This window comes from Micromonospora sp. WMMD998, from assembly GCF_029581235.1.
Classification (GTDB): Bacteria; Actinomycetota; Actinomycetes; order Mycobacteriales; family Micromonosporaceae; genus Micromonospora.
In genome coordinates, this window is sequence record NZ_CP120740.1 from 1598695 (window position 1) to 1829380 (window position 230686).

Genomic DNA, 230686 nt, shown 5'->3' on the forward strand with positions numbered 1-230686 from the left:
ACGGGTACGCCGCGCGCTGGGAGGACATCTCCGGAGGGAGCCGGGGGCCGGGATACGTCCCGGCCCCCTCCGGTATGCCCGGCGGGCGCAGCATCCGGCTCAACGTCGTCGGTGACCTGGGCGCGGCGAGCTGGCGACCGGTCCGGCTCACGCCCGGCGCCTGCTTCTCGGTGGCGGCGGGCGCGCCGCTGCCGCTCGGCGCGGACGTGGTGGTCCCGGTGGAGTGGACCGACCAGGGCATGGCCGCCGTGGAGATCTTCCGCGCCCCCCGACGCGGCTACGGCCTGCGCCGCGCCGGGGAGGAACTGGTCGCCGGCACGCTGCTCGCGCGCGCCGGCGCGTACGTCTCACCGGCCCTGGTCGCCGTGTTCGCGGCCACCGGCATCGGGCACGTGGTGGTGCGACCCAGCCCCCGGGTGGTGATCGTGGCCACCGGCGACGAACTCGTCGACGTGGGCCGGGGCAGCCAGCCCGGTCAGGTGGTGGACGCCAACTCGCACGCGCTGACCGCGGCGGCGGCCGAGGCGGGCGCGCTCGCGTACCGGGTCGGGATCTGCGACGACGACCCGGAGGCGCTGCGCGGCCTGTTGGAGGACCAGACGCTGCGGGCCGATCTGATCATCACCACCGGCGGCACCGGCACCGGCCCGGGTGACATGGTCCGCCGGATCCTGTCCCGCCGCGACGGCGGCCGGGCCGGGCCGGTCACCTTCACCGAGGTGGCCCTCTATCCCGGAACCGCGCTCGGGTTCGGTACGGTCGGCGCCGAGGAGGTGCCGGTGGTGTGTCTTCCCGGTGAGCCCGGCGCGGCGCTGATCGGCTTCGAGGTGCTGGCCCGCCCGGCCATCCAACTGCTGGCCGGCGCCGAGCCGGTGTTCCGGCCCAGCGTGCGCGCGCACCTGCTGGAGACCGTGTCGTCGCCGGTGGGGCTGCGCGAGTTCCGCCCCGCGCACGTGGCCGAGCGGCGCGGCGGCGGCTACACCGTGCAGCCGCTGGCCGGTGGCCCGTACACGCTCTCCGGCCTGGCCGAGGCGAACGGCCTGCTGGTGCTCGGCGAGCGGGTCACCACCGCCGCGGCGGGTTCCACCGTGGATGTTCTCCTGCTGGACCGCCGCCGGTGAGCGCGAGGAGTGCAGCGAAGCGGAGCCCCGCAGTCGTGAACGTGTCGGGCTCGGTGAGCGCGAGGAGTGCAGCGAAGCGGAGCCCCGCAGTCGTGAACGGTTCGGTTCGGTGAGGTTTCGGCGGGCGCCGGGGTGGCCGGCGGTGCTTGTGGACGGTCCGGTGGTGCTGCGCCCCTACCGGCGCTCCGACGCGCTGGCGTGGTCGGCGATCCGGCGCGCGAACCGGGACTGGCTCGCCCCGTGGGAGTCCCATGTGCCCGGCGGTTGGGACCAGACGAACTCGACGGCCGCGTTCCGCCTGGTCCACGCCGACCAACGAAAGTCCGCGCGGACCGGCGACGGCATGCCGTTCGCGGTCTGCCTACGCACCGACGGGCAGGAGCGGCTGGTCGGCCACGTCAATGTGGGCAGCATCGTGCGGCGGGCGTTCTGCTCCGGGTACGTGGGGTACTGGGTGGACTCGCGGGTGGCCGGTCAGGGTGTGATCCCGACCGCTGTCGCGCTCGCCGTGGACCACGCCTTCGGCCCCGGTGGGCTGCACCGGGTCGAGGTGAACATCCGGCCGGAGAACGTGCCGTCCCGGCGGGTGGTGGAGAAGTTGGGCTTCCGCGAGGAGGCTTACCACGTGCGGTACATGCACATCGACGGCGCCTGGCGGGACCACATCGGATACGCGATGACAGGTGAGGAAGTGGCCGCCGAGGGCGGGCTGCTGGCCCGATGGCACCGCGTACGTGACAACCGGCGCTGAGCCGTTCGGCCGGTGACCGCCCGGCGCGGCGCACGGTGAACCCGGTCCGTGGCCCGTAACCTCAAGTAACTGCAAGCTGTGGCAAGCGCTGCCCGCCCGCATGATGTGCGCCGTTAACGAGCGGTGACGGAAGAAGTTGCGGCCGAGCGGCGTTCGCCCCGAACTTGGTGACGGGAGGGGTGAGGGTGCCGACGTCGGTGCTCCTCGCCGTCCTCGCCGCCGCCGGTCTGCTCGCCCTCGCTCCGGCGCTGGTCCGCCGGTACGACGCCACCGAGCGGCTGGTGGCGGAGCGGGCGCAGTCGACGGCGCGGGTGCTCCAACGCCAGCGTCGTCGGCGCACCGTGCCCGGACGGCGACCGCTGCACCCCCCGCGCTCCCTCGTAGTCACCTTGAGTGAAAATTCGGACACGGGTGGTCTTGCCCGGCCGGTCTCCGCCCCACCCGCACGACGGCGCTCCGGCCGGCTCCGGCCCGTTTCCGCGATCCCCGCGCAGTCCCGCCGACGGCACCCGCCCCGGCGGCGGCACACCCCGGCGGTCTACCGCCGACGCCGGGTGCTCGCCGCGTTGCTGCTGCTCAACTTCGTCGAACTGGTCGGCGTGGTGCTCGTCGGTCCCGGGTTCTGGATCAGCGTTTCGGTCACCGGCACGCTACTCGTCGCATACGTCGTACACCTGCGGCAGCGGGCCCTGGCCGAGCGCCGGCGGCGGCGCGCGGACGCCCGCGAGTCGGCCTGGTTGGCCGCCCGCCAGGCCGAGGTGCGCCGCGAACAGGCCCGGCGGGCCGCGGCCCGGCGGGAGGCGCAGCGCCGGCTGGCCGCCCAGCGGGAGGCGGTCCGGCGTACCGCGATGGGCCTGGACCGCCCGGCGGACCTGCCGCCGGCCGCGAGCGGCGGCTCGGTGTCCTACCGGCGTGCCGGTGGCCTGCGCGGCCGTCCCTACCAGTCCGGCCGGGGCGCGTGACCTCCGCCGGGCCATTTGCGTCGATCATGGAGTTGTGGTGCCAGGATTAGTCCCTTCGGTGGCTTATCGGAGGTGCCACAACTCCAAGATCGACGGACTGGGCGGTGCGTGGCGGGGCGGTTCGCGTGGCGGGGGTGGGGCCTGTTAGCCTTGGTGCCGGCCCGCCCGGTGAAAAGCCGGGTGGGACCGACGCTGGTTCGCCGGCGGAGGGGCTGTGGCGCAGACCGGTAGCGCACCTCGTTCGCATCGAGGGGGTCAGGGGTTCAAATCCCCTCAGCTCCACCCAGTTCAAAGGCCGTTTCCCATGGCGGGAAACGGCCTTTTCGATCTTGTGCACGGGTGGCGGGCAGTCGAGCCGTACCCGGACCGATGACTTTCCGGCCCGGCGGCTGTCGACAGGAGCATGACCACAACCCAGACGCTCCACCTGCCCGAGGTCGACCTCGTCTACGACGTCCACGCCCCGAGCGCGGCGGCCGGCGCACACCGGCCCCTGTTCATGATCGGCCAGCCGATGTGCGCCGACGGCTTCACCACCCTTGCCTCGTACTTCCCGGAGCGGACCGTCATCACGTACGACCCGCGCGGGCTCGGGCGCAGCGTGCGCCGCGACGGCCGGGCGGACTCCGTGCCGGAGGTGCAGGCCGACGACGTACGCGCCGTCGTCGACGCCCTCGACGCGGGCCCGGTCGATCTGTTCGCCAGCAGCGGCGGGGCGGTGACCGCGCTCGCGCTGGTGGCGGCGTACCCGGGCACGGTGGCCACGCTCGTGGCGCACGAGCCGCCGCTGTTGCCGCTGCTGCCGGACGCCGAGGCCGCCACGCGCGCGTACGCCGCCTGCCAGGAGGTGTACCAGAAGCACGGCTGGGGCGCCGGCATGGCGGCGTTCATCGCCATGACGTCCTGGCGGGGCGAGTTCACCGACGACTACTTCGCTCAGCCCGCGCCGGACCCGGCGGCGTTCGGCTTGCCGGTCGACGACGACGGCTCGCGGGACGACCCGCTGCTCTCCGACCGGTCCGCGGCGGTCACCAGCTACCGGCCGGACGTCGACGCGCTCCGCGTCACGCGTACCCGGGTCGTCATCGCGGTGGGCGAGGAGTCGGCGGAGACCCTGACCGGACGTACCTCGGTGGCGACGGCCGAGGTGCTCGGCGGGCGGCCGGCGGTCTTCCCGAGCCATCACGGCGGCTTCCACGGCGAGGAGGGCGACTACGCCGGGCAGCCGGAGGCGTTCGCCCACCGGCTGCGGGAGATCCTCGGCGGCGGCTCCTGGCCCGCCGGGCCGCTCAGGCGCGACGCACGTCGGTGACCATGACCGGGTACGGGCCGGACGGCGCGGCCGGGCCGGCCTGGTCCGCCGGGACCACGTTCTCCATCCGCAGCCGCAGCGTCGCCGGGTCGGTGCCGTCGAGGGTGACCCGCCACCCCCACCCGCCGGCGTACTGGGCGGCGAGCGTGACCGTGGCACCCGGGCCCGCGTCACCGGTGAGCGTCATCGGCCCCGGCTGCTGGTGCCACGAGTCACCCCACCAGGCGACAAGCGAACCCGGCTGCTCCCCGACCCCGAGCACCAGCAGGCCGTCCTGCGGGCCGTCGTCCGGGTGCGCCCAGGAATAGGAGACGGTGGTCAGGTGACCGCCCGCGGCGGTCGCGACGGTCATCGTGGCCGGCGACTCGGCGAACGGGTCGGCGGGCAGCATCCGGAAGCCGTTGGTGCCGGCCCAGGCACCGATGGCGTCAGCGAGAATCACCGGCCCAGCATAGGTGCACGGGTGCCACCCGACCGTCCACATGCGACGTCAGTCGTCACAGCCGACACCGTCGCCGTCCCGGTCCAGGTCGTAGATGTCGCTGCCGACGACACGGACCGGGCCGGTGACGTACGCGGGACCGTTGCCGCTGCCGCCGGCGCAGTCCACGTCGCTCGCGATCGGCACGCAGGCTCCGCTGTAGTTCGGGTCGCAACTGCGCGTCTGCTTGGTGCCCACGGCGACCACCTGTGTGACCGGCTTCCTGGTCACCACCGAACGGACCAGCTTCTTGCCGGTCTGCACCCCGTCGGTGACCGTCACCTGGTAGGTCAGGGTGCGGACACCGGCGACGCCGCGAGTGCGTACCTTCTTCGTCCCCCGGGACAGCGTGGCGTCCTTCACCGTCCGGGTGGAGTAGGCGATCTTCGCGGTCGAGGTGACGGTCGTGATCCGGACCAGGGGCGACGCGGCCGGGCTCGCCTCGGTCGGCGACGGGGCGGAGGTCGCCAGATCCACGATCGCCGGTGCCGTGGCGTCGACACCCGCCGTCGCGGGCGTGGCCGGTGCGGTGTCTGTCCTGTCCGGTTGCGCCGGAGCGTCGGCGCTCGCGCCGTTCGCCACTCCGCCGCAGCCGCCGAGCAGCAGCAGACCTGCCGAGACGGCCGCGATCTGCGCGCCGCCGGAGAGCCGACGCCAGCGGGACCGTTTCGGCGTGGGGTGTGCCGGGCCGGGGCCGAACGGGACAGTTGCCGGGTTCTGCGGTGATGGATGCGTCACGCAGCTCAGTCTGCTTGCGTCCACAACGATTTCCAGCGGTCAACCGGTGCGCTCCGTGTCGACGCTCCGACGGTCGGTCATGCCGAAGGTCGCGGAAAACGGACCGACCGGCGAGCCCTCGACTGCCCCCGGCCGGACCGGGAAGACCGGTCGCCGACCCCGGTCCGGCCGGCTGTCCGGCGCTGGCCAGGCCGATCGGTCGGCCGATCGGGTGGCGGGTTCCGGTCAATGATCGACACCGGTTCGGTCGTCCGGGGACCGGCAGGGCAGCAGCGGGATGGTGGTCTCGTTCGTCATCGTTCGACCCTGGCGGCCGGCGGCCGGTACGCGCACAGGGAAGTGGCCGAACGGCTGGGTGGGACCGCCGGAACGGCCGCGGGGGCCGGTCCCGGGCGGGACCGGCCCCCGCGGTGCGGGGTCGCGCGGGTGTCAGGGCTTCCAGGACCCGGCGGTACGCAGGTGGTGCTCGTACTCGACGACGCCGTTCTTGTCCTTCACGTCGAAAATGAGCTGGCCGCTGCGCTTGGAGCCGACCGGCAGGTTGTTGCCCGAGGTCATCAGCTTGCCGCAACCGGAGAACGCGCCGCCGATGCCGTTCTCCTCGGTGCCGTCCGCGGCCCGCCACGTGAAGAAGAACGGGTTGATCGACCCGGTGCCCTTGGTGACCTCGGCGGTCACGTCGGCGATCAGGAACGTGCCGTTCTTCGGGCCGGGCATGTACTCCCGGCAGGCGGCGTCCTTGGTCCGGAAGTTGCCGACCGTGATTTCGAGGGTGCCCTCGTCGTCGTTGATGATCAACTTGTCGCCGGCCGGCATGTTGAACGTCTGGTCGTCGGTCTTGCCCGGCTCCGGGGTGGCTGTCGGGTCGCCGGTCGGCGGGTCGTCGACCGGGTTGCTGTAGGTGATGCCCGGGGTGGGCAGATCGTCGATCGCCTCCTGGGTCTTCTTCGCCCCGCTGTAGATGGCGAAGATGCCCCCGCCGCAACAGAGCAGCAGCAGGACCACCGCCACGATGCCGATCGTGATCCAGACGTTCTTGTTGGACTTCTTGGCCGGCGGCCCGAACGGCTGCCCCGGCGGGGGCGGGTACGGCCCGGTCGGGTACGCCTCACCCGGCGGGTACTGCCCGGGCGGTGGCGGGTACGGCGCGCCCGAGACGGGCGGATAGGGCGGCTGTGCGCCGCCCGGCTGCGCGCCACCCGGCGGCGGGTAATCCCCCGGCGGCGGGTACGCGCCACCCGGCGGCGGATAACCGCCACCTGCCGGCGGATAGCCGCCGGCTGCCTGCGGGTATCCGCCACCCGGGGGCGGATACGGCGCGCCGGACGTCGGCGGCGCGGGCGGGAATGCCTGTGTCGAGGGCGCGGTCGGGAACGCCTCGGTCGACGGTGCCGGCGGGAACGCCTGCGTCGACGGTGCGGGCGGGAACGGCTGCGTCGACGGTGCCGGTGGGAACGGCTGCGTCGACGGCGCTGACGGGAACGCCTCGGTCGGCGGTGCCGGCGGGAACGCCTCGGTCGGCGGGGCCGGGAACGGCTCAGGCCGCGACGGGTAGGGCGTGCCGGAGACCGGCGGCTGTGGCGCCCCCGAGACCGGTGCCTGCGGCGCGCCCGAGGTCGGCGGCTGTGGCGCGCCGGAGACCGGTGCCTGTGGCGCGCCGGAGGTGGGCGTCGGGGGAGCGCCCGAGGTGGGTGCCTGCGGCGCGTCGGGGGCGGGGGGCGCCCAGGGACTGCCGGACACCGGCGGCATCGGCGCGGTGGGGAACGCCTCTGTCGGCGGTTCCTGCGGCTGGTTCGGGTCCTGTGACCCGGACGGAGGCTGAGGGTGGCTCACCGTACTCCTTGGGCACCTTCGGGATTTTCAGTCGGAACGACGGTACAAGCAGGCGGCGACAAAGCCGTCCGGCCCTCACCGGCGTGTCAGAACGGCGGCGGTACGGACCAGATCGTCGTCCACCGCGAACCGTCCGGACATCGATGACGGAGGATCGGACACCGGCGCGTCGGCGAGCCGGGTCGGCGCGATCTCGGCGTGGAACGTCCCCGCGTCGGGGTCGAGCGTGACCCGGGCGTCGGGGAAGCCCAGCCAGGTGCCGACGAGCGGGTACCAGACCTTGTAGACGGTCTCCTTGACGCTGAACAGCACCGTCGGCCAGGGCGGTCCGGACGGCAGCCGGGCCAGGTCCGCCTCCTCGTCGGGGCGGCACACCTTTCGGCGTACCCCCGGGGTGAGGGGTCGACGCCGCTCGGCGTCGATGCCGACCGCGCGCAGGTCGCTGGCGTGCGCGGCGGCGGCGGCGCAGTAGCCCGCGGTGTGGGTGATCGTCCCGACGACGCCGGGCGGCCAGATCGGGGCCCGGTCGGTGCCGGCGGGCACCGGCGTGGCCGGCAGGCCGAGCGCGGCGAGTGCCCGGCGCGCGCACACCCGGCCGGCGGTGAAGTCGCGGCGGCGGCTGGGCACCGCCCGGTCGCCGAGCGCGGCGCGCTCGACCGGCAGCAGCGCGCCGGACCAGTCGGCCGGGCCGGCCACCGCGACGGCGACGGCGGGCGGCAACAGGTCACGCACGAGCGTCGGTGGGTGACGGGAACACGCGGTGACCGTACCGTAACGGCGGAGCGCGATGGGGCGCTGAAGGAGCGTTGCGGGGGGTGGCAGCGTCGACATCGATGGAAGGAGTGGCCGATGACCCCCGGTGTGGAGGCGTCGGAACCAAGGTCCGCCGAGCATGTGCCGGTGACGCCCGACTGGACCTGTGGCTCGTGCGGCGACGACTGGCCCTGTGCCACGAAACGCCAGGACCTGCTGATCGAGTACCAGGTCGACCGAGCATCGTTGAGCGTCTATCTCGGGTCCTGCCTGGCCGCCGCCACGCAGGACCTGCGGAGCGCGCCGGTCACCGCGTTGCAGGACCGGTTCATCGGCTGGGTGCCGCGCCGCCCGCGTACCGTCTGAGCGCTTCCGGTGGCCGCCGCGTCGGGTTCCCGGCGGCCACCGGTCGCGGTCTCACCGGCGGCGGGGCCGCCGGGTGAGGGCGAAGCCGACCACGCCGGCCACGGCGGCCAACACGCCACCGACGCTCGTCCACACCCAGCGCGAGCCGGCCTCGGGGAGCCAACCGGTCAGGTCCGTCTCCTCCTCGGCGACCGGTTCGGGCGTCGGCTCGGCCGCCAGCACGGTCCCGGCCCGGGTGTTCGGCACCAGCGGCGCCGCCAGCTCACCGTCGTCGCCGGAGGCGCCGCCGGAGTCGTCGGCACCGACCAGCAGGTCCACCTCGATCGGCAGGCCCAGGTCGGGTTCGGGCAGCTCGGTGACGGAGAGCCGGACGTAGTAGGTGCCCGGCAGCGGGTCGCCCGACCACGGTTCGGCCCACGGCCGCACCCGGCGCAGCGTGCATCCGAGCGTCACGCCGGTCGCCGCCGCGTCCACGGTGGGGGTCTGCGCCCCGGCCGTGCACGCCTGCCGGCGGCGCAGCCCGTCGAAGACGTCGACCGTCCAGGTGGACGCGCCGCTGCGCGGCTTCGGGAAGGTGACCGTCACGTCGAGTCGGTGCACCTGCCCGGCGTCGGCCCGGAACGACCAGTACAGGTGGTCGCCGGTCGAGGCGCCGACCCGTACCGGCTGGCCGGCGTCGATGGTCGTGGCGGTGAGGAACGAGGTGCCGGCCTTGGTCACGGTGGTCGCGCCCGGCGAGGGGCTCGGCGCGGCCAGAGCCGCGGCCGGGGCGAGCGCGAGGGCGAGGGCGGCCGTCGCGGCGCCGATCAGGGTACGCATCCTCAGTTCTCCCTCCAGGTGGCGACCCACCAGCGGGTGAGCAGCCCGGCGACCAGCCCGGTGACGAGGCCGGCCAGGGTGAGCAGGAGCAGCAGCGCCCAGCCGCGGCCGAGGTCCGGCCCGTCCGGGGCGGGGGAGGCGGCGACCACGTCCACGGTCAGCTCCACCGGCATGCCCGGTTCGGCCCGGGTACCGGAGCGGGCCGCGAACGAGTTGCTGACCACCAGGCACACGGTCCGGGCGGCCCGCGTCCCGCTCGGGGTCGGTTCCGGGCTCGCCGCGTCCTCCTCCTCGGCGGCCGACCAGCGCAGCCCGGCCGAGACCACGTCGGTACGCCCGCTGCCGGCGTCGACGCCGCGGACCAGTTCCCGGCCGTCCGGCGCGGTCGCGCGCAGCAGCACCCCGTAGTCCGGGTTGACCGGCCGGTCCAGCGCGATGCTCACCGAGGCGCGCAGTTCCTGCCCCGGGCGCACCGGCACCCGGTACCAACGGTGCTCGGAGAACGCCTCCCGGTCGGTGTAGACGCCGGCGGCGAGCAGCGGCGCGCCCGCGCAGTCCGCCGCGCCGCCGACCACCGCCGGGGCGGCCGTGTACGTGTCCCGGGCGCGGTCGACGAGCTGCTTGATCCGGCCGGTCAGCTCCTCGGCGCTCTGTGCCGCGGTGTAGGTGCCGCCGGTGGCCCCGGCGATGCAGAGCAACTGCCGGCGTACCTTCTCGTCCGGGGCGAGGCCGAGCGTGTCGACCACCAGCCGGGTGCCCTGGGCGGCCAGCTCGCGGGCCACCTCGCACGGATCGGGCGGGGCGCACGTGTCCTCGCCGTCGGTGATCAGCACGATCCGGCGGGTGGTGCTGCCGGTGCCCAGGTCCTGCGCGGCGGAGCGCAGCGCCAGCCCGACCGGGGTGAAACCGGTGGGGCGGAGCCCGGCGACGGCGGCCTTGGCCCGGGTGCGGTCCACCGGGCCGACCGGCACGATCTGCTGGGTGTCCCGGCAGCCCTGTTTCTTGTCCTTGCCGCGGTAGGTGGCGCCGAGCACCCGGATGCCGAGCTGTGTCTCGTCCGGCAGGCCGTCGACCACCTCGTTGAACGCCTGCTGCGCCACCGAGATCCGGCTGCGTCCGTCGATGTCGCGGGCCCGCATCGAGCCGCTGACGTCCAGGACCAGCTCGACCTTGGGGGGTTCGGCGGCGGGTTCGGTGGTCTCGTCGTCGGCCCCGGCGGGGCTCGGACCGATCAGCGCGGTCGCCGCCAGCAGTCCGAACAGGACGGCCGTCGATCGTCTCTTGTTGATCACCGGGCGAAGTGTAGTGAGATCCACTTTGGAAGATCATTCGGGTGGGCCCGACCGTTAACTGCTCGACGTCAACCATTCGGGGGTGGTATCGGTCGGAAATCTGACTTTGCTGCACCCGTTGTGCGCCCGGCGCAGTGTGGTTAAGCTCTGTCTTGCGCGCCCCAATCGCCCGCTTCCCCCGTGGCAGGCGATCGGGGCGCGCGTTTCTTTGTCCCGGTCCGCTCCGTCGGCCGGCGAAGTGATCACGAGCCATGACGACGGCCCGGTGGGATGTCTCCCACCGGGCCGTCGCGCGTCCGCCCGCGCTCAGATCCAGCGGCCGTCCAGCCACATCCGGGCCGACCAGTCCGCATACTGCATGACCGTGCCCACGAAGATCGGATAGAAGTACGCGAAACAGAGCGCCACCAGCAGCACGTACGCGCCCGCGATGATGCCGCCGACCAGCCTGCGGTCATTCACCTGCTCGGCGCTCGGCGGCGCGGCCGTCCCGGTGACCGGCGCGGGGGTGACGATCGCGCCGAGCACGTAGACCACCGCGAGCACCATGAACGGCACCGCCGGCGCGGCGTAGAAGGAGAACATCGTCCGGCCGTCGAAGGCGAGCCAGAACCAGGGCAGCAGGCCGGCGGCCACGGTCAGCAGGATCGCTCCGGCCCGCCAGTCCCGCCGGGCCAGGCCCAGCCAGGCGGTCGCGGCCAGCGCCGGCAGGAACGACCACCAGAGCAGCGGGGTGCCCAGCAGCAGCACCTCGGAGGCGCAGCTCGACGCGCCGCAGTCGCCGGTGCCGGACCAGTGGAACGCCACCGGCCGGCCCAGCAGCAGCCACTGCCACGGCCAGGACTGGTACTTGTGCGGATCGTCGAGCTGGGCGTGGAATCCGTACGCGGCCTTGTGGTATTCCCACAGGTTGATCAGCGGGCCGATGAACGGCGTGTCGCTCATCCCCGACACGTTCGGATACCGGCTGGCCAGGCGGTAGTAACCCTCGTCGCTGAGCAGCCAGCCCGACCAGGTGGCCACGTAGGTGACCAGCATCAGCACGCCGGCCACCAGCAGCCAGGGGAGTTCGTCGAGCACGGCGTCGCGCCAGGGCCGGCGGACCCCGGCCGAGCGGCGGACCCCGACCTCCCAGAACAGCACCAGCAGCGCGAACGCCGGCAGGAAGTAGAGCCCGTTCCACTTCACCGCGCAGGCGCACCCGAGCAGCACCCCGGCGGCCAGCCGCCACCACGGCCAGTTCCGCCAGCCCGACGGCGGCCGGCCGGCCCGCCCGGGCACCGTCGGATCGAGCCCGTCCGCCAACGCCCGGGCCCAGCGTCGCCGCCGGGCGTCCCGGTCGAGCACCAGCGCGCCGAACGCGGCCAGCACGAACAGCAGCACGAAGATGTCGAGGATCGCCGTGCGGGACAGCACCAGGTGGAAGCCGTCCAACGCGAGCAGCAGACCGGCCGCGCAACCGAGCGTGGTGGACCGGAACATCCGCCGGCCGATGCGCACCAGCAGCAGCACCGACAGCGTGCCGCAGACCGCCGCGGCGAAGCGCCAGCCGAACTCCGGCGCGGTGGTGGTCAGGTGCCCCGGCACCGAGACGTTGCTGTCGGCGTCCTGGTAGCCGAACGCCCACTCGCCGATCCCGATCAGCCACTTGCCCAGCGGCGGGTGGACCACGTACGACGGGCCGTTGTCCTTGTAGTTCCACTCGACGCCGCGGTCGATCAGCCCGTAGGCGTCCTTGGCGTAGTAGGTCTCGTCGAAGATCTTGCCGGGCGGTTGGCTGAGCCCGACGAAGCGCAGGATCGCGGCGATGGCCACCACCACGGCGGTGGCCAGCCACGCCTGCCCCTGCCCGAGATGGCCGTCGACGGTGGCGAGCCGGCGCCGGATCGCGGCCGGGATGCCGCCTCCGCCACCCCCGCCACCCCCGCCGCCGTCGTCGCCCGGCGAGCCGACGGCCCGGTCGGTGGTGGGGGAGGGCTCCTGTGCTGTCGACGCACTCGTCACCCGGCGATCGTAGGCTGCCAGAGTGCCCGGTGGCGTCAGTCGTCCCCGAAATTGGTACGACCGTCGATGAAGGAGCGCACGTCGTGGGGGAAATGTCCGACGTAGGGCGGTTGGTGCTGCTCGGCGCGCCGTTGGGAAATCCGGCCGACACCTCCGCCCGGTTTCGCGAGGTGCTCGCCACCGCCGACGTGGTCGCCGCCGAGGACACCCGCCGGCTCACCCGGCTGGCCCGCGACCTCGACGTCGCCGTGCCCGGCCGGATCGTCTCCTATTTCGAGGGCAACGAGGAACGGCGCACCCCGGAACTCGCCGAGGTGCTCGCCGCCGGCTACACCGTCGCCCTGGTCACCGACGGTGGCATGCCGAGCGTCTCCGACCCCGGCTACCGCCTGGTCCGGGCCGCCCTGGAGGCCGGCGTCCCGGTGACCGCCGCCCCTGGGCCGAGCGCGGTGACCACCGCGCTCGCGCTGTCCGGGCTGCCGTGCGACAGGTTCTGCTTCGAGGGCTTCCTGCCCCGCAGCCCCGGCGCCCGCCGCTCCCGCCTGCGTGCCCTCGCCGCCGAGGAACGCACGCTCGTGCTCTTCGAGGCGACACACCGGATCGCCGGCGCGCTGGCCGACCTGGCCGAGGCGTTCGGCCCGGACCGGCCCGCCGCGCTCTGCCGCGAGCTGACCAAGACCTACGAGGAAGTGGTCCGCCGGCCGCTGGGCGAGCTGGCCGAGTGGGCCGCCGCCGGTGACGTGCGCGGCGAGATCACCCTTGTCGTGGCCGGCGCCCCGGCGGCGCCGGCGATCCGTCCCGACGACGACGCGCTGCGCGCCGCGGTGGCCGAGCGGGAGGCGGCCGGGTCCTCCCGCCGGGACGCGATCACCGAGGTCGCCACCGCGTACGGGCTGCGCCGTCGCGAGGTCTACGCGGTGGTGCACCGCTGAGGGCGGGTGGTTAAGAAGGGGCCCCGCCTCTACCGCAGGCGTTAAGCAGGGGCCCCTCCTTACCAGGCGCTGAGGAGGAAACCGACGGTGATGAGCAGCGGGCCGCCCAGCGCCAGGCCCACCGCCCAGCGTCGCTGGCGCGGGTCCGCCAGCCGGATCGCGCCGGTCCACCTGGCGATCCCGGCCGCGCAGCCCCCCACCAGGGCCAGCCCGAGCAGCCAGCGCAGGTGCCCGCCGACGCCCCGGTCCGCGTACGCGGTGGCGCCGTCCGGGCCGGTCATCCGGGCCGGCAGGGTGCTGCCGGTGGCGGTGCGCCCGGCCGGCACGCCGCTGACCCGTACGCCCTGGGCCTCGAAGCGGTCGTGGTCGGCCAGGAAGATGCCCCGGCAGCGTTGGGTGAGCCCGCCGCCGACACACTCCGTGATCATCACGGTGCCGTTCGTCGAGTGTCCCACCGCCAGCCAGAGCGGTCCGGCGCTCACCCAGGCGAAGAACGCCGCGAGCAGGCTCAACGTCACCAGCACGGCGAGGCCGGCGGGCGGGTCCGGCGGGGGGACCGGGCGGGCCGGCTCCCGGCGGGCCGGAGCACGGCCGGTGCGGCGGCGCGGCTCGTCCCGTAGCGGCGTGCCGTCCCAGTGCACCTCCTCGATCGGCGCCCAGCCGGCCGCGTCGTCGCCCGCCCGGGCGGAGCGCCGCTGCCAGCGCGGCTGCCGTACCGGCACCCGGCGGGGCACGGCGTCCACCGGCGCCCCGGTGGTCGGTTCCACCTCCACCGTCGGGTCGGCGGGGTCGACCCGGGGCTGCGGGGCGACCGGGACGCCGGGCGCGCCGCGCGCGGCGCGCCCGGCCTGAGCGGCGGCCGACGGTTCAGGTGCCGCTGGTCTGCTGGTCACGACGTTCATTTCACACCGGCACCGTCGGCTGGCGGGGCAGCTCAGGGGGCGTGTCGGCGACAAATCGGACGTACGCCGGCGGCGCCGGCCCTATTGGTTCGCAGGTCGCCCCCGGCAATCACTAGGCTTGACGCTCATGAGTCACGTTCTCGCCGCGGTCGCCTGGCCCTACGCCAACGGCCCGCGCCACATCGGCCACGTCTCCGGATTCGGCGTTCCCTCCGACGTCTTCGCCCGGTACATGCGGATGGCCGGTCACGACGTGCTCATGGTGTCCGGCACCGACGAGCACGGCACCCCGATCCAGGTGCAGGCCGACGCCGAGGGGGTCACCCCCCGCGAGCTGGCCGACCGGTACAACCGGGTGATCGCCGAGGATCTGCGGGCGCTGGGGCTGTCGTACGACCTGTTCACCCGCACCACCACCCGCAACCACTACGCGGTGGTGCAGGAGCTGTTCACCGGGCTGCACCGCAACGGCTACATCGTCCCGAAGGTCACCACCGGGGCGATCTCCCCGTCCACCGGCCGCACCCTGCCCGACCGCTACATCGAGGGCACGTGCCCGATCTGCGGCTACGACAGCGCCCGCGGCGACCAGTGCGACAACTGCGGCAACCAGCTCGACCCGATCGACCTGATCGACCCCAAGTCGAAGATCAACGGCGAGACGCCGGAGTTCGTGGAGACCGAGCACTTCTTCCTCGACCTGCCGGCCCTCGCCGACGCGCTGCGCCAGTGGCTGGACACCCGGGAGGGCTGGCGTCCCAACGTGCTGCGGTTCTCCCGCAACCTGCTCGACGACCTCCAGCCCCGGGCCATCACCCGCGACCTGGAATGGGGGGTGCCGATCCCCCTGGAGGGCTGGCAGGACCGATCCGACAAGCGGATCTACGTCTGGTTCGACGCGGTGATCGGCTACCTGTCCGCGTCCATCGAGTGGGCCCGGCGCACCGGCGACCCGGAGGCGTGGCGCAAGTGGTGGTCGGCGGACGGCGAGGGGAAGGACGCCCGCGGCTACTACTTCATGGGCAAGGACAACATCGTCTTCCACTCGGTGATCTGGCCGGCGCTGCTCGGCGGCTACTCAGGCGCGGGCGCCCGCGACGGCGAGCCCGGCGACCTGGGCCGGCTCAACCTGCCCACCGAGGTCGTCTCCAGCGAATACCTGACCATGGAAGGGCGGAAGTTCTCCTCCTCCCGCAAGGTGGTCATCTACGTCCGGGACTTCCTGGAGCGCTACGACGCCGACGCGCTGCGCTACTTCATCGCGGTCGCCGGGCCGGAGAGCAACGACACCGACTTCACCTGGGCCGAGTTCCTCCGCCGCAACAACGACGAACTCGTCGCCGGCTGGGGCAACCTGGTCAACCGGTCCGTGTCGATGGCGGCGAAGAACTTCGGCGCGATCCCGCCGGTCGACCCGGCCGGGCTCACCGAGGCCGACGAGGCGCTGCTCGCGGTGGCCCGCGCCGGCTTCGCCACCGTCGGCGACCTGATCGCCCGGCACCGGCAGAAGCAGGCCATCGGCGAGGCCATGAAGGTGGTCGCCGAGGCCAACAAATACCTCTCCGAGCAGGCGCCCTGGAAGCTCAAGGGCGATGACGACAAGCCCCGGATGGGCACCATCCTGCACGTCGCCCTCCAGGTGGTCAGCGACGCCAACACGCTGCTCACCCCGTTCCTGCCGCACTCCGCCCAGCAGATCCACGAGCTGCTCGGCGGCACCGGCACACACGCGCCGATGCCGGTGATCGAGGAGGTCGACGACCTCGACGGCGGGCCGGCGTACCCGGTGCTCACCGGTGACTACACGGTCGGCGCGCGCTGGGAGTCCGTACCCCTGGAGGTGGGTCGGCCGCTCGCGGCGCCCAAGCCGGTGTTCCGCAAGCTCGACCCCTCCGTCGTCGACGAGGAGCTGGCCCGCCTCGCCGGCTGAGCGCCCGACGACGGCGGCCCCGGGCGCGTCCCGGGGCTGCCGTCGTTTCCCGGGTCAGGCCGGGGCCATGCTCGGCTTGCCGATGAACTCCATGATCGCCTTGTTGACCTCGGTCGGGTGCGTCCACGGGGTGCCGTGCGGCGCGCCCTTGAGCGTGACCAGCTTGGCGTCGGGCAGCATGTTCACCAGCCGCTGACCCGTGACCGGGTACGGCAGCACGTTGTCCTTGTCGCCCTGGATGATCAGCACCGGCACGTCGATGTTCGGCAGGTCGCCGCGGAAGTCGGTCTGCCAGGCGTCCACCGAGTCGTGGGTGCCCTTCGCCGACGCCTGCGCGCCGATCTGCCAGTGCGCGTGGTACGCCTCGTCGCTGACCAGCTTGCCCCTGTTCTCGCTGGCGTTGAAGAAGACGTCGCAGAACTGGGTCAGGTAGGCGAACCGATCCTGGATGATCGCCTGCTGGAACGCGTCGAACATGCTCTTGTCGACGCCCTCCGGATCGTCGGGGGTCTTGAGCAGGTACGGCGCCAGCGGGGCCATCATGACCGCCCGCTCCACCCGACCCGACCCGTACGCGCCCAGGTAGCGGGTGACCTCGCCGGTGCCCATCGAGTGCCCGACCAGGATGGCGTTGCGCAGATCCAACTCGGTCATCAGCACGTCGAGGTCGGCGGCGAACGTGTCGTAGTCGTAGCCGGACGCCGGCTGGGCGGAACTGCCGAACCCCCGCCGGTCGTACGTGATCACCCGATACCCGGCGGCGAGCAGCGGACCGCTCATCTTCTCCCAGGTGGCCCCGTTGAACGGGAACCCGTGGATCAGCACGATCGGCTGACCGGAACCGTGGTCCTCGTAGTACAGGTCGATGGGCGCGGAATTCTCCGTACCGACGGTGACGAAAGGCATGTCGGAAACATCCTTCTGCGTGGCTACTCGGACGCACCCGCCTTCCCGGTCTGCCGCCGGCTAATCGTGGTGACGCGGGTACGGCAGGTCCACCACCCGGTCGTCGGTCAACTCGGTGGCGGGCGCCCAGACCTCGTACACACCCCGTTCGTGACACTGCGCACCGGTCACCGCCACCGCGTCCGGATCCGGGCGGCGCAGCCGCAACCGCAGCCAGTCCCCCTCCTCCCGCAGCACCAGGCAGGGCACACCGCGCCAGGTCGCGATCCGCAACCGGCGGGCTGCGGCCTCCACCGGATAGCGGGCCGCCCGGGTCATCGCCAGCACCCGGAACCCGCCGGGCTGGTCGGCCACCGCCTCGTACTCCGCCCCGGCGTACGCGCCGACGAGCCGGGTGGAGTGCGGCGCGTCGCCGGTCGGCACGTACTCCTGGTCGGCGGCGAGGCCGGGCACCGCGGCCAGCAGGTGCCGCCACTGGGGGCCGGCCAGGCGCAGCCAGCCGCGCTGCTCCGCCTGATAGGTGTAGAGCACCACCTCCATCCCTTCGGCCGGGTAGGCGAGCAGGGTGGCGTTGGCCGGCATCGGCAGGTCCGCGAAGTCCCGGGTGACGAACTCCGGGACGAGTTGGGCGTTGCTCGGCACGAACCCGGTGCCCAGCACCGGCGGACCGAGCCGGTCGCGGGGCGGCAGGGCGGTCAGCCCGTGGTGCGCCGCGCCGACCGGGACGTCGTAGTCGGCCGGGTCGGCGGCCCGCCAGCGCAGCGCGTACGCCACGTCGCCGCCCTCCGGATCACCGCGCAACACCGCCATCCCGGCCGGTGTCCGCAGGTGCGCCACGTCGTGCTCCCGGTAACAGAAGCCGTGCGGCAGCCAGCCCCGCACGTAACCGGCGAGCTGCCGGGCGGAGAGCACCTTCACCATCCGGGTGCCCGGGCGGATCACCGCCGACGCCCGCACCGCCGCCAACGTCGGGTCACCCGCCGCCGTCGGTCGCTGGCTGAGCTGGTGCACGTACGCCCAGCCCCGCTCCCGGTGCACCGGCATCAGCAGCGGCGCGTCGGTCTCCTCGGTCGGCTCCACCGCGCCCCGCACCGCGTCCACCTCGGTCACGTGCACGAACTTCCGCCACGGATGGCCGCCCCCGGGCCGGGGGCACCACTCGAAACCGGCCGCCTCGTCGGCGCTGAACAGCTCGTACGCCGCGCCCCGGGCGATCTCCTCGGCCGGGTACACCTGGCCGTCGTACGTCACGCGCAGCCCGGTCCGCTCGGAGGCGGCCCCGCCGGCCCGGTCAGTGACGGTCACCGGGAGACGCTAAGCCGGCCAGATGTGGTGCGTGTGAACGGACGGTGGCGGGTGTGTGATGCTGGCCGCGATGACCGAGCAGACCGAGACCCGCAAGCAGCGCGCCGCCCGCCGGGCCGGCGAGTTCCCGCCCGCGCCCGAGCCGCTGCCCGTGCCCGTGCTGGACAGCCACACCCACCTCGACATCACCGTCGGCGAGTACGGCACGCCGCCGGGCGGCGACGGTGGCGACCCGGTGGCCGCCGCGATCGCCGTCGCCACCGGGGTCGGCGTGGACCGCCTGGTCCAGGTCGGCGTGGACGTCGAGTCGTCCCGGTGGGGCGCCGACGTCGCCGACCGGTACGCGCCGGTGCTGGCCACCGTGGCGTTGCACCCCAACGAGGCACCCCGCCTGGACGACCTGGACGAGGCGCTGCGTGCGATCGAGACGCTGGCCGGGCGGGACCGGGTGCGCGGCGTCGGCGAGACCGGCATGGACTTCTTCCGCACCGGCGCGGAGGGGCTGGCGGCGCAGGAGGAGAGCTTCCGGGCGCACATCGCCATCGCCAAGCGGTACGGCAAGGCGCTCGTCATCCACGACCGCGACGCGCACGCCGACGTGCTGCGGATCCTCGACGACGAGGGCGCGCCGGACACCGTGGTGATGCACTGCTTCTCCGGCGACGCCGACTTCGCCCGCGAGTGCGTCCGTCGCGGGCACCTGCTGAGCTTCGCCGGCACGGTCACGTTCGGCAGCGCCGTCGCGCTGCGGGAGGCCGCCGCCGTCACGCCGCCCGCGCAGATGCTCGTCGAGACCGACGCCCCGTACCTGACGCCGATGCCGCACCGGGGCCGACCGAACGCGTCGTACCTGATCCCGCTCACCGTCCGCGTCCTCGCCGCCACCACCGAGGTTGATCTCGACGAGTTGTGCGCCGCCATCTCCACCAACGGTGAGCGCGCCTTCGGCCCGTGGCGTTAAGAAGGGGCCCCGCCACAACGCCAGGCGTTAACAAGGGCCCCCTCCTAACCGCGAAGCGGGCGCGCTTACGCTACGGGGCGTGACCGGACTCCTCGGCCCGGCGGAGATCCGGGAACTCGCCGCGCGGCTCGGCGTCACGCCGACCAAGAAGCTCGGCCAGAACTTCGTCCACGACCCGAACACCGTGCGGCGGATCGTCACCACCGCCGGCCTCGCCCCGGACGACGTGGCGCTGGAGGTCGGCCCCGGCCTCGGCTCGCTCACCCTGGCCCTGCTGCCGGTCGCCGCGCACGTGCACGCCGTGGAACTCGACCCGGCGCTCGCCGCCGCGCTCCCGGAGACCGCCGCCCGGTTCGCCGGCCCGGACGCCGGCCGGCTCACCGTGCACCCCGCCGACGCGCTGCGGGTCACCGCCGCCGACCTGGCCGACCCGGCCCCCACCGCGCTGGTGGCGAACCTGCCCTACAACGTGGCCGTGCCGGTGGTGCTGCACCTGCTCGCCGAACTGCCCACCCTGCGGCACGGCCTGGTGATGGTGCAGAAGGAGGTCGCCGACCGGCTCGTCGCCGGACCCGGCTCCAAGGTCTACGGCATCCCCTCGGTCAAGCTCGCCTGGTACGCCCGCTCCCGGGCCGCCGGCAAGGTCCCGCCGAACGTGTTCTGGCCGGTACCCAACGTCGACTCCGGCCTGGTCGCGTTCACCCGGCGTGAGCCGCCCCGACCGGACGTACCCCGCCCGGCGGTGTTCGCGGTCGTCGACGCCGCGTTCGCCCAGCGCCGCAAGACGCTGCGCGCCGCCCTGGCCGGCTGGGCCGGCGGCGCGGACCGGGCCGCCGCCGCGCTCACCGCCGCCGGCGTGGACCCGGGCGCACGCGGCGAGTCACTCACCGTCGACCAGTTCGCCGCCATCGCCGCGTCGGCCCCGGACGGCTCCGCCGCCGCCCAGTAGGCTGGCGCCGTTGCCCGACCCCGCCGAGGAGCTGACCGTGCAGAAGCCGTTCGACATCCGCCTGCGCCCGCGAGAGCTCTCCCGGTGACCGAGGCCTGGCGACCGGAGGACGAGGACGGGCAGCGGCGCGGAGCCAGCGGCCCGGTCAAGGTGCGGGTGCCCGCCAAGGTCAACCTGCACCTCGGGGTGGGGCCGCTGCGCCGGGACGGCTACCACGAGCTGAACACCGTCTACCACGCGATCTCCATCTACGACGAGCTGACCGCCCGCCGCGGCGACACCCTCACCCTCACCATGGAGGGCGAGGGCGCCGGCGAGCTGGCCCTCGACGACACCAACCTGGCACTGCGCGCCGCACACGCCCTCGCCGGCTACGCCGGTGTCGCCCCGCACGCCCGGCTGCACCTGCGCAAACACATCCCGCTCGCCGGCGGGCTGGCCGGCGGCAGCGCCGACGCCGCCGCCGCGCTCGTGGCCTGCGACGCGCTCTGGGGCACCGGCCTGTCCCGCGACGAACTGGCCGGCATCGCCGCCGACCTCGGCTCCGACGTGCCGTTCCTGATCCACGGCGGCACCGCGCTCGGCACCGGCCGGGGCGAGGCGGTCAGCCCGGTGCTGGCCCGCCCCACCTCCTGGCATTGGGTGGTGGCCATCGCCGACGGCGGCCTCTCCACCCCGGCCGCCTACCGCGAACTCGACCGGCTGCGCGACACCGGCGCCGCCGGCGCGCCACTGGGCAGCACCGACGCGCTGCTCGGCGCGCTGCGCCAGCGTGACCCGCGGGTGCTCGCCGCCACCCTCGGCAACGACCTCCAGGACGCCGCGCTCACCATGCGCCCGGCGCTCGCCGACACACTGAAGGCCGGCGAGGCCGCCGGAGCGCTGGCCGGCATCGTCTCCGGCTCCGGGCCCACCTGCGTGTTCCTCGCCGCCGACGAGGCCGACGCCGGGCGGATCGCCGACGAGCTGACCGTCGCCGGGGTGTGCCGGGAGGCGCGGGTCGCGCACGGGCCCGTGCACGGCGCCCGCATCGTCTGACGCCCCGTACCCTTGACTCAGGCGTCCCGGACCCCGGGGCGCCTCAGTCGTGTGAAAGGTGAGCCCGTGGCCAACATCGTCAACCTGGACCGGGTGTCCAAGGGGTACGGCGCCGCCGGGCCACTGCTCACCGACGTCTCGCTCGGCCTCGACGACGCCGACCGGGTCGGTGTGGTCGGCCTCAACGGCGCCGGCAAGTCGACGCTGCTGCGACTGCTCACCCGCAGCGAGGAACCCGACGACGGCCGGGTGACCCACCGCCGGGACCTGCGCGTGTCCTGGCTGCCGCAGCGCCTCGACCTGGCCCCCGACCTCACCGTGCGGGACGTCGTGCTCGGCACCGCGTGGCTCAGCGAGAGCATGGGCGCCGAGCACGAGTGGGCCGGCGACGCCGGCGTCCGCGCCATCCTCGACGGCCTCGGCATGCCCCACCTCGGCCTCGACACCCCGATCGGCCCGATGTCCGGCGGGGAACGCCGCCGCGTCGCGCTCGCCGCCCTGCTGGTCCGCGACGCCGACCTGCTCGTCCTCGACGAGCCCACCAACCACCTCGACGTCGGCGGCGTCGACTGGCTGGCCCGGCACCTGGTCACCCGCAAGGGCGCGCTCGTCGTGGTCACCCACGACCGCTGGTTCCTCGACGCCGTCTGCACCGCCACCTGGGAGGTGGCCGACCAGACCGTCCGGGCGTACGAGGGCGGCTTCGCCGCGTGGACGCTCGCCCGCGTCGAGCGGCAACGGATCGCCGCGGCCACCGAGGCCCGCCGGCAGAACCTGCTCCGCAAGGAGATCGCCTGGCTGCGCCGGGGCCCGCCGGCGCGTACCTCCAAGCCGAAGTTCCGCATCGACGCCGCGAACGCGCTCATCGCGGACGTGCCGGAGCCGCGCGACACCATGTCGCTGCAACGGCTCGCCACCGCCCGGCTCGGCAAGCAGGTGTACGACCTGGAGCACGTCACCCTGCACGCCGGCCCGAAGGAGATCCTGCACGACACCACCTGGCAGGTCGGGCCCGGCGACCGGATCGCCGTCCTCGGCCGCAACGGCGCCGGCAAGACCACCCTGCTGCGGATGCTCGCCGGGGTGACACGCGCCGACGGCGGGCGGTTCGCCGCCGGGCAGACCGTGCGGGCGGCGTTCCTCTCCCAGGAACTCGCCGAACTCCCCGGCCACCTGCGCGTGCTGGAGGCCGTCGAGGAAGTGGCGCGACGGGTGCAGCTCGGCGACCGGGAGATCAGCGCCGCCCAGCTCGCGGAGATCTTCGGTTTCGACGACCGGCGGCTCTGGACCCCGGTGAGCGACCTCTCCGGCGGGGAGCGTCGCCGGCTCCAGATGCTGCGGCTGCTCGCCGGCGAGCCCAACGTGCTGCTGCTCGACGAGCCCACGAACGACCTGGACACCGACACCCTCGCCGCGCTTGAGGACCTGCTCGACTCCTGGCCCGGCACCATAGTGGTGGCCAGCCACGACCGCTATCTCATCGAGCGGGTCACCGAGGTCGCGTACGGCATGTTCGGCGACGGGCGGCTCGTGCACCTGCCCGGCGGCGTCGACGAATACCTCGCGCGCGCCGCAGCCGCCGGTGGCCCGGCGCCCGCCGACCTCACCCCCGGCACGGCCGCCCCGGCCCGCGACGGCATGTCCGCCGCCGAGGTACGCACCGCGAAGAAGGAACTCAACCGGCTGGAACGGCAGATCGCCAAGCTCGAACAGAAGGAGGCGGGCCTGCACGAGCAGCTCGCCGCCAACGCCACCGACTACGCCCGGGTCGCCGAGTTGGACGCACAGCTCAAGGAGGTGCGGGCCGAGCGGGACCGCACCGAGGAGACCTGGCTGGCGCTGGCCGAGGAACTGCCCGGCGGCTGAGGGTGGGGGGTGTGCGGCGTCACTGACCGCCGTACGGGACAATCAGCGGAAACTCTCACCCGTTCGGTCTTTGGAGACGCAGAGATGGCCCACACCCCCGTCAACCACCCCGCGCGGCCGATCTTCCGGGCGATCGGCGGGCTCGTTGGTCTTTACTTCGTCGTCTTCGGCGTCCTCGGCGTCATCGCCAGCGCCGGCGACGACTTCTTCGCCCAGGACGACACGAAGGTGCTCGGCCAGGGCACCAACATGGGCTTCTCGCTGCTGTCGGTGCTGCTCGGCGTGGTGATCCTGGTCGGTGTGGCGATCGGCCGCAACCTCGACGTGGCGGTCAACCAGTGGCTGGCGTACACCCTGATGGTCATCGGCCTGGCCGCGCTGGCGTTCCTCCAGACCGACGCCAACGTCCTCAACTTCTCGATCATGACGGTGGTCGTGGTGCTGACCCTCTCGCTGGTGCTCCTGGTGGTCGGCATGTACGGCAAGGTCGGCAGCGACGACGAGCACGAGGCCTGGCAGAAGGCCCGCCTGGTGCTCTGATCCGGAACCACCCGACGGCCCGGCGCAGCGCGCCGGGCCGTCGGCGTCTTTCCGGGACGGAGGCGGGCGGCTCGGGTGACAATTGCCCCGAATCGGTCTCCACGGTTGGAGGGCAGCATGGCGCACTTCCCGGTGAACCACCCCGCGCGACCGCTCTACCGGGTGCTGTCCGGGCTCGTCGGCCTCTACATCCTGGTCTTCGGCGTCTGGGGCGTGTTTGAGACCTGGGGCGACGGGCTGTTCGGGCGGGACAGCAACTGGGCCCTCGGGCTGCGTACCAACCTGGCCTTCTCGCTGGTCTCGGTGGTGTTCGGCGCGGTCCTGATCGTGGGCGCGTCGCGCCGCGACAACCTCGGCCACTACATGAACCTCACCGCCGGGGTGGTCTTCCTGGTCACCGGCATCCTGATGATGGCCGTGCTGCAGACTTCGGCGAACTTCCTGAACTTCTCCATGTCCACGGTCGTCGTGTCCATGCTGTTCGGGCTGATCCTGCTCGCCACCGGCCTCTACGACAAGGTCGGGCCGCCCGAACACGCCGAGGAGGAGCGTCGCCGCCGCTACCACCCGGTCGCCGAGGGCCCTAACCGCTGATCGGGCCCGGCTTCGACTCCAGGTGCGACAGGCCGTTCCAGGCCAGGTTCACCAGATGCGCCGCCACCGTCTCCTTGCGCGGCTTGCGCACCTCCAGCCACCAGCGCCCGGCCAGCGCCACCATGCCCACGAGCGCCTGCGAATAGAGCTCCGCCAGCTTCGGGTCGTACCCCCGGCTGTGGAACTCCGCGCCGAGGATGTGCTCCACCTGGTGCGCGACGTCGTTCATCACACTGCTGAAGTTGCCCGTCGCGGACATCAGCGGCGACTCGCGGACCAGCACCCGGAACCCGCTGGTCTCCTCCTCGATGTAGGTCAGCAACGTCAGCGCGGCCTGCTCCAGCAACTCGCGCGGGTGGCCCGCGGTCAACGCCGTGGTGATCCGCTCCAACAGGGAGCGGACCTCCCGGTCCACCACCACCGCGTAGAGCCCCTCCTTGCCGCCGAAGTGCTCGTAGACCACCGGCTTGGAGACCTTGGCCCGCGCCGCCACCTCCTCGATCGAGGTGGCGTCGAATCCGCGTTCGGCGAAGATCTGCCGGGCGATCGAGATCAACTGCTCGCGCCGCTGGGTCGCGGACATGCGCACCCGGGAGGGCTTGGTCGCCGGGACAGCCCGCCGACGACTGCGGTCGCTGCCGGGAACGTCGGTCACCCGCCCATCCTGCCAGGCCCGGGCCCCTCGGGCTGACCGACGCCGATTCTGTCGTACGCCTGTTCTAATTTCGGGTGGTGACCGATCCGCTGGCCCTCGATCCACTCGCCATCGAGGCGCGCCGTCTGCGCGTCGAAGAACAGCTCTCCGTAGCGGAGATTCAGGCCCGGCTGGGCATGGGTAGGGACAGGGTCTACGCGATGCTGCGCGGAATTCCCCCTCCCGAACGGACCCGTCGACCCCGCGCTCGGGATGACGACCGCGCCGAGGCCGTGCGTCTGCGGAAGGCCGGTCGGTCGGTGAACCAGATCGCGGAGCAGCTCGGGGTGGCGAAGTCGACGGCCTACCAGTGGGTGCGTCACCTGCCGCTGGATCCGGACGCGGCGACGGCCGAGCGGCGTCGCGCGCACTCGAAGGTGATGACGGAGGCCCGCTGGAGCGCGTACCGGGAGTCGCGGGACGCGGCGCAGGCAGCCGAGCAGGCCAGGGCTGCCGGTGTGGTGGGTGGCCTCAACGAACGGGACCTGCTGGTGCTGGGCGCGGCGATCTACTGGTGCGAAGGAGCCAAGTCCAAGCCGTGGCGGCGGCCGGTGACGATGCAGTTCGTCAACACCGACCCCGGTCTGCTGGCGTTGTTCCTGCGCTTCCTCGAAGTCTGCGGGGTCGATCGGGCGGTGCCGACCTACCGGGTAAGCATCCATGAGTCGGCTGATGCCGAGGCTGCCGTCGATTGGTGGGCGCAGCGGCTGCGGCTGCCACTGGAGCGGTTCCGCCGCACCGCGCTGAAGCGGCACAACCCGACAACGATGCGGCGCAACACCGGAGACACCTATCACGGCTGCCTCGTGATCACTGTGCCGCGCAGCCGTGCGCTCTACTGGCGGATCGAAGGTATGATCTCCGAGCTGTTCCGGATCGCGGACGGGCAAGTCGAGGAGGCTGGTCCGTAGGTCTTGACATGGCAATGGGGTGTGGGGTAACGGCAACCCGCAGGCCTTTGGAGCCTTGAGCTCCTGGTTCGAATCCAGGCACCCCAGCTCAGTCGCCGAATTCACCTCGGGTGGACGGCGTTTGTGCGGCCGGATGCGAATTGGGGCGAGTCGCGTGGTTAGCATGACCGCGAGACTGTCGCCGTCCCGACGGGAGCCACGTCGTGCCCCAGCCCCACCTCCGCACCGTTGTCGTGCTCGCCGCCGGTGAGGGCAAGCGGATGAAGTCGTCCATGCCCAAGGTGCTGCACCCCCTTCTCGGTCGCACCCTGCTCGGTCACGTCCTGGCCGCGGCCGGGCCGTTGGGCGCGGACCACACGATGGTGGTGGTCGGCCACGGCGCCGACCAGGTGCGGGCACACCTGGCCGAGGTCGCCCCGACGGCCGTCCCGGTGCTTCAGGAGCGCCAGCTCGGCACCGGGCACGCGGTCCGGATCGCGTTGGACGCGGCGCCGGACGCGACGGGCACCGTCGTGGTGATCAACGGAGATGTGCCGTTGCTGCGTCCGGAGACGGTCGCGGCCCTGGTCGAGGCGCACGAGGAGGGTGCGGCGGCGGCGACCGTGCTGGCCGCCGAGGTGCCGGACCCGACCGGCCTGGGGCGGATCGTGCGGGACGCGCACGGGCGGTTGGAGCAGATCGTCGAGGAGCGCGACGCCACGCCCGCGCAGCGTGCGCTGCGGGAGATCAACGCGGGCATCTACGCGTTCGACGTGGCCCGGCTACGGGAGGCGCTGGGCAAGCTCTCCACCGACAACGACCAGGGCGAGGAATATCTGACCGACGTGTTCGCCCTGCTCCGGGACGCGGGCGAGCCGGTGGTGGTGCACTGCGCGCCCGACCACGTGGAGACGCTCGGTTGCAACGACCGGGTGGAGTTGGCGGGGCTGCGCCAGCTCCTGCGCGACCGGGTCAACGAGGGCTGGATGCGCACCGGGGTGAGCATCCTCGACCCGCACACCACCTGGATCGACGTGACGGTCACCGTGGAGCGGGACGCCGTGATCGACCAGAACACCCAGTTGCAGGGCGCCACGGTGGTCGGCGCGGGCGCGCTCGTGGGTCCGGACACCACGCTTGTCGACACCGTGGTGGGCGAGGACGCGAGCGTGGTGCGCAGCCACGCGGTGGGCGCCGAGGTCGGCCCGCAGGCGAGCGTCGGGCCGTACGCCTACCTGCGGCCGGAGTCGCGGCTGGCCCGTAAGGCGAAGGTCGGCACGTTCGTGGAGACCAAGAAGGCGTCGATCGGGGAGGGCTCGAAGGTGCCTCACCTGTCGTACGTGGGGGACGCGACGATCGGCGATCACAGCAACATCGGCGCGGCCACGGTCTTCGTCAACTACGACGGGGTGCGCAAGCACCACACCACGATCGGTAGTCACGCGCGCACCGGGGCGGACAACATGTTCGTGGCGCCGGTGCGGGTGGGTGACGGCGCGTACACCGCGGCCGGGTCGGTGATCGTCGCGGACGTGCCGGCGGGCGCGATGGCGGTGGCGCGGGGTCAGCAGCGCAACGTGGAGGGCTGGGTGCTGCGCAAGCGGCCCGAGTCGGCGGCTGCGCAGGCGGCGCGTCGGTCCGGTGAGGGTGCGTCGGAGCCGGGCGGCGCGGCAAGCGAAGGTGACTGAACCCACGGGGACGGCCGGGCCGTGGGTGGACCGGTGAACCCGGGGGATACTGCAACCGAACAGTCCCCGGCCCCACCGCCGCCGGGCACCACCGACACACGGGAGCAGACGGGCCCATGGGCAGCATCGTCGCCGAGAACCGCAAGAGCCTGATGCTCTTTTCCGGGAGGGGTTTTCCGGAGCTGGCCAAGGAGATCGGTGAGGTGCTCGGCGTCGCGCCGACGCCCACCGACGCGTACGAGTTCGCCAACGGTGAGATCTTCGTACGGTTCAAGGACTCGGTGCGTGGGTCGGACGCCTTCGTGGTGCAGTCCGTGACGCACGGGGTGAACACGTGGGTCATGGAGACCCTGATCATGGTCGACGCGCTGAAGCGCGGTTCGGCCAAGCGGATCACCGTGGTGTTGCCGTTCTACCCCTACTCCCGGCAGGACAAGAAGCACCGGGGCCGGGAGCCGATCTCGGCGCGGCTGGTGGCCGACCTGTTGAAGACCGCGGGCGCGAACCGGATCCTCACCGTGGATCTGCACACCGCGCAGATCCAGGGTTTCTTCGACGGGCCGGTGGACCACCTGTTCGCGATGGACATTCTGGCCGAGTACGTCGAGCACCGCTATGCGGGCCGGCCGATGACGGTGGTGGCGCCGGACTCGGGTCGGGTGCGCGTGGCCGAGCGGTGGACGGACCGGCTGGGTGGCTGCCCGCTGGCGTTCATCCACAAGACGCGGGACCCGATGAAGCCGAACCAGGTGGTGGCGAACCGCGTGGTCGGTGAGGTCGAGGGCCGGGTGTGCCTGATCGTGGACGACATGATCGACACCGGCGGCACGATCGCCAAGGCGGCCGACATCCTGAAGGAGTCGGGAGCGGCGGAGATCGTGGTGGCGTCGACCCACGCGCTGTTGTCGGATCCGGCGACCGAGCGGCTGAAGAACAGCCCGATCAGCGAGGTCGTGGTGACGAACACGCTGCCGTTGCCGCCGGAGAAGCAGCTCGACAAGCTGACCGTGCTGTCGATCGCCCCGCTGCTGGCCCGGGCGATCCGCGAGGTCTTCGACGATGGTTCGGTGACCACCCTCTTCGGTGGCCTGAGCTGATCGTCGGGTTCGGCCGCCGGCTCGTCCGGCGGCCGGGCCGTTGCCCTGCGCGCCGGCCGCGACGGTGATACGGGGACTGCCGGAGGGCCCGGATTTCGCTCGGGTAGACTGGTGCGGTTGCCACGGCGAGGGTGCCCGGCGGGCTGCTGAATAGCACCGCACGGAGGCGCCGTCATCGACGCGGTGCTCCGGGCGGTCGTTCATGACCTTGAGCCCCAGCGAGCCCCTCGCCCAGCACCGCCAGACGACAAGCCGCCGCAGCGAAGCATCAGGAGTTTCCCCGTGTCCGAGGTAAAGATCAGCGCCGAGCCCCGCACCGAGTTCGGCAAGGGTGGTGCCCGTCGTACCCGCCGGGCCGGCAAGGTGCCCGCCGTGCTGTACGGCCACGGCGAGAAGCCCACGCACATCGCGTTGCCGGCGCGGGAGTTCGCCGCGGCGATCCGCAAGGGCGGTGCGAACCAGCTCTTCGCGATCGAGGTCAGCGACGGCACCCAGGTGCTGGCGCTGCCGAAGGCGATCCAGCGTGACCCGATCCGGGACTCCTTCGAGCACGTGGACCTGCTCCTGGTCCGCCGGGGCGAGAAGGTCACGGTCGAGGTCCCGGTCCAGCTGACCGGTGAGGCGGCGCGGGACACCCTGATCGTGCACGACCACGACACCCTGTCGGTGACCGCCGACGCGACCAAGGTGCCGGACCACCTGGAGGCGTCGATCGACGGCGCCGAGGCGGGCACCGTGGTCACCGCGGGCGACGTCGAGCTGCCGGCCGGTGTCGAGCTGGCCGTGGACGGGGAGCTGCCGGTCGCCTCGGTGACCGCCGCCCCGACCGCCGAGCAGCTCGAGGCCACCCTCCCCGAGGTCGAGGAGGCCACCGAGGAGGCCGAGGCCGGCGCCGGCGAGGAGACCGCCGAGGCGCCGGAGGGCGCTCCGGCCGCCGAGGGCGGAGAGGCTCCGGCCGAGGCGAAGACCGAGGCCTGACCGGTCCGCAGGCTGTGCGACAGGCGTCCCCGGTGGTCCGGGGGCGCCTGTCGGCGTATCGGGGCGGGTGGCGGGGTAGCGAGCGGGAAGGGGCGTCGGGGTGACGGACGAGGCGGGGCCGTGGCTGGTGGTCGGCCTGGGCAACCCCGGTCGGGAGTACGCGCACAACCGGCACAACGTCGGGTTCATGGTGGCCGACCTGCTGGCCGCCCGGGTGGGCGCGAAGTTCGGCCGGCACCGGCGGGCGGTGGCCGAGGCCGCCGAGGGGCGGCTGGGGTTCGGCGGCCCGAAGCTGGTGCTGGTGAAGCCGCTCACCTACATGAACCTTTCCGGTGGCCCGGTCGCCGGGCTGGCCCAGTTCCACAAGATCCCGCCGGCCCGGGTGATCGCGGTGCACGACGAGCTGGACATCCCGTACGGGCAGGTGCGGGTGAAGTGCGGTGGGGGCGAGGGCGGTCACAACGGCCTGCGGTCGATGTCGAAGTCGCTCGGCACGAAGGACTACGTACGGGTGCGGTTCGGGGTCGGGCGGCCTCCGGGCCGGCAGGACCCGGCGGACTTCGTACTCTCGGATTTCTCCGCCGCCGAGCGCAAGGAGCTGGAGTTCCTGGTGGATCGCGCGGCGGACGTGGTGGAGTCGGTGGTCACCAAGGGTGTGGAGCCGACGCAGAACCTGTACCACGGGGCCTGAGCGGCTCGTCCGGAGCCGGCCGGTAGTCTGCGCCTGCGCGAGGTGGGCGAAGGCCGGCGACGGGAGCGGTGAGACCATGGTCAGTCCTCCGGTGATCGACGGCGCGTTCGCCCGCTGGCTGGCGTCGCGGGCCGGGCAGGCGTTGGTGGATCTGCGCGCGGAGGTGGGCTTCGGGGACGCGGAGGCGTTGCGGTCGGCCGGGGACAAGGTCTCGCACGACCTGATCCGGACCGAGTTGGCGAAGTGGCGTCCGGCGGACGCGGTGCTGTCGGAGGAGGACGTGGGCGCGCGGTCGGCCGGGGTGGGCGGCGAGGCGCCGGCCCGACTGGCCGCCGACCGGGTGTGGATCGTCGATCCGTTGGACGGCACCCGGGAGTACGCGGAGGAGGGGCGCGCGGACTGGGCGGTGCACGTGGCGCTCTGGTCGCGGCGGGCGTCCACGCCGCACGGCCTGGTGGCGGGCGCGGTGGGCCTGCCGGCGCAGCACCGGGTGGTGGGCACGGACTACCCGCCGGCGTACCCGCCGATGCCTGTGGAGTCGAGGTCGGCGGGCGGCGCGCGGACCATCCGGTTGGCGGCCAGTCGTAGCCGTCCGCCGGTTTTCCTGACCGATCTGGCAGAGGACGTCGGCGCTCATCTGGTTCCGATGGGCTCGGCGGGCGCGAAGATCGCCGCCGTGGTCACCGGTGAGGTCGACGCGTACATCCACGCGGGCGGCCAGTACGAGTGGGACTCCGCCGCTCCGGTCGCTGTGGCGACGGCCACCGGACTGCATGCTTCCCGGATCGACGGTTCTGCGCTGAAATACAACGAGGCCGACCCGCGCCTACCGGATCTGCTGGTCTGCCGCAAGGATCTCGCGAGTCGGTTGCTTGCAGCGTTGCAGCGGCATTCCGGGTAACCTGAGCGTTCTTCTTCACGACTCCGACCGGAAAGGTCTGGATTCCCGATGTACGGTTCCGAGCGAATCGAGTTCGTGTCATGACGGCCCCCGTCGCGTACCAGGTGTCGCACCTCGACGAGTTGGAGGCGGAGAGCGTCTTCGTGATGCGTGAGGTGGTCGCGGAGATGGAGCGGCCGGTGTTGCTGTTCTCCGGTGGTAAGGACTCGATCGTGATGTTGCGGTTGGCGCAGAAGGCGTTCGCGCCGGCGAACATCCCGTTTCCGGTGATGCATGTGGATACGGGGCACAACTTCGCTGAGGTGTTGGAGTACCGGGATCGGCGGGTGGCGGAGTTGGGGTTGCAGTTGATCGTGGCGAGTGTGCCGGAGGCGTTGACCGCGGGTGTGGTGCGGGAGGCGGCGGATGGTACGCGGAACCGGATCCAGACGCCGGTGTTGTTGGACGCGGTGGAGAAGCATCGGTTCGACGCGTTGTTCGGTGGGGCGCGGCGGGATGAGGAGAAGGCGCGGGCGAAGGAGCGGGTGTTCAGCTTCCGGGACGAGTTCGGGCAGTGGGATCCGAAGAACCAGCGTCCGGAGTTGTGGTCGTTGTACAACGGTCGGCATCATCCGGGTGAGTCGATCCGGGTGTTCCCGTTGTCGAACTGGACCGAGTTGGACGTCTGGCACTACATCGCGCGGGAGCGGATTCCGTTGCCGTCGATCTACTTCGCGCACGAGCGGGAGGTGATCGAGCGGGATGGGATGTTCTACGCGGTGAACGAGTTTTTCCGGGCGCGGGCGGGTGAGGAGCCGTTCACGGCCCGGGTGCGGTATCGGACGGTGGGTGACGCCTCCTGCACGGCGGCGGTCCGCTCGGACGCGGACACGGTGGAGAAGGTGATCGAGGAGGTGGCCGCGACGCGGATCACCGAGCGGGGCGCGACCCGGGGTGACGATCGGGTCAGTGAGGCCGCGATGGAGGACCGTAAGCGAGAGGGCTACTTCTGATGAGCGTCGACATCCTGGCCCCGGCCGACGGTGAGACCGCCGCGCGGCCGATGGACCTGTTGCGGTTCGCGACCGCCGGTAGCGTCGACGACGGTAAGTCGACGTTGATCGGCCGGTTGTTGTATGACACGAAGTCGTTGTTCAGTGACCAGTTGGCCGCGGTGGAGGCGGTCAGCGCGGCGCGGGGCGACGAGTACACGAATTTGGCGTTGCTGACCGACGGATTGCGGGCGGAGCGGGAGCAGGGCATCACGATCGATGTGGCGTATCGGTACTTCGCCACGCCGCGGCGTAAGTTCATCATCGCCGACACGCCGGGGCACATCCAGTACACGCGGAACATGGTGACCGGGGCGTCGACGGCGGATCTGGCGTTGATCCTGGTGGACGCGCGTAAGGGTTTGGTGGAGCAGTCCCGCCGGCATGCGTTCCTGTGTTCGCTGTTGCGGGTGCCGCACCTGGTGTTGTGTGTCAACAAGATGGACCTGGTCGACTGGTCGCAGGAGGTGTTCGAGCGGATCGCCGACGAGTTCACCGCGTTCGCCGCGAAACTCGACGCCCCGGACCTGACCGTGGTGCCGGTCTCCGCGCTACGCGGAGACAACATCGTCTCCCGGTCGGAGAACATGCCCTGGTACGAAGGCCCGTCGCTGCTGCACCACCTGGAACACGTCCACATCGCCTCCGACCGCAACCTCGTCGACGTCCGCTTCCCCGTGCAGTACGTCATCCGCCCACAGTCCACCACCGTCACCGACTACCGCGGCTACGCCGGCCAGGTCGCCTCCGGCGTCCTCAAGCCCGGCGACGAGGTGATGGTGCTGCCCTCAGGGTTCACCAGCCGGATCGCCGCGGTGGAGACGGCCGACGGCCCGGTGGACGAGGCGTTCCCGCCGATGTCGGTGACGGTCCGGCTGACCGACGAGATCGACATCTCCCGGGGCGACATGATCTGCCGGCCGAACAACGCCCCGATGGTCGCGCAGGACATCGAGGCGATGGTCTGCTGGATGGACGAGAGCCGGCCGCTCCAGGTGGGCGGCAGGTACGCGATCAAGCACACCACCCGCTCGGCCCGGGCGATCGTCCGCGACCTGCACTACCGGCTGGACATCAACTCGCTGCACCGGGACGAGGCGGCAGGCGAACTGAAACTCAACGAGATCGGCCGGATCCGGCTGCGAACCACCGTTCCGTTGCTCGCCGACGAATACCGCCGCAACCGCACCACCGGCGGCTTCATCATCATCGACGAGGCGACGAACCGCACGGTCGGCGCCGGCATGATCGTCGAAGGTGGCTGAGGTTTTTTGATAGGCGGGGGCCCTTCTTAACACACGGGTGTTAAGAAGGGCCCCCGCCTTACAACCGGGTGACGCCGCCGGCGGGGAGGACGGTCAGGGTGCCGGGGGCGGAGAAGCCGCGCCCGGCGTACGCGGTCCGGACGGCGGCGGCCACCGTGTCGGCGGCGTCCGCGTCGACCAGGGCGAGCACGCAGCCGCCGAAACCGCCGCCGGTCATCCGCGCGCCGTACGCCCCGGCGTGGAGCGCCGCCTCGACCGCGACGTCGATCTCCGGGACGGTGATCTCGAAGTCGTCGCGCATCGAGGCGTGCGAGGCGGTCAGCAGTGGCCCGGCCTCGCGGACCCGGTCGGCGCGGAGTAACGCGACGGTGTCGAGCACCCGCTGGTTCTCGGTGACCACGTGCCGGACCCGGCGGCGGGTCTCGTCGTCGTCGAGGCGGGCCAGCGCCGCGTCGAGGTCGGCGGTGGGCACGTCGCGCAGGGCGGTCACCCCGAGCGTCGCGGCGGCCCGTTCGCAGCTCTTCCGCCGGGCGGCGTACTCCCCGTCGGCGTGTCGGTGCGGCGCGCGTGAGTCGATGACAAGCACGGCCAGCCCGGCGGCGTCCAGGTCGAACGGGATCTGCTCGATCTCCTCGGTGCGGCAGTCGAGGAAGAGGGCGTGCCCCTCCCGGCCCCGGATGACCGCGGACTGGTCCATGATCCCGGTCGGCGCGCCGACGTAGTCGTTCTCGGCGCGCTGGGCGAGCCGGGGCCACCGCTCGGCGGGCAGGTCCAGCCCGCCGAGGTCGACCAGGGCGGCCAGCACCGCCGACTCGATGGCGGCGGACGAGGAGAGCCCGGAGCCGACCGGGACGTCGGAGGCGATGGCGAGTCGCGCGCCCGGGACGTCGAGGCCGGCGGCGCGCAGCGCCCAGACCACGCCGGCCACGTAGGCGGCCCAGCCCTCGACCCGGCCGGGCTCGTCGGCCGCCTCGGCGCCGAACTCCACCGGCTCGTCGTCCAGCTCCGACCAGACCGTCCAGCGCCCGTCCGGGCCGGGCGCCGCGGCGACGACGGTACGCAGCGGAAGCGCGAAGGGCAGCACGAAGCCGTCGTTGTAGTCGGTGTGCTCGCCGATCAGGTTGACCCGCCCGGGAGCGGCCCAGCGGCCGGCCGGCTCGGTGGCGTACCGCTGCCGGAAGCCGGCGGTGGCGCGGTCGGCGACATCGCTCATGCTGTGCCATCTTTCGTTCGCGACTGCGGGGCTCGCAACCCCGGCTCACTCCTCGCGCTCACGGGCGTGCGCCCGCGATGTGCTCGCGGTAGAACGCCCAGGCGTCGCCGACCATGTCCTGGAGGGTCGGCTTCGCAGGCACCCAGCCCAGCTCGTCGCGGGCCAGCGCGGACGAGGCGACCAGCTCGGCGGGGTCGCCCTCGCGGCGCGGCGCCACCTCGACCGGCAGCGGGTGCCCGGTGACCTCGCGGACCACGTCGACGACCTGACGGTTGGTGAAGCCGTTGCCGTTGCCGAGGTTGTAGATCCGGTGCCGGCCCGGCGTGGCCGCGTCGAGCGCGAGCAGGTGGGCGCGGGCCAGGTCCTCGACGTGGATGTAGTCGCGGACGCAGGTGCCGTCGACGGTGGGGTAGTCGTCGCCGAAGAGTTGGAGCTTCTCGCGCCGGCCGGCGGCCACGTCGAGCGCGATCGGGATGAGGTGCGTCTCCGGGTCGTGCCGCTCGCCGATGGCCTGCCCGTCGCGCAGGTAGGCCCCGACGACGTTGAAGTAGCGCAGCGAGACGGCGCCCAGCTCGTGCGCGATCGCCTCGGAGGTGAGCGCCATGTCGACGGCCAGCTTCGTCGCCCCGTAGGTGTTGGTGGGGGCCTTGACGGCGGTTTCCGGGATGGGCAGCTCGGTGGGGTTGCCGTAGACGGCGGCGGTGGAGGAGAAGACCATCCGCGGGACCCGGGCGGCGCGGACCGCGTCGAGCAGGGCGAGCGAGCCGACGGTGTTGGTGTCCCAGTACAGCTCCGGGCGGATCATCGACTCACCGGCGGCGATCAGGGCGGCGAAGTGCAGCACGCCGTCGAACCCGGCGTCGGGGGTGAGCACCCGGGCGGCCTCGTGCACGGGCAGGTCCACGTGGGTCGCCTCGGGGGCGAGCGCCTCGCGGTGCCCGGTGCGCAGGTCGTCCAGCACCGTCACCTGGTGGCCGTGGTCGAGCAGCATCCGGGTCACCACGCTGCCGATGTAGCCGGCGCCGCCGGTGACGAGCAGTTTCACGTCGGTCCTCCTGCCTGGCCGCGTCCGTGTCGGCCGTCCGTGATCACCCTACGGCCGGCGCGCCCGGGGCGGCGGGTCGAGTGCGCGTCACTTCATTCCACCGCAAAGCATCAGGGCCGAACAGATCCGAACATCGGGCCGGTTCGCCAGCGCTCGATGTCTACCATGCTTGTCATGCGGGAAGCGGGTGGTCCCGGGCCCCGGCGACGACCGCCGGGGCGGCCCCGACGCGAACCCGGCCCGCTCGCCCGGGCCGTGGCCCGCCTGGTGGTGCGAGCCGCCGACGGCGCGACCCGCATGGTCACCGGCCTGCTCGGGGCGAGTCCCACCGCCGGGCGGGAACGGATCAGCGAAGCCGAGCTGCGCGACCTGGTCGCGGCGAACACGGTGCTCGACCCGGACGAGCGGCGGATCATCGACGAGGTGCTGACGGCCGGCGCGCGGCTGGTACGCGAGGTGATGGTGCCCCGCACCGAGGTCGTCTTCCTCTCCGCCGGGCACTCCATGGCGCAGGCGCAGCGGCTGGTCCGGGACGACCCGCACACCCGCTACCCGGTGGTGGACGGCACCCCTGACGACGTGGTCGGCCTGGTGCACCTGCGGGACGTGCTGCTGCGCCCGGAACCGGCCGGCCCGGTCGCCGTCGCCGAGCTGATCCGCGAGGTGAAACGGCTGCCGGGCAGCAAGCGGGTGCTCGCCGCGCTCACCGAGATGCGCCGCGAGGGGCACCACCTGGCCGTGGTGGTCGACGAGTACGGCGGCACCGCCGGCATCGTCACCTGCGAGGACCTGGTCGAGGAACTGGTCGGGGAGATCTACGACGAGGACCACGCCCCGCCCGGGACGGAGTCCGCCGGGCTGCCCGCCGTGGTCGACGGCCGGCTCAACCTGGTCGACTTCGCCGAGCGCACCGGCGTGCCGCTGCCCGCCGGCCCGTACGAGACGGTCGGCGGGTACGTGATGGCCGCGCTGGGCCGGCTGCCGGTGGCCGGCGACGAGGTCCCGGTGGCGGTCGACCCGACGGACGGATCGGACGTCACCGATCCGGAGGGCTGGCTGCTGCGGGTGCTGGCGCTCGACGGCCGGCGGGTGTCCCGCCTGGCGGTCTCCGCGCTGCGGCTGCCCGAGCCCCGACGCGAGGTCAGCGGCCCGCTGCCGCCCGTACCCGTCCGACCCGCCGGCCCGTCATGACGGATCCCGGGGCTTGCTGACAGAATTGCCGCCATGTCCGACGTACCCGTCCGCCCGCGCGTCTTCTCCGGCATCCAGCCGACCGCCGACTCGTTCCACCTCGGCAACTATCTGGGCGCGCTGCGGCACTGGGTGGCCCTGCAGGACAGCCACGACGCGTTCTACTGCGTGGTGGACCTGCACGCGATCACCGCGGGCCACGACCCCCAGGTGCTGAAGCGGCGCAGCCGGGTGGCCGCGGCGCAGCTCTTCGCGCTGGGCCTCGACCCGGAGCGCAGCACGCTGTTCGTCCAGTCGCAGGTGCCCGAGCACCCGCAGTTGACCTGGGTGCTCGGATGCATCACCGGGTTCGGCGAGGCCAGCCGGATGACCCAGTTCAAGGACAAGTCGCAGAAGCAGGGCAGCGAGCGGGCAAGTGTCGGCCTGTTCACGTACCCGATCCTCCAGGCCGCCGACATCCTGCTCTACCAGGCGCACGCGGTGCCGGTCGGCGAGGACCAGCGGCAGCACCTGGAGCTTTCCCGCGACCTGGCACAGCGGTTCAACTCGTTGTTCGGTCAGACGTTCACGGTGCCGGCGCCGCATATCGTGAAGGACACTGCCAAGATTACCGACTTGCAGGATCCGACGGCCAAGATGTCGAAGTCGTCCTCCTCCCCGGCCGGCATCATCGACCTGCTGGAGGACCCGGCGCGGTCGGCCAAGAAGATCCGTTCGGCGGTCACCGACACCGGTCGCGAGATCGTTTTCGACGCGGTGGGCAAGCCCGGCGTCTCCAACCTGCTCACCATCTACTCCGCGCTCTCCGGCCGGGGCATGGACGACCTGGTCGCGGCGTACGACGGCAGGGGTTACGGCGACCTCAAGAAGGACCTCGCCGAGGTGGTGCGGGAGTTCGTCACCCCGGTCCAGGAGCGCACCAACGGCTACCTGGACGACCCGGCCCAGCTCGACAAGTTGCTCGCGCAGGGCGCGGAGAAGGCCCGGGCGGTGGCGGCCGACACGCTGCACACCGCGTACGAGCGGGTCGGCTTCTTCCCGCCGGTGCGGTTCGAGTAGCGGCCCGGGTGGAGCGGAGGCGGTGACGCAGGCGGTGACCGGAGGGACGGCACGCGACGTGGCGGGCAGTGCCGCGGCGCCCGACAGCGAGGGCACGATCCAGATCGGGATCGCGGTCGACATCCCCGAGCCGTGGGGCGGGCTGCTCACCCGCCGCCGGGTGGAGGCCGGCGACCCGCAGGCCGTCCCGGCCCACGTCACCCTGCTCGGGCCCACCGAGATCCCGGTACGCGCGCTGCCCCCGGTCGAGGAACACCTGGCCCGGGTGGCCGCCGCGCACCTGCCGTTCACGCTGCACCTGCGCGGCACCGGCACGTTCCGGCCGGTCACCCAGGTGGTCTTCGTGACGGTCGCCGCCGGGATCAGCGAGTGCGAACTGCTCGCCTCCGCCATCAACTCGGCCCCCGAGCTGCGCCGCGAGACGCGCTTTCCCTACCACCCGCACGTCACCGTGGCGCAGGACGTGCCGCCCGAGGTGCTCGACAAGGCGTACGAGGACCTGGCCGACTTCTCCGCGCTGTTCGAGGTGGAGGCGTTCACGCTCTTCTCACACAGCGGGGCGACCCGGTGGCAGCCCCGCCGCGACTTCCGGCTCGGCGGCGGGCGCTGAACACTCGACCGGCCGGGCCTCCTCCGCCGGGGGCGGTGATCGGCGAGGATGGCGGGGTGAACGTCTTCGGCCGGATCGAGGCGGCGGCGGGACGCCGGATCGACGCGGCCCGCGGCCGTTCACCGGTCTTCGACCACCTGTGGCAGGCCGGGACGCTCTACGCCGACCTGCTCGCCGGGCGGCTCGCCGCCGCCATCGCCTACTACGGGTTCTTCGCCGTGTTCGCGCTCGCGCTCGTCGCGTACTGGGTCTTCGGCGCGGTGCTGCGGGACAACGAGGACGTCAGCCGCGCGGCGGCCGACTTCCTCCGGGAGAACCTGCCCTTCCTCGACCCGGCGCAGATCTCCGAGAGCAGCAGCACCGTCGGCGTGGTCGGCCTGGTCATCCTGGTCTTCACCGGCATCGGGTGGGTGGAGGCGATCCGCTCGTCGCAGCGGCTGATGTACGGCTTCAACCAGCAACCCGGCAACATCGTGGTGCGCCGCCTGGTCGACCTGGGTGTGCTGGTCGCGGTCTTCGTGCTGCTCTTCGTCTCGGTCGCCGCCGTCGACGCGCTGGAGTCGCTGCTGCGTTTCCTGCTGCGCAGCACCGGCTCGGTCGGCCTGACCACGGTCAGCGCGGTGCTCAGCGTGCTCGTCAACGCCGTGCTCGCCGCCGCGCTGCTGCTGGCCGTGCCCCGGCTGCGGATGAGCCGGCGACGGTTGCGTCCGGCGGTGCTGATGGTCGCGGTCGGGATCACCCTGCTCAACACCGTGGGGCGCTACTACGTGGTGCGCACCGAGCGGAACCCGGCGTACACGGTGGTGGCGACCGCCGTGGGCCTGCTGCTCTACCTCTACCTGCTCAACCAACTGGTGCTCTTCGGCGCCGCGCTCGCCGCCACCAGCCGGTACGGCCGGGTGGTCGACCTGGCCGAGGGCGGGGCGCGGGAGGTGGACGTGGAGGCGGACGTGCTCGACGAGGAGACCGATCCGGGCACCCCGGGGGGCGGGGGATGAGCGATTGCGCTCCCCGCGTGGATGCGGAACGGCGATGATGGGCGCGTGGGCGCACTCGTGACACTGGACCTGCCGGACGACTCGCCGATGCGGGGCCTGCCCTGGATCATCACGTTCGGCCCGCTCGCCGCCGAGGACGAGTGGGAGCCGGTGGTCTGCGGGCCGTACGAACGGCCGCACGCGCTGGCGTTGGCCGAGGCGGTGGTGGCCGAGGAACAACTGATGGCGGTGGTGGAGCCGCTGCTGCCGGCGCTGACGCCGGAGGAGATCCGCGGCGAGATCGCCGCCGCCCAGATCGCCGCCGCGGACGAGGCCGCCGAGGTCGACCAGGCGGATCTCTACGGCGACTTCGAGGACATCATCGACGACGAGTTGGAGCTGGCCGCCGAGCGTCAGCCGGAGCCGCAGCCGGCGAACCCGCCCGACTCCGACGAGATCCGCGCCGGGTTCGCCCGGATCGCCGCGCTGCTCACCGCCAAGGGCGGCTGACCGCCGGCGCGGCCGGACACGGACACCGGCCCCCGGGAGCGGACTCCCGGGGGCCGGCGCCACCTCACCCCCCACCACAAGGGGTCGGCAGCCCAGCCGCCCGTCGGCGCGGGGCACGACGGACGGCCAGGTCGATGGCGGGTTACCCGGCTCAACGCCGTTCGAACCACGCAGCCGCGTCCACCGGCAGGACGTGCCCGTCGCCCCGCTCGGCGAGGTCGGCGCTGGCGACGAGCGGCCGGCCGTGGCCGGCGACCGTCACGTCGGCGCCGCTGAGGTTGACCACACAGGTCAGGTCGGTGTCGCCGGCGGCGCGGCGGAACGCCAGCACCCCGGGCTCGGTCTCCAGCCAGGTGATGCCGCCGAGGTCGGCCAGCGCCGGGTGCGCACCCCGGATCCGCAACGCCGTCCGGTAGAGCTCAAGCGTCGAGCCGGCCACGTGGGTCTGGGCGGCCACCGAGAGGGCCCGCCAGGTCGCCGGGGCCGGCAGCCAGCTCAGCTCGCTGCCGTCCGGCCCGAAGCCGTACGGGGCCAGCTCGCCGCTCCACGGCATCGGCACCCGGCAGCCGTCCCGGCTCTCGCCGGTGCGCCGGAACGCCGGGTCCTGACGCAGGTCGTCGGGGATGTCCAGCACCTCCGGCAGGCCCAGTTCCTCACCCTGGTAGACGTAGGCGCAGCCGGGCAGCGCGAACATCAACAGCGCGGCGGCCCGGGCGCGGCGCAGGCCGACCTCGCCGTCGCCGTACCGGGTGACGTGGCGTTGCCGGTCGTGGTTGGAGAGCACCCAGGTGGTCGGCGCGCCGACGATCGTCGACTCGGCGAGCGCCGTGTCGATCACCTTGCGGAACGAGTCGGCCGACCAGGTGGCGTCGAGGAAGTCGAAGCTGAACGCCTGGTGCAGCTCGTCCGGGCCGATGTAGCGGGCCAGCCGCTGCGGCGTCTCGGCCCACGCCTCGGCGACCGCCATCCGGCCGCCCGGGTAGCTGTCCAGGATGGGCCGCCAGGAGCGGTAGATGTCGTGCACCTCGTCCTGGTCGAAGTAGGGGAGCCGGCCCTTGCCGAGCAGCTCCGACTGACGCCGGCCGGTGGTCATCGAGTTGAAGCCGACGTCCGGCAGGCCCTCGGCCTTGATCATCCCGTGTGCCACGTCGATCCGGAAGCCGTCCACCCCGCGGTCGAGCCAGAACCGCAGGATGTCCTCGAACTCGGCCCGCACCTCGGGGTGACGCCAGTTCAGGTCGGGTTGGGCCGGGTCGAACAGGTGCAGGTACCACTGCCCGTCGACCACGCGGGTCCAGGCCGGGCCGCCGAAGATGCTCTCCCAGTCGTTGGGGGGAAGCTCGCCCCGCTCGCCCCTGCCGTCGGCGAACAGGTAGCGCTCGCGTTCCGGCGAGCCCGGGCCGGCGGCGAGCGCCGCGGTGAACCACGGGTGCGCGCTTGAGGTGTGGTTGGGCACCAGGTCGGCGATGATCCGCAGGCCCAGGGCGTGGGCGTCGGTGATCATCTCGTCGAAGTCGGTCAGGTTGCCGAAGAGCGGGTCCACGTCGCGGTAGTCGGCCACGTCGTAGCCGGCGTCGACCTGTGGCGAGGTGTAGAAGGGGGTGAGCCAGAGCGCGTCCACGCCCAGGTCGCGCAGGTAGGGCAGGCGTTGCCGGATGCCCTGGAGGTCACCGACGCCGTCGGCGTTCGCGTCGGCGAAGCTGCGGACGTAGACCTGGTAGACGACCGCGGTGCGCCACCAGTTGTCGTCGGCGGCAGGCGGCGTGGCGGCGGGGGCGGGGATCATCGGCGGCGGTTCCCGTTCTGTGGCGGCTTCGGTGGCGGCGCGGCGTGTCTGAGCAGAATGCCGCGCCGGCGCTGCAAGAGTCAAGCATTCCTTGCGCAAGAAGGAGCATCGATCACCCGCCGTCCAGGCCGACCGCACGCGCCGCGGCGTCCCGCATCCCGGGAAGCCCGCCGCGCCCGCCGCCAAGATCCACTCCACGTCGCCGACGTGGCGGCATCGAAGCCGACCGAACCCCACCACCTCGCCGTAACGGTGTCGATCACACTCGCGCCGGCCCAGCGCCGCGGGCGCGGGGAGCTAGGCGGGGACGGCCACGGTGGGGGTGGGGCGCCTGTGGTGCGGGGGTGTGGCGGTGCCGGCCACCGCGGTGGAGCCGCGTACCACGAGCTCCGGGCGGAACAGGTATTCCGAGTTCGGGGCGGGGTGACCGTTGATCTCGTCGACCAGGGCCCGCACGGCCGCCACCGCCATGGCCGCGACCGGCTGGCGCACGGTGGTCAACGGCGGGTCGGTGAAGGCCATCAGCGGTGAGTCGTCGTAGCCGACCACCGAGATGTCCCCGGGCACGGAGAGGTCACGGTGGCGGGCCGCCCGGATCGCGCCGAGCGCCATCAGGTCCGAGCCGCAGACCAGGCCGGTCACCCCGCGTTCGAGGAGCCGGCCGGCGGCGGCCTCGCCACCCTCCACACCGAACAGGGACAGCTCGGTCAGCTCGGTCAGGTCGTCGTCGGAGATGTCGGTGAGGCGCCGCATCGCGGCCTTGTAGCCGGCGACCTTGCGCTGCACCGGGACGAACCGGTCCGGCCCGGTGATCAGGCCGATCCGCCGGTGCCCGAGCGCGACCAGGTGGGCGACGGCCAGCTCGGCGGACTCCCGGTCGTCGCAGGAGACGAAGGGCGCGGGGATGCCCGGCGCGTACCCGTTGATCATGACGATCGGCAGCGGCCGGGCGAGCAGCGTGCGGTACCGGTCGTGGTCCGCGGCGGTGTCGGCGTGCAGGCCCGAGACGAAGACGATGCCGGAGACCTGCCGGTCCAGCAGCATCTCCACGTACTCGTCCTCGCGGACGCCGCCGGGGGTCTGCGTGCACAGCACCGGCGTGTAGCCGGTGGGGGCGAGGGCGGACTCGATGATCTGCGCGAACGCCGGGAAGATCGGGTTGTCCAACTCGGGCACGACCAGGCCGACCAGCCCGGCGCTGCGCTTGCGCAGGCGGGCCGGGCGCTCGTAGCCGAGCACGTCGAGGGCGGTGAGGACGGCCTGCCGGGTCTCCGGGGCCACTCCGGGGCGGTCGTTGAGCACCCGCGACACCGTGGCCTCGCTGACTTCGGCCTGTTGGGCGATGTCGGACAGTCGAGCGCGCATGGCCGCACTGTAGCTCAACGGCAAAGTCTTGCGTACGTCTCTGCAAGCCCTTCCATTCCATGCAACCTCTTGCTAACGTCCCCGCAACATGCGAGACCGGCGGCGCGGCATCCCCGCGCCGGTCAGCAAGAACTTCCAGAGATATTCCACTGGCGGTCGCCCTTCCCCCGGCGTGCCGCCATGACGACAGGAGTACCGATGCGCATCCGTACCGCGGGTGTGGTCGCCGCCCTCGGCCTGGCGCTCGCCGCGTCCGGCTGTGGCGACAGCGGCAGCGACAAGCCGGCCGCCGAGCAGTCCGCCAGCAAGGCGACCGGCGGCAAGCTGGTCATCTGGGCCGACGACAAGCGCACCGCCGCCCTCAAGCCGTTCGCCGAGGAGTTCGGCACGGAGAACGGCGTCACCGTCGAGGTCCAGGCCGTCTCCAAGGACCTGCAGACCAACTTCGTCACCGCCTCCCAGCAGGGCAGCGGCCCGGACGTCGTGGTCGGCGCGCACGACTGGATCGGCAACCTGGTCCAGAACGGCGCCATCGACCCGGTCCAGTTGCCGGCCGAGCAGAAGAGCGGCTTCAACGAGACCGCGATCAAGGCCGTCACGTTCAACGGCCAGCTCTACGGCGTGCCCTACGCCACCGAGAACGTCGCGCTGATCCGCAACACCGAGCTGGCCCCCGAGGCGCCGAAGACCATCGAGGACCTGGTGGCCGCCGGCAAGAAGCTCAAGGCGCAGAAGAAGACGAGCGAGATCCTCTGCCTCCAGTCCGGGCAGAACGGCGACGCCTACCACATCTACCCGCTCTACACGTCGGCCGGCGGCTACCTGTTCGGCACCGCCGCCAACGGCGACTACGACCCGACGGACCTGGGCGTGGGCAAGCCGGAGTCGATCGCGGCCTTCCAGAAGATCGGCAAGCTCGGTGAGAAGGGCGACGGCGCGTTGAAGCGCTCCATCACCCCGGAGAACGCCATCTCCACCTTCACCGGCAAGAAGTGCGCCTTCCTGGTCTCCGGCCCGTGGGCCGTCGCCGACGCCAAGAAGGCCAACATCGCGTACGACATCTCCCCGGTCCCCGGCTTCGCCGGCGCCAAGGAGGCCCAGCCGTTCGTGGGCGTCCAGGCGTTCTACGTCGCCGCCAAGGGCAAGAACAAGGCCCTGGCCCAGGAGTTCGTCACCAACTACGTGACCAAGCCCGAGCTGGCCGTCGCGCTGTACCAGGCCGAGCCGCGCCCGCCGGCGCTGACCGCCGCCTTCGACCAGGTCAAGGGCGAAGACCCGGACCTGGCCAAGTTCTCCGAGGCCGGCAAGAACGGCCAGGTGCTCCCGGCTATCCCGGCCATGGCCGCGATCTGGGACCCGTTCGGCAAGGCCGAGGCCGCCGTCATCGGTGGCGCCGACCCGGCCAAGACGATCACGGCCGCCGGCAAGACCATCCAGGGTCAGATCAAGTAATGAGCGCGCCGCTGTCCGGCCCGGGGTCCAGGCGGACCCCGGGCCGGGAGCCCGCCCCGGGCACGTCCCGTACCGCGCGGAACCACGCGCCGATCACCGCGACCGGCCTCGTCGTCAAGGTGGTCCTGCTCGGCCTGGTGGCCGGGATCGCGATCTGGGCGGCGTTCCCGCTCATCGAGGCCGAGCACTGGACCGGGCTGGCCGTCCTGGTCGCCACCACCGCCGCGCTGTTCTACCTCTACCTGGGCCGCCGGCACATCCCGGCCAAGTATCTGGTCCCCGGCACGCTCTTCCTCGTCGCCTTCCAGATCCTCCCGGTGCTGTTCACCGCGAGCACCGCGTTCACGAACTACGGCGACGGCCACCGCGGCAGCAAGGCCGACGCGGTCGTCGCCATCCAGACCTCCTCGGTGAAACAGGTCCCCGGCTCGACCGAGTACGCCCTCACCATCGCCACCACCGGCGACCCGGCGAGCGGCCCCCTGGTCTTCCTGCTCAGCGACCCGAAGACCAAGGAGGTCTTCGCCGGCGACGCGGGCGGGCTGCGCCCGCTCGACGCCGGCGCGGTCACCGTCAGCGGTCTCAGCGGCAGGATCACCGCGGCCGACGGCTACACCGTGCTGAACATCGGGCAGGCCAGCACCCGCAGCGACGACGTCACCGCGCTGATCGTGCCCACCGACGACGGGGCCATCCGCTCCACCGGCCTCACCCGGGCCTACGAGGGCAGGGCGGCCCGGGCGTACGACGCCGGCTGCGACTGCGTCACCGACAGCGAGACCGGCCGGACGTGGACCGCCGACGGGAAGGTCGGCTCCTTCGTCGCCGCCGACGGCGAACGGCTCACCCAGGGCTGGAAGGTGAACGTCGGGTTCGAGAACTTCGGCGCGGTGCTCACCGACCCGAACATCTCCGGGCCGTTCTTCGGCACGCTGGCCTGGAACTTCGCGTTCGCGATCGGCTCCACCGGCCTCACGTTCCTGCTCGGCATGGCCATCGCGCTCGCGCTGCACTCGCCGCGGATGCGGGGCACCAACGTCTACCGGGTGCTGCTGATCCTGCCGTACGCCATGCCGTCGTTCGCGATGCTGCTGGTCTGGCGGGACATGTTCAACACCGACTTCGGCCTGCTCAACAACCTGTTCGGGCTGGACGTCGACTGGTTCGGCGGCACCTGGTCGGCCCGGATCGCGGTGCTGCTGGTGCAGCTCTGGCTCGGCTATCCGTACATGTTCCTGGTGGCCACCGGCGCGCTCCAGGCCATCCCACGGGAACTGACCGAGGCCACCTCGGTCGACGGCGCCGGCCCCTGGCAGTCGTTCCGGGCGGTCACCCTGCCGTTGCTGCTGGTGGCGCTCTCGCCGCTGCTGATCGCGTCGTTCGCGTTCAACTTCAACAACGTCAACGCGATCCTGTTCACCACCGAGGGCGGGCCGTTCGCGCCGGACAACCCACGCAACGGCGCCACCGACCTGCTGATCACCTACACGTACCGGCTGGCGTTCGGCGCGCAGGGCGCCGAGTACGGCCTGGCCGCCACCGTCTCGATCTTCATCTTCGCGATCGTGGCGACGGTGTCGGCGATCAGCTTCCGGCGCACCCGCAAGCAGGAGGAGGTGTACTCGTGACAGGCATCGCGGAAACGCCTGCCGCCCGCCGGTCGCGCAACAGGTGGTTCGCGCAGGTGGGCTGGCGGCATCTGGTCGGGGTGCTGGCGGTGCTGTTCAGCCTCTTCCCGATCATGTTCGTGATCTCCGCGGCGCTCAACCCGCTCGGCACGCTCTCCTCCACCGAGCTGCTGCCGACCGGGGCGTCGTGGGAGAACTTCACCAACCTGTTCGACCGGACCGCGTTCGGCCACTGGTTCCTCAACTCGCTGCTGCTGGCGGGCGTGGCCAGTTTCGCGTCGATCTTCCTCTCGGCGCTCGCCGCGTACGCGTTCTCCCGGATGCGGTTCGCCGGACGCCGGGTCGGCCTGCTCACGTTGCTGCTGATCCAGATGTTCCCGCAGTTCCTGGCGATCGTGGCGATCTTCCTGATCTTCACCACGATCACCGACCTCTATCCGGGGATCGGCTTCAACACCCCGTGGGGCCTGTTCCTGCTCTATATGGGTGGCGCGCTCGGGGCCAACACCTGGCTGATGAAGGGCTTCTTCGACACGCTGCCGAAGGAGCTGGACGAGTCGGCGACCATGGACGGCGCCTCGCACGTGCAGGTCTTCTTCCGGATCATGCTGCCGCTGGTGGCGCCGATCCTGGCGGTGACCGGCCTGCTCGCGTTCATCGGGTCGATAAACGAGTTCATCATCGCCAACGTGTTCCTCACCGACACCGAGTCGAAGACCCTCGCCGTCGGCATGTACGGCCTGGTGGCCGGCGAACGCAACAACAACTTCGGGATGTTCGCGGCGGGCACGCTGCTCACCGCGATCCCCACGGTGCTGGTGTTCCAACTGCTCCAGCGCTACATCGTCTCCGGCCTCACCTCCGGAGCGGTCAAGGGCTGAGCCGGTCCGGCTCACGCTGCGGCAAGGGCGTCGTGTCGGCGTACACCCCAGCGGTTCGGCGGTCGGACCGCCGCGGTCGGGTGACCGATCGCGGCGGTCGCCCACCCACTGTCGGTACGACGCGAAAGGCCGCGCCATGTTCCTTCAGCCGCACCACGACGGATCCGCCACCTACGTGCCGGAGCAGGAGCCCGCGCTCGGGCAGACCGTGCCCGTGTTCGTCCGGGTGCCCGCCGGCGCCGGCGTCCGCCAGGTGCACGTGCGCACCACGGGCGACGGCGAGCCCCGCTTCGCCGAGGCGGTCGTCGACCGCACCCGCGCCGGTGAGGTGTGGTGGCGGGCCGACGTCGAGGTCCGCAACCCGGTCAGCAACTACCGCTTCCTGCTCGACGGCGACGCCGGCGCCCGCTGGCTGAACGCGGCCGGCGTGGTCGGCCACGACGTGCCCGACCACGGCGACTTCAAGCTGGTGAGCCACGCGCCGCCGCCGGCCTGGGCCCGGGACGCGGTGATCTACCAGATCTTCCCGGACCGGTTCGCCCGCTCCGCCGCGGCGGACGGCCGGCCCACACCGGACTGGGCCGTCCCGTGCGACTGGGACACCCCGGTCATCGGCCGCGGCCCGGAGACGCCCCGCCAGTTCTACGGCGGCGACCTGGACGGGATCACCGAGCGCCTGGACCACCTGGAGCGGCTCGGCGTCAACACGATCTACCTCACCCCGATCTTCCCGGCGCGCTCCAACCACAGGTACGACGCGTCCAGCTTCGACACCGTCGACCCGCTGCTCGGCGGCGACGCGGCGCTGGTCCGGCTCGCCGACGCGGTGCGCGCCCGGGGCTGGCGGCTGCTCGGCGACATCACCAGCAACCACACCGGCGACGCCCACCCGTGGTTCACCGACGCCGTCTCCGACGTGCACGCGCCGGAACGGGAGCTGTACTACTTCGACCTCCCCGGGTCGGACTACGAGTCCTGGAACGGGGTGACGTCGCTGCCGAAGCTCAACTGGGGCAGCGCGGAGCTGCGCCGCCGCTTCGCCACCGCCGAGGACTCGCTGCTGCGGCGCTGGCTGCGCCCGCCGTACGGGCTGGACGGCTGGCGGGTGGACGTGGCGAACATGACGGGCCGGCGGGGCGCCGACGCCTACACCCACGAGGTGGCGCGGCTGCTGCGCGAGGTGGTCGCGCAGACCCGGCCGGACGCGCTGCTGCTCGCCGAGCACGGCCACGACCACACCGGTGACCTGGACCGCGACGGCTGGCACGGGACGATGAACTACGTCGGCTTCACCGATCCGGTGTGGTCCTGGCTGCGTGCCGGCGACGGTCCGGTGCCGAACTTCCTCGGCACGCCGGGCGGGGTGCGGCGGCGGGACGCGGACGCGGTGCTGGCCACCATGAACGCCTACCGGTCGCTTGTCTCCTGGCGGTCGTACACGCACTCCTGGCAGCTCCTCGGCTCGCACGACTCGGCCCGGATCCGCACCGTGGTCGGCGACGCGGCCCGGCAGGAGGTGGCCGCCGGGCTGCTCGCCACCCTGCCCGGCACGCCCGTGGTCTTCGCCGGTGACGAGCTGGGGCTGACCGGCGCGAACGGAGAGGGGTCGCGCACCCCGATGCCGTGGCACCGGCCGGAGAGCTGGGACCGGCGCACGTTCGAGGCGTACCGGTCGCTGCTGGCGCTGCGCCGCGACGAGCCGGCGCTGCGGCACGGCGGCCTGCGGTGGGTGTACGCCGACGCGGACACGCTCGTGTTCCTCCGGGAGGCACCGACCGGCACGGTGCTGGCGCTGGCCCGTCGCGCCCCCGGCGTCCCGGTCCACGTGCCGGGCCTGCCCGCCGCCGACAACATCTACGGCGGCGCGCCGCCGTTGCGCCCGGACGCCCCGCTGCCCCCCGACGGCCCCACCTTCCAGCTCTGGCGCGTGCAAGGAGGGGGCCCCGCTTAACGCATTCCGCATAACCGGGGGCCCCTCTTAACACCTGAGCCCGGGGAGGTCACGGTATGACGGCACCTCGGCGGTCCGACTACTACACGGCGTCGTTGATGGGGGAGGATGGGCGGCGTGGAAGCTCTTCGACTGATCCTTCTCTACGTCCATCTGATCGGTTTCGCGCTGCTGCTCGGCGGCGGGATCGCCCAGTACGTCACCGGTCGCCTGCGGATCAACGCGGCCATGCTGTGGGGGTCGGTGATCCAGATCCTGACCGGTCTCGGACTGTCCGCGCCCCTGCGCGACGGCGACGAACCGGCCCCGGCGAAGCTTGTTACCAAGTTGGTGCTCGCGCTGCTCATCTTCGTCATGGTCTTCTTCTCCCGTAAGCGGGAGTCCGTGCACCGTGGCCACTTCCTCGCGATCATCGGGTTGACGCTGCTCAACGCGGCGGTCGCGGTGTTCTGGCGATAGGTCGCCGGGCACCCGGAAGGTCCCGGAAAGCGGACGTTCGGGACACGTACGCGCATGCCTACCGGCCCGATAAGTGATCTGCCCCACGCAAGGGTTACACCGGGGTAACGGACGCTCAACAGTCGTGCACGATTGTCGGCCGGTGGGTGGGCGCGGGCGTACGCTCCCGTCCGTAACGTGGGACGCCGGCGGCACACCGCAGGCCGGCGCAAGGGCTGCCACCGCGCACGACGCGGTCGGCAATGGGAAGGAGACGTCTTGCGCTCTGTGCGTGGGATGCGGATCGCCTCCGCTTTCGTGGCGGGTGGCCTCGTGCTGGGCGCCGCCGCTTGTGGTGAGGCCCCCGACGACAACAACGACGCCGGTGACACCGGCGGCAAGAAGTACAGCGCCTGCATGGTGACCGACGTCGGCGGTATCGACGACAAGTCCTTCAACACCTCCGCCTGGAAGGGCCTTCAGGAGGCACAGAAGGAGAACGACAACATCGAGATCAAGAACGTCCAGTCGAAGGCCGAGGCGGACTACGAGGTCAACCTGACCGGGTTCGTCAACCAGAAGTGCGACTTCATCCTGGCCGTCGGTGGCCTGATGCAGGACGCCACCAAGAAGGCCGCCGCGGCGAACCCGAACCAGCAGTTCGGGATCGTGGACGCCAACCCGGGCGTGGCGAACGTCTACCCGATGCAGTTCGACACCGCGCAGGCCGCGTTCCAGGCCGGCTACCTGGCCGCCGGGATGAGCAAGAGCGGCAAGGTGGGCACGTACGGCGGCCTGCCGATCCCGCCGGTCACCATCTTCATGGACGGTTTCGCCGACGGCGTGGCCTACTACAACAAGGCCAAGAGCAAGAACGTCCAGGTGCTGGGCTGGGACAAGGCCACCCAGAAGGGTTCCTTCACCAACGACTTCGTCAAGCAGGACGAGGGCAAGAAGGTCTCCGACGCGCTTGTCGCCCAGGGCGCGGACATCATCATGCCGGTCGCCGGCGGCGCCGGCCTCGGCACCACCGCCGCGGCCAAGGCGTCCGGCGGCAAGTACTCGGTCGTCTGGGTGGACGTCGACGGCTGCGAGAGCACCCCGGACTGCTCCGCGATCCTGACCACGGTCGTCAAGAACATCCCGGATGCCGTCAAGGAGGCCGTGCTGAAGGCCGCCGGTGGCGAGAAGCTCCAGTCCACGCCGGGCTTCGTGGGCACCCTGTCCAACTCCGGCGTGTCGATCGCGCCGTACCACGAGTTCGACAGCAAGGTCCCGGCGGACCTGAAGGCCGAGGTCGACAAGATCAAGGCGGACATCGCCGCCGGCACCATCACGGTCACCTCGAAGGCCCAGCCGACCAAGTGACCGCTCCGCCGGCCGCCGCGGTGAGATCATCGGCAGCGGGCCGGCGGGCACCTGACAGCACGATCCGGCCGTCCCGGGCGTACGGGGTCCGAACCCCGCGCCCCGGGGCGGCCGGTCACCTTGATCCCCCACCCGGCGTGGTGGCCGCGCGGCACCATCGCTCGCACTCCAGGAGGTTGCGCTGAGACTCGAACTGCGCGGCATCACCAAGCGGTTCGGTGATCTGGTCGCCAACGACCACATCGACCTCACGGTGGAGCCTGGAGAGATCCACGCCCTGCTCGGCGAGAACGGCGCCGGCAAGTCGACCCTGATGAACGTGCTCTACGGGCTCTACCAGCCGGACGAGGGCGAGATCCTGGTCGACGGGAAGCCGCTGAAGCTGAGGGGCCCGTCGGACGCGATCGCCGCCGGGATCGGCATGGTGCACCAGCACTTCATGTTGGTGCCGGTCTTCACCGTGGCCGAGAACGTGATGCTCGGCGCCGAGCGGGTCACGGTGCCCTTCGCCGGCCTCCTGGACCGCCGGCGGTCCCGACGTGAGGTCGCCGAGGTCTCCGAGCGGTACAACCTCAGGGTCGACCCGGACGCGGTGATCGAGGACCTGCCGGTCGGCATCCAGCAGCGGGTGGAGATCGTCAAGGCCCTCACCCGCGACGTCGACCTGCTCATCCTCGACGAGCCGACGGCCGTGCTCACCCCGCAGGAGACCGACGAGCTGCTCACCGTCATGCGGTCGCTCAAGGCCGCCGGCAAGTCGATCGTGTTCATCACCCACAAGCTGGGCGAGGTGAAGGCGATCGCGGACCGGATCACCGTGATCCGGCGCGGGCGGACGGTCGGCACCGCCGAGCCGAGCGCCAGCCGGGACGAGCTGGCCGCGCTGATGGTCGGCCGCAACGTCCGGCTGACCGTGGACAAGCAGCCCGCTCAGCCGGGCGAGCCGGTCCTGGAGGTCGCCGGCCTGGTCGTCGACGACGACCGGCAGGTACGCGCCGTCGACGGCGTCGACCTGACCGTGTACGCCGGTGAGGTGCTCGGCATCGCGGGCGTGCAGGGCAACGGACAGACCGAACTGATCGAGGCGATCATGGGGCTGCGCCCGACGCTCGCCGGCACGGTCCGCCTCGACGGCGACTCGACGAAGGGCTGGTCCACCAAGAAGGTGCTTCGTGCCGGCGTCGGCTACGTGCCCGAGGACCGCAGCGTCGACGGTCTGGTCAAGGAGTTCTCCGTCGCGGAGAACCTGGTGCTCGACATCTACGACCGGCCGCCGTACGGCCGGGGGCTGTCGCTGAAGCCGGACGCGATCGCGACGTCGGCGAAGGAGCGGATCGACCAGTTCGACGTCCGTACCTCGTCGGCGGATGCGCCGGTGGGCACGCTCTCCGGCGGCAACCAGCAGAAGGTGATCGTGGCCCGGGAGCTGTCCCGGCCGCTGAAGCTCCTCATCGCCGCCCAACCCACCCGGGGTGTGGACGTCGGCTCGATCGAGTTCATCCACAGCCAGGTGATCCGCGAGCGGGACGCCGGCACCGCGGTCATGGTGGTCTCCAGCGAGTTGGACGAGGTGCTCGGCCTGGCCGACCGGATCGCGGTGATGTACCGCGGCCGGGTCATCGGCATCGTCGGCCCGGACACCCCGCGCGAGGAGATCGGCCTGCTGATGGCCGGCATCACCCCGGACACCGCGGCCACGACCCCGAAGGGGGACCACGCCGCCACCCCGAACGAGGGCGACGCCGCCCCGGCCCCCGAGGGCCCCAGCAACGAGGACGAGGCATGACGAACCCGAACCCGGCGTCGGGCTCCCCGGACAAGGAGCCGGCGACCGAGTCGCAGGAGGCGCGCGCCGAAGCCCGGGCGACGCCGACCGCGCCGTCCGGCGACACCGGGCGGCCGGCGACCACCACCGCGACGGAGCCGGCCCCGGCCGGCGAGCCCCGCCCCACCCTGGGCCGGCTCTTCCTGGACAACCTGTGGGCCGCCAACACGGTGACCGTGACCGTGCTCGCGGTCGTGCTGGCGATGCTTGTCGGCGCGGTGCTGATCATCGTCTCCGACCCGGACGTGCTGGCCACCTACGGCTACCTCACCGCCCGCCCGATGGACGCGCTGAACGCGAGCTGGAACGTGGTCAGCGAGGCGTACGCGAACCTGTTCAAGGGTGCGATCTTCGACCCGGACGCGGTCGGCTTCACCGCCGCGATGGGTCCGATCTCGGAGACGCTCACCTACACCGCGCCGCTCGTGTTCACCGGCCTGTCGGTGGCGCTCGCGTTCCGCGGCGGCCTGTTCAACATCGGCGCACAGGGCCAGGCGACCATCGGTGTCATCCTGGCCGCCGTCGCCGGCTTCGCGCTGCCACTGCCGCCCGGGGTGCACCTGCTGGTGGCGCTGATCGCCGGCGCGCTCGGCGGTGCGCTCTGGGGCTTCGTCCCGGGCATCCTCAAGGCGCGCACCGGCGCCCACGAGGTGATCAACACGATCATGCTCAACTACGTGGCGGTCTACTTCCTGTCCTGGATCATCGTCCAGAACGGGGTGCAGAACCCGAACCGGTCGGACGCGATCAGCAAGCCGGTCGAGTCCTCCGCGCAACTGCCCCGGCTGCTCGGCGACAACCTGCGGGTGCACGCCGGCATCCTGCTCGCGGTGCTGGCCACCTGGTTCGTCGCGTGGCTGCTCAACCGCTCCACGCTCGGCTTCGAGCTGCGCGCGGTGGGCGCCAACCCGGACGCGGCCCGCACCGCGGGCATCAGCGTGACCAAGACGTACGTGCTGGTGATGGTCGTCGCCGGTCTGCTGGCCGGCCTCGGCGGCTCGAACATGGTGCTCGGCTCCACGGCCAACGCGCTGACCCCGCTCGTGGTCGCGCAGATCGGCTTCGACGGCATCCTGGTCGCGTTGCTCGGCCGGGTGAAGCCGTGGGGGGTGCTGCTGGCCGCGTTGCTGTTCGGCGCGCTCCAGGCCGGTGGCAACCGGATGCAGTCGTACTCCGGGATCTCACTGGAGCTGGTCACCGTGCTCCAGGCCCTCATCGTCATCTTCATCGCCGCGCCCGCGCTGGTGAAGGCGATCTTCCAGCTCCGGGCGGCCCGCGCCGCCCGGCTGCAGACGAGCCTCGCGAAGGGCTGGTGAGCATGTCCACCACCGCTGTCCCCGACGTCGCGGTCACCGCGGTCGACGAGGGTTTCTGGACGCGCGCCCGCAAGGCCGGCGCCGTCCTGCTGGCGCTTGGTGTGCTCGCGACGGTGCTGTTCGGCGCGTTCGCCACCGACCAGCAGGCCCGCTTCACGCTCAGCGAGACCGAGGGCGGCGCCGCCCTGAAGATCAACGGCACGATCGGCGCGATCCTGTTCGGGGTCATCGCCACCGCGGCCGGGGCCGCCCTCCTCGCCGGCGTGCCGAAGCGCTGGTTCACGCTGCTGCTCGGCGCCGGGCTGGTCGCCTTCGTGCTGAGCTTCCTGTGCTGGCAGGTCTCCGCCGCGCCCGAGGGGCGCAACTTCATGCCGCTCGTCAACGTGATGCGGGGGACGTTCATCCTGGCGCTGCCGTTGACCTTCGGCGCGCTGGCCGGGGTGCTGTGTGAGCGCTCCGGCGTGGTGAACGTGGCGATCGAGGGCCAGATGCTGATGGGCGCGTTCTCCGGCGCGCTGTTCGGCAGCATCTCCGGCAACGTCTGGGTGGGCCTGGTGGCCGCCGCGATCGGCGGCGCGCTCATCTCCCTGCTGCTGGCCGTGTTCGCCATCCGCTACCTGGTCGACCAGGTGGTCATGGGCATCGTGCTCAACCTGCTGGCGGTCGGCGTCACCGGCTTCCTCTACGAGCGGTTGATGGCGACCGACGCGGAGAAGTACAACAGCGCGCCGCGGTTCGGCACCTGGGAGATCCCGCTGTTGAGGGACATCCCGCTGCTCGGTCCGGCGCTGTTCCGGGGGAACATCTTCCTCTATCTCGGTCTGCTGCTGGTGCTCGTCATCCACCTGGCGCTGTTCCGGACCCGTTGGGGCCTGCGGACCCGCTCGGTGGGCGAGCACCCCACCGCCGCCGACACGGTCGGCGTACGGGTGCTCGGGTTGCGCTACCGAAACGTGATCATGGCCGGTCTGGTGGCCGGCGTCGGTGGGGCGTCGTACACGCTGGCGCTCTACTCGTTCACCAAGAACATGATCGGCGGCAAGGGCTTCATCGCCCTGGCCGCGCTGATCTTCGGCCGGTGGAGCCCGACCGGCGCGCTGCTCGCGGCGCTCTTCTTCGGCTTCGCCGACCAGCTCGCCACCTATCTGGGCGCGATCGGCAGCAGCATTCCGGACCAGTTCCTGGCGATGCTGCCCTACCTGGCGACGATCCTGGCGGTGGCCGGGCTGGTCGGCAAGGTCCGGGCGCCGGCCGCCGACGGCAAGCCCTACGTCAAGGGCTGAGGTCCGCGAGTGCACCGTGCCCGGCGGGGAAGACCCGCCGGGCACGGTCGTCTCCGGCCGCGCACGCGACCGATCGGCGTGAATTGGGCAGAATGGGAGTCGTGATGGAGATCGACTGGGAGCGGCTGCGGGCCGCCGCCACCGAGGTGATGCGGCATGCCTACGTGCCGTACTCGACATTCCCGGTCGGGGCCGCCGCCCTGGTCGACGACGGCCGCGTGGTGGTCGGCTGCAACGTGGAGAATGCCGGCTACGGCGTCACGCTCTGCGCCGAGTGCGGCGTCGTCTCGTCGCTGCACGCCACCGGCGGTGGCCGGATCGTGGCGTTGTCCTGCGTCGACGCGACCGGCGAGCCGCTGATGCCGTGCGGCAGGTGCCGGCAGTTGCTGTGGGAGCAGGGCGGCCCGGAGTGCCTGATCGAGGCGAAGGGCGGCCCGCTGCGGATGGCCGAGCTGTTGCCGCACGCCTTCGACGTGGCCGACATCGAGGCGGTGACCGGCGAGCGCCCGGTGCCCGTGGTGCCGGACCGGCTGGCCGCCTGGCGGGGCCGGGGCACCGTGTTCGTGCACCCCGACCTGTCGGACGGCCAGCAGGTCTGGACGGCGTACTGGGAGCGGTCGGCGGGGGACACCGAGGGTGCCGAGACCGGTGTGCTGGAGGAGGGCGCGACCTGGGACGATCCCACCGGTGCGATCGAGTGGGGCCTGGCGCGGACGCCGCGTGTGGTCGTGGTGGACGCTTCGGGCGCGATCTTCTGGGCGGGTGAGGGTGAGCCGCCGTCGGAGATCCCGGGCCGTTGGGGTGGTTGAGGTGGGGGAATCGGGCCGACCGTGCCCGGCTCCGGGCGGTCAGGCTTGATCCCTTCGCCGGTCACGGTCGGCCCGATTCCTCGTCGGTCACCGTTCGCGGGGTCGCTGCGACCAAGCGCGATTACTGATTGGATCTTGTAAGTGAGTGCTTTCACGGCGGTTGACGTCATCCGGGCCAAGCGGGACGGGGGTGTGCTGAGCGACGGGCAGATCGACTGGGTGGTGGACGCCTACACCAGGGGGTTGGTGGCCGACGAGCAGATGTCGGCGTTGGCGATGGCGATCCTGCTGCGCGGCATGACCGTTCCGGAGATCGCCAGGTGGACCGCCGCGATGATCGCCAGTGGCGAGCGGCTGGACCTGTCGTCGGTGGCCCGGCCGACCGTGGACAAGCACTCGACCGGGGGCGTCGGCGACAAGATCACCCTGCCGTTGACCCCACTTGTCGCGGCGTGCGGCGCGGCGGTCCCGCAGCTCTCCGGGCGCGGGCTCGGCCACACCGGCGGCACGCTCGACAAGTTGGAGTCGATCCCGGGCTGGCGGGCGGCGCTGCGCAACGACGAGTTCATCGCCCAGCTCGGCGACGTCGGCGCGGTGATCTGCGCGGCCGGCGACGGGCTCGCCCCGGCCGACCGCAAGCTGTACGCGCTGCGCGACGTCACCGGCACCGTCGAGGCGATCCCGCTGATCGCCAGCTCGATCATGAGCAAGAAGATCGCCGAGGGCACCGGTGCGCTGGTGCTCGACGTCAAGGTGGGCTCCGGCGCCTTCATGAAGAACGTCGACGACGCCCGCGAGCTGGCCCGCACCATGGTCGAGTTGGGCGGCGCGCACGGAGTGCGCACGGTTGCCCTGCTCACCGAGATGTCCACCCCGCTGGGCCGGGCCGTCGGCAACGCGGTCGAGGTGACCGAGTCGGTGGAGGTGCTGGCCGGCGGCGGCCCGGCCGACGTGGTGGAGCTGACGCTGGCGCTGGCCCGGGAGATGCTCGACGCCGCCGGCCTGCCGGACGCCGATCCGGCCGCCGCGCTGCGCGACGGCCGGGCCATGGACGCCTGGCGCGCGATGATCCGGGCGCAGGGCGGCGACCCGGACGCCCCGATGCCGACCGCGAACGAGGTCGAGGTGGTCACCGCGGTGGAGGACGGTTGGGTGGCCGAGGTCGACGCGTACGCGATCGGGGTGGCCGCCTGGCGGCTCGGCGCCGGCCGGGCCCGCAAGGAGGACCCGGTGAGCATCCCGGCCGGGGTGGTGCTGCACAAACGTCCCGGTGACCCGGTGCGCGTCGGCGACCCGCTGTTCGAGCTGCGCGCCGAGCACGCCGAGCGGATTCCGGCCGCGCTCGACGAGGCGCGTCGGGCGGTCCGGGTGGCGTCGACGGCTCCGGCCGGCACGCCGCTCGTCATCGACCGGATCGGGTGACCGGCCAGCCATGGTGCAGGCCCGCTCGGAGCCGCTATCCTCGCAGGCCAGGGGGACCGACCGGCAACGAGCCGAGGCGAGCAGACAAGGACTGACCTTGCGCGTATCCGCTCCCGACCCCCGGGCCGTCCGTGAGGCGAGCCTCGACGAGCTGTCCCGGCTGGGTCTTCCGCTGCCGCCGCCGCAGTTTCCGCTGGTGTGGGAGCCGGGCGACGAGATCGAGCTGCGCCCGACGCCGGAGATCGAGGCCCGGATCGCGGTGCTGCACGTGATCCTGGCCCGCTGCTTCGGGATGCCCGCGCAGGCGGCGATGGGCTGGCTGCTGGAGTCGCACCTGGTGGAGATGGTGACGCCGCCGGAGTGGCAGTTCGTGATGGGCGGCCGGGGCGACCACCGGTCGTTCGTGCTGCACCACGACGCGCTCTTCTCGCTGGCCTGGGTGCTCGGCCTGGCCAAGCAGCTCGACCCGACCGTGCCGGTGGACGAGCGCCTGGTCGAGCGGATGCCGCACCTGGTCACCGGCGAGACGTTTCCGCAGTGGCGGGCCCGCATCCTGGCCGCTCCGCAGCACCCCGCCGACGCCGCCGCCCTGCTCGACCTGCACTACTGCCTGGACTGGGCCTACCTGGAGACCGAGCGGGCCGGCCAGGCGCTGCCCGGGCTCGTGGACGCGAACGCGATCGGGCAGCGCCGGTGGGCGCTGGAGTGGGCGGTGGTGCTGCGCGGGCCCTACCACGACGAGCCGCCGGGCTGGGAAGAGGTCGACCTCTCGACCTAGCTATCGGGGGCGGTGCGTGCCGAGCCGGACGGCGAGCGTGACAGGCGTCGGCTCGGGCAGCGCGGCGATCCGCGCGGCGAGCCGCTCCGGGGCGGAGTGCCAGGCGCTGGGACCCATCCCGACAAGCGTGGTGACCTCGGCGCGGGTCAGCGTCAGCCGGGCCCGGTGCGCGGTGACGGACTCCTCGACGAAGTGCGCGCCCAGGCTTTCGGCGACCCGGTCGGCCTTGGCCGGGTCCACCCGCAGCAGGTCGAGCGCCTCGACCAGTTCGCCGAGGTGGTCGGCGGTCGGCGTGACCACCAGCAGCGCGCCGTCCGGGTCGAGCACCCGGTGGAACTCCGGGCCGTTGCGCGGCGCGAAGACGTTCAGCAGCACGGCGGTGGACCGGTCGGCCAGGGGCAGCCGCTGCCAGGTGTCGGCGAGCGCGGCGGCGGCCCGTGGGTGCGCCCGGGCCGCGCGGCGCAGCGCCGGCTTGGAGACGTCCAGGGCCAGGCCGGCGGCGTCCGGCAGCGCCGCCAGCACCGCGGCGAGATAGTGCCCGGTCCCGGCGCCGGGCTCCACCACCAGGGGGTACGGGTCGTCGGGCGCGACCGCCGTCGCGGCGGCGGCCAGTGCGGCGGCCACGGTGTCGTAGTGGCCGGCGGCGAGGAAGTCGGCCCGGGCGGCGACCATCTCCGCGTTGTCCCCGCTGTGCGGGGCGCGGCCGGCGAGCAGGTTGACGTATCCCTGCCGGGCGATGTCGAAGCTGTGCCGGCGTGGGCAGCGCACCGCACGGGCGGTGCCGGCGGTGGTCTCGGCCAGCGGCTCGCCGCAGACCGGGCAGCGCAGCCGCGCCAGCACCGACGGGAGCAGAGCGGGATCGGCCACGCCGAAGATCCTATTCCTGCGGCCCGACGACGGATCTAGATTGAGGCATGACAACCAGTGAGCGACTGTGGGAACTGTTCGGATCGCACGGCCGCGGGGTCCTGGCCACCCTGCGCCGCGACGGCCGCCCCCAGCTCTCCAACCTCGACTACCTGGCCGAGCCGGGGCTCATCCGCTGCTCCACCACGGGCGACCGGGCGAAGGTGCGCAACCTGCGCCGCGACCCCCGGGCCAGCTTCCACGTGACCACCGCCGACGGCGGGGCGTACGCGGTCGCCGAGGGCACGGTGACGCTCACCCCGCCGGCCGCCGCGACGGACGACGCCACGGTCGAGGAGCTGGTCGAGGTCTACCGACGGATCCGCGGCGAGCATCCCGACTGGGCGGACTACCGGGCAGCCATGGTCGCCGACGGCCGCGTGGTGCTGCGCCTGGTGGTCGAGCGGGTGTACGGCTGGCGACCCTGATCCGGCCGGTGACCACCGGTGACTAGGGTCTGGGCATGGTCGCAATCTCGTACGAGGACATCATCAAGGTCCCGAAGGCGTTGCTGCACGATCACCTCGACGGTGGCCTGCGGCCCGCGACGATCGTCGAGCTGGCCGCCGAGTCCGAGCACGAGCTGCCCACCACCGACGCGGAAGCGCTCGGTCGCTGGTTCGCCGAGGCGGCGAACTCCGGCTCGCTGGAGCGCTACCTGGAGACGTTCGCGCACACCGTGGCCGTGATGCAGACCGCGCCCGCGTTGCGTCGGGTGGCCCGGGAGTGCGCGCTGGACCTGGCCGCCGACGGCGTCGTCTACGCCGAGGTCCGGTTCGCGCCCGAGCAGCACCTGGAGCGGAACCTGACGCTGGACGAGGTGGTCGAGGCGGTGGTCACCGGGTTCCGGGAGGGCAGCGCGCTGGCCGGCGAGGCGGGCACGCCGATCCGGATCGGCACCCTGCTCACCGCGATGCGGCACGCGGCCCGCTCGCAGGAGATCGCCGAGCTGTCCGTGCGGCACCGGGACACCGGTGTGGTGGGCTTCGACATCGCCGGCGCCGAGGCCGGTTTCCCGCCCACCCGGCATCTGGACGCGTTCGAATATCTCCAGCGGGAGAACTTCCACTTCACCATCCACGCCGGTGAGGCGTTCGGGCTGCCGTCGATCTGGCAGGCGATCCAGTGGTGCGGCGCGGACCGGCTGGGCCACGGCGTCCGCATCGTCGACGACATCATCCCGGGCAATCCGCCCGCGCTGGGCCGGCTGGCCGCGTACGTGCGGGACAAGCGGATCCCGCTGGAGCTGTGCCCGTCGTCGAACGTGCAGACCGGCGCGGCGGCGTCGATCGCCGACCACCCGATCGGGCTGCTACGCGACCTGCGCTTCCGGGTGACGGTGAACACCGACAACCGGCTGATGAGCGGCACCTCGATGTCCCGGGAGATGGCGCTGCTGGTGGAGGCGTTCGGCTACGGCTGGAAGGAACTCCAGTGGTTCACCATCAACGCGATGAAGAGCGCCTTCATCCCGTTCGACGAGCGTCTGCGGATCATCGATGAGGTGATCAAACCGGCGTACGCCGAGCTGATCGGCTGATCACGACCGGTGCGGGTGGCCGGCGAGCAGGGCGGCCACTCCGCGCAGCACCTCCCGGGCCCGGGCCGCCTCCGCGCCGAGCCCGGTCTGCCGGCGCAGCACGGCCGGTTCGGCCCGCAGCAGGGTGATTCCGCGCCGGACCAGCACCCGGGGCGCCTTGCGTTGCTCGGCCAGGTCCCGGGCGAGCCGGCGCAGGAACGTCGCCCCGCGCGGCCGGCGCAGCGCGTACGCCCCGGCGAGCAGCCCCCGGCGCCGGCACTCGCCGACGATCTCGGCCGCGAAGATCCCTTCGGCGATGAAGATTGGCGATCCGTCGACGGCAAATGGCCGGGTGGCCACCCTCCGGTCCGCGCCGATCGCATAAACCGGCACTTCGGCCTTGCCCTCACGGACCAATCGGGCAATGGTTTCCACCGCCGTGTCCGCGTCCCAGGACAAGGGAGACTCCCAGTCGACCTGTCCGTTTCGTCGCGGGCACGTAGGGTCATCGCCGTCCTTGTAGAAGTCGTCCAGGCACAACACCGGAAGTCCGGTTCGGTGCGCTATGTACGACTTTCCCGAGCCGGATGGCCCGGCGAGGAGGACGACGCGGTGCGGATGATTCATAACCTTCAGTGACTCCGGCCGGACAGATTGCTATCAAATTGCATCAACATCTCATCACACCTCCGGTGAGGGCCAACCTGGGCTTTCTCTTTACCGGGCGGCGTGATGGAATCTCGGAGGTCCGACCCGCCGGGTCGGACGCTCGGCGTTGCCCTCAGGTGACGTCGGACGCGGTTTTGCGAGGGCGGTGACGTGAGCAAACGGCCAACGACGGCGGGCTCTTTCCTGTCGCGGCTGAGCCGGCCGGCGAGCCGGCTGCGCGACATGCCGATCTGGTCCAAGCTCGGTCTGATCATGATCGTGCCGACCATCGCCACGGTCGTGGTGGGCACAAGCGGTCTGGTCGACCACCTGGAGACGCTCAACAGCGCCAACCGTGCCGGTGACCTGGCCAGCCTGATCGGATACTCGGGCGACCTGGCCGACACGATGCAGGACGAGCGGGTCGGCTCGGTGCTCTTCCTCGGTGCGAGGGAGACCCAGACCCGGGCGCAGTACCAGGAGGCGTACAACCGGGCCAACCAGCGGGTGGACCAGGCGAAGGGCCCCTACTCGCGGCAGCGGGGCGAGATCAGCGACCTGCCACGCAACTTCGAGGTCCGGCTGAACGAGATCGACGACCAGCTCAAGGACCTGCCGGCGACCCGTAGCCAGGTGCTGAACGGCAAGCTCAAGATCGACGAGGCGGAGAAGGCGTACGAGCGCCTGATCAACGACCTGCTCTCGATCCGCGACTCGGCCACCCAGCTCGCCGGCGACAACGACCTCAGCGACCGGATGCGCGCCGCCGCCGCGGTGGCCCGGCAGAAGGAATACCTGGCCCAGCGCCGGGTGGTCGTGCACCAGGCGCTCACCCAGAACCAGTACAGTCCGGCGCTGCGCGAGCAGTTCATCGCCAGCGGCACCGCCCAGGCCCAGGCGCTCGCCACCTTCCGGTCCGTCGCCACCCCCGCCGACTCCGAGTTCTTCGACCAGACCGTCGAGGGTCCCGACCTGCGCAAGGCGGACAACCTCACCGGGTTCATGTCGGCGAACAACAGCGGCTCGATGGCGAACGCGCCGTTCGGGCCGGACCAGTGGGACCAGGCCATGGTCGGCAACGCCAAGCTGCTCCGCGCGGTCGAGTCCCGGCTCGACAGCAACGTGGTCCGGCAGGCCGACGAACTCCGCTCGGACACGCAGCGCCAGGTGTTCCTCGAAACCGGCCTGCTGCTCACCATGCTTCTGCTGGCCATTCTCTTCGCCTACCTGGTCGCCCGCTCGATGGCCCGCTCGCTGCGCGACCTGCGCCAGGGCGCCCTCTCGGTGGCCCAGTACGGCCTGCCGCAGGCGGTGGCCCGGCTGCGTGACCCGCAGGTGACCGGCCAGCTCTCCCCGGTGCAGTTGGCCAACCAGATCGCCGAGCCGCTGCCGGTGCGCAGCAAGGACGAGTTCGGCCAGGTGACCGAGGCGTTCAACGCCGTCCACCTGGAGGCGGTCCGGACCGCGGCCGAGCAGGCCGCCCTGCGCGCCTCCGTCGCGACCATGTTCGTCAACCTGGCCCGCCGCTCGCAGATCCTGGTCGACCGGCTGATCGGCCACCTCGACCGGCTGGAGCGCGGCGAGGAGGACCCGGACCGCCTGGCCGAGCTGTTCCAGCTCGACCACCTGGCCACCCGGATGCGCCGCAACGACGAGAACCTGCTGGTCCTCGCGGGCGCGGACTCCACCCGCGTGCAGCGTGAGCCGGCCGCCCTGATCGACGTGCTCCGTGCCGCCCAGTCCGAGGTCGAGCACTACACCCGGATCGAGTTCGGCGTGATCGACCGGGACATCGAGGTCGCCGCGCACGCGGTCAACGACCTGGTGCACCTGGTCGCCGAGCTGTTCGACAACGCCACCGCCTTCTCCCCGCCGGACTCGCACGTCATGGTCGAGGCCCGCCGGGTCGGCGACCGCGCCTCGCTCTACGTCGAGGACCGGGGCATCGGCATCAGCGCCGACCAACTGCACGACCTGAACGAGCGCCTGGCCACGCCGCCGCAGGTGGACGTGGCGGTCTCCCGGATGATGGGCCTCGTCGTGGTCGCCCGGCTGGCGGCCCGGCACGCCGTCAAGGTCGAGCTGCGCCCGGCCGCCGACCGGGGCACCGTCGCCGACGTCACACTGCCGACCACGGTCCTGGTGCCCCGCGCCCTGGCCGGTCGCGGGATGCCGGCGCCGGCTCTCCCGGCCGCCGGCCCGCAGCAGGGTGGTCCGACGCCGGCCTTCGGCGCCGGACCGGCACCCGCCTTCGGCGCCGGACCGGCACCTGCCTTCGGTGCCCTGGCCGCGCTCGGCAACGGCCCGCACACCCCGCCGCCGTCGCACCCCGGCACCTCCGGCAACCAGGTCACGCTCGGCGGCCGGTCCTTCGACCCGGGCCACCGCAACGGCGCCGGCACCCCGGCCAACGCCGGTGCCGGCCGCGCCATGCCGGCGTGGTCCGACCTGACCGGGGCCAACCCGAGCGGCGGTGACGGCTACCCGTCGCGGTCGGCGAACGGCCAGCCGGTCGACCCGCTGCCCCAGCGGCGCTACCCGGCCGAGGGCGATCCGGCCGCCGGCGGCCAGCAGCCGACGATCCCACGGCAGTTGCCCAGCAGCCCCGAGGCCCGGCCGTACAATCCGCCGCCGGTGTCCGCGCCGCCGGTCCCGCCGGTGTCCGCGCCGCCGCTGCCGCCGGTGTCCGGCACCCCGTTCCCGGGGTTCTCGGGCCGTCCGGTCTCGGCCGCGCCGGTCTCCGGCCACCCGGTCTCGGCTGACCCGTACTCGGGCCACCCGGTCTCCGGTGACCCCTACTCGGGCCGCCCCGCGTCGGACGACCCGTACTCGGGTCGCCCGGTGTCGGCCGCGCCGGTCTCGGGCAACCCGCTTCCGACCCGCCCGGTGTCGGCCGCGCCGGTCTCGGGTAACCCGCTTCCGACCCGGCCAGTGTCGGCCGCGCCGACCTCCGGTCAGCCGACCGCTGGTCACCAGGTGTCCGCGCCGCCGGCCGGCCAGCTTCGCCCGGCCCCCGCGCCGCACGTGGGCGCCCCGCCGGTATGGCCGCCGGTCGCCCCGGCCGAGCCGGCCCCGGCTCCCGCGGCGCCGGAGCGGCAGACGGCAAGCCTGGACATGACCACCGAGCTGCCCCGCGTCCCGCGCACCGAGACCCAGCCGGCGGCTCCGCAGCCGACCGCCGCCCAGCCGACCGCCGCGCCGTCGACGCCGGCCCCCGCGGCGCGTCCCGCCGCGCCGCAGCCGGCCGGCAACCGCCAGCGGTACGCGGACGAGACCATGGAGCTACCGATCTTCCGGGAGCTCGAGTCCGCCTGGTTCCGCACCCGCCGACCCGGGCCCAACGACGAGGCGCCGGCGCCGGCCCCGGCGGTGCCGGCGAACGGTGCCCCCACCCAGCAGTTCGCCAAGGTGGACACCGCCGGCCGGCCCGTACCGCAGACATCCGCAACGACAGGTAACACACCGATGGCGCAGACTCCGACAGCCGGCGGAGCGCCGCGTGACAACCGGGCGGCGAACGGCAACGGCCGTCCCGCGTACGCCGGAGGCTTGCCCACCCGGCAGCCGACGTCGCCGCAGCAGCCCTCGCCGCCGCAGTCCTCGCCGTGGCAGACCGCAGCCGACGACGGCTGGCGGGCCGCCTCGGCGGCCACCGAGGTCCCGGTCGCGGAGACCACCCAGAAGGGCCTGCCGAAGCGGACGCCGATGGCGCAGCTCGTGCCGGGCAGCATCGACAAGCCCGCGCCGACCGCGCAGCGGCGTACGCCGGAGGCCGTCCGGGGTCTGCTCTCGGCCTACCATCGAGGTGTCCAGCGGGGCCGCAACCACCCCACCGACAGCAACACGACCGGCCCGGAGGGCACTCCGGGCGGGCAGCAGTCCTCGCAGTCTGGCTCAGGCCCGGTGGCCGGGAGCGGGCAGAAGGAGCAACAAGGATGACTACTACGCAGGATCTCGGATGGCTGCTCGCCAACTTCGCCGACCGGGTGCCCGGGGTGGCGCACGCGGTCGCGGTCTCGGCCGACGGCCTGCTTCTGGCCTCGTCCCGTGACCTTCCGCGGGACCGCGCCGACCAGCTCGCGGCCATCTCCTCGGGTCTGGTCAGCCTGACCCAGGGCGCGGCGCGGTGTTTCGAGGGCGGGGCGGTGCTGCAGACAGTCGTCGAGATGGACAACGGCTTCCTGTTCCTGATGTCCATCTCCGACGGCTCGTCGTTCGCGGTGCTCGCGGCGCGGAGCTGCGACGTGGGTCAGGTCGGGTACGAAATGGCCCTGCTCGTCGACCGGGTGGGCGACGCCCTGACCCCACAGCCGCGCGCGGCTGTGGGGATGATGGGCTGAATGACGCGCTGGCCGGTGGGTCAGGAGCGGGAACAACGAGGACAGCGACGGATGTCACCGGGGCGAGCCGGTGCCGGGTACGAGGGAGGTGAACGGCCACATGGCGGATCGTGACGAACCAACCGGAGCGTTGGTGCGGCCGTACGCCGTGACCCGTGGTCGTACCCGTCCCCGGCTCGAAATCGCCCTGGAGGCGCTCGTCGAGACGACGGTGCGCGGCCGTGCAGTGGCCACCGGCAACGGTGGTCAAGGTCGTGAACACCAGTACATCGCCGCGTTGTGTGACGGACGTGTGCAGTCGCTCGCCGAGATCGCGGCGCGGATGCAGCTTCCGCTCGGCGTGGCCCGGGTGCTCATCGCCGACATGGCGACGGATGGCCTGGTCGCGGTGCACGAGCCGACCATTCTGGACGACTCCGACGACGCGGTGGGCACTGAATTGCTGGAGAGGGTGCTGAGTGGACTTCGCAGGCTCTGACATGTCGCACCGGCCGCCGGTGCCGAGCGGGCGCGTGACGTCAGCGAAGATTGTTATCGCCGGCGGGTTCGGCGTCGGCAAGACGACGCTGGTCGGCTCGGTCTCCGAGATCACGCCGCTGACCACGGAGGCGATCATGACCTCCGCGGGTGTGGGCGTCGACGACACCCGGCAGGTGCCGGGCAAGACGACGACCACGGTGGCCATGGACTTCGGTCGTATCTCGATCGACCGTGACCTGATTCTGTACCTCTTCGGTACGCCGGGTCAGACGCGGTTCTGGTTCATGTGGGACGAGCTGGTCCGGGGAGCCATCGGCGCGGTGGTGATGGTCGACACCCGCCGGCTCGCCGACTGCTTCGCCGCCATCGACTTCTTCGAGCACCGTCGGCTGCCCTACCTGGTGGCCATCAACTGCTTCGATGGCATGCAGTACCACGACCCGCAGGACGTCCGGGACGCGCTGGCGATCTCCCGCGACGTGCCGGTGGTGCCCTGCGACGCCCGTAACCGGGAGTCGACGAAGCACGTGCTGATCTCGCTTGTCGAGTACGTGCTCACCATGCGGCGTTCGCGGGCCGTCGCGCCCGCCTGACCGACGCGCGGAAGCGCCCGATGGCCGTGGGGCCACCGGGCGCTTCCTGCTGTCCGTCACCGCGTTCATCCCGGACGTTCCGGGTGACGACGGTCAGGCGTACCGGGTCCAACTGCTCTGGGACACCCGATAGACACCGAGCGAGTCGGCCTCCATGCCCCCGTGGTGGTCGGGGGTGAACGCGTACCCGCCGGCGATGCCCTCGACCATCTGCGTCTGCAGGAACGCCCGTAGCCGGCCCCGGTCGAGGCTCGTGGCCTCGCGCGCCGCCGCCGCGAGGAGGTGGAGGGCGTCCGCGGCGTACGGGGCGAAGCCGACCGAGGTGCCGTGGCGCTGGGTGTAGCGGTAGTCGAAGTCCCGCCGGGCCACCTGCGCGCCGCTGGTGGCGGTCAGCGCGGAACCACCCAGGCAGGCCGGGTGCACGGCGTACGCCCCCTCGACCGCCTTCGCGTTGGCGCGGCTCAGCGTGTCGTCCACGACCGCGCCGGGATCGAAGAAGAGCGGACCGTGGTGCCCGGCCCGCCGCAGGGCCCGGGCCGCCTCCCCGGAGTCGGGCGCGGCGCCCCAGACGACGACGCCGTCCGGGTCCCCGGCGGTCACCCGCTCGGCGGCGGCACGGAAGCTCCGCCCGGTGTCCGGGAGGCGTAGCGTGCGCACCAGATCCACGGTGCTGGCGCCGAGGGCCTCCCGAACCGCCCGTACGCCCGAGTCGCCGTGCGGCCCGTCCGCGGCCAGCAGGGCCACCCGCCGGATCCGCTGTGATTCGAGCAGGTCCACCATCCGGCGGGCCACATCGGCGCTGTCGGGGGTGAGCTTGAAGCTGAACGTGCGGTCGGCCAGGGGCAGCACGATGCGGTCGGCGTGGCCGAGCGCCAGGAACGGGGTCTTGAGCTGCTCGGCGGCTGACGCGAGGGCGACGGCGGTCTCTCCGAGGACGCCACCGACCAGGGCGTGTGACCCGGCCTGGGTCAGATCGGCGGCGTGTCGGGCGGCCAGTCGTGGGTCGCTGCCGTTGTCCCGGATCTCCAGCCGGATCGACCGGTGCAGGTTGCCGACCGGGATCCCGGAGCGGTTCAGTGACTCCGCCATGATCTCCAGGGCCCGCCGCTGGACCAGACCGAGCGCCGCGCCACGGCCGCTCAGCTCAAGGCTGGCACCGACGACCATGTCCTGGTCGCCGGGGCTGCTGCTGGTCGCGCCCTCGCCCGGCCGCTGTCCCTGCGGGCCGCAACCCGCGAGCAGCAGGCTGCCGGCCGCGGCCGTGAGGATGCCCCGGCGGGTGAGCACGGTGCAGTCGAATGCCGGTGTCGCCAATGGAGTCGCCTTCCCACCACGGCGAACGCGCGCCGCCGCTGGTCCGCCGGGTATGTTCCCGGCCGACCAGCGGCGGCGTCAAATTGTCCGGGTGTGGGCAGAAACACCCCGTGGGGCAACTCGGGTCAGGATCGGTAGCCCGCGGAGCGGTATTCGAATTCCCGCTCGTCGTCGCGGTCGCCGGTGTCCCGACTGAAGTCCCAGCCACCGGCCGCCTCCCGGCCCGGGCGACCACCGACGGCGAAACCGCCGATCTCCTGTCCGCGCCGCCACCCCCGGAAGTAGCCGGTGGTGTTCTCGGCGAGGCTGGCCGCGTTGCGGACGATCCGCAGTGGGCGCTCCTCGCGCAGCGGCGAACCCGGCACCAGGTTGGCCTGCGGCACCCGCTTGGGCAGGCCGGCCTTGGTCTCCGAGCCGACCGCCGGGCGGGCCGCCTGCTCGGCAGCCTGCCAGCCGGTGTCCGCGGTGGACGCCCACTCCAGGTCGGCCTCGTCGCCGTGCCCGACGAACCAGGCGGACCTGGCCTGCGCGAAGATCAGCAGGTCGCCGTCGCCCTCGTCGGAAACCGGCGGGGGCCGGTGCTCCTTCGGCGCGGGCCGCCGCTCCAACGGCGGGGGCAACTCGGCGCGGGCGACCGGTCGGCCGGCGTCGCCACGGTCGACCAGCCGCAGTGGCGGCGTGTCCAGACCCGGCTCGGTCGCCCGGTCGAGCTCGCTGCGCAGGGCCCGGTCGGCAAGCGGCGGCGGCTCGACGAGCCGCAGCATCGGCGGTTCCTGCGGCAGGTCGTCAGCGAGCCACGGCGGGGTGACCCGACCCGGGTCGCTCGGCGCGTCCACGCTCCGCCCGTAGGGGTAGGCGGGCGCCTCGCGCTCCCGGTCGGCCTGGTCGTCGCCGTTGTTGACGAGCGGCCAGTTGGCGCGGGATCCCGGCGGGGCGGCCTCCGGCGCCGGTGGACGGGAACTCGGCACCGGGATGCTCAGGTCGGTGGCGCTGAACCCGCCGGTCGGCGGCTCCGGCGTGGTCTTCGGGCGCGGCGGGATGACCGTGCGCTGCCGCTCGGCCCGGGCCTTGTTGATCGCCGCGGTGGTGAGCGTCGGGCGGAACGGCTCGCCGGCCTCGGCCGGCGGCACGACGCCGCGCTGGGACGGCGGGATCGGCGTGATCCCGGGCGGCGGCGGGGGCGGCGCGGAGACCGGACGGTTGGTCGGCCCGTCCACCCGCGACGGCAGCGGCGCGCCGGTCGGCTCGGGGCGGCTCGGGGATGCGGCGGCCGGCCGGCCCAGCGCCGCCGGAGCGACGGGGGTGACCGGGCTCGGGGCGACCGGCGGTGGCGCGACCGGTGCGGGCGCGACCGGCGGCGGGCCGAGCGGACGGGGGGAGGTCGAGGCGGCCGGGCCGGAGACCGGCTCCGGGCGGCTACGTCGGCCACCGGGGACCGGCTCGGGCCGGCTGCGCCGGCCGCCCGGATCGGTGGCGTCGAGGTGTGGTTGGGGACGGCTGCGCCGGCCGCCCGGATCGGTGGCGTCGAGGTCCGGCTCGGGGCGGCTGCGCCGGCCGGTCGGCTCGGCGGCCGGCGCGGGCTCGGGCGCGCGCACCGGGCGCAGCCCGGCGGGCGCCGTGGGGGTCAGCTCGTCGACCTGCTCACCACGGCGGGCGGCGGCCCGCCGGCCGGCGGCCGGCGCCGGGGTGGCGCGTTCGGCAAGCGCACCCACAAGCGCGTCGCAGCCCGCGTCGCAGGCCCGGACGGAGGCGACGGCCTGCCGCACGGTCTCGGCGACGGCGGCGGTGAGCACCCGGTTGACGGTGGCCCGTCGGGGCGTCTCGGAGACGGCGACCCGCAGCGCGGTCACCGCCTCGGTCACGGTGTCGGCGTCGGCCAGGCCTTCGGCGGCGAGTTGCGCGGCCACCGCGTCGACGGTCGCGCCGAGGTCACGGCCGCGGCCGGCGACGCCGGTCAGCATGCTCGGCTCGGGCAGCGCGTCGAGCACGGCCAGGGCGACCGGGTCGGCGGGATCGAGGTACGCGCGCAGCGCGGCCGGGTAGAGCTCGCGGAGCACCTCGCGCAACGTCACCGCCGCCGAGTGCCGCCCGCTGGCGAGTGCCGCGTGTGCGGAGAGGACCTGCTTGTAGCCGGCGAGGTCGCGCGGCGCCGGGAGGGTCACCGCGGACAACGCGCCGGCCTGCAACGCACGGGCCAGCCCGACCGCCCGGCGCTCGGCGGGCGAGGACTGCATCTCCTCCAGCGAGTCGTCGTCGGCGAAGCGCTCGGCGAAGTCGTCGACCGAGTCGTCGTCCGCGATCGCCAGCGGTCGGCCGGCGGCGCTGAGCAGCGAGGTGACGGTGTGGTCGTCGCTGTCCGCGGCGATGGCCGCGCCGCTCGGCCCACCGGAGCGCTCCACCAGCAGCGCGACCAGCCGGGCGTAGCCGGCGGGCTCGTCCCCGATCTCACAGACGTGCAGCAGACGGCCTGCGTCGTCGACCACAGCGGACGTCAGCGTCGTTTCGGCCGAAGCCGTTCGGTCGGCCGGATCTGCCGAGGCCAGACCGCAGTACACGCGCACGAGCGCCACAGCGTCGTCCTCCTCCCGGGACACAGGTCTTGTTCTGCCAGAGACTGATGCTCCCCGCTACGGGTCAGTCGCGCCAGTCCACAACAGCAGAGATCTTGCCGACAATGGTGCGCCAACCCAAACTTGCGGTTTGTGCCCCGATTTTCTTCAGCCGCCGACGGCCCAGGAAACCACCCACCCCGCCGTTGACGGAAGCGCGCAGCGCCTCGTCGAGATCGTCCAGGCTGGAGCCGGCCGAGAGCATGTCGAGCACGGCCGGTAGCCGCAGGGCGTACGCCAGGTCACGGGCGATCTCGCCGGCCTCGATCAGGAGCGCGGGATCCCATGCGTCGTGCCCGCCGCGCAGGTTCTCCACCACCAGGTCGAGTTCGTAGGTGTCCTCGTCCAGTGGGGCGACGTCGGCCGGTTCCAACCGTTCGGACAGTTCATTCCAGCTGTCCAGTTGGGACAGGTCGGTGGGCGCACCGGAACGGATGAAAGTCACAAGTGACTCGGGGGTCTTGAACAACAGCAGCCGGCCCTTGTGGGTGAGGAAGACCGGCACCTCCTCGTCGCCCGCGGCGTCCTCGTCCTCGTCCGCCTCGTCCTTCTCGTCGTCCGCCTCCTCGGCCTCCTCGGCGTCGGCGTCGGCCTTTGCGCGGCGGCGCTCCCCGTCCGTCTTCCCGTCCTCGTCGTCCTCCTCGGCGGAGAGGGCGGCGAACTCCTCGTCGAGGATCACCACCTCCTCGTCGTCCTCGGTCTCGACGACCTGGCGGCGGGCCAGGAAGGGGTCGTCCTGGTCGCGTTCGGCGACGTCGGTCGGGGTCAGCTCGCGCGCCGACCGGTAGGCCCGCAGCGTGAAGCCGGTGCCGGCGGGCAGGGCGATCTCCACCGGGTCGATCCGCACCTCGTCCCAGAGGGCACGATCCGCGGCCGGGCGGTCGGCCCCGACCTCGTCTGCTGCGGTCGACGCGGTGTCGTCGAGCTCGGGCTCGTCGGCGTCGGGCCGTTGGGGCGACTGGCGGGCCACGCTGACCTCCGGGTGTGCTCGGGTGCCCACCCGGCGGCGTCGCGCCGCCGAGTGACTCTGCGCACATACCCTAGTGGTCGACCGGTCGCGCACGGGAACCCCACCCCGGTGGCGTCCCGAAGCCCAGACAAGTAGGCTTTCTACGCATGAAGGCGCAGGCGCTGCACGGACATCTCGACGCGCTGCTGCTGGCCGTGCTCGAGCAGGGCGCGCAGCACGGCTACGCGATCATCGAGGCGCTGCGGGCGCGCAGCGGCGGCACGCTCGACCTGCCGACCGGCACCATCTATCCGGCGCTGCGCCGACTCGAACGGGCCGGCCTGGTCGCCAGCACGTGGAGCACGGTCAACGGCCGGGAACGCCGCACCTACCAGCTCACCGACGCGGGCAGCCGGGCGCTCGCCGGGGAACGCGCCGGCTGGCGGGAGTTCAGCGCCACCGTCGGCCGCTTCCTCGGCGCGGACGAACCGCCGGTCGCGCCGGCCTGACCCGCCGGGATCGCGGGCCCGGCCCACCTGGGCGGGCTATCCGGCCACCCGCGGACGGCGTGCGCTGAGCAGCCACCAGCGGGCCGACCGGGCCAGGGAGAACCAGGCCGCCGACGCCACCACCGCGCCGATGATCATCGGGGGCCAGGTCAGCGCGGCGTCCCACAACCGCACCGACCAGGCGAACAGGGCACCGCCGGCGAGCGCGCCGACAAGCAGCCCACCGGTCAACCCGAAGCCGACCGCCCGGGCCGACCGGACGAGCCGGGGCGAGTCCCGCCGGGCGGCGAGCGCGCCGAGTGCCAGCCCGGCCAGCGCCAGCCCGGCGACGGTCCCCCAGATGCCGTGCATCGACGCGGAGAGCAGCAGGTAGGCCGCCGGCGGTCGCGGGCCGGCGCTCCAGCTCGACCCGTGCCAGGTCAGGTCCCCGGCGGCCATCAGCACCGCCGCCACCGCCAGCGTGCGCAGCGCCAGCCCGCGCAGCGCGCCGGCGGCCAGCTCGGCCTGGAAGCCCGGCGCGAGTTGGGCGACGCCGCCGAACTCGGCCACCGCCCGCCGCTCGGCCTCCGCCCGTGACAGACCACCCTCCCGGTACGCCTCGGCGGCGTCCTCGAGCGCGTGCCGCGCCTCGGTCAGCAGATCGGCCTTGAGCCGGGACGGCCCGTGCAGTCGCCCGGACAGCTCCCGCAGCCGGTCCTCGACCCGTGCCCCCTGATCCACCCGCATGGGACCAGCCTGCCACCGCGGGCGAGCGCCCGCGTCGGGGAAATCCCCGGAGTGCTCAGGGGGCCAGCGCGAGATAGCCGCGCTCGGCGGTCTCCTGGCGCAGCCACTGCTCCCGGTACCAGCCGGCGCGCGCCACCAGCTCGTCATGCCGGCCGCGTTGCGTCACCCGGCCGTCCTCCACCACCACGATCTCGTCCAGCCCGGCCAGGCCGCTGAGCCGGTGGCTGATCAGCAGCACCGAGTGCCCGGCCGGGACGGCGGCCAGGGCGGAGGCGAGCACCGCGTCGGCCGCCGTCGGGTCGAGCCCCTCGGTCGGCTCGTCCAGCACCAGCACCGGCGGGGCGGCAAGCAACGCCCGGGCCAGCGCCAGCCGTTGCCGCTGCCCGCCGGACAACTGCCCGCCCTGCTCGCCGACCACGGTGTCCCAACCGTCCGGTTGGTCGAGCACCCAGTCCAGCAGGCCGGCCGCCCGGGTGGCGGCGGCCAGGTCCGCCACACCGGCGTCCGCGCGCCCGAGCAGCAGATTTTCCCGCACCGTGGCGTGGAAGACGTACGCCTCGGCGAGCAGGCCGCCGACCGTCCGGGGCAGACCGTCGGCCGGGTGGTCAGCCACCGGGACGCCGCCGACGGTGACCCGGCCGGTGTCGGGGCGGACCGCGCCGGTGAGCGCCGCGGCAAGCGTGCTCTTGCCCGCGCCGCTCGGCCCCACCACGGCCACCCGGCGACCGGCCGGCAGGTCGAGGTCGAACCCGGCCAGGGCGGGCGCGGCGCCGGCCCGGTAGCGGACGGTCACCTGCTCGAACCGCACGTCATGACCGACCGGCGCCATCGGCGGCGCGGCGTCCACCGGCGGTGCGGTGGCGTCCGGCGGTGGCGCGGCGGGCTCGGTGAGCAGGTCGGCCACCCGGGCCAGTCCGGTCCGGAGCTGGGTGCGCTGCCGGGCCGCCGCGACCAGGGCGAGGGCTACCTCGACGGCGGCCAGCGCGCCCACCGCGAGGACACCCACGAGCACCCCGCCCACCCCGGCGCGCAGCGCCACGGTCACCACCGCGGCGGCGGTGAGGCCGCCCACCAGCACGCCGGCCGCGTCCACCGCGAAGCCGGTCGTGGCGAGCCGACGTTCCAACCGGGCCAGCCGACCGGCTCGGCCCTGCGCGGCGGCCAGCGCGGCGCCGGTCGCGCCGAAGGCGGCCAGGTCGGCGGCGCCGTGGGTGAGGTCGACCGCGTCCACGGCGAGCGCGCCGCGCAGCGGGGCCACCTCGTCGGCGGCCCGGCGGGTGAGCCGGGTGGCAAGCGCCGGCAACGCCACCCCGGCCACCAGCAGGCCGGTCGCGAGCACGCCGGCGGCCGGCGGCGAGATCAGCGCGGCGCCACCGACGGCGAGCAGACTGACCAGGGCCGCCGCGGCCCCCGGCACGACCACCCGCAGCAGCAGGTCCTGAGCCGCCTCCACGTCGGAGACCAGCCGGCTCAGTGCGTCCCCGGTGCGCCGGTCGGCGGCGTCGCGCCGGGCGGCGAGCGTGGCGAAGACCCGGGCCCGGACGTCGGTGATCATGCGGAGCACGGCGTCGTGCCCGGCGAGCCGTTCGGTGTAGCGGAACACGCCCCGGCCGACCGCGAGCGCCCGTACCGCGACGATCGCCACGGTCAGCCGGTCCAGCGGTGGCCGGCCGGCGGCGCTCATCAGCAGCCAGGTGGCGGTGGCCATCAGCGCCAGCCCGGCGAACTCGGTCGCCGCGGCGAGCAGCCCGGCGCCCAGCAGCCGGCCCAGGTACGGCCGGGCCAGGCGCAGCACGGCCCGTTCGGCGGTCATCGGGTCACCGCCGTGCCGGCCGTCGGGCGCAGCTCGGTGACCCGGCCGTCGGAGACCCGCAGGATCCGGTTCGCGTCCGCCAGCAGCGCGGGCCGGTGCGCGACGAGCAGCGCGGTCCGGCCGGCGACCAGCCGTCGGGTGGCGGCCAGGACCAGCGCCTCGCTGGCGCTGTCCAGTCGGGCGGTGGGCTCGTCCAGGAGCACCACCGGGGCGTCGCGGAGGAACGCCCGGGCCAGCGCGACCCGTTGCCGCTGCCCGCTGGACAGGCCGTGACCGCGCTCGCCGAGCCGGGTGTCGAGCCCGTCGGGCAGCGCGGCGACCACCTCGTCGAGCGCCGCGTCGGCGACGGCGGCGGCAAGCGTGTCGTCTGCCGTGTCCGGGGCGCCGAGGCGGATGTTGTCGGCAAGCGACCCGGCGAACAGGTGGGCCCGCTGCGGCACCCAGGCCAGCTCGCGACGCCAGGCGTCGAGGTCCACCCCGGCCAGGTCGACGCCGTCCACGGTGACCCGGCCGGCGGTCGGGGCGACGAAGCCGAGAAGCAGGTTGAGCAGCGTGCTCTTGCCCGCGCCGCTCGGTCCGATGATCGCCACCCGGTCGCCGGGCCGAATGGTGAGCGTCACGTCGCGCAGCGCGGTCGTCCGGTCGTACGCGACGGTCACCCCCTCGAAGCGGATCTCGCCCCGGCCGGACGGCGCCGGACGGCGGTCGCCGGCCGGGCCGGCGGCGGGGTCGGTCGCGGACAGGGTGAGCGCCTCGTCCAGCGCGGTGAGCCCCTCCATGCTGGCGTGGAACCGGCTGCCCGCGGCCCGCAGCGGCAGGTACGCCTCGGGGGTGAGCAGCAGCACCAGCAGCGCGGTGGAGAGCGTGATCCCGCCGCCCAGCAGGCGCAGCCCGACCGGCACCGCCACCAGCGCCACGGAGAGCGTGGCGACCAGCTCCAGGACCAGCGCGGACAGGAACGCGATCCGCAGCGTCCGCATGGTGGCCTCGCGGTGCCCGTCGGCCATCCGGCGCACCACCTCGACCTGGGCCCGGGACCGGCCGAACGCGCGCAGCGTGGGCAACCCGGCGACCATGTCGAGGAAGTGCCCGCCGAGCAGCGACAGCCGCCGCCACTGCCGTTCCGTGGCGGCCTGCGCCTGCCAGCCGAGCAGCGCCCCGAAGATCGGGATGAGCGGGATGGTGAGCGCGATGATCAGTGCCGAACTCCAGTCGGCGAACACGACCCGGGCCAGCACCGCCGCCGGCACGGTCACGCTCAGCACGAGCTGCGGCAGGTAGCCGGTGAAGTAGGCGTCGAGCGCGTCCAGCCCGCGACCGGCGAGCGTGGCGAGCTGCCCGGCCCGCTGGCCGGCGACCCAGGTCGGACCGTGCCGGCCGACCGCGTGCAGCAGATCCGCCCGCAGCGCCGCCTTGACCGTCGCGGCGGCCCGCGCCGCCACCGCGCCCTGCGCCCAGGCGACAAGCGCCCGGAAAGCGACCGCCGCCAGGAGACCGGCGAGCGCCGGCCGGTGCAGTTGCCCGTCGAGCGCGGTGGCGAGCAGCGTGGCCAGCGCGGTGGCCTGGGCGACCACGAGCAGCGCGGTCGCGCCGCCGAGCAGCGCGAGCACGGCGAGGTCGCGCCGGGCCGCGGGGACCCGGCGCAGCAGACGCGGGTCGAACGGACGGCGGTTCACCAGTACACCGGTGCCCTGCCGTCGATCCGTCCCCGGAACACCCACCAGCACATCGCCTGAAAGCCTAGTAGGGCCGGCACGAGCGGCAGCACGAGCCAACCCAGCAGCGCCAGCGTCGGGCGGCTCGCCGCCGCTTCGGCGACGGTCAGCGAGGTCGCCGGGTCGGTGGTGGAGACCAGGACCCGGGGCCAGAGCGCGGCGCCGACAAGCGGCGCGGGCAGCGCCAGCGCCGCCGCGGTGGACACGAAGGCCACCCCGGCCCGACCCCGGCCCAGCGCCGCGCGGGCCACCAGCAGCGCGGCCACCAGCGCCAACGGCAGGAGTACGGCGATCACCGGCCGCGCCACGGCAGCGCGTACCCGGTCGGAGAGCAGGCCGAGGACGGTGGCTGCGGCGACCGCGGTGAGCGCGGCGGGCACCAGGCCGCGGGCCAGGCGGGCGTACGCGGGCGCGTCGCCGGCCGGCAGCCGGAGCGTGAGGAACGTCGCACCGTGCACCGCGACAAGCGCGAGCAGCGTCAGCCCGGCGGCGGCCACGAACGGGGTGACCACGTGGCCGACGCCGGCCACGTGCCCGTCGGCGGCGCGCGGCACCCCTTGGAGCAGGCCGCCGAGCAGCGCGCCCCAACCCAGCGCGGCAAGCACGCCGCCGACCACGACGATCCGGTCCCAGCCGGCGCGGGCCGCCCCGCCGCCCGCCCGGCCGCGGAGCTGCACGCCCGCGGTCACCAGCACCACTCCGGTCAGCGCGCCGAGCACCACCGGGTAGAAGCCGGAGAGCAACTCGCCCTCCAGGGCGGGGAAGGCGCCGAACAGGATGCCGACCGAGGCCACCAACCACACCTCGTTGCCGAGGAAGAACGGGCCGACGGCGGTGAGCGCGGCGCGCCGGCCCGTCGTCCCGCCCACGGCGGTGGCCCCGGTGGTGGGGCGCCGGGCCAGCAGCAGGGCGACGCCGTAGTCGTAGCCGCCGAGCACCAGGTAGGCGGCGAAGAAGAGGCCGAGCAGGGCGTACCAGGCGAGTTCCACGGCGGGCTCCCTCAGGCGAACACGGGCTGGCGGTCGGGGTCGGTGTCGGGCGCGGGCGGGCGACCCAGGGCCGGGTCGAGCGCGCCCCGGGCGGCGTGCCGGGCCAGCAGCACCCAGTTGGTGACCGCGAGCGCGCCGAGCAGCAGGCCGAACCCGACGAGCGAGGTGAGCATCAGCCCGGGCGACACCGGCGACACGGCCTGCGAGGTGGGCAGCAGCCCGTAGGCCGCCCAGGGCTGGCGGCCCACCTCCCGGGCGATCCAGCCGAGCAGCACCGCCGCGAACGGCAGCGGCAGCCCGACCAGGACCAGCCGGAGCGGAAACCTCAGCCGGATGATCCAGTCCCGCCACAGCAGCGGCAGCAGGCACCAGACGCAGCCCAGGGTGAAGCCGATCAGGATCATGAAGCCGAGGCCGACGTTGGACAGCGCCGGCGGGCTCCAGTCGCCGGGGCCGAACCGCGCGGTCCAGTCGGCGACCGTCGCGTCCCGGTCCGGGCCGCCGCCGAACTTGGTCGGCTGGAGCTGACCGACCGGGCCGAACTGGGCGAAGCCGAAACCCTGCAACGCGCTGACCGCGACCGCCGCGGTGACCAGACCGAGCCGCAGCGAGGTGCGGAAGAGCAGAAAATCAGGGGTACGCCGGAGCAGGTGCCAGGCGCTGACCGCGGCCATCAGCAGGCCGCCGGTGACCAGGCTCGCCGACACCACGTGACCGAACGCGAAGCCGAACGTGGGGTTGGTGACGAGCGCGCCGAAGTCGGTGAGGTGGGCGACGCCGTCGCGGACCTGGTAGCCGACCGGGTGCTGGAGCCAGGCGTTCGCCACCATGATCCAGAACGCCGAGGCGTACGCGGTGAGCGCGACTCCCCAGAGCAGTGCCAGGTGCACGCCACGCCGGAGCCGGTGCCACCCGAAGATCCACATCCCGAGGAACGTGGACTCCAGGAAGAACGCGACGAGCGTCTCGATGGCCAGCGGCGCGCCGAACACGTTGCCCACGTAGCGCGACAGGCCGCTCCAGTTCAGCCCGAACTGGAACTCCATGACGATCCCGCTGGTGATGCCGAGCACGTAGTTGATCACGTAGAGCTGGCCCCAGAACCGGGTCAGCCGCTCGTACACCGGCTTGCCGGTGAGGTAGCCGGCGGTCTGGAGCCCGACCAGCAGGGTGACCAACCCGAGCGTGACCACCACGAAGAGGAAGTGGATCGAGGTGGTGGTGGCGAACTGAAGTCGGGCGAGGAGCAGGGGGTCCATGGCCGTCCTCCCACAGGTTGGCTCCCTTGTCGTAGCAACCCTACACGTAGCGTTTCTACTTATTGGCACCGGTGATCCCGGAGATGGCCCCTAGGGGCGGTCAGCTCAGGAACAGGGAGATCGGCAGCGCGACCAGGGTGGCGGCCACGGCCAACGCGGCGGCGCCGAGCACCCGGGGCGGACGGTCCGCCTCCAGCAGCCGCTGCACCCGTACGTCCAGGTCACGGTCGCCGACGCCGAGCGTGCCGGCCGGCGTGACCCGGTGCCCGGCGGCGGCGAACCGGCGCAGCGCGCCGGCCAACGGCTCCTCCGCGTGCAGCTCCCGGGCCTTGTCGTCGGCGCGCATCTCGACAAGCAGCGCCACCCGGGCGTGCGCGTCGCGCACCCAGCGGAACCAGGGCAGCGCCCGACACAACGCGGTGAACGGCAGCAGCACCAGGTCGTGCCGCTCCTGCGCGTGCGCCCGCTCGTGGGTGAGCACCGCCGCCAACTCGGCCGGGTCCAGCAGCTCGACCGTGCCGGCGCTCACCACCACCCGGGGCCGCACCCCGGGTAGGCAGTAGGCCGCCGCGCTCGGATGGTCGAGCACCAGCGCGCCGGGCACCGTCGGGTCGCGCCGCGCCACCAGGCTGAGCAGCTCCCGGTGCCGGCGCTGGGCGCGTACCGCGCCGTGCACCGCGCGCACGGTGGTGGTGAGCAGCACCACGCCGATGCCGAAGCCGACCCCGACCAGGCCGAGGTGCGCCGCGCCCACGCCGGCCGGCAGCGTGCCGTGGGTCAGGTCGTCGGCGAGCGCCAGCAGCGCGCTCCCGGTCGGCCGGTCGTAGGCGGTGAGCCCGACCGCCATCGGCAGCCCCATGGCGGAGAGCCCGAGCGCCAACCCGACCGCCTGCCAGCAGACGATCGCCACCCGCGGCGCCCGCCACGTCCACCGCGCGGCGGCGAGGACCTGCGCGGTCAGCCAGCAGGCCAGGACGGTCGCGGCGAAGTGCACGGCGTACGCCACGGCGGTCGCCCTACCGGTCCGTCGCCTCGTCGAGCGCCGGCCCGGCGGGCCGCGCATCCCCGACCCGTCCGGTCGGCCCGGTCTCCACGCCGTCCGGCCCTGCCGCGCGGGACCGGGCGCCGGTGTGCGGGCCGGCTTCGGCGGCCTCGGCGCTGAGCGCGGCGCGGAGCACGTCCGCCTCCGTGCCGGTCACCGAGCGGGCGAAGCGGACGAGCGCGGCGTCCCGGCTGCCACCGAGGTCGAGGGCGTCGAGCATGAGCTGGGCGATGTGCGCCTCGCGGGTGGCGGCGGGCCGGTAACGCCACGCCCGCCCCTCCCGCTCGCGCTGCACCATGCCCTTGCCGGCGAGCCGGTCGAGCACGGTCATCACGGTCGTGTATGCCAGCTCGCGCCCGTCGAGGGCGTCGGCGACCTCGCGCACGGTCACGCCGTCCGCGCTGGCGGGCACCGCGTCCCACAGCACGTCCATCACCGCACGCTCAAGGTCCCCCAGCCGAGTCACCCCCCAATCCTACCCCCCGTAGTAGAACTTCCTCCCACCCGCCTCCACCGCCGCAGATTCACGGAAATAGTGGCCATCCAGGCGCGGATAGCCCCTCTTTCCGTGAATCAGTGCGGGAGTTGAGGGGTGGGTCAGGTGCCCTTGGGGTGCCAGACGGTCTTCGTCTCCAGGAGCGTGGTCATCCGGGTGACGCCCGGATCGGCGTGCCAGTCGTGGTCGGCCGGGGCCGGCCGGAGCACCCGCTTGAGGTTCTCCGCGGCCTTGACCTCCAGCTCCGCCGACAGCTCGGCGTCGGTGACGCCGGTCAGGTCGATCGCGTTCACGTCCATGTGCGCGGCGAGCGTCGGTACCGTCTCGGACAGCCGGCCGGTGAGGATGTTGACCACGCCGCCGGGCAGGTCCGAGGTGGCCAGCACCTCGGCCAAGGTCACCGCCGCCAGCGGGGCCGCCGGGGAGGCGGCCACCACGACGGTGTTGCCGGTGACGATCGCCGGGGCGACCACGCTCACCAGGCCGAGCAGCGCCGGCGCCTCCGGGGCCACCACCGCCACCACGCCCGTCGGCTCCGGCGCGGACAGGTTGAAGTACGGGCCGGCCACCGGGTTCGCCCCGCCGTAGACCTGCGGCAGCTTGTCGGACCATCCGGCGTACCAGACCCAGCGGTCGATCGCCGCGTCCACCTCGTCGGCCGGTACGCCGAGCGCCACGAACTGCTCGCGCCGGCCCTCAAGCATCTCGGCCACCCGGTAGAGGATCTGGCCCCGGTTGTAGGCGGTCGCCCCGGCCCAGCCCTTCACCGCGGCCCGGGCGGCGACCACCGCGTCCCGCGCGTCCTTGCGGGAGGCCAACGACACGTTCGCGGATTGCACCAGATACGACCGTCCCGACTCGCTGCGCGGGAACTTCCCGCCGATGAAGAGCTTGTACGTCTTGCGTACCGCGACCCGCTCAGACATTGAGGTACGCCTCCAGCCCGTGCCGGCCGCCCTCGCGACCGTAGCCCGACTCCTTGTAGCCGCCGAACGGCGAGGTCGGGTCGAACTTGTTGAACGTGTTGGCCCAGACCACGCCGGCGCGCAGCCGGTCGGCCACCCACAGGATCCGGGAACCCTTGTCGGTCCAGATCCCGGCCGACAGGCCGTACGGCGTGTTGTTGGCCTTCTCGACGGCCTCCGCCGGCGTGCGGAAGGTGAGCACGGACAGCACCGGGCCGAAGATCTCCTCGCGGGCGATCCGGTGCGCCTGGGTGACGCCGGTGAAGATGGTCGGCGCGAACCAGAAGCCGCGGTCGGGCAGCTCGCACGGCGGCGACCAGCGCTGCGCGCCCTCGGCGGCGCCGGCCTCGGACAGCTCGCGGATGCGCGCCAACTGCTCGGCCGAGTTGATCGCGCCGATGTCGGTGTTCTTGTCCAGCGGGTCGCCGAGCCGCAGCCGGGCCATCCGCCGCTTGAGCGATTCCAGCACCTGGTCCGCGACCGACTCCTGGACCAGCAGGCGGGAGCCGGCGCAGCAGACGTGGCCCTGGTTGAAGAAGATGCCGTTGACGATCCCCTCGACGGCCTGGTCGACCGGGGCGTCGTCGAAGACGATGTTGGCGGCCTTGCCGCCCAGCTCCAGGGTGAGCTTCTTGCGGGTGCCGGCGACGGCACGGGCGATGGCCTTGCCGACCTCGGTGGAGCCGGTGAACGCGACCTTGTCCACGCCCGGGTGCTCGACCAGGGCGCGGCCGGTGTCGCCGGCGCCGGTGACGATGTTGACCACGCCGGCCGGCAGGTCGGCCTGCTGGCAGATCTCGGCGAAGAGCAGCGCGGTGAGCGGGGTGGTCTCGGCCGGCTTCAGCACCACGGTGTTGCCCGCCGCGAGCGCCGGGGCGATCTTCCAGGCCAGCATGAGCAGCGGGAAGTTCCACGGGATGACCTGCGCGGCCACCCCGAGCGGGCGCGGGTTCGCGCCGAACCCGGCGTGCTCCAGCTTGTCGGCCCAGCCGGCGTAGTAGAAGAAGTGCGCGGCCACCAGCGGCAGGTCGACGTCGCGGGACTCCCGGATCGGCTTGCCGTTGTCCAGCGACTCCAGCACCGCCAGCTCGCGCGAGCGCTCCTGGATGATCCGGGCGATCCGGAACAGGTACTTGGCCCGGTCCCGGCCCGGCATCGGACCCCAGACCTTGTCGTACGTCGTCCGGGCGGCCCGGACCGCGCGGTCCACGTCCTCGCTGCCGGCCTCGGCGATCTCGGCCAGGACCTCCTCGGAGGCCGGGTTCACCGACTTGAAGCTGCCGCCGTCGGACGGGTCGACGAACGCTCCGTCGACGAAGAGCCCGTACGAGGGCTTGAGGTCGACCACCGAGCGCGACTCGGGGGCGGGTGCGTATTCGAACATCGCGTTCAGTCCAGGGTGAAGTAGTCGGGGCCGGCGTAGACGCCGGTCGTCAGCTTGGTGCGCTGCATCAGCAGGTCGTTGAGCAGGCTGGACGCGCCGAACCGGAACCAGTCCGGGTCGAGCCAGTCGGCGCCGACGGTCTCGTTGACCATGACCAGGTACTTGATCGCGTCCTTGGTGTTCTTGATGCCGCCGGCCGGCTTCACGCCGACCTGCCGCCCGGTGGCGGCGCGGAAGTCGCGGACCGCCTCCAGCATCACCAGCGTCACCGGCAGCGTGGCCGCGACCGGGACCTTGCCGGTGGAGGTCTTGACGAAGTCGCCGCCGGCAAGCATGGCGAGCCACGAGGCACGCCGCACGTTGTCGTAGGTGGCCAGCTCGCCGGTCTCCAGGATCACCTTGAGGTGGGCGTCCCCGCACGCCTCCTTGGTGGCGACGATCTCGTCGTACACCTCGGAGTAGCGCCCGGCCAGGAACGCGCCCCGGTTGATCACCATGTCGATTTCGTCGGCGCCCGCGGCGACGGCGGCCCGGGTGTCGGCGAGCTTGACCTCCAGCGGCGCCTGGCCCGACGGGAAGGCGGTCGCCACGCTGGCCAGGTGCACGCCGGAGCCGGCCAGCACCTCGGCCACGTGCGGGACCATGGCCGGATAGACGCAGACCGCCCCGACGTGCGGGCAGCTCGGGTCGGCCGGGTCGGGACGCAGGGCCTTGGCGGCGAGCGCCCGCACCTTGCCCGGGGTGTCGGCCCCTTCGAGGGTGGTCAGGTCGACCATCCGGATCGCCAGGTCGATCGCCTCGGCCTTGGCCGTGGTCTTGATGGAGCGGGTGCCGAGTTGGGCCGCCCGCTGCTCCGCGCCGACCTGGTCCACGCCCGGTAGGCCGTGCAGGAAGGTCCGCAGAGCGGTCTCGGATCGTCCCAGCTCGGAGAGGTCCGACCGGGCCGACGTCGCTGTCGCCGTCATGCCCCGAATAGTACGCACCCGCGAGTCGAGTGATCTTGGTCACGCCGGACCTGTGGTGAGCGGCGTCGCTGCTCGGGCCGCACCCACCGTGCGCCCGGCCGGGGAGCGGTAGGTTGGGCGATCGTGGACGTACTCGTCATTGACCACCCGCTCGCCCAGACCCGGCTGACCGCCATGCGGGACGCCCGGACCGACTCCTCGTCGTTCCGGGCCGCGCTGCGCGAACTCACCACCATGCTGGTGTACGAGGCCGCGCGCTCCTTCCCGGTCGAGAACTACTCGATCCAGACCCCGGTCACCGCCGCCGACGGCACCCGGCTGGCCAACCCGCCGCTGCTGGTGCCGGTGCTGCGGGCCGGGCTCGGCATGGCCGACGCCGCGCTCGGCCTGGTGCCCGAGTCGTCGATGGGCTTCGTGGGCCTGGCCCGCGACGAGGAGACGTACGAGCCGCGGGCGTACATGGAGTCGTTGCCCCGGGATCTGGCCGGCCGGCCGGTGCTGGTGCTCGACCCGATGCTCGCCACCGGCGGCTCGCTGGAGCACTGCTGCCGGCTGCTCGCCGACCGCGGCTGCACCGACATCACCGTGCTGTGCGTGCTGGCCGCCCCGGTCGGCATCGCCCGGCTGGAGCGCAGCGGACTGCCGCTGCGACTGGTCACCGCGTCGATCGACGAGGGCCTGAACGACCGGATGTTCATCGTCCCCGGCCTGGGCGACGCCGGCGACCGCCAGTTCGGCGGCATGCCGCGCTTCTGACCCACCCCCGCGCCCACCCTCCGTGCCGCAGATTCGCAGATTCACGGAAACTGGCCCTACCCGAGCGCGGAAGAGCCCGCTTTCCGTGAATCAGGGCGCGGGAACCGGGGTGGGCGACCACGGCAAGTTGGTGCGCCGGATGCGGGGAGGCGCTAGCGTTCCGGGCCATGAATGGTGTTGCACTCGCCGAGGAGTTGCTGCTCCTCGCGTATGACGACGAAACCGGCAAGGCGGCCATGCCGCGGATCAGCCTGGACCTGGGGATGGCCGCCGCGGTACTGGTCGAGCTGGCCCTGGCCGGCCGGGTCGCGTACGCCGACGGAAACCTGACGGCGGTCGATCCGACGCCGACCGGCGAGCCGATCGCGGACGCGGTGCTCGCCAAGATCGCCGCGGACACCCCGCACACGCCGTCGTCGTGGGTGCAGCGGCTGCGGCACGGCCTGCGCGACCGGATCCTCGGCGACCTCTGCGAGCGTGGCGTGGTCCGCGACGTGGACGAGACCGAGCTGGGCTTCATCCACGTGCACCGCTACCCGGTGACGGACACCTCGGTCGAGGCGGACATCCGGCGGCGGCTGGCCGAGGCGCTCACCGGCGGGCAGCTCCCGGACGAGCGGACCGCCGCCCTCGCCACGCTTGTCGCGGTGCTGCGGATGGAGCCGGCGCTCGGGCTCACCGGCCCCGCCGCGGACGACGCCGGCAAGCGCCTGGCGGAGATCGCTACGGGCGCCGGCTTCTCCGGCACGGTGAGCGTGGACGACAGCGTGGTACGCCCCTCGGTGAGCCTGGTCATCGCCGCCCTGGCCCAGGCGGTCGACGCCGCCCTCGGCAAGCGGTAAGGCGGGGGCCCCGCTTAACGCATTCGGTAGAGGAAGGGGCCCCGCTTAACACTCAGGTGTTAAGCGGGGCCCCCGCCTTACACCTCAGAGGGCCAGGGCGGTGGCGATCTCGGTGCGCAGCTCGGTGACGGCGGCCCGGGCACGCTGCCGGGCCGCGGGGACGTCGCCGCCGGTCACCGGCTCCACCACCTCCAGATACGCCTTGAGCTTCGGCTCGGTGCCGGAGGGCCGGATGACCACCCGGGCGACGTCGGTGCGCAGGGTCACCACGTCGGCGTCGGGGAGCCGGTCGGACGCCTCGGTGACCGGGCGCCCGAGCAGCGCGGTCGGCGTGGCCGCCCGGATCCGCGCCATCGCGTCGGCGATCACCCGCAGATCGTCCACCCGCACCGAGAGCTGGTCGGTGTGGTGCACGCCGAACTCGGCGGCCAACTCGTCGAGGCGGTCGGTGAGCGTACGTCCCTGGGCCTTGAGCCCGGCGGCCAGCTCGGCGACGGTGAGCGCGGCGGTGATGCCGTCCTTGTCCCGGACGTGCTCCGGCGCCACGCAGTAACCGAGCGCCTCCTCGTAGCCGTAGACGAGCGGCTCGCGACCACCGCCGGCCCGGACGATCCACTTGAACCCGGTGAGCGTCTCGTCGTAGGGCAACCCGCGGGCCGTGGCCATGGCCCGCAGCAGCGAGGAGGAGACGATGGTGGTGGCGTAGAGGCCGGTCACCCCGCGTCGCATCAGGTGGTCGGCGAGCAGCGCGCCCACCTCGTCGCCGCGCAGCATCCGCCAGGACCCGCCGTCGCGTACCACCACCGCGCAGCGGTCCGCGTCCGGGTCGTTGGCGATCGCCAGGTCCGCGCCGGTGCGGTCGGCCAGCGCGACGAGCAGGTCCACCGCGCCCGGCTCCTCCGGGTTGGGAAAGGCGACGGTCGGGAACGCCGGGTCGGGCTCGGTCTGCTCGGGCACCACGCCGGGCACCCCGAAGCCGGCCCGGGCGAACGCGGCGGTGAGCACCGCCGCACCCACCCCGTGCAGCGGGGTGTACGCCACCCGCAGGTCCCGCGGCCCGGCCAGGTCGACCACCGCGGCGGCCCGATCCACGTACGCGGCGACCACCTCGTCGCCGAGCACCTGGCCGGACGGGCCGAGCGGCACCTGCGCCAGCGGGCCGACCGCCCGGATGGCCGTCTCGATGCCGGCGTCGGCCGGCGGCACGATCTGCGCGCCCGCGCCCAGCTCACCGCCGAGCCCCGCGCCCAGGTAGACCTTGTAGCCGTTGTCCTGCGGCGGGTTGTGGCTGGCGGTGACCATCACCCCGGCGACGGCGCCGAGCTGCCGCACCGCGAACGCCAGCACCGGTGTGGGCAGCGGGCGGGGCAGCAGCAGCGCCGGCCGGCCGGCGCCGGTGGCCACCCGCGCGGTGCGCTCGGCGAACGCCCGCGAGCCGCGCCGGGCGTCGTACCCGATCACCAGCGGGCCCTCGCCGCCCTGGGCGGCGAGCCAGCCGACCAGCCCGGCCGCGGCCTGGGTGACCACGGCGAGGTTCATCCCGTTGGGGCCGGCGCGCAGCGGGCCGCGCAGCCCGGCGGTGCCGAAGGTCAGCGGGCCGGCGAAGCGGTCGGCCAACTCGGCGCTCGTGCCGGGCAGCCCGTCGAGGACGGCGCGCAGCTCGTCCCGGTCGGCCGGGTCGGGGTCGTCGGCGAGCCAGCGCTCGGCTCGGCCGCGAAGGTCGTCAAGGTCAGTGGTGTCCGCCGCCATTGCCTCTTGATAGCACGGCGGCGGACCACCACCGGTCGTCGGCCTCGACTCAGTTGGCCGCCGTGAGCTGGAACGAACCGACCATCGCGTCGAAGATCGGCTTGCTCTCGGCGAAGTTCGCCTCGTCCGAGGTGAGGTAGAACGAGTAGACCTTGTCGTCCTGCACCACGCCGCGCCACACCCCGTGTCGCTTGGTGTCACCGTCGCCGCAGGTGTATTCGAACTCCGCCGCCGGCTTGCCGACAAGCGTCGTCTCCGTCATCGCGAGCTGCTCGTAGGGCTTGGCGCACGACTTGCTCTTGTCGCGCAGGTTGCGTGAGGCGAACTCGGCCCAGCTGATCGATGTGCCGCCCCAGTCCTCGGCGAGCAGGCGCACCTTCCGGCCGCTGTCCTGCGGGTCGACGAAGTCGACGAAGACGCCGCCGGTCTTGCGGTCCCATCCCTTCGGCACCTGGACCGTGATGCCCTTGGTGGTCTGCTCCTGCATCTCCGGTGCGGCGGGAGTCGAACTCGACGGCAGCGCGCCGACGATCGGCGGGGGAGCGTCGTCGCCGCCGCTCGTCAGCGCGATCACGCTCACCAGCAGCACCACGGCCAGGCCGCCGGCGGCGGCGAGCTGCACCTTGCGGGGCAACGCCTTCACCCGGTCGAGGAGGCCCTTCGCCCCGCCGGACGCGCCGCCGGCCGGCGCGGTGGCGGGGGTGGTCCACGGCTGGCCGGTGCCCGGCACCGACCACTGGTTGCCGCCGCCGTAGGTGGCCGGCTTGGTGGTGGGGACGTGCTGCGTGGCGTCCGCCGCGCCGCCCTGGTTGAACCGGACGGTGGAGTCCGCCGAGATGCGCTGGGTCGCCTCGGTCGCGTCCGGCCCGGACATCGCGCCGGTGGGCGTGTGCAGCGGCCCGGCGAGCGCGTCGGCGCTCGTCTCGTCGAGCGCGGCGGCGCCGGTGGCCGGCTTCGCGGCGGGACGCTCGCCGCGGCGCAGGGCGGCGAGCCGGTCGGTGAGCGACTCGCCCGGTTCGATCATCGCCCGGCCGCCGATCTGGCCGCTCGGCTTCGGCTCCGCGGCGATCGCCGGCGGCGTGGTGGGGCGCGGCACCGGCACCACCGCGTACGGGTCGGTGACCGAGTTGACCGCGGTGGCGGTGCTGGTCAGCGGCCCGGCGAGCAGCTCACGCAGCATGCCCCGGGCGCGGGGCACGTCCAGTCGACGGGCCGGGTCCTTCTCCAGCAGACCCATCAGCACGCCGGTGAGCGGGCCGCTGCGCTGCGGCGTGGCGGGCGGGTCCTCGACCACGGCGTGCATGGTCTCGATCGGGTCGCCCTTGTCGAACGGAGGCCGACCCTCCACCGCCGTGTAGAGCGTCACGCCGAGCGAGAACAGGTCGCTGGGCGGGCCGAACTCCTGGCCCATGGCCCGTTCGGGGGAGATGAAGTGCGGCGAGCCGAGCACCATCCCGGGCGTGGTGAGCTGCACGTCGGTGGGCATCCGGGCGACGCCGAAGTCGGTGAGCACACAGCGGCCGTCGGAGCAGATCAGCACGTTGGCCGGCTTGACGTCGCGGTGCAGCACGCTGAGCGCGTGGGCCACCTCCAGCGCGCCGAGCAGGGCGATGCCGATCTTGGCGACCGCGCGGGGCGCGACCGGCCCGTCCTCGATCACCATGTCGGCCAGGCTGCGAGCGTCCAGCAGCTCCATCACGATCCACGGCCGGCCGCCCTCGGTGACCACGTCGTAGACCTGCACCACGGCCGGGTGCTGGATCGCGGCGGCGGCGCGGGCCTCGCGGAGGGTCCGTTCGTAGAGCGCGTCGCGGTCGCTGGGCGCGAGCCCGGGCGGGAGGACGACTTCCTTGACCGCCACGTCACGGCGCAGCAGGGTGTCTGTGGCCCGCCAGACCGTGCCCATGCCGCCGTTACCCACCGGCGAGCGCAACGAGTAGCGACCACCGATGGTGGTGCCGGGCGCCGCGCGTCCAGTGGGCGGACTGGCCGGTCCACCGCTCCACGTCGGAATCTGAGTCACAGAAAAGCCACCGGGGGATATCGAGGGGGCTGGGACACAACCCCTCTATCTTGCTGGTTCCGACGCCCGATGCGAAACCCGACGCGGCGGGCGTTTATCTACTCGACGGTATGTGGGCAGCTCCTCACCTCCGGTGGGGTCACCGCTTCCCGGTGTGCGGTATCCCTCACCCCTGCGGCGGCAACTGCGTCCTACCATCCGGTAATGAGCGATGCGCGGTCAAGCGAGTCGGGTTTTCCGATCAAGGGCGTCTACACGGCGGCCGACCTTCCGGCGGATCTGGAGTCCCGGCTGGGCGAGCCGGGCGACTACCCGTACACCCGCGGGGTCTATCCGACGATGTACACGTCCCGCCCGTGGACCATGCGGCAGTACGCCGGTTTCGGCACCGCCACCGAGAGCAACGCGCGCTACCACCAGTTGCTCCGCGCCGGCACCATGGGCCTGTCGGTCGCCTTCGACCTGCCCACCCAGATGGGGTACGACTCGGACGACCCGATCGCGCACGGCGAGGTGGGCAAGGTCGGCGTCGCGATCGACTCCATCGAGGACATGCGCACGCTGTTCGGCGACATCCCGCTGGACAAGGTGTCCACCTCGATGACCATCAACGCGCCGGGCTCGGTGCTGCTGCTGCTCTACCAGCTCGTGGCGGAGGAGACGGGGGTGCCGGGGGAGGCGCTCAACGGGACCATCCAGAACGACATCCTCAAGGAGTACATCGCCCGGGGGACGTACATCTTCCCGCCGAAGCCCTCGCTGCGGCTGGTCGCCGACACCTTCGCCTACTGCCGGGCCGAGGTGCCGAAGTGGAACACCATCTCGATCTCCGGCTACCACATGGCGGAGGCCGGTGCCTCGCCCGCGCAGGAGATCGCGTTCACCCTGGCCAACGGCGTGGAGTACGTCCGCGCGGCGCTCGCGGCCGGGCTGGCCGTGGACGACTTCGCGCCCCGGCTGTCGTTCTTCTTCGTGGCCCGCACCACGCTGCTGGAGGAGGTCGCCAAGTTCCGCGCCGCCCGCCGCATCTGGGCCCGCCTGATGCGCGACGAGTTCGGCGCGAAGAACCCGAAGTCGATGATGCTGCGGTTCCACACCCAGACCGCGGGCGTGCAGCTCACCGCGCAGCAGCCGGAGGTCAACCTGGTCCGGGTGGCGGTGCAGGGCCTGGGCGCGGTGCTCGGCGGCACCCAGTCGTTGCACACCAACAGCTTCGACGAGGCGATCGCGCTGCCCACCGAGAAGGCGGCCCGGCTGGCGCTGCGCACCCAGCAGGTGCTGGCGTACGAGACGGATCTCACCGCCACCGTCGACCCGTTCGCCGGGTCGTACGTGGTGGAGGCGATGACCGACGAGCTGGAGACCGCGATCACCGGGCTGATGGACCGGGTCTTCGACCACGGCTCGGCGGTGGACGCGATCGAGGCCGGTTTCCAGAAGCGGGAGATCGAGCAGTCCGCGTACCGGATCGCCCAGGAGATCGACGCGGGTGAGCGGGTGGTGGTGGGGCTCAACCGGTTCCGGATCGACGAGGAGGAGCCGTACGAGCCGCTGCGGGTGGACCCGACGATCGAGGCGGCCCAGGCGGAGCGGCTGGCCAAGCTGCGCGCCGATCGCGACGGGGGCGCGGTCGAGCGGGCGTTGGCCGAGCTGCGCGCGGCGGCCGAGGGAAACGCCAACGTGCTCTACCCGATGAAGGAGGCGTTGCGGGCCCGGGCGACCGTCGGTGAGGTGTGTGGCACCCTGCGCGCGGTGTGGGGCATTCATCGCCCGTCCGACCGCTTCTGACACGGTCGACGACGGCCCGCGCTGGCGCCCCTCGGGTGCCTCGGCGTGGGCCGTCGTCGCGTCTGCGGTCGGGTGTGCGATTTGTCAATGCGGGTAACCCGATCGGGTGAGCGGAACGGACAGCCTGTGCGGGCGGGTGGCCGGCGATCATGTCACCGTCGGGAATCGTCAGATGACCCGATGCTGTCGGGCACCTGTCCGAGCGGCACGTAACCGCTGCGACTAATGCGACAATTCGGAACGGCGGTCCGCTATTTCTTGATCGACGATCCGGTTACGCGGTGTAGGAGGTGGGGGGCAGATGACGGCGTCCGACCGCGATCTACCTGCTGTCCGGCAGATATTCGAACGCTCCCACCAGGGCATTCGTGACGCTTCGCGGTCCGACGGCTACGGGAAAGAGGTTGCGCAGCGTTACCGTCGGGGGTCTAGGCTGTCTGCTGTTCTGCCTGATGATTCAACCCTCTCCAGTGATCGAGAATTCGACGTGACGAGTGCGCTGACGCTGCCTTCGGACGGCCTCCCGGCGGCGTCCCGGCTGGACCCCCAGCCCGGTACGACGCCGCTGCCGCATGGCGCGGACGAGGTGCTGACCCGGAACATCCCGGGCCTGATCGCCGTGCGTCGCCACCTCCACGCGCACCCCGAGCTGTCGGGGCAGGAGTTCCGGACCACCGCGCTGGTGGCCGGGCGCCTGACCGGGCTCGGTCTGGTGCCGCGGCTGCTGCCCAAGGGCAACGGCCTGTTCTGCGACATCGTCGGCGGGGCCGACGGGCCGCTGGTGGCCTTCCGGGCGGACCTCGACGCGCTTCCGCTGCCGGACAGCAAGTCGGTCGACTACCGGTCCACCGTGCCCGGGGTCTGCCATGCCTGCGGCCACGACGTGCACACCACGGTGCTGCTCGGCCTGGCTCCCGTGCTCGTCCGGCTCGCCGAGCAGGGTGCGTTGCCGGGCCGGGTCCGCCTGATCTTCCAGCCCGCGGAGGAGTCCGTGCCCTCCGGCGCGCCCGAGGTGATCGCCGCCGGGGCGCTTGACGGCGTCTCCTCGATCTTCGCGCTGCACTGCGCGCCGCAGTTCCCGGTGGGGACGGTGGCGGTCCGGTCGGGTCCGCTGACCGCCGCGTCGGCCACCCTCGAGGTCCGCGTCGCCGGCGGCGGCGGGCACACCGCCCGCCCGCACCTCACCACGCACGTCGTCGACCTGCTCGGCCGGGTCATCGTGGGCCTGCCGGGGATGCTCGCCCACCGGATGGACCCGCGCCGGCCGGTCTCGCTCGTCTGGGGCGCGGTCAGCGCGGGCACGGCCTTCAACACGATCCCCGCGGAGGGCGCGGTGCGGGGCACGGTGCGCAGCCTCAGCCGTGAGGCGTGGCACGAGGCCGGCGCGGTGATCACGAACCTGGTGCCGGATCTCGTCGCCGGATCGGGCGCCGACGTCGAGGTCAGCTACGTCGAGGGCTTCCCGCCGGTGATCAACGATCACCATGCGACGGCGCTCATCGCCTCGGCCGCGACCCGTGCCCTCGGCGTCGACCAGGTGGTCGAGGCGCCGGTGAGCATGGGCGGCGAGGACTTCTCCTTCTACCTGGAGCAGGTCCCGGGCGCGATGATCCGACTGGGGGTCACCGCGCCGGGCGTCACCGATCCGCCCGACACCCACCAGACCGGCTTCGACGTCGACGAGCGGGCGATCGAGTGCGGCGTCCGGGTGATGGCGCACACCGCGCTGGCCAAGCTCGCCGACTCCGGGCGGGAGCCGGGGAACGGGACTCCGCGGTGAGCCGCGGGTCGTCGACCGAGCCCGACGGTCGCAGCGAGCTGCGCGAGCAGGTGGCGAGCGTCGTCTCGGAACTCACCCCGGGGCCGACCGTCCGCCCCACCCACATCTGGTACGTCTGCTACGGCTCGAACATGAGCCTGGGCCGGCTCAACTACTACCTGCTCGGCGGTCGCCCGCCCGCGGGCGCGCTGACGTACCCCGGTTGCCGGGACAAGACCCCGCCCAGCGAGAGCCGCGCGTTGCGCCTGCCGGGCACCATCTACTTCGCCCTGGAGGCGTTGGCCTGGACCGGCGGGATGGCCTTCTACGACCACGGCTGCCCCGGGGACACACCGGCCCGGGGGTACCACCTCACGGTGTCGCAGTTCTCCGACATCCTGGCCCAGGAGATGAACCTTGAGCCCGGCGACGACGTCGACCTCACCGACGTGCTCGACCAGGGGCGACTGACGCTCGGGCCGGGCTGCTACCAGACCCTCCTTCACCTGGGTGACATCGACGGCGTTCCCGCCTTCACCTTCACCTCCCCGTGGTGCAGTGACGAGGTCGAGCATCGCAAGCCCGCCGCGATCTACCTGCGGCACCTGGCCGCCGGCCTGGTGGAGGCCCACGGCTGGGGCGTCGCTGAGGTCGCCACCTATCTCGGCAGCCGGCCGGGAGCGGCCGGGTACTGGTCGCCGGACGAACTTCTGACGCTCTTCGCCGACCTCTGCTCGGAGGCCACCGGGCCGCCCCGGATCAACCCCGTCCGGCATCTCGGGGCGATGCCGGCGCCTCTCGGCGTGGTCACGGGCTGATCGACCACCGACCCCACCCTGCTTCCGCCGGTACCCGACAAGCGGTGCGCGCCGATCGGGCGACATACGAGGAGGAATGGCCATGCACCTCAGCGCGACGATGGCCGACCTGGAACGCAGCAGTCTGTTCCTGGACCACCAGCGCCAGCACTCCTGCACGGACTGTGGCCATGCCTACCTGGACTCGCACCTCGGGCCGGCGGGGGAGCACTTCCGGCGGTTGCGGGTGGGCGGCGGGACGATCGTCGCCAACACCGACGAGCCGCTGCGGGAGCTGCACATCGTGCCGCACGGCGGCACCGAGCTGCCGGCGGACCTGCTCTCCGCGGTGGACCCGGCCGACTACCCGAGGCTGGCCCAGTTGGTGCACGAGAACGTCGACCTGGGTACGGCAGCGATCTACCGGCACCTGGTCGACGACATCGTCGCCGGGCGGGCCCGGGGCGTGGCGGTGGCCGGGTTCCACCTGTCGCGCCTGCTGCTGGACGCGAACCGGCACCTCGTCGACGAGCAACTGCCGCCGACGCCGTACGTCGGGTCGGCGGACCTCTACCGGGAGTACCTGCTCAGCGAGGGGCGTCGGCTCCGGGTCGAGGCTCTTCTGCCCTGGCTGGAAGCGGTCGACGAGGTGCTGCACGAGATCGGCGGCGCGGGCACGGTCTACCACCACCACACCTACGACGTCTATTCGATGAGCCCCCGGCCCTGGGACCGCGGCTTCACCGAGAAGCGTCCGGCGTTCCAGCTCATCTGGCGGCGCGCGCCGCTGAGCCCGACCGACGTGGACCCCGCCGAGACCGACCCGGGGCTGGCCCCGGTCGCGGACATCGAGGATGTCCAGGCGACCATCCGCGACTTCCTGGAACAGGAGATCGGGGTCGGCAACGGCACCGGCCAGATCGACTACCCGCTGTTGCTGCCGGTGCTGCCGTTCCGTGGGACCAGGGTCGGCGACCCGCCCGGCGCACCTCGGCACCTCGTCTACGACCTGCGCAAAGACCTGCTCGCGACCGAGCAGCACATCCATTCCTGGGTCGTCGTCGCACCGTGGCGTTTCCGGGATTCGTCCGGATCGACGGTAGGGTTGGCGGAAGGCTACGCGCCCCCGGCGAAGATCGGCTGAGCCCTGCTCGGCGCCGTCGGGAGAGCGACCCGGAGCGGGAGTGACCCATGAGTCAGGGCCTGGTGCCACACGACGAGCCACAGCTGAAGATTCCCGACCTGGTCGGGTGGTTCCGGCCGACCGGTCGGCACAGCCACCGGATCGGGCTTGAGGTCGAGTGCGGTCTGGTCCGCCCGGACACCGGGCGGTCCGTCTCGTACGACGAGCCGGCGGGCACCCGGGCCCTGCTGGTGGCGCTCCTCGACGGGCTGGGGGGCGACCCGATCCACGAGGGTGGCGCGCTCGTCGGGCTGTCGCTTCCGGACGGCGCCGCGCTGACCCTGGAGATGGCCGGCGCGATCGAATACTCGTCGGCGCCCCAGGCGTCGGTGAGCGAGAGCGTGGCCGCGGCCCGCCGGGGCCTGGTCGAGGTGGCACGGGTCGCCGAGCCGTTGCGGCTCCGCCTGCTGACCGGCGCGCACCTGCCCTTCGACGACCCGGCCGGGATCAGTTGGGCGCCCAAGGAGCGGACCCGCATCATGCGTCGCTGGTTCGCCCAGTTGGGCGACGGCGGCCGGCTGAGCGACCAGGTCATGGGGTTGACGCTGTCCACCCAGGTGAGCCTGGACGCGCTCGACGAGGCCGAATACCTGGAGAAGCTCCGGATGCTGCTCGGGGTGTCGCCTTTCCTCGCCGCGCTCCTGGCGAACGCCCCGGCGCTCGCCGGGCCGCACCGGGACGACGGGCTCGTCTCCCGGCGGATGGCCTACTGGCGTCGGATCGACCCGGCACGGTGCCAGCATCTCGCCTCCCGCCTGTATGCCGTCACCGACCTGGCCGAGATGGTCCAGGTGCTGTGCGAGCTGCCGATGATCTACCGCCGCTCCGACCACGGGTACGTGCCGGGCGGCCCGCACAGTTTCCGCGAGTCGCTACGGGACGGCTTCGGGGACGGAACCCGGCCCACGATCGCCGACTGGCGCACCCACCTGGGGCAGGTGTGGCCCTCGATCCGGCCACGCCGGACGCTGGAGACCCGGCTGCCGGACGGCCAGGCATGGGATCAGCTCGCGCTCGTCCCGGCGCTCTTCGTCGGCCTCGCCGAGGAGCCGGCGGTCCGGCGGGCGGCGCTCGACGTGGTGTCGGAGTTCCGGACCGAGGCGCTGGACCTGATCGCGGTCAAGGCCGCGCAGGGCAGCCCGGACGGGATCAACCCGCAGATCCGCGAGGTGGCCGGACACCTCGTGCACCTGGCCGAGAAGGGGCTCGCCGCGCGGGTCGCCCGGGGGGTGGAGCATCCGGACATCGTCAAGTCGCTGGAGCCGGCGTTCCACAGTGCCGCCACCGGCCGGCCGCCGGCCGACGCAATCGTCGCCCGGTGGACCAACGACTGGGCCGAGCGGCCGGACCGTTACGTGGCGGCGCTGGGCATCCCGACGGACCAGACCGGCTAGGACGGCTGCGGGTTGGCGCTGGCGAGCCGCCACAACTCCCGGAAGTGGTGCTCGAAGGCGGCTGCCACCCCGGCGTCGCGGATGCTGAAGCCGCGCAACTCCCCACGGTCGTCCACGGCGAAGCCGAGGAAGACCACCACGGAGTCGATGACCGCGAAATTCTCACCCTCCAGCTCCATGCCGGGCGGATAACGCAGGATCTTGACGTGGTAATTCTCGATCTTGCTGGCCAGGTCGACCTGCTCGTCGACCCACTGCTGGATGTCGGGACTGCTGTGCGGCAGGCGGATCACCCGGTGCAGGGAGCGCTTGCCCGGTGTCTTGCGCGCCCAGCGGATGGTGCCGGTGTAATAGCGGCGGGACTCCTCCGTCTGTTGCCCGGGGGCGGTGTCGTGCGAGAACACGGCGTAGACCGATTTCGAACTGCGGGAAATGGCGTGCAGGGCCTCGCCGTAGAAGGCCGACGAGGAATCGTATGTGCGCAGCGGCGCCCCGGTGGCGATGGTGAGGACCCGTCGCCGGGTGATGTCGAGCCACCGGAGAAAGACCAGCATGGTCAGGAAAATGAGGGGAATCGTCCAGTCTTTGTTCGTGACGAAGTGGAAGATGTTGTCCGCGATGCTGACCGCCAGGGCCCCGGTGAGCGCGAGCGTGATCAGCCTGGACTCAAGCTCCTCGATCCGGGACTGCCCGGTCTCGTCGTTGTTCAACGGAACTCCCTTCCGCCGGAATCCCCGCACGACGCACAGTCCTTAGTGGTGCGACAAGTATCTCATGGTGATGCGCGCCCGGCCCGGTCCCGGAAAGGCGCCGGGGCCGGCGGGAATCCCATTAATGTCCGACGTCACGCGCGGTCTCGCCACGTCCGGCAGACTGCGTTGAGGACGGCACGATACGAAGATCGAGGAGCCACCATGCAACTCACCAAGTACGCCCACTCCTGCCTCCGGCTGGAGCACGACGGGGCAGTGCTTGTCGTCGACCCCGGGGTGTTCAGCGAGACGTCCGAGGCGTTGGACGGGGTGGACGCGGTGCTCGTCACCCACGAGCATCAGGATCACCTCGACGTCGCCGCGCTGACCGGCGCGCTGGAGCGGCGACAGGTGCCGGTGCACGGCCCCGCCTCGCTCGCCGGGGTGCTCGGTGACGCCGCCGAGGCGTTCGTCCCGGTCAGGCCGGGAGAGTCGTTCACCGCCGCCGGGGTGCCGGTGCGCGCGTACGGGGGACAGCACGCCGTCATCCATCCGGACATCCCGGTGATCGAGAACCTGGGTTATCTCCTCGCCGACGTGGTCTACCACCCGGGCGACGCGCTGTTCGTCCCCGACGACGTCCAGGTGGACACGCTGTTCGCCCCGATACACGCGCCCTGGTCGAAGTTCTCCGAGGTGGTCGACTTCATCCGCGCGGTCGCCCCGCGACGGGCCTACGCGCTGCACGACGGGCTGCTCAACGCCAACGGCTTCGGCGTGCTCGACCGGCAGTACACCGCGTTGTCGAAGACCGACTACCGCCGTCTGGAGCCGGGCACCCGGATCGATGCCTGACGTACCCGCCGAGGTGGTCCGGCGGCTGTATGCCACCCCGCCGGACAAGTTCGTCGAGGCCCGGGACGCCGCCGTGGCGCAGGCGCGCCAGGCCGGCGACCCGCGTACCGCCCGGGAGATCGGCCGGCTGCGCCGGCCCACCGTCGCGGCCTGGCTGGTCAACCTGCTCGCGATCCGGCGACCCGAGCTGGTCGCCGACCTGGCCCAGCTCGCCGAATCGCTCCGGGCGGCGCAACGCGACCTGCGGGGCGGGAAGCTGCGGGAACTCTCCGCCCAACGCCGCGCCGTCGTGGGCGCGCTCGTCGCCGAGGTACGCCGGCTGGCCGCCGACGAGCCCGCGGCGCCGTCGGCCGGGAAGCTGCCGCTGGGTGAGGTGGAGGCCACGCTCAACGCCGCGCTCTCCGACACGGAGGTGGCCGAGCGGGTACGCGCCGGTCGGCTGCTGCGGTCCAGCCACTACGCCGGGTTCGGCGAGGTGCCCCGCCCCCAGCTCCGGCTGGTGACCGAGCACGAGGGCAAGCCCGGCGTGCCGGCTGGGGCGGGCGGGTCGGGCGTACCGGCTGGGGCGGTCAAGTCCGGCGTACCGGCTGGGGCGGGCGGGTCCGGCGTACCGGACAGGGCGGCCGAGCGGGCCGAGGCGCGCCGGGCCCGCGACGAGCGGGCGGCGCGGGCCGAACGGGCCGGGCGGCGGCGGACCGCGACCCGCGAACTGGCGAAGGCCCGCGCGGACCTGGACCGGGCCCAGGCGGAGCTGGCCGGCGCGGACACGGCCGAGCGGGACGGCGCCGCGACCCTGGACCGGATCGAGACCGAGCTGGCCGAGCTGGAGCGCCGCCGGGCCGTGGCCGAGCAGGAGTTGAGCCGGGCGAAGCTGGCCCGGCGGGGCGCGGAACGGGCGGTCACCGCGGCCCGGCGGCGGGCCGGCGAGGTGGAGGCCGTGTTGGAGGCGCTCGACGCCGAAGAGGGGGATGCCGAAGGCGGTGACGACCGGGCAGACTGAGCGTGATGGATGCCCACGGTGGACGGACGGCGGTGGGTCACCGATGACGCCGGAGCAGGTCGCCGCCGCCTGCAAACCGCTCGTGTTGGAGCTCGGGGAGGCGTTCTCCCGCTGCCCGTCGACGCAGCGCCGGGCCCGGCTGCTCGGCATCTCCGGCTGGGCGTTCTACATCACCGGCCGGGCCGGCGCGCTCGGTGACGTACGCGCCGAGACGGTGGCGGCGGCGCTCGGCTTCATCGCCCCGGAAGCGGTGGCGGACGGCTGGGACGCCGCGGCGCGGGCGGTGCCGCCGCTCGAGGTGGCCGCCGCGAACCTGGCCGAGTGCTGCCGGTGGGGGGTGGACCGGCTCGGCGAGGCGCCCGGGGCGTCCCGGCTCGCCGGTCTGCTCGACCGGGCGGTCGACGCGGCGGACGGCAGCGCCATGCCGCTCTTCGCCGCCTGGCGGGCCATGCCGCTGCCCGACGACCTGTCACCGGGCGCCCGCGCGGCCGTCGGCCTGCTGCTGCTGCGCGAGCACTTCGCCGGGGCCTACCTGCTGGCCGTGCGGGCGTCCGGGCTGACCCCGCTGGAGGCGGTGCTGGCCGGCCCGGAGGGGGAGGCGGGTGCCGCCGCCTGCGGCTGGACGCCGCCCTACCCGCCGGTCGGGCCGCTGGTGCGGCGGCGGATCTGGGCCGAGGCGGTGACCGACCGCCTGGTGTCGCCGGCGTTCCACGCCCTCGGCCAGGCCGGCGGCGCGGAGCTGGTCGACCTGCTCACCGTCGCGCGGCTGCACGCCCGGCGCGGATAAATGGGAGGCGTGGCGGCGGTCCGACTGCCAGGATCTGCCGCGTGACGCTCCCCGCCGGTTGGACGGCCCGCCGCCCCACCCTCGACGACGTGCCCGCGATCCTGGCGGTGGTGCACGCCGCCGACACGTTCGCCGTGGGCTATCCGGACTTCGACGCCGACGACGTGCGGGACGCGCTGACCGCGCCCTTCGTCGACCCGTCGCGGGACTCCTGGCTGGTCACCGACCCGGACGGAACGCCGGTCGCCTGGTCGATCCTGAGCAACCCGACCGGGGTCGGCCGGGAGTGGGTGGACGTGCTCGTCGACCCGGACCGGGGCGCGCGGTTCCGCGCCCCGCTGCTGGCCCGGCTGCTCGACCGGGTCGCCGAACGGGCCGCCGAGCGGGGCGTGCCCGCGCTCACCGCGCGCGCCGGCGTGTACGCGCCGGAGACCCGCTGGGCGGGCGAGCTGGCGGCGGCCGGGTTCACCCGGGTCAAGCGGTACGTCCGGATGAGCCGCTCCCTGGCCGACCTGCCGGCCGAGCCGCCACCGGCGGCCGGGGTGACGGTCCGGCCGCTGCGCCCCGACGACGAGGCCGACCTGCGGCTGTTCCACCGGATCTACGACACCGCGTTCCGGGACACGCCCGACCACGAGCCGCTCGGCTTCGACCGCTGGCGGGAGCTGCTGCCGTCGTACGGCAAGGTCTGGGACGAGTGGTTCGTGGCCGAGGTCGACGGCGAGCCGGCCGGCGCCCTACAGTCCTCCGACCAGGCGGTGGAGCAGGACGCCGGCTGGGTCCGGACGCTGTCCGTGCTGCCGGCCCACCGGCGGCGCGGAGTGGGCGCGGCGCTGCTGCGCCGGGCCTTCGCGGTCTACGCGGCGAAGGGCCGCGCCCGCGCCGGGCTGGGCGTCGACCTGGCCAACCCGACCGCGCCGGTCACCCTCTACCGCTCGGTCGGGCTGGTGGAGGAGCGCTGGACCGACATGTACGAGCGGAGCGTGCCCGCCCCGCGGGTGTGATGCGGGACCCCCGGGTCGGGGGTCGCCGAGCGGGTGGGCGGCCGACCGGCGCACACTGTCGGGGTGGGAGACGCGCTAGGCGGACGCCGTGCCGGTCGGACGGGACCGCAGCTCGGTGACGTAGTCGTCGGGCGCGCCCGCCTTCTCCGCCGCGTTCGCGATCTCCGACAGGTACCACGACGTCGGCAGGCCGCCCTCGTACCCGTCGAAGACGTAGACCCACGCGGTCACGTCCCCGTCCAGCGTCGAGACGCGCACGGTCAGCTTGCGGTAGGTCCCGGCGGTCACACCCTCGAGCTCGTCGAGCTGGGCGGCGTCGTACGGGTGGATGTCGTAGAGCGCCACGAAGACCCGCTCACCCGGGGCCTCGACCACGGTGCTGACCGAGCCCTCCCAGCCGATGACGTCCTCGCCCGCGAAGGTCAGCCGCCACCCCTCCAACCAGCCGATGCCCACCATCGGCGAATGCGGGCAGTAGGCGCGCATGCGAGCGGGGTCCAGGTTTGAGCCGTAAGCGGCGTAGAGACGCACGGCGACGACGATAGCCCGGTCTGCCGGTGGGGGAGAATACGACGGTGCGTGTCGGATCCGACGGGGAGAAGAAAGTCACTGTGAACACGGACGAGAGGACGGCTGTGGTGAGCGCGAGGAGCGCAGCGAAGCGGAGCCCCGCAGTCGTGAACGGAAGGACGGCTCAGTGAGCCAGATCGTGATCATCGGCGGTGGCCCGGCCGGGTACGAGGCGGCACTCGTCGCCGCCCAACTGGACGCCGATGTCACAGTGGTCGAGGCCGACGGCGCGGGCGGCGCCTGCGTGCTCTCCGACTGCGTGCCCTCGAAGACGTTCATCGCCAGCTCGGAGGTGGTCACCAACTATCGGGACACCGAGGAGTTCGGGGTGCACTCCGACGGCCTGGAGGCGGTCACGGTCGACGCCGTGGCGGTGCACGAGCGGGTCAAGCGGCTCGCCCTGGCCCAGTCCGCCGACATCCACACCAAGCTGGTCAAGGCCGGGGTGGAGTTCGTCGCCGGCACCGCGCGGCTGGGGGAGGACACGCTCGGTCACACCCACCAGGTGATCGTCACCCCGGCCGACGGCTCGCCCGCGTACCCGATCGGCGCCTCCACCGTGCTCGTCGCCACCGGCGCGACCCCGCGTCAGCTCCCCACCGCGCTGCCCGACGGCGAGCGCATCCTGACCTGGCGTCAGGTCTACGACCTGCCCGAGCTGCCCGAGCACCTGATCGTGGTCGGCTCCGGCGTCACCGGCGCCGAGTTCGCAAGCGCCTACCTGGCCATGGGCGTCAAGGTCACGCTGGTCTCCAGCCGGGACCGGGTGATGCCGCACGAGGACGCCGACGCCGCGATGGCGATCGAGCGGGTGTTCCGCAACAGGGGCATGAGCATCCTCAACAACTCCCGGGCCGAGGCCGTCCGCCGGGTCGGCGACGGCGTGGAGGTGGTGCTCTCCGACGGCCGCCAGGTCGCCGGCTCGCACGCGCTGATCGCGGTCGGCTCGATCCCCAATACCGCCGACCTGGGCCTGGCCGAATACGGCGTCGAGCTGGCCCGGGGCGGTTACGTCACGGTCGACCGGGTCTCCCGGACCAACGTGCCGGGCATCTACGCCGCCGGCGACTGCACCGGCGTGCTGCCGCTGGCGAGCGTCGCCGCCATGCAGGGCCGGATCGCGATGTGGCACGCGCTCGGCGAAGCGGTCCGGCCGCTGCGCCTGCGTACCGTCGCGGCGAACGTCTTCACCGACCCGGAGCTGGCCACGGTCGGGGTGTCGCAGGACGAGGTGGCCGCCGGGAAGACCCCGGCCCGCCAGGTCATGCTGCCGCTGTCCGGCAACGCCCGGGCCAAGATGGACGACCTGGCCGACGGCTTCGTCAAGCTGTTCTGCCGGCCGGCCAGCGGCCAGGTGATCGGCGGCGTGGTGGTGGCCCCGAAGGCCAGCGAGTTGATCCTGCCGATCACCATGGCGGTGGAGAACAACCTCACCGTCAACGAGCTTGCCCAGACCATCACGATCTACCCGAGCCTGTCCGGTTCCATCACCGAGGCCGCCCGCCAGCTCATGCTGCACGAGTTGGAGTGAGCGCGACCTCGACAGGTGGAGGGCGACGGTGGTCAGGAGCGCGGTCTCGCTGAGGATGAGGAGCCGCTCGGCCAGGCCGATCAGGGCGCGGTCGCCGGGATAGGCGCACCAGATCATCGCGGCGGCCAGCAGCAGGCTGGTCAGGGTCAGGGCGCGCAGCCACCGGGCGGGCGGGCCGCCGGGCCGGCGGGCGAGCAGCCAGCCGGCGACCGGCAGGGCCAGGAACGACAGCACCGAGGCGTACCGGTGCATGTAGGCCGCGGTGTCCATGGGTGAGCCCGGGGCGTTCGTGGGCACCACCGCGGCGGCCAGCAGCCCGCCCGACCAGGCCGCCAGCAGCGCGAGGGAGGCCCGGTCCGCGCCGCTGCGGCGCAGGGCCGGCAGGAGTACGACGGTGGCCGCCGCCAGGACCGCCATCGCGGTGTCGATGACGCCGCCCCGGTCGGAGACGGCGAAGTCGCTGACGGTCAGCGACAGGAGACTCAGGTCGTCGTTCACCTCGACGTGACCGATCACGACGAGCACCGCCGCCAGGGCGATCCCGCCGAGGGCCAGCAGGCCGCTGCTCCGGGCCGAACGCATGGGTCCAGCCTGTCGCCGGAACCGCCCGAGGCGGATCCGGGGCGGTCACCCACTTCGATCCCCGGGTCAACCCTTACCGAGGCGGCGGTGGAACGCGCGTCAGGCCACGTCGAGCCGGATGTTTCCGATCCGGGCGACGACATCGAGATGGCCACCCAGCCCGGTCACGTAGGCGCGCAGTATCTCCAGGTTGACGCTCTCTCCGCGCTCGATCTGGCTGATCCGGGCCTGGGACAGGCCCGCCGCTTCCGCCAACTGAGCCTGTGTCATGCCCAACTGTTTACGGATCTCCGCCAACTGCGCGCCGCTGACCGAGGCCAGCATCTGCTCCCTGAGCCGGCCGCGTCGGGCCACCCGATCGGCGTCGTCCCAGGAGGGGTCAACCTCCCGAGCCTTCGCCTTGACGTCGCGCCAGTTCGCCCAATCGGTCATGTCCGGTCTTCCTTCGAGCTGATCAAGTGTTCCTGGAACCGCTCATCCGCCAACGGGATGGCGATCCGGTACCAACTCTGCCACTGCCCCGACTTGTCCCCGGCTACAAGGAACACGGCTTCGCGGAAGGGGTCGAACGCAAAGATCATGCGAACCTCCGAGGAACCACTCGAACCTGGCCGTAACTCCTTCATGTGGTGATAGGCGCTGCCCTTGAGCCGATCGACCAACGGCCGGCCAAGGGCCGGGCCGTGCTTTGCCAGTAGGTCGAGCGCCTCTTCGACGAGTTCGGCCGTGCGCGGATCGCCTATGCACAGGTCGAGGAACCAGGCTTCGACCTCAGGATGCAGTCTGATCTCCCACACCTGACAAATATAAGTAAACCTTATGCGACGCGGTTTGCGCCTCTCCGATGTCCTCCCAAATTCCGCGAATCTCAGTCGACCGGAGTTTCGGTCCGGTCCGACTCCTCGCCGGCCGGGCCGGGCCGCGGGCCGTCCACCGCCGCCAGCATCTGCTTCCGGAGTTGCCGTCGTCGGGCCACCCGCTCGGGATCGTTCCAGGTGGGATCGAGCCGTTGGGCCTTCGCCTTGACGTCGCGCCAGTTCGCTCCACTGTTCATGATCGGTTCTCCTTCGATGTCGTCACGTGCTCGTGGGGTCGCTGCGGACGGCTGGGCCTGGCGGGTGCCGATCCAGGTCATCACCCAGCCGGCCGCCGCGAACCCGCCCGCGGCCACGCCCCCGACCAGCAGCAGCCGCCACCCCGACTGGGTGAGCGCGGTGCCGCCCAGGTGCCCGACGAGCGTGCCGTAGCCGGCCCAACCGACGGCCGCCGCCGCCTCGTAGACCAGGAACAGCCGGTACGGGTAGCGGCTGCGGCCGGCGGAGAAGCAGGCCGCCATCCGGCCACCCGGCACGAACCGGCAGAGCAGGATCACCAGCGGCCCGGGCTCGCGCAGCCGGCGGGTGGCCTTGGCGACCGCACGCCGGGCCCGCCCCGGGGTGGCGTGCCCGGTCGCCTTGCGGGTCGGTGTGGTGCGGCCGAGCAGGTAGCAGGCCAGATCGCCGACGAAGACGCCCGCCGCGCCGACCGCGATGGTGACCGGCAGGCTGAGCCCGCCGTAGACGGTGAGCGCGCCGCTGGTGATCATGAGGATCTGGGTCGGCACCACCGGGACGAAGGCGTCCGCGACCAGCAGGGCCAGCAGCAGCGCGTACGCCCACGCGGGCGACGTGACGTGGGCGATCAGCTCAGCCACGGCCGCCACCCCGCGGGAGTGCCCGGGACGACCGGATCGGGCCGGACGCGGAGCGGGGCGGCGGATCCGTGCGCACCGGCGTACCGTTGGCGGAACGCGGCACCGGCGCCGTCGGGTCCCCCGTTCCCGATGGCCGGGCCGCCGCGGGTCGCCGGCAGGTCCCGTGCCGGCGACCCGCACCCACTCTCCGCTGTCGGGCCTGCGACAGCACGCCTGCCCGGATGCGCTTCCCAGATACGATCTTGGGCCCTAGCAGCATTCGCGCACAGGAGGCTCCATGGTTTCCACCCTGCTCCGGGGTGTGCTCGCCCTGACCCTGACGATCGGCGGCGGCGTGGCCGTCGCGGTCGGCCCGGCGGAGGCGGCGGCGAAGACATACAAGAACTGCACCGAGCTCAACAAGACCTACAAGCACGGCGTCGGCAAGAAGGGCGCGAAGGACAAGGTGCGCGGCAGCACCAAGCCGGTCACCAACTTCACGGTGTCCGACGCGGTCTACGCGAAGAACACGAAGCACGACCGCGACAAGGACGGCGTCGCCTGCGAGAAGCGCTGACCCGTTGACCGGAAATGCGGTCGCGCCGTAAGGCCGGGCCGCCGTACGGTCACCACATGCGCAGCGCGGAGAGGACCACGACGCCGGGTGTTCCCGGCGTGCCGCACTGACGTTTCCGTCGACGAGGCCCCGGGGCGATCCGCTCCGGGGCCTCGCGCCGTTCCGGCACCGCTCGCCTCCGGGTCGTACCCGATCAAGGAGAGCGACATGATCGACCACCGTAGGCTCGGCCGGGACCTGGAGCTGTTCGTCTCCGACCCGCTCGCGGGCGCCGGCCTGCCGATCTGGCTGCCGGCCGGCGCCGCCGCCCGGCACGCCGTCGAGGAGTACGTGCGGGAGTTGGAACGCCGGGCCGGCTACCGGCACGTCTACTCGCCGCCGCTCGGCAAGCGGGAACTGTTCGAGCGATCCGGGCATCTCGGCTACTTCGCCGACGACATGTTCCCGCCGATGCGGCTGAGCGCCGACGACGAGTTCGTGCTCCGGCCGGCGCTCTGCCCACACCACGCGCTGGTGTTCGCCGCCCGCGGCCGGTCCTACCGGGAGTTGCCGCTGCGCGTCGCCGAACTGGGCGGGATGTATCGGGCGGAACGCTCCGGGGTGCTCGGCGGCCTGTCCCGGGTACGCGCCATCTCGCTCAACGACGCGCACAACTTCTGCGCGCTGGAGCAGGTCGGCGACGAGGTCCGGGAGATCCTGCGGCTGATCGGCGAGGCGCACGCCGCGCTCGGCGTCCGGCCGGCCGGGTTCCGGCTGTCGGTGCGCGGGCCGGGGCAGCGGTACGTCGGCGACGACGCCGGCTGGGCGCGGGCCGAGGACCTGCTCCGCGCCGCGCTCGACGGGGTGGACGCCGTCGAGGCACCCGGCGAGGCCGCGTTCTACGGCCCGAAGATCGACGTGCAGATCGTGGACGCCGCCGGCCGGGAGTCGACCATCTCCACCGTGCAGCTCGACTTCGACAAACCGGAGCGGTTCGACCTGTCGTACACCGACTCGGACGGGGGCCGGAAGCGGCCGGTGATGGTGCACCGGAGCCTGGTCGGCAGCATGGAGCGGCTGTTCGCGTACCTGATCGAGGTGCACGAGGGGGCCTTCCCGGCCTGGTACGCCCCGGTGCAGGTGCTGCTGCTCCCGGTCGACGACGCGCAGGCCGACGCCGCCCGGCGGCTGGGCGTGGAGGCGGAGGCGGCCGGGCTGCGGGTCGAGGTCGACTCCGGCGGCTCGCTCGGCGCCCGCATCCGGGACGCGGCCCGGCGCCGTGTCCCGTACGTCGGGGTGGTCGGCGCCCGGGAGGCGGCCGAGGGTGCGGTCTCGCTGCGCCTGCGCGACGGACGTCGGCTCGCGCCGATGCCCGCGGACGCGGCGTGGGGCCGCATCGGGGCCGTGGTCGCCAGCCGCTCGGTCGACCTGCTCCCACCGGCCTGACCCGGCCCCGCCCGGGTGACGGACCGTCACCCGGGCGGGACCCGGTGTCGAGGCTGTCGCGGGGTCCACGTCAGTTCCCGATCGGCGCGCCGGTGGGACGCATCCCGGCCGGCGGACCCGCCGGCGCCGGCACCTCGTCGGCGAGAACCGCGCCGGTGAACTGCGCCCGGTAGAGCCGGGCGTACGCGCCGTCGGCGGCGACGAGCTGGTCGTGCGTCCCCTGCTCGACGATCCGGCCCCGCTCCATCATCAGGATCAGGTCGGCGTCGCGGATGGTGGAGAGCCGGTGCGCGATGACGAAGCTGGTCCGGTCGGACCGCAGCGCCGCCATGGCGCGCTGGAGCAGCACCTCGGTGCGGGTGTCCACCGAGCTGGTCGCCTCGTCCAGGATCAGCAGCGACGGCTCGGCCAGGAACGCCCGGGCGATGGTGATGAGCTGCTTCTCACCGGCGCTGACGTTGCTGCCCTCCTCGTCGATCACGGTGTCGTAGCCGTCCGGCAGGCTGCGCACGAACCGGTCCACGAAGGTGGCCTGGGCGGCGGCCAGGATCTCCTCCTCGGTGGCGTCCGGCCGCCCGTAGGCGATGTTGTCCCGGATGGTGCCGCCGAAGAGCCAGGTGTCCTGGAGCACCATGCCGATCCGGTCGCGCAGGTCGTCCCGGCGCATGGTGCTGATGTCCACCCCGTCCAGGGTGATCCGCCCGGCGTCCAGCTCGTAGAACCGCATGACCAGGTTGACCAGGGTGGTCTTGCCGGCGCCGGTGGGGCCGACGATGGCCACCGTGTGACCGGGCTCGGCGACCAGGGACAGGTCGTCGATCAGCGGCTGGTCCGGGTCGTACCGGAAGGAGACGTGCGCGAACTCGACCCGGCCGTGCGGGTCGGCGATCCGGGCCGGCTCGGCCGGGTCGGCGCTCTGCTCGTCGGCGTCGAGCACCTCGAAGACCCGCTCGGCCGAGGCCACCCCGGACTGGAGCAGGTTGGCCATCGACGCGACCTGGGTCAACGGCTGGGTGAACTGCCGCGAGTACTGGATGAACGCCTGCACGTCGCCGAGGCTCATCGTGCCCGAGGCCACCCGCAGGCCGCCGACCACCGCGATCGCGACGTAGCTCAGGTTCCCGATGAAGAACATCGCCGGCATGATGATCCCGGAGACGAACTGCGCGCCGAAGCTGGCCTGGAACAGCTCCTCGTTCTTGGTCCGGAAGGCGGCCTCGACCTCCTTCTGCCGGCCGAACACCTTGACCAGCTCGTGCCCGGTGTACGCCTCCTCGATCTGGGCGTTCAGCTCGCCCGTGTGCGTCCACTGGGCGATGAACTTCCGCTGCGACCGCTTGGCGATCTGACCGGTGACGACCACCGACAGCGGGATCGCCACCAACGCCACCAGGGCCAGCAGCGGCGAGATCCAGAACATCATCCCGAGTACGCCGACGACCGTGAGCAGCGAGGTGAGCAACTGGCTCAACGTCTGCTGGAGCGTCTGCGCAATGTTGTCGATGTCGTTCGTGACCCGGCTGAGCAGCTCACCGCGCGGCTGCTTGTCGAAGTAGGGCAGCGGCAACCGGTTGAGCTTGTCCTCCACGTCGGCGCGCAGGCGCAGCACGGTGCGCTGCACCACCCCGTTGAGCACCCAACCCTGCCCCCAGGTCAGGATGCCGGCGGCGACGTAGAGCGCGACCGCGAGCGCCAGCACCCGGCCCAGCCGGGAAAAGTCGATGCCGGCGCCGGGCACCACGTCCATCCGGGCCAGCATGTCGGCGAAGTTGCCGTTGCCCGAGGCCCGGGCCGCCGCCACCGCCGCCTCGGTGCTGGTGCCGGCGGGCAGTTGCCGGCCGATCACCCCGTTGAAGATGATGTCGGTGGCGTGGCCGAGCACCTTCGGCCCGATCACGCCGAGACCGACGCCGGCCAGGGCCAGCGCCAGTACGCCGGTGAGCTGGATCCGGTGCGGTCGCAGCCGCCCCAGCAGCCGGCGCGCCGACGGCCCGAAGCGCATCGCCTTCTCGGCCGGCATGCCCATGTTCATGTGCGGCGGGCCGCCGCCGGGTCGCCGCCCGGCCGGGGGCAGCCGCTTCGACTCGGCCTTCTGCTGCGGTACCGCCCTCGTGTCACTCATGCCGTGCTGGCCGGGCATGCCCTCACGGCCCTCGCTGCGCTCGGTGCGTTCGGTCATGCCGCCACCCCCGCGGTCTGCTGGGACGCCACGATCTCGGCGTACGTCGGGCAGTTCTCCAGCAGTTCGTCGTGTCGTCCCATCCCGACGACGCCCCCGTCCTCAAGCACGATGATCTGGTCGGCGTCGACGATCGTGGAGACCCGCTGGGCCACGATCACCACCGCCGCGTCCGCGGTGACCGGCTTGAGGGCGGCCCGCAGCCGGGCGTCCGTGCCGAGGTCGAGCGCGGAGAAGGAGTCGTCGAAGAGATAGATCTCCGGTTTGCGTACCAGCGCGCGGGCGATGGCCAGGCGTTGCCGCTGGCCGCCGGAGACGTTCGTGCCGCCCTGCGCGATCGGCGCGTCCAGGCCACCGGGCATCTCGGTCACGAAGTCACGCGCCTGGGCGATCTCCAGGGCCGCCCACAGGTCCGCGTCGGTGGCCTCCGGATTGCCGTAGCGCAGGTTGCTCGCCACCGTGCCGCTGAACAGGTACGGCCGTTGCGGCACCAGCCCGATCCGCCGCCACAGCTCGTCCGGGGCCAGCTCCCGCACGTCCACGCCGTCGACCAGGACCGCGCCGGCGGTCGGATCGACCAGCCGGGGGATCAGCGTCAGCAGCGTGGTCTTGCCGGCGCCGGTGGAACCGATGATCGCCGTGGTCCGGCCGGGCCGGGCCTGGAACGAGATGTCGTGCAGCACCGGCGCGGTCGCGCCCGGGTACTGGAAGCCGGCGCCGCGCAGCTCCAACTCGCCGTGGCCGGACACCTCGGTCACCGGGTCCGCCGCCGGCACCACCGACGAGTCGGTGTCGAGCACCTCGGAGATGCGTTCGGCGCAGACCGCGGCGCGGGGCACCATCATCAGCATGAAGGTGGCCATCATGACGGCCATCAGGATCTGCATCAGATAGGCCAGGAACGCGGTGAGCGCGCCGATCTGGATCTCGCCGGAGTCGACCCGGGACGCGCCGAACCAGAGCACCGCGACGCTGGAGACGTTGAGCACCAGCATCACGATCGGGAAGATCAGCGCCTGGAGCCGGCCGATGCGCAGCGCGGTCGCGGTCAGCTCGGTGTTGGCCACCCGGAAGCGGTCGGTCTCGTACGGCTCGCGGACGAAGGCCCGGACCACCCGGATGCCGGTGATCTGCTCGCGCAGCACCCGGTTGACGGTGTCGATCCGGGTCTGCATCAGCCGGAACCCGGGCACCATCCGGCGGATGATCAGGCCCAACGCGACCGCCAGCACCGGCACGCAGACGAGCATCAGCCAGGAGAGCCCGACGTCCTCGCGCAGCGCCATCACCACGCCGCCGATGCTCATGATCGGCGCGGCCACCAGCATGGTGCAGCTCAGCAGCACCAGCATCTGCACCTGCTGGACGTCGTTCGTGTTACGGGTGATCAGCGACGGGGCGCCGAACCGGGCGACCTCGCGGGCGGAGAAGCGGTTGACGTGCCCGAAGATGGCACCCCGGACGTCCCGGCCGAAACCCATCGCGGTCCTGGCGCCGAGGTAGACCGCGGCGATCGAGCAGGCGATCTGGACCAGGCTGACCAGCAGCATCCACCCGCCCGTACGCAGGATCTCGTCGGTGTCGCCGCGGGCGACGCCGCGGTCGATGATGTCGGCGTTCAGGCTGGGTAGGTAGAGTGACGCCATGGTGCCGACGAACTGGAACGCCACCACGGCGGCCAGTGGTCGACGGTATGGGCGTAGGTAGGTGCGGAGCAGGCGGATCAGCACGGACGTCTCCCCGTTGGCGACTCGGTGTCGGACTCGCTGTCGGACTCGTTGTCCCGGTTCAACCGACGGAGGTCCCCGTCGGACATGCCGGTGATGATTTCGGTGAGGAACTCGCGGACGACGGCGCGCTTGGCGGGGTCGGCGTCGACTGACGTCAGCGGGCGGTCGCTGTGGATCATGTCGATGATCGCGCGGGCGTGCTCGTGCCCCTTGTCGGTGAGCGTGAGCTGGACGGTGCGGCGGTCCTCGGGGCCGCGCCGCCGGGCGACGAACCCGTCGCGTTCCAGGGTGTCGACGATGCCGGTGAGGGTGGCCGGCCGGACGAAGCACAGCTCCGCCATGTCGCGGTGGGTGATGTCGCCGGAGCGCAGCAGGATCATCAGCACGCGCATGCCGGCGGAGGTGAGGCCGTGGTGCTCGGCCAGGTAGCGCCCCCAGTGCTGCTCGACGACGTGGCCGGCGATGGAGACGAGCCGGCCGAGCGGCGCGTGTTGCAGCGCATCGGGGAAGCGGACGAGCGGACCCATGTTCACGGGCGCTAGATTAGCGCCCGAATCATCAGGCCCCAAACGAATTTCTGAGAATCACCTCAGTCGCCGTCGGAGCCGGTGCGCCGGGTCGGCGCCGCCTCGTCCGGCGCGGTCGCCACGTAGTCGCGCATCACGTCCGCGACCTCGCGCAGGAACGCCGCGGTGGCCTCGGCCTGCTCGGGGGTGAGGCGGGCGACCGCCCGGTCGACGCCGACCAACATCGGGCGCAGCGCCTCCAGCACCTCGCCGACCGCGTGCTCGGTCACCTGGAGGCTCAGCCGCCGGCGGTCGCGCGGGTGCGGGGCGCGGGCGACGTGGCCCGCGCGCACCAGCCGGTCGACAAGCGTGGTGGCGGACGCCGACCGGATGCCGAGCCGGTTGCCCAACTCGACCGGGCCGAGCGGCTCGGCGCTGGAGACCAGGTGGTCGATGGCCGCGGCGTCGGTCGTGCCGATGCCGAGACGGCGGGCGAGCGCGGCGCGGGTGTCCCCGGCGACCCGCAGCACCTCGCGCAGGGCTCGGGCGGCCTCACTGCTCGGCGGCGGGCCGGCCGGCCCGGCCGCTCCGGTTGACGGCGACCGCTCCATGGGTAAAAGCTAGCATCTCAGGTAGCTAGAAAAACTAGCTAACGAGGAGGTCGCAATGCGCAGCGACGGGCGCGGACGCTGGTTCGGGCTGCTCGCCATCAGCCTCGGCGTCGCGATGATCATCGTGGACGCCACCATCGTGAACGTCGCGGTGCCGCAGATCATCCGGGACCTGGACATCACCTCCACCGACGCCCAGTGGGTCCAGGAGGCGTACACCCTGGTCTTCGCGTCGTTGCTGCTGGTCGCCGGCCGCTTCGCCGACCGGTCCGGGCGGCGGCGGATGTTCGTCACCGGGGTCAGCGTCTTCGTGGTGGCCAGCGTGCTCGCGGCGGTCGCCGGCTCCGGCGAGGCGCTGATCGGTGCCCGGGTGCTCCAGGGCATCGGCGGGGCGATGATGCTGCCCACCTCGCTATCCCTGCTCAACGCCAACTTCACCGGCCGGGAACGCGGCATCGCGTTCGCCGTCTGGGGCTCCACCATCGGCGGCGCGGCGGCGCTCGGGCCGCTGCTCGGCGGCTGGCTCACCACCACGTACTCCTGGCGGTGGGCGTTCGGCATCAACGTCCCGGTCAGCCTCGCCGTGATCGTGGGCGCCCTGCTGCTGGTCGCCGAGTCCCGCGACGACCGCGCCGAACGCGGCGTCGACCTGCTCGGCGCGCTGCTCTCGGTGGTCGGCATGACCGGCGTGGTGTTCGCGCTGATCGAGGGCCGCACCTACGGCTGGTGGGAGCGGGAACGGCCGTTCAGCCTGTTCGGCCTGGACTGGACCGCCTCGATCTCGCCGGTGCCGGTGGCCGCGCTGGCCGGACTGACCGCACTCGGGGTCTTCCTGGTCCAGCAGGTCCGCCGCAACCGGGCCGGCCGGCCCGCGCTGCTCGACCTGTCGCTGTTCGGCATCGGCTCGTTCCGCAACGGCATCCTCGCCGCCGCGATCGTCAGCCTGGGCGAGTTCGGCCTGCTCTTCGCGCTGCCGCTGTGGTTCCAGAACGTGCTCGGCTACAGCGCCTTCCGCACCGGCCTGGCACTGCTGCCGCTCGCCGTCGGCAGCTTCCTGGCCAGCGGCATCGGCGCGCCGCTGACCCAGCGCTGGGGCGCGGCCCGGGTGGTCCAACTCGGCGTCGCCGCCGAGCTGGTCGGCGTCGCCGGGCTGGGTCTCGTGGTCGCGCCGGACACCCGCTGGTGGGCGCCGGTGGCGTTCCTCTTCGTCTACGGCGTCGGCGTCGGGCTGGCCACCGCTCAGCTCACCGGCGTCTCCCTGGCCGAAGTGCCGGTACGGCGCAGTGGGCAGGGCTCGGGACTGCAGAGCACCGCCCGGCAGGTCGGCTCGGCGCTCGGCATCGCGGTGCTCGGCACCGTGCTCTTCGCCAGCCTCGGTGGGATCCTCGGCGACCGGCTGGCCGACCAGCCCGGCCTCGACCCGGCCGGGCGGGACCAGGTGGTGACCGCGGTGAAGGAGAGCGCCGGCGCGTCGATCACCGGGCTGGCCGCGGATCCGCGTACCGCACCGATCGCCGAGGAGGCGAAGGCCGCCTTCTCCGACGCCACCCGGTATGCGGCCTTCACCGCGGCCGGATTCCTGCTGATCGGCCTGCTCGCCTGCCTGCGCCTGCCGGAGGTGCGCGCCCGGGAGGCCGGCGACGCGGCCGGGGCGGAACCGGTCCGGGCCTGAGGCGGGCCCGCCCCGGCGCCGGGTCAGCCGGCCAGGGCGACTGCCAGCGCGGCGGACACGAAGACGACCTGGAGCGCCGTGCGGGCGCCGAGCGGGGTGACCGGCCGACCGCCGAGCGTCAGCCGGCGGCGGGCGGCCGACACGTTGGCCGGGAACATGGCCAGCATCAGCAGGGCCAGCCCGGCCGCCGCCCAGCGCGCGGTGGCCGGCGCGAGCAGGGCGAGCGCGCCGGCGAGCTCCAGCACGCCGGTCAGCGTGACCAACAGGTCGGGCCGGGGCAGCCCCGGCGGGACCATCGTGATCAGGTCCGACCGCCGGGACGTGAAGTGCGCCGCGCCGGTCAGCACGAACATCAGCGCGAGGCCGACCCGCAGCGCGGGGTGCCAGGCGTCGAGGGCAGGCACGCCGAGCAGGCCGGCGATCCGGGCCAGGGCGGTGCCGGTGAGAAGCGCGATCAGGGGTGCCACGGGTCGTCCCTCCGACAGGCAATCTTGTCAGCGACAAGATTGCCTGCGGCGATGGCATCTTGTCAATGACAAGTTATGGTGAGGTCATGACGTCCGCCCGCGCCTACCACCACGGGGACCTCCACCGCGCGCTGCTCGCCGCCGCGGTGGAGGCGATCGCCGAATCCGGCCCGACCGCGCTGAGCCTGCGCGACCTGGCCCGCCGGGCCGGCGTCTCGCACGCGGCGCCCGCGCACCACTTCGGCGACAAGGCCGGCCTGCTCACCGCGCTCGCCACCCAGGGCTTCGACCTGCTCGGCGAGGCGCTGCGGGCAGCGGGCGACGACTTCCGGGAGTACGGCGTCGCCTACGTCGTCTTCGCGGTCCGCCACCGGGCGCACTTCGAGGTGATGTTCCGTCCGGACCTCCACCGAGCCGACGACCCGGAGCTGCTGGCCGCCCGGGAGCGGACCGGGGAACTGCTGCGCGGCGGGGTGTCCCGGCACACCGGCCGGGAGCCCGGCGTGGACGCGCTGGCCGCCTGGTCGGTCGCGCACGGCTTCGCCGAGCTGTGGCTGGCCGGCGCCCTCCCGTCCCGGGTGGGCGCCGACCCCGAGCCGGCCGCGCGTGCGGTGCTCGGCCGGCTCTTCTCCTGAGCGGTCACCAACTGGTCGGCAGCGGCATGCCCTCGGTGTAGCCGGCGGTGCTCTGCACACCGACCAGCGCCCGCTCGTGGAACTCGTCCAGGCTGCGCGCGCCCGCGTACGTGAACGCGCTGCGTACCCCAGAGACGATCTCGTCGATCAGGTCCTCCACGCCCGGCCGGTTCGGGTCGAGATACATCCGGGCGGTCGAGATGCCCTCCTCGAAGATCGCCTTCCGGGCCCGGTCGAACATGCTGTCCTCGGCGGTCCGCGCGCTCACCGCCCGGGACGAGGCCATGCCGAAGCTCTCCTTGTAGCGCCGGCCGTCGGCGTCGGTGTAGAGGTCGCCGGGGGACTCGTAGGTGCCGGCGAACCAGGAGCCGACCATCACGTTCGAGGCGCCGGCGGCCAGCGCCAGCGCGACGTCCCGCGGGTGGCGTACGCCGCCGTCGGCCCAGACGTGCCGGCCCGACGAGCGGGCCGCCGCCGCGCAGTCGAGCACCGCGGAGAACTGCGGACGGCCCACCCCGGTCATCATCCGGGTGGTGCACATGGCACCCGGACCCACGCCCACCTTGACGATGTCGGCGCCGGCCTCGATGAGGTCGCGTACCCCGTCGGCGGTGACCACGTTGCCGGCCGCGACCGGGACGGCCGGGTCGAGCTTGCGGACCGCCCGCAGCGCCTGCATCATCCGTTCCTGGTGCCCGTGCGCGGTGTCCACGACCAGCGTGTCCACGCCGGCCGCCAGCAGCGCGGCGGCCTTGCCGGTGACGTCGCCGTTGATCCCCACCGCCGCCGCGATCCGCAGCCGGCCCCGGTCGTCCACCGCCGGCGTGTAGAGCGTCGCGCGCAGCGCGCCCGCGCGGGTCAGCACGCCGATCAGGCGGCCGTCGGCGTCCACCACCGGCGCGAGCCGCCGCCGGCCCGCCGAGAGCCGCTCGAATCCGGTACGCGGGTCCGCGTCCGCCGGCACGGTGTGCAGTTCGGTGGACATCACGTGCCGGAGCTGGGCGAAGCGGTCCACCCCCACGGTGTCCGCCTCGGTCACCACGCCCACCGGCCGGCCGCCCTCGTCGACCACGATCACCGCGCCGTGCGCCCGCTTGGGCAGCAAATGGATGGCGTCGCCGACGGTGTCGGTCGGGCCGAGCGTGATCGCCGTGTCGTGCACCAGGTGCCGCTGCTTGACCCACCCGACGACGTTCGCGACGACCTCGATCGGGATGTCCTGCGGGATCACCGCGACGGCGCCGCGACGGGCGACGGTCTCGGCCATCCGCCGGCCGGCGACGGCGGTCATGTTCGCCACCACCAGGGGAACGGTGGTGCCGGTGCCGTCGCCGGAGGACAGGTCGACGTCGAGCCGGGAGCCCACCTCGGAACGGTTGGGCGCCATGAAGACGTCGTTGTAGGTCAGGTCGTGCGCGGGGACCGCGCCATGAAGGAACCGCACCCGGCCATCATTCCCGCTCCCGGCGCTTCCCGCCGCCGCTGGTGGCCCGGACCACCCGCCGCCCGGGGTGTTAAGAAGGGGCCCCGCCTATACCGCAGGCGTTAAGCGGGGGCCCCTCCTTAACCCTCGATGGTGCAGATGGGGGCGCCGGCGGTGATGACGGCGCCCACCTCGGCGGCCAGCCCGCTCACCGTGCCGGCCTTGTGCGCGTGCAGCGGCTGCTCCATCTTCATCGCCTCCAGCACCACGACCAGGTCGCCCTCGGCGACCGTGTCACCGTCGGCCACGGCGATCTTCACGATGGTGCCCTGCATCGGCGAGGTGAGCGTGTCCCCGCTGACCGCGCCGCCCGCCTTGCCTGCGCCACCACGGCGGGTCGGCTTGCGCGCGGCGGGCACGACTGCCGCCGTACCCGCGCCGAGGCCGGCGGGGAGGACGACCTCCAGCCGCTTGCCGCCGACCTCGACGACGACGGTCTCGCGCTCGGCCGTGCCCTCGGCGACGTCGGCGACCGCCGTGAAGGCCGGGACGGTGTTGTCCCATTCGGTCTCGATCCACCTGGTGTGCACGGTGAACGGCTCGCCGGTGAACGCCGCGTCGCGAATCACCAGGCGGTGGAAGGGCAGCGCGGTGGCCATGCCCTCGACCACCATCTCGTCGAGCGCCCGGCGGGCCCGCTCCAGCGCCTCGGTACGGGTCTCGCCGACGATGATCACCTTGGCGAGCAGCGAGTCGAAGTTGCCGCCGATCACGTCGCCGGCGGAGATGCCGGCGTCCACCCGGACGCCGGGGCCGGTGGGCAGCCGCAGCGCGGTGACGGTGCCGGGTGCGGGCAGGAAGTTGCGGCCCGGGTCCTCGCCGTTGATGCGGAACTCGATGGCGTGCCCGCGCGGCGTCGGGTCCTCGGTGCGGCGCAGCTTCTCGCCGTCGGCGATGCGGAACTGCTCGCGGACCAGGTCGATGCCGGCGGTCTCCTCGGTCACCGGGTGCTCGACCTGAAGCCGGGTGTTCACTTCCAGGAAGGAGATGGTGCCGTCCCGGCCGACCAGGTATTCCACCGTGCCGGCGCCGTGGTAGCCGGCCTCCCGGCAGATCGCCTTGGCGCTGTCGTGGATCTGGGCGCGCTGGGCCTCGGTGAGGAACGGCGCGGGGGCCTCCTCGACGAGCTTCTGGTGCCGGCGCTGGAGCGAGCAGTCCCGGGTGCCGACGACGATCACGTTGCCGTGCTGGTCGGCCAGCACCTGTGCCTCGACGTGGCGGGGCTGGTCCAGGTAGCGCTCGACGAAGCACTCGCCCCGGCCGAACGCGGCGACCGCCTCGCGGGTGGCCGACTCGAACAGGTGGGGGATCTCCTCCATGGTGCGGGCCACCTTGAGGCCCCGGCCGCCGCCGCCGAACGCCGCCTTGATGGCGACCGGCAGGCCGTGCTCGGTGGCGAACGCGGTCACCTCGTCGGCGCCGGCCACCGGGTCGGGCGTGCCGGGCACGAGCGGCGCGCCGGCGCGCTGGGCGATGTGCCGGGCGGTCACCTTGTCGCCCAGGTCGCGGATCGCCTGCGGGGTGGGACCGATCCAGGTCAGGCCGGCGTCGATGACGGCCTGGGCGAAGTCGGCGTTCTCGGAGAGGAAGCCGTAGCCGGGGTGCACCGCGTCCGCGCCGGCCCGTGCGGCGACGTCGATCAGTTTGTCGATCCGCAGGTAGCTGTCCGCGGCGGTGTCACCACCGAGGGCGTACGCCTCGTCGGCGAGCGTGGCGTGCAGGGCGTCCCGGTCGGAGTCCGCGTAGACGGCGACGCTCGCCAGCCCGGCGTCGCGGCAGGCGCGGATGACGCGGACGGCGATCTCGCCGCGGTTGGCGATGAGAACCTTGCGCACCTTGTGGGCTCCTCCCGGGAGGTCGATTTCGGGAGTGTAGCCCCGGGCCAGGACGGCCTAACGATCGCTCAGTGTGGGATGTCGCACTGTAGTCAAGTTTGGCTATTACGCTTGTCCGATGTCGGCGACGCGGATGATGATCCTGGGGCTGGTCCGGTGGATGCAGCCGGTGCACGGTTACGACGTACGCCGTGAGCTGCTGAGTTGGAGCGCGGACAAGTGGGCCAACGTGCAGCCCGGTTCGATCTATCACGCGCTGCGCAAGCTCACTGACGAGGGGCTGCTGCGGACGGTCTCGGTCGAGCAGGTGGGCGCCCGCCCGGCCCGCACCACGTACGAGGTGACGCCGAAGGGCGAGGAAGAGTTCGAGACGTTGCTGCGGGCCCAGTGGTGGCAGGTCCACGAGTCGCCGGACCCGTTCGTGGCGGCGTTCTCGTTCCTGCCGGCGATGCCGCGCGAGGAGGCCGCGGCGGCGCTGCGCAACCGGGCCAACCTGCTGCGGGCCGGCGTCGAGTCGATGCGTGCGTCACTTGACTCGGACTGGGTACGCGCCCGCAAGCCGGTGCACGTGGGCTGGATGTTCGAGCTGTGGTTGGCCCGGGCGGAGGCGGAGATGGCCTGGTGCGAGCGGATCGCGGAGCGGATCGAGTCGGGGGTGTCGTACCTGCCCGCCGGGATGGAGCGCGGGGAGGGGTGGGCCGGTGGCGACACGAAATAATCAACGTTGACCAGAAGAGTTATATCGCGTTAGCCTCAACGCGAATCGTTGATCGGTGGCCGCACCACGCCGGCCCGGGACGACCAGGAGCAGAGATGATCGAGACCAGGGGGCTGCGGAAGTCGTTCCGCACCCGCGCGGGTCGCGAGAAGAAGACCGTCGACGCGGTCCGCGGCGTCAACCTCGACGTCGCCGAGGGGGAGATCTTCGGCTTCCTCGGGCCCAACGGCGCCGGCAAGACCACCACCCTGCGGATGCTCGCCACCCTCATCGAGCCGGACGGCGGCCAGGCCACCGTCGCCGGCGCCGACCTGCTCCGGGATCCGGCCGGGGTGCGGCGGCGGATCGGCTATGTGCCGCAGGGCGGCAGCACCTGGGACGAGTCCAGCGCCCGCGAGGAGTTGGTGCTCCAGGCCCGCCTCTACGGCATCGCCAAGGACGACGCCAACCGACGGGCCGCCCGCGCGCTCGACGCCTTCCAGCTCAGCGAGTACGCCGACCGCAAGTGCAAGACCTACTCGGGCGGTCAGCGCCGGCGGGTCGAGATCGCGCTCGGCATCATCCACGAGCCGAGGATCGTCTTCCTGGACGAGCCGACCACCGGCCTCGACCCGCAGAGCCGCGCGCACATGTGGGACGAGATCCGCCGGCTCCGCACCGAGGGCATGACCGTCTTCATCACCACGCACTACCTGGACGAGGCCGACGCGCTCTGCGACCGGATCGCGATCATGGACCATGGCGAGGTGGTCGCGGAGGGCACCCCGACCGAGCTGAAGCGCGAGATCTCCGGCGAGGTGGTGGTCGTCGGCCTGGACGCCGCGACCACGCCCCGGGCCGCCGAGATGCTCGACACCGAGGCGTACGTGACCAAGCTGGAGACCGCCGACGAGGGCGGGCTGCGCCTCTATGTCGACGAGGGCGCCGTCGCCATCCCGCTGGTGCTCCGTCGCCTCGACCACGCCGGGCTGGAGCTGCGCTCGATCGAGCTGCACCGCCCCAGCCTCGACGACGTCTTCCTCACCAAGACCGGCCGCTCGCTGCGCGAGTCCTGACCCCCGGAGAAGCTGTCATGAAACTCGCCCGCGACACCTGGTTGATCTTCCAGCGTCAAGCCCAACTGCTGCTGCGCAACCCGGTCTGGCTCTTCGTCGGCATCTTCCAGCCGGTGATGTACCTGCTGCTCTTCGCCCCGCTGCTCAAGCCGGCACTGAACGCGCCCACGCAGGCCGCCGCGTACAAGATCTTCGTACCCGGCCTGTTGGTGCTGCTGGCCATCTTCGGCGGCCTGTTCCAGGGCTTCGGCCTGATCGCCGAGCTGCGCGCCGGTGTGATCGAACGCTCCCGGGTCACCCCGGTCAGCCGGCTCGCCCTGCTGCTCGGCCGGTCCCTGCGCGACGTGGTCTCGCTCATCGTCCAGGCCGTCATCATCACCGTGCTGGCGCTCCTGTTCGACCTGCGTGTCTTCATCGGCTACCTGCTCCTGGCCTATCTGATGCTCGCCCTGATCGCGCTCATGACCTCGGCCGTCTCGTACGGCATCGCCCTCAAGGTCAAGAGCGAGGACGCGCTCGCCCCGCTGATGAACACGGTCGCGCAGCCGGTGCTGCTGCTCTCCGGCATCCTGCTGCCGCTCACCTACGCCCCCGGCTGGCTCCAGGGCGTGGCCAAGTGGAACCCGTTCTCCTGGGCGGTCGACGGCACCCGCGCGCTCTTCGACGGCGACCTCGGCAACGACAACGTCTGGCAGGGGCTCGGCATCATCGCGGTGCTCGCCGTCGCCGGCGTCGTCTGGGCCGCCCGCCAGTTCGCCCGCACCGTGAGATGAAAGGAGGGGCCCCCTTTTAACGCATTCGGTAGAGGAAGGGGCCCCGCTTAACACCGGGGGAGAGCTGCCTCTCACTGAAGGCGGGGTGCCGGTCGCGCGCGCGTAGCGTCGGGCCGGTGCCCCGCCTCACCCGTGACCGGACCACCTGGCTGACCTACGCCCAACTCGGCCTCTGGGGCTTCTTCCTCTACGGGTTCGGCCCGGTCGTACCCCTGCTCCGCGACGAACAGGGCACCAGCGCCGCGGTGGCCGGCCTGCACAGCACCGGCATCGCGGTCGGCGCCCTGACCGGCGGCGCGCTCTTCGCCCCGGTCGCCCGCCGCCTCGGCCGCGGCCCGGCCGTCTGGCTCGGCCTCGCCGGCGTGGCCGCCGGCGTCACCGCCCTCGGCCTGCTCCGCCCGCTGCCCGCCACCATCGCCGCCGTCGCGGTCGTCGCCACCTTCGGCATGATGGTGATCAGCGGCGTCAACGTGGTGCTCACCACCCGGCACGGCCCCGCCGCCCCCGCCGCGCTCACCGAGGCCAACGCCGCCTGCGCCGGCATGGGCATCCTGGCGCCGCTGACCATCGGCGTCACCGTCGACGCCGGCCTCGGCTGGCGGCCGGTGATGGCCGTCGAGGTCGGCCTGATCACGCTGGTCGCGCTCACCGCCATGACCTTCCGGGTACGCCGACCGGAGCGCGCCCCCGCTGCCGCGGCTACCGACCTCCCCGTCCGGGCTCCCGCCGCCGTCCCCCTGCCCAGCGGGCCCGGCGTCGTCCCGGTGCCCGCCGGGTCCGGTGTCGCCACCCCGGAGGCGGTCGACGCTGCCGCAGCCCCCGGGCACCGTCAGCGCCCGGTTAGAACAGGCACTGTCCAGGAACCCGCCCCCGGCGCGGGGCGGCTGCCGCGGGCGTACTGGATCGCCTGGGTGTTGATGTCGTTCACCGGGTCGATCGAGGTCTGCCTGTCGCTCTGGACCGCCGACGTGCTCCGGACCCACGCCGGGCTGAGTGCCGGCGGGGCGTCTGCGGCGGTCGCGGCGATCGTCTGCGGCATGTTCGCCGGTCGTGCCCTCGGCGGTCGGGTCGCGTTGCGCTGGCCACCGGTGCCGCTGCTGCTCGGCGCGCTCACCGTCTCGCTCACCGGGTTCACGCTGTTCTGGGCCAGCCCGGTCGGCTGGCTCGCCGTCACCGGTCTGGTCGTGCTCGGCCTGGGCAACGCGCTGCACTATCCCCTGGCCATCTCCATCGCGCTCGCCGTCGCCGGCCCGGCTGCCGATCGGGCGGCGGGCTGGTCGTCGTACTCGATGGCGGTGGGTTTCGGGATCGCGCCGGTCGTGCTCGGCCGGGTGGCCGACGGCGTCGGACCGCATCTGGCCTTCCTGCTGCTGCCCGCCTTCATCGCGGTGGCCGCGCTGCTGGCCGTGCGCCTCGGCCGCGCCCTGCGCCCGGCCTCCCCGTCCCCCGCCTGAACGGCTCCTTTTCGGCCGTTTGATCCACTCCATCTCGGCGAGGTGGCGGGGTCGGGCTGTTTGATCCACTTCATTTCGGCGAGGTGGCGGGATCAGACGGGCTGGCATGCCGCCATCTCGGCGAACTGGTTCAGCGCACGCGGGCGAGGGTGACCCCGTCGGCGATCGGCAGCATGACGGCCTCGACGCGGGTGTCCGCGACGACCGCGTCGTTGAAGGCGGCGATCGCCCGGTCGTCCGCGTTGCCCGGGGCGAGGACCCGCCCGCCCCGGAGCGTGTTGTCGACCGCGATCACCGCGCCCGAACGCATCCGGGGCACCAGCTCATCCCAGTAGAGCGGATATCCGGCCTTGTCCGCGTCGATGAACGCGAAGTCGAGGTGACGCTCCCTCGGTAGCGCACGCAGCGTGTCCGCGGCCGGCCCGATGCGCAGCTCGATCCGGTCCTGGACGCCCGCCCGGGCCCAGTACCGGCGGGCCACCCCGGTGTACTCCTCGGAGATGTCGAAGCAGGTCAACCGGCCGCCCTCGGCCAGCCCACGAGCGATCGCCAGCGAGGACAGCCCGGTGAACGTGCCCACCTCCACCGCCTGCCGCGCCCCGAGCAGCCGGGTCAGGAACGTCAGGAACGCCGCCTGTTCCGGCGCCACCTGCATGCCCGCCTCGGTCGGCAGCGCCGCCCGGGTCTCCTCGACCAGATCCCGGACGATCTCGTCGGGGGCGGACCCGTGGGCCACCAGGTAGGCGTGCAGTTCCGGGGTCAGCGGCAACGGCTTCGTCGTCATGCCCGGACGTTAGCCGAGATGTGTGACCTCCTGGCCCCCCGGCGCGACCTTCGTCCACAGATCGACCAGGCGCAGGTCCAACTCGCCAAGAAGCCTCCGCAGCAGCGGCAACGAGAGCCCCACCACCGTGCCCGCATCACCCTCGATGCCGGTGAGGAACGCGCCACCCAACCCGTCGATGGTGAACGCGCCGGCCACCGCGAGCGGCTCGCCGGTCGCCACGTATGCGGCGATCTCCTCGTCACTGATGTCGGCGAAGTGCACCGTGGTCGACGCGACGGCCTCCGCACGGGACTCACGCGCCACATCGATCAGACAGTGCCCGGTGTGCAGCACACCGCTGCGCCCACGCATCCGCCGCCACCGCCGGGTCGCGTCCGCCGCGTCGTCCGGCTTGCCCAGAATCTCGCCGTCGAACGCGAGCACCGAGTCACAGCCGAGCACCAACGTGTGCTCGCCCGGATCGGGACGCAGCCGCCCGAGCACTGCCTGCGCCTTCAGCCGGGCCAGCTCGAGACACAGATCCTCGGCCCGGTCACTGACCACCTGCGACTCGTCGACGCCGCTGACCAGCACGTCCGGCTCGATCCCGGCGGCCTGGAGGAGCTTGCGGCGGGCGGGGCTCTGCGAGGCGAGCACGAGGCGCAACGGCATGGAGGTCGACACCCCGCCGACGCTACCGGCTGATCCTCGGTGGCGGATCCCCGGCACGTCGATGCCGCCGCCAGATCAGATAGCCGCCGCCCGCCGCCAGCAGCACCCCGAGGGTCGCGAGGCCCCGGACCGTGCTGTCGTCACCGCCGGTCCCGGGCGGGGCCGGGGCCGTCACCCCGGTGGATTCAAAACCGAGCGGGGGTACGTCCGCAGTGAGCGCGGCGACCAGATCGATGACTCCGTAGCCGTACTGGTCGTCGCGGCCCGGCGGTCCCTTGTCGATGGCGGTCGCGGTGAGCCGGTGTGCGACCTCTTCGGCGGGAAGGTCGGGATATTTGGAGCGGATGAGCGCAGCGGCCCCAGCCACGATCGCAGTGGCGCTGGAAGTTCCAGTGCCCTTCGAGTACTTGCCGCCAAAGCTGGTGCTGTAGATGTCGACCGCAGGTGCCGCGACATCTACCCGGGGCCCACTGACAGAAAAGGCGGCATGTCTTCCTGAGCGGTCAATACCGGCTACTGCGATAACGCCTTTCTGTGCAGCAGGAAAACCAACGCCAGCAGCTTCAGGTAGATTTCCAACACCTGCAACGACAATGATGTCTGCCGCCAGTGCGCTGCTTACGGCCCGTACCAACTTCTCGCTCGTCACTCCTGCGCTGGAGATGCTTATTACGTCGGCGTGTTGAGTTACGGCGTAATCGATCGCTTCAGCGAGGGTGTCAGCGTTGCCGTAATTGTCGGATGTCGAGGATATCAAGGGAAGTATCTTAGCTTCAGGCGCTATCCCTAGGGCTCCCAAGCCTTCTCCCGATCCGTGCGCTGCTATGAGGCCAGCCATGGCTGTGCCATGGCTGTTCGCATCATGTAGACCATCGCCACGTTGCGCGATTAGATCTTTTCCCTCAAGAAGGTTGCGCGTCAGGTCGGGATGAGGATCTACCCCCGTGTCAGGTAGGGCAACCAGCACGCCGGCCCCTCGACTGATCCTATGGGCATCCTTGACGCTCAGATAATCGAGATGCCACTGATCCGCTCGAACTTGGGCAGCATTGTCGGGTGAAGCAGGACTGGCATGTGGCGGTGCCAACTGAGCTGCTGGCAGGCCGACTGCGGCATAAACCGCCAGCGCGATGCGTATAGTTAGGTCGCTCAATTGTGGCGGCCGATTGCTGGACCAGGGTCGATGGGGCCCTCCTCATCAGGAGGGAGGACAATCGGACTGACGCCTTCTTGAGTTGTCCATGGGTTGTCCGTATCCCACACGCGGGAGGTTCCGGGCGGTTCTTGCTTGCGGGTGGCCCAGCCGGCCCCAGGAGGAAACCCTGGATGGGGTGCTCCGCCCTGCGGTCCCATCAGTGGCCCTCTACCGATTCCAGGGCGTGGTCCAGCCGACCCGGTTGGGGTGGTACCTGCACCACCGCCTCCGATTACACCGCCGAAAGGATTTATCCGTCGCGAAGCTGCGCCCCGCGGGGATGGCTGGCTTAACGCTCCAGGCGGCTGGCCTATCAGGCCATTGGGATACGTCGGACGCGGAGCGGAGGCAGGTGGAGTTCCTCCTCCGGTAACGGCTTTGCCTCCGCTTCGAGGGATCGGTGGCTTATCGAAAGCTTTCGGCGTCATTCTCGACGTAGTGCCGGGAGGCGGCAAAATCCCTCCACCTAGCGAGGAGGGCTGAGTTGCTGTGCTTCCCGGCGCTGTGGGCGCGGCGGGAGGTGTCAGCGTAGGTCCGGCACCGCCCAGGATGGGCCCGACGCCTGCTGCGTTTGCCGCAATTGGAGAGCTTTGCGGGCGGCTCCCACTTCTACTAGGGGCGGGCTCTGATGGCGTGCTAGTAATCGCAACTGGGACGATTGGTGGAATAATAGGAGGTGCTTGGCTCAGCCCGTATACATCTGAGTTGTTCGTTTCGATCCCGGGTCGACGAACGAGCGGCGGGCGCTGAAGCATGACCTGGGCCTGCTGGAGTTCTCCGCTCAACCCCGTCATCAGCCCACGCGCCCGCACGTTCAACTGCTCCAAGTCGTCGTCCGTCACCGGGGGTCGTTCCGGCAGCCGGCTACCCGCCACCGCCTTCGGGTCGGCGATGGTCGCCTCGTACGCCCGCTTCTGGCGCAGCTTGGTCGCGTACTCGTCGTGGAGCGGTTGCAGTTGGGTGCGGGCGCTGCCGATGGCGCGGGCGGCGGCGGCCAGCGCGTCGTAGTTCGCGGCGGCGGCGTCGTGGGTGTGTTGGACGCGCTCGATGAGCTGGTCGAGTTCGCCGACGTACGCCCGGGCGGCGGCGTTGGTCTCGGGTGGCCACGCCTCGGCGAGCCCGCGTCGGTATTCCCGCAGCCGGCCGAGGTGGGCAAGCGCGAGGTCGCAGACCTTGCGCCAGCCGGCGACCTGCTTCCACTGGCCGGTGGTGTCCTGGTCGTGCAGGCACGCCCACATGCTGAGCACGTCCATCAGCCGCCAGTCGGTGAGCCCGGAGGTGCGTCCGCCGCCCCGTTCGATCACGGCAGGACCACCCGGCCCTGGTCGGGTCCGGTGGGGTCGGCAAGTGGTGGGGTGGGGCGCACGACGGTGGTGGGGGGTGCGGCGAGCGCCCGTTCGACGTCGGCGACGCGGGCGGAGGAGAAGGCGTCCGCGTCGTCGTAGTGGGCGGCGATCCGGCCGGCGGCGTCGGCCAGCCGGCCGGTGGCGGGGGCGAGGTCCCACACGGCGCTGACGGCGGCCTTCTGGGTCTCGTGGTGGGCCTGCATGAACTGGACCAGCTCGATGAAGGCGTCGGCCGGGTTGGGCACGGCGGCTTTCATGTCGTCGGCGATGTAGGACAGGTGGGGCGCGTAGTTGCGGGTGACCTCGTCCTGGAGCCGTTCGGCGAACTCTCTCATCTGGCGGATGTCGGCCTCGATGCCGCCGTAGTCACGCAGCCAGCCGCCTGGCCGGTTGTCCTCCGGGATCATCGGACCTCCCTGCCCGTCACCGTACGGTTTCCCAGAGTGAGGTTAATGGCTCCACTCGGATCCCGGCAGCCCCGCCAGGGCTCCGTACACGGGGAAGGTTTCAGCGGGGAAGGCCGGCGGCGCGCCACGCGCCGGGACCGGCGGCGGGCATCGCGCGGACCGGGCGGGCGCTGCGCGTCCAGTGCGACACCGCGGTGGGCGCGGCGACCGCGACCGGCCGGGTACGCACCATGATCGCGCCGACCAGAGCGGCCAGCTCCTCGGCGGTGGGCACCCCACGGACGATCCGGAACACCGGCTCTTCGGCAGACATGGACCCAAGGGTACGCGCGTCGTGAAGTCGACCTTCGGCAGACAGTGGCGTGCCGGCGGTGTGTGCGTCAGGGTGGCCGGGTACCGTTTCTGCGATGTCGAACGCACTTCCCCAACTCGTCGCTGACCGGTATCGGCTTCTCACGCCGCTCGGTCAGGGCGGCATGGGCCGCGTCTGGAAGGCGCGGGACGAGGTGCTGCACCGGGACGTCGCGATCAAGGAGCTGGTCCCGCCGCCGGGTCTCACCCCGGACGAGCGCCGCGAGATGCGGGAGCGTTCGCTGCGTGAGGCGCGGGCCATCGCCCGGCTCAACAACGTCAACGTGGTCCGCATCTTCGACGTGCTGCGCACCGACGGCGACCCGTGGATCGTCATGGAATACGTCGCGTCGAAGTCGTTGCAGGACACGATCGCCGAGGACGGCCCGGTGTCGGTGGCCAAGGCGGTCGAGATCGGTCTCGGCGTGCTCGGCGCGTTGAAGGCCGCGCACAAGGCCGGCATCATGCACCGCGACGTCAAGCCGGGCAACGTGCTGCTCGGCGAGGACGGTCGGGTGGTGCTGACCGACTTCGGCCTGGCGACCATCCCGGGTGACCCGAACGTGACCCGCACCGGCATGGTGCTCGGTTCGCCGGCCTACATCTCGCCCGAGCGGGCGCGGGACGGCACCGCCGGGCCGGAGGCCGACCTGTGGTCGCTCGGCGCGACGCTCTACGCCGCCGTGGAGGGCAAGTCGCCGTACGCTCGCCCGTCGGCGATCGCCACGCTCGCCGCTCTCGCCACCGAGCCGATGCCGCCGCCGCGCAACGCGGGGCCGCTCAAGCCGGTGCTCCAGGGGCTGCTGCGCAAGGACCCGGACGAGCGGATCACCGCCGAGGTGGCGGAGCGCATGCTGCGCAAGGTCGGTGGCCGGCGGGTCAAGGGCATCTCGCTGCTTGACGGCGTACGCCGGCCGGGGCCGAACGGTCCGCGGGTGCCGCGCCCGCCGCTGGTGCCGGCGCCGCGACCGGCCGACGACCGGGTCGAGCGTGCGGCCACCGCGGCGTCCGGGGTCGCCGCGGCCGGGGGTGTGGCCGCCGCGGACCCGACGGCGAAGGTGCCGGCCTCCGCCTCGGACGCCGGCCCGACCGCGAAGGTGAGCCCGCCAGTCACCGAACCGACGACGAAACTCGACGCGGACCCGCAGACCGACGCGGACCGGCAGGTCGACGAGACGCGGGTGGGCGACGTCGATCCGGCGCTCGACGAGACCCGGCTCGACGGTGAGCCGGTGGCCGCCGCTCCCGCGCAGCGCTCGGCCCCGGTCAGTCCGGCCCCGGGCGACTCCGTTCCGGTCAGCCCGGTGCCGGTCAGCCCCGCGCCGACGACCGGCCGGGCGACGGTGCTGCCGGCGGTCAAGGTGGCGCCGAACCGGCGGAACCTGCTGATCGGCGCGCTGGCCCTGGTGCTGCTTGTCGGCGTGGCGGTGGCCGTGCCGCTGCTCAACAACGGCGACGACGACGGTGACGGCGGCAAGCCCTCGGCCGGTTCCTCGGTGGCGTCGGCGGTCCCGCCGGCGGCCAGCGACAGCGCCTCGCCGAGCGCCAGCGCCAGCGCGAGCGCGTCGCCGAGCAGTTCGTCGCCCAGCGCGACGCCGTCGGCGAGCCCGTCGGCGTCGGCGTTCACCCTGCCGACCGGTTGGCGCTACTACACCGGCTCGAACGGCTTCAAGGTGCCCATCCCGAACGGCTGGCAGGCCCGGCCCGGCAACAACCAGGTCGTGCTCTACGAGGTCGGCGGCGCCAAGCGGGTCCTGTTCATGCAGTGGACCGACTCGCCGAAGAAGGACGCGGTGGCCGACTGGCGGGAACAGGAGCCGTACCGGCGCTCGCGGGTCAGCGACTACAAGTTGGTCGACATCACTCGGTGCGACGACTACTACCGCACCTGCGCCGACTGGGACTGGCTGGAGACGCGCAACGACGGCACCCGCTTCCACGTGCGTAACCGGGGCGTGGCGACGGCAAGCAACCGGGGGTACGCGCTGCGCTGGGAGGTGCCGGCGAAGGACTGGGAGGCAAACCTCGGTGCCTTCGACGTCATCACCAGGGGCTTCGTGCCGGACCGGGTGAACTGACGCCCGGTAATCCCGCCGTCGCCGAACTCGCGGGCATGACTTTCCGTAGCGGGGGGTATGGATACCCCTGACGACGGAAGGAGGTGCGACATGGGTTACCGACGCAGGGACACCGGCCCTCGGCTGGCACTGTGGATGCTCGTCGCGCTCGGCGACGCCGTCCTGCTCCTGATCTCCGCCGGCATGTCCGCGCCGGTCGCGGTCCTCGGTGTCCTCACCCTCACCATCGCGGGCGTCGCGGCGTGGCGCTGGACCCGCCGGCCCGCCCCGGTTCCCGTCCCGACCGGCACGCGCCGCCGCGCCTGAGCCAGGACCAGACGGTACGACGACAGCGGGATCGCCTCCACACGAGGCGATCCCGCTGCGACGCCGTGTCCGTCAGGTGTTGTTGGCCAGGGCGATCAGCCGGCTCCGGTCACCGTTCCAGTAGTTGCGGTCGACATTGCCGCTGATCCCGGAGACTCGGCCGGTGCTCGTGTACTGCCAGAAGCTCCACACCGGCGCGCCGGCCGGCAGGGTGCCGGGCGAGCTGGCCCAGCGGGCGAGCCACAGCGGGTGGTTGGCCCACGGGCCGGTCCAGCTTCCGGTGCACTGGTTCCACCAGCTCGCCGTGGTGTAGATGACCGCGTACCGGCCGGTGCGGGAGCGGTAGGTGTTGAGGAAGTCCTGGATCCAGTTGCGCATGCCGGTGGTGCTCAGGCCGTAGCAGGTGCCACCGCTGTACGGGTTGGCCTCGACGTCAAGCGCGGCGGGCAGCGTACGGCTGTCGGCGGACCAGGCGCCGCCGTTGCTGGCCAGGTAGTTGGCCTGGGTGGAGCCGGCGGAGATGTTCGGCCGCGCGAAGTGGTAGGCGCCCCGGATCACACCGGCGTTGTAGGCGTTCACGTAGTTCGCGTTGAAGCTCGAGTCCTTGTAGCTGGTGCCTTCGGTGGCTTTGATGTAGGCGAACTGGATGCCGGCGTTGCGCACGCTGGTCCAGTTGATGCTGCCCTGGTAGTGGGAGACGTCGACGCCGGGCGTGGTCGCGGCGGCGGCGGGTCCGCCGGTCGCCACGAGGGCCGCAGCCGCGGTGGCGGCCACGGTCAGGCCGGTCGCGAGCAGCCGGCGTACGGAGAGTCTGGTACGGGCCATGGTGTGCCTCCAGAGGACGTCAACTGATTGACGCCCATCTTTGGAGGTTAGTGCCCTAGATCGCAATAGGGCGCTAGAAAATTTTCATCCGTTCACCGGAGGTCTCCTGGATCCATGGCCCATCGAAACGGCTCGGTCACGCTCAGAGTCTCGCCGGCCTTCGCCACCCCGTCCTCGACGTAGTGCCCCCCGTCGAGCCGGTGCAGCCGCAGCAAGTGGCCGTCCCCGTCCTGCTCGACCAGCAGATACCACGGAATCCGGGCCACCGCGTAGAGCTGCATCTTCAGCACCCGGTCGACCCCGGCGTTGCCGGGCCGCACAACCTCCCCGACGAGGACGACGCGATCTGCTTCGAGCACGGTGCCCTCGTCGTCGGCGTCCGTGACGACCAGGTCCGGAATCATGATCCGGTTGGCGTCGAGCCGCACGTTGACGGCCTCGTAGACGAACAAGCCGGCCGGTTCGGCCGCCAGTTCGACGGCGTTCGCCAGCCGTCGCGCCACCCGCTGATGCCTTCGGCTCGGGGCGGCGCTGACGACCAGACCGCCGTCGAACAGCTCGATGCGGCAACGGCTCTCGCCCGTCGCCAGGTAGTCGGCTTCGGTCAACGGGGTCACCGGCGAACCGAGCATTGCGCTCACCCGACCTCACCTCCGTTCCGGCGTCCGGTCCGCCCAGTGTGACCTGCCGAGGGACGCGGCCGGTCGAACGACACGGCTCGGGCCGGTAGGCTCCCCGCTCATGCCCCTGATCGACGGCCTCACCACGCTCTGGGACACGCTGCTGAGCGCCCAGCCGGACCCGCCGCCGCTGCTTGTGGTGCTCACCGCCGTGGTCGCGCTCGCCGTGGTCGCCGCCCGGGTGCCCTGGCGGATCGCCCGCAACGCGGTGACCATCGCGCACGAGGGCGGCCACGCGCTTCTGGCGCTGCTCACCGGCCGCCGGCTGCACGGCATCCGGCTGCACTCGGACACCTCCGGGCTGACCCTCTCCGCCGGCCGACCCACCGGGCCGGGCATGATTCTCACGCTTGTCGCCGGGTACGTCGCCCCGTCGCTGCTCGGTCTCGGCGGCGCGTGGCTGCTGGCCGGTAACCGGATCACCCTGCTGCTCTGGCTGGCGGTGGCGCTACTGCTGGCCATGCTGCTGCTGATCCGCAACCTCTTCGGGGCACTGTCGGTGCTCGTCACGGGCGGCGTCGTGCTCGCCGTGTCCTGGTACACCTCGCCCCAGGTGCAAGCCGTGTTCGCCTGGACCTCGATCTGGTTCCTGCTGTTCGGCGGCGTACGGCCGGTGTTCGAACTGCGCCGCCAGCGCAGCCGGGGCCGGATGCCGGAGTCGGACGCCGACCAGCTCGCCCGGCTCACGCCGTTCCCGCCGCTGTTCTGGGTGGGGCTGTTCCTGCTGACGAGCGTCGGCGCGTTGCTCGCCGGCGCGCTGCTGCTGACCGGCCCGATCCTCGCCGACAGCGGCCTCACCGGCTGACCCGTCCCGCCTTCAGCGCTCCGCGCGCCCACTTCAGCATCCCGCACCCGTTCTTCCGGCAGTGGGTGCAGTGACCGGTGGCGTGGTGCTGCGTCACCACGCGCTGCGCTGTCCATATCACAAGGGCCGGCGTCACGGCCCCTTCATCGATCGGCACGCTCGGACCTCCCGAGACAGGCAGGTCCGAGCACCGAACTCCGTTCAAGTGCCCGAACCGCTACCGGTTGTGACCGGTTAACCATCGCTTAGGAGTGCCCCCCTGTCAACTATGACAGTGCATAAGGACCGGCCATGCCGATGACGCTGCCAGCGAAAACAGGTGACCCACAAGGGGTTACGGATACGTAAGGGGGTCGGCTCGGGATCCTCAGTCCATGGTCCGGAAGTTGTACGGCTCCGCTGAGCTACAGGAACGTCTGGGCGTGTCGCGCGTCCGGGTCGTCCAGCTCACGAGCCGACCCGACTTCCCCGAGCCGTTCGAACGCCTGGCCGGCGGCTCGGTCTGGTGGGCGGAGGACGTGGAGCGGTGGATCGCAGAACACCAGCCGTGGAAGGCGCGTGGGGCGGATGAGCCGCCCCCGCCCGAAGGCTAGGACCAAGCGCCCGCGCGACATGACGATTGATCTCACCCCTGTGGGGCAGAATCGGACGGGTGCGATACGTGATCATCGGAGCGGGCGCGGTCGGCGGCACCATCGGCGTACTCCTGGCCGAGGCCGGCCGGGACGTGACGCTCGTGGCCCGCGGCGCGCACCTGGACGCGCTGCGTGAGCGGGGGTTGACGCTGCGGCGGCCCGACGGCACGGTGACCGCCCGACCGCCGGCGGTGGCCGGCCCGGACGGTCCGCCGCTGCCGGCCGACACCGTGCTGGTCCTCACGGTCAAGTCGCAGGACACCGTCGCCGCGCTGGCGACCTGGGTGGACGCCCCGGTCGAGGGCGGCGGGACGGCGGGGGAGCGGCTGCCGGTCGTGCTCGCCCAGAACGGCGTGGCGAACGAGACGGCCGCGCTGCGCCTCTTCGCCCGCGTGCACCCGGTCTGCGTGTGGCTGCCCGCCACCCACCTGGAGCCGGGTGTGGTGGTCGCCAACGGGCACCCGCATCCGGGCATGCTGCACCTCGGGCGCTACCCGACCGGCGCGGACGACACCAGCCGGGCGGTCGCCGCCGACCTGACCGCCGCCGGTTTCGTCGCCCCGGTCCGCGACGACGTGATGCGCTGGAAGTACGGCAAGCTCCTGGCCAACCTCGGCAACGGCCTCCAGGCGCTGCTCGGCCGCGACGTGCCCGAGCACCTGTCGCAGCGGGTACGCGCCGAGGGCGAGGCGGCGCTGGCCGCCGCCGGCATCCCGCACACCACCCGCGAGGAGGAAGCCGCCGAACGCGGCGACCTGGTGTCGCACCGGCCGGTCGACGGCGAGCCGCGGTCCGGTGGCTCCACCTGGCAGAGCCTGGCCCGGGGCGCCGGCTCCGCCGAGGCCGACCACCTCAACGGCGAGATCGTGCTGCTCGGCCGCCTGCACGGGGTGCCCACCCCGGTCAACGCGGCGGTGCAGGTCGCGGTGCGCCGGGCGGTCCGGGAGCGGATCCCGGCCGGCGACTTCCCGCTGGGCGAGCTGGAGAAATCGGTCGGCTGACCGCGCAACCGCATCCGGTACGCCAGGCGTCTCCCCTGCGACCGCCCCGGGGGAGGTAACAGCGTGTCGGACGTCGACGGGTTCGACGAGTTCTACCGCGGCAGCCGGCAACGGCTGCTCGGCTTCATCTACGTGCTCACCGGCAACCTCGCCGAGGCGCAGGACGCCGTGCAGGAGGCGTACATCCGGGCCTGGCAGCGGTGGCCGACGGTGCGCGGCTACGACGACCCGGAGGCATGGTTGCGGGTGGTGGCCAGCCGGATCGCGGTGAGCCGGTGGCGCAGCCTGCGCAGCCGTGCCCGCGCCTACCTGCGGCACGGGGCGCAGGAGAGCGTCCCCGCCCCGAACACGGACACGGTCGAGGTGGTGGCGGCGTTACGGCGGCTGCCCGAGGAGCAACGCACCGCCATCGCGCTCTACTACCTGCTCGGCATGCCGGTCGCCGAGGTGGCTCGGGAGACCGAGGCGCCGGTCGGCACGGTCAAGGCGCGGCTGTCCCGGGGGCGCTCCGCGCTCGCGGAACTGCTCGCGGTCGTGGATCTGGAGGAGCCCGCCGATGCGTGACGACGACCTGACGTTCATCGAAGCGGTCCAGCGGGACCTGTACACCGTCCGCTGGGCGGAACCGGCCGAGCTGCGGGCCCGCGCGCGGCGGCGCAGCCGGCGTACGGCGGTCGCGGCGGCCGTGGCGGTGCTGGCGCTCACCTCCGGGGCCGCGTTCGTGGCGAGCCGAGGCGCCACCGCGCCGGCGTCGGCGCCGGCCGCTGCCGGCCCGTCGGTGTCCGCCTGGACCGCCGCCGAGGTGCCCGCCGAGGCGCTGCTGCAACCGGCGGACCTGCGGCCGGCCATCGCGAGCCCGTGGAACGAGGCAGGTCTGGGCGAGGAGATCCGCCTGGACCAGATGCTCGAGGTGTGCCGGAAGGACCAGGGACTGTTGACGCGATGGGAGCAGTCCCGATACTCGCGTTCGGTCGCCATCGTCCGGGAGCGCCCGGGCGGGGCCGACCAGCGGGAGGGTCAGGTGCTCGCCATACAGGACCTCTACCGGGTGCAGCCGGAGCGGGCCGACGAACTCTTCGACGGGCTGCCGGCGCTGCTCGGGCCGTGCCGGCAGTGGCGGTCGAGCGGACCCACGGCGTGGCGGGGCACCACGATCACGGCGGAGGCCGTCCACTCCTGGCAGGAGGTCGACCGCGACTTCGCCGGCGACGAGTCGGTGCTCGTGCGCCACACGGTCGGCCCGGCCCGCAATCTGGACACCGGCGCGCCGCTGGACGACCGCACGTCCGTCACGGCGCAGGCGGTTATCCGGGTCGGTGATCTGGTGAGCGTGCTTCGCAACGGGTCGGACGGCAGTGAGTCGCAGTTGCGGGACCTGGCCCGGGTGGCGGCCGAGCGGATGTGTGTCGCCGCCAACCCCGGCTGCTGACCCCGGGCCGTGTTAAGAAGGGCCCCCGCCTCTACCGAAAGCGTTAAGCGGGGGCCCCTCCTTACACCTACAGGGGGATGTTGCCGTGCTTCTTCGGGGGGAGCGTCTCGCGCTTGGTGCGCAGCACCCGCAACGCGCGGACGATCTGGGTGCGCGTCTCGTACGGCGGGATCACCCCGTCGACGTAGCCGCGCTCCGCCGCGATGTACGGGTTGGCGAGCGTGTCCTCGTACTCGGCGATCTTCTCGGCCCGCACCGCCGCCGGGTCGTCGGCGTTCGCCAGCTCCGAGCGGTAGAGGATGTTCACCGCGCCCTGCGCGCCCATCACCGCGATCTGCGCCGTCGGCCAGGCGAAGTTCAGGTCCGCGCCGAGGTGCTTGGAACCCATCACGTCGTACGCGCCGCCGTACGCCTTGCGGGTGATGACGGTGACCTTCGGGACGGTGGCCTCGGCGTACGCGTAGATGAGCTTGGCGCCCCGGCGGATGATGCCGTCCCACTCCTGCCCGGTGCCGGGCAGGAAGCCGGGCACGTCCACGAACGTCAGCACCGGCACGTTGAACGCGTCGCAGGTGCGGACGAACCGGGCTGCCTTCTCCGAGGCGGCGATGTCGAGCGTGCCGGCGAACTGCATCGGCTGGTTGGCCACCACGCCCACCGGGCGTCCCTCGACCCGGCCGAAGCCGACCACCATGTTCTGCGCGTACAGCGGCTGGACCTCCAGGAACTCGCCGTCGTCGAGCACGTGCTCGATCACCCGGTGCATGTCGTACGGCTGGTTGGCCGAGTCCGGGATCAGCGTGTCCAACTCCCGGTCCGCGTCGGTGATCTCCAGCTCGGCCGGCGCGTCGAACACCACCGGCTCGTCCAGGTTGTTGGACGGCAGGTACGACAGCAGCGCCTTGACGTAGTCGACCGCGTCCTCCTCGTCCGTGCCGAGGTAGTGCGCGTTGCCGCTGCGGGCGTTGTGGGTGCGGGCGCCGCCCAGCTCCTCCATGCCGACGTCCTCGCCGGTGACCGTCTTGATGACGTCCGGGCCGGTGATGAACATGTGCGAGGTCTGGTCGACCATCACGGTGAAGTCGGTGACCGCCGGGGAGTAGACCGCGCCACCCGCGCACGGGCCCATGATCAGGGAGATCTGCGGGATGACGCCGCTGGCCCGCACGTTGCGGAAGAAGATCTCGCCGTAGAGGCCGAGCGACGCGACGCCCTCCTGGATCCGCGCGCCGCCGGAGTCGTTGATGCCGACCACCGGGCAGCCGATCTTCATGGCCAGGTCCATCAGCTTGACGATCTTCTCGCCGAACACCTCGCCGAGGGAGCCGCCGAAGACGGTGAAGTCCTGCGCGAAGACGCAGACCTGCCGGCCGTCCACGGTGCCGTAACCGGTCACCACGCCGTCGCCGTACGGGCGGGTCCGCTCCAGGCCGAAGTTGGTGGAGCGGTGCCGGGCGAACTCGTCCAGCTCGACGAAGGAGCCCTCGTCGAGGAGCATGGCGATCCGCTCCCGGGCCGTCTTCTTGCCCCGCGCGTGCTGCTTCTCGACCGCGCGCGCCGACCCGGCGTGCACCGCCTCGTCGACCCGTCGCTCCAGGTCCGCCAGCTTGCCGGCGGTCGTGTGGATGTTGGTCCCGGTCTCGGTAGTCACCCGTGGAATATAACGATGGTTCAGGCGAGTGATGCTGTGCAGTGCGCCTCATCCGGGCCGTAGGCTGGCGGGATGCCCGGCTCGCCGTACACCGATCTGGACCGCCCGCCGCTGTCGGCGGCCCGGCTGCGGCGCGCGCTCGTCGCCCCGCACGGGCCCTGGCGCCGGCTGGAACTGGTGGCGGAGACCGGCTCGACGAACGCCGACGTGGTGGCCGCGGCGCGGGCCGGCGAGCCGGAGGGACTGGTGGTGGTCGCCGAACGGCAGACCGCCGGCCGGGGCCGGCGCGGCCGGATCTGGCAGTCGCCGCCGCGCGCCGGCATCGCCGCGAGCGTCCTGCTCCGGCCGGGCGAGGCGGTCGCCGGGCGCGGCTGGTCGCCGGTGCCCGCCACCGGGTACGGCTGGCTGCCGCTGCTGGCCGGCGTCGCGCTCGTCGAGGCGGTGCGCCTGCTGGCCGAGGTGGACGCCCGGTTGAAGTGGCCCAACGACCTGCTTGTCGACGGCGCGAAGTGCGCCGGGGTGCTGGCCGAGGCGGTGCCCGGCGACGGGGCCGCCCAGCCGCCCGCGATCGTGGTCGGCATCGGCCTGAACGTGACCCTGCGCGCCGATGAGCTGCCGGAGAACCCGACCGGCCTGCCGGCCACCTCGCTCCAACTGGCCGGCGCCACCGCCACCGACCGGGATCCGCTGCTGCGGGCGGTGCTGCGCGCCTTCGCCGACTGGTACGAACGCTGGCGCGACGCCGGGGGCGACGCGGTGGCCAGCGGGCTGCGTGCGGCGTACCTGGCCGGCTGCGCCACGATCGGCCGCCGGGTGCGGGTGCTACTGCCGGACGGCCGTGAGGTGCACGGCACCGCCGCGGGCGTGGACCCCGACGGCCAGCTCCTGGTCGAGACCGCCACCGGCACCCTCCACCTGGCCGCCGGCGACGTCCTCCACCTGAGGTGAAAGGAGGGGGCCCTTGTTAACGCCTCCGGTAGAGGCGGGGCCCCTTTTTAACACCCCGCGCCGGGTAGCCGCCCGCGCGGCCGATGCCGCCGGGGTGTGCTGACCAGTTACGGTCAGCGCGTCCGGTTCTGCGAGGAGGTTGGCAGTGGCGTTTCCCGAAGACGTGCTCACCGAGGACGAGCACGTCGTGTTGCACCTGCACCCGCACTGGAAGGCCGTCATCCGGCCGATCCTGGTGCTGGCGCTCACCGTCGCGGCGGTGGTCGCCGCCTGGATCCTGCTGCCCGACGGTGACGGCGGCACCATCGCGCTCTACACCATCGCCGGGCTCGGTCTGGTGCTGACCCTGTGGTTGGGCCTGTGGCCGTTCCTGGTCTGGCGCACCACGCACTACCTCTTCACGAACGAGCGGGTGCTGCTCCAGGAGGGGGTGTTCTCCCGGCACCGGCGGGACCTGCCGCTGACCCGGATCAACGACCACGCGATGAGCCAGCGTTTCGTGGAGCGGATGCTCGGTTGCGGCACGTTGACCATCGAGTCGGCCGGTGAGCGGGGCCAGTCGGTGCTCCCCGACGTGCCGCACGTGGACCGGGTGCAGACGAAGCTCTACGAGCTGGTCGAGGCCCAACACGACAAGCACAGCCTGGGCGACGACGAGATGCGCGACATCCTGGCCGACATGGCCGAGGGCAAGTCGCTGCGCGACCCGTCCTGACCTTCCGGGGTCGCCGGAGCGGGGCGGGCGTGGTCAGCGGCGGGTGCGGCGGGGTCGCAGCTCGGCGGCGAGTTCGGCGTCCAGGTTGGCGCCGACCGCGCCGCCGAGGGCGTCGGCCGGTGCCGTCCGGCCCTGCGGCGGGGTGTAGTCGCCCACCGGGCGGCCCGTGCCCAGGGGCGGCTCTTCCTCCTCCAGCTCGCTGACGGACTCGGCCAGCTCCGCCACCGGGTCCATCTCGGCGACGTTGTCCCACTCGTCCCGGGGCACCGAGTGCCAGGTCTCCTCGGCATGCTTGGGCACCGGCTGGAACACGAACGTCCGGTAGGACCAGAAGCGGAACAGGGTGGCCAGCAGGACGCCGATCGTCTTCGCCAGGTTCAGCGCCAGCAGGCCGTGCACGCCGAGGCCGTACTTGGCCAGGGCCAGGACGCCCAGTTCGATGATCAGGCCGGCGCCGTTGAACACGAAGAAAAGGGCGTATTCGCGCCTCAGCGCGGATTTCGGCCGATCCCGGTACGTCCAGTGCCGATTCATCAGATACGACGTGATCGTCGCCACGACGGTCGCGATCGCCGTCGCCTTGAGCTGGCCGTCTCGGAAAAGCGTGAGCGCCAGCGCATTGAACACCGCGTAATTGATGACGGTGTTGACGCCGCCGACGATGCCGAATTTGGCCGCCTCGCGGATGAACTTCTGCCAGCGCTCGGGCAGCAGACGGACTCCAGGCATGCGGAACACCTTAGGGCAGTGGGCAGGGCCGGCTGGGCCCAGCGGGTCGGGATGGGCGGTGGGTCACGCCCCGGACTCTCGATCGTGGCTCGGTGCCGGAACAGGGGGAGTTCCCGCCTCGACGAAGACGAACCGTCGGTACGACCAGAACCGGAACAGCGTGCCCAGGCCGGTGCCGACGATGAAGCTGGCGAAGTTGTCGGCCAGCGGCGTCTGGAACACCTCCGGCCAGAGCGCTCCCAGGCCGTAGTGGCTGATCGCCAGGCAGGCCACCGCGATGCCGAGGCCCACCGCGTTGAAGAAGAAGAACAGCGCGTACTCGCGGGCGGGATGGGAACGCTGCCGGTGCCGCCAGGTCCAGAACCGGTTGCCGACGAAGGCGACGGTCGCGGCGATCACGGTGGAGATGGTCTTGGCGGCCAACGGGGGCATGCCGCGACCGCTCGCCAGGTAGTTGAAGAGCGCGAAGTCGACGAGGAACGCGAAGCCGCCGACGGTGGCGAACTTGCTCAACTCGTGGATGAGGTGACCGAAACGGTGGAGTAGGGCTCCGATCGGACCCCGGCGGGTCGGTGGAGCCCCCGGTTGATCCCCGGTCATCGTCGTGGCCACTCGCAGAGAGTACCGGTTGGCCCTGAACGGGACCGACCGCAACGGCGAGTCGCCCGGCGGGAACCGTTGCGGCGGTCGCCTCCGCCGGGCCGCCGCCGCCCCCGGCGTCCTCCCGCGCGGTCCGGCGGTCAGTGAGCGGAGCGTGACCGACGGTACGAATGCGGAGAACGTGTTCCGCTCCGGTGCCGGGAAGGTTCACCGCAGGATTTGCGTGAAACTGCGCGCGAAAGCGGGTATCAGATCGTGAAGCCGCAGCGTGGGCGTAGCTTGTGCAGTTCTTCACAACCAGTCCCACTGACTGGGGACGCAGCCCGGTTTACGCTGAGTCCAATCCCAGGTTTCCACGACGGCGGCGCTCTTGCCCGCCAGAACTCGTGCATCCCATAGATCGGTCAGCGTCGACCACAAGGAGATGTGACATGGTTGCTCCGGCTGTTGTGCGGGGTATCGATCAGGCCCCGACGTCCCACCCGAAACTGCTCGCCTGGGTCCGTGAGGTCGCGGAACTGACCACCCCGGAGCGGGTGGTCTGGGTGGACGGGTCCGACGAGGAGTGGCGTCGCCTCACCGACGAGCTCGTCTCCAGCGGCACCCTGATCCGGCTGAACCCCGAGAAGAAACCCAACTCGTTCTATGCGCGGACGGACCCGACGGACGTCGCCCGGGTCGAGGAGCGCACGTTCATCTGCTCCGTCGACGAGGCGGACGCCGGCCCCACGAACAACTGGATGGCGCCGGCCGAGATGAAGCGGACGATGACGGAGCTGTACCGCGGCAGCATGCGCGGGCGCACCATGTACGTCATCCCGTTCTGCATGGGTCCGGTCGAGGCGGAGAACCCCATGTTCGGCGTCGAGATCACCGACAGCCCGTACGTGGTCGCCTCTATGCGGATCATGACCCGGATGGGGTCGTCGGTCCTTTCGGCGATGGGCGACGACGCCGACTTCGTGCACGCGCTGCACTCCATCGGCGCCCCGCTCGCGCCGGGCCAGCAGGACGTGGCGTGGCCGTGCAACGAGACCAAGTACATCTCGCACTTCCCGGAGACCCGGGAGATCTGGTCCTACGGCTCGGGCTACGGCGGCAACTCGCTGCTCGGCAAGAAGTGCTACTCGCTGCGGATCGCCAGCGTGATGGGGCGCGACGAGGGCTGGCTCGCCGAGCACATGCTGATCCTCAAGATCACCTCGCCGGAGGGCCGGGTCTACCACATCGCCGGCGCCTTCCCGTCCGCCTGCGGCAAGACCAACCTCGCCATGCTGGAGCCGACGATCCCGGGCTGGAAGGTCGAGACGATCGGCGACGACATCGCCTGGATGCGGTTCGGCCCGGACGGCCGCCTCTACGCGATCAACCCGGAGTACGGCCTGTTCGGCGTCGCGCCCGGCACCGACTGGAAGACGAACGCCAACGCCATGCGGACGCTGGACCGGGGCAACTCGGTCTTCACGAACGTGGCTCTCACCGACGACGGCGACATCTGGTGGGAGGGCATGGGTGAGCCGCCGGCACACCTGGTCGACTGGAAGGGCAACGACTGGACGCCGGAGAGCGAGAGCCTGTCCTCGCACGCGAACAGCCGGTTCTGCACCCCGATCACCCAGTGCCCGATCCTGGCCGACGACTACTACGACCCGAACGGCGTGCCGATCGACGCGATCCTGTTCGGCGGCCGGCGGCGCGACACCGTCCCGTTGGTCACCGAGGCGCGGGACTGGGTGCACGGGGTCTACCTGGGCGCCACGCTCTCCTCGGAGACCACGGCCGCCGCCTCCGGCGCGGTCGGGGTGGTGCGTCGCGACCCGATGGCCATGCTGCCGTTCATCGGCTACCACGCCGGTGACTACTTCCGGCACTGGATCGAGATGGGCAAGGGCGCCGACGGCGACGAGGCCAAGCTGCCCAAGATCTACTACGTCAACTGGTTCCGCAAGGACGCCGACGGCAGCTTCCTCTGGCCGGGCTTCGGTGAGAACTCCCGGGTGCTCAAGTGGATCATCGAGCGACTGGAGGGCCGGGGCGAGGCGGTGGAGACCCCGATCGGCATGGTGCCGGCGCAGGACGCGCTGGATGTCGACGGCCTCGACATGACCCCGGAGGACGTCCGGATCGCCCTGAAGGTCGACCCGGAGGAGTGGCGCCGGGAGTTGCCGCTGGTCACCGAGTGGTTCGAGAAGTTCGGCGACAAGCTCCCCGGCGTGCTCTGGGCCGAGCTGGACGCGCTGCGCGCCCGGCTGGACGCGGAGCCGCAGAAGTAGCAGGTGTGCCGGTTGCCCGTGCCGGGCAACATCGGATGCCATGAGGACGGCCGTCGAACCTGTCGAGGTCCGGCGGCCGTCCGCCGTCCGGGCGCTGACCACGCTGCTCGCCGTGACGGCGGCGGCCACCGTCGTGGTCGAGCTGCTCAATTACTGGTACGCCCCGGAGCAGGAGTTCGGTCTCGCGGTACGCACCGGCTGGGCGATGCTCCGGTCGTTGGGCTTCCTGATCCTGATCGGGCACGTCAACCGGGGCCGGGTGGCGGCCCGGCCGTTCGGGTTGATCCTGGCCGTGACCACGGTCTTCGCGGTGGGCCGCTTGGTCGTGCCGCGTGCCGGCGTGCCCGCGTTGCCCGGCCTGCTGGGGTTCGCGGCGCTCACCGCGCTCTGCGTCGCCGTGGTGGTGTTGCTCTACCGCTCCGACGCGGTCCGGGCACACCTGGTCCGGCACCGCAAGGGACTGGTCGTCGAGGGCGGGACGATCGCCTGGCGCGAGGTGGCGCCGAAACGTCCGCAGGCGAACGGATGGCTGCTCACCGCCCGGGTCGCGGCGTTCACCTACAGCCCGCTGATGCTGGTGCCGGCGCTGGTCGCGACCGGATCGGTGCTGGACGGGGGCGTCGCGGCCGTGCCGGCGCTGCTGTTCTGGTTCGGCGCCGGCATCGCGGCCAGCTACGCGGTGCTCCTCTGCACCGCGTTCCTGCTGCGCGGAAAGGGCTGGGCCCGCCGCGCGCTCGTGGTGGTCACGCTCGGCGTGCTCGCGCTCGACCTTCCGCTCTGCTGGTGGCTGCTCGGCTCCGACGGCCTGATCCGCGACGGCGCTCCGCTGCTGACTGCAGCCGCCCTCTGCCTGTACTCCCTGCGCCGCTCCACTGCCTGACCCCGCGTCCCCCGCCTCGTCGATCGAGGAGTTCGCGTCACGACGCCCTCGCCATTGCCCTCCAGAATCTCGGTCAACGCCGTCGATCTTGGACTTGTGGCACCTCCGATATCTCCCCGAAAGCGACATTTGGTGGCACCACAACTCCAAGATCGGCGAAACGGCGGACCCAAGCTCACCCGCCGCCACGGAGAGCGAGACGGTGAGCAGGGAGGTGGGGCGGGCGTGGGAGGGCGGGGAGCGGGGGAGGATGTGGGGGTGGGTGGTGAGGTCTGGGATGTGGTTGTGGTGGGGGCGGGGCCGGCCGGCGCCGCCGCCGCGATCGCCGCGCGTCGCGCCGGGGCGGAGCGGGTGCTGCTGCTCGACCGGTACGACTTCCCCCGGGACAAGGCGTGTGGGGACGGGATCGCCGCGCACGCGCTGGACGTCCTCGCCGAGCTGGGCGTGACCGGCGCGGTCGACGGGTACGCGCCCCTGCCGGCGCTGCGTCTGGTCGGCCCCGGCGGCGGCACGGTGGCCCGGGCGCTGCCCCGGCCCGCGTACACGGTGCCCCGCCGGGTGTTCGACGCGCGCCTGGTCCGGGCCGCGGTCGAGGCGGGGGCGGAGCTGCGGCGGCACACCGTCCGTCGGGTGGAGGTGGGCGCCGGCCGGGTGGTGCTGGACGGGGAGCTGGCCGCGCGGGCGGTGGTCGGGGCGGACGGCGCCGGTTCGGTGCTGCGCCGGACGCTCGGGCACCAGGTGAACCCGGATCGGCACCTCGCGCTCGCCATCCGTGGCTACGCGCCCACGCCGCCCGACCGGCCCGGCCTTGCCGCGCCGCCGGCGCCGCCCGTGCCGCCCGACCCGCCCGAGCAGCTCATCGTCACGTCGGCGGCGCGCTGGCCCGCGTACGCCTGGGTCTTTCCGATCGGTGACGGGCGCGCGAACGTCGGGTACGGGGAGGTGCTGCGCGGCGAGCCGCTGACCCGCGCGCACCTGCTGGACCGGATGGCCGCGCTGCTGCCCGGCGTCGATCCGGGCACGGTGACCGATCTGCGGGCGCACCACCTGCCGCTCTCCACCCACCGGCCGGCGCCGGGCCGGGGCCGGGTGCTGCTGGCCGGCGACGCGCTGTCGTTGATCAACCCGTTCACCGGCGAGGGCATCTTCTACGCGCTGCGGTCCGGCGCGCTGGCCGGCACGGCGGCGGCCGGCGCGCCCGCCGACGCGGCCCGCCGGTACGCGGCCATGCTGCGTGCTCGGCTCGGTACCCACCTGCGGCACAGTTCGGCGGCGGCCTGGCTGGCCCGGCGGCGGTGGGTGGTGGACGCGGCGGTCGGTGCGGCGGGCCGGGACGAGCGGGTCTACCGGACGGTGGTGGAGTTGGGGCTCGGCGACGGACGCCTGGACGCCCGCACGTTGGCCGCGATCGCCGCCGGCGTGCCGGGCCTGCGCCGGGCCACGTCACCGGGGTCGACACCGAGCTGAACGGGGCGCGCCGTCCCGCGATGCGCCACCGCGGCACTGATCTTTCCCGTGGGTCGCTACCCTGCAAGGTGATGACTCTGCGGAAACTCCTCTACTCCGTGTACGAGCGCCGGCTGACGGCGAAGCTCGCGGGCCGGCCCGTGCCCGCGCACGTCGGCGTGATGTGCGACGGCAACCGCAGGTGGGCCCGGGAGATGGGCTTCGTCGATCCGAACGACGGCCACCGGATGGGCGCCGAGCGGATCAAGGAGCTGCTCCGCTGGTGTGACGCGGCGGGCGTCGGGCACGTGACGCTCTGGTTGCTCTCCACCGACAACCTGTCCCGGCCGGCGACCGAGCTGGATCCACTGCTCCAGATCATCGAGGATCTCACCACCGAGCTGGCCGAGGAGGGCAACCCCTGGCGGCTGCGCATGGTGGGCGCGCTCGACGTGCTGCCGGCGCAGCACGCCGCCGCGTTGAAGGGCGCCGCGGAGCGCACCCGGGACCGCGACGGCGGGGCACAGGTCAACATCGCTGTCGGGTACGGCGGCCGGCGCGAGATCGCCGACGCGGTCCGTTCGCTGCTGCTGGAGCACGCGGCCCAGGGCGGCACGATCGAGGAGTTGGCCACCACGATCGACGTGGAGCACATCTCGGAGCATCTCTACACCAAGGGGCTGCCCGACCCCGACCTGATCATCCGGACCAGCGGCGAGCAGCGGCTCTCCGGGTTCATGCTCTGGCAGAGCGCGCACTCGGAGTTCTACTTCTGCGAGCTGAACTGGCCCGACTTCCGCAAGGTCGACTTCCTTCGCGCGCTGCGCTCCTACGCCACCCGCCAACGCCGCTACGGGGTCTGACCCTTCGCCGCTGCGGCCCGGTCAGCGCAGGTGGGGCAGGGCGGCGGTGAGGAAGTCGCCGAGGGCGGCGGGGGAGTCGAGCGTGAGGTCGGCGGCGTCGGCCACCTCGTGGCCGGTCTCCGGGTTCGCCACGGCCACGCAGACGCCGAGGAAATCCGGGTCGGTGGCGGCGCGGGCGCGGAGCGCGGCGAACGCCTTGATGTCGGAGACGTCGTCGCCGAAATACCACGCGCCGCCGGCGTCCCGGACCGTCTCGCCGATGACCATGCCCTTGTCCCGGTCGACCGGGGGCTTCAGTTCCAGCACCATCCGGCCGGCCTGGCAGCGCAGGCCCAGCCGCTCGGCGCGGGCCCGGCCCCACTCCTGCACCAGGTCGCCGAGCTGCGGGGCGGTGCGCCAGTGCAGCGCGACGGAGAGCCGCTTGAACTCGACCAGGGCGCCGGGCGGCAGCTCGGCCTCGGCCTGTTCGGCAAGCTCGGCCATGGTTGGCACCCAGGGCAGGGCGGCCGGCTCGGTGACCGTCTCGCCGCCGGAGTGGCTGTGCTCCAGGCCGTAGAGCCCGTACAGGTCGATGCCGGCCAGGCCGCCGAGGTGGTTGCGGAGGAACTCCACCGGGCGCGCGGAGACGATGGCGATCCGGCGTACGCGGGCGGCGAGCGCCTCCAACGCGGCGAGCACCTTGGGCGCGGGCCGGACCGCGGTGGGGTCGTCGTCGACCGGCGCGAGTGTGCCGTCGAAGTCGAAGAAGAGCACCATGTCACTGGCGCGGGCGGCGGTGGCACGCCACGCGTGTTCGGCGTCCAACGGGGTCTTCGGCTGCTGGTTGCCCAGATTCAACGGCGGCACGCGCGTCAGCGTACCCCGCGCCGGGCGGCGTATTCGTGGCCGAGACGTGACTGTGGGACGACCGGGGAGTCAGCGTTCGGCGGCTCCTCGTCCCCGGCGCCCGAACGGCACGACTGCCGCTTCCTGCCCGTGGCTGAGCAGGTAGCCCTCCACGAAGCCGGTGTTCCGGTCGCCGGTGTGCGCCTCGATCTCGTTGAGTCGCGCCACCAGGAATTCGGTGAGCGCGCTGACCCGGTCGTTGAGGCGGTCGTGCAGCTCGGCGACGACGGCGAGGATCACCGCCGTGCCGGCCGTGGTGAGCGCGAGAAGATTGACGACGAGCGGAAGCTGCCCGCCGTTCAGCACGCCGACGACCACGTTGCCGGTCACGCACGATGTCACCGACACCACGGCGACCACGACTGCCAACCATTTCAGGGTCATGGACAGACCCCTCCTTCTGTCCCGCAGGGCTGGGTTCGGCTGTGTCCCGTCCCCCCGCCGATGACGAGCCCCTAGCAGTACAAACGTGGACGCTAGCGGGTCCGATCCGTCCCCGAGGCGAATTGATCGGTCCCGACCTTCCGTTCTTTCGCCATCTGAGGAACTACCCGGCCTGCTTCCCCCTATTTCGGACATTTGCCGAAAGCGTTGGGCGATATGCGAGGTATCTAATGGTTTCTCGAATGTGGAACTTCTCCGCGTCGGAGACGCTCGGGTCGACCAGTCGGCGCAGCAGCGCCTCCACGTCCGGGTCCATCGGGGGCGGGACGGAGGTGGGGCGGGCGCCGGTCGCCCGGTCCCAGCCGAGCGCGGTGAACGCGGCGGCCGGATCGAGGCCGAGCCCCTCGCAGAACGCGACCACCCGCTCGGCCTCGGGATCGCTCGCCCAGTCGCCCCGTACCCAGCGGTTGATGGTCTGTCGGGAGACGCCGGTGCGTCGGGAGACCTCGGTGCCGCTCCAGGCCCGCATGGCGCGGGCGTCGTCGAGCGCCCGGCGGACGAAGGTGGCGAAGGCGATCTTCCGTGCGTTGGCCGTCTCGGTCACCCCGTGACGGTACGGCCGGTCTGTTGCGTCAGGGTGACTCGGCACGCTGATGTCACGCCTACGTGACGCCGATCCGGACCTTCCGATAACCGGTCCAGAGCCGCTCCTGGGGGGTATCACCTGGGCAGAATAGATAGACAGGAGTGCGGCGGCAAATGGCCAAAAAGCTGATACTGTCACGCTCATGAGACAACTTACGGTGTGTCACGTGCTTGAGACGGAAGGTGCTCACGTGCGTCACTCCGCGGTTGCGGAGGGGGTCTCGTGACCGAGGTCGCGACCCGAGCCCAGGCATTCGGGCTGATCGCCGACGGAGTCTCCGCCGGGTTGAGCGCCCCGTGGCGCCTCTACCTCGCCCGGGGCTGCCGCTATCTCTCACTCAGCGTCGGCGACCGGGCGGAGTGGGACGCCTGGCGTACCCATCTCGGCTGTCCCGAGCTGAGCGTGCGGGTCTACGACTCCGGCGGCGAGATCCGCCGGGCGTCCGTGGCCGAGGTGATCCTCGACGGATGCCGGATCAGCGTCGAGCTGGTCGAGGAGGTCAGCACCGCCGACCTGGAACGGCTTCTGGTGGTCGACCCGCTGCCCGGGGCGGACGAGCGGTGAGCCCCTTCCTCGCCGTCGTCCTCGTGCTGGTGCTCAGCGCCACCTGCTACGCCGCCGGCCGGCTGCACGGCCAGCTCAGCTATCGGATCGGCTACCGGTTCGGCTACCGGCAGGGCTACTTCGACGGCGACCGCGGCGCGTGGAACCGCAGGCGTCGGGAGGCCCAGGCCGTCATCGCGTCGGCGCTGTCCGGCCCGGCCCCGGCCGCGGTGACGTCGGTCGGGCGTCCGGCCGCGTCGTTCGCCGGCACCGCCGCGCCCGCCGCGGTCACCGCCCGGCCGGGGCCCCCGGCGGTACGGGTCACCGCGCCGGGCGGGACGGCGGCCCGCCCGGGCACCACGTACACCGGCTCCTCGTTCGGCGCGACGGCCAGCGGGCCGCGCGCCGGGACGCTGGTCCGTCGGTCGGGCTGAGGCCCGCGGGGACCGGCCGGGACGCGCCCAGGGGGCACCGCGTCCCGGCCGGTCCCCGCGAAACAGGCCCTAGCCGCGCGGGCCGACGGCGATTAGCGTCTAGGCATGGCGCGGGGCTTTCCCGGGCCAGCCGGACAGCCCGGACCTGCGAACCTCGCGCACGGGGCCCGCATCCGACCCCGTGTCCGCCGGGCACCGGAAGAGGCGGAACTCGGGTGGCCGGGTGCCCATCCGCGGAGCAGGCCTGTGACCACTCGCCGTACCCCCGCCGGTGCCGACCAGACCCCGGCCTCGACCGCCACGACCCGTCGGACCACCCGCAGCCGGCGCACCGCCGCCGCTGCCGCCACCGAGGAGCCTCGACCAGCGGGCCCGGCCTTCGTGCTGGACACCTCGGTCCTGCTCTCCGACCCGGCGGCGTTCCACCGCTTCGCCGAGCACGAGGTGGTGCTGCCGCTCGTGGTCATCTCCGAGCTGGAGGGTAAGCGGCACCACCCCGAGCTGGGCTGGTTCGCCCGGCAGGCGCTGCGCATGCTGGACGAGCTGCGGGTGCGGCACGGCCGGCTGGACCGGCCGGTGCCCGCCAACGACCAGGGCGGCACGCTGCGGGTGGAGCTGAACCACACCGACGACGGGGTGCTGCCGCCCGGCTTCCGCAACGAGTCGAACGACGCCCGGATCCTGTCGGTGGCGCTCAACCTGGCCGCCGAAGGGCGCGAGGTGACCCTGGTCAGCAAGGACATGCCGCTGCGGGTGAAGGCGGCCTCGGTGGGCCTGCGCGCCGACGAGTACCGGCACGGTCAGGCGAGCGATCCGACCTGGACCGGGATGGCCGAGGTGGAGCTGGCCGAGGAGGAGATCACCCGGCTCTACGCGGGCGAGACGCTGGACATCGACGCCGCCGCGGGTCTGCCCTGCCACACCGGCCTGGTGCTGCACTCGGCGCGCGGCTCGGCGCTCGGCCGGGTGCTGCCGGACAAGACCGTGCGGCTGGTCCGGGGTGACCGGGAGGCGTTCGGCCTGCACGGGCGTTCGGCGGAGCAGCGGATCGCGCTCGACCTGTTGCTGGACGAGTCGATCGGCATCGTGTCGATGGGCGGCCGGGCCGGCACCGGCAAGTCGGCGTTGGCCCTCTGTGCCGGCCTGGAGGCGGTGATGGAGCGCCGCCGGCACAAGAAGGTGATCGTCTTCCGCCCCCTGTACGCGGTCGGCGGCCAGGAACTCGGCTATCTGCCCGGCTCGGAGTCGGAGAAGATGTCGCCCTGGGCCCAGGCCGTCTTCGACACGCTCGGCGCGGTGGTGCACGAGAACGTGCTGGAGGAGGTCACCTCGCGCGGGCTGCTGGAGGTGCTGCCGCTCACCCACATCCGGGGCCGGAGCCTGCACGACGCCTTCGTCATCGTCGACGAGGCCCAGTCGCTGGAGCGGGGCGTGCTGCTCACCGTGCTCTCCCGGATCGGTCAGGGGTCGCGGGTGGTGCTCACCCACGACGTGGCGCAACGCGACAACCTCCGGGTCGGTCGGCATGACGGCGTCACCGCGGTGATCGAGGCGCTGAAGGGCCATCCCCTCTTCGCGCACGTCACGCTCAGCCGATCGGAGCGTTCTCCGATCGCCGCGATGGTCACGGATCTCCTGGAGGACATCCCGGGCTGAGCGCATTTGCCCCCATTATTGGTGTGGCGCAGATCACTTTTGGCCTCCGTGGTTTCCCACCGGCCTCACCGTGCGCGATGGTGTCCATCGAGCGTCACCGACAACTCCAGTCCCTGGAGTCCCATGCACACCTGACACTCGTCGAGCATTCCCCGCCACGGTGGCGGGAGCCACGAGGGTCGGTGCGTCGGCTGAGACCGGCGGGTCGGGGCGCTCGCGGCATCCCGGCGCGGCCGAACCCGGCCACGCGAGGTGCCGTGTCCCTGCCTCCGACGAAGGGAAACTTCGTGAGTCGGCTGTGGAGCCGGTTCGGCGCCCGTACGGCCGCTGTCGCGCTGCTCTCCGTGGGCGTTGCCGGCGGTTTCTACCTGGGCGAAGATCGTCAGACCCAGCAGGAGGGCCTGACCGCGCAGGTCGGCCGCGAGGTCGACCGAGCCGAATACACCTACCAGCGCGAGCAGCAGGCCCACCACCGCGTGCAGTCGTCCCGGCAGCGGGCCGCGGAATACCAGGCCAAGCTGCGCGCCGCGGCGGCGGCCAAGGAGGCCGCCGAGCGGGCCAAGGCGGCCGAGAAGGCCGCCGCGAACCGCAAGAAGGAGCGGGAGGCGGCGAAGGCCGAGGCCGAGGCCGACGCCAAGATCAAGCCGTACGCGGGGGAGATCCCCGCCTCCTGTTCGGAATACAGCGGCAACCGGAAGATCGGCTGCGCCCTCATGCTCGACAAGGGCTTCGGCATCGACCAGTTCCCCTGTCTGGACAAGCTCTGGAAGAAGGAGAGCGGCTGGAACCCGAAGGCGTCCAACAGCAGTTCCGGTGCGTACGGGATTCCGCAGGCCGTGCCGGGCAGCAAGATGAGCTCGGTGGGCGACGACTGGAGGACCAACCCGGCCACCCAGATCAAGTGGGGCCTCGGCTACATCAAGGGCAAGTACGACACCCCCTGCGGCGCCTGGCAGCAGTCGCAGAGCGAGGGCTGGTACTGACCGGCTGAGAACGTCCGGACGGCGGCGGGAGACGCGGAGATCCGCGTCTCCCGCCGCCGTCTCACCCGCTCAAGTGGCGGCCGGGCGCATTTGCTGATACCTGTTGGTGAGTGACCTGGCCCGACAGCCCTCGCGGCGGAGACCCCAACCGGTTCGGCACGGACGCGTTCTACGCGGCGCTCGGCCGGGCCTTCGTCGCCATGTGCGCGGTCGTGCCGGTGCTGTTCCTCATCGAGGCGCTCGACGTCGGACTGCGCCTCAACCTGGACGTCACCGCCGGCATCATCCCGCACCGGATCCAGGGCCTGGACGGCGTCTTCTTCTCGCCGTTCCTGCACGCCGGCTGGAACCACCTCTACAGCAACAGCATCCCGCTGATCCTGCTCGGCACGTTCGTGCTGGCCGCCGGCACCCGCCGGTTCCTCTGGTCCACCGCGGTGATCATCCTGGTGAGCGGGCTGGGCGTCTGGTTCACCGGCTCACCGAGCTCGGTGGTGGTCGGCGCGAGCGGGGTGATCTTCGGCTATCTCGGCCTCCTGCTCACCCGGGGCGTGGTGGAGCGGAGCTGGTGGAACTTCGCCGTGGTGCTGCTGGTCGGGCTGCTCTACGGCTGGCAGTTGCTGGGCATCCTCCCCACCGACGAGCGGATCTCCTGGCAGGGCCACCTGTTCGGGCTGCTCGGCGGCGTGGTCGCGGCGATCCTGTTCCGCCGCCGCTCCGACATCGATGCGCCGGACCGGCTCGGGTCACCGCCGGTCACCCTCCCCTGACGACGCGCTCGTCCATCGGCGGGACGTGCTTGCCCACGCCCACCCCTCCGCCTACCGTCGGCATCAGCACGCGTTGATCCACCCCGGGCGGAAAGTGACGGTACGCCATGCGCGAGGTCGATGTCGCCGTGATCGGGGCGGGCCCGGCCGGGCTCTTCGCCGCCTACTACGCCGGCTTCCGCGGGCTCTCCGTGGCCGTGATCGACGCGCTGCCCGAGCCGGGTGGCCAGGTCACCGCGATGTACCCGGAGAAGCTGATCCTCGACGTCGCCGGCTTCCCCGCCGTCAAGGGCCGGGAACTGGTCGCGAACCTGGTCGCCCAGGCCGCGCCGTTCCACCCCGAATACCTGCTCGGCGTACGCGCGGAGAAACTGTCGTACGTCGACGGGCGACCGGTGCTCGGGCTGGCCGGCGGTGAGCAGTTGAGCTGCGGCGCGGTGGTGGTGACCGGTGGCCTGGGCAGCTTCACGCCCCGGCCGTTGCCGGTCGCGGAGAGCTTCACCGGCGCCGGGATCGTCTACTTCGTGCCGCAGCCGACCGAGCTGACCGACCGGCACGTGCTCATCGTGGGTGGCGGCGACTCGGCCTTCGACTGGGCGGCCACACTCGCCCCGCTGGCCCGGTCGGTGACCCTGGTCCATCGTCGGGAGCGCTTCCGCGCGCACGCCGCCACCGTCGAGCGGGTCCGCGCGCTGCCCGTGCGGGTCGTGGTCAACGCCGAGGTGAGCCGGCTGTACGGGGAGGAGCGCGTCACCGGCGCCGAGCTGACCGTACGCGGCGGCGACGTGGAGTCGCTGCCGGTGGACACGGTGGTGGCCGCGCTCGGCTTCACCGCCGACCTGGGCCCGCTCGCCGAGTGGGGGCTCACCCTCGACCGGCGGCACATCGTGGTGGACAGCGCGATGGCCACCAACCTGCCGCGGGTGTTCGCGGCCGGCGACATCACCGAATATCCGGGCAAGGTCCGCCTGATCGCCACCGGCTTCGGCGAGGCGGCGACCGCGGTCAACAACGCCGCGGTGGCCATCGACCCCGCCGCGCACCTCTTCCCCGGCCACTCCTCCGACGGCACGTAAGGAGGGGCCCCTTCTTAACGCCTCCGGTAGAGGCGGGGCCCCCGCTTAACACCGCTGACCGGTGTCAGGGCAGGCCGATCAGGTCGGCCATCAGGCCGATCTGGTGGTCGAAGTATTCGTCCCGGTGCGGCAACGCCCGGTTGATCCGGCCGAACAGCTCGAAGCTGATCAGCCCGAAGAGCTGGGTCCAGCCCGCCATCCCGCGCGCCATCAGCGCGGGCGGCAGCGCCACGCCGGTCTGGTCGACCAACTCGGCCACGTCGTCGCGCAACGGCTCGGGCAGGTCCTCGTCCGGCGGGGCGATCCGGCCGGAGGACACCCCGTCGCGCAGGATGCCGATCAACGCGAGCGGCGGGCGCAGGGCCGGCGCGATCGTGTCGTCCGGGGCCGCGTACCCGGGGATCGGGCTGCCGTAGAGCAGCGCGTACTCGGCGGGGTGGGCCAGCGCCCAGGTGCGCGCGGCCCGGCAGGTGGCGAACCAGCGACCGCGCGGGTCGTCGGGGTCGGCGGCGGCGTCCGCCGCCTCCACCGCGTCACCGAGCGCGTCGTACGCCTCCAGGATCAGCGTGGTGAGCAGGTCGTCCCGGCTGGGGAAGTAGCGGTAGATGGCCGAGGAAACCATGCCGAGGTCCCGGGCGACGGCGCGCAGGGAGAGGTCCGCGCCGTCGGTGGCCAGGTGGCGACGGGCGACCGCCTTGATCTCTTCGATCATGCCGGCGCGGACCCGGGCGCGCAGCGAGGGAGCGACCATGCCCTCACTGTGCCACGGATGAGAGCGCCAATCAAAAGAGAGAGCACTGCTCTTGACTTTTGGTCCAGGCCCGAGTCATGCTCTTCTTCGAGAGCGGTGCTCTCGATTCGGACTACTGCTTCAGACAAGGTGGACCCGCCATGGCCCTGCACGTGATCGTCGGCGCCGGACCCGTCGGCACCGCCACCGCCCGCCTCCTCACCGAGCGTGGCGAGCGGGTGCGGATGGTGACCCGGCGCGGCACCGGCCCGGAACACCCGGCGGTCGAGCGGGTCGCCGCCGACGCCGCCGACCCGGCGCGGCTCACCGCGCTGACCGAGGGCGCGGTCGCGCTCCACAACTGCGCCAACCCGGCCTACCACAGGTGGGCGACGGACTGGCCGCCGCTGGCCGCCGCGCTGCTCACCGCCGCCGAACGCAGCGGCGCGGTGCTCGCCACCGTCGGCAACCTCTACGGGTACGGCCCGGTGGACGCCCCCATGACCGAGGCGACCCCGCTCGCCGCCACCGGCACCAAGGGCCGGGTCCGCAACCGGATGTGGGCCGACGCCCTGGCCGCCCACCGCGCCGGTCGGGCCCGGGTCACCGAGGTACGCGGCTCCGACTACATCGGCGTCGGCGGTGTCTCGCTGGCCATGATGGTGCTGCCCCGGGTGCTCGCCGGGAAGCGGGTGTTCCTGCCCGTCGCCTGGGACGCGCCACACACCTGGACGTACGTGCCGGACGTCGCCCGTACCCTCGTCGCCGCCGCGACCGACCCGCGGGCCTGGGGCCGGGCCTGGCACGTGCCGAGCGCGCCGGCGACCTCGATGCGGGAGGTGGCCGAGCGGACGGCGGCCCGGGCCGGCGCGCCGGCGCCACGGCTGACCCGGATGCCCTACCCGGTGCTCTGGCTGGCCGGCGTGGCCAACCCGTTCGCCCGGGAACTGCGGGAGACCGCGCACCAGTTCGCCCGGCCGTTCGTGCTCGACTCCACCGCGGCGACCGAAACGCTCGGCATCGAGCCGACCCCGCTGGACCGGATCATCGAGGAGATCGTCGCCGGCCTGCGCACCCCGGCCGCGCGTTAAGCGGGGCCCCCGCCTCTACCAAAAGCGTTAAGCGGGGCCCCCGCCTTACCTCCGGGCGGCGGCGATGAGGACGGCGACCAGCGTCAGGGCGGCACCCAGCAGGGTGTTGGCGCCGGGGTGGCTGGCGGCGGTCGGCAGCACCACGTCCAGCAGCACCGCGCCGATGATCTGCCCGGCGATGGTGGCCAGGCCGAGCAGCAGCACCCCGGTGAACCGGACGAGCGTGGCGGCCAGCGCGATGAACACGATGCCGATCGGACCGCCGAGATAGAGCCACGGCTCACTCGGCAGACGGCCGGTCGGCCAACCCCGCACCGCCACCTCCACCAGGAAGGTGGCGAGCAGCGCCACCGTACCGACGGTGAAGTTGACGAGCGTGGCGGTCACCGCGCTGTCCGCCGCCGCCCGGACCCGGCCGTTCACCGCCTGCTGCCAGGCGATGGCGACCCCGCCGACCAGCGGCAGCAGGGCCAGCGCGAGCGCCCCCGGGTCGCCGAGCCGGTCGCCCACCGCCAGCAGTACGGCCAGCACGGTGAGCACCGCGCCGACCAGCCGGTTCGGGGTGACCGGTTGCCGGCCGGTCGGGCCGATGCCGGCGCGGTCGACGAGCAGGCTGCTGCCGGACTGCCCGGCCACCACCGCGACGGTGAAGACGGCCACGCCGAGCGCGCCGATGGTGAGCCCCTGGGCCGCCACCAGGAAGGCGCCGCACACCCCGCCCAGGCACTGCCATGGCCGCAGGGCGCCGGCGCGCAGCGCGCCCCGCAGGGTGGTCAGCCCTCGCCGGCCGGCGGCGGTGACGGGGACCAGCACCAGCAGGAGCAGCAGGCCCAGGCCGAACGAGACCACCGCGGCGGCGATCCCGTCGGCCAGCCGTACGCCCAACTCGCCGTTGATCCGGGACTGGACGGCCACCAGGACGCCGGAGGCGGTGGCCAGCCCGACGCCGGCGACCCGTCGCCCGGCCGACAGCGTCGGTGGTGCCGCCGTCCCGGCCGTCACTCCTGCTCGGCCAGCGGGCGCCCGTCGAAGTCGACCGCCGAGTAGAGGGCCAGCTTCTCCAGGCGGTGGTAGGAGTCGATGACCCGGATCGTGCCGCTCTTGGAGCGCATCACGATCGACTGGGTGTACGCGCCGCTGTTCCGGTAGCGCACGCCGCGCAGCAGGTCCCCGGAGGTGACGCCGGTGGCCACGAAGAAGCAGTTGTCGCCGGTGACCAGGTCGTCGGTGAACAGCACCCGGTCCAGGTCGTGCCCGGCGGCGATCGCCTTCTCCCGCTCGGCCGCGTCCTTCGGCCAGAGCTTCGCCTGCATCACGCCGCCCATGCACTTGAGCGCGCAGGCCGCGGTGATGCCCTCGGGGGTGCCCCCGATGCCCATCAGCACGTCCACGTCCGACTCGCCCCGGGCCGCCGCGATGGCGCCGGCGATGTCGCCGTCGGAGATGAACCGGATGCCCGCGCCGGTGCGCCGGATCTGCTTCACCAGGTCGTCGTGGCGCGACCGGTCCAGCACGCAGACCGTCACCCCGGCGGTGTCGGTGCCCTTGACCTTCGCGATCCGGCGGATGTTCTCGGCCACTCCGGCGTTGATGTCCACCACGTCGGCGTACGTCGGGCCGACGGCCAGCTTCTCCATGTAGAAGACCGCGCTCGGGTCGAACATCGCGCCGCGTTCGGCCACCGCGAGCACGGCGAGCGCGTTCGGCATGCCCTTGCTCATCAGCGTGGTGCCGTCGATCGGGTCGACCGCCACGTCCACCTCGGGACCGGTGCCGTCGCCGACCTCCTCGCCGTTGAAGAGCATCGGGGCGTTGTCCTTCTCGCCCTCGCCGATCACCACGACGCCCCGCATCGGGATCGAGTTGATCAGCTTGCGCATGGCGTCGACGGCGGCGCCGTCGCCGCCCTCCTTGTCGCCCCGGCCGACCCAACGGCCCGCGGCCATGGCCGCGGCCTCGGTGACCCGGACCAGATCGAGCGCGAGATTGCGGTCGAGATCCTGGGGCGTCCGCGTCCTGGTGATTGTCATGGCGGCCTCCTCCTCGCGACGTTGCGGGGTGGACCGGCGGGAGCACGGCCGTCGCCGCCGCCGGTTTTGTCGCTGATCCTCACACGATCTCAGGTTCACCGTCCCGGCGGGGCGGAGGAGGCCAGGATCACCTCACCCGAACGGCTGCGACAATGGCCGGGTGGATCCCGCACAGCCTGCCGACCGCGTACCGCCCGACGCCACCCCGCCCGACGGGCAGCCACCGGTGCGGCCCACCGCCGGCGCGACGCCGCCGGACGGGTCGCCCGCGCTTGTCGAGCCGCCCACGCCGGCGGCCGACGCGGGAGACCGGCCCGCGCCGATTGCGGACGCCGGGGACCGGCCCGCGCCGCCCGCGGGCCGGGACAAGGCCCGCTCCGAGCGGTCGCCGAAGGACATGGTCCTCTCGCTGCTCATCCTGCTGGTCCCGATCGCCCTGCTGATCGCCTTCTACCGGGGGTTCCTCGGCGGCGACTCGCCGGTCACCGTCGACCCCGCGCCCGCCCTGGAGCAGGCCCGGTCGGCGAACGCCTTCCCGGTCGCCGCGCCCTCGGGGCTGGACTCCGACTGGCGTACGGTCACCGCACGCTTCCGCACCGAGGCGGACGGCGCCACGCTCCGGATCGGGTACGTCACCCCGGAGGGCCGGGGCGCGCAGCTCGTGGAGAGCGACGTCCCCGCCGAGAAGCTGCTGCCGGCCGAGTTGAGCGACGGCCAGCCACAGGGCCCGGTGGACCTGCCCGACGGGCTGAGTTGGCAGCGGTACACCGCCCGCGGCAACGAGCAGGCACTCGTCCTGCTGGAGCCGGACCGCACGATCATCGTGGTCGGTGACGCGGGGGAGGCGGAGCTGCGTCGCCTCGCCACGTCGCTGCGCTGACACGCCGTCGGGATTGCGGAACGCCACTTCCGGGAACAGAAGGGACACGAGCCTGGATGACCCACCTGGAGAGGTTGACGTGAAGATACGACGCTTCAGCGCCACCGCGTTCGCCGCGGCGCTGCTCATCCCCGGCCTGGCCGCCTGCAACGGCACCGGGACCGGGACCTCCGACGCCTCCGCGACCCCCGGCGCGTCCGCCAGCGTCGCTCCCAGCGCCAGCACGTCCGGCAGCGCGGCCAAGCAGGCGCTGCTCGACTCCACGAACGCCATCCGCGAGGGCAACTTCCGGTTCACCATGTCCGGCGCCGGCTCGACCGCCGAGGGGCAGGTGCACGAGCCCAGCCAGAGCGCCGAGATGCGGATGACGATCGGTGACCCGTCGTCGGACCTGTCGATGAAGCTGGACCTCATCCACGCCAAGCCGGACAGTTGGGTCAAGCTGGAGCTGGGCGGCACCGCCGCGGCCCAGATCCCCGGCGCGAAGAACATCAACACCGGCAAGTACCAGCACCTCGACCAGAACCGGATCAAGGGCAACCGGGCGCTGGGCTTCGACTTCGACAAGGTCGACCCGGCCGGCAGCGCCGTGCTCACCAAGGGCGTCACCGAGGTACGGCAGACCGGCGATGGCGCGTACGCGGGCACCGTCGACGTGTCGAAGGCCGCCGAGGCGGGCTCGCTCGACCCGGCGATGATCACCGCGCTGGGGGCGCAGGCCCAGTCGGTGCCGTTCACCGCCAAGGTCGACCCGCAGGGCCGGCTCAGCGAACTGGTGCTCCAGATCCCGGCCGCCGGTCAGAGCGCCGCGCAGGACATGAAGATCACCTATACCGACTACGGCAACGCCGCCGCGGCCCAGAAGCCGCCCGCCGACCAGGTCGTCGAGGCGCCGCAGGAGCTCTACAAGCTGTTCAACTGAGCGCGACCGTTCGTCGACGCACCCCGGAGGCCGCCGCGCCTGCGGGGTGCGTCACTCCTCGGGGCGCTGCCGGGCGGCGTCGATGCGGGCGCGCGCGCCGTCCAGCCAGCGCTGGCACACGCCCGCCAACTCCTCGCCGCGCTCCCACAGCGCCAACGACTCCTCCAGCGAGGTGCCGCCGGCCTCCAGCCGTTCCACCACCGAGGCCAGCTCGGCGCGGGCCTGCTCGTAGCTGAGCTGCTCGTTCCTCGTCGCTTCAGTCATCGGTCCTCTCTCATCAGCCGTCGACGGTGGCGGTCAGCTCGCCCTCGGCGAGGCGTACCCGAAGTGGATCGCCCTTGGCCACCGCGGACGCCGCGCGGACCACGTGGCCGTCGGCCCGCTGGACGATGGCGTAGCCGCGGTCGAGCGTGGCCGCCGGGGAGAGGGCACGCAGCCGGGCCAGGGTGTGCCGCAGGTCGTCGGCGGCGGCGCCCAGCCGGTGCTCCAGGGACCGGCCGGCGCGGTCGTGCAGCGCGGTGACCTCGGCGGCCCGCTGGTCGACCATCACCTGCGGCCGGGCCAGCACCGGGCGGGAGCGCAGCAGGTCGACCCGATGCTGCTCGCGGTCGACCAGGTGGCGCACGGCCCGCTCCAGCCGCGACCGGGCCTGCCCGATGAGGCGGACCTCCTCGGTCAGGTCGGGCACGATCCGTTTCGCCGCGTCGGTGGGCGTGGAGGCGCGCACGTCGGCCACGTAGTCGAGCAGCGGCGCGTCGGTCTCGTGGCCGATCGCGCTGACCACAGGCGTGCGGCAGGCGAAGACCGCCCGGCACAGCGCCTCGTCGGAGAAGGGCAGCAGATCCTCCAGGCTGCCGCCGCCGCGGGCGATGACGATCACGTCGACCGCCGGGTCGGCGTCGAGCACCTTGAGCGCGCCGACGATGTCGGGCACCGCGCCCGGCCCCTGCACCGCCACGTTGACGGTGCGGAAGTCGACCGCCGGCCACCGGCGGCGGGCGTTCGTCAACACGTCCCGCTCGGCGGCCGAGGCGCGCCCGGTGATCAGGCCCACCCGGCCGGGCAGGAACGGGGGACGCCGCTTGCGCGACCGGTCGAACAACCCCTCGGCGGCGAGCAGCTTCTTGAGCTTCTCCAGCCGGGCCAGCAGCTCGCCCAGGCCGACCTGGCGGATCTCGTCGGCGCGCAGGCTGAGCGTGCCCCGCGCGGCGTAGAACTCCGGTTTGGCGTGCAGCACCACCCGGGCGCCCTCGCGCAGCTCCGGCGCGCCGGCGTCGAGCACGTCGCGGTTGGTGGTGACGGTCAGGCTCAGATCGGCCGAGGGGTCACGCAGGGTGAGGAACACGGTGGCGGCGCCGGGCCGGCGGCTGATCTGCGCCACCTGGCCGTCGACCCACACCCAGCCGAGCCGGGCGATCCACGCGCCGACCTTCTGGCTGACCACCCGGACCGGCCACGGCTCCTCCGACGTGCTCCGGTCCGAGGGCGTGCTCCGGCCCACCTCACCCGCGCTCACGCCGCCCACCCTACGGCCCGGGCCCGACAGCCCGGGGCAGGGTGCTCGCGGCGCACGTACGATGGTCGGGTGACTGATGCGCAGACGACTCCCCGGACCGGCAAGCGCGTGCTCCTGGCCAACCCCCGCGGCTACTGCGCGGGCGTGGACCGGGCGGTGCAGACCGTCGAGGAGGCGTTGAAGCTCTACGGCGCGCCGATCTACGTACGCAAGCAGATCGTGCACAACCGGCACGTGGTGCGGACGCTGGAGGCCAAGGGCGCGATCTTCGTGGAGGAGAACGAGGAGGTGCCCGAGGGCGCCACCGTCATCTTCTCCGCCCACGGCGTCGCGCCCGAGGTCTACGCGCAGGCGAAGGAGCGCTCGCTCAAGGCGATCGACGCCACCTGCCCTCTCGTCACCAAGGTGCACCACGAGGCCCGGCGGTTCGCCCAGCAGGACTACGACATCCTGCTGATCGGGCACGAGGGGCACGAGGAGGTCATCGGCACCGCCGGTGAGGCCCCCGCCCACATCCAGCTCGTCGACGGCCCGGACAGCGTCGACCAGATCACCGTGCGTGATCCGGAGAAGGTGGTCTGGCTCTCCCAGACCACGCTGTCGGTGGACGAGACGCTGGAGACCGTGGCCCGGCTCAAGACCCGGCTGCCGCTGCTCCAGTCGCCGCCGAGCGACGACATCTGCTACGCCACCTCCAACCGCCAGCACGTGGTCAAGGAGATCGCCCCCGAGTGCGACGTGGTGCTCGTCGTCGGCTCGCGCAACTCCTCGAACTCGGTCCGGCTGGTCGAGGTGGCGGTGGACGCCGGCGCCCGCGCCGGTCACCTCGTCGACTTCGCCCACGAGATCGACGACGCCTGGTTGGAGGGCGCCCGCACGGTGGGGCTGACCTCCGGCGCCAGCGTGCCGGACGACCTGGTGCAGGACGTGCTCGCCCACCTGGCCGAGCGCGGTTTCGCCGACGTCGAGGAGATCACCACCGCGGACGAGCGGCTGACGTTCTCACTGCCCCAGGAGCTCAAGCGCGACATGAAGGCCGCCGCGACCCGCGGCTGACCGGGAACGGATCCGCCGCCGACCGCGTCCAACCGACATGAAGACTCCTCGGACGGTGCTCGTCGCCCTGCTCGCCGCTGCCGCGCTGACCGCCTGCGCCGAGCCGGGCGACGAGCCCGCCGGCCCCAGCCCGACGGGAGCCGCCACGGTGACCAGCCAGTCCGACCCCGGTCCCAGCACCAGCCGCCCGGACCCCACCTGGAAGGGCGGCCCGTCGACGCCGCCCGGCGTGGGCGGCACCACCCTCAACGGCACCATCCGCGCCGGGGTCGAGCCGAACTGCCTCCTGCTCGACGACCACCTGCTGGTCGGCGGCCCGCGCGACCTGCTCAAGCCCGGTGCCACGGTGCAGGTCACCGGCCGACCCGAGCCGGGCATGATGACCACCTGCCAGCAGGGCACGCCGTTCGTGGTCGAGTCCGCCCGCCGGGCCTGACCGACCGCCGCGCCGCGCCGCCTGACGGCAGGAGCCCCGCCCCCCGGATGAGGGTGACGGGGCTCCGTCGTACCGGCGGTCAGTCGACCGCGTTGATCTCCACCGAGCCGCGGCCGACGACCGCGCCCTCGACGGTGGTGACGGCCATGTCGCCGTACAGCTCACGGCCCGTCGACGAGGTGGACAGGGCGGTCACCGAACCGGTCAGGGTGGCGGTGGCGCCGTTCGCGAGCGACAGCGGCGTGTTCGGCGCGGCGAGCGAGCCCAGCGCCGGGGACGAGAACGAGTCCCGGTAGTCGTACTCCGTGCCGCCGGCGGCCACCGCGTAGCCCTCGACGACCACCCGGTAGGTGCCGGCGACCGGGTTGGTCAGGGTGACGGCCTCCTCCGAGTCGCCGTCGGCCGACCGGCCCACCTCGGTGGTGCCCCGGAAGACGTACAGGTCCAGGTCGGCGCCGAGGTCGGAGGTGTTGCCGATCCGGGCGGAGAACGACGTGGTCCCGGCCGGGATGTCCACCGTGTATTCCTGGGTGGCGCCCTCGGTGATGGTCGGCCGCTCGGCGCGGACGCTTGCGAGCGGCCCGCCGACGCCGGTCACCTGCACCGGGCCGAACGTGTTGGTCAGCTTCCAGCTCACCGGGGTCGGCGTGCCGGCGGTGACCGACGGAAGCTGGACCACGGCCGGTTCCACCTGCACGCCCTGCACCCGCGCCTGGAGCTGGAACGGGTTGTCCAGCGCCGGCGAGGTGCGTCGCGCCTCCACCTCGATCTCCCAGACGCCCGGGATCGGGTTCTGGTAGTCCCGCTCCTGCGGCTTGCAGGCGGCGGCGTCGGAGAAGTTGGTGTAGCAGGCGGTGCTCGCGGTGCTCTCGACCGGCACGCCGTACGGGTTGATGGCGATGAACCGGGTCTGCGAGCCGGTGGCGATGCCGGACAGGTTGACCTGGAGCGCGCCCGCACCCTGCGGAACCGTCACGAAGTAGGACGTGAAGCCGTTCCGCTCGACCGAGCCGTTCGTCGAGTACGAGTACGCCGGGGCGGCCACCGCGTTCGCGGCGACGACGACGGTGGCGACCTCGAAGTCGACCACGGAGGTGGCCGGGTCGTCGACGGTCATGATCGCGCCGTGCGCGCCGGTCGTCATCGGCTTGGCCTTCACCTTGACCGTGACGGTCTTGTTCAGCGGCAGCCACACCTCCTTGGGGGAGGTCCAGGTGCCGTCGTTGCCGCGGAAGTCGACCAGGTGCCGGATGCCCTTGTTCGGCCCGCTGGTCCGGGTCAGCTCGACCTCGTAGTAGCGGCCCTCCTTGACCGCCTGGCCACCCCGGTCGGCGGCGCAGCGGTTGTAGATGCCGGTGCCGACGTTCGGGTTCGGCACGAACGTGCCGGAGGCCCGGTCGTAGCGGGTCAGGTTCGGCGACAGTTCGGTGCAGACATCGGCCGCGGAGGTGTAGGTGCGGGTCTGCACGCCCTCGGCGAGCAGGTCCCACGCGGCCGGCACGTTGAGCATGCCGTAGCCCTGCGCGTACGTCGGGACGCCCGCGATCGGCTCGGCCGAGGTGTAGACGGCCCGGCGCAGCGCGGCCGGGGTGACCCCGGCGCCGGTCGCCTTCGCCGCCGACAGCAGCAGCGCGGCGGCGCCGGTGGCCTGCGGCGAGGCCATCGAGGTGCCGTTGAGCATCTGGTAACCCGGGGGCAGCGGGTAGCCCGCCTCCGGCACCGGGTTGCCCGGCTGCCACGTCGGCGCGGTGGAGATCGCCGAGCCGGGCGCGGTGATGTTCGGCTTGAAGCCGCCGTCCTCACGCGGGCCGCGGGAGGAGAAGTTGAACAGCGCGTTGTCCTTGCGGACCACCGAGCCGTAGTTGGCCAGCCAGGTGTCCCGGCTGACGTTCGCCGCGACGCTGACCACGTCGGTGGCGACCGAGGGGTCGCCAACGGTGTTCACGCCCGGACCGGAGTTGCCGGCCGAGATGAAGAGCTGCACACCGTAGACGTTGATCAGGTCGTTGTAGAGGACCGCGCGGGCGTTCGAGCCGTCGTTGAGCGCCGGCAGGCCGCCGATCGACATGTTCACCACGTCGACCCTGCGGTTGACCACCAGGTCGACCATGCCGGTGGTGAGCGCGGCGGCGGTGCAGCCGCCGCCCCAGGAACAGGCCCGGGCGGAGACCAGCTTGGCGCCCGGGGCGGCGCCGTCGAAGGCGCTGTTGCCGAGCATGTCGTTGGCGGCGGTGATGCCGGCGACGTGGGTGCCGTGGGTGCTCTCGATGATGCCGATGCTGACGTAGTCGACCAGGCCGGGGCCGCCCACCGGGGTGGTGTCGACGTTGCGCCGGTATTCGACCACGAACGGGATCTGCTCCCGCACGGCCGTGTCCGGGTTGTCCGTGCCGAAGTGGCCGACCTGGAACTTCTCCTTGTACGGCCGCATCACCTCGTCGTCGGTGAAGTCGCGGTTCTGGTTCGCGTCGACGCGGATGTCGCCGTTCGCGGGGTTGTAGAGGATGCCGAACGTGTCGGTCTTGTCCCCGTCGCGGTTGACGTCACCGGCCGGGTCGCTGGCCGCGGTGATCGCCTCGCTGAACTGGTTGAACCGGTAGGTGCCGGCGGGCGCCGTCCAGGTCACGGCCGAGGCGCCGGTGCCGGTGGTGAACGTGGGACCGGCGACCTGGGTGATCATCGGTCGCCAGGAGGCGTCCTCAAGCGGGTCGGTCGCGGTGACCCAGTCGACGATCTTGCGTTCGCCGGTGGTGGTCTTCTGCAACGCCGGCTGGTCCAGGTCGATCCCGGAGTCCATGATGCCGATGGTGACGCCTCGGCCGTCCCACTCCGGGTGCGCGGCCTTGAACGCCTCCGCGCCGGTCTCGTTCGTCGGCATGTACGGGTTGACCGCGCCGGTGTCCGCACCGGGCCCGGCAAGCGTCTCACCCTGCTCGGCGGCCCGCGCGCCGTTGGGGGCGGCTTCCGGCGTCGGGTCGGGGAGCGTGATGGTCTCGTCGAGGTCGACGGCGGCGACGCCGGGCAGTGTGGCGGCCTTGAGCGCCTTGGCCGTCGGCACCTTGGCCAGCACGTAGCCGACCTGGTCGTACCGCTGGCTCACGGTGGCGCCGAGGCCGGCGAGGCCGTCGACGACCTTCTTGGCCGAGCCCTTCCGCGCCGCGATGATCATCGTGACGGTGGGTGCGTGCTTCGCCTCCGCCGCGTCGAGCAGCTTGGCGTCGTGGGCGCCCAGGGCCTTCGCGGCGGTCGGTGGCGAGGGTTGCGGGGCGGCGGGGGCCGCGCTCGCGGTGCCGGCGCCACCCCCGACGGTGATGGCCCCGGCCGCGAGGACCGAGGCGAAGAGCGCGGCGGAGGGGCGCCGACTCCGGTTGAGGGGTTGACTCACGTTCTCTTCCTCCAGAGAACAGGGCCCTTCAGGGGACGGGGCACGTGTGACGCAGATCCTGCGTGGCACGATCAGTCGTGTCACTAGTGGATATAGGTTTGTGACCACTCCGTGACGAGATCGACCGTCATCGTCGTACCTGACTGTGTTAGACGTCGATATCTGCCGGCCGTTCGGCCGATGTGGGCGGCGGGGCCAACAACTCGGGCGCCTGCGGCTGCCGGGGCGCGAGCTCGACCTGCGCCGGAGCGGCCAGCTCGTCGCCGGAGACGCCCAGCTCGGCCAACTTGCGCGCGCTGACCAGCACCCGGGACTCCAACGAACCGACCGCCCGGTTGTAGGCCGTCACCGCCCCGCTCAACGAACTGCCCAGCTTGCCCACGTGGTCGCCGAGCGTGGACAACCGCCCGTACAGCTCGCGGGCCAGCGAGTGCACGGTCGCGGCGTTGCGGGCCAGCGCCTCCTGCCGCCACGAGTAGGCGACCGTACGCAGCAGCGCCACAAGCGTGGCCGGCGTGGCCAGCACCACGTTGCGGGCGAACGCGTGCTCCAGCAACGCCGGATCGCGCTGCAACGCGACGTCGAGGAACGGGTCGGCCGGCACGAACAGCACCACGAAATCGGGGGTCTGGTCGAACGCGGCCCAGTAGGACTTGGCGGCCAGGCTGTCCACGTGCGCGCGCAGGTGCCGGGCGTGCGCGTCGAGCTGGGTGTCCCGCCCGCGCTCGTCCCGCGCCTCCATCGCCGTCAGGTAGGCGTCGAACGGAGCCTTCGCGTCGACCACCACCGTGCGCCCGCCGTGCAGGCGCACCACCAGGTCGGGCCGGACCCCCTGATGCTCGGTGGCGGCGGTGACCTGCTCGTTGAAGTCGCAGTGCTCAAGCATGCCGGCCGCCTCGACGATCCGCCGGAGCTGGTGCTCGCCCCAGCGGCCCCGCACCTGCGGCGCGCGCAGCGCCGCGACGAGCTGCTTGGTCTCGGTGCGCAACTCACCCGAGACGGTGCTCATGGCGCGGACCTGCTCGCGCAGCTCGGCGTATGCGTCGACCCGGTCGTGCTCCAACTCGGCGACCCGCTGCTCATAGCGGCGGAGCGTGTCGTGCAGCGGCGCCACCGCGCGCGCCACCGCCTCCTGGGACTGCGCGGTCGCCTCGTAGCTGAGCGCCCGCATCGACTGCTCCAGCCGCCCCTCACCCGCCCGGGTGGCCGCCAGCGTCGCCTCCAGCCGGGCCACCTCCGCCGCCGAGCGCGCCCGGGCCGCCAGCCAGCCCACCGCGCCGCCCGCCGCGAGGCAGAGCACCACCACGGCCAGGGTCGAGAAGCTCATGCCAGAGAGCTTGCCAAACGGGTACGACGTGCGCGCGGTGGGTACGTTCGAGGTCATGGACGTTGCCCTGTGGCTGTTCCTGGTGCTGATGCTCGGAGGTGCGCTGGTGTTCTGGCGGTGGGGAAGCAGGTCCCGGCGGGCGAACGAGCTGGCGGACGCCCGCGCCGAGGCGCAGCGGTGGTACGAGCGGCTCGGCGGCCAACTGATGAACCTGCACGGCGACGAGCCGGCGGTCCGGCAGGCGCTCGCGGACGCCGGTGAGCGGTACAACGCGGCCGGCTCGCAACTGGAGCAGGCGCGTACCACGCACCAGTTCGCGCTGGCGCGGGAGACCGCGCTGGAGGGGCTGGCGTACATCCGGGCGGCGCGGACGGCGATGGGCATCGACCCGGGCCCGGAGCTGCCGCCGCTGGCGGCTGCCCGCGGCGCCGGCGCGCTCACCAAGGAGCGCGAGGTCGACGTGCAGGGCCAGCGGTTCCGGGCCGGCCCGCAGCCGGGAGCCCAGACGCCCTACTACTATCCCGGCGGCCGGCTCCAGGGCCGGCCGGTGCCGGCCGGCTGGTATTCGACGCCGTGGTGGAAGACCGCGCTCGGCGCGGGCGCCGGGGTGATCGGCGGCATGCTGATCGCGGACGCGCTCTTCTCGCCCGCGTTCGCCGACCCCGGTTACGGCTACGACTCCGGTTATCAGGAGGGGTTCCAGGACGGCTTCGGCGACGGCCAGGACTACGGCGACCAGGGCGGCGCCGTCGTCGGCGGCGACCCGGGCGGCGGGGACTACGCCGGTGGCGACTTCGGCGGCGGCGACTTCGGCGGCTTCGGCGGTGGCGACTTCGGTGGTGGTGACTTCGGCGGCGGCGACTTCTAACCGGAGCCAGGTGTTAAGCGGGGCCCCCGCCTATGCGGAATGCGTTAAGCGGGGGCCCCTCCTTACACCTCAGCCGGTGTTGCGCATGCCGGCGGCGATGCCGTTGACCGTGGTCAGCAGCGCCCGCTCCAGCGCCGTGCCGTCGTTCGGGGCACGCCGGCCGCCCGGCGCGGTGGCCACCGACCGGCCGGCGGCGCCGGACTCGCGATATTGCCGCAGCAACGCCACCTGAAGGTGGTGCAGGGGCTCCAGGTAGGTGTCCCGCACGGCGAGCGTGCGCTGGAGCACGGGCGAGTTCTCCAGCAGGGCCGGCGAGGCGGTCACCGCCAGCACCTCCCGCTTGGTCAGCTCGTACTCCTCCTCGATCTTGGCGAAGATCGGGTGCAGCTTCTTCGGGACCAGGGTCTCCACGTAGCGGCGGGCGATGCTCAGGTCGGTCTTGGTCAGCATCATCTCGACGTTCGACAGGAACGTGCGGAAGAAGTGCCAGTTCCGGTTCATCTCGGCGAGCACGTCGGCCAGGCCCGCCTCCCGGGCGGCGGCCAGCCCGGAGCCCACGCCGAACCAGCCCGGCACGATCTGCCGGGTCTGCGTCCAGCCGAACACCCACGGGATGGCACGCAGGCCGGACAGGCCGGCGCCGGTGTTCGGGCGCTTCGCCGGTCGGGAGCCGATGTTGAGCGCGCCGAGCAGCTCGGTCGGGGTGGACGCCCAGAAGTAGGCCGGCAGGTCCGGATCCTCGACCAGGGACCGGTAGGACCGGAACGCCGAGGCGGACACCACGTCCATCGTCGCGTCCCAGCGTTCCAGCATCTCGGCCGGCTGCCGGGGCGCGGTGTGCAGCAGCGTCGCCTGGAGCACGGCGGCGACGGTCAGCTCCAGGTTCTCCCGGGCCAGCGCCGGCAGCGTGTATTTGTCGGAGATGACCTCACCCTGCTCGGTCACCTTGATCGCGCCGTCGAGCGTGCCGTAGGGCTGGGCCAGGATCGCCTCGTGGGTGGGACCGCCACCCCGGCCGACCGTGCCGCCCCGACCGTGGAACAACCGCAGGTGTACGCCGTGCCGGGCGGCCACGTCGCGCAGCGCCCGCTGGGCCCGGTGGATGGACCACTGGCTGGTGGTGATGCCCGCCTCCTTGTTGGAGTCGGAGTAGCCGAGCATCACCTCCTGCACGTCACCCCGGGCCGAGACGAGCGCCCGGTATGCCGGCAGCGACAGCAGCTCGTCCAGCAGCTCGCCGCCGGAGTCCAGCTCGGCCGGGGTCTCCAGCAGCGGCACGATGCCGACCCGGGCCCGCCCGCTCTGCACGTCGACCAGGCCCGCCTCGCGGGCCAGCACCACGGCGGCGAGCACGTCGTCCACGCCGAGCGTCATCGAGATGATGTACGACTCGATGACCTCGGGGCCGAACCGGTCCTGCGCCTCGCGGATCGCGGAGAACACGTCGAACGTCTTGCGGGCCGACTCGGTGAGTGGGCTGTCCTGGGTGGAGAGCGGCCGGCGGCCGGTCAGCTCGTCGGCGAGCAGCTTGGCGCGCTCCATCCGGCTCAGCGACGGGTAGTCGGACACCTCGCCGACCGCCTCGTAGAGCTGCGCCAGCACCTCGTGGTGCTTCTCGGCGTGCTCCCGGATGTCCATCGTGGCCAGGTGCAGCCCGAACGCGGACACCGTACGGATGGTGGAGGCCAGCCGCCCGACGGCGGTGAGCTGGCCGGAGTTGCGGGCCAGCGAGGCGCGCAGCAGCTCCAGGTCGGCGACCAGCTCGGTCGACCCCCGGTAGTCCCGGCCCGGCACGTGCGGGGTGCCGGAGCGCAGCCGCACCCGGGTGTTCGCGAGCTTCGCCTTCACGCAGCGGGCCTTGAGCCGGTAGGGCTCCTCGGCGTTGACCCGGCGGAACCGGGGCGCCACCTCGGGCAGCGCGTCCAGGTCCTTGGCCAGGCTGGCGGAGAGGTCGAGGGAGACCGCGCGCAGCCGGCGGGAGACGCTGACCTCGCTGATCAGCTCGTCCATCGCCTTCTCGGTGGCCTCGATGCCGTGCTCGTGCTGGATCCGCAGCACCTCGCGGGTGACGGTCGGGGTGACGAACGGGTTGCCGTCCCGGTCGCCGCCGATCCAGGTGCCGAACGACAGCGGGCGGGCCGTCGGCGACGTCTCCACACCGAGGGTACGCAGCGTGTCGGCGAGGTCGTCGAGGACCTGCGGCGCGGCCTCGGCGTGCAGGTCGCGCAGGTAGTAGATGGCGTTGCGGGCCTCGTCGGTCGGGTCCGGCCGGTCGAGCCGCAGCTCGTCGGTCTGCCACATCAGGTCGAGCAGTTCGGCGAGGCGGCGGTTGGCCGGGCCCTCGTCGCTGGCACCGTAGAGGATCGCGTTCGCGGTCTCGGCGTCCAGCTCGTCGGCGACGGCGCGCAGCTTGGACAGGATGGACCGGCGGGCCGCCTCGGTGGGGTGGGCGGTGAAGACCGGGCGGACGGCCAGCCGGCGGGCCGCGGCGGCGATCTCCTCGGCCGGCACGCCGCGCTCGGCGATCGTCTTGGCGGCCTGGTCCAGCCAGCCGCCGTGGGTGGCGCGGCGGCGGCGCAGGTCGCGGGCGCGGTGCACCTGCTCGGTGATGTTGGCCAGGTGGAAGTAGGTGGAGAAGGCGCGGGCCAGCTTCGTGCCGGTGCTGACGTCGAGCCCGGCGAGGCGCTGGGCCGCGGCCGGCGCGTCGGCGCGGACCTGGGCGCGGATCTCCTCGACCAGGTCGAGCAGCGGTCGGCCCTCCTGGCGGGCCAGGGTCTGCCCGAGCAGCGTGCCGAGGCGGCGGATGTCGGCTCGGAGAGCGGCGTCGGGCCCGTCGTGGTCGTGCTGGTCGGTCACGGTGCGCTCCTTACGCGAGGACGAAGGACAGCGCTGTCCGACTCCCCTGGATGGTAGTCGCGTACGCCCCGACCGCAGGAGGGGGACGACGTGATGATCTGCACTCTGGGACGCGCCGGCCGGTCAGCCCTCGGCGTTCCGCGCGCCGGCCGCGTGCCGCCCCGGCGCGGTCCGGGCGGCCCGTCGGCGGGCCCGGAACATGGTGGCGGTGAGCAGCCCGACCAGGCCGGTGACCACCCAGACCAGCAGCCCGGTCAGCGCCCAGCCGCCGCCGCGCCAGTCGAAGTAGATGGCCGACTTGACCAGGTCGGTGGCGAGTCCGGGCACGTTCCAGCGGTGCATGCCGCGCAGGAACGGCGGCAGGAACTCGGGCGCGTAGATGCCGCCGGAGCCGGGGTTGCCGAGCACCACCAGCAGCAGGATCACGATGCCGGTGCCGAGCAGTCCGAGCCACGCCTGCACGGCCGCCGCGACCATCCCGGCCGCGAACGCGGCGAGCGCGCCGATCACCGCGATCGTTCCCACCTTGTGCGGAAAGACGTCGAGCACCGGTCCGACGAGCACCGCGCCGACGAAGCCGAGCAGGATGGAGTGCACCGCGAGCGTGGCGATCCGCAGCCCGGCCCGGCGCAGGTCGCGCGGGCTGGTGCCGAGCGAGATGCCGAGTGCCGTGGACGCCAGGTAGCCGCCGAGCACCACGCCGACCGCCAGATAGAACGGGACCAGGCCGCGCGGGTCGCCGTCGGACACCGGCACCTCGTCGGTGACCTGGAGCGGCACGTCGGCCTGCCGGGCCGCCTCGGTGAACACGTCGGTGACGAGTTCGGTGGCGGCGGGCGCGCCGGCGCTGGCCGTGGCCAGGGTGAGTCCACCGCCGGGGTCCGAGTGCAGCACCGCGTACACCGATCGGTCGTTCAGGCCGTCGACGGCGCGTTCCTGGCTGTCGTACCCGACGGGTTTGATGGTGTCGGTGCGGGCGCGGACGGCCGACATCACGGCCTGGGCCTGCCGGTCGGTGGTGACCACGGCGACCGGCACGTCCTTCGGGTCCGGCTTGTGCAGCGCGCCGACGTAGGCCGCGATGAACGCGCTGGCGAGCGCCAGGGTGCCGAGCACCAGCGCCGCCGTGCGGGGCAGCCAGTCCCGGGTCCGCAGCTCCGGCTCGTCGTCCACGGCCTCAGCCTATGGTCGGAAATCGCTGGTGCGGGCCGATAGCGTCGGATCATGACACCGCCGCGTTACCCGACCAAGCCGCAGCCGGGCGACCGGGTCGCGGTCGTCTCACCCTCCGCCGGCCTGCCAGCTCTCTTCCCCCACGTGTACGAGCTGGGCCTGCGCCGGCTCCGCGAGGAACTCGGCCTGGAGCCGGTGGAATATCCGACCACCCGCGTCATGGGCGCCGAACCGCGCGACCGGGCCCGTGACCTGACCGCCGCGTTCGCCGACCCGACGATCACCGCGGTGCTCGCCACGGTGGGCGGGGACGACCTGATCACGGTCACCCCGTTCCTCGACGACGACGTGTTGCGGGCCAACCCGAAGCCGTACTTCGGCTACTCCGACAACACGAACGTGCTCAACCACCTCTACCGGCTGGGGATCGTCGCTTACCACGGCGGTTCGGTGCTCGTGCACCTCGGCCGGCCCGGTCGGCCGCATCCGCTCACGTTCGACTCGCTGCGCGCCGCGCTGTTCAACCCCGGCTGGTACGACCTGACCCCGGCCGCCGAGTGGGGCGACGAGCCGCTCGACTGGCAGGACCCGGCGACGTTGACCGAGGAACCGCCGATGCTGCCGGGCGAGGGCTGGCGCTGGCACGGCCCGGCCCGGGTGGTCCAGGGTCACACCTGGGGCGGCAACCTGGAGATCCTGCACTGGCTGGCGGCGGCCGACCGGATGCCGTCCGCCGCCGAGTTGGCCGGCTCGGTGCTGGTCATCGAGACCTCGGAGGAGATGCCGCCGGCTCAGGAGGTCTTCCGGATCGTGCGGAACCTGGGCGAGCGCGGCCTGCTCGCCGGTTTCCCGGCCATCGTGGTCGGCCGACCCAAGGCGTGGGACTTCGACCGTCGGTTGTCGGTCGCGGAGCGGGCGGCCTGGGGTGAGGCGCAGCGGGCGGCGATCCTGCGGGCGATCGGGCCGTACGCCGACGACCCGGTGGTGGTCTTCGACGTCGACCTCGGCCACACCGACCCGCAACTGATCATCCCGTACGGCGGCGAGATCCGGGTCGACGCGGTCGAGCGCCGGATCGCGGTGCGCTACTGACCGCGCTGCTCCCGCACGAACACACCGGCGCCGGGTGCGCCCTCGACGAGTCCCCGCGCCTTGAGCCAGTCGATGGCGGAGCGCACCACCTGGCGGGAGACGTCGAACTCGGCGCACAACTCGGTGCCGGAGGGCAGCTTCGCGCCGGGCGGATAGTCGCCGGACTCGATGCGCTCGGTCAGGGTCTCGATGAGGCGTTGCTTCTTGGTATAGGCAGGCATGGGTCGACTCCGTGGCAGGTGCACCCATGTGATCACGGCGGACGACGGAGCGTCAATCAAATGTGGTCGCAGGTATTGACCTGGCATGACAGGTAGTCGTAGGTTGTATGGGGGTGGCCGTGGCAGGTCCCCCTTGATCCATAGGGCGGCCCGGGGTGGAGGTGGCACTCCGCTCCCCGGGCCTTGACCGGGAAGGAAGCCCCGGCCCATGAGCAATCTATCGAACACCGCCCACCCGCCCTGGTGCCTGCGTGGCCCGGACTGCGCCGGCCCCAACGGCCTGCACTTGTCCCGCCTCGTCGGCACGGCGGTCCGGGGCGACGAGGTGATCCAGGCCGGAGTCGGCCTGTGGCGGATGGATGTCGGCCCAACGCCGCCGTCTGGCCTGCTGTTGGAGTTCTCCGCAGGTGAGGACGTCGAGCGGTGGCCGATCGACCTGCCCCAGTCCCGCGCGCTGGTCCGCGCGTCCCAACACCTGCTCCGCCACCTGACCCCCGCCGCAACCCGTGCCGCCTGACCGCCCCCGCCCCCGCCCCCGCCCCTGTCCCGCCACCGGCTCGGTGGAACGCCGTGGGTGTTTCGGCCCTCGTTTGGCACCCGTGGCGTTCCACTCGTCGTCGCGGAGCGCCGGGGGTGGAACGTTGTGGGTGTCTCGGTGTCTGTTTCGCGCCCGTGGTGTTCCATCTGCCGTTGGCCGGCGGGCAAGATCCACACCAGTTCGGCGAGGTGGTGGGGTCGGGGGGCGGTTGATCGTGCCACTTCGGCGAGATGGAGTGGATCTTGGGGTCAGTGGGTCGGCCGGGCTCGGCATGCCGGAGTGGCCGCCACTTCGGCCCGCAAGCCGTGCTGCCTGACCGCCTCCGCCCCTGGCCCGCCATCGGCTCGGTGGAACGCCATGGATGGATCGGCCGGTTGACACCCGTGGCGTTCCACTCGTCGTCCTGAATTGTCAGGGGTAGAACGTTATGAGTGTCTCGGCCCTTACTTGACACCCATGGCGCTCCACTCGTCGCCTCAGGGTGTCGGGGGTGGAACGTTATGGGTGTCTCGGTGCCTGTTTCGCGCCTGTGGTGCTCCATCCGCATTGGCCGGCGGGCAAGATTCACACCGGTTCGGCGAGGTGGTGGGGTTGGCGGGTGGTGGATCGCGCCAGTTCGGCGAGGTGGAGCGGATCTTGTGAGCCGGCCGCACCGCGGATGTCGGCCCGTGGGAGCGGGCGCCGGTTCGGCGAGGTGGTGCGCCGGGAGTGCCGTGACCGCACCACTTCGGCGGGGGTGGGGTCGCTCCGGTGCAACGTGGGCAGGGGGTCAGACGACGGCGAAGGCGCGGACCGGGAAGGTGCCCATGCCGGCCACCCGCGGCGGGGCGGCGGTGAACCGGAAACCGGCCGGCGGCAGCGCATCCAGGCCGGTCAGGTGCTCCACGATCGGGATGCCGGCGGCCAGCAGCGCGGAGTGCGCCGGGCGCTCGCCGGCCGCTGCCGGGGTCATGTCGTCGATGTTGATCGAGTCGATACCGACGAGCGTGGCACCCGCCGCGACCAGCCAGGACGCGCCGTCACAAGTCAGGAACGGCGCGTCCGGAGCGGCGTACCTGTCGGTGCCGAAGTGGGTGTCCCAACCGGTGTGCAGCAGCACGGCCCGCCCGGCCACCTCGTAGGGGGCGAGCAGCAGCCGGTCCACCGCCCGGGTGCCGGCGGGTACGCGCACCACCACGCCGGGCAGGTCGGCCAGCCGGTCCAGGCCGACCCCGCTCAGGTCGGCCCCGTCGGCGTAGCGGTGCGACGGCGTGTCGACGTACGTGCCGGTGTTGGCGATCATGTCGATCCGGGCGACGTGGAACTCGACGCCCGGCGCGTACCGCTGACGGGACGCCTCCCGGGCCAGCCACTCGGTGATCCGGGGCGCCGGCCAGCCGGGCAGCGTGACCATGCCGTCGCCGATCACGTGGTTCAGTTCGACGAGACGCCGCCCGGCGGTGGCCGGGGGGTCGACGCCGCGCCCGCCCTTGTGCGGCTCGGCCACCACGCTCCGGTTGCGGATCCGCACCTCACCGACCATGAGCAGCCCGAGGTGCCGGACGAGCAGCGCGGCCAACTCGTCGTCGGTGACCTCGGGGCCGGGCACATCGAGCCGGAACCCATCGGTGCGCAGTCCGCCGCCGTTGACAAATTCCACCTCGGCGTCGAAGACCGCCCGATACTCGCCCATGCCACCACGCCACCACGCCCCCTCCACCCCGTCAAGAAGTGCCGCTGATTCACGGAAAGAGTGCTTGTCCGCGAGCGGGAGGCAACGCTTTCCGTGAATCAGCGCGCATCGTGCCGTGAGTCAGCGCGCGCGTCCGGGGGAGGGGTGGGAGGGGATAAGGTCGGGGGGTGCACCCCCCGTCCGGCTGGACGCGGGGTCGTCGTCGTGTCAAGCGCTGGAAGTGATCACTGATGCTCACCGGACTCTTCGCCGCCGCCCTGGCCGACCCCGGCTTGGCCCGGGCGCGTGACCTGGCGCGTTCCGGTGCCGCACAGGTCGACGGGCTCGACCTCACCGCACCCGCCGCGCTGCGCCCGTTCGCGGTCGCGGCGGTGGCCGCCGACGAGCAGGGGGCCGGGCGGCCGGTGCTCGCGGTCACCGCCACCACCCGCGAGGCCGACGACCTGGTCTCCGCGCTGGGCAGCCTGCTGCCGCCGGAGCAGGTGGCGGCCTTCCCGTCCTGGGAGACGCTGCCGCACGAACGGCTCTCACCCCGCTCCGACACGGTCGGGCGGCGTCTCGCCGTGCTGCGCCGGCTGGCCCACCCCGACTCCGCCGACGCGCACGGGCGCACCGGGCCGCTGCGGGTGGTCGTGGCACCGGTCCGGTCGCTGCTCCAGCCGCAGCTCAAGGGCCTCGGCGACCTGGAGCCGGTGCGGCTCGCCGCCGGCGAGGAGGCCGATCTTGAGGAGGTGGCCCGCCGGCTCACCGACATGGCGTACGCCCGGGTCGACCTGGTCACCAAGCGCGGCGAGTACGCCGTGCGCGGCGGCATCCTCGACGTCTTCCCGCCCACCGACGAGCACCCGTCCCGGGTCGAGTTCTGGGGCGACGAGGTGGAGGAGATCCGCACCTTCGCCGTCGCCGACCAGCGCACCATCGAGGGCGTACCGCAGCTCTGGGCGCCGCCCTGCCGCGAGCTGCTGCTGACCCCGGGCGTGCGGGCGCGGGCCGCCGCGCTCGCCGCCGAGCACCCCGAGCTGGCCGAGATCCTCGACAAGCTGGCCGAGGGCATCCCGGTCGAGGGCATGGAGTCCCTCGCCCCGGCCCTCATCGGCGCCGACGCGCTGGAGCTGCTCGTCGACTGCATGCCGGCCGGCACCCACGTACTCCTCTGCGACCCGGAGCGGATCCGCACCCGGGCGCACGACCTGGTCCGTACCTCGGAAGAGTTCCTCCAGGCGAGCTGGGCCGCAGCCGCCGTCGGCGGCCAGGCCCCGGTCGACCTCGGCGCCGCCGCCTTCAAGACCCTGGCCGAGGTACGCACGCGAGCCCGCGCCCTGCGTCAGCCCTGGTGGACGCTCGCCCCGTTCGGCCTGGTCGAGGCGGAGAGCGCGCCGGCCCGGCAGCCCTGGGAGGACGCGCCGGCCGAGGTCGACGTCACGCCGGACGACGCCATCGCGGTGAGCCTGGCCGCCCAGCCGGCCCCGCTCTATCACGGCGAGACCGCGCGGGTGGTCGACGACCTGAAGCGCTGGGCCGGCGAGGGCTGGTCGATCGCGCTGGTCTTCGAGGGCCACGGTCCCGCCCAGCGGGCGGTGGAGGTGCTCCGCGACGCCGGCCTGGGCGCGCGGCTCACCGAGGAGGTGCCCACCGCCCCCGCCCCCGGTGAGCTGCTCGTCTCCTGCGGCTGCCTGACCGCCGGCTTCGTCGACGAGGCGTCCCGGTTCGTGCTGCTGACCGGCAACGACGTCACCGGTGGCCGGGGCACCTCCACCCGCGACATGCGCAAGATGCCCAGCCGGCGGCGCAACACCATCGACCCCCTCGAGTTGCGGGCCGGCGACTTCGTGGTGCACGAGCAGCACGGCATCGGCCGGTACGTCGAGCTGGTGCAGCGCACCGTCAACGGCGCCAGCCGGGAATACCTGGTGATCGAGTACGCGGCGAGCAAGCGCGGCCAGCCCGGCGACCGGCTCTTCGTCCCCACCGACCAGCTCGACCAGCTCTCCCGCTACGTCGGCGGCGAGCAGCCCACGCTGCACAAGATGGGCGGCTCGGACTGGCAGAAGTCCAAGGCCCGGGCGCGCAAGGCGGTGCGGGAGATCGCCGCCCAGCTCATCCAGCTCTACGCCGCCCGCAAGGCGTCCAAGGGGCACAACTTCGGGCCGGACACCCCCTGGCAGCGGGAGCTGGAGGACGCGTTCCCCTGGCAGGAGACGCCGGACCAGATGGCCGCCATCGAGGAGGTCAAGCGGGACATGGAGCAGACCGTCCCGATGGACCGGCTGATCTGCGGCGACGTCGGCTACGGCAAGACCGAGATCGCGGTGCGGGCGGCGTTCAAGGCGGTGCAGGACGGCAAGCAGGTGGCCGTGCTGGTGCCGACCACGCTGCTGGTGCAGCAGCACTACAACACGTTCGCCGAGCGGATGAGCCAGTTCCCGGTGAACATCCGGCAGCTCTCCCGGTTCCAGACGCCGAAGGAGTCCGAGCGGACGCTGGAGATGGTCGCCGACGGCAGCGTCGACATCGTCATCGGCACCCACCGGCTGCTCCAGGCGGCCACCCGGTTCAAGCAACTGGGTCTGGTCATCATCGACGAGGAGCAGCGCTTCGGCGTCGAGCACAAGGAGCACCTGAAGACGCTGCGCGCCTCGGTCGACGTGCTCGCCATGTCGGCCACCCCGATCCCGCGGACGCTGGAGATGGCGATCACCGGCATCCGGGAGATGTCCACCATCGCCACCCCGCCGGAGGAGCGGCACCCGGTGCTCACGTTCGTCGGGGCGTACGACGACCGGCAGGTGGCCGCGTCCATCCACCGCGAGCTGCTCCGCGACGGGCAGGTGTTCTACCTGCACAACCGGGTCGAGTCGATCGACCGGGCGGCCCGCCGGATCCGCGAGCTGGTGCCGGAGGCGCGGGTCGCGGTGGCGCACGGCCAGATGGGCGAGGAGGCGCTGGAGAAGGTGATGGTCGGCTTCTGGGAGAAGGAGTTCGACGTGCTGGTCTGCACCACGATCGTCGAGTCGGGCATCGACATCCCGAACGCCAACACGCTCATCGTCGAGCGGGCCGACCTGCTCGGCCTGGCCCAGTTGCACCAGATCCGCGGCCGGGTCGGCCGGGGCCGGGAGCGGGCGTACGCCTACTTCCTCTACCCGGCGGACAAGCCGCTCACCGAGAACGCGCACGAGCGGCTGGCCACCATCGCCCAGCACACCGAGTTGGGCGCCGGCATGTACGTGGCGATGAAGGACCTGGAGATCCGGGGCGCCGGCAACCTGCTCGGCGGCGAGCAGTCCGGCCACATCGAGGGCGTCGGCTTCGACCTGTACGTGCGGATGGTCGGCGAGGCCGTCTCCGCGTTCAAGGGCGAGAGCACCGAGTCCGACGCCTCGGCGGCCGACGTCAAGATCGACCTGCCGATCGACGCGCACCTGCCGCACGACTACGTCGGGGTGGAGCGGTTGCGCCTGGAGATGTACCGCAAGCTCGCCGAGGCCCGCGACGCCGAGCGGCTGCGCGAGGTGGTGGCCGAGATGACGGACCGCTACGGCGAGCCGCCCGCGCCGGTGCAGAACCTGGTCGCGGTCGCGAGGTTCCGGCTGCTGGCCCGCCGCTACGGCCTGGCCGACGTGTCGATGCAGGGCAAGCACATCCGGTTCGGCCCGCTGCCGTTGCCCGACTCGAAGCAGATGCGGCTCAAGCGCTACCACCCGGACTCCGTCTACAAGCAGGCGGCCGACCAGGTGAGCGTGCCCCGGCCGAGCACCCGCCGGATCGGCGGCGAGCCGCTGCGCGACCAGGCGCTGCTGGAGTGGTGCGCCCAGCTCCTCTCCGATGTGTTGGGCGAGCCGGCGGCGGCGCAGCCGGCCGGGGCGGGGGCGCGGTGAGGTGGGCGGCGTCACAGCCGGATACGGGGCGTGAGAGAGTGACCGTCATGCGTGCTCGCCGTCTTGTCGCCGTCGCCAGCGTGGCGGTCGGCCTCGTCGCCCTCTCCGGTTGCCGTACCGAGCCCGGTGTCGCCGCCTACGTCGGCGACCACCGTGTCACCGAGGATCAGGTCTCCTCGATCCTCGACGAGGTCCGGGAGGGCCTGGCCAGCCAGCCGGCCACCGCCCCGCAGGCCGACGCCCTGCTGCCGGCCCGGGACCAGGTGGTCGCCACCCTCGTGCTGTCCGACGTGTGCCGGGCGCTCTCCGCCGACAAGGGCTACCAGCCGCAGGGCCAGGTGACCCCGGAGCAGGTTGCGGAGCAGACCGGCCTGCCCGCCGACGCGGCGTACCCGAAGAAGATGGCCGAGTTCTACACCTGCATGTCCGGCCTGCCGGCGTCCGAGCAGGCTGCCCCCACGCCGGAGGAGCTGGCCACGGTGATCTCCGCCGGCCGGGCCGCCGGCGCCATCCCGCCGGACGTCTCGGACGCCGACGCCGCCCGCCAGCTCGACGGCGAGCAGCTCCGCTCCGCGCTGGGCACCCGCAAGTCGCTCGCCGACGCCGTCGACGGGTACGACGTCTCGGTCAACCCGCGCTACCGTCCGCTGGCCTTCCCGCTGCTCAGCTTCAAGGGCAACGTGCCGGCGGTGGCCGTGCCGCTGGGCGAGCCGGGCTCGTCGGTCACCGACGTCTCCACCCCGGAGCCGGACGCCGGCGAGTCGGTGCCGGTGGTCGACCCGTCGGCGGCGCCCGGAGCATGACCGCGCGCATCGTCCTGCTGGTCACCTCGCCCCGCTTGCCGGCCGGTCTGCTGACGTCGGCGGCCTGGGACGCCGTACGCGCCGCCCCGGTCCTCACCGGCGCGGAGAGCGAGCTGACCCGGGCGGTCCGGACGGCCGGCGCCGAGGTGCGTGTGGTGGCCGAGGGCGCGACGCAGGCCCTGCTCGACGCCGCCGCGGCGCACGGCGGCGCGGTGTGGCTCGCCGGCCCGGCCGGCGACGAGGCGCTCGCCCGTGAGCTGGGGCTGCGGCTGGCCCGTCAGCCCGGGCTGGCCGAGTTGGAGCTGATGTACGGCTCCTGGGACCCGCCCGGCGCCCGGCTGCTCGACGCGGTCGAGGTGATGGACCGGCTGGCCTCGCCGGGCGGTGACCCGTGGAAGCGGGCGCAGACCCACCGCAGCCTGGCCGGCTTCCTGATCGAGGAGTGCTACGAGGCGTACGACGCGATCAGCGCCGACGACACCGACGCGCTCCGCGAGGAGTTGGGTGACGTGCTGCTCCAGGTGCTGCTGCACGCCCGGCTGGCCGAGGATCTGCCGGAGGGCGAGAGCTGGACCGTCGACGACGTGGCCGGCACCCTGGTCGACAAGATGGTGCGGCGCAACCCGCACGTGTTCTCCGGCGAGCGGGCCGGTTCGATCGAGGAGATCGAGGCGAACTGGGAGCGGATCAAGCGGGCCGAGAAGACCCGTGACTCGGTGCTCGACGGCGTCGCGTTGAGCCAGCCCGCGCTCGCCCTGGCCGCGAAGATCCTGGACCGCGCCGGTCGGGTCGGCCTGGCCGTGCCGCCACCGCTCGCGCAGTCGCAGGTGGACCCGGAGGCACGGCTCGGCGCGAGCCTGCTGGCCACGGTCGCCGCCGCCCGGCAGGCCGGCATCGACCCGGAGGCCGCGCTGCGTCGCGCCGCGCTGGCGTACGCCGACGCGGTCCGCGCCGCCGAACGCGCCACCGGAGACCGGCCCGCCTGAACCATCCCGAGCCCTCGGGGACCGTCGGGGTAGGTCGGTAGGGTTCGGGCATGGAAGCGTTCGTGCCGCTCGCGGAGCGGATCGTGGAGGCGTTGCTGGAGAGCCGGCCCGGGCTGGCCACCTCCGCCGGGGACCACCGCTACGACGACCGCCTGCCGGACCTCTCCGCCGACGCGCTCGCCGCCGACCAGGCGATGCTGAAGGACGCGGCCGACGCGCTCTCCGAGATCGACCCGGACGTGCTCGACGCCGACGAGAGCGTCGACCACGCGCTGCTCAGCGCCCTGGTCGACCGGGGGTTGTTCGAGGCGACCGAGATCCGTGGCCACGAGTGGGATCCGTTGCGGCACAACCCGGGGCCGCTGCTGCACGCGGTGCTGGCCCGGCCGTACGCGCCGGTCGAGGAGCGGCTGGCGCACCTGGCCGGGCGTCTCGCCGCCGTACCGGATGCGTTGGCGACCGCGCGCGCGACGCTGCGGGACATGCCGCGGGTCCATGCCGAGACGGCGGTCGGCCAGTTCGCCGGCACCGCGGCGCTGGTCCGCGACGAGGTGCCGGCGTTGCTCGCCGAGGCCCCGGCGCTGCGCGACCGGGTGGGGCCGGCGGCGACCGCCGCGATCGCCGCGCTCGACGAGTTCGTGGCGTGGCTGCGGGCGGGGTTGGCGGCCGACGCCGGCCCGGGGCGTGACCCGCGGCTGGGCCGGCGGCGCTGGGAGGCGCGGCTCTGGCACACGCTCGACACCGAGCTGGGCGCCGCCGAGGTGCAGCGCCGCGCCTGGGCCAACCTCGACCGGGTCACCGACGAGATCCGGGCGGCGGCCGTCGAGCTGGTCGGTGGTCCGGCCGACGACGAGACGGTACGCCGAGCGTTGGACCTGCTGGCCGCCGAGCACCCGGCCGACGCGACGATCGTGGACCTCGCCTCGGTGACGCTCGACGAGGCGGGTGACTTCGTCCGGCACCACGACCTGGTCAGCCTCGTCGACGACCCGTGCGTGATCCAGGAGATGCCGGAGTTCGCCCGGGGCGTGGCGGTGGCCTACTGCGACGCGCCGGGCCCGCTGGAGACGGCAGACCTGCCGACGTTCTACTGCATCGCGCCCACCCCGGCGGGCTGGCCGGCGCAGCGGGTCGAGTCGTTCTACCGGGAATACAACGACCACATGATCCGCAACCTGACCGTGCACGAGGCGATGCCCGGTCACTTCCTCCAGCTCGCCCACGCCCGGCGTCACGCCGGCCCGACCCGGGTGCGGGCGCTCACCGAGTCCGGCGTGTTCATCGAGGGCTGGGCGGTCTACGCCGAGGAGCTGATGGTCGGGCTCGGGTTCGGCGGCCTGCCGGTGCGGTTGCAGCAGCTCAAGATGCAGCTCCGGATGACCATCAACGCGCTGCTCGACCAGCTCGTGCACTGCGACGACCTGTCCGAGGCCGACGCGATGGCGTTGATGACCGGGCGCGGCTTCCAGGAGGAGGGCGAGGCGGCCGGCAAGTGGCGGCGGGCGTTGCTCACCTCCACCCAGCTCTCCACCTATTTCGTCGGCTACAGCGAGATGGCCGGCATCGCCGCGTCCCGGCCGGACGGCGTGCCGGTGCGCGACTGGCACGACGCGATGCTCGCGCACAACTGCCCGCCGCCGCGCCACCTGCGCACCCTGCTGGGGGTGTGAGGGGTCAGGACGTCTTCGTGCGGCGGTCCACCACGCCGGCGCCGGCCGGCATGTCGAACGCGGTGGACTCGACCGTCTCGGTGTAGCGACTCAGCGTCACCTCGGCGGGCTTGCCGTCGAGCGTGCCGGTGAAGCTGCCGAGCACTCCCTCGGTGGTCACGCAGGCGGTGAAGCGTTCTCCGGCGCTTGTGACGTCGACGCACGTGGCGTGGTGCCCGGCCAGCGTGGTGTCGGTCTGCTGGATGGCCGCCTCCGGTTCCAGCGCCGCGTCGGTGAGCAGCCGGATCACCGCCGGCGGGGTGACCAGGCCCTGCTTGCGCGCCTCGTCGTAGACGATCACCGACGGCTTGCCGGCGGTGAGCACCGGCGGGGACACGGTGCAGGAGGTGCGCCCGGCGGCGCTGGTGCACCGGGTGACCGCGTCCTGGGTCACCGTGATCTTGCCACCGGACCAGGTGTAGGTGGAGCGCAGCGGATCCGTGGTCTGCGCGATCGATGCGGTCTGTCCCCCGGCGAGCTGGTAGTCGGCGGCCCAGGTCTGCTCCAGCGCCCGGTCCATCCGGGCGGCGAGGTCGTTGACCAGGTCGGCCCGCCCGAGCGCGACGCCCGCGCCGTCCAGGGCCTGGCAGCCGGTGACCGAGAGCGACGCGATGGCCGTGGCGGCGAGCACGCGGAGAGTCGTCGAGGCGGCAGGCATGATGCCCAGCCTTGTCGATCGACGCAACCTCTCGCAAACCCGTTGCCGGTTGACGCCCGGTAAAGCGGGAATGTCCGTCTCATTCGCCGCCGTGGGGGCCGCCCCGAGCGGCGTGCCGGGAGGCGGGGACCGATACGCTGCGTTCAACACCTGCCTCAGCCGCACCGTCGCGGCCCACACCGGACCGGTACACACAAACGAGGAGCGACTCAGTGGCAACCATCGAGGGAATCGTCGCCCGGGAGATCCTGGACTCGCGGGGCAACCCGACGGTCGAGGTCGAGGTCGGGCTCGACGACGGCACGATCGCCCGCGCCGCGGTGCCGTCCGGCGCCTCCACCGGCGCGTTCGAGGCGGTCGAGCTGCGCGACGGTGACAAGGGCCGTTATCTGGGCAAGGGTGTCGAGAAGGCGGTCGCCAACATCGAGGACCGGATCGTCGACCAGCTCATCGGCTACGAGGCGAGCGAGCAGCGGCTGATCGACCAGAAGATGATCGACATCGACGGCTCGGACAACAAGGGCGAGCTGGGCGCCAACGCCATCCTCGGCGTCTCCCTGGCCGTGGCGAAGGCCGCCGCCGGCAGCGCCGAGCTGAGCCTCTTCCGCTACCTGGGCGGCCCCAACGCGCACCTGCTCCCGGTGCCGATGATGAACATCCTCAACGGCGGCGCGCACGCCGACTCGAACGTCGACATCCAGGAGTTCATGATCGCGCCGATCGGCGCGCCGACGTTCCGGGACGCGGTGCGCTCCGGCGCCGAGGTCTACCACGCGCTGAAGTCGGTGCTGAAGAAGAAGGACCTGTCGACCGGTCTCGGCGACGAGGGCGGCTTCGCCCCCAACCTGCCCACCAACGCCGCCGCGCTGGACCTGATCGCCGAGGCGGTGGAGAAGGCCGGCTACCGGCTGGGCACCGACATCGTCTTCGCGCTCGACGTGGCCGCCACCGAGTTCTTCGACAACGGCACCTACACGTTCGAGGGCAGTGCCAAGAGCGCCGAGGAGATGAGCAACTACTACACCAAGCTCGCCGGCGACTACCCGATCGTGTCCATCGAGGACCCGCTCGCCGAGGACGACTGGAGCGGCTGGGCGACCCTGACCGCCGCGCTCGGCGACCGGATCCAGATCGTCGGCGACGACCTGTTCGTGACCAACCCGCAGCGCATCGCCCGGGGCATCGCCGAGCGGGCCGCCAACGCGGTGCTGGTCAAGGTCAACCAGATCGGCTCGCTCACCGAGACGCTCGACGCCGTGGACCTGGCCCACCGGGCCGGCTTCAAGTGCATGATGAGCCACCGTTCCGGCGAGACCGAGGACACCACCATCGCCGACCTGGCGGTCGCCACCGGCTGCGGCCAGATCAAGACCGGCGCGCCGGCCCGCTCCGACCGGGTGGCGAAGTACAACCAGCTCCTGCGGATCGAGGAGGAGCTGGCCGACGCGGCGCGGTACGCCGGCGCCGGCGCGTTCCCGCGCTACCGTTCGGCCTGAGGCAGCGCTCCGGGGGAGGGGTGTGACGATGCAGCAGCGCCGCACACCGGGCGGCCAGCGGCCCGTCCGCCGGCCGGGACAGGCCGGTCGGGCGGGCGGTGCCCGGGTCCGGTCCACGGCCCGTGACGCCGGCGTCCGCGCCGAGCCGCGTGCCGCCGGCCGGTCACCCGGCGCATCCCGGGCCGCCGACGGCGTACGCTCCGCGAGCCGCCCGGCCGCGGCCCGGCGTACCGCCGCCGGTGGCACCGTCAAGCGGCTCACCGCACCCCAACCCCGGCGCTTCACCGGACGCGCGACCGTGCTGTTCGCGGTGCTGATCGCGCTCGCCCTGGCGTACACCTATCCGGTCCGGGTCTATCTGGACCAGCAGGCCGACATCGAGCGGATGGAGGCGTCCCAGGCCGAGCAGCGGAGGCTGATCGAGAGCCTCACCGCCGAGGCGGCCAAGTGGAAGGACGACGCCTACGTCGAGACCAAGGCGCGGGAACGCTTCTTCATGGTCCGGCCGGGTGAGACGGCGCTCGTGGTGCTGCGGGACGCCGAGGGCGCCGACCGGGACGCCGGCAAGGGCGCGACGTCGGGGGCGCCGACGTCGCCCGAGCCGTGGTACGACACCCTGTGGTCGAGCGTGCAGGCGGCGAACGCCGAGCGCCCCGACAAGTGAGCGACCGAGGAAGGCGTGACCCGTTGAACGTCGTACCACCGCAGGACCCGGCGGCGGACTCCGTACCCCCGCCGGAGCGCCAGCCGGCCACCGAGGCCGACCTGGCCGCGGTGGCCGCCCAGCTCGGGCGCGCGCCGCGCGGCACCCGGGCGGTGGCCCACCGGTGCCCGTGCGGCCTGCCCGACGTGGTGGAGACGACACCCCGGCTGGCCGACGGCACGCCGTTCCCGACGCTGTTCTACCTGACCTGCCCCCGGGCCACCGCCGCGTGCAGCCGGCTGGAGTCGGCCGGGCTGATGAAGGAGATGGCCGACCGGCTCGCCGCGGACCCGGACCTGGCCGCCCGCTACCGGGCGGCGCACGAGGACTATCTGACCCGCCGGGAGGCGATCGGCGAGGTCCCCGAGATCGCCGGCATCTCCGCGGGTGGGATGCCCGGCCGGGTGAAGTGCCTGCACGTGCACCTGGGTCACGCGCTCGGCGCCGGGCCGGGGGTCAACCCGCTCGGCGACGAGACGCTGGCGCTCGTGGAGAAGTGGTGGGCCGCCGGCCCCTGCGTGGACGTCCCCGCACCGTGACCACCGTCGAGCAGGTCACGATCCGTCGCGCCCGGACCGCCGACGTACGCGGCATCCGCCGGCTGGTGGACACCTACACCGACGACCGGCGGCTGCTCAGCAAGGCCACCGTCACGCTCTACGAGGACGTGCAGGAGTTCCGGGTGGCGGTGACGCCGGACGGGACGGTGGTCGGCTGCGGCGCGCTGCACGTCATGTGGGAGGACCTGGCCGAGATCCGCACCGTGGCGGTGGACCCGTCCTGCCGGGGGCACCGGCTCGGGCACCGGATCGTCGGCGAGCTGATCGACGCGGCGCGGGAGCTGGGCATCGCCCGGATCTTCGTGCTCACGTTCGAGACCGGTTTCTTCGGCGCGTTCGGCTTCCGTGAGATCGACGGCGCGCCGGTCCCGCAGCCCGTCTACGAGCAGCTCCTGCGCTCCTACGACGAAGGTGTCGCCGAGTTCCTCGACCTGGAACGGGTCAAGCCCAACACCCTCGGCAACACCCGCATGCTGCTGCGCCTCTAGGGACTGTGTCGAAGTCGGTCACAGCCACTCGTTGATCGCGGCGATGTGCACGGTGGCCTCGTAGCGGACGGCGAGTTTGTCGAAGCGGGTGGCCACGGCACGGTGGCGTTTGAGGCGGTTGATGCCGCACTCCACGGCGTGACGCTGCCGGTACCGCTGGGGGTCGAAGGCCGGTGGCCGGCCGCCCTTGGACCCCTTCTTACGCCGGTTCGCGTCCTGATCGGCCTTCGACGGGATCGTCGCGGCGATCCCACGTCGACGCAGATAGCGGCGGTTGGCCTTCGACGTGTACGCCTTATCAGCCAGGACCCGGTCCGGGCGGGTCCGGGGCCGGCCACCGCCGAGACGGGGCACCCGGATCCCGTCAAGCACCGGGATGAACTGCGGGCTGTCCCCGCGCTGCCCGGCGGTCAACACGATCGACAGCGGCTTCTGCCCCTGCTCACATGCCAGGTGCACCTTCGTGGTCAGCCCACCGCGCGAGCGACCGAGCGCATGGTCGTCCGGCTCGACCGTGACCCCGCCCGGCGGCTCGACCTGCAGATCCCCCTTTTACGCGCCCCAGCGGCGTGCTGATGCGCCCGAGCGACCGTCGAGTCCACCGACACGTCCCACACGACGCGTCCGCCCCCGTCAGCCAGGGCCTGTAACACGGTCAGGATCGTCGCCCAGGTCCCATCGCGCTGCCAACGCCGGAACAGCGCGTACACCGCCGCCCAGGACCCGTAACACTCCGGGACGTCCCGCCACGGGGCACCAACCCGTACCCGCCACCGAATCCCATCAATGAGCTGCCGTTTCGTCCATGTCGACGGCCGACCCGGCCGACGCCCCGCAGGCAGCAACGGCTCCAGCGCCGCCCACTGTGCGTCGGTCAGGTCATGCCGCCTCGTCACCGCTAGGGTGTCCACGAGGTCTCCGGTGTTCGGGTTCTGCTTGGTCGCTGAACCAGATACCGGAGACCTCGCTACATCTCGAACACCGACACGCCAAGACCCTCACCCAACAACTCAAGCCCTGGCACCGACTTCGACACAGGCCCTAGAGCCGGCCGGCGCTGCCGTAGGGTGGCGGCGTGAGCGCGCGCGTGGGGGCCATCGACTGCGGGACCAACTCGATCCGACTGCTGATCGCCGACCTGCCGGATCCGTCCGCCGGGCCGTCGGCGCCGCTCGTGGACGTCAGCCGGCGGATGGAGATCGTCCGGCTGGGGCAGGGCGTCGACCGCACCGGCAGGCTCGCGCCCGAGGCGATCGAGCGGACCCGGGTCGCGCTCGCCGACTACGCCGCGGAGATCGACAAGGCCGGCGTCGACCGGGTACGGATGTGCGCCACCTCCGCCTCCCGCGACGCCTCCAACGCCGAGGACTTCCGGACCATGGTCGAGCGGACGCTCGGCGTACCGCCGGAGGTGGTGACCGGCGACGAGGAGGCCCGGCTCTCGTTCACCGGCGCGGTGCGCGGCCTGCCCGCCGACGCCGAACCGCCGTACCTGGTGGTCGACATCGGCGGCGGCTCCACCGAGTTCGTGGTCGGCACCCGCTCCGGCGGCGTGGGCGGGGCGATCTCGGTGGACATCGGCTGCGTCCGGATGACCGAACGGCACCTGCACGGCGACCCGCCCGGCCCGGCCGAGATCGCCGCCGCCGAGGCGGACATCGCGGCGGCGGTGGACCGGGCGCTCGCCGCCGTGCCCGGCCGGGAGGCCGCCACGCTTGTCGGGCTCGCCGGTTCGGTCACCACCGTGGTCGCCCTGGCCGAAGGACTCCGGGAGTACGACCCGAGCCGCATCCACCACGCCCGGGTCCCGTACGCCCGGGTGGCGTCGGTGACCGGCTACCTGCTCGGCGCCACCCGGGAGCAGCGGCTGGCCGAGCCGGTGATGCATCCCGGCCGGGCGGACGTGATCGGCGCCGGCGCGCTGGTGCTGCGCATCATCATGGAGCGGGCCGGCATGCCGTCGGTGGTCGCCTCCGAACACGACATCCTCGACGGCATCGCCTGGAGCCTCGCGTAATCGCGGTCGACTCGCCTGGCGACTGGCCTGGTCTGGTCGATTCGCCTGGTGAGGGGCCTGAGCGGGCTCTTTGGCCAGGAGCACCGGTCGATGCCGCAGCCCGCTCCCGCCAGGCACAGGCCGGAGACCCGGCGCGCGACGTCGTCGAACGTGACGCCGAGCTACGGCGGCTGGCCGAGTGATCCACCCGATCGCACCGGGGGCGATGGTCCATCTTTCGGGTTAGCCGTCCCACTTGCCGAGAGGCCGGGTGGGACGGACGCCAGCTCGGCGAAGTGGCGGTATCCGGCTGGCGGGATGCCACCACTTCACCGAACTGGTGTCGATCATTGACCGAAACTCGCCAATCGCGCTGCGTCGCTTGCGCTCAGTCGGAAGACAGGTCCGGTCGGTGCTCCCGCACCCACTTCTCGACGTCCGACTTCCGCCAGATCTGGCCCATCTTGAGCACCTGATACGGGGCGGGGAAGTCGCGCCGGGAGGCGACCACCGACGCGCGGGCGCGCGAGACGCCGCCGAGCATGTCTCGGATCTCGGCGATTCCCACGAACTCGAGCACACCTTGACGGTAGGTACCGCCGACTGTTCGACGGGCGATAACAGCGATCGGGGTTGACGACCGATAACAACGCGAGCACGATCAGGGGATGAGCGCGCCGAATGCCTCTCCCGTACCCGATCGCGGTCGCCGGGTCGTGCGACCGCACCTGCCGATGCGGCCACGCTGGCTCTGCCGGGTGTGCGCGGGCCCGTGGCCGTGCCAGCCGGCCCGCCTGTTGCTGCTGATGGACTACCGGCGTGACCGCGTCGCCCTGTCGATCTACATGGCGGCCTGCCTGTTCGACGCGACGGCCGACCTGCTGCACCAGAACCCCGAACCGCAGGACCTGTTCGACCGCTTCCTCGGCTGGGCCGCCCGCCCCCCGCTCCGGTGATCAAGGAGTTTGCGTCGGATTCACCGTCGGCGCCCGACGCGAACTCCTTGATCACCGGCGGCGGGGCGAAGGTATGGTGTTCTTGACGGTATTCTTTAATGCGGACTAGTGTGTGGAACGTGGATGCAACGCAACTCCTCAAGGGTGTGCTCGATCTCGCCGTGCTCGCCGTGCTCAAGGACGAGGACGGATACGGCTACGACATCCTCCGCCGGCTGCGCGAGGCCGGGCTGACCGAGGTCGGCGACGCCTCGGTCTACGGCACCCTGCGCCGGCTCTTCGCAGGCGGCCTGCTGACCACCTACGTGGTGCCGAGCGAGTCCGGGCCGCACCGCAAGTACTACTCGCTGAACGCCGCCGGGCGCGACCAACTCACCCGCTCCGGCAAGACCTGGCGCTCGTTCGCCACCACCATGGACGCACTGCTCGACGATCGGGGGATGGCGGCATGACCGTCACTGGGCAGGAGATCACGGACTACGTCGACCGGGTGCGGGCCGCGCTCGCCGACCTCCCGCCGACGCTCCGAGACGAGTTGACCGAGGACCTTCCGGAGCACCTCGCCGAGGTGGCGGCCGAGGGCGACGACGCGCTCGTCGACCGGCTCGGCACGCCCGAGGCGTACGCGGCCGAGCTGCGCGCCGCCGCCGGCGCCGGGGAGGGGCAGCGACCGGCGCGCTTCCACCGCCTGGCCGAGGTGCGGGAGCAGGCGGTCACCCAGTTGCGCCTGATGGACCGCCAGCTCGGCCCGGTGCTCGGGCACGAGACGGTGAGCGACTTCCTGCGCCCGCTCCGCCCGGCCTGGTGGCTGGTGCGCGGCTGGCTGGCCGCCCTGCTCGTGTCCGCGATGACGGATGGGCAGGTCGGGCTGGTGCCGCGGCTCGGCACCAACACCTCCGCCGGATTGCTGGTGCTCATCGGCGCGGTCGTCGCGTCGGTGTGGTGGGGTCACCGTTCCGCCGGCCTCGCCGGGTGGCCGCGACGGCTGCACCACCTGGGCACCGCCGCGCTGCTGTTGTTCTCGGTCGCCGTGCTTGCCGAGGTGGACCAGCGTGCCGGCGGCGTCAACCCCGCCGACTACGAGCAGGTGTCGGTGGATCACCGGTACGACCGGATCGAGGACGTCTTCGTCTACGACCAGCAGGGACGCCTGATCCGCGACGCCCAGCTCTTCGACCAGAACGGCGTGCCGATCCGGCTCGGCTGGCCCAACTGTCTCGACTCGTACGGCGCCGTGCCCGCGCCGCGCAACGCCTACCCGTACTGCCCGGAACTGGCCCCGTTCGGGCCGCCGGCCCCACCCGCGCCCACGCGGACCAGCGCACCCGCGCCGACCGCGAGCGCCACGCCCACGCGCACGCCCGCCCCCGACGCTTCGACGGTGTCGGAGTCGCCGGCTCCGACACCAACCACCTGACCGTCGCCGCCACGAACGCCGTCCCGCGTCCGCCTCGCCTACCACCGTGGGGCGGGCGCGGCTGCTGTGCGGGCATCCGTTGGCAGGAGGTGAATGCCACTGTTGTTCCGTCTTCCCCGGGCCCATGATCGCGTGGCACGCTACCGGCACGTGACACCCAACTGTGCGACCAGCCAACGTTGACTGACCGCTAGGAGGACGGCCCCATGGGCGAAATGGTGAGCTTCACCGGCAACGGGGAGACGAGCGAGGGGTATCTCGCGATACCCTCCGGCGGTGCGGCCAGCCCGGCGGTCATCGTCATCCAGGACTGGTGGGGGCTGGTGCCCCACGTGCGGGCCGTGGTCGACCGGTTCGCCGAGGCCGGCTTCGTCGCCCTCGCGCCCGACTTCCGGCACGGCGGCCCGGCCGTCAAGCCGACCGAGCCCCGGCAGATGTTGAACAGCACGCAGATGGACGAGGCGGCGAGCGACATCGCCGCCGCCGCCGAATACCTCGCCAACCGGCCCGAGGTCGCCGGCAAGGTGGGCTGCGCCGGGTTCTGCGCGGGCGCCAGCCTGGCCCTGTGGTCCGGCACGTCCTCCGAGCGGATCGTCGCCACCGCCGGCTTCTACCCTCGGCTGCCCTGGGAGGGCATGCCCGCCGACAGCGACGACTGGGCCGGCTACGCCGGGAAAGCCGCGCTCATCCACTGCTCCGAGGCCGACGGCCTGTCCGCCGCCGACGGGGTGCAGGACGTACGCCGGTCCATCGAGGCGGCCGGTGGCACCTGTCAGACGTTCGACTACCCGGGCACCGCGCACGCGTTCTTCAACGAGGACCGGCCCGAGCACTTCGACCAGCGGGCCGCCGCCACCGCGTGGGCCCGCACGCTGGAACTGTTCCGGGCGAAGCTTGGCTGAGTCGCGTACCCCCGGGGACGTGGTCGCCCGCGCCGCGCGGGCGACCGACCTGGCCGACCTCGACGGCGCGGTGAGCGACTGTTTCGCCTGCCCCCGGCTGGTGGCGTGGCGCGAGGAGGTGGCCCGGGTCAAGCGGGCCGCGTTCCGCGACCAGGACTACTGGGGGCGGCCGGTGCCCGGCTTCGGCCCGCCGGACGCGCGGATCGCCATCCTCGGACTGGCGCCCGCCGCGCACGGCGGCAACCGCACCGGCCGGGTCTTCACCGGGGACCGCTCCGGCGACGTGCTCTTCGCCGCGCTGCACCGGGCCGGGCTGGCCAACCAGCCGACGAGCGTCGCCGCCGGCGACGGCCTGAGGCTGCGGGACACCCGCGTCTTCGCCGCCGTGCGCTGCGCGCCGCCGGACAACAAACCCACCCCGGCCGAGCGGGACACCTGCGCGCCGTGGCTGCACCGCGAGGTCGAGTTGGTCCGCCCCACGCTGCGCGTCGTGGTCGCCCTGGGCGCGTTCGCGTGGGCCGCGTGGTGGCCGGTGCTACGCCAGGTGTACGGACAGCGCCCGCCCACACCGCGACCGGCGTTCGGGCATGGGGCACACTGGTCCGGCGAGTCCGTGCCGGCGGTGCTCGGCTGCTATCACGTCAGCCAGCAGAACACGTTCACCGGCCGGCTCACGCCCTCGATGCTGGACGACGTGTTCACCCGGGCGAAGCACCTGTCCGGGGTGGACTGACACACCTGAGGCGGTGGAATGGATTTCGGCGTGCTGCGCAGGTGGTGGCCGGTCGCGGCGGTGGCGGCACTGCTCGCGGTCGCCGCGCTCGCCGCCGGTCACTCCGCCATCGGGGCCAGCCGGATCCCGCCCGCCGTCCCGTACGCGCCGAAATATCCGTCGCCCGAGGCGGTGCCGTCGATCCGGATCGAGCCCCGGGAAGTGGGCGAGCCCAGCTCGGGCGGAGTGCCCGACTGGCTGGGCACCGTCGCCGTGGCGCTGCTGTCCGTGATCGTGCTGGCCGGCGTCGGCTACGCGCTGTGGAGCATCCTCCGTGCCCTGCCGCGCCGGAAGACCCGCGCGGTGGCGGCACGGCGCACCCGGCGTACCGCCGAGGGCACCGCCCGCGAGGTGGTGGCGGCCCTGGACGCCGGCCTGGTCGAGCTGGACGACCGGTCCACCGACCCGCGGACCGCGGTGATCGCCTGCTGGGTCCGGCTGGAGGAGGCCGCCGAGGACGCCGGCGTGCCCCGGCAGACCGGCGACACCCCCACCGACCTGGTCAGCAGGTTGCTGCGCGGTGACCCGGCGGCCGGCATCCCGGCGATCGCCAGCGCCGACGTGCTGGACGGCTTCGCACACGTCTACCGGGAGGCCCGCTACGCCACCCACGCGGTCGACGAGCGCATGCGGGACCAGGCCCGGGCCGCGCTGCGGCGGCTGCGCGGCGAGCTGACAAGCGTGGCGGGTCCGGTATGAGCACCAGCATCGACGATCTGCTCGGCTCCGGCGAGGAGCCCGCCGGGGCCGCGGAACAGCCCTCGGGCGGCCGGGCGCGGAGGCTGCTACGGACCGCCGCGATCACCGCCGCCGTGGTGGTGGTGATCGTGGTCGGCCTGCGCGCGGTGGGCCTGCGGGTGCCGATCTGGATCATCGTGGCGGGTGTGCTCGCGGTGCTCGCCGTCCGCCGGGTCACCGCCGCGCTCTCCCCTCCGCCGCCACCCCGCGCCGGCCTCCGCACCTCCGCCGGCGGGGAGGAGCCCGGCACCTGGAACTGGTCCGCCCGGGACGCGCTGCGGACCGCCATCAACGGCTGGGAACGACCACTCGACTGGTGCTCCGACAACCGGGAACGGTTCACCGAGCGGGTGCTGCCCCGCCTGGGCGAGTTGGCCGACGAGCGGCTGCGCCAGCGGCACGGCGTGACCCGCGAGTCCGACCCGGCGCGCGCCCGTGCCCTGCTGGGCGAGCCGCTCTGGACGTTCCTCGGCACCCCCGCCCGCCGCCCCCCGACGCCGCGCGACCTCGCGGCGATCGTCGCCGAACTGGAGAAACTCTGATGAACGACGTGGACCGGAGCATGCCCCCCGCCGAGGTGGGCCGGCTCGCCCGGGCCGTCCTGGACGCGGTCGGCACCGTCGTGGTCGGCAAGCGCGACGCGCTGGAACTGGTGCTGGCGGGCATCCTCGCCGGCGGGCACGTGCTGCTGGAGGACCTGCCCGGCCTGGGCAAGACACTCACCGCGCGGTGCTTCGCGCAGGCGCTCGGGCTGGATTTCCGCCGGCTCCAGTTCACCCCCGACCTGCTGCCCGCCGACGTCACCGGCTCCTTCCTCTACGACCAGAGCAGCGGCGACTTCTCGTTCCGGGCCGGGCCGCTCTTCACCAACCTGCTGCTCGCCGACGAGATCAACCGGACGCCGCCGAAGACCCAGTCGGCGCTGCTGGAGGCGATGCAGGAGAAGCAGGTCTCGGTGGAGGGCGTGACCTACCGGCTGGACGAGCCGTTCCACGTGCTCGCCACCGCCAACCCGATCGAGTACGAGGGCACCTACCCGCTGCCCGAGGCGCAGCTCGACCGGTTCCTGCTGCGCGTCTCGTTCGGCTACCCGACCCACGACGAGGAATGGGACGTGCTGCGCCGGCGGATCGCCCGCCGCCGCGAGGAGGCCGAGATCAAACCGGTGGTGGACGCCGGCACGCTGCGCGCCATGCAGGCCGCGCTGGAGGACGTGGTCGTCGAGGACTCGATCGGCCGGTACATCGTGTCGCTCACCGCCGCCACCCGGGAGCACCCGTCGGTGCTCGTCGGCGCGTCACCGCGCGGCTCGCTGGCGCTGCTGCTGCTGTCCCGCACCCGCGCGGTGCTCGCCAACCGGGACTACGTCGTGCCGGAGGACGTGAAGGCGGTGGCCGCGCCCGCGCTGGCGCACCGGATCACGCTGCGGCCGGAGATGTGGCTGCGCCGGGTGGACCCGGCGTTCGTCGTCGGTGAGGTGCTCGACTCGACGCCCGCCCCGGCCAGCGGCGCGCTGCCCAGCTACGCCGCCGGGCGCTGATGGACGTGCGGGCCGAGCCGGCGGGCGGCTGGGCGCCCACCTGGGCGCTCGGCCGGGCCGTGCTGCTCACCGGCGTGCTGATCGTCGCGGCCGTGCTGCTCGGCCGGATCGACCTGGTGGTGCTGGCCACGCCGTTCGCGCTCGGCACCGCGTACGCGCTGCGCCGCCGCCCGGCCGCCCAGCCGGAGCTGGAGCTGAGCGTCGGCGACACCCACCTGGTCGAGGGCGCGCCGATGGCCGCCACGGTGGCGGTCGCCAACCCGGACCTGATCGGGTACGACATGGCGGTGGTGCGGACCCGGATGTCCCCGTGGCTGCGGGTGGAGCAGGTCGGTTTCGGTGGCGCGGCGGTGGACGTGAGCCGCTCCGGCGGCGCGGACCGGCCGTTCGTCACCTCCGTGCCCCCGGGCAGCGCGGTCGACCTGGAGCTGACCGGCAGCGCGCTGCGCTGGGGCCGGCACCCGGTCGGCCCGGCCGGTGTCCGGGTCGCCGCCGCCGACGGGCTGCTCGTCTCCCGAGCGGTGATCACCGACGCGATCCGGGCCCGGGTCTATCCGCGCACCGAGCCGTTTGACGCGGTCGAGGCGATGCCCCGGGCCGCCGGGCTGGTCGGCGGGCACCGGTCCCGGCGGCCGGGGGAGAGCGGCGAACTGGCCGGCGTGCGCGTCTTCGCCCCCGGGGACCGGCTGCGCCGGATCGACTGGCGGGTGTCGCTGCGGGCCCGCCAACTGCACGTGGCCGCCACCCTCTCCGACCGGGACGCCGAGGTGGTGGTGCTGCTGGACGTGCTGGCCGAGGCGGGCCGATCCGGTGGCGTACGCGGACCGGCGTCGGTGCTCGACACCACCGTCCGGGCCGCCGCCGCGATCGCCGAGCACTACCTGCACCGGGGCGACCGGGTGGCGCTGCTGGAGTACGGTCCGGCCGCCCGGCGACTGCGCCCGGCGACCGGCCGGCGGCAATACCTGACGGTGCTGGAGTGGCTGCTCGACGTGCACGCCGAGTCCTCCCCGCACGAGCCGTACGACCAGGTGTTCGGCCCGCAGGTGCTCTCCTCGGACGCGCTCGTGGTGGTGCTCACGCCGCTGCTCGACGAACGGTCGGCGCAGATGCTGGCCCGGCTGGCGCGGGGCGGCCGGTTCGTGGTCGCGGTGGACACGCTGCCGGCCGAGTTGCCGGTGCCGAAGGACCGGGGCTGGGCCGAGGTGGCGTACCGGCTGTGGCGGCTGGACCGGGACACGATGATCGGCCAGCTCCGCGAGCACGGCGTGCCGGTGGTGCGGTGGGCCGGCGCGGGCAGCCTGGACGAGGTGCTGCGCGACGTGGCCCGCCTGGCCACCGCCCCCCGGGTGGGGGGCCGGTGAGCGCGAGGAACGCAGCGGAGCGGAGTCCCGCAGTCGCGAACGAAGGGCGGGCACGATGAACGCCGTGGTCGACCGGATGCGCGGGCTGCGGTACCGGGCCGCGCGGGTCAGCGCGCTCCCGCTGCTGGTGCGGGGCGGCATCTTCCTCGCCGTGCTGGCCGGCTTCCTGCTCGCGTACCCGGCGGAGGCCCTGGCCCCGCGGGCGCTGCTGGCCCTGACCGTGGCCGCGGTGCTGCCGGCGGTCGGGCCGCGCCGGATCTGGCCGACCTTCACCGCGCTCGTGACGGTCGCCGGCTGGCTGCTGGCCGCGCTCGGCTTCGACCGGCCGCCGGCGCTGTGGCGGCTGCTCGCCGTGGCCACGCTGCTCTATCTGGCGCACACGCTCTGCGCGCTCGCCGCGCTGCTGCCCTACGACGGGTTGATCGACCCGGACCTGGTGCTGCGGTGGCTGACCCGGGCCGGCGGGGTGGTGCTGGCGAGCGCGGTGCTCGGCATCGTCCTGGCCTGGCTCGGCGGGGTCGGCGGCAGCGGCGGCACACAGGCGGCGACCGTGGCGGGGCTGCTGGTCGCGGTGGGGCTGAGCGCGCTGCTGGGGTGGCTGCTGCGTCGCAGGTGACGGGACATCCGGGGCACGTTGCGCAGGTCACACCGGTTGTGCTCCGTCACAGAAGGGGGTCTCGCGCGGGATTACCCGAGCCCCCCGGGGAAAGATGGAGGCGTGAATCCGAAGCGGATCCTTGTCGTGGGTGCCGGGCACGTCGGCCTGTACGCCGCTCTGCGTCTGTCCAAGAAGCTGAGCTCGCGTGAGGCCGAGGTGGTCGTCGTCGACCCGCAGCCGCACATGACGTACCAGCCGTTCCTCCCGGAGGCATCGGCGGGCAACATCTCCCCTCGGCACGCCGTGGTGCCGCTGCGGCGGGAGTTGCGCAAGTGCACGGTGGTGGCCGGCACGGTCACCCGGATCGACCACCACCGCAAGACCGCGGTGGTGCAGCCGATCAGCGGCCCGGCCCGGGAGATCCCGTACGACCACGTGGTGGTCGCCCCCGGCTCGGTCTCCCGTACCCTGCCGATCCCCGGGCTGCACGAGAACGGCATCGGGTTCAAGACCATCGGCGAGGCCATCTTCCTGCGCAACCACGTGCTGGACCGGCTCGACGTGGCGGCTGCCACCACCGACCCGGAGGTCCGCCGCCGGGCGCTGACGTTCACCTTCGTCGGCGGCGGCTACGCCGGCATCGAGGCGCTCGCCGAGATGGAGGACATGGCCCGGGACGCGCTGCGCTACTACCCGGAGCTGACGCCGGCGGAGATGCGCTGGGTGCTGGTCGAGGCGACCCAGCGGGTGCTGCCCGAGGTCGACCGGGACATGGGCGCCTACACGGTGCAGCAGCTCATGAAGCGGAACATGGACATCCGGCTGGACACCCGGCTGGAGTCCTGCGTCGACGGGGTGGTCGAGCTTTCCGACGGGGACACCTTCCCCTCCGACACGATCGTCTGGACCGCCGGGGTGAAGCCGTCGCCGATGCTCGACGCGACCGACCTTCCGCGGGACGAGCGCCGCCGGGTCACCTGCCTCCCGACGCTCCAGGTCGTGGACGGCGACCGGGTGGTCGACGGCGCGTGGAGCGCCGGTGACTGCGCCGCCGTGCCGGACCTGACCAAGGAGCCGGGCAACTTCTGCTCGCCGAGCGCCCAGCACGCGGTGCGGCAGGCGGCCCGGATGGCGGACAACATCGTCAACGTGGTCCGCGGGCGCGAGCCGGTCGACTACAAGCACAAGCACGTCGGCAGCGTCGCCAGCCTCGGCCTGCACAAGGGCGTGGCGCAGGTCTACGGCATCAAGATGACCGGCTGGCCGGCCTGGTTCATGCACCGGACGTACCACATGTCGCGGATCCCCTCGCTCAACCGCAAGGTCCGGGTGGTGGTCGACTGGTCGCTGGCGTTCTTCCTCAAGCGTGAGGTGGTCGCACTGGGGCAGTTGCACGACCCGCGCGAGGAGTTCGCCGAGGCGTCCGCCCCGCCGGTCGGCGCTACGCGGGGCTGAACCGCCAGGTCCAGGCGTCGGCGACTCGGGTGCCCGGCCCGAACAGCGCCTCCAGCGTGCGACGCAGCAGGGGCGCGTGCGGTGCGTCGTCGGTGAGCGCGACGCACGACGCGCCCCAGGCCGCCACGTCCCGGGCCGCCTGGCGGCGCTGCCGGTCCCCGACCGCCCGCGGCACGCCCTGCCGGGCCACGTCGGTGAGCAGGGCCGAGGTGGGGCGCTGCCAGGTGCCCATGGTGGCCGAGCCGCCCCGCCCGTACGGGCCGATGAAGAAGCCCTCCGGCATGCCGAACTCGACCCCGGCGGCGGTGGCCCAGCGCATCGGCCCGGGATCGCGCGGGGTGGCCGTCGGCACCGGCACCAGCACCCCGCCGGGGCGTACGCACTGCCGCCAGTGGCCGCCGGTGACGAACTCGGGCAGCGGCGGCCGGTCGACGGTGGGCAGCGGCGTGGGGAACACGCTGAGCAGGGCTGCGCCGACCGCGAGTGGCACCACCCGGCGGGCCGGACCCGGCTCGCGCAGCGCCCGGTGCACGGCGAGCGTGAGCACGGCGCCGACGAGCGGCAGCACGGCCAGCGCGAAGCGCGTCGGCAGCGCGCCGTCCACCACCGGCAGGCCGTCGAGCAGCGCGTACGGGCCGGGCACGCCGGTCCGCTCGCCACCGGCCACCACCTCCGGGCCGAGCGCGAGCGCGGCCATCACGAGCGCCGCGGTCACGATGGCGCGCACCAGCGCCCGCCGCCCCGACCAGACCGCGCAGCCGACCGCCACCAGCAGCAGCGGCCAGCCCAGGAACGTGGTGAACTCGGCCGGACCGGTGGTCAACCGGACCGACTCCGGGCCGCCGAACACGGTGAGCGCGGAGAGCCTGACCCAGCCGGTCAGGTCGGCGGAGAAGTAGGCCGCCGGGAACATCCCGTCCGCGACGCCCCGCGGGCCGGCGAACTGCACCCGGAGCGGGTACGCCAGCACCAGCAGCGCCAGCCCGGCGGCGCAGAGCAGCCCACCGGCGAAGCCGGGAAGCGCGCGGCGCGCCAGCTCCCGGTCGGCCAACCCGTACCCGAGCGCCATCACCGCCAGGGTGAGCGCGGTGAGGAAGAGCACCTCCTCGCCGACGAAGACCTGCACGCTGACGACGGCGGCCAGCCCGACCGCCGAGGAGACCATCCGCCGACGGTCCGGGCCGCCCGGGCGGCCGGCCGGGTCCGCGGCGCGCAGCAGCCGGACCACCAACCAGACGACCACCGGCACCAGCCACTGCGCGGTCATGTGCAGGTGGCCGTTGCTCTGCGAGACCATGCCCGGCCCGAAACCGCAGAGCGCCGCGCCGAGCCCGGCGGCGGGCCGGCGGGCCCGCAGCACCCGGCTGAACAGCAGATACCAGGCGAGCGCTGTGCCGGCCAGGTTGCCGGCCACCAGCAGCGCGAACGTGACCGGCGCACCGAAGGCCAGGGTGACCGGCGCCAGCGGCACCCCGAGCGCCAGCACCGAGGTGTTGGCCAGCAGATTCACCCCGTCGGGCGCGTTGAGCCGGTCGGTGACCAGGCTGAGGTCGCCGTGCAGGGCGCGCGCGTCGAGCGCCAGGAACCACTCGTAGAGCGTCTGGTCGGCGGGGTTGAGCGCGAGCATCCGGCTGCCCGGCGCCGACCACAGGTGGTGGGTGAGCCAGCCGGCGAACCCGGCGTACGCCAGCCCGACCAGCAGGTCCGCGCCGTGCCGGCGGGCGGCGGCCCGCACCCGGGCCAGCCGCGCCCCGACGGCTGGCGGCGCGGGGTGGAGCGCCTGGTCCGGGCCGGACGCCGGGGCCGGGCGGGCGGCGCTGGTCACGGCCCCGACCCTAGCGGCCACACCGCCGGGGTACGCCGAGGCGCGGCGCAGCCGCTACGGTGAGATCTGCACCGCCACGCGCGTCGACGCGCCGGTGTCACCCGCCCGGGTGGTGGAACGGCAGACACGGCCGCCTTAAAAGCGGCTGCCGCAAGGCGTGCGGGTTCGACCCCCGCCCCGGGCACCCCGAACTCTCAGGTTTCCCACAGCTTCGCGCCGCACACGGGTTGGCCTCCCCGTCTACCCTGGAGGCGCACGTCTGCGTGCGAACGACCCCCTGAGGGAGGCCTGAGAAGTGAAGTCCACGAACCCGGTGCTCGCCCGGCTCGGCCAGGCGGCCGAGCGTGAGCGGGCGACCGGGTACGCCCAGCCCGGGCCGTACGGTCAGCCCGGATACCCCCAGCAGTACCCGCCGCAGCAGCCCTACCCGGGCGCCTACGGCCAGCCGGCGGCCCCGCCCGCCGTGACCCCGATGACCATCGACGACGTCGTGGTCAAGACGGTCCTCATGCTCGCCCTGCTCGGCGCCGCGGGTGCCGCGGCGTGGGTGCTCGTGCCGGACGCCCTGGCCGGCGTCGCCTGGATCGGCGCCGCAGTGGTCGGCCTGGTGCTGGGCCTGATCATCTCGTTCTCCCGGATCGCCAACCCGGCGCTCGTGGTGGCGTACTCGATCGTCGAGGGCGTCTTCGTCGGCCTGGTCAGCAAGGCGTTCGAGTCGCTCTACGACGGCATCGTGCTCCAGGCGGTGGCGGCCAGCTTCGGCGTCTTCTTCCTGATGGCCATCATCTACAAGGCGCGGATCATCCGGGCCACCCCGAAGTTCGCCCGGATCATGATGGCGATCATCGCCGGCCTGTTCGGCGTCATGCTCGTCAACCTGGTGCTGTCGCTGTTCGGCGTGAACACGCACCTGCGCGACGGCAGCCCGCTCGCGATCGGCTTCAGCCTGGTCTGCATCGTGGTGGCGTCGCTGAGCTTCGTGCTCAACTTCGCGCAGATCGAGGAGGGGGTCCGGATGGGACTCCCGCAGCGCTACGCCTGGACGGCCGCGTTCGGCATCGTGGTCGGCCTGGTCTGGCTCTACCTGGAGATCCTGCGCCTGCTCAGCTACCTCCAAGGCGACGACTGACCGTCCGCCTGCCCGTCCGCCGACGCCCGCCTGCCACACCCCGTGGCGGCGGGCGTCGCCGTTTCCCTGCCCGTCCGACCGTAGACTCGGCGGTGATGAGCGCAGCGGAGCTGGACCGGGCGGTGACCCTGCTGGTCCGACAGGTCGGGCACTGGCAGCAGCCGCGCTGGTCGGCCCCGGCCGAGGGGGGCAACGTGTCCCGGGCCGACCTGGTGCACAAGCTGGTCCAGGAGATCGCCAACCTGGCGGCGGACGTGGCCGGCGAGCCGCGCCGTCAGGTGCCCCGGCTCCCCAGTGACCTGGCCCTGCCCGACCAGCTCCGGGTGGTCGCCGCAGACCTGGTCGTGGCCGACCCGCCGGAGCCCGTGCTGGCCGGCGCCGCCGAAGCGGTGACCCGCACCCGTTCCGCTCTCTAGCGGCAGCCGTCGGACACGGCGCACCTCGATGCCGGCGTGCCTTCGGGCGCTGGCGTGGTCTGGAGGTTCCTGACGCTGTGCCCGGCCGGGATGTCGCAAGCCGGTCCTGTCACACGGCGGTCGTCGCGGTGAGGTGACGCCTCTACCCGAACGGGTGCCTCTCCGGGCGCTACAAACTTGATGACGTGAATGGATCAGCCGGCAGTGTGAGGTCCGGAGTTGCCCTGCCGGGTAGGTGCGGCGTCGGGCAAGGCGGGGGCGAGGGCCGGGTGGGGCCAAGGTCCGGTTGGACACGGCCGCTGTCCACGCGGACCGAGGCGCTGTCCTGACTCATCTGCGTCATCAAGTTTCTAGGCGCCGACAGAGGCCCTCCCGCCGCCGCACGGGAAGGCCGTCTCAGGGCCGGAGCTGACGCAGGAGCCGGCGGGAGGCCGCCGGGCGAGTGAGAAGGTCGTTGCCAGGCCCGTCGGAGGACTCTGCCAACGCATAACGGCGCCCGGCAGCCCAGCGGTCAGCGGGTCAGCCAGCGGCGTACCCTGCGCCGCCGGGCCCGGTCCCGTGCCCGCAGCACCGCCGGCAGGTCGTGCCCGGCGGTCTCCGCCTGGCGGGCGTGCAGCAGGCCGTAGGTGAACGTGTTCTCGCCCTCGGCGTACGCCCGGAGCGCGTGGCGGAGCAGCACCTCCCGGGTCACCACCGAGTCCTGGTGCGTGCCGAGCAGGTCCTGGAGCCGCTTGAACCGCTTCACCAGGCGGGCGGCCGGCTTCCCGGCTGCCGCCTGGCGCACCTCCACCGCGTACCGGGCCGCCTTGTACTTCTTGCGCGCCTCGTGCAGGGCGGCGTCCCCGGCCGGTCCGCCGCCGGCGAGCGCCCGGTCCAGCCGCTCGTCGGCGCGGCGCACCGCGCGGCGTATCCGGCGGTCTGTCCAGCGACCGTCGACCTCGCCCGCGGTGCCGTCGAGCAGCCGATCCAGACGGGTCAGCAGCTCGGGGTAGCGGTCGGAGTCCAGCGCGGCCCGCAACGCGGTGATCGCCTTCGCCAGGTCGGCGGCGAACCGTTCGCCGATCCGCGCGGCGACCGGGCCGAGCACCAACTCGTCCGGCAGCTCGTGCATCGCCGCAGCCAGCCGGGCGGCCATCACCTGGTGGTCGCGCACCGCACCCAGCTCGCCACCGAGCCAGCGCAGCTCGGCCCGCGCCGCCTCGCTCTCCCGCCGGGCCCACAGGCCGCGGAACGTCCGCAGCGTGGCCCGGAGCCGGCGGACCGCCACGCGCATGTCGTGGACGGCGTCCTCGTCCCCCTGGTACGCCGCCGCGTGGTTCGCGACGATCGTGTCGCGCTGCTCCCGGGCGTACCCGATGACCGGCCCGGCCGCGTCGGCGGGCGGCCGGTCGTCGACGCGCGCGAGCCGGTGCGCGACCGCCCGGTGCGACTTGCTGACCGGCACCTCGCGGGCGCCGGCCCCGGACAGCCGGGCGGCCACCGCGTCGAGCAGGTCCTCGTCGCCGTCGATCAGCTCGACCTCGACCTCGTGCCAGCTCTGCGTGGTGCCGTCGACCAGGTCCTCGGACCGGACGTCGTCCTCGGCGACCTCGGCCAGCACCCGGCCGCCGGAGTCGAGCAGCCGCCGCTCCCGGCGGTGGTTGACGATCCGGGCCGCCGGCGCCACCGGTCGGCCCCGGGACGCGCCCCGGATCAGCGCGACCAGCTCGGCCGGCGGGCCGGCGTCGGACGCTCCGGCCGGGAACTGGTGCTCCACCCGCGCGCCGCCGACCGCGCCCACCTTCAGGTGCCAGCCGGCGTCGTGCCCGCCGGTACGCCGCCGCAGCGCGTGGCCGCTGCGGAGCAGCCGCAGGTCGTCGGTGTCCCAGTAGACGGCGTCCAACTCCAGGGCGGTGGCGTCGGACACCGTCGCGACGCCACCGCACCCCGCCAGGTCGGGCAGCCGGAACCCGTCATCGCCGGAGAACTTGCGCTCGCGTTCCACGACGGTCCCCATGCCGGGTGCGGTACCCGCTTCGCGCCGCCGCGAATCGGCCTCAGGTGAGCCGTTCGAGCACCATGGCCATGCCCTGGCCGCCGCCGACGCACATGGTCTCCAGACCGATGGTCCGGTCGTGCCACTCCAGCGCGTTGAGCAGGGTGCCGGTGATCCGGGCGCCGGTCATGCCGAACGGGTGGCCCACCGCGATCGCGCCGCCGGCCACGTTCAGCTTCTCCTCCGGGATGCCGAGCTGCCGGTACGACGGGATCACCTGGGCGGCGAACGCCTCGTTGATCTCCACCAGGTCGACGTCGTCGATGGTCATGCCGGCCCGCTTGAGCGCCTGCTTCGACGCCTCGACCGGGCCGAGCCCCATGATCTCGGGGGAGAGCGCGGTGACACCGGTGGAGACGATCCGGGCCAGCGGGGCGAGGCCCAACTCGGCCGCCCGGCCGGCGCTCATGATCACCACCGCGGCGGCGCCGTCGTTGAGCGGGCAGCAGTTGCCGGCGGTGATCCGGCCGTCCGGGCGGAACACCGGCTTGAGCCCGGCCACCGCCTCCATGGTCACCCCGGCACGCGGGCCGTCGTCGGTGCTGACCACGGTGCCGTCCGGCGTCGTGACCGGGGTGATCTCACGGGCCCAGAAGCCGTCCGCGATCGCCTTCTCGGCCAGGTTCTGGCTGCGGACGCCGAACGCGTCCATGTCCTCGCGGCTCACGTCGTACACCTGGGCCAGGTTCTCCGCGGTCTGACCCATGGCGAGGTAGACGTCCGGCAGCGCGCCGGCCTCCCGCGGGTCGGTCCACACCTCGGCGCCGGCCTGCGCGCGGGCCTGCGAACGCTCCCGCGCCGCGGCGAAGCGCGGATTCTCCCAGCCGCCGCCGACAAGCGCCTGCGCCTCCGGCGGCAGCGCGTCCGAGTTGCCCCGGGCGTACCGGGAGACCATCTCCACCCCGGCGGAGACGAACACGTCGCCCTCGCCGGCCCGGATCGCGTGCATCGCCATCCGGGTGGTCTGCAACGACGAGGCGCAGTAGCGGGTCAGCGTGGCGCCCGGCAGCCCGTCCAGGCCCAGCAGGGTGGCGACCACCCGGGCCATGTTGAAGCCCTGCTCCCCGCCGGGCAGACCGCACCCCAGGTAGAGGTCGTCGATGGTGGTGGGATCGAGCGCCGGGACCTTGTCGAGGGCGGCCTGGACGATGGTGGCGGCGAGGTCGTCCGGGCGGACCTCGCGCAGGGAACCCTTGAACGCGCGGCCGATGGGGGACCGGGCGGTGGCGACGATGACGGCGTCGCGGGGCGACTCAATCGGCATGAGCCAACGTTAACCCGCCGGTAACTTGCGGTGGAAGCCACGCGCCGGGCGGGAAATGTCACCCCGCCGGCGGCCGGCGGTGGTGCCGGAACGCGACCGCCGCGGCGGCGGCGACCGCCGGGAGCAAGGCGTGCGCCCAGACCCGGTAGCCGTCCGCGGACGGATGGAAACCGTCGTGGCACAGCGTGCCGGCGTCGGCCCGGAACACCGGGCCGGTCTCGGTCCCCAGGTCGACCACGGTGCCGCCGGCGTCGAGCACGGCCACCGTCTGGGCCCGCGCCATCCGCCGCCCGGACCAGCCGAGCACCTGGCGCAGCGGGGCGGCGACCGCGCGTACCGCGCCGAGGTCGGGGCAGGTGCCCACCACCACCTCGACGTGCGCCTCGCGCAGCCGACGCACCGCCGAGCCGAGGTAGGCCGCCGCGTCGGCCGGGCGACCCAGCGCGGTGGCGTCGTTCGCCCCGATCAGCACCAACGCCACGTCGGGCCGCTCACCGAGCAGCGCCCGGGCCACCTGGGTGGCCAGGTCGGTGGCGCGGGACCCGGAGACCCCGACGCTCGACAGGTGCACCCGCCGGCCGGTCGGCCCCTCGGCGAGCAGGTGGGCGAGTTGGCCACCGATGGTCTCCTCGAACCGGTCCACACCCACGCCGAGCGCCGACGAGTCGCCGAGCAGCACCAGCCGCAGCGGCGGCGCGTCGGCCCGGCCGATCGTGGCCCGCAGCACGAGACCCAGCTCAGGCTGCGCGTACTCGCGGCTGCGGGCGACGACGGCCTGGCCGGCGAGCACCGCCGCGCCACCCACGGTGCCCGCCAGCAGCGACAGGGCCGCGGCCCGGCCCCACCGGGCCGCCTCGTTCGTTCCACTCATGCCGTTCCCTCCAGCGTGGCCGGGTCGGCCGCGGTGCCGGTGGGTGGCACCGCGCCGACGCCGAAGAAGGCCCGTCGGCGAAGCTGCGCCCACCGGCCGCCCGGCCCGCGGTCGCGGCCTCGCAGTTGGGCGCCGGTGACCTCCGTGCCGGCGTGCCGGGCCGCCTCCTGAGCCGCCTCCGGAAGCGACCGTACGCCCTCCAGCCCGCTGAGCGAAGGACGGCGTTCGGGCACCGCCTCCAGCGCCGAGAGCACGGTGGGCAGCAGCGCCGCCGCAGCCATCGCGTACCCCTCCGCCGAGGGATGGAACCGGTCCCAGGCGAACATCCGGCCGGGCTCGGCGGCGAACCGCGGCCCCAGCAGGTCGCCGAGGGAGACCGTCCGGCCGCCCGCCTCCACCACCGCCACCGTCTGGGCGGCGGCCAGTTGCCGGCTCCACCGCCGGGCCAGCCAGCGCAGCGGCGGCTGGATCGGCCGGATCGTGCCCAGGTCGGGGCAGGTGCCGACGACCACCTCGCAACCGGCGGCACGCAGCGTGCGGACCGCGTCGACCAGGTAGCGCACGGCCAGCGCCGGCGGGGTGCGGTTGGTGACGTCGTTGCCACCGACCAGGATCACGGCGATGTCCGGCTCGACCTCCAGCGCGGACTCGACCTGCGGCTTCAGCCCGGCCGACAGGGCGCCCACCACGGCGAAGCGGTGCAGCCGGACCGGCCGGTGCAGGCGGCGGGACAGCCCGGTGGCAAGCAGGGAGCCGGGCGTCTCCCGACGCCGATAGACGCCGTAGCCGGCGGCGGAGGAGTCACCGAGGACGACCATGGTGACCGGCGGGCCGGGGAACCTCGCGCCATAGACGCCGTCGCAGCGCGGTGGTGGGGCCTGGGCCATCGGGATGGTGCGCCGGGCCTGCCGGGCTTGGCCGAGCAGCACCCCGCCGGTGGCGGCCGTGGCCGCCACCGTGGCGCCCGTGCCGATCGCCGCCAGGCGGGCGATCTGCCGGGCGCGTCGCCGGCGGACCGGCGCCACGGAACCAGCGTCCCCCATGAACCGACAGTATCGCGCCGGCACGACCGTCGCTGTCCTTGATCGGGTGGCTGGACGGTGACCGTTCTGGGTATCAGTGGGGTGGACTTGCCCCGGTGGCGCACCCTGGTCCGGCGGAGAGAGGCGGAAACATGGGGAAGACGTTGAAGCGCAGCGCTGCGTTCGCCGCGCTGGCCCGGGCACTGGCGGCCGGCGCGCGACGCGGGCCGTCGCTCGGCGCCCGGATGGCGGCGCTGCCCCGGATGATCCGGGCCACCAGCCGTGGGGAGTACGACGGTGGGCTGCGGCTGGCGCTGATGGCCGGGGCGACGGCGTACATCGTCTCCCCGATCGACCTGCTGCCGGAGATCCCGTTGGCGATCTTCGGGCTGGCGGACGACGCGGTCATGGTCACCTGGCTGGCCGGCAGCGTGCTCGCCGAGACGGAACGGTTCCTGGAGTGGGAGGCGCGCCGTAGCTCGGTCATCCCCGGGCATGTGGCCCCCTGACGGCACGTACGCTGGGCGACGAAACCGGCCGACCGGCCGCCCCACGACGGCGGCGCGACGAAGGGCACAACGAGGTGCAGTACTACGACAACGTCGTCGAGCTGATCGGCAACACCCCGCTGGTCCGCCTGCGCAACGTCACCGAGGGCATCCAGGCGACCGTGCTGGCGAAGGTGGAATACGTCAACCCGGGCGGCTCGGTCAAGGACCGGATCGCGCTGCGCATGGTGGAGGACGCCGAGAAGGCCGGCATCCTCGGGCCGGGCGGCACGATCGTGGAGCCGACAAGCGGCAACACCGGCGTCGGGTTGGCCCTGGTGGCCCAGCTCAAGGGCTACCGCTGCGTCTTCGTCTGCCCGGACAAGGTCAGCCAGGACAAGCAGGACGTGCTGCGGGCGTACGGCGCCGAGGTGGTGGTCTGCCCGACCGCCGTCGCGCCGGAGGACCCGCGCTCCTACTACAACGTCTCCAACCGGCTGGCCCGGGAGATCCCCGGCGCGTGGAAGCCGGACCAGTACAGCAACCCGGCCAATCCGCGCTCGCACTACGAGACCACCGGCCCGGAGCTGTGGCGGCAGACCGCGGGCAAGATCACGCACTTCGTGGCCGGTGTCGGCACCGGTGGCACGATTTCCGGCATCGGCCGCTATCTCAAGGAGGCGTCCGAGGGCCGGGTCAGGGTGGTCGGCGCGGACCCGGAGGGCTCGGTCTACTCCGGCGGCAGCGGCCGGCCGTACCTGGTCGAGGGCGTCGGTGAGGACTTCTGGCCGACGACGTACGACCGCGGGATCGCCGACGAGATCGTCGAGGTGTCGGACAAGCAGTCGTTCGAGATGACCCGGCGGTTGGCCCGCGAGGAGGGGCTGCTGGTCGGCGGCTCCTGCGGCATGGCCGTGGTGGGCGCGCTGGAGGTGGCCCGCAAGGCCGGGCCGGACGACGTGGTCGTGGTGCTGCTGCCGGACGGCGGCCGGGGCTACCTGTCCAAGATCTTCAACGACCGGTGGATGGCCCGGTACGGCTTCCTGGCCGACGCCGGCACCGAGCCGACCGTGGCCGACGCGCTCGGCAACAAGCCGGGTGGCCTGCCCGAGCTGGTGCACGTCCACCCGACCGAGACGGTCCGCGACGCCATCGACTACATGCGCGAGTACGGCGTCTCCCAGCTCCCCGTGCTGAAGGCCGAGCCGCCGGTGGTGACCGGCGAGGTGGCCGGTTCGATCGCCGAGAAGGACCTGCTCGACGCGCTCTTCACCGGCCAGGCGCACCTGCACGACACGATCGAGCGGCACATGGGCGAGCCGCTGCCGATGATCGGTGGTGGGCAGCCGGTCAGCGAGGCGGTCGGGCTGCTGGAGAAGGCCGACGCGGCGCTCGTGCTCGTCGACGGTAAGCCGCGGGGCGTGCTGACCCGTCAGGACCTGCTGGCCCACCTCGGCGCCCGCTGAGTCAGCGAGTGGGTGTTAAGAGGGGGCCCCTGCTCTACCAAAGGCGTTAACAAGGGGCCCCTCCTTACACCGCACGGGTGTAGCGGAGCTGGGGGACGGTGACGGAGCCGATGTGTTCGGTGAGGTGGCCGCCGGTGGCGTGCCAGCCGCCGCGCTCGTAGAAGCGGCGCGCGGCGGCGTTGTCCCGCAGCACCCACAGCGCGGCCCGGGTCCAACCACGGGCCCGGATCGCGGACAGGGCGTCCACCATCAGCGCCCGGCCGGTGCCCCGGCCCCGTTCGTCCGGCTCCAGGTGGATGGCGCTGAGCAGCCCGGTCGCCGGGTCGCCCTCGTCGTCCGGGCCCAGATAGCTGAAGCCGACCAGCCGCCCGTCCCGCTCGGCCACGATCATCCGGTGGTCGGCGCCCTCCCAGGTCAGCCGTTCCACCCAGTATCGGCCCATCGCCTCCGGGGTCGGGTCGGCAAGTGCCTCCGGCGGCAGGAACGACGAGTATGCCGCCACCCGGGAACGCTGGTGCAGAGCGCCGACCGCCATCAGGTCGGCCTCGGTAGCGGGCCGTAGGGAGAGCGTCACTCCGGCGACGGTACTCGTCGGGGTGGCACCGGAACCGTGCCCAGGTCCTCGGCGATCACCAGCTCGCCGGTGAAGTGCTCCCGGGCCTCGTCGTGGAATCGGCGCGGGTCGGCGTACCGCTGGGAGAAGTGGGTGAGCACGAGCGTGCGTACCCCCGACTCGGCCGCCACCCGCGCGGCCTGGCCGGCGGTGAGGTGGCCGACCTCGGCGGCGAGCGCGGCCTCCGACGCCAGGAACGTCGACTCGATGACCAGCAGGTCGGCGTGTTCGGCGAGGGCGTACACCCCGTCGCAGAGCCCGGTGTCCATCACGAACGCGAATCGCTGCCCCGGTCGGGTGACGCTCACCTCGTCGCGGCTGACGCGACGCCCGTCGAGGTCCAGGTGGCCTGCGCGGAGCAGCTCTCCCACCGCCGGACCGGCGATGCCGTACGCGGACAGCCGCTCCGGGAGCAGCCGGCAGCCGTCCGGCTCGATCAGGCGGTAGCCGTACGTCTCGACGGGGTGTCGCAGCCGGCGGGCCTCAAGCGTGCCGATGCCGAGCGCGACGCGCTGCCCGTCGGCGTGGATGGGCTCGACGGCCAGCTCGGCGGTCTCGTGGAAGCTCGACGCGTGGCGCAGCCGGGCGAAGTATTCGGTGCCGCCGGCCGGGAAGTGCACGGCCACCGGGCGTGGCACCCGGTCCAGGGAGAGCCGTTGGATCATGCCGGGCAGCCCGAGGCAGTGGTCGCCGTGGAAGTGGGTGACGCAGATCCGGGTCAGGTCGGTGGCGGTGACGCCGGTGTGCAGCATCTGGCGCTGGCTGCCCTCGCCCGGGTCGAAGAGGATCACCTCGTCGTCCCAGCGCAGCAGGTAGCCGTTGTGGTTGCGGACCCGGGTGGGGGCTTGGCTGGCCGTGCCCAGAACCACCAGCTCACGCATGGACAAGGCCGCCTCCCGACATGAAGCGACCCCCGGGGCTTCCGCGCTCGCGCGCGGGCCGGCTGGACTGTGGCCGGCACCCCGGGGGTCGGGTGGCTGTCGTGGTTTCGCCGCACCGCTGCCACACGGTCTCGACGATCGTTCTTCACTGTCGAGGACAGCGGCTAGCGGACAGCCACCTCACGAGTCCGATTGCTATACAAGTCTGGACCACCTCCTTTCCCGTGTACCGCCACGCTATCCACTCCCCGGCGGCCTCGGCAACGGATTTCGATCACAGACGTCTACTCCACGCCGATCGGGCCCTCGCGCGGGCCGTCGATGTGCGCGGGCTGCACCGCCAGCGACGGGAAGTCGGCCAGGTCGCCCTCCGGCTCGGCGTCCCACTCCGGGAACACCAGCGGGCTCTGCAGATAGAGGCAGAGCAGTTGGGTGAGGTGGTGCAGGCCGTCCAGGTGGGTGCGCTCGTGGCCGTGGGTGGCGTCCACGCCGAAGCCGAGCAACGCCACCCGGGCGTGCGCCCCGGCCTCGACCGCCGACGCCGCGTCCGAGCGGTAGTAGTCGAACACGTCCCGGACCAGGTCGACGCCGTGCTCCTTGGCGATCGAGGCCAGGTTGCGGGTGAGGTGGTAGTCGAACGGACCCACCCCGTCGCCCATGGCCAGGGTGGCGGCGTTCTCCCGGGACTGCTGGCCGGGCGCGACCACCGCCGCGTCCACCGAGACGATCTCCGCCACGTCCGGGTCCAGCCCGTGGCTGGCGCCGTGGCCGATCTCCTCGGTGACGGTGACCAGCAGGTGCGCGCTGACCGCCGGGGTCACACCGGCGTCGACCATCGCCTTGAACGCGGTGAGCACGGCGGCCACGCCGGCCTTGTCGTCCAGGTGCCGGGACTTGACGTACCCGCTGGGGGTGATGGACGGGTTCGGCAGCAGCGCGACGAAGTCCCCGGTGTCGATGCCGAGCGCCCGCAGGCCGGCCTCGTCGGTCACCGGCTCGTCCACCCGGACCTCGACCAGCTCCCAGCCGACGCCCTGGAGGTCGACCGCCTCGTTGTAGCGGTGCCCGCTCGCCTTCAGCGGAAGTATTTGTCCGGTGACCACCCGGTCCAGGTGGTCGGTGAAGACCCGCACGTGGGCGCCCTCGGCGAAGCGGGCGCTGTGCGTGCCGATCGGGTTGATCTCCAGCCGGCCGTTCTCCTTGAGCCGCTTGACCATGCCGCCGATGGTGTCGGTGTGCACCACGACGGCCCGGTCCGCCCCGGTCGACCGGGGGCCGGGCAGGCAGGCGCTCAGCGCCCCGCGCCGGGTCAGCGTGGAGCTGATCCCGAGCGCGGAGAGCCGTTCGCCCACGTACTGCTGGATGTGGTCGGTACGCCCGGACGGGCTGGGGATCTCCAGCAGTTCCACCAGCACCTGGCGCAGGTATTCGAGGTCGAGCTTGAGCGGTTCGGGTTTCCGTGCGGTCATGCCCCAGAGCCTGCCGCACCGGCCGGCGACCAGAGTCGCTGCGGTGCCCGCGTGCCCGGGAAGAGGAGGTCGACGAACCGTTCGGCGGTCGGTTGCGGCTCGTGGTTGGCCAACCCCGGCCGTTCGTTGGCCTCGATGAAGACGTGTTCCGGCGCGTCCGGGGCGGGCACCAGCAGATCCAGCCCGGTGACCGGGATGTCGAGCGCCCGGCTGGCCGTCACGCACGCCTCCGCGATCGCCGGGTGCAGCTCGGCGGTCACGTCGTGGATGGTGCCGCCGGTGTGCAGGTTCGCCGTCCGCCGGACCGCCAGCACCTGCCCCTCGGGGAGCACGTCGTGCATCTGGTAGCCGGCCTCGGCCACCACCTCGCGGGTCATGCCGTCGATCGGGATCCGGGACTCGCCGCCGGTGGCGGCGGCCCGGCGGCGGCTCTGCCGCTCGATCAGCTCGGTGACGTCGTGCACCCCGTCGCCGGTGATCTGCGCCGGCCGGCGCACCGCGGCGGCCACCACCTCGTGGTCGATCACCACCACCCGCAGGTCCTCGCCCGCGCGCAACTCCTCGATCAGCACGTCCGGGCAGAACCGCCGGGCCAGCTCGACGGCCGCGGTCAGCGCCTCCGGCGTCCGCACGCCGACGGTGATCCCGTTGCCCTGCTCGCCCCGCGCCGGCTTGACCACCACCGGGCCGACGTCGGCCAGGAACGCCACGTCGTCGGGCTCGCCGGTGGCGGTGCGCCCGCGCGGCACCGACAGCCCCGCCTCGGTGAGGATGCGTCGGGTGACCCGCTTGTCGTCGCAGCGGCTCATCGCCACCGCCGAGGTCAGCTCGGACAGCGACTCGCGGGTGTGGATGGTCCGGCCGCCGCTCGTCAGCTTCAGCTCACCCCAGTGCGGGTCGGTCACCTCCACCCGGATGCCGCGCCGCATCGCCTCGTCCGCGACGATCTTGGCGTACGGGTTCAGCTCGTCGTACCCCGCCGGCATGGCGGGCAGGAACAGCCGCTCGTTGATCGGGTTCTTCCGCTTCACGCAGAGCGTGCCGGTGCGGTGGAAGCCGAGCCGCTCGTAGAGTCGGATCGCGCCGGAGTTCTCGGCCAGCACGGACAGGTCCACGTACGCCCGGCCGCGCGCGTCGAGCCGGTCGGCGAGCGCGGTGAGCAGCGCCTGACCGGTGCCGGGCGGCGCGGTGTTGAAGTCCACCGTCAGGCACCAGAGGCTGGCGCCGTTCTCCGGGTCGTCGAAGACCGCGACGTGGTCCACGCCGGTGATGGTGCCGACCACCTCGCCTGTCGCGTCCTCGGCGACCAGGTGCAGGAACCGCTCGGTGCCGGCGTTGTCCACGAGCACCTCGACCGGGGCGGTGACCATGCCGTTGCGGGCGTAGATCCGGTTCACCGCGTCCGCGTCGTCGGCGTCACGCAGCGGTCGGATCGTCAGTCCGGGGATGTCCTCACCCTCGGTGGCCGCCGGCCGGCGCTCGCCGAGCGGCAGCCGGTAGGTGAGCGACGGGTCGATGAACAGCTCGTCCGGCAGCCGGGAGACCAGCACGTGCGGGTCGCGCAAGTAGATGCAGATGTCCCGGGCGCCGTTGGCCTCGGAGCGCAGCACGTCGGCCACGTGGAGCTGGTCGGTGAAGGTCTGACCGAAGACCAGCCGACCCCAGCCGCAGTCCAGCACCACGCCGGAGGCGTCCGCGGACTCGGCGGAGGGCCGGCGCGGCTCCGGCGTACCGGGGGCGACCGGGTCGCCGCCCGGGCCGGTGCGTTCCCGGCGCCGGCCCAGCACCCGTTCCCGGTCGGTGCGTGCCGTGCCGGTGGCGAGGGTGTCGGTCACGGTCAGTCGATTCCGTGGCTCTGGAGCCACATTTCCAGGAGTCCCAGTTGCCACAGCTTGTTTCCGTTCAACGGGGTCAGTTCGGCATTCGGGTCGGCGAGCAGCGCGTCGACGTAGTCGGCGCGGAACAGGTCGCGACGGCGCGCCTCCGGGGCGTTGAGCGCGTCGCGTACCCGGTCGAGCAGCTTGCCCTCCAGGTGGGTGAGTCCGGGTACGGGGAAGTAGCCCTTGGGCCGGTCGATGACCTCGTGCGGCAGGACCCGCCGGCCGATCTCCTTGAGCACGCCCTTGCCGCCCTGGGCCAGCTTCAGCTCCGGCGGGCAGCTCGCGGCCAGCTCGACGAACTCGTGGTCGAGGAACGGCACCCGGGCCTCCAACCCGTGCGCCATGGTCATGTTGTCGACCCGCTTCACCGGGTCGTCGGTGAGCATGACCTGGGTGTCGATCCGCAGGCCGGCGTCGACCGCGGTCTGCGCGCCCGCCCGGCCCAGGTGCGCGGCCACGAACTCACGCGCCGGGTCGCCGTCGGCCAGCCACGCCGGGTTGAGCACCCGGGCCAGCCCGGCCGCGTCGCGGTCGAAGAACGCCTTGGCGTACGTGTCGAGCGCCGCCTCCCGGTCCACCCCGGCCAGCGGCGGATACCAGTGGTAGCCGCCCAGGATCTCGTCCGCGCCCTGACCGGACTGGACCACCTTCACGTGCCGGGCGACCTCCTGGCTGAGCAGCCAGAACGCCACGCAGTCGTGGCTGACCATGGGCTCGCTCATGGCCGAGACGGCGGCCTCCAGCGGCGGCAGCAGGTCGCCGGTGGGCACCCGGATCTGGTGGTGGTCGGTGCCGAACGTCTTCGCCACCAGGTCGGAGTAGACGAACTCGTCGCCCTCCCGGCCGCCCACCGCGTCGAAGCCGATGGAGAACGTGCCCAGGCCGGAGCGGCCCTGCCCCTCGCCGGCCAGCAGCGCGACCACCAGGCTGGAGTCGAGGCCGCCGGAGAGCAGCACGCCCACCGGCACGTCGGCCACCATCCGGCGGCGTACGGCGGTGGTCAGCGAGTCGAGCAGCGCGTCCTGCCAGTCCCGCTCGGACCAGCCGGCCCGCTCGTCGGCCCGGCCGAAGGCCGGATCCCAGTAGACCCGCTCCCGGGTGGTGCCGTCCGCCTCGTACACCTTGACGGTGGCGGGCGGCAGCTTGGTGACGCCGCGCAGGATGGTGCGCGGCGGCGGCACGATGCTGTGGAAGCTGAGGTAGTGGGCGAGCGCCACCCGGTCGATGGTGGTGTCGACGCCGCCACCGGCCAGCAGCGCCGGCAGGGTGGAGGCGAAGCGCACCACGCCGGGGCTCTCGGCCAGATAGAGCGGCTTGATGCCGAGCCGGTCCCGGGCCAGCACCAGACGGCCGGTGTCGCGCTCGCTGATCGCCACCGCGAACATGCCGATCAGGTGGTCGACGAAGTCGAGGCCCCACTCGGCGTACGCCTTGACCACGACCTCGCTGTCGCCGGCGGAGAAGAAGCGGTGGCCCTTCGCCTGAAGCTCGGCGCGCAGCTCGCGGTAGTTGTAGATGCAGCCGTTGAAGACCCCGGTGAGGCCCGAGCCCGCATCCACGATCGGTTGGCCGCTCGCCGCCGACAAGTCGATGATCTTGAGGCGCCGGTGTCCCAGCGCGGTCGGGCCCTGCGACCAGACGCCGCTGTCGTCGGGCCCTCGGTCACTCATCGTGGCCGCCATCCGCTCCACGGCCGAGACGTCGGCACGTGAACCGTCACGGCGGAACTCTCCCGCAAGTCCGCACATACGAGCCAATGCTGCCAGAGCTTGTTGCAGTTCGCCTGTTGAGACGATGACGAACGTGTGACAGCTTGCTACAGTGCGCCGTCACCGAGGGTGGTTGCCCGTCACGCCGTCGATTCCTGCCCTCCGGTGCCCGATGCCGGAAATGCGCCGGGCCCGCGGTGTGACGAACACCATAGGCTTGGCCCCGACGCCTTCGGGGAGTCACCAAGCTTGATCGTCCGGCGGTAGTTCGCTGCTTGTCCCCCGATTCTCAGTCCGAGGTGCGCTGCCTTTCCGCTGAGTACCGGAGTCTGCTGATCGTGCCCACCGTCACGACGACGATGAGGCCGACCGTCCCCATCCAGATCGCCGCTCCGCTGTCACTGGAATTCCGGGAAGCATCGAGTTCCCTCTTCCGCAGCTCGCCGACCTCGTCCACCTGCTTCTGATACAGGATGCGCGCGAGATCTCTGTCGGCCGAGGCGGGTGGAGTCGTCGGCCAAGCGGGCAGGTCGCGGCCTTCGATCGAGCGGCCTGCCCCTACGGTCATCGAACTCTTGATCTCAACAAAGGGTGCGGCGAGAAATATGACCCCGATCGCCAGTGCCGAGACGCTCGTGTGCAGTAGCCAGATCCGTCGCATCGACAGCTCCGACGCAACCTGGCTGAATAACGAATACCTGGTGAAGGCGCGCAGTTCTCGCTGACTGACCAGGGTGCGATCAAGTGGAGCCACGAAGGGAAACTTGTCGCCGGTCCCGACGAGTCCTGAATATGCGGCACAGCAGGCGATCGAGATGCCGATGAAGGCGGGAGTCAGGAGACCTCGGGCGGGAAACGGGCTCCGCGTCACCGAAAAGCCGACCGCCAGCACGCCGCTGTAGATCGAGACTATGGCGGCACCCGACTTCTGCACCATGTCGGCAGCGTTGCGGGACCTGTCGACCGCGCCTGCGGCCAAGTCGTACGTCTTGTCGTAGAACTTCTTCCGTGCCTCCTCGTCAACCTGCTCATCGGCCTCGTTCATCTGGAGGGCGTAAGCTGCCTCGGCTTGTTCCCGCCTGCGGGCACGTGCGCCCCGTCCCACCGTGTCGCGCATCGGTTATCGTCTCGGCGCCGGAGCGTCTCCCGATCCTCCGCCGCCCTGATATCTGTTCAGAACGACATATTTTCCGAGGAATGTCCGGTGCACCGGGACGCCGCTCATGGTGTGCCAATCCCCATCGGCGTTGTGGCAGTATTCACCGGTGTCCGCCCGCTTTAGGTCGCGGGGCCGGACGAACTGCTGGCACATGTAACACCGAACCATGTGGGCTCCTGCCTTTACTCGCATCCGGGTGGCGGCACGACATGCGGCTTCGTCTGAACTCTGCACAGCTGAAAACTGAAGAGTAGGAGACGTTAGCGATTGGCCCGGTGGCGGCGGAGCTTTGGTCCAAGATCTGACAGGCGTCTGCGACCGTTGGCCGGCAGACACACGTATGGGTGCCATGGAGGTTCTGCGGCATGCGGCAGTTCTGGCGCGAATCCGCGGATCCGCGCCAGAACTACTCGGATCAGGCCGTCCTGGCCACACCGACCGGGCAGCTCAGCCCGTTCGGACCGTGGTTGCAGTAGCCGTTCGGATTTTTCGTCGGGGCCAGGTACTGCTGGTGGTAGTCCTCGGCGAAGTAGTAGTCGCCAAGCGGGGCGATCTCCGTGGTGATCTCACCCTTGCCGGCCCGCGCCACGATCGGCGCGAACGCCTCCCGGGACGCCTCGGCAGCGGCGCGCTGCTCGTCGGTGGTGGTGTAGATCGCCGAGCGGTACTGCGTGCCCACGTCGTTGCCCTGGCGCATGCCCTGGGTCGGGTCGTGGTTCTCCCAAAAGACCTTGAGCAGGTCCTCGTAGGTGATCGTCGACGGGTCGTAGACCACCTGGACCACCTCGGCGTGCCCGGTCATGCCCGAGCAGACCTCCTCGTACGTCGGGTTGGTGGTGAAACCGCCCGCGTAGCCGGCCGACGTGGTGATCACGCCGGGGAGGGTCCAGAACAGGCGCTCGGCGCCCCAGAAGCAGCCCATGCCGAAGACGGCGACCTGCGCGCCCTCGGGGAAGGGACCCTTCAGCGAGGCGGGCAACACCTCGTGCCGGTCGGCGACCGGCATGGCGAGCGGACGGCCCGGCAGGGCCTGGTCAGGAGCGATCATCTCGGCCTTCATGCGGCGGAGGAACACGGTGGGACTCCTCTCGTGGCTTTCCCCAGCGTGTAACAGCGCCGGTCCCCGGTTCCTTACCCGTCCATCCCGACCTCAGGCCAGGGCGGCCGAGATCCGAGCGGCGAAGCCGGCGGCCTCGGCGTCGTCGGCGTAGCGGGTGCGGGGCCAGAAGAAGCCGCGCAGCCCGTCGCCCTTCGTCCGGGGCACCACGTGGGTGTGCAGGTGCGGGACGGACTGGGACACCTTGTTGTTCATCGCCACGAACGTCCCACCGGAGTCGAGACCGGTCTCCACCGCCACCGCGATCCGCTGCACCAGCCGGAAGTAGCCGGGCAGCGCGTCGGCGGGCAGGTCGGCCAGCGTCACCAGGTGGGTACGCGGCACCACGAGGACGTGTCCCTTGAACACCGGCCGGGTGTCGAGGAACGCCACCCCGTCCGCCTCGTCCGTCACCGTGAAGCTCGGCACCGCACCGCCCACGATCCCGCAGAACACACACCCACTCATCGGCTCAGGCTAGGCCCACCCCGCCGGTCCCGCCGGGCGCGCCCCGCCCTCGTCCCGCAGTGTCGATCATGAACTCGGGTGGGTTGGTCAGGGTGGGTCCAGGTAGGCGTCCCAGTCGTCGTCGGGGATGCCGGGCGGGCCGGTCTCGCCGTTGGCGAGGCGCCTCCGGATGTCCGCCTCCCAGCGCAGCGCCCACGTGCGCAGCTCGCCGATCTGTGGCTCGGTGAGGCCGTATGAATGGAAGGTTCGGACATCCCGCTCGATCACGCCACCCAACCGATCGGCCAACTCGTCCAGCGAGAAGCCTGCGGTGTGGCGGGCGCCGAGGCGCTCCAGCTCGGACCACGCGAGTCGCCCGTTCGCGGCGTGGACGTCGATGTAGTCCCGGTGGGCGGCGCGGTCGTGCAGCGCGCGAACCTTGAGCCCGACAGCGTCCTCGAAGGCCAACACCGGGCCCACAGTCATTTGGGCCGGTGGCGCGAGTGCTTCCTTGAGCAGGTCGACCTCGCACGAGGACACATCGTTCGAGACCAGCAGGCGAGCCATCCGAGGGGTCGACTCGATGATCCGAGCGGAGAACCCGGCTGCGACGTAGGCGGCGGCGAGGCGGTCCGTCACGGCAGGGAGCGGCATCGCGGCGGCCGTGGCGAAGTCGATGTCCTGGGAGGGCCGGTTGACCAGATCGTGAGCCCAGATGGCGTAACCACCCGCGAGCACCAAGCCCAGGTCGTCGCCGGCGGCAAAACCAATCTGCAACAGACGACGATGCAGCTCGTCCATTACTCGGCGGTGAGGGCGGGCAGTCGTCGCTCCCAGAGCCGCGTCACCCGGCGCGCGGTCAGCCGTCGGATGCGGGGCCAATCCTGGCGGAGGAGCGTGGCGTTGACGTAGTTGACGATGTCGCGACGCTGGCCGCAGTCGAGCAGCAGGCAGTAGAAGGTCAGTCGTTCGTGCGGGTCGCCGATGTCGTAATCGGTCGGACCCGACCAGGCCAGCCGCACGGGCAAGCTGACCCGGCCCGATCGCGGACCGACCAGCATCTCCAGCGAGGCCGGGATCCGGTCGATCGCGCCGTGCAGGCGGGAGGGCAGCGCTTCGGTCGGACTCACCGAACCAGTATGGCCGACCGGTCCGACGCGCCGGGTTCCCCGCGCAGTGGCGGACCGGCGGACTAACGTCTCGGTAATGAGTCACGGCTTCGAGACACTCGCCATCCACGCCGGCCAGGACCCCGAGGCCCGCACCGGCGCGGTGATCCCCCCGATCTACCAGACCAGCACGTACGCCCAGGATGCCGTCGGCGCGCCCCGCGAGGGCTACGAGTACAGCCGCTCCGGCAACCCCACCCGGGACGCGCTGCAGGAGTGCCTGGCCGCGCTGGAGGGCGGTCCGGTGGGGCTCGCCTTCGCCAGCGGCCTGGCCGCCGAGGACACGCTGCTGCGGACCGTCTGCAAGCCCGGCGACCACGTGGTGATCCCGGACGACGCGTACGGCGGCACCTACCGGCTGTTCGCGAAGGTGGCCGAGCGGTGGGGCCTGGCGTACACCCCGGCGAAGGTCTCCGACCCGGACGCGGTCCGGGCCGCGATCCGGCCCGGCGCCACCCGGATCGTGTGGGTGGAGACGCCGACGAACCCGCTGCTCGGCATCGCCGACATCGCCGCGCTGGCCGCCGTGGCGCACGACGCGGGCGCGCTGCTGGTGGTCGACAACACGTTCGCCTCGCCCTACCTGCAACAGCCGATCGCGTTCGGCGCGGACGTGGTGGTGCACTCCACCACCAAGTACGTCGGCGGTCACTCCGACGTGGTCGGTGGCGCGCTTGTCGCCGCCGACCGGGCGCTCGGCGAGGAGCTGCGCTACCACCAGAACGCGATGGGCGCGGTCAACGGCCCGTTCGACGCCTGGCTCACCCTGCGTGGCATCAAGACCCTCGGGGTACGGATGGACCGGCACTGCGACAACGCCGAGCGGATCGCCGCCTGGCTGGACGGCAACGCGAAGGTCGCCCAGGTCATCTACCCGGGCCTGCCCTCGCACCCCGGGCACGAGGTGGCGGCCAAGCAGATGCGCCGCTTCGGCGGCATGATCTCGTTCCGCGCGGCGGAGGGCGAGGAGCACGCCGTCGAGATCTGCAACCGGGCCCGGCTGTTCGTCCTCGCAGAGTCCCTCGGCGGGGTGGAGTCCCTGATCGAGCACCCGGGTCGGATGACACACGCGAGCGCCGCCGGCTCGCCGCTTGAAGTTCCCGCCGATCTCGTGCGACTGTCTGTCGGCATCGAGACGGTCGACGACCTGCTCGCCGATCTGGAGCAGGCACTGGGCTGACCGCTGGACGACGGAGGGTGGCAGTGCCGGACATCTTGCCGACGACCTGGGTCGGGGCGACCGCCAAGCAGATCGCCCGCGCGGTACGCCGCGGCGACGTCTCCGCCACCCAGGTGGTGGCCGACCACCTCGACCACGTGTCCCGGGCCGACGCCGAGCTGGCCGCGTTCCGCACGGTACGCGGCGGCGAGGCGATCACCGAGGCGGAGAAGGTCGACGAGCAGGAGGAGTTGGCCGACCTGCCGCTGGCCGGGGTGCCGGTGGCGGTCAAGGAGAACACCCCGGTGGCCGGCCTGCCCACCTGGAACGGGTCGGCCGCGATGCGTACCGCCGTGGCGGAGGCCGACCACGAGGTGGTCCGGCGGTTGCGCGGCGCGGGCGCGGTGATCCTCGGTGTGACCCGGATGCCGGAGCTGGGCCTGTGGGCCCTCACCGACGACGACAGCGGGGTGACCCGCAACCCGTGGGACCCGGCGCGTACCCCCGGCGGCTCCTCCGGCGGCGCAGCCGCCGCGGTGGCCGCCGGGATGGTGCCGATGGCGCACGGCAACGACGGGCTCGGCTCGATCCGCATCCCGGCGGCCTGCTGCGGCCTGGTCGGGCTCAAGCCCGGCCGGGGCGTGGTCCCCTGCCAGCTCGGCGCGGACGACTGGTTCGGCCTCACCGAGCACGGCATGCTCACCGGGACGGTGGCCGACGCGGTGGTCGGCTTCTCGGTGCTGGCCGGTCGCCGGCCGGCCACCCTGGTGCCGCCGCCGCGGCTGCGGGTGGGCGTCTCGCTGCGTTCCCCGGTGCGCGGCGTCTCACCGGACGCGGCGAACCGGGACGCGGTCGCCGCCGCCGGTCGGCTGCTGGCCGGCGCCGGGCACGACACCGTCCCCACCGACCCGGTCTACCCGACCAAGCTCGGCCTTCAGGGCATCGCCACCTGGTTCGCCGCCGCCGCGGCCGACGTGCGGGCTGCCGGCGTGGCCCCGCGTCAGCTTCAGCGACGCAGCCGCCGGCACGTCGCGCTCGGCGAGTGGGCGCAGCGCCGCGGGTACGTCCGGGAGGCCGACCGGGCCGCCTGGCGCGAGCGGTCGGTGCACTTCTTCGCCGACCACTCGGTCGACCTGCTGCTCACCCCGGCGCTGGCCGGGCCGCCGCCGGAGGCCGCCGGCTGGTCCGGCCGCTCCTGGCTGGCGAACATGACGACGAGCATCAGGTACGCCCCGTACGCCGCGCCGTGGAACATCGCCGGGCTGCCGGCGATCACGATCCCGGTCGGCCGTCGCCCGGACGGGCTGCCGCTGGCCGTGCAGGTCGTCGGGCCGCCCGGCTCGGAGCTGCTGCTGCTCGGCGTGGCCGGCCAGTTCGAGATGCAGGCGCCCTGGCAGCGGCACGCGCCCGGCTATCCCCGCGTCGGGACGCCGGCCGCCGCCTGAACGAGGCTGTGGGTCCGACGTCGCCGCCGGTCCCGCCGGGGGCGAATGGCACGATCGGGGCATGACGGAACTGGTCGGTCTCGCCGACGTACGGGCCGCGCGGGAACTGCTCGCCGGCGTCACCCGCACCACCCCGCTGGAGCCGTCCCGGCCGCTCAGCGCCGAACTCGGCGGACCGGTCTGGCTCAAGTGCGAGAACGTGCAGCGCGCCGGGTCGTACAAGGTGCGCGGCGCGTACGTGCGGATCTCCCGGCTCTCCGCGGCGGAGCGCGCCCGCGGTGTGGTGGCGGCGAGCGCCGGCAACCACGCCCAGGGCGTGGCGCTCGCCGCCGACCTGGTCGGCACGCACGCCACCGTCTTCATGCCGGTGAACGCGCCGCTGCCGAAGGTCGCCGCGACCAAGGGGTACGGCGCCCGGATCGAACTGGTCGGCAACACGGTGGACGAGTCGCTCGTCGCGGCGCAGACCTTCGCGGAGCGCACCGGCGCGGTGTTCATCCACCCGTTCGACCACGCGGACGTCATCGCCGGCCAGGGCACGGTGGCGTTGGAGATCCTGGAGCAGTGCCCGGACGTGCGCACCATCGTGACCGGGGTGGGTGGGGGCGGGCTCGTCTCGGGCATCGCGGTGGCGGCCAAGGCGCTGCGTCCCGACGTACGGGTGATCGGGGTGCAGGCGGCGAGCGCCGCGGCCTTCCCGCCCTCGCTGGTGGCCGGCGAGCCGGTCCGGCTGCCCTCCTTCGGCACGATCGCCGACGGGATCGCCGTCGGTCGCCCCGGCGAGCTGACCTTCACCCACGTCCGCAAGCTCGTCGACGACGTCGTCACGGTCACCGAGGAGGACATCTCCCGGGCGTTGCTGATGCTCCTGGAGCGCGGCAAGCAGGTGGTGGAGCCGGCCGGCGCGGTCGGCGTGGCGGCGCTGATGGCCGGCGCCGTGGAGGTGACGACGCCAGTGGTCGCGGTGCTCTCCGGCGGCAACATCGACCCGCTGCTGATGCTCCGGGTGATCGAACACGGCCTGGCCGCGGCCGGGCGTTTCCTGCGCGTCACGGTGCGCTGCACCGACCGGCCGGGCCAGCTCGCCTCGCTGCTCAGCGAGATCGCCGAGCACCGGGCGAACGTGGTGGACGTGGTGCACCAGCGGGCCAACCCGCACCTGCGGCTCGGCGAGGTGGAGGTGGCGCTCTCCGTGGAGACCCGCGGGGTGGCGCACTCGGACACGCTGATCAGCGCGTTGCGCGCCAGCGGCTACCAGGTGGTCTTCGCGGGCGAGGGGTGACGCGCGACCGCGAACGCCCCGGCCGGAGGAACCGGTCGGGGCGTTCGGCGGTGTGGCTCGGGTCCGAGGAGCCTGTCAGCCTCGGTCGGGTCGGACCCGAGCCGTCCGGCGCGGGTCCGCCGGTGGGTCAGCCCGAGTAGGGCTCGAAGGAGACCACGGTCACCTTGATGTCGGCGCCGCTGGGCGCGGTGTAGGTGCAGGTCTGACCCGGCTTGCCGCCGAGGATCGCCTTGCCGAGCGCGGACTCGGGGCTGTAGACGGTGAGATCGGTGGTGGAGGCGATCTCACGGGAGCCGAGCAGGAACGTCTCGGTGTCGTCGGCGTCGTCGTCGAAGTAGATGGTGACGACCATGCCGGGCGACACCGCGTCGGCGTCCGGCGCCTCACCGACCTTGGCGGTGCGCAGCAGCTCCTTGAGGTAGAGGATGCGCCCCTCCGCCTTGCCCTGCTCCTCGCGGGCGGCGTGGTAGCCACCGTTCTCCCGCAGGTCGCCCTCCTCGCGCCGGGCGTTGATCTCGGCGGCGATGACCGGCCGGTTGGCGATCAGCTCGTCGAGCTCGGCCTGGAGGCGGTCGTGAGCGTCCTGGGACAGCCAGGTGGCGGGCGCCTCGTTTCCGTTTGTGGACACAGGCGATCTCCTCGGTTGGTGCGAACTGGCTGACAGGTGAAACCACCAGATTACCAGTGCCGCACACGTCCGGGTGTGGTCCAGCGCCCCGGGTGCCGGCGATGGGACCCGGGGTGCGGGTGCCGGCGGCTCGCCGGCGTCCGGCTCAGCCGGCCGGTCGGCAGCGCAACACCTCGCCGATGAACGGTCGGGCGCTCGTCGGCACCTCCTGCCGGACGCGGACGTGTCGTTGACCCGGTGCGGCGGTCACGGTGGCCTCGACGTGGCCCACCTCGGCGCCGTCGTGGGAACGGGCCCGCAGCAGGCAGGTGGCGGCCCCGCCCGGTGGCACGGTGACCCGGAAGTCGACCACGACCCGGGAGTCGGTGATCCCGGTGTAGCTGATCATCTCGCCCTGGTAGTCGGGGTCGCCGTACTGCTGGTAGAGCTTCACCGCGCCCAGCCCGAGGACGGCCAGCACGGCCGTCACCGCCAGGGCGAGCGCGAGCGGCCGGCGGCGACCCGGCTCCCGGCGACGGCCGTAACGGCCCGGCGGGAAGACCGGCGCTCCCGGTGCGACTGTGGCGTGCGTCTCGCTCACCGGCGGGCATCTCCTGGCGTCGTTGTCGGCGGCATCGGCAAGAATGGCAGGGTCCATCTTCCCAGCCCGGCGCTGAGTCAAGAATGGCAGGTCGGCCCCGACGGGTCCGGGTGGTCCTCGCCACCCCGGCGGCGGTCCCGACCGGCCAACACGGGGGCTTGCGCGGGCGCGGGGGGAGATTCCGGCAGGTCAGCCGGCCGACGCATGTCGGTCGGCGGGCACAGACGAGGAGCGCCGAAGGTGGCAGAACAGCTGCGTCTCATGGCGGTGCACGCCCATCCCGACGACGAGTCGAGCAAGGGCGCCGCCACCATGGCGAAATACGTCGCCGAGGGGGTGGATGTCCTGGTCGTCACGTGCACCGGCGGTGAGCGGGGCAGCGTGCTCAACCCCAAGATGGACCGGCCGGACGTGTGGGCCAACATCGGCGACATCCGCCGGGCCGAGATGGACGCCGCGCGCGCCGTCCTCGGCGTCGAGCAGGCATGGCTCGGCTTCGTCGACTCCGGGCTGCCGGAGGGCGACCCGCTGCCGCCGCTGCCCGAGGGCTGCTTCGCGCTCCAGGAGGTGGAGGTCGCCGCCGCGCCGCTGGTCCGGCTGATGCGACAGTTCCGCCCGCACGTGGTCACCACGTACGACGAGGAGGGTGGCTATCCGCACCCGGACCACATCATGACCCACAAGGTCACCGTGGCGGCGTTCGAGGCGGCCGGCGACCCCGACCGCCATCCGGAGCTGGGCGAGCCGTGGCAGCCGATGAAGCTCTACTACGACGTGGGCTTCTCCCGCGCCAAGATCCTCAGCCTGCACGAGGCGATGCTCGCCGCCGGCTTGGAGTCGCCCTACGGCGAGTGGATGAAGCGGTGGGAGGACCGCCCCGACAAGGGGGAGCGGATCACCACCCGGGTGGACTGCGCGCCCTACTTCCCGGTCCGCGACGACGCGCTGCGCGCCCACGCCACCCAGATCGACCCGGACGGGTTCTGGTTCCAGGTGCCGATGGATCTCCAGCAGCGCGCCTGGCCGACGGAGGACTTCCAACTCGCCCGCTCGGTCGTCGACAGCCCGCTCCCGGAGTCCGATCTCTTCGCCGGGGTGCGCGAGACGTGCCATGCCGGCTGACATCCCCGAGGGCTACCCTGGTGGCCAGCCGCACATCGGAGGAACACCATGCTGACCACCGCCCAGGTGCTCGCGGAGAACAACTTCGGTGACACCCGCACCGGTGGGCTGGCCGGCCCGATGGGCCTCTTCCTCATCATCGCGCTGGCCACCGTCACCGTCCTGCTCATCCGCAACATGAACGCCCGCCTGCGCCGCCTGCCGGACCGCTTTCCGCGCCAGGCCGAGCCGGGCCGGGCCGACGCCGCAGTCGTCGATCCGACAGATGGACCCGATGGGCAGGATTCACCGACGAATGCTCCCACCGGCCCCCAGCAGCGCGGCAACGGTTGAACACCGCATGAATCACGCCCAGACCGGTCCTCGACCCCTGTTGCGGCCACCGGGTTTGGCTTAGCCTTCCGCCGGGGGGACCGTCAGGCCCCGGACCCTGCGTGGAAGGGGGCGCCGATGTCGAAGGCCGCGACCGCCCCCGACCGTGCCCCGATTCCGCGTCCCTCCGGGGCGGGGCCGTGACCTCCGAACCGGCCGACCGTCCCCCCGACCGGCTCGGCCTGCGCGGCACGCCGCTGAGCGTCGTGCTGCTGACCGCCGCGGTCGCGGTCACCGCGTTGCTGGCCGCGGTGCTCGGCGTCGCCGCACCGGCGCACCTGCCCGCCGGCGATCCGCTGCCCGGCCCGGCCCGCTTCGGCCTCGCCGCGGTCGCGTTCGCCGTCGCCCAGCTCGCGCGGCTGCGCTTCCGCACCGCGGCGGGCATGGTCAGCATCACCTGGGGTGAGGCCGCGCTCGTGGTCTGCCTCTGGCTGGTGCCCGCCGGCTGGCTCCCGGCCGCGGCGCTGCTCGGCGCCGGCGCCGCCTGGACCGCCATGTCCCTGGCCGTCGACCGCCGCCCCGTGCTGGAACTGGTGCGCATCGCCACCTCGCTCGCCGCCGCCACGGCGCTGGCCGGGGCGGCGGTGAGCGCGCTCGGCCGGCCACTGCTCGCCGCACCCACCCCGGAGCTGGCCCTCGCGTCGAGCGTCGGCGCCGTGACCTACCTGCTCGCCACCGCCTTGCTGGGCGCCGCCGCGATCGCGCTGCGGCACGACATCCCGATCGGGCCGCCGCTGCTGGCCGCGCTCCGCGGCAAGCTGCTCATGTTCGTCGGCAACGTCGCGGTCGGCCTGGTGGTGGTCACGCTGCTGGAACTCGACCCGCGCTGGCTGCTGCTCCTGCCGCCGCCGCTGTGGCTGCTGCAACAGACCTACCGGCACCGGCTCCGGGCCGAGGAGGAACGGCGGACCTGGCGGGCGTTCGCCGAGGCCACCGCCGCGCTGAACCAGCTCGACGAGCGCGGCGTGGCGACCTCCGCCGTGTCCGGTGCCCTCGCCCTGTTCGGGGCCGAGCTGGTCGAGGTGGACGTGGCGCGCGGCGACGGGCGCTGGCGACGCTACCGGGCCGACCTCGGTGGGCAGGTGCACGACTACGAGGTGACCCCCGCGGCGGGCGACGGGTCGGGCGAGCACGAGCTGGTCCGGCGGCTCGCCGTGGGCGCCGTCGAGGTGGGACGGTTGCGGGTGCGCTTCGCCCGGTCCGCCCCGCCCAGCCACCGCGAGCGCGACGGCGTGGCCGCCTTCGGTGACGCCCTGGCCGCCGCCCTGCACGATGCCGCGACCCATCGCGAGCTGCGGTTGGTCACCGCCCGATCCTCGTACGACGCGGTGCACGACCAGCTCACCGGGCTGCTCAACCGGGCGGCCCTGCTGACCCGCGGCGACCAGGCGCTGCGGCAGCGCCCGCACGACCATCCGGTGGCGCTGCTGCTGCTGGACGTGAACCAGTTCAAGGAAGTGAACGACACGCTCGGGCACGCGGCCGGCGACCAGTTGCTGCGGCTCACCGCCAACCGGCTGGCCGTGCTGACCCGGCCCGGCGACCTGCTCGGGCGGCTCGGCGGCGACGAGTTCGCGCTGCTGCTGACCTCGGTCCCGGTGGTCGAGGACCGGACGGCTCCGCTCGCGTACGCGCTGCGCCAGGCCCGGGAGGTGGCCGAACGGCTCGCCGCCCCGACCGAGGTGGCCGGCGTGCGAATGTCCGTCGAGGTGGCGGTCGGCGTGGTGGTGGCCGACGCGGGCGCCGCCGACCTGACCGAGCTGCTGCGCCGCGCCGACATCGCGATGTACCAGGCGAAGGCGGGCGGAGGCAGCGTCGCCGCGTACGACAGCTCCCGGGATGCGGCGAGCACCGACCACCTGGCGTTGCTCGCGGAGCTGCGGGAGGCCCTCGCCACCGACGACCAGTTGGTGCTGGCGTTGCAGCCGGCGGTCGACCTGGCCACCGGCGCTCCGACCGGGGTGGAGGCGCTGATCCGGTGGCGGCACCCGCGCCGCGGCTGGCTCGGCCCGGCCGACTTCATCCGTCCCGTGGAAAACAGCGAGCAGCTCGGCAGCTTCACCCGCTACGTGCTGGACAAGGCGTTGGAGGTGGCCGCCGGGTGGGCGCGGGAGGGGCTCGACGTGCCCATCTCGGTGAACCTGTCGGCCCGCAGCCTCCTCGACCCCCGGCTGCCCGCCGAGATCGAGGAGGCGCTGCGCCGCCACCAGGTCCCGCCGCACCGGCTGGTCCTGGAGATCACCGAGACGGTGGTGATGAGCGAGCTGGAGATCATCGACGAGGTGTTGGCGACCCTGCGGGCGATGGGCGTGCAACTGGCCGTGGACGACTTCGGCACCGGCTTCTCCTCGCTGACGTTCCTCACCCGCATCGCGGTGGACGAGTTGAAGGTGGACCGTTCCTTCGTGATCCGGATGGCCGACTCGCCGGAGGCGGCGGCGATCGTGCGTACCACCGTCGGGCTCGCCCACGAGCTGGGCCTGCGGGTGGTGGCCGAGGGGGTGGAGACGGCCGAGCAGCGCACCGCGCTGGCGGAGCTGGGCTGCACCGCCGCCCAGGGTTACCACTTCTTCAAGCCGATGCCGGCGGACAAGATCGGCGCGGTGCTCGGCTCCCTGCGCGACACCGCCCGCGCCAACGTCTTCCCCCTACGCGCCGACGGCGCCTCCTGACCCCGCCCCCGCCCCCCGGGTGCCCTGCGCGCTGATTCACGGAAACAGTGGCTATCCGGGCCCCGATAGCCACTGTTTCCGTGAATCTGCAGGCGCGGGGGACGGGGGGTGGGGGGTGGGGGTGGGTCAGCCGCGGGGGAGGACGTTGGCGAGGACCGTGGGCAGCGTCGACCAGTCGGCGGAGGCGACGCTGGCGTGCGCGCGGGCGAGCTGGGCGACCCGGGCCGCCGCCGCCTCGGAGTCACCGGTGCCGACCGCCGGCGGGACGTTCTGCGCGTCGGTCATCACCAGCAGGTAGTGGTTCGCGTCGTACCAGGCGGTGTCGATGCCGCCGGTGACGTACCCGGTGGCGTCGCCGTCGAAGAGCACGAACCACTGCCGCAGCGCGGCGTCGGCGTACCGGGTGCGGGGGTCGCCGGCCTGGGCCCGGTGCACGGCCGGGAACGCCCGGGCGGTGCCCAGCGTGCCGGCCGCCGCCAGGCCGGCCAGGTGGCGGGCGTACTCCACGTCGGTCCAGAGGGTGTCGGTCGGGTTGCCCTCCTCGACGGTGCCGGGGATCAGCTCCACGAGCACCTTGCCGGCGAGCTGCGCCCGGGTCGGCCAGGCGTCCGCGCGGGCGGCGGCGTCCAGCGTGGGGTGGCCGCCGAGCAGGTCGGCCGGGCCGAACACCCGGTCGCCGAGGCGCGCGGCGAGCACCGCGTCGAGTTGGGCCGGTCCCTGCCCGGTGCGGCTGCTGAACCCGGTCTTGAGCTCCAGCTTGAGGACCAGCGGACCGGCGTCGGGGTGTGCGCCCAGCCAGAGCCGGATGTCGTCGAGGCAGTGTTCCAGGTTCTTGTTCCGGGTGCCGGTGTAGAGCTGTGCGGCGCTGGTGGCGGCCACGCAGTTGTTGTCGTTGCCGAGCGGGTTGCCGTGGCTGACCCGCCACTGCCGGGTGAGCACGTCCGGCCAGACGTCCAGCTCGATCAGCGCGGGGCGGGCGTCGAGCGCCTGGGCCAGGTAGGTGTAGGTGCCGCGCTCGTACGTGTTGTGGATCCCGACGCCGGTGGTGGCGGACCACCGGGTCTGCGGTGGCACCGCGGCGGACGCGGCGCCGGGGGTCAGGGCGGAGCCGGCGAGGGCGGCGAGGGCGAGCAGGGCGGGGATTCTGCGCATGACCGTCTCCTTCGGACGTGCCGGCCGGGGGGTACGCCGGACATGCGCCGATTCAAATAGACGAAAGTGAATAGCGGAAGGACGGTCCGTGGCGCCGACCGGTCCGGCGGCGGTGTCGCCGGACGGCGGATAGGGTCGGGTGGTGAATCGACTCGCCGAGGCCACCTCGCCCTACCTGCTCCAGCACGCCGACAACCCGGTCGACTGGTGGCCCTGGTGCGCCGAGGCGTTCGACGAGGCGAAGCGGCGCGACGTGCCGGTGCTCATCTCCGTCGGCTACGCGGCGTGCCACTGGTGCCACGTGATGGCCCACGAGTCGTTCGAGAACGAGGCCGTGGCCCGGCTGATGAACGACGACTTCGTCTGCGTCAAGGTCGACCGCGAGGAGCGCCCCGACGTCGACGCCGTCTACATGACCGCCACCCAGGCGATGACCGGCCAGGGCGGCTGGCCGATGACGGTCTTCGCCACCCCGGACGGCACCCCGTTCTTCTGCGGCACCTACTTCCCGCGCGCCAACTTCGTCCGGCTGCTCGACTCGGTCGCCACCGCCTGGCGGGACCAGCGCGAGGCGGTGCTGCGCCAGGGCGCCGCCGTGGTCGAGGCGATCGGCGGCGCCCAAGCCGTCGGCGGTGTGACCGCCCCGCTCACCGCCGAGCTGCTCGACGCCGCCGCCGCCCAGCTCGCGAGCGAGTACGACGAGACGAACGGCGGGTTCGGCGGCGCGCCGAAGTTCCCGCCACACATGAATCTGCTCTTCCTGCTCCGGCACCACCGGCGCACCGGGTCGGCGCGGAGCCTGGAGATCGTCCGGCACACCGCCGAGGCGATGGCTCGCGGCGGCCTGAACGACCAGCTCGCCGGCGGTTTCGCCCGCTATTCGGTGGACGGCCACTGGACCGTGCCGCACTTCGAGAAGATGCTCTACGACAACGCGCTGCTGCTGCGCGTCTACACCCAGCTCTGGCGGCTCACCGGCGACCGGCTGGCCCGCCGGGTGGCCCGCGACACCGCCCGGTTCCTCGCCGACGAGATGCACCGGGCCGGGGAGGGCTTCGCCTCCGCGCTGGACGCCGACACCGAGGGCGTCGAGGGGCTCACCTACGTCTGGACGCCCGCCCAGCTCGTCGAGGCGCTGGGGGAGGACGACGGCCGCTTCGCCGCCGACCTGTTCACCGTCACCGAGCACGGCACCTTCGAGGAAGGCGCGAGCGTGTTGAAGCTCGCCCGGGACGTCGACGACGCCGACCCGGCGGTCCGGGCCCGCTGGCGGGACGTGGTGGGTCGGCTGCTCACCGCCCGGGACACCCGCCCCCAACCGGCCCGCGACGACAAGGTGGTGGCCGCCTGGAACGGGCTGGCGATCACCGCGCTCGCGGAGTTCCAGCAGGTCGCCGCGCTCTACGCGGACCCGGCGGACGAGGACGCCAACCTGATGGAGGGCGTGGTCATCGTCGCCGACGGGGCGATGCGCGACGCCGCCGAGCACCTGGCCGCCGTGCACCTGGTGGACGGCCGGCTGCGCCGGGTGTCCCGGGACCGGGTGGTCGGCGAGCCGGCCGGGGTGCTCGAGGACTACGGCTGCGTCGCGGAGGCGTTCTGCGCGCTGCACCAGCTCACCGGCGAGGGCCGGTGGCTGACCCTGGCCGGTGAGCTGCTCGACGTGGCGCTGGCCCGGTTCGCGGCACCCGACGGCGCCTTCTACGACACCGCGGACGACGCCGAGCGCCTGGTCACCCGCCCGGCCGACCCGACCGACAACGCGACACCGTCCGGCCGTTCGTCGATCGTCGCGGCGCTCGTCGCGTACGCGGCGTTGACCGGGGAGACCCGCTACCGGGAGGCGGCGGAGATCACCCTGTCGACCGTCGCGCCGATCGTCGACCGGCACGCCCGGTTCACCGGCTACGCCGCCACGACCGGCGAGGCGTTGCTCTCCGGGCCGTACGAGATCGCGGTGGCGACCGACGACCCGGTGGGCGAGCCGCTGCTGGCTGCCGCCCACCGGCACGCCCCGCCCGGCGCGGTGGTGGTCGCCGGCGCCCCGGACCAACCAGGCGTGCCGCTGCTGGCCGGCCGGCCCATGGTCGACGGGCGGCCCACCGCGTACGTCTGCCGGGGTTTCGTCTGCCAGCGGCCGGTGACCTCGGTGGAGGAGCTGGTCGCCCAGCTCGGCTAGGCGTCGGTGTCCGGGGCCGTGGCGCCGGACCGCAACGCCTGCGGCAGGGTGTCGAACCACTCCAGCACCGCCCGCTCGTAGGCCACGCCGAACCGCAGCGTCGCCACCGCGTAGGGCTCGACGTCGTCGGCGCCGTCCGGCAGCGCGGCGGCCACCTGCTCGTACTCGTCGAGCCGGGCGGCGTGCGTGGCTCGGTGCGTGGCGAGGTGTTCGGCGAGTCGCGGCGGTGGGAGATGCCGTCCGAAGAGCACCGTGAGCAGCAGCGGGAAGCGGATGGTTTCGTCGGCCGGAGGCTTGAGCGCCCATGCGGCGAACGCCGTGCGTCCGGCGTCGGTGATCTCGTACGGCTGCCGGTCGCGTCGTCCGCGTGCCCCGGCCCGGACCAATCCGGCGGACGCCATCGCGGCCAGCTCCCGGTAGACCTGGCTCTGCGTGAGCGACCAGAACGCGCCGATCCGCTGCTGGGCGTGCTCCAGGAGATCCCATCCGGTCATCGGGCCGTCGTGCAGGAAGCCGAGCAGGGAGGCGGCGGTGGCGTTGAGCG

The 230686-nt window shown here is 72.7% G+C and carries 211 protein-coding genes, 3 tRNA genes and 4 pseudogenes (2 of these 218 running past the window's edge); 127 read left to right on the forward strand and 91 right to left on the reverse strand.

All coding sequences use genetic code 11. The features are described from left to right. The 5 genes from glp to O7619_RS07690 all read left to right on the forward strand — a co-directional run. On the forward strand, positions 1-1121 hold the 3' portion of the coding sequence (gene glp / locus O7619_RS07670; RefSeq protein ID WP_282286621.1) for a gephyrin-like molybdotransferase Glp. It extends 193 nt beyond the left edge of the window; only the last 1121 of its 1314 coding nucleotides appear in the window; the start codon falls outside the window, past its left edge; it ends in the stop codon at positions 1119-1121. Between the two features lie 142 nt (positions 1122-1263). Further along, positions 1264-1872: a GNAT family protein gene (locus tag O7619_RS07675; protein WP_282286623.1), complete on the forward strand. Its 609-nt coding sequence runs from the start codon at positions 1264-1266 to the stop codon at positions 1870-1872. A 179-nt stretch (positions 1873-2051) separates the two neighbouring features. Then, the gene (locus O7619_RS07680) at positions 2052-2834 is read left to right on the forward strand and encodes a hypothetical protein (protein ID WP_282286624.1); all 783 of its coding nucleotides are present in this window, start codon (positions 2052-2054) and stop codon (positions 2832-2834) included. A gap of 208 nt (positions 2835-3042) precedes the next feature. After that, positions 3043-3116 (forward strand) — tRNA-Ala (locus O7619_RS07685). A gap of 121 nt (positions 3117-3237) precedes the next feature. Beyond that, positions 3238-4146: an alpha/beta hydrolase gene (locus tag O7619_RS07690; RefSeq protein ID WP_282286625.1), complete on the forward strand. Its 909-nt coding sequence runs from the start codon at positions 3238-3240 to the stop codon at positions 4144-4146. Here O7619_RS07690 and O7619_RS07695 read toward each other — a convergent pair. From O7619_RS07695 to O7619_RS07710, 4 genes are all read right to left on the reverse strand, one after another. Beyond that, positions 4124-4588 (reverse strand): DUF1579 family protein, encoded by a 465-nt coding sequence (locus O7619_RS07695; protein WP_282286626.1) that lies wholly within the window; start codon positions 4586-4588, stop codon positions 4124-4126. The two genes, O7619_RS07690 and O7619_RS07695, sit on opposite strands and share 23 nt — an antisense overlap. Before the next feature lie 48 nt (positions 4589-4636). Beyond that, positions 4637-5365, reverse strand: a complete 729-nt coding sequence (locus O7619_RS07700) for a G5 domain-containing protein (RefSeq protein WP_282286627.1) — start codon at positions 5363-5365, stop codon at positions 4637-4639. Between the two features lie 429 nt (positions 5366-5794). Further along, positions 5795-7105 (reverse strand): hypothetical protein, encoded by a 1311-nt coding sequence (locus O7619_RS07705; protein ID WP_282286628.1) that lies wholly within the window; start codon positions 7103-7105, stop codon positions 5795-5797. 168 nt (positions 7106-7273) lie between these two features. Further along, positions 7274-7930, reverse strand: a complete 657-nt coding sequence (locus tag O7619_RS07710) for a 4'-phosphopantetheinyl transferase superfamily protein (RefSeq protein ID WP_282286629.1) — start codon at positions 7928-7930, stop codon at positions 7274-7276. 117 nt (positions 7931-8047) lie between these two features. Here O7619_RS07710 and O7619_RS07715 point away from each other — a divergent pair, with 117 nt between their 5' ends. Beyond that, positions 8048-8317 (forward strand): hypothetical protein, encoded by a 270-nt coding sequence (locus tag O7619_RS07715; RefSeq protein WP_282286630.1) that lies wholly within the window; start codon positions 8048-8050, stop codon positions 8315-8317. 51 nt (positions 8318-8368) lie between these two features. Here O7619_RS07715 and O7619_RS07720 read toward each other — a convergent pair whose 3' ends face one another. The 3 genes from O7619_RS07720 to O7619_RS07730 all read right to left on the reverse strand — a co-directional run bounded on the left by O7619_RS07720 (position 8369) and on the right by O7619_RS07730 (position 12432). Next, positions 8369-9136 carry a peptidase gene (locus O7619_RS07720; protein WP_282286632.1) on the reverse strand — a complete coding sequence of 256 codons (768 nt, stop codon included), beginning with the start codon at positions 9134-9136 and terminating at the stop codon, positions 8369-8371. A 2-nt stretch (positions 9137-9138) separates the two neighbouring features. Then, positions 9139-10428 carry a VWA domain-containing protein gene (locus O7619_RS07725; protein ID WP_282286633.1) on the reverse strand — a complete coding sequence of 430 codons (1290 nt, stop codon included), beginning with the start codon at positions 10426-10428 and terminating at the stop codon, positions 9139-9141. A 306-nt stretch (positions 10429-10734) separates the two neighbouring features. Continuing rightward, on the reverse strand, positions 10735-12432 hold the full coding sequence (locus tag O7619_RS07730; RefSeq protein ID WP_282286635.1) for a phospholipid carrier-dependent glycosyltransferase: 1698 nt from the start codon (positions 12430-12432) through the stop codon (positions 10735-10737). An 83-nt stretch (positions 12433-12515) separates the two neighbouring features. Here O7619_RS07730 and rsmI point away from each other — a divergent pair, with 83 nt between their 5' ends. Beyond that, positions 12516-13364, forward strand: a complete 849-nt coding sequence (rsmI, locus tag O7619_RS07735; protein ID WP_282286637.1) for a 16S rRNA (cytidine(1402)-2'-O)-methyltransferase — start codon at positions 12516-12518, stop codon at positions 13362-13364. 59 nt (positions 13365-13423) lie between these two features. On the opposite strand, the gene O7619_RS07740 is transcribed toward rsmI, so the two are convergent. Beyond that, complete coding sequence (locus O7619_RS07740; protein ID WP_282286639.1) at positions 13424-14266, reverse strand: hypothetical protein; 843 nt, start codon at positions 14264-14266, stop codon at positions 13424-13426. A gap of 127 nt (positions 14267-14393) precedes the next feature. Between O7619_RS07740 and metG the strand changes: the two genes are divergently transcribed. Further along, entirely contained in the window at positions 14394-16196 is a 1803-nt protein-coding gene (gene metG / locus O7619_RS07745; RefSeq protein ID WP_282286641.1) for a methionine--tRNA ligase, read from the forward strand. Positions 16197-16250: 54 nt separating this feature from the next. Here metG and O7619_RS07750 read toward each other — a convergent pair whose 3' ends face one another. Both O7619_RS07750 and O7619_RS07755 read right to left on the reverse strand, forming a co-directional pair. Beyond that, complete coding sequence (locus tag O7619_RS07750; RefSeq protein WP_282286642.1) at positions 16251-17102, reverse strand: alpha/beta hydrolase; 852 nt, start codon at positions 17100-17102, stop codon at positions 16251-16253. A 60-nt stretch (positions 17103-17162) separates the two neighbouring features. After that, a complete protein-coding gene (locus O7619_RS07755; protein ID WP_282286644.1) occupies positions 17163-18407 on the reverse strand; it encodes a hypothetical protein in 1245 nt (414 codons plus the stop codon). Between the two features lie 58 nt (positions 18408-18465). On the opposite strand from O7619_RS07755, the gene O7619_RS07760 reads away from it, so the two are divergent. From O7619_RS07760 to O7619_RS07785, 6 genes are all read left to right on the forward strand, one after another. Then, positions 18466-19368, forward strand: coding sequence for a TatD family hydrolase (locus O7619_RS07760; protein ID WP_282286646.1), 903 nt, complete (start codon positions 18466-18468; stop codon positions 19366-19368). Positions 19369-19447: 79 nt separating this feature from the next. After that, positions 19448-20317, forward strand: coding sequence for a 16S rRNA (adenine(1518)-N(6)/adenine(1519)-N(6))-dimethyltransferase RsmA (gene rsmA / locus O7619_RS07765; RefSeq protein WP_282286648.1), 870 nt, complete (start codon positions 19448-19450; stop codon positions 20315-20317). A gap of 84 nt (positions 20318-20401) precedes the next feature. Next, positions 20402-21355: a 4-(cytidine 5'-diphospho)-2-C-methyl-D-erythritol kinase gene (locus tag O7619_RS07770; RefSeq protein ID WP_282286650.1), complete on the forward strand. Its 954-nt coding sequence runs from the start codon at positions 20402-20404 to the stop codon at positions 21353-21355. 66 nt (positions 21356-21421) lie between these two features. Next, complete coding sequence (locus O7619_RS07775; protein ID WP_282286652.1) at positions 21422-23221, forward strand: ABC-F family ATP-binding cassette domain-containing protein; 1800 nt, start codon at positions 21422-21424, stop codon at positions 23219-23221. 84 nt (positions 23222-23305) lie between these two features. Continuing rightward, positions 23306-23761 (forward strand): DUF4383 domain-containing protein, encoded by a 456-nt coding sequence (locus tag O7619_RS07780; RefSeq protein ID WP_282286654.1) that lies wholly within the window; start codon positions 23306-23308, stop codon positions 23759-23761. A gap of 117 nt (positions 23762-23878) precedes the next feature. Next, positions 23879-24355 (forward strand): DUF4383 domain-containing protein, encoded by a 477-nt coding sequence (locus O7619_RS07785; protein WP_282286656.1) that lies wholly within the window; start codon positions 23879-23881, stop codon positions 24353-24355. Here the strand turns inward: O7619_RS07785 and O7619_RS07790 are convergent. Next, positions 24345-25010, reverse strand: coding sequence for a TetR/AcrR family transcriptional regulator (locus O7619_RS07790; protein WP_282286657.1), 666 nt, complete (start codon positions 25008-25010; stop codon positions 24345-24347). The genes O7619_RS07785 and O7619_RS07790 overlap by 11 nt on opposite strands. 77 nt (positions 25011-25087) lie before the next feature. Here O7619_RS07790 and O7619_RS07795 point away from each other — a divergent pair, with 77 nt between their 5' ends. From O7619_RS07795 to cysN, 9 genes and pseudogenes are all read left to right on the forward strand, one after another. Beyond that, a complete protein-coding gene (locus O7619_RS07795) occupies positions 25088-25960 on the forward strand; it encodes a helix-turn-helix domain-containing protein (protein ID WP_282286658.1) in 873 nt (290 codons plus the stop codon). 15 nt (positions 25961-25975) lie between these two features. Next, positions 25976-26047, forward strand: a tRNA-Gln gene (locus O7619_RS07800). A 116-nt stretch (positions 26048-26163) separates the two neighbouring features. Beyond that, positions 26164-27687, forward strand: a pseudogene (gene glmU / locus O7619_RS07805) (bifunctional UDP-N-acetylglucosamine diphosphorylase/glucosamine-1-phosphate N-acetyltransferase GlmU); the annotation flags it as partial. A gap of 56 nt (positions 27688-27743) precedes the next feature. Beyond that, a complete protein-coding gene (locus O7619_RS07810; protein ID WP_282286659.1) occupies positions 27744-28724 on the forward strand; it encodes a ribose-phosphate diphosphokinase in 981 nt (326 codons plus the stop codon). Between the two features lie 282 nt (positions 28725-29006). Then, complete coding sequence (locus tag O7619_RS07815; protein ID WP_282286660.1) at positions 29007-29702, forward strand: 50S ribosomal protein L25/general stress protein Ctc; 696 nt, start codon at positions 29007-29009, stop codon at positions 29700-29702. A 100-nt stretch (positions 29703-29802) separates the two neighbouring features. Then, complete coding sequence (gene pth, locus O7619_RS07820; protein ID WP_282286662.1) at positions 29803-30393, forward strand: aminoacyl-tRNA hydrolase; 591 nt, start codon at positions 29803-29805, stop codon at positions 30391-30393. Positions 30394-30469: 76 nt separating this feature from the next. Beyond that, the gene (locus tag O7619_RS07825) at positions 30470-31294 is read left to right on the forward strand and encodes an inositol monophosphatase family protein (RefSeq protein WP_282286663.1); all 825 of its coding nucleotides are present in this window, start codon (positions 30470-30472) and stop codon (positions 31292-31294) included. An 80-nt stretch (positions 31295-31374) separates the two neighbouring features. Further along, entirely contained in the window at positions 31375-32286 is a 912-nt protein-coding gene (gene cysD, locus O7619_RS07830; RefSeq protein WP_282286664.1) for a sulfate adenylyltransferase subunit CysD, read from the forward strand. After that, positions 32286-33590 carry a sulfate adenylyltransferase subunit CysN gene (gene cysN, locus O7619_RS07835; protein WP_282286665.1) on the forward strand — a complete coding sequence of 435 codons (1305 nt, stop codon included), beginning with the start codon at positions 32286-32288 and terminating at the stop codon, positions 33588-33590. The genes cysD and cysN overlap by 1 nt, the downstream gene beginning before the upstream one ends. 58 nt (positions 33591-33648) lie before the next feature. Here the strand turns inward: cysN and galK are convergent, their stop codons facing one another. Further along, on the reverse strand, positions 33649-34803 hold the full coding sequence (gene galK, locus O7619_RS07840; protein ID WP_282286666.1) for a galactokinase: 1155 nt from the start codon (positions 34801-34803) through the stop codon (positions 33649-33651). Positions 34804-34861: 58 nt separating this feature from the next. Then, positions 34862-35794, reverse strand: coding sequence for a UDP-glucose 4-epimerase GalE (gene galE, locus O7619_RS07845; protein ID WP_282288718.1), 933 nt, complete (start codon positions 35792-35794; stop codon positions 34862-34864). 228 nt (positions 35795-36022) lie between these two features. Between galE and O7619_RS07850 the strand changes: the two genes are divergently transcribed. From O7619_RS07850 to O7619_RS07870, 5 genes are read left to right on the forward strand one after another with little or no spacing between them, the layout of a single operon-like run. Further along, positions 36023-37039: a hemolysin family protein gene (locus O7619_RS07850; RefSeq protein WP_282286667.1), complete on the forward strand. Its 1017-nt coding sequence runs from the start codon at positions 36023-36025 to the stop codon at positions 37037-37039. 33 nt (positions 37040-37072) lie between these two features. Continuing rightward, entirely contained in the window at positions 37073-38098 is a 1026-nt protein-coding gene (gene trpS / locus O7619_RS07855; RefSeq protein WP_282286668.1) for a tryptophan--tRNA ligase, read from the forward strand. Positions 38099-38132: 34 nt separating this feature from the next. After that, entirely contained in the window at positions 38133-38708 is a 576-nt protein-coding gene (locus tag O7619_RS07860) for a 2'-5' RNA ligase family protein (RefSeq protein ID WP_282288719.1), read from the forward strand. A gap of 56 nt (positions 38709-38764) precedes the next feature. Then, positions 38765-39706, forward strand: a complete 942-nt coding sequence (locus O7619_RS07865; protein WP_282286669.1) for a YhjD/YihY/BrkB family envelope integrity protein — start codon at positions 38765-38767, stop codon at positions 39704-39706. A 45-nt stretch (positions 39707-39751) separates the two neighbouring features. Continuing rightward, positions 39752-40195, forward strand: a complete 444-nt coding sequence (locus tag O7619_RS07870) for a hypothetical protein (RefSeq protein WP_282286670.1) — start codon at positions 39752-39754, stop codon at positions 40193-40195. Positions 40196-40346: 151 nt separating this feature from the next. Here O7619_RS07870 and O7619_RS07875 read toward each other — a convergent pair whose 3' ends face one another. Both O7619_RS07875 and O7619_RS07880 read right to left on the reverse strand, forming a co-directional pair. Continuing rightward, positions 40347-41981 (reverse strand): glycoside hydrolase family 13 protein, encoded by a 1635-nt coding sequence (locus tag O7619_RS07875; protein WP_282286671.1) that lies wholly within the window; start codon positions 41979-41981, stop codon positions 40347-40349. Between the two features lie 297 nt (positions 41982-42278). After that, positions 42279-43346: a LacI family DNA-binding transcriptional regulator gene (locus tag O7619_RS07880; protein ID WP_282286673.1), complete on the reverse strand. Its 1068-nt coding sequence runs from the start codon at positions 43344-43346 to the stop codon at positions 42279-42281. Positions 43347-43544: 198 nt separating this feature from the next. Between O7619_RS07880 and O7619_RS07885 the strand changes: the two genes are divergently transcribed. From O7619_RS07885 to O7619_RS07940, 12 genes are all read left to right on the forward strand, one after another. Next, positions 43545-44798 (forward strand): maltose ABC transporter substrate-binding protein, encoded by a 1254-nt coding sequence (locus tag O7619_RS07885; RefSeq protein ID WP_282286674.1) that lies wholly within the window; start codon positions 43545-43547, stop codon positions 44796-44798. Then, entirely contained in the window at positions 44798-46426 is a 1629-nt protein-coding gene (locus O7619_RS07890; RefSeq protein WP_282286675.1) for an ABC transporter permease subunit, read from the forward strand. The genes O7619_RS07885 and O7619_RS07890 overlap by 1 nt, the downstream gene beginning before the upstream one ends. Then, positions 46423-47307 (forward strand): sugar ABC transporter permease, encoded by an 885-nt coding sequence (locus O7619_RS07895; protein WP_282286676.1) that lies wholly within the window; start codon positions 46423-46425, stop codon positions 47305-47307. The genes O7619_RS07890 and O7619_RS07895 overlap by 4 nt, the downstream gene beginning before the upstream one ends. A 136-nt stretch (positions 47308-47443) precedes the next feature. Then, positions 47444-49258 (forward strand): glycoside hydrolase family 13 protein, encoded by a 1815-nt coding sequence (locus tag O7619_RS07900; protein WP_282286677.1) that lies wholly within the window; start codon positions 47444-47446, stop codon positions 49256-49258. Between the two features lie 117 nt (positions 49259-49375). Further along, the gene (locus tag O7619_RS07905; RefSeq protein ID WP_281585030.1) at positions 49376-49717 is read left to right on the forward strand and encodes a hypothetical protein; all 342 of its coding nucleotides are present in this window, start codon (positions 49376-49378) and stop codon (positions 49715-49717) included. A gap of 276 nt (positions 49718-49993) precedes the next feature. After that, positions 49994-51064, forward strand: a complete 1071-nt coding sequence (locus O7619_RS07910; protein WP_282288720.1) for a BMP family ABC transporter substrate-binding protein — start codon at positions 49994-49996, stop codon at positions 51062-51064. 241 nt (positions 51065-51305) lie between these two features. Next, the gene (locus tag O7619_RS07915) at positions 51306-52850 is read left to right on the forward strand and encodes an ABC transporter ATP-binding protein (protein WP_348774372.1); all 1545 of its coding nucleotides are present in this window, start codon (positions 51306-51308) and stop codon (positions 52848-52850) included. Then, positions 52847-54205, forward strand: coding sequence for an ABC transporter permease (locus O7619_RS07920; protein WP_282286678.1), 1359 nt, complete (start codon positions 52847-52849; stop codon positions 54203-54205). Before O7619_RS07915 ends, O7619_RS07920 begins: the two co-directional genes overlap by 4 nt. Positions 54206-54207: 2 nt before the next feature. Next, the gene (locus O7619_RS07925; RefSeq protein WP_282286679.1) at positions 54208-55488 is read left to right on the forward strand and encodes an ABC transporter permease; all 1281 of its coding nucleotides are present in this window, start codon (positions 54208-54210) and stop codon (positions 55486-55488) included. A gap of 92 nt (positions 55489-55580) precedes the next feature. Then, positions 55581-56297: a cytidine deaminase gene (locus tag O7619_RS07930; RefSeq protein WP_282286680.1), complete on the forward strand. Its 717-nt coding sequence runs from the start codon at positions 55581-55583 to the stop codon at positions 56295-56297. A gap of 141 nt (positions 56298-56438) precedes the next feature. Further along, the gene (locus O7619_RS07935; protein ID WP_282286681.1) at positions 56439-57719 is read left to right on the forward strand and encodes a thymidine phosphorylase; all 1281 of its coding nucleotides are present in this window, start codon (positions 56439-56441) and stop codon (positions 57717-57719) included. A gap of 97 nt (positions 57720-57816) precedes the next feature. After that, the gene (locus tag O7619_RS07940) at positions 57817-58497 is read left to right on the forward strand and encodes a DUF4272 domain-containing protein (RefSeq protein ID WP_282286683.1); all 681 of its coding nucleotides are present in this window, start codon (positions 57817-57819) and stop codon (positions 58495-58497) included. Here the strand turns inward: O7619_RS07940 and O7619_RS07945 are convergent, their stop codons facing one another. Beyond that, positions 58498-59349: a putative RNA methyltransferase gene (locus tag O7619_RS07945; RefSeq protein WP_282288723.1), complete on the reverse strand. Its 852-nt coding sequence runs from the start codon at positions 59347-59349 to the stop codon at positions 58498-58500. A 62-nt stretch (positions 59350-59411) separates the two neighbouring features. On the opposite strand from O7619_RS07945, the gene O7619_RS07950 reads away from it, so the two are divergent. Together O7619_RS07950 and O7619_RS07955 are read left to right on the forward strand one after the other, a co-directional pair. After that, positions 59412-59831: a PPOX class F420-dependent oxidoreductase gene (locus O7619_RS07950; RefSeq protein ID WP_282286684.1), complete on the forward strand. Its 420-nt coding sequence runs from the start codon at positions 59412-59414 to the stop codon at positions 59829-59831. Between the two features lie 35 nt (positions 59832-59866). Further along, positions 59867-60943 (forward strand): adenosine deaminase, encoded by a 1077-nt coding sequence (locus O7619_RS07955; RefSeq protein WP_282286685.1) that lies wholly within the window; start codon positions 59867-59869, stop codon positions 60941-60943. Here the strand turns inward: O7619_RS07955 and O7619_RS07960 are convergent, their stop codons facing one another. After that, complete coding sequence (locus tag O7619_RS07960) at positions 60944-61282, reverse strand: hypothetical protein (protein ID WP_282286686.1); 339 nt, start codon at positions 61280-61282, stop codon at positions 60944-60946. A gap of 459 nt (positions 61283-61741) precedes the next feature. On the opposite strand from O7619_RS07960, the gene O7619_RS07965 reads away from it, so the two are divergent. The 4 genes from O7619_RS07965 (at position 61742) to O7619_RS07980 (ending at position 66983) form a co-directional block, all read left to right on the forward strand. Further along, positions 61742-65509 carry a nitrate- and nitrite sensing domain-containing protein gene (locus O7619_RS07965; RefSeq protein WP_282286687.1) on the forward strand — a complete coding sequence of 1256 codons (3768 nt, stop codon included), beginning with the start codon at positions 61742-61744 and terminating at the stop codon, positions 65507-65509. Continuing rightward, a complete protein-coding gene (locus O7619_RS07970) occupies positions 65506-65910 on the forward strand; it encodes a roadblock/LC7 domain-containing protein (protein ID WP_281585020.1) in 405 nt (134 codons plus the stop codon). The genes O7619_RS07965 and O7619_RS07970 overlap by 4 nt, the downstream gene beginning before the upstream one ends. A 100-nt stretch (positions 65911-66010) precedes the next feature. Then, entirely contained in the window at positions 66011-66388 is a 378-nt protein-coding gene (locus tag O7619_RS07975; RefSeq protein WP_123242533.1) for a DUF742 domain-containing protein, read from the forward strand. Between the two features lies 1 nt (position 66389). Continuing rightward, entirely contained in the window at positions 66390-66983 is a 594-nt protein-coding gene (locus O7619_RS07980; protein ID WP_091061022.1) for an ATP/GTP-binding protein, read from the forward strand. Between the two features lie 93 nt (positions 66984-67076). Here the strand turns inward: O7619_RS07980 and O7619_RS07985 are convergent, their stop codons facing one another. From O7619_RS07985 to O7619_RS07995, 3 genes are all read right to left on the reverse strand, one after another. Beyond that, positions 67077-68297, reverse strand: coding sequence for an ABC transporter substrate-binding protein (locus tag O7619_RS07985; RefSeq protein ID WP_282286691.1), 1221 nt, complete (start codon positions 68295-68297; stop codon positions 67077-67079). A 125-nt stretch (positions 68298-68422) separates the two neighbouring features. Beyond that, positions 68423-70891 (reverse strand): transposase, encoded by a 2469-nt coding sequence (locus tag O7619_RS07990; protein ID WP_282286693.1) that lies wholly within the window; start codon positions 70889-70891, stop codon positions 68423-68425. A 40-nt stretch (positions 70892-70931) separates the two neighbouring features. Beyond that, positions 70932-71906, reverse strand: a complete 975-nt coding sequence (locus tag O7619_RS07995) for a DNA primase (RefSeq protein ID WP_282286694.1) — start codon at positions 71904-71906, stop codon at positions 70932-70934. A 116-nt stretch (positions 71907-72022) separates the two neighbouring features. Between O7619_RS07995 and O7619_RS08000 the strand changes: the two genes are divergently transcribed. Next, positions 72023-72364, forward strand: a complete 342-nt coding sequence (locus O7619_RS08000) for a helix-turn-helix transcriptional regulator (protein WP_282286695.1) — start codon at positions 72023-72025, stop codon at positions 72362-72364. Between the two features lie 36 nt (positions 72365-72400). Here the strand turns inward: O7619_RS08000 and O7619_RS08005 are convergent, their stop codons facing one another. From O7619_RS08005 to deoC, 10 genes and pseudogenes are all read right to left on the reverse strand, one after another. Continuing rightward, a complete protein-coding gene (locus O7619_RS08005) occupies positions 72401-73090 on the reverse strand; it encodes a permease prefix domain 1-containing protein (protein WP_282286696.1) in 690 nt (229 codons plus the stop codon). Positions 73091-73145: 55 nt separating this feature from the next. Beyond that, positions 73146-74885 (reverse strand): annotated as a pseudogene (cydC, locus tag O7619_RS08010) (thiol reductant ABC exporter subunit CydC); the annotation flags it as partial. A gap of 14 nt (positions 74886-74899) precedes the next feature. Further along, positions 74900-76579 (reverse strand): thiol reductant ABC exporter subunit CydD, encoded by a 1680-nt coding sequence (gene cydD / locus O7619_RS08015; RefSeq protein WP_282286697.1) that lies wholly within the window; start codon positions 76577-76579, stop codon positions 74900-74902. Beyond that, entirely contained in the window at positions 76576-77607 is a 1032-nt protein-coding gene (locus O7619_RS08020) for a cytochrome d ubiquinol oxidase subunit II (protein WP_282286698.1), read from the reverse strand. Before O7619_RS08020 ends, cydD begins: the two co-directional genes overlap by 4 nt. Before the next feature lie 11 nt (positions 77608-77618). Then, on the reverse strand, positions 77619-78866 hold the full coding sequence (locus O7619_RS08025) for a cytochrome ubiquinol oxidase subunit I (RefSeq protein ID WP_282286699.1): 1248 nt from the start codon (positions 78864-78866) through the stop codon (positions 77619-77621). A 100-nt stretch (positions 78867-78966) separates the two neighbouring features. Beyond that, positions 78967-79872, reverse strand: a complete 906-nt coding sequence (locus O7619_RS08030) for a M56 family metallopeptidase (RefSeq protein WP_282286701.1) — start codon at positions 79870-79872, stop codon at positions 78967-78969. Positions 79873-79882: 10 nt separating this feature from the next. Next, positions 79883-80374: a BlaI/MecI/CopY family transcriptional regulator gene (locus O7619_RS08035; RefSeq protein WP_282286703.1), complete on the reverse strand. Its 492-nt coding sequence runs from the start codon at positions 80372-80374 to the stop codon at positions 79883-79885. Positions 80375-80505: 131 nt separating this feature from the next. Next, positions 80506-81330, reverse strand: a complete 825-nt coding sequence (locus O7619_RS08040) for an aldehyde dehydrogenase family protein (protein WP_282286705.1) — start codon at positions 81328-81330, stop codon at positions 80506-80508. Further along, positions 81323-82753 carry an aldehyde dehydrogenase family protein gene (locus O7619_RS08045; RefSeq protein WP_282286707.1) on the reverse strand — a complete coding sequence of 477 codons (1431 nt, stop codon included), beginning with the start codon at positions 82751-82753 and terminating at the stop codon, positions 81323-81325. The genes O7619_RS08040 and O7619_RS08045 overlap by 8 nt, the downstream gene beginning before the upstream one ends. A gap of 5 nt (positions 82754-82758) precedes the next feature. Next, positions 82759-83718, reverse strand: a complete 960-nt coding sequence (gene deoC / locus O7619_RS08050) for a deoxyribose-phosphate aldolase (RefSeq protein WP_282286709.1) — start codon at positions 83716-83718, stop codon at positions 82759-82761. A 123-nt stretch (positions 83719-83841) separates the two neighbouring features. Between deoC and upp the strand changes: the two genes are divergently transcribed. Both upp and O7619_RS08060 read left to right on the forward strand, forming a co-directional pair. Next, positions 83842-84474 (forward strand): uracil phosphoribosyltransferase, encoded by a 633-nt coding sequence (gene upp, locus O7619_RS08055; protein WP_282286710.1) that lies wholly within the window; start codon positions 83842-83844, stop codon positions 84472-84474. A gap of 167 nt (positions 84475-84641) precedes the next feature. Further along, positions 84642-85316 carry a GPP34 family phosphoprotein gene (locus tag O7619_RS08060; RefSeq protein WP_282286711.1) on the forward strand — a complete coding sequence of 225 codons (675 nt, stop codon included), beginning with the start codon at positions 84642-84644 and terminating at the stop codon, positions 85314-85316. An 84-nt stretch (positions 85317-85400) separates the two neighbouring features. Here O7619_RS08060 and O7619_RS08065 read toward each other — a convergent pair whose 3' ends face one another. Together O7619_RS08065 and O7619_RS08070 are read right to left on the reverse strand one after the other, a co-directional pair. Beyond that, the gene (locus O7619_RS08065; protein WP_282286712.1) at positions 85401-87065 is read right to left on the reverse strand and encodes a phospho-sugar mutase; all 1665 of its coding nucleotides are present in this window, start codon (positions 87063-87065) and stop codon (positions 85401-85403) included. Between the two features lie 49 nt (positions 87066-87114). After that, positions 87115-89088, reverse strand: a complete 1974-nt coding sequence (locus O7619_RS08070) for a serine/threonine-protein kinase (protein ID WP_282286713.1) — start codon at positions 89086-89088, stop codon at positions 87115-87117. 204 nt (positions 89089-89292) lie between these two features. On the opposite strand from O7619_RS08070, the gene O7619_RS08075 reads away from it, so the two are divergent. The 5 genes from O7619_RS08075 (at position 89293) to O7619_RS08095 (ending at position 96009) form a co-directional block, all read left to right on the forward strand. Continuing rightward, complete coding sequence (locus O7619_RS08075) at positions 89293-90876, forward strand: methylmalonyl-CoA mutase family protein (RefSeq protein WP_282286714.1); 1584 nt, start codon at positions 89293-89295, stop codon at positions 90874-90876. A gap of 487 nt (positions 90877-91363) precedes the next feature. Then, complete coding sequence (locus O7619_RS08080; protein WP_282286715.1) at positions 91364-92656, forward strand: amidohydrolase; 1293 nt, start codon at positions 91364-91366, stop codon at positions 92654-92656. Beyond that, entirely contained in the window at positions 92653-93453 is an 801-nt protein-coding gene (locus O7619_RS08085; RefSeq protein WP_282286716.1) for a histone deacetylase, read from the forward strand. Before O7619_RS08080 ends, O7619_RS08085 begins: the two co-directional genes overlap by 4 nt. 82 nt (positions 93454-93535) lie before the next feature. After that, complete coding sequence (locus tag O7619_RS08090) at positions 93536-94576, forward strand: N-formylglutamate amidohydrolase (protein WP_282286717.1); 1041 nt, start codon at positions 93536-93538, stop codon at positions 94574-94576. A gap of 47 nt (positions 94577-94623) precedes the next feature. After that, positions 94624-96009 (forward strand): glutamate-cysteine ligase family protein, encoded by a 1386-nt coding sequence (locus O7619_RS08095; protein ID WP_282286719.1) that lies wholly within the window; start codon positions 94624-94626, stop codon positions 96007-96009. Here O7619_RS08095 and O7619_RS08100 read toward each other — a convergent pair. Next, positions 96006-96719 carry a hypothetical protein gene (locus tag O7619_RS08100; protein ID WP_282286720.1) on the reverse strand — a complete coding sequence of 238 codons (714 nt, stop codon included), beginning with the start codon at positions 96717-96719 and terminating at the stop codon, positions 96006-96008. The genes O7619_RS08095 and O7619_RS08100 overlap by 4 nt on opposite strands. Before the next feature lie 204 nt (positions 96720-96923). Here O7619_RS08100 and O7619_RS08105 point away from each other — a divergent pair, with 204 nt between their 5' ends. Genes O7619_RS08105 through O7619_RS08120 form a run of 4 tightly spaced genes read left to right on the forward strand, consistent with a single transcriptional unit; the run spans position 96924 to position 100347 of the window. Beyond that, complete coding sequence (locus O7619_RS08105; protein WP_282286721.1) at positions 96924-97556, forward strand: MBL fold metallo-hydrolase; 633 nt, start codon at positions 96924-96926, stop codon at positions 97554-97556. Further along, positions 97549-98556 carry a hypothetical protein gene (locus O7619_RS08110; protein ID WP_282286722.1) on the forward strand — a complete coding sequence of 336 codons (1008 nt, stop codon included), beginning with the start codon at positions 97549-97551 and terminating at the stop codon, positions 98554-98556. The genes O7619_RS08105 and O7619_RS08110 overlap by 8 nt, the downstream gene beginning before the upstream one ends. A 43-nt stretch (positions 98557-98599) precedes the next feature. Next, positions 98600-99343 (forward strand): hypothetical protein, encoded by a 744-nt coding sequence (locus O7619_RS08115; protein WP_282286723.1) that lies wholly within the window; start codon positions 98600-98602, stop codon positions 99341-99343. A gap of 41 nt (positions 99344-99384) precedes the next feature. Next, positions 99385-100347, forward strand: coding sequence for a GNAT family N-acetyltransferase (locus O7619_RS08120; protein ID WP_282286724.1), 963 nt, complete (start codon positions 99385-99387; stop codon positions 100345-100347). A gap of 75 nt (positions 100348-100422) precedes the next feature. Here O7619_RS08120 and O7619_RS08125 read toward each other — a convergent pair whose 3' ends face one another. After that, a complete protein-coding gene (locus O7619_RS08125; RefSeq protein ID WP_282286725.1) occupies positions 100423-100878 on the reverse strand; it encodes a gamma-glutamylcyclotransferase in 456 nt (151 codons plus the stop codon). A gap of 166 nt (positions 100879-101044) precedes the next feature. On the opposite strand from O7619_RS08125, the gene O7619_RS08130 reads away from it, so the two are divergent. Continuing rightward, positions 101045-102448 (forward strand): NAD(P)H-quinone dehydrogenase, encoded by a 1404-nt coding sequence (locus O7619_RS08130; RefSeq protein WP_282286726.1) that lies wholly within the window; start codon positions 101045-101047, stop codon positions 102446-102448. Positions 102449-102523: 75 nt separating this feature from the next. On the opposite strand, the pseudogene O7619_RS08135 reads toward O7619_RS08130, so the two are convergent. From O7619_RS08135 to O7619_RS08150, 4 genes and pseudogenes are all read right to left on the reverse strand, one after another. Beyond that, positions 102524-103030, reverse strand: a pseudogene (locus tag O7619_RS08135) (DUF998 domain-containing protein); the annotation flags it as partial. Positions 103031-103129: 99 nt separating this feature from the next. After that, the gene (locus tag O7619_RS08140) at positions 103130-103462 is read right to left on the reverse strand and encodes a helix-turn-helix transcriptional regulator (RefSeq protein WP_282286727.1); all 333 of its coding nucleotides are present in this window, start codon (positions 103460-103462) and stop codon (positions 103130-103132) included. Continuing rightward, entirely contained in the window at positions 103459-103827 is a 369-nt protein-coding gene (locus tag O7619_RS08145) for a type II toxin-antitoxin system RelE/ParE family toxin (RefSeq protein WP_282286728.1), read from the reverse strand. Before O7619_RS08145 ends, O7619_RS08140 begins: the two co-directional genes overlap by 4 nt. Positions 103828-103898: 71 nt before the next feature. Beyond that, positions 103899-104723, reverse strand: coding sequence for a DedA family protein (locus O7619_RS08150; protein ID WP_282286729.1), 825 nt, complete (start codon positions 104721-104723; stop codon positions 103899-103901). A 277-nt stretch (positions 104724-105000) separates the two neighbouring features. Here O7619_RS08150 and O7619_RS08155 point away from each other — a divergent pair, with 277 nt between their 5' ends. Both O7619_RS08155 and thrS read left to right on the forward strand, forming a co-directional pair. Further along, a complete protein-coding gene (locus tag O7619_RS08155; protein WP_282286730.1) occupies positions 105001-105279 on the forward strand; it encodes an excalibur calcium-binding domain-containing protein in 279 nt (92 codons plus the stop codon). A 207-nt stretch (positions 105280-105486) separates the two neighbouring features. Then, complete coding sequence (thrS, locus tag O7619_RS08160) at positions 105487-106704, forward strand: threonine--tRNA ligase (protein ID WP_282286732.1); 1218 nt, start codon at positions 105487-105489, stop codon at positions 106702-106704. Positions 106705-106774: 70 nt separating this feature from the next. Here the strand turns inward: thrS and O7619_RS08165 are convergent, their stop codons facing one another. From O7619_RS08165 to O7619_RS08180, 4 genes are all read right to left on the reverse strand, one after another. Continuing rightward, positions 106775-108724, reverse strand: a complete 1950-nt coding sequence (locus tag O7619_RS08165) for an ABC transporter ATP-binding protein (protein WP_282288726.1) — start codon at positions 108722-108724, stop codon at positions 106775-106777. Positions 108725-108879: 155 nt separating this feature from the next. Further along, complete coding sequence (locus tag O7619_RS08170; protein ID WP_282286733.1) at positions 108880-110613, reverse strand: ABC transporter ATP-binding protein; 1734 nt, start codon at positions 110611-110613, stop codon at positions 108880-108882. After that, on the reverse strand, positions 110607-111140 hold the full coding sequence (locus O7619_RS08175; protein WP_282288728.1) for a MarR family transcriptional regulator: 534 nt from the start codon (positions 111138-111140) through the stop codon (positions 110607-110609). The genes O7619_RS08170 and O7619_RS08175 overlap by 7 nt, the downstream gene beginning before the upstream one ends. A gap of 62 nt (positions 111141-111202) precedes the next feature. After that, positions 111203-111730, reverse strand: a complete 528-nt coding sequence (locus O7619_RS08180; protein WP_282286734.1) for a MarR family transcriptional regulator — start codon at positions 111728-111730, stop codon at positions 111203-111205. 55 nt (positions 111731-111785) lie between these two features. Here O7619_RS08180 and O7619_RS08185 point away from each other — a divergent pair, with 55 nt between their 5' ends. After that, a complete protein-coding gene (locus tag O7619_RS08185) occupies positions 111786-113402 on the forward strand; it encodes a DHA2 family efflux MFS transporter permease subunit (protein WP_282286736.1) in 1617 nt (538 codons plus the stop codon). Between the two features lie 23 nt (positions 113403-113425). On the opposite strand, the gene O7619_RS08190 is transcribed toward O7619_RS08185, so the two are convergent. Then, complete coding sequence (locus O7619_RS08190) at positions 113426-113869, reverse strand: DoxX family membrane protein (RefSeq protein WP_282286738.1); 444 nt, start codon at positions 113867-113869, stop codon at positions 113426-113428. 86 nt (positions 113870-113955) lie between these two features. Here O7619_RS08190 and O7619_RS08195 point away from each other — a divergent pair, with 86 nt between their 5' ends. Beyond that, a complete protein-coding gene (locus O7619_RS08195; protein ID WP_282286739.1) occupies positions 113956-114504 on the forward strand; it encodes a TetR/AcrR family transcriptional regulator in 549 nt (182 codons plus the stop codon). A gap of 4 nt (positions 114505-114508) precedes the next feature. On the opposite strand, the gene O7619_RS08200 is transcribed toward O7619_RS08195, so the two are convergent. Together O7619_RS08200 and O7619_RS08205 are read right to left on the reverse strand one after the other, a co-directional pair. Next, positions 114509-115948, reverse strand: coding sequence for a GuaB1 family IMP dehydrogenase-related protein (locus O7619_RS08200; RefSeq protein ID WP_282286740.1), 1440 nt, complete (start codon positions 115946-115948; stop codon positions 114509-114511). A gap of 119 nt (positions 115949-116067) precedes the next feature. Continuing rightward, positions 116068-117822 (reverse strand): biotin carboxylase N-terminal domain-containing protein, encoded by a 1755-nt coding sequence (locus O7619_RS08205; RefSeq protein WP_282286742.1) that lies wholly within the window; start codon positions 117820-117822, stop codon positions 116068-116070. A 133-nt stretch (positions 117823-117955) separates the two neighbouring features. Between O7619_RS08205 and O7619_RS08210 the strand changes: the two genes are divergently transcribed. From O7619_RS08210 to O7619_RS08225, 4 genes are all read left to right on the forward strand, one after another. Further along, on the forward strand, positions 117956-118540 hold the full coding sequence (locus O7619_RS08210) for a PadR family transcriptional regulator (protein ID WP_282288729.1): 585 nt from the start codon (positions 117956-117958) through the stop codon (positions 118538-118540). A 95-nt stretch (positions 118541-118635) separates the two neighbouring features. Further along, the gene (locus tag O7619_RS08215; RefSeq protein ID WP_282286743.1) at positions 118636-119595 is read left to right on the forward strand and encodes an ATP-binding cassette domain-containing protein; all 960 of its coding nucleotides are present in this window, start codon (positions 118636-118638) and stop codon (positions 119593-119595) included. Positions 119596-119612: 17 nt separating this feature from the next. Continuing rightward, the gene (locus O7619_RS08220; RefSeq protein WP_282286744.1) at positions 119613-120368 is read left to right on the forward strand and encodes an ABC transporter permease; all 756 of its coding nucleotides are present in this window, start codon (positions 119613-119615) and stop codon (positions 120366-120368) included. A gap of 116 nt (positions 120369-120484) precedes the next feature. Then, the gene (locus O7619_RS08225) at positions 120485-121822 is read left to right on the forward strand and encodes an MFS transporter (protein WP_282286745.1); all 1338 of its coding nucleotides are present in this window, start codon (positions 120485-120487) and stop codon (positions 121820-121822) included. Between the two features lie 130 nt (positions 121823-121952). Here the strand turns inward: O7619_RS08225 and O7619_RS08230 are convergent, their stop codons facing one another. The 3 genes from O7619_RS08230 to O7619_RS08240 are packed head-to-tail and all read right to left on the reverse strand — an operon-like array spanning position 121953 to position 124347. After that, on the reverse strand, positions 121953-122606 hold the full coding sequence (locus O7619_RS08230) for an O-methyltransferase (RefSeq protein ID WP_282286747.1): 654 nt from the start codon (positions 122604-122606) through the stop codon (positions 121953-121955). 9 nt (positions 122607-122615) lie between these two features. Beyond that, positions 122616-123272, reverse strand: coding sequence for a nucleoside triphosphate pyrophosphatase (locus O7619_RS08235; RefSeq protein ID WP_282286748.1), 657 nt, complete (start codon positions 123270-123272; stop codon positions 122616-122618). Positions 123273-123282: 10 nt separating this feature from the next. Then, positions 123283-124347, reverse strand: a complete 1065-nt coding sequence (locus O7619_RS08240) for a S8 family serine peptidase (RefSeq protein WP_282288731.1) — start codon at positions 124345-124347, stop codon at positions 123283-123285. 861 nt (positions 124348-125208) lie between these two features. Here O7619_RS08240 and O7619_RS30135 point away from each other — a divergent pair. Further along, on the forward strand, positions 125209-125463 hold the full coding sequence (locus tag O7619_RS30135; RefSeq protein ID WP_348774355.1) for a hypothetical protein: 255 nt from the start codon (positions 125209-125211) through the stop codon (positions 125461-125463). A gap of 292 nt (positions 125464-125755) precedes the next feature. Here O7619_RS30135 and O7619_RS08250 read toward each other — a convergent pair whose 3' ends face one another. Both O7619_RS08250 and O7619_RS08255 read right to left on the reverse strand, forming a co-directional pair. Next, a complete protein-coding gene (locus O7619_RS08250) occupies positions 125756-126208 on the reverse strand; it encodes a hypothetical protein (protein ID WP_282286749.1) in 453 nt (150 codons plus the stop codon). 100 nt (positions 126209-126308) lie between these two features. Then, complete coding sequence (locus tag O7619_RS08255) at positions 126309-126521, reverse strand: acyl-CoA carboxylase subunit epsilon (RefSeq protein ID WP_282286750.1); 213 nt, start codon at positions 126519-126521, stop codon at positions 126309-126311. Positions 126522-126615: 94 nt separating this feature from the next. Here O7619_RS08255 and O7619_RS08260 point away from each other — a divergent pair, with 94 nt between their 5' ends. Continuing rightward, positions 126616-128637, forward strand: coding sequence for a serine/threonine-protein kinase (locus O7619_RS08260; RefSeq protein ID WP_282286751.1), 2022 nt, complete (start codon positions 126616-126618; stop codon positions 128635-128637). 90 nt (positions 128638-128727) lie between these two features. After that, positions 128728-128943 (forward strand): hypothetical protein, encoded by a 216-nt coding sequence (locus O7619_RS08265; protein WP_282286752.1) that lies wholly within the window; start codon positions 128728-128730, stop codon positions 128941-128943. Positions 128944-129015: 72 nt separating this feature from the next. On the opposite strand, the gene O7619_RS08270 is transcribed toward O7619_RS08265, so the two are convergent. Both O7619_RS08270 and O7619_RS08275 read right to left on the reverse strand, forming a co-directional pair. After that, a complete protein-coding gene (locus O7619_RS08270) occupies positions 129016-129768 on the reverse strand; it encodes a GH25 family lysozyme (RefSeq protein ID WP_282286753.1) in 753 nt (250 codons plus the stop codon). A 92-nt stretch (positions 129769-129860) separates the two neighbouring features. Beyond that, on the reverse strand, positions 129861-130400 hold the full coding sequence (locus O7619_RS08275; RefSeq protein ID WP_282288733.1) for a Uma2 family endonuclease: 540 nt from the start codon (positions 130398-130400) through the stop codon (positions 129861-129863). Positions 130401-130509: 109 nt separating this feature from the next. Between O7619_RS08275 and O7619_RS08280 the strand changes: the two genes are divergently transcribed. The 5 genes from O7619_RS08280 to O7619_RS08300 all read left to right on the forward strand — a co-directional run bounded on the left by O7619_RS08280 (position 130510) and on the right by O7619_RS08300 (position 134318). Beyond that, positions 130510-131253, forward strand: coding sequence for a M50 family metallopeptidase (locus O7619_RS08280; RefSeq protein ID WP_282286755.1), 744 nt, complete (start codon positions 130510-130512; stop codon positions 131251-131253). A gap of 374 nt (positions 131254-131627) precedes the next feature. Beyond that, complete coding sequence (locus O7619_RS08285; protein ID WP_282286757.1) at positions 131628-131846, forward strand: DNA-binding protein; 219 nt, start codon at positions 131628-131630, stop codon at positions 131844-131846. Between the two features lie 59 nt (positions 131847-131905). Further along, a complete protein-coding gene (locus O7619_RS08290; protein ID WP_282286759.1) occupies positions 131906-132889 on the forward strand; it encodes a 2-dehydropantoate 2-reductase N-terminal domain-containing protein in 984 nt (327 codons plus the stop codon). Between the two features lie 63 nt (positions 132890-132952). Continuing rightward, positions 132953-133453: a SigE family RNA polymerase sigma factor gene (locus O7619_RS08295; protein ID WP_282286761.1), complete on the forward strand. Its 501-nt coding sequence runs from the start codon at positions 132953-132955 to the stop codon at positions 133451-133453. Further along, positions 133446-134318: a hypothetical protein gene (locus tag O7619_RS08300; RefSeq protein ID WP_282286763.1), complete on the forward strand. Its 873-nt coding sequence runs from the start codon at positions 133446-133448 to the stop codon at positions 134316-134318. Before O7619_RS08295 ends, O7619_RS08300 begins: the two co-directional genes overlap by 8 nt. A 67-nt stretch (positions 134319-134385) precedes the next feature. Here O7619_RS08300 and O7619_RS08305 read toward each other — a convergent pair whose 3' ends face one another. After that, complete coding sequence (locus O7619_RS08305; protein ID WP_282286765.1) at positions 134386-135969, reverse strand: acyl-CoA carboxylase subunit beta; 1584 nt, start codon at positions 135967-135969, stop codon at positions 134386-134388. 72 nt (positions 135970-136041) lie between these two features. Here O7619_RS08305 and O7619_RS08310 point away from each other — a divergent pair, with 72 nt between their 5' ends. Beyond that, on the forward strand, positions 136042-136917 hold the full coding sequence (locus O7619_RS08310) for a biotin--[acetyl-CoA-carboxylase] ligase (protein ID WP_282286767.1): 876 nt from the start codon (positions 136042-136044) through the stop codon (positions 136915-136917). A 145-nt stretch (positions 136918-137062) separates the two neighbouring features. After that, positions 137063-137632 (forward strand): PH domain-containing protein, encoded by a 570-nt coding sequence (locus O7619_RS08315; RefSeq protein WP_282286769.1) that lies wholly within the window; start codon positions 137063-137065, stop codon positions 137630-137632. Between the two features lie 33 nt (positions 137633-137665). On the opposite strand, the gene O7619_RS08320 is transcribed toward O7619_RS08315, so the two are convergent. Next, entirely contained in the window at positions 137666-138361 is a 696-nt protein-coding gene (locus O7619_RS08320) for a GtrA family protein (RefSeq protein ID WP_282286770.1), read from the reverse strand. A 63-nt stretch (positions 138362-138424) separates the two neighbouring features. Beyond that, positions 138425-138961: a GtrA family protein gene (locus O7619_RS08325; RefSeq protein WP_348774373.1), complete on the reverse strand. Its 537-nt coding sequence runs from the start codon at positions 138959-138961 to the stop codon at positions 138425-138427. Between the two features lie 431 nt (positions 138962-139392). On the opposite strand from O7619_RS08325, the gene O7619_RS08330 reads away from it, so the two are divergent. The 4 genes from O7619_RS08330 to O7619_RS08345 all read left to right on the forward strand — a co-directional run bounded on the left by O7619_RS08330 (position 139393) and on the right by O7619_RS08345 (position 144423). Beyond that, complete coding sequence (locus tag O7619_RS08330) at positions 139393-141234, forward strand: phosphoenolpyruvate carboxykinase (GTP) (RefSeq protein ID WP_282286772.1); 1842 nt, start codon at positions 139393-139395, stop codon at positions 141232-141234. Between the two features lie 40 nt (positions 141235-141274). After that, on the forward strand, positions 141275-142114 hold the full coding sequence (locus tag O7619_RS08335; RefSeq protein ID WP_282286773.1) for a hypothetical protein: 840 nt from the start codon (positions 141275-141277) through the stop codon (positions 142112-142114). A gap of 258 nt (positions 142115-142372) precedes the next feature. After that, positions 142373-143581, forward strand: a complete 1209-nt coding sequence (locus O7619_RS08340) for a geranylgeranyl reductase family protein (RefSeq protein ID WP_282286775.1) — start codon at positions 142373-142375, stop codon at positions 143579-143581. Positions 143582-143652: 71 nt separating this feature from the next. Then, positions 143653-144423 (forward strand): isoprenyl transferase, encoded by a 771-nt coding sequence (locus tag O7619_RS08345; RefSeq protein ID WP_282286776.1) that lies wholly within the window; start codon positions 143653-143655, stop codon positions 144421-144423. 21 nt (positions 144424-144444) lie between these two features. Here the strand turns inward: O7619_RS08345 and otsB are convergent, their stop codons facing one another. The 3 genes from otsB to O7619_RS08360 all read right to left on the reverse strand — a co-directional run bounded on the left by otsB (position 144445) and on the right by O7619_RS08360 (position 146296). Further along, positions 144445-145269 (reverse strand): trehalose-phosphatase, encoded by an 825-nt coding sequence (gene otsB, locus O7619_RS08350; protein ID WP_282286778.1) that lies wholly within the window; start codon positions 145267-145269, stop codon positions 144445-144447. 69 nt (positions 145270-145338) lie between these two features. After that, positions 145339-145692 (reverse strand): hypothetical protein, encoded by a 354-nt coding sequence (locus O7619_RS08355; RefSeq protein WP_091060788.1) that lies wholly within the window; start codon positions 145690-145692, stop codon positions 145339-145341. A gap of 163 nt (positions 145693-145855) precedes the next feature. Then, a complete protein-coding gene (locus O7619_RS08360) occupies positions 145856-146296 on the reverse strand; it encodes an XRE family transcriptional regulator (protein ID WP_282286782.1) in 441 nt (146 codons plus the stop codon). Positions 146297-146560: 264 nt separating this feature from the next. On the opposite strand from O7619_RS08360, the gene O7619_RS08365 reads away from it, so the two are divergent. From O7619_RS08365 to O7619_RS08390, 6 genes are all read left to right on the forward strand, one after another. Beyond that, on the forward strand, positions 146561-146902 hold the full coding sequence (locus O7619_RS08365; protein WP_281584951.1) for a hypothetical protein: 342 nt from the start codon (positions 146561-146563) through the stop codon (positions 146900-146902). Next, complete coding sequence (locus tag O7619_RS08370; protein WP_282286784.1) at positions 146899-147315, forward strand: hypothetical protein; 417 nt, start codon at positions 146899-146901, stop codon at positions 147313-147315. Before O7619_RS08365 ends, O7619_RS08370 begins: the two co-directional genes overlap by 4 nt. A gap of 246 nt (positions 147316-147561) precedes the next feature. After that, positions 147562-148971, forward strand: coding sequence for a PhoH family protein (locus O7619_RS08375; RefSeq protein ID WP_282286785.1), 1410 nt, complete (start codon positions 147562-147564; stop codon positions 148969-148971). Between the two features lie 287 nt (positions 148972-149258). Beyond that, positions 149259-149954, forward strand: coding sequence for a transglycosylase SLT domain-containing protein (locus O7619_RS08380; protein WP_282286787.1), 696 nt, complete (start codon positions 149259-149261; stop codon positions 149952-149954). Between the two features lie 110 nt (positions 149955-150064). Further along, the gene (locus tag O7619_RS08385) at positions 150065-150724 is read left to right on the forward strand and encodes a rhomboid family intramembrane serine protease (protein WP_282286789.1); all 660 of its coding nucleotides are present in this window, start codon (positions 150065-150067) and stop codon (positions 150722-150724) included. A 107-nt stretch (positions 150725-150831) separates the two neighbouring features. Then, positions 150832-151800: an NAD(P)/FAD-dependent oxidoreductase gene (locus tag O7619_RS08390; protein WP_282286790.1), complete on the forward strand. Its 969-nt coding sequence runs from the start codon at positions 150832-150834 to the stop codon at positions 151798-151800. A gap of 64 nt (positions 151801-151864) precedes the next feature. Here the strand turns inward: O7619_RS08390 and O7619_RS08395 are convergent, their stop codons facing one another. After that, positions 151865-152551, reverse strand: a complete 687-nt coding sequence (locus O7619_RS08395; RefSeq protein ID WP_282286792.1) for a TetR/AcrR family transcriptional regulator — start codon at positions 152549-152551, stop codon at positions 151865-151867. Between the two features lie 140 nt (positions 152552-152691). Between O7619_RS08395 and O7619_RS08400 the strand changes: the two genes are divergently transcribed. Continuing rightward, positions 152692-153621 carry an NAD-dependent epimerase/dehydratase family protein gene (locus O7619_RS08400; protein ID WP_282286794.1) on the forward strand — a complete coding sequence of 310 codons (930 nt, stop codon included), beginning with the start codon at positions 152692-152694 and terminating at the stop codon, positions 153619-153621. Positions 153622-153666: 45 nt separating this feature from the next. Here O7619_RS08400 and O7619_RS08405 read toward each other — a convergent pair whose 3' ends face one another. Together O7619_RS08405 and glpX are read right to left on the reverse strand one after the other, a co-directional pair. Continuing rightward, positions 153667-154593, reverse strand: coding sequence for a DMT family transporter (locus O7619_RS08405; protein WP_282288735.1), 927 nt, complete (start codon positions 154591-154593; stop codon positions 153667-153669). Positions 154594-154619: 26 nt separating this feature from the next. Beyond that, positions 154620-155651: a class II fructose-bisphosphatase gene (gene glpX, locus O7619_RS08410; protein ID WP_282286795.1), complete on the reverse strand. Its 1032-nt coding sequence runs from the start codon at positions 155649-155651 to the stop codon at positions 154620-154622. 160 nt (positions 155652-155811) lie between these two features. Between glpX and O7619_RS08415 the strand changes: the two genes are divergently transcribed. Next, a complete protein-coding gene (locus O7619_RS08415; RefSeq protein ID WP_282286796.1) occupies positions 155812-156531 on the forward strand; it encodes a DUF4245 family protein in 720 nt (239 codons plus the stop codon). Positions 156532-156610: 79 nt separating this feature from the next. Then, on the forward strand, positions 156611-157453 hold the full coding sequence (locus O7619_RS08420) for a hypothetical protein (protein ID WP_282286797.1): 843 nt from the start codon (positions 156611-156613) through the stop codon (positions 157451-157453). Between the two features lie 51 nt (positions 157454-157504). Here O7619_RS08420 and O7619_RS08425 read toward each other — a convergent pair whose 3' ends face one another. Both O7619_RS08425 and xseA read right to left on the reverse strand, forming a co-directional pair. After that, a complete protein-coding gene (locus O7619_RS08425; protein ID WP_281584939.1) occupies positions 157505-157717 on the reverse strand; it encodes an exodeoxyribonuclease VII small subunit in 213 nt (70 codons plus the stop codon). 13 nt (positions 157718-157730) lie between these two features. Then, the gene (gene xseA / locus O7619_RS08430) at positions 157731-158969 is read right to left on the reverse strand and encodes an exodeoxyribonuclease VII large subunit (RefSeq protein ID WP_282286798.1); all 1239 of its coding nucleotides are present in this window, start codon (positions 158967-158969) and stop codon (positions 157731-157733) included. Positions 158970-159038: 69 nt separating this feature from the next. Between xseA and O7619_RS08435 the strand changes: the two genes are divergently transcribed. Together O7619_RS08435 and O7619_RS08440 are read left to right on the forward strand one after the other, a co-directional pair. After that, positions 159039-160025, forward strand: a complete 987-nt coding sequence (locus tag O7619_RS08435; protein ID WP_282286799.1) for a 4-hydroxy-3-methylbut-2-enyl diphosphate reductase — start codon at positions 159039-159041, stop codon at positions 160023-160025. Between the two features lie 37 nt (positions 160026-160062). Next, positions 160063-160461 (forward strand): hypothetical protein, encoded by a 399-nt coding sequence (locus O7619_RS08440; protein ID WP_282286801.1) that lies wholly within the window; start codon positions 160063-160065, stop codon positions 160459-160461. A gap of 79 nt (positions 160462-160540) precedes the next feature. Here O7619_RS08440 and O7619_RS08445 read toward each other — a convergent pair whose 3' ends face one another. After that, positions 160541-163846 (reverse strand): S8 family serine peptidase, encoded by a 3306-nt coding sequence (locus O7619_RS08445; RefSeq protein ID WP_282286802.1) that lies wholly within the window; start codon positions 163844-163846, stop codon positions 160541-160543. 148 nt (positions 163847-163994) lie between these two features. Next, complete coding sequence (locus tag O7619_RS08450; protein WP_282286803.1) at positions 163995-165173, reverse strand: DNA recombination protein RmuC; 1179 nt, start codon at positions 165171-165173, stop codon at positions 163995-163997. A 55-nt stretch (positions 165174-165228) separates the two neighbouring features. Between O7619_RS08450 and O7619_RS08455 the strand changes: the two genes are divergently transcribed. Beyond that, positions 165229-166041: a hypothetical protein gene (locus O7619_RS08455; RefSeq protein ID WP_282286804.1), complete on the forward strand. Its 813-nt coding sequence runs from the start codon at positions 165229-165231 to the stop codon at positions 166039-166041. A gap of 69 nt (positions 166042-166110) precedes the next feature. Here the strand turns inward: O7619_RS08455 and ppc are convergent, their stop codons facing one another. Together ppc and O7619_RS08465 are read right to left on the reverse strand one after the other, a co-directional pair. Continuing rightward, the gene (gene ppc, locus O7619_RS08460; RefSeq protein WP_282286805.1) at positions 166111-168897 is read right to left on the reverse strand and encodes a phosphoenolpyruvate carboxylase; all 2787 of its coding nucleotides are present in this window, start codon (positions 168895-168897) and stop codon (positions 166111-166113) included. Positions 168898-169020: 123 nt separating this feature from the next. After that, positions 169021-170070, reverse strand: coding sequence for a hypothetical protein (locus tag O7619_RS08465; RefSeq protein ID WP_282286806.1), 1050 nt, complete (start codon positions 170068-170070; stop codon positions 169021-169023). A gap of 51 nt (positions 170071-170121) precedes the next feature. Between O7619_RS08465 and O7619_RS08470 the strand changes: the two genes are divergently transcribed. Further along, on the forward strand, positions 170122-171162 hold the full coding sequence (locus O7619_RS08470; protein WP_282286808.1) for a S66 peptidase family protein: 1041 nt from the start codon (positions 170122-170124) through the stop codon (positions 171160-171162). On the opposite strand, the gene O7619_RS08475 is transcribed toward O7619_RS08470, so the two are convergent. After that, positions 171156-171383 carry a winged helix-turn-helix domain-containing protein gene (locus O7619_RS08475; RefSeq protein ID WP_281584929.1) on the reverse strand — a complete coding sequence of 76 codons (228 nt, stop codon included), beginning with the start codon at positions 171381-171383 and terminating at the stop codon, positions 171156-171158. The two genes, O7619_RS08470 and O7619_RS08475, sit on opposite strands and share 7 nt — an antisense overlap. Positions 171384-171591: 208 nt before the next feature. Here O7619_RS08475 and O7619_RS08480 point away from each other — a divergent pair, with 208 nt between their 5' ends. Next, positions 171592-171900, forward strand: a complete 309-nt coding sequence (locus tag O7619_RS08480; RefSeq protein ID WP_282286811.1) for a hypothetical protein — start codon at positions 171592-171594, stop codon at positions 171898-171900. Between the two features lie 790 nt (positions 171901-172690). Here the strand turns inward: O7619_RS08480 and O7619_RS08485 are convergent. Next, positions 172691-173593 carry a cyclase family protein gene (locus O7619_RS08485; protein ID WP_282286813.1) on the reverse strand — a complete coding sequence of 301 codons (903 nt, stop codon included), beginning with the start codon at positions 173591-173593 and terminating at the stop codon, positions 172691-172693. A gap of 230 nt (positions 173594-173823) precedes the next feature. Here O7619_RS08485 and mfd point away from each other — a divergent pair, with 230 nt between their 5' ends. Genes mfd through O7619_RS08505 form a run of 4 tightly spaced genes read left to right on the forward strand, consistent with a single transcriptional unit; the run spans position 173824 to position 180930 of the window. After that, a complete protein-coding gene (gene mfd, locus O7619_RS08490; protein ID WP_282286815.1) occupies positions 173824-177471 on the forward strand; it encodes a transcription-repair coupling factor in 3648 nt (1215 codons plus the stop codon). Positions 177472-177518: 47 nt separating this feature from the next. Beyond that, positions 177519-178274, forward strand: coding sequence for a hypothetical protein (locus O7619_RS08495; protein ID WP_282286816.1), 756 nt, complete (start codon positions 177519-177521; stop codon positions 178272-178274). After that, positions 178271-179260, forward strand: a complete 990-nt coding sequence (locus tag O7619_RS08500; protein ID WP_282286817.1) for a nucleoside triphosphate pyrophosphohydrolase — start codon at positions 178271-178273, stop codon at positions 179258-179260. The genes O7619_RS08495 and O7619_RS08500 overlap by 4 nt, the downstream gene beginning before the upstream one ends. Positions 179261-179310: 50 nt before the next feature. Continuing rightward, the gene (locus O7619_RS08505; RefSeq protein WP_282286818.1) at positions 179311-180930 is read left to right on the forward strand and encodes a DUF885 domain-containing protein; all 1620 of its coding nucleotides are present in this window, start codon (positions 179311-179313) and stop codon (positions 180928-180930) included. Positions 180931-180934: 4 nt separating this feature from the next. Here the strand turns inward: O7619_RS08505 and O7619_RS08510 are convergent, their stop codons facing one another. Beyond that, positions 180935-181627, reverse strand: a complete 693-nt coding sequence (locus tag O7619_RS08510) for a hypothetical protein (RefSeq protein ID WP_282286819.1) — start codon at positions 181625-181627, stop codon at positions 180935-180937. Between the two features lie 212 nt (positions 181628-181839). Between O7619_RS08510 and eno the strand changes: the two genes are divergently transcribed. Genes eno through O7619_RS08530 form a run of 4 tightly spaced genes read left to right on the forward strand, consistent with a single transcriptional unit; the run spans position 181840 to position 184874 of the window. Further along, complete coding sequence (gene eno / locus O7619_RS08515; RefSeq protein WP_282286820.1) at positions 181840-183123, forward strand: phosphopyruvate hydratase; 1284 nt, start codon at positions 181840-181842, stop codon at positions 183121-183123. Positions 183124-183151: 28 nt separating this feature from the next. After that, on the forward strand, positions 183152-183787 hold the full coding sequence (locus tag O7619_RS08520) for a septum formation initiator family protein (RefSeq protein ID WP_282286822.1): 636 nt from the start codon (positions 183152-183154) through the stop codon (positions 183785-183787). A 23-nt stretch (positions 183788-183810) separates the two neighbouring features. Then, positions 183811-184365, forward strand: coding sequence for a DUF501 domain-containing protein (locus O7619_RS08525; RefSeq protein WP_282286825.1), 555 nt, complete (start codon positions 183811-183813; stop codon positions 184363-184365). Then, positions 184362-184874 carry an amino-acid N-acetyltransferase gene (locus tag O7619_RS08530; RefSeq protein WP_282286827.1) on the forward strand — a complete coding sequence of 171 codons (513 nt, stop codon included), beginning with the start codon at positions 184362-184364 and terminating at the stop codon, positions 184872-184874. The genes O7619_RS08525 and O7619_RS08530 overlap by 4 nt, the downstream gene beginning before the upstream one ends. Before the next feature lie 18 nt (positions 184875-184892). Here O7619_RS08530 and O7619_RS08535 read toward each other — a convergent pair. Beyond that, positions 184893-185785, reverse strand: a pseudogene (locus O7619_RS08535) (IS5 family transposase). Between the two features lie 176 nt (positions 185786-185961). On the opposite strand from O7619_RS08535, the gene O7619_RS08540 reads away from it, so the two are divergent. Further along, the gene (locus O7619_RS08540; protein WP_282288736.1) at positions 185962-186891 is read left to right on the forward strand and encodes a Ppx/GppA phosphatase family protein; all 930 of its coding nucleotides are present in this window, start codon (positions 185962-185964) and stop codon (positions 186889-186891) included. Positions 186892-187258: 367 nt separating this feature from the next. On the opposite strand, the gene O7619_RS08545 is transcribed toward O7619_RS08540, so the two are convergent. Next, the gene (locus O7619_RS08545; RefSeq protein WP_089157072.1) at positions 187259-187438 is read right to left on the reverse strand and encodes a hypothetical protein; all 180 of its coding nucleotides are present in this window, start codon (positions 187436-187438) and stop codon (positions 187259-187261) included. A gap of 100 nt (positions 187439-187538) precedes the next feature. On the opposite strand from O7619_RS08545, the gene O7619_RS08550 reads away from it, so the two are divergent. The 11 genes from O7619_RS08550 to O7619_RS08600 all read left to right on the forward strand — a co-directional run bounded on the left by O7619_RS08550 (position 187539) and on the right by O7619_RS08600 (position 196612). Then, on the forward strand, positions 187539-187826 hold the full coding sequence (locus O7619_RS08550) for a hypothetical protein (protein WP_282286829.1): 288 nt from the start codon (positions 187539-187541) through the stop codon (positions 187824-187826). Positions 187827-187945: 119 nt separating this feature from the next. Continuing rightward, a complete protein-coding gene (locus tag O7619_RS08555; RefSeq protein ID WP_281584916.1) occupies positions 187946-188278 on the forward strand; it encodes a PadR family transcriptional regulator in 333 nt (110 codons plus the stop codon). Continuing rightward, positions 188275-189243, forward strand: a complete 969-nt coding sequence (locus O7619_RS08560) for a hypothetical protein (RefSeq protein ID WP_282286831.1) — start codon at positions 188275-188277, stop codon at positions 189241-189243. Before O7619_RS08555 ends, O7619_RS08560 begins: the two co-directional genes overlap by 4 nt. Positions 189244-189449: 206 nt before the next feature. After that, the gene (locus O7619_RS08565) at positions 189450-190145 is read left to right on the forward strand and encodes a dienelactone hydrolase family protein (RefSeq protein WP_282286832.1); all 696 of its coding nucleotides are present in this window, start codon (positions 189450-189452) and stop codon (positions 190143-190145) included. A gap of 19 nt (positions 190146-190164) precedes the next feature. Next, the gene (locus tag O7619_RS08570; RefSeq protein WP_282288739.1) at positions 190165-190878 is read left to right on the forward strand and encodes a uracil-DNA glycosylase; all 714 of its coding nucleotides are present in this window, start codon (positions 190165-190167) and stop codon (positions 190876-190878) included. A gap of 18 nt (positions 190879-190896) precedes the next feature. Next, entirely contained in the window at positions 190897-191616 is a 720-nt protein-coding gene (locus O7619_RS08575) for a DUF4129 domain-containing protein (protein WP_282286833.1), read from the forward strand. Continuing rightward, positions 191613-192197: a hypothetical protein gene (locus tag O7619_RS08580; protein ID WP_282286834.1), complete on the forward strand. Its 585-nt coding sequence runs from the start codon at positions 191613-191615 to the stop codon at positions 192195-192197. Before O7619_RS08575 ends, O7619_RS08580 begins: the two co-directional genes overlap by 4 nt. Further along, a complete protein-coding gene (locus tag O7619_RS08585) occupies positions 192197-193195 on the forward strand; it encodes a MoxR family ATPase (protein ID WP_282286835.1) in 999 nt (332 codons plus the stop codon). The genes O7619_RS08580 and O7619_RS08585 overlap by 1 nt, the downstream gene beginning before the upstream one ends. Further along, positions 193195-194559 (forward strand): DUF58 domain-containing protein, encoded by a 1365-nt coding sequence (locus O7619_RS08590; RefSeq protein ID WP_282286836.1) that lies wholly within the window; start codon positions 193195-193197, stop codon positions 194557-194559. Before O7619_RS08585 ends, O7619_RS08590 begins: the two co-directional genes overlap by 1 nt. 55 nt (positions 194560-194614) lie before the next feature. Continuing rightward, on the forward strand, positions 194615-195175 hold the full coding sequence (locus O7619_RS08595; RefSeq protein ID WP_282286838.1) for a hypothetical protein: 561 nt from the start codon (positions 194615-194617) through the stop codon (positions 195173-195175). A gap of 102 nt (positions 195176-195277) precedes the next feature. Continuing rightward, a complete protein-coding gene (locus O7619_RS08600) occupies positions 195278-196612 on the forward strand; it encodes an NAD(P)/FAD-dependent oxidoreductase (RefSeq protein ID WP_282286839.1) in 1335 nt (444 codons plus the stop codon). Here the strand turns inward: O7619_RS08600 and O7619_RS08605 are convergent. Then, a complete protein-coding gene (locus O7619_RS08605) occupies positions 196599-198437 on the reverse strand; it encodes a hypothetical protein (RefSeq protein ID WP_282286840.1) in 1839 nt (612 codons plus the stop codon). The two genes, O7619_RS08600 and O7619_RS08605, sit on opposite strands and share 14 nt — an antisense overlap. A 103-nt stretch (positions 198438-198540) precedes the next feature. On the opposite strand from O7619_RS08605, the gene O7619_RS08610 reads away from it, so the two are divergent. From O7619_RS08610 to O7619_RS08620, 3 genes are all read left to right on the forward strand, one after another. Then, positions 198541-198621, forward strand: a tRNA-Leu gene (locus O7619_RS08610). 111 nt (positions 198622-198732) lie between these two features. After that, positions 198733-199566, forward strand: a complete 834-nt coding sequence (locus tag O7619_RS08615; protein ID WP_282286841.1) for a Bax inhibitor-1/YccA family protein — start codon at positions 198733-198735, stop codon at positions 199564-199566. 95 nt (positions 199567-199661) lie between these two features. After that, entirely contained in the window at positions 199662-199982 is a 321-nt protein-coding gene (locus O7619_RS08620; RefSeq protein WP_282286842.1) for a hypothetical protein, read from the forward strand. A 511-nt stretch (positions 199983-200493) separates the two neighbouring features. Here the strand turns inward: O7619_RS08620 and O7619_RS08625 are convergent. From O7619_RS08625 to O7619_RS08640, 4 genes are read right to left on the reverse strand one after another with little or no spacing between them, the layout of a single operon-like run. Then, the gene (locus O7619_RS08625) at positions 200494-201978 is read right to left on the reverse strand and encodes a CYTH and CHAD domain-containing protein (RefSeq protein WP_282286843.1); all 1485 of its coding nucleotides are present in this window, start codon (positions 201976-201978) and stop codon (positions 200494-200496) included. Between the two features lie 40 nt (positions 201979-202018). Next, entirely contained in the window at positions 202019-203281 is a 1263-nt protein-coding gene (locus O7619_RS08630; RefSeq protein ID WP_282286844.1) for an acetyl-CoA C-acetyltransferase, read from the reverse strand. A gap of 58 nt (positions 203282-203339) precedes the next feature. After that, positions 203340-204152 (reverse strand): SGNH/GDSL hydrolase family protein, encoded by an 813-nt coding sequence (locus O7619_RS08635; RefSeq protein ID WP_282286845.1) that lies wholly within the window; start codon positions 204150-204152, stop codon positions 203340-203342. Beyond that, positions 204149-205195 carry an SGNH/GDSL hydrolase family protein gene (locus tag O7619_RS08640; protein ID WP_282286846.1) on the reverse strand — a complete coding sequence of 349 codons (1047 nt, stop codon included), beginning with the start codon at positions 205193-205195 and terminating at the stop codon, positions 204149-204151. Before O7619_RS08640 ends, O7619_RS08635 begins: the two co-directional genes overlap by 4 nt. 131 nt (positions 205196-205326) lie before the next feature. Between O7619_RS08640 and O7619_RS08645 the strand changes: the two genes are divergently transcribed. Both O7619_RS08645 and O7619_RS08650 read left to right on the forward strand, forming a co-directional pair. Continuing rightward, positions 205327-205683, forward strand: a complete 357-nt coding sequence (locus tag O7619_RS08645) for a YkvA family protein (RefSeq protein ID WP_282286848.1) — start codon at positions 205327-205329, stop codon at positions 205681-205683. 74 nt (positions 205684-205757) lie between these two features. Then, complete coding sequence (locus O7619_RS08650) at positions 205758-207128, forward strand: cystathionine beta-synthase (protein WP_282286850.1); 1371 nt, start codon at positions 205758-205760, stop codon at positions 207126-207128. Between the two features lie 64 nt (positions 207129-207192). Here the strand turns inward: O7619_RS08650 and O7619_RS08655 are convergent, their stop codons facing one another. From O7619_RS08655 to O7619_RS08700, 10 genes are all read right to left on the reverse strand, one after another. Further along, on the reverse strand, positions 207193-207702 hold the full coding sequence (locus tag O7619_RS08655) for a GNAT family N-acetyltransferase (protein ID WP_282286851.1): 510 nt from the start codon (positions 207700-207702) through the stop codon (positions 207193-207195). Then, entirely contained in the window at positions 207699-208628 is a 930-nt protein-coding gene (locus O7619_RS08660) for a ribonuclease Z (protein ID WP_282286852.1), read from the reverse strand. The genes O7619_RS08655 and O7619_RS08660 overlap by 4 nt, the downstream gene beginning before the upstream one ends. Before the next feature lie 278 nt (positions 208629-208906). Continuing rightward, the gene (locus O7619_RS08665; RefSeq protein ID WP_282286854.1) at positions 208907-210091 is read right to left on the reverse strand and encodes an osmoprotectant NAGGN system M42 family peptidase; all 1185 of its coding nucleotides are present in this window, start codon (positions 210089-210091) and stop codon (positions 208907-208909) included. Next, positions 210088-211926 carry an N-acetylglutaminylglutamine synthetase gene (gene ngg / locus O7619_RS08670; protein ID WP_282286855.1) on the reverse strand — a complete coding sequence of 613 codons (1839 nt, stop codon included), beginning with the start codon at positions 211924-211926 and terminating at the stop codon, positions 210088-210090. The genes O7619_RS08665 and ngg overlap by 4 nt, the downstream gene beginning before the upstream one ends. 2 nt (positions 211927-211928) lie before the next feature. Then, positions 211929-213719, reverse strand: a complete 1791-nt coding sequence (locus O7619_RS08675) for an N-acetylglutaminylglutamine amidotransferase (protein ID WP_282286857.1) — start codon at positions 213717-213719, stop codon at positions 211929-211931. A 250-nt stretch (positions 213720-213969) separates the two neighbouring features. Beyond that, positions 213970-214725 carry a hypothetical protein gene (locus O7619_RS08680; protein WP_282286860.1) on the reverse strand — a complete coding sequence of 252 codons (756 nt, stop codon included), beginning with the start codon at positions 214723-214725 and terminating at the stop codon, positions 213970-213972. A gap of 529 nt (positions 214726-215254) precedes the next feature. Continuing rightward, a complete protein-coding gene (gene msrA / locus O7619_RS08685) occupies positions 215255-215914 on the reverse strand; it encodes a peptide-methionine (S)-S-oxide reductase MsrA (RefSeq protein ID WP_282286862.1) in 660 nt (219 codons plus the stop codon). Positions 215915-215989: 75 nt separating this feature from the next. Beyond that, the gene (locus O7619_RS08690) at positions 215990-216403 is read right to left on the reverse strand and encodes an HIT family protein (protein WP_282286864.1); all 414 of its coding nucleotides are present in this window, start codon (positions 216401-216403) and stop codon (positions 215990-215992) included. 87 nt (positions 216404-216490) lie between these two features. Continuing rightward, positions 216491-217183: a nucleotidyl transferase AbiEii/AbiGii toxin family protein gene (locus tag O7619_RS08695; RefSeq protein WP_282286865.1), complete on the reverse strand. Its 693-nt coding sequence runs from the start codon at positions 217181-217183 to the stop codon at positions 216491-216493. Then, positions 217183-217512, reverse strand: coding sequence for a hypothetical protein (locus O7619_RS08700; protein ID WP_282286866.1), 330 nt, complete (start codon positions 217510-217512; stop codon positions 217183-217185). The genes O7619_RS08695 and O7619_RS08700 overlap by 1 nt, the downstream gene beginning before the upstream one ends. Before the next feature lie 76 nt (positions 217513-217588). Here O7619_RS08700 and O7619_RS08705 point away from each other — a divergent pair, with 76 nt between their 5' ends. From O7619_RS08705 to ilvA, 3 genes are all read left to right on the forward strand, one after another. Next, positions 217589-218731: a cystathionine gamma-synthase gene (locus O7619_RS08705; protein WP_282286867.1), complete on the forward strand. Its 1143-nt coding sequence runs from the start codon at positions 217589-217591 to the stop codon at positions 218729-218731. Between the two features lie 17 nt (positions 218732-218748). Then, positions 218749-220155: an amidase family protein gene (locus tag O7619_RS08710; RefSeq protein ID WP_282286868.1), complete on the forward strand. Its 1407-nt coding sequence runs from the start codon at positions 218749-218751 to the stop codon at positions 220153-220155. A gap of 61 nt (positions 220156-220216) precedes the next feature. Continuing rightward, entirely contained in the window at positions 220217-221437 is a 1221-nt protein-coding gene (gene ilvA / locus O7619_RS08715) for a threonine ammonia-lyase (RefSeq protein ID WP_282286869.1), read from the forward strand. A gap of 127 nt (positions 221438-221564) precedes the next feature. Here ilvA and greA read toward each other — a convergent pair whose 3' ends face one another. Continuing rightward, positions 221565-222065 carry a transcription elongation factor GreA gene (gene greA / locus O7619_RS08720; protein WP_282286870.1) on the reverse strand — a complete coding sequence of 167 codons (501 nt, stop codon included), beginning with the start codon at positions 222063-222065 and terminating at the stop codon, positions 221565-221567. Positions 222066-222210: 145 nt separating this feature from the next. Next, entirely contained in the window at positions 222211-222645 is a 435-nt protein-coding gene (locus O7619_RS08725) for a DUF4307 domain-containing protein (RefSeq protein WP_282286871.1), read from the reverse strand. Positions 222646-222885: 240 nt separating this feature from the next. On the opposite strand from O7619_RS08725, the gene mca reads away from it, so the two are divergent. The 3 genes from mca to O7619_RS08740 all read left to right on the forward strand — a co-directional run bounded on the left by mca (position 222886) and on the right by O7619_RS08740 (position 226811). Then, entirely contained in the window at positions 222886-223767 is an 882-nt protein-coding gene (gene mca, locus O7619_RS08730; RefSeq protein WP_282286873.1) for a mycothiol conjugate amidase Mca, read from the forward strand. 48 nt (positions 223768-223815) lie between these two features. Further along, positions 223816-224100, forward strand: a complete 285-nt coding sequence (locus tag O7619_RS08735) for a hypothetical protein (RefSeq protein WP_282286874.1) — start codon at positions 223816-223818, stop codon at positions 224098-224100. Positions 224101-224321: 221 nt separating this feature from the next. Further along, entirely contained in the window at positions 224322-226811 is a 2490-nt protein-coding gene (locus O7619_RS08740) for a bifunctional diguanylate cyclase/phosphodiesterase (RefSeq protein ID WP_282288740.1), read from the forward strand. Between the two features lie 126 nt (positions 226812-226937). Here O7619_RS08740 and O7619_RS08745 read toward each other — a convergent pair whose 3' ends face one another. Next, entirely contained in the window at positions 226938-227963 is a 1026-nt protein-coding gene (locus O7619_RS08745; RefSeq protein WP_282286876.1) for a phosphatidylinositol-specific phospholipase C domain-containing protein, read from the reverse strand. A gap of 142 nt (positions 227964-228105) precedes the next feature. Here O7619_RS08745 and O7619_RS08750 point away from each other — a divergent pair, with 142 nt between their 5' ends. Further along, the gene (locus O7619_RS08750) at positions 228106-230142 is read left to right on the forward strand and encodes a thioredoxin domain-containing protein (protein WP_282286879.1); all 2037 of its coding nucleotides are present in this window, start codon (positions 228106-228108) and stop codon (positions 230140-230142) included. Here the strand turns inward: O7619_RS08750 and O7619_RS08755 are convergent. Continuing rightward, positions 230139-230686: the 3' portion of a helix-turn-helix transcriptional regulator gene (locus O7619_RS08755; protein ID WP_282286881.1), read on the reverse strand. Its footprint extends 13 nt past the window's final position; 548 of the gene's 561 nt are visible here — the last part of the coding sequence; its start codon lies off the right edge, out of view — the gene reads right to left on this strand; the stop codon is at positions 230139-230141. The genes O7619_RS08750 and O7619_RS08755 overlap by 4 nt on opposite strands.

Bases quoted from the DNA above. Each gene is read 5' to 3' on its own strand.
- O7619_RS07690 (WP_282286625.1), top strand. From the start codon at position 3,238: ATGACCACAACCCAGACGCTCCACCTGCCCGAGGTCGACCTCGTCTAC.
- O7619_RS07715 (WP_282286630.1), top strand. From the start codon at position 8,048: ATGACCCCCGGTGTGGAGGCGTCGGAACCAAGGTCCGCCGAGCATGTG.
- O7619_RS07720 (WP_282286632.1), bottom strand. From the start codon at position 9,136: ATGCGTACCCTGATCGGCGCCGCGACGGCCGCCCTCGCCCTCGCGCTC.
- O7619_RS07740 (WP_282286639.1), bottom strand. From the start codon at position 14,266: ATGAACGTCGTGACCAGCAGACCAGCGGCACCTGAACCGTCGGCCGCC.
- metG (WP_282286641.1), top strand. From the start codon at position 14,394: ATGAGTCACGTTCTCGCCGCGGTCGCCTGGCCCTACGCCAACGGCCCG.
- O7619_RS07750 (WP_282286642.1), bottom strand. From the start codon at position 17,102: ATGCCTTTCGTCACCGTCGGTACGGAGAATTCCGCGCCCATCGACCTG.
- O7619_RS07760 (WP_282286646.1), top strand. From the start codon at position 18,466: ATGCTGGCCGCGATGACCGAGCAGACCGAGACCCGCAAGCAGCGCGCC.
- O7619_RS07780 (WP_282286654.1), top strand. From the start codon at position 23,306: ATGGCCCACACCCCCGTCAACCACCCCGCGCGGCCGATCTTCCGGGCG.
- O7619_RS07785 (WP_282286656.1), top strand. From the start codon at position 23,879: ATGGCGCACTTCCCGGTGAACCACCCCGCGCGACCGCTCTACCGGGTG.
- O7619_RS07810 (WP_282286659.1), top strand. From the start codon at position 27,744: ATGGGCAGCATCGTCGCCGAGAACCGCAAGAGCCTGATGCTCTTTTCC.
- O7619_RS07825 (WP_282286663.1), top strand. From the start codon at position 30,470: ATGGTCAGTCCTCCGGTGATCGACGGCGCGTTCGCCCGCTGGCTGGCG.
- cysD (WP_282286664.1), top strand. From the start codon at position 31,375: ATGACGGCCCCCGTCGCGTACCAGGTGTCGCACCTCGACGAGTTGGAG.
- cysN (WP_282286665.1), top strand. From the start codon at position 32,286: ATGAGCGTCGACATCCTGGCCCCGGCCGACGGTGAGACCGCCGCGCGG.
- galK (WP_282286666.1), bottom strand. From the start codon at position 34,803: ATGAGCGATGTCGCCGACCGCGCCACCGCCGGCTTCCGGCAGCGGTAC.
- galE (WP_282288718.1), bottom strand. From the start codon at position 35,794: ATGCTGCTCGACCACGGCCACCAGGTGACGGTGCTGGACGACCTGCGC.
- O7619_RS07850 (WP_282286667.1), top strand. From the start codon at position 36,023: ATGCGGGAAGCGGGTGGTCCCGGGCCCCGGCGACGACCGCCGGGGCGG.
- trpS (WP_282286668.1), top strand. From the start codon at position 37,073: ATGTCCGACGTACCCGTCCGCCCGCGCGTCTTCTCCGGCATCCAGCCG.
- O7619_RS07875 (WP_282286671.1), bottom strand. From the start codon at position 41,981: ATGATCCCCGCCCCCGCCGCCACGCCGCCTGCCGCCGACGACAACTGG.
- O7619_RS07880 (WP_282286673.1), bottom strand. From the start codon at position 43,346: ATGCGCGCTCGACTGTCCGACATCGCCCAACAGGCCGAAGTCAGCGAG.
- O7619_RS07885 (WP_282286674.1), top strand. From the start codon at position 43,545: ATGCGCATCCGTACCGCGGGTGTGGTCGCCGCCCTCGGCCTGGCGCTC.
- O7619_RS07890 (WP_282286675.1), top strand. From the start codon at position 44,798: ATGAGCGCGCCGCTGTCCGGCCCGGGGTCCAGGCGGACCCCGGGCCGG.
- O7619_RS07900 (WP_282286677.1), top strand. From the start codon at position 47,444: ATGTTCCTTCAGCCGCACCACGACGGATCCGCCACCTACGTGCCGGAG.
- O7619_RS07910 (WP_282288720.1), top strand. From the start codon at position 49,994: ATGCGGATCGCCTCCGCTTTCGTGGCGGGTGGCCTCGTGCTGGGCGCC.
- O7619_RS07920 (WP_282286678.1), top strand. From the start codon at position 52,847: ATGACGAACCCGAACCCGGCGTCGGGCTCCCCGGACAAGGAGCCGGCG.
- O7619_RS07925 (WP_282286679.1), top strand. From the start codon at position 54,208: ATGTCCACCACCGCTGTCCCCGACGTCGCGGTCACCGCGGTCGACGAG.
- O7619_RS07930 (WP_282286680.1), top strand. From the start codon at position 55,581: ATGGGAGTCGTGATGGAGATCGACTGGGAGCGGCTGCGGGCCGCCGCC.
- O7619_RS07950 (WP_282286684.1), top strand. From the start codon at position 59,412: ATGACAACCAGTGAGCGACTGTGGGAACTGTTCGGATCGCACGGCCGC.
- O7619_RS07955 (WP_282286685.1), top strand. From the start codon at position 59,867: ATGGTCGCAATCTCGTACGAGGACATCATCAAGGTCCCGAAGGCGTTG.
- O7619_RS07970 (WP_281585020.1), top strand. From the start codon at position 65,506: ATGACTACTACGCAGGATCTCGGATGGCTGCTCGCCAACTTCGCCGAC.
- O7619_RS07975 (WP_123242533.1), top strand. From the start codon at position 66,011: ATGGCGGATCGTGACGAACCAACCGGAGCGTTGGTGCGGCCGTACGCC.
- O7619_RS07980 (WP_091061022.1), top strand. From the start codon at position 66,390: ATGTCGCACCGGCCGCCGGTGCCGAGCGGGCGCGTGACGTCAGCGAAG.
- O7619_RS08000 (WP_282286695.1), top strand. From the start codon at position 72,023: ATGAAGGCGCAGGCGCTGCACGGACATCTCGACGCGCTGCTGCTGGCC.
- O7619_RS08005 (WP_282286696.1), bottom strand. From the start codon at position 73,090: ATGCGGGTGGATCAGGGGGCACGGGTCGAGGACCGGCTGCGGGAGCTG.
- O7619_RS08025 (WP_282286699.1), bottom strand. From the start codon at position 78,866: ATGGACCCCCTGCTCCTCGCCCGACTTCAGTTCGCCACCACCACCTCG.
- O7619_RS08040 (WP_282286705.1), bottom strand. From the start codon at position 81,330: ATGTCTGAGCGGGTCGCGGTACGCAAGACGTACAAGCTCTTCATCGGC.
- O7619_RS08045 (WP_282286707.1), bottom strand. From the start codon at position 82,753: ATGTTCGAATACGCACCCGCCCCCGAGTCGCGCTCGGTGGTCGACCTC.
- deoC (WP_282286709.1), bottom strand. From the start codon at position 83,718: ATGACGGCGACAGCGACGTCGGCCCGGTCGGACCTCTCCGAGCTGGGA.
- O7619_RS08060 (WP_282286711.1), top strand. From the start codon at position 84,642: ATGAATGGTGTTGCACTCGCCGAGGAGTTGCTGCTCCTCGCGTATGAC.
- O7619_RS08065 (WP_282286712.1), bottom strand. From the start codon at position 87,065: ATGGCGGCGGACACCACTGACCTTGACGACCTTCGCGGCCGAGCCGAG.
- O7619_RS08075 (WP_282286714.1), top strand. From the start codon at position 89,293: ATGAGCGATGCGCGGTCAAGCGAGTCGGGTTTTCCGATCAAGGGCGTC.
- O7619_RS08090 (WP_282286717.1), top strand. From the start codon at position 93,536: ATGCACCTCAGCGCGACGATGGCCGACCTGGAACGCAGCAGTCTGTTC.
- O7619_RS08095 (WP_282286719.1), top strand. From the start codon at position 94,624: ATGAGTCAGGGCCTGGTGCCACACGACGAGCCACAGCTGAAGATTCCC.
- O7619_RS08105 (WP_282286721.1), top strand. From the start codon at position 96,924: ATGCAACTCACCAAGTACGCCCACTCCTGCCTCCGGCTGGAGCACGAC.
- O7619_RS08110 (WP_282286722.1), top strand. From the start codon at position 97,549: ATGCCTGACGTACCCGCCGAGGTGGTCCGGCGGCTGTATGCCACCCCG.
- O7619_RS08115 (WP_282286723.1), top strand. From the start codon at position 98,600: ATGACGCCGGAGCAGGTCGCCGCCGCCTGCAAACCGCTCGTGTTGGAG.
- O7619_RS08140 (WP_282286727.1), bottom strand. From the start codon at position 103,462: ATGACCGATTGGGCGAACTGGCGCGACGTCAAGGCGAAGGCTCGGGAG.
- O7619_RS08155 (WP_282286730.1), top strand. From the start codon at position 105,001: ATGGTTTCCACCCTGCTCCGGGGTGTGCTCGCCCTGACCCTGACGATC.
- thrS (WP_282286732.1), top strand. From the start codon at position 105,487: ATGATCGACCACCGTAGGCTCGGCCGGGACCTGGAGCTGTTCGTCTCC.
- O7619_RS08165 (WP_282288726.1), bottom strand. From the start codon at position 108,724: ATGCCGGCCGAGAAGGCGATGCGCTTCGGGCCGTCGGCGCGCCGGCTG.
- O7619_RS08175 (WP_282288728.1), bottom strand. From the start codon at position 111,140: ATGGGTCCGCTCGTCCGCTTCCCCGATGCGCTGCAACACGCGCCGCTC.
- O7619_RS08180 (WP_282286734.1), bottom strand. From the start codon at position 111,730: ATGGAGCGGTCGCCGTCAACCGGAGCGGCCGGGCCGGCCGGCCCGCCG.
- O7619_RS08185 (WP_282286736.1), top strand. From the start codon at position 111,786: ATGCGCAGCGACGGGCGCGGACGCTGGTTCGGGCTGCTCGCCATCAGC.
- O7619_RS08195 (WP_282286739.1), top strand. From the start codon at position 113,956: ATGACGTCCGCCCGCGCCTACCACCACGGGGACCTCCACCGCGCGCTG.
- O7619_RS08210 (WP_282288729.1), top strand. From the start codon at position 117,956: ATGATGATCCTGGGGCTGGTCCGGTGGATGCAGCCGGTGCACGGTTAC.
- O7619_RS08215 (WP_282286743.1), top strand. From the start codon at position 118,636: ATGATCGAGACCAGGGGGCTGCGGAAGTCGTTCCGCACCCGCGCGGGT.
- O7619_RS08220 (WP_282286744.1), top strand. From the start codon at position 119,613: ATGAAACTCGCCCGCGACACCTGGTTGATCTTCCAGCGTCAAGCCCAA.
- O7619_RS08230 (WP_282286747.1), bottom strand. From the start codon at position 122,606: ATGACGACGAAGCCGTTGCCGCTGACCCCGGAACTGCACGCCTACCTG.
- O7619_RS30135 (WP_348774355.1), top strand. From the start codon at position 125,209: ATGACCTGGGCCTGCTGGAGTTCTCCGCTCAACCCCGTCATCAGCCCA.
- O7619_RS08250 (WP_282286749.1), bottom strand. From the start codon at position 126,208: ATGATCCCGGAGGACAACCGGCCAGGCGGCTGGCTGCGTGACTACGGC.
- O7619_RS08255 (WP_282286750.1), bottom strand. From the start codon at position 126,521: ATGTCTGCCGAAGAGCCGGTGTTCCGGATCGTCCGTGGGGTGCCCACC.
- O7619_RS08260 (WP_282286751.1), top strand. From the start codon at position 126,616: ATGTCGAACGCACTTCCCCAACTCGTCGCTGACCGGTATCGGCTTCTC.
- O7619_RS08265 (WP_282286752.1), top strand. From the start codon at position 128,728: ATGGGTTACCGACGCAGGGACACCGGCCCTCGGCTGGCACTGTGGATG.
- O7619_RS08270 (WP_282286753.1), bottom strand. From the start codon at position 129,768: ATGGCCCGTACCAGACTCTCCGTACGCCGGCTGCTCGCGACCGGCCTG.
- O7619_RS08275 (WP_282288733.1), bottom strand. From the start codon at position 130,400: ATGCTCGGTTCGCCGGTGACCCCGTTGACCGAAGCCGACTACCTGGCG.
- O7619_RS08280 (WP_282286755.1), top strand. From the start codon at position 130,510: ATGCCCCTGATCGACGGCCTCACCACGCTCTGGGACACGCTGCTGAGC.
- O7619_RS08285 (WP_282286757.1), top strand. From the start codon at position 131,628: ATGGTCCGGAAGTTGTACGGCTCCGCTGAGCTACAGGAACGTCTGGGC.
- O7619_RS08300 (WP_282286763.1), top strand. From the start codon at position 133,446: ATGCGTGACGACGACCTGACGTTCATCGAAGCGGTCCAGCGGGACCTG.
- O7619_RS08310 (WP_282286767.1), top strand. From the start codon at position 136,042: ATGCCCGGCTCGCCGTACACCGATCTGGACCGCCCGCCGCTGTCGGCG.
- O7619_RS08320 (WP_282286770.1), bottom strand. From the start codon at position 138,361: ATGCCTGGAGTCCGTCTGCTGCCCGAGCGCTGGCAGAAGTTCATCCGC.
- O7619_RS08325 (WP_348774373.1), bottom strand. From the start codon at position 138,961: ATGACCGGGGATCAACCGGGGGCTCCACCGACCCGCCGGGGTCCGATC.
- O7619_RS08330 (WP_282286772.1), top strand. From the start codon at position 139,393: ATGGTTGCTCCGGCTGTTGTGCGGGGTATCGATCAGGCCCCGACGTCC.
- O7619_RS08335 (WP_282286773.1), top strand. From the start codon at position 141,275: ATGAGGACGGCCGTCGAACCTGTCGAGGTCCGGCGGCCGTCCGCCGTC.
- O7619_RS08345 (WP_282286776.1), top strand. From the start codon at position 143,653: ATGACTCTGCGGAAACTCCTCTACTCCGTGTACGAGCGCCGGCTGACG.
- O7619_RS08355 (WP_091060788.1), bottom strand. From the start codon at position 145,692: ATGACCCTGAAATGGTTGGCAGTCGTGGTCGCCGTGGTGTCGGTGACA.
- O7619_RS08390 (WP_282286790.1), top strand. From the start codon at position 150,832: ATGCGCGAGGTCGATGTCGCCGTGATCGGGGCGGGCCCGGCCGGGCTC.
- O7619_RS08395 (WP_282286792.1), bottom strand. From the start codon at position 152,551: ATGGTCGCTCCCTCGCTGCGCGCCCGGGTCCGCGCCGGCATGATCGAA.
- O7619_RS08400 (WP_282286794.1), top strand. From the start codon at position 152,692: ATGGCCCTGCACGTGATCGTCGGCGCCGGACCCGTCGGCACCGCCACC.
- glpX (WP_282286795.1), bottom strand. From the start codon at position 155,651: ATGACAATCACCAGGACGCGGACGCCCCAGGATCTCGACCGCAATCTC.
- O7619_RS08425 (WP_281584939.1), bottom strand. From the start codon at position 157,717: ATGACTGAAGCGACGAGGAACGAGCAGCTCAGCTACGAGCAGGCCCGC.
- O7619_RS08440 (WP_282286801.1), top strand. From the start codon at position 160,063: ATGAAGACTCCTCGGACGGTGCTCGTCGCCCTGCTCGCCGCTGCCGCG.
- O7619_RS08450 (WP_282286803.1), bottom strand. From the start codon at position 165,173: ATGAGCTTCTCGACCCTGGCCGTGGTGGTGCTCTGCCTCGCGGCGGGC.
- O7619_RS08455 (WP_282286804.1), top strand. From the start codon at position 165,229: ATGGACGTTGCCCTGTGGCTGTTCCTGGTGCTGATGCTCGGAGGTGCG.
- O7619_RS08470 (WP_282286808.1), top strand. From the start codon at position 170,122: ATGACACCGCCGCGTTACCCGACCAAGCCGCAGCCGGGCGACCGGGTC.
- O7619_RS08475 (WP_281584929.1), bottom strand. From the start codon at position 171,383: ATGCCTGCCTATACCAAGAAGCAACGCCTCATCGAGACCCTGACCGAG.
- O7619_RS08480 (WP_282286811.1), top strand. From the start codon at position 171,592: ATGAGCAATCTATCGAACACCGCCCACCCGCCCTGGTGCCTGCGTGGC.
- O7619_RS08485 (WP_282286813.1), bottom strand. From the start codon at position 173,593: ATGGGCGAGTATCGGGCGGTCTTCGACGCCGAGGTGGAATTTGTCAAC.
- mfd (WP_282286815.1), top strand. From the start codon at position 173,824: ATGCTCACCGGACTCTTCGCCGCCGCCCTGGCCGACCCCGGCTTGGCC.
- O7619_RS08495 (WP_282286816.1), top strand. From the start codon at position 177,519: ATGCGTGCTCGCCGTCTTGTCGCCGTCGCCAGCGTGGCGGTCGGCCTC.
- O7619_RS08500 (WP_282286817.1), top strand. From the start codon at position 178,271: ATGACCGCGCGCATCGTCCTGCTGGTCACCTCGCCCCGCTTGCCGGCC.
- O7619_RS08505 (WP_282286818.1), top strand. From the start codon at position 179,311: ATGGAAGCGTTCGTGCCGCTCGCGGAGCGGATCGTGGAGGCGTTGCTG.
- O7619_RS08510 (WP_282286819.1), bottom strand. From the start codon at position 181,627: ATGCCTGCCGCCTCGACGACTCTCCGCGTGCTCGCCGCCACGGCCATC.
- O7619_RS08520 (WP_282286822.1), top strand. From the start codon at position 183,152: ATGCAGCAGCGCCGCACACCGGGCGGCCAGCGGCCCGTCCGCCGGCCG.
- O7619_RS08550 (WP_282286829.1), top strand. From the start codon at position 187,539: ATGAGCGCGCCGAATGCCTCTCCCGTACCCGATCGCGGTCGCCGGGTC.
- O7619_RS08560 (WP_282286831.1), top strand. From the start codon at position 188,275: ATGACCGTCACTGGGCAGGAGATCACGGACTACGTCGACCGGGTGCGG.
- O7619_RS08565 (WP_282286832.1), top strand. From the start codon at position 189,450: ATGGGCGAAATGGTGAGCTTCACCGGCAACGGGGAGACGAGCGAGGGG.
- O7619_RS08575 (WP_282286833.1), top strand. From the start codon at position 190,897: ATGGATTTCGGCGTGCTGCGCAGGTGGTGGCCGGTCGCGGCGGTGGCG.
- O7619_RS08580 (WP_282286834.1), top strand. From the start codon at position 191,613: ATGAGCACCAGCATCGACGATCTGCTCGGCTCCGGCGAGGAGCCCGCC.
- O7619_RS08585 (WP_282286835.1), top strand. From the start codon at position 192,197: ATGAACGACGTGGACCGGAGCATGCCCCCCGCCGAGGTGGGCCGGCTC.
- O7619_RS08590 (WP_282286836.1), top strand. From the start codon at position 193,195: ATGGACGTGCGGGCCGAGCCGGCGGGCGGCTGGGCGCCCACCTGGGCG.
- O7619_RS08595 (WP_282286838.1), top strand. From the start codon at position 194,615: ATGAACGCCGTGGTCGACCGGATGCGCGGGCTGCGGTACCGGGCCGCG.
- O7619_RS08620 (WP_282286842.1), top strand. From the start codon at position 199,662: ATGAGCGCAGCGGAGCTGGACCGGGCGGTGACCCTGCTGGTCCGACAG.
- O7619_RS08625 (WP_282286843.1), bottom strand. From the start codon at position 201,978: ATGGGGACCGTCGTGGAACGCGAGCGCAAGTTCTCCGGCGATGACGGG.
- O7619_RS08630 (WP_282286844.1), bottom strand. From the start codon at position 203,281: ATGCCGATTGAGTCGCCCCGCGACGCCGTCATCGTCGCCACCGCCCGG.
- O7619_RS08635 (WP_282286845.1), bottom strand. From the start codon at position 204,152: ATGAGTGGAACGAACGAGGCGGCCCGGTGGGGCCGGGCCGCGGCCCTG.
- O7619_RS08640 (WP_282286846.1), bottom strand. From the start codon at position 205,195: ATGGGGGACGCTGGTTCCGTGGCGCCGGTCCGCCGGCGACGCGCCCGG.
- O7619_RS08645 (WP_282286848.1), top strand. From the start codon at position 205,327: ATGGGGAAGACGTTGAAGCGCAGCGCTGCGTTCGCCGCGCTGGCCCGG.
- O7619_RS08665 (WP_282286854.1), bottom strand. From the start codon at position 210,091: ATGACCGCACGGAAACCCGAACCGCTCAAGCTCGACCTCGAATACCTG.
- O7619_RS08675 (WP_282286857.1), bottom strand. From the start codon at position 213,719: ATGTGCGGACTTGCGGGAGAGTTCCGCCGTGACGGTTCACGTGCCGAC.
- O7619_RS08680 (WP_282286860.1), bottom strand. From the start codon at position 214,725: ATGAACGAGGCCGATGAGCAGGTTGACGAGGAGGCACGGAAGAAGTTC.
- O7619_RS08690 (WP_282286864.1), bottom strand. From the start codon at position 216,403: ATGAGTGGGTGTGTGTTCTGCGGGATCGTGGGCGGTGCGGTGCCGAGC.
- O7619_RS08695 (WP_282286865.1), bottom strand. From the start codon at position 217,183: ATGGACGAGCTGCATCGTCGTCTGTTGCAGATTGGTTTTGCCGCCGGC.
- O7619_RS08705 (WP_282286867.1), top strand. From the start codon at position 217,589: ATGAGTCACGGCTTCGAGACACTCGCCATCCACGCCGGCCAGGACCCC.
- ilvA (WP_282286869.1), top strand. From the start codon at position 220,217: ATGACGGAACTGGTCGGTCTCGCCGACGTACGGGCCGCGCGGGAACTG.
- O7619_RS08735 (WP_282286874.1), top strand. From the start codon at position 223,816: ATGCTGACCACCGCCCAGGTGCTCGCGGAGAACAACTTCGGTGACACC.
- O7619_RS08745 (WP_282286876.1), bottom strand. From the start codon at position 227,963: ATGCGCAGAATCCCCGCCCTGCTCGCCCTCGCCGCCCTCGCCGGCTCC.